The following is a 230,686-nucleotide window of genomic DNA, read 5'->3' on the forward strand; positions in this document are numbered from 1 at the left end:
AACCAGTCGTCGGCGCCGGACGCGTCGCTCACGACCCGGACACCCTTGCCGTCGTAGCCGCCGCGCGCCGTCTTGACGACCGCGCGGCCGCCGTGGTCGTCGAGGAAGGCGCGGAGCTCGTCCTGGTCGTGCACCGCGGCCCAGTCGGGCACGGGCAGCCCGAGCTCGGACAGCCGGCGCCGCATCGTGATCTTGTCCTGCGCGACCGCGAGCGGCTCGGGACCGGGACGCACCGGGACGCCGGCGTCGACGAGCGCCCGGAGGACGTCCTGCGGGACGTGCTCGTGGTCGAAGGTGACGACGTCGACGTCCCGCGCGAAGGCGAGGACCGTCTCGGCGTCGTGGTAGTCGCCCTCCGCGGTGGCCGCGATCCCCGCCGACATGCCGGGTCCCTCGGCCAGGACCCGGATGTCGATGCCCAGTTCCAGTGCGGCCGGCACCATCATGCGTGCCAGCTGCCCCCCACCGATGACCCCGACGCGCAACGCCATGCTGTGTGTTCCTTCCGTCGCTCACACCGAACGGTCTGAGCGCGCTGTCTAGAATCGTCCTCCGAAGTCGCCACGAGGTGCGACCCGTGACAACTCTACGGACCCTGGAGACACCGTGCGCCGACTCATCGCCCAGCTCGCTCGCTTCGGGGCGGTCGGCGCCGTGGGGTTCGTCGTCGACACCGCGGTGTTCAACCTGCTGCGCGCAACGGTGCTCGCACCGGACGAGGTGCACTCCGGGCCGTTCTGGGCGAAGGTCGTCTCGACGATCGTCGCCATCTTCGTCAACTGGATGGGCAACCGCTACTGGACGTTCCGGGAGCAGCGTCGTGCCACGGCCACCCGCGAGGGCATCGAGTTCGTCGTCGTCTCCCTCGGCGGCATGGTGATCGCGCTGGCCACCCTCGGGGTGTCGCACTACGCGATGGGCCTCACCTCGGTCGTCTCCGACAACATCGCGAACATCGTCGGACTCGTGCTCGGCACGGTCTTCCGCTTCTGGCTCTACAAGGTGTGGGTGTACCACCCCGAGCGCACCGCCGCGCCGGTCCAGGAGCCCGTCCGCACCGAGGTCGCCCCCTAACATCGCCGCTGTGACCACTGAACCGCAGCCCCCCGTCGTCGCGCGCTGGGAGCGGGTGGCCATCGCGGTCGTGACGGCCACCTTCGGCCTGTGGCTCGTCGCCTGGGCGCTCCTGGTGCCGGTGTTCGAAGCGCCGGACGAGACCGCCCACATCGACGCGACCGTGCACGTCGCGCTCGGCGATGCGTGGGCTGCTCCCGGCGACCTCCGGGTGACCCGTGCCGTGCTCATCGCGAAGCAGCAACAGGCGACGCAGCCGTCGGACGAGTGGGCGACCGTGACCGAACTGCTGCAGACCTTCCCCGGGCCGTCGACCACGGTCAACCAGATGACGCAGCACCCGCCGACCGCGTACCTCGTCGGGGCCGCGGTGTTCCGGGCCGTGCACTACGGCGACCTCCGGTGGGACCACGCGTTCCTGGCCCTCCGGCTCGCGGACGTCGCCATGGTGACGGCCCTGCCGCTCCTCGCCTGGTCCGCGGTCCGCCGGGTGACACGCTCCCCCCGCGCCGCGCTCGTCGGCGGGCTCGCGGTCTTCGCGTCGCCCGAGCTCGCGTCGATCGGGTCGTCGGTGTCGAACGACGCCCCCGTGCTGCTGCTGGCGGGCGTCACCGTCTGGCTCGCGACCCGGATGCTCACCGGGGACCTCCGGTGGCGGACGGCGATCGGGCTCGCGGTCGCGCTCGGGGCACTCGTCTGGGTCAAGGGCACCGGTCTGCCCGCCGTGCCCTTCGTCGGCGTCGTCGTGCTGTTCTCCGGGGTCGGGCTCCTCGGCTGGGGTGCGCGGGCGCTCCGGACCGTCGTCGTGCTCGCCGTCGCGGGAGCGATCGGTGCCTGGTGGTGGCTGCACAACCTCGTCGCCTACGGCCGCGTCCAACCGAACGGGTACACCGCGATGCGGCCGCCGAAGGACTTCCCACCGGGCGAGCACCCCACGCTCGGACACTTCCTCGACGTGAGCTGGGGCACCCTCACCCGGACGTTCTGGGGCAGCTTCGGCGGTCGGGCCCAGGTCACCATCGGCGACCTGCTGACCGCCGTCATCACGCTCGTCGCGCTCGTCGTCCTCCTGGGCTGGGCCTTCCGACGCGGTCCGGAGCTGCGGACGCTCACCTGCCTCGCGGTGTTCCCGGCGCTCCTCATCGCCATCCAGAACCGGACGAGCGCGCACTCGTACCTGACCACCACGGAGGTCGCCGCCACCCAGGGCCGGTACTACTTCCCCGCGATCGTCTGTCTCATCGTGCTGAGTGCGGTCGCCTGGCGCCGCCTGCTGTCCGGCGGGCGGTTCCGCGGGGTCGCCGTGGCCGGGCTCGCCGTCGTGCTGCCCGCGATCGGCGTGTACGGGTTCGCGGTCGCGGCCGCGTGGTTCTGGAACGCAGCGGTCTTCCCCGTCACCGGGCGAGGGCTGCTGCGCTACTCCGAGGTCGGGCCGGTGCCGCCCGTGGTGCTCGCCGTGGTGGTCGTGCTGGTGGGCGTGGGGCTCGTGGCGTCGGTGGTGCAGGTCGTCCGCGCCGGTGCCCGTCAGCCGGAGCTCGTCCCGGCGTCGACGGGCGCGTAGGGCATCGGGCCGTCCCCGGCGCGGAACGGGCGTGGCGGAGCCGAGCCCCGCCGACCAGCGCGGACCGTCGGGCCGGCCGGCCCCGTGTCAAGCCGCGTGTCAGGCCGCGTGCGCCCCGTCGTGCACGACCGACGCGTCGTCGGTCGGCGTCCGCCGCCGGAACCACGTCGGCACGGCCGCGCAGAGCAGGAACAGCGCGTCGACCGCCAGGCTCCAGACCCGCGTCACGACGACCACGACGAGCGCGATCGACGGCGGCATGACGAGGCTGAGGAGGAGCGCCTGCACGCCCTCGCGGACCCCGAGGCCACCCGGCGCGAACACCGCGAGCATGCTGATCGCCGAGGCCATGCTGGCCGCACCGATCACGAACGCCGCGTCCGTGCCCTTGAGCGACGGGTACACCGCGAGCGTGATGAAATAGTACGCCGAGCCGGAGAGGATCGCGCCGGCGACGTAGAGGCCGGCACCCCCGAGCACGGTGCCGAGGCTCGGTCGGACGTCGTCCTCGAGCGGCTTGCGGCGGAGGATCCGGAGGGCCAGCCCGATCAGGAACACGAACACCTGCGGGATGAGGCAGACCACGCAGCCGACGAACGCCGCGACCATGAGCGCGATGAGCCACGGGTCGAGGTCGTGCGTCCGCGGGTCGACGAGCAGCAGGACGAGCGCGAGGGCGAGCGTCGCGGCGATCTGCAGGGCGCCCTCGAGGAGCCCGCTCACGCCGAGGCGCGCCTTCGAGACGCCGTGCTTCGACGCGAAGTACACCTTGCCGATGATCCACGTCGCCGCACCCGGGATGTACCGCCCCATCCACGACTTGGCGTAGACGTACGTGAGCGTGACGCCGCTGCCCTTCAGACCGGTCGCACCGAGGCGGCGGAGCAGGTAGAACCAGATGCCGACGCCCCAGTACCGGAAACCGACGCTGATCACCGTCGCGACGGCCACCCAGCCCCAGTTCCACTCGACGTCGGCGAGCTGGCTCCAGTCGACGCTCCGGACGTAGAGCACCAGGAAGACGACGAGCAGCACGTAGAAGACGATCGGCACCACCTTGCCGAGCACGCGTCGCCGCTTCGACGGACGCTTCCCCTCGACCTCGGGGGTGTCACTGCTGGTGGTTCCTGACAATCGTTTCTCCTGACGGCGCTGACCCACGGACGATCTGGCCCGTCCGGCCCGCTGACGATGCGGTGCGCGGACGATGCGGCCCGACGACGGCGTCGCACCACGGACTGCTCCGGGCCCAGCGACATGGTAGCCGGGCCGGGATGGTGACGCCCCGACCCGGTCAGCCGTCCAGGCGGATGACCTGGATGCGGCAGGGCTGCGCCGCGTCGCTCGAGCTGTCGCCGGTGCAGGCGATGTCGGCCCCGAAGGTCCCGACCACCTTCCCGGCCATCGAGTAGTCGCGCGCTGGGGCGGACGCCGGGTCGAACTGCACGAAGTAGCGGATGCCCTCGTCTGCGTAGACCTTCAGCATCGCCTCGGAGTGGTAGGTGTAGCCCTGCCCGGAGCGTCCGAACGCGCGCGTCCCGGTGAGGAACGCGATGGACGCGAGCGAGCGCGAGTTCGTGCCGATGATGGACGAGCCCGCGGGGAGCGCGCCGCTCGACTTCATCTGGTCGGCGAGCGCGACCAGCGGCGGGACGTCGACCGGACCGGTCACCTGCAGCGGGTCGGTGCGGTTCACGGACGGGTAGAACGGCGCGGGCGAGCCGAACCAGTTCTGGGTGTACGAGGCGACGGGCACGACGGCGATCGCCACGCACGCGACGACGGTCCGGATGACGCCGCGTCGCCGCACGAGCCGCCACACCGCCGGCAGCATCAGCGCGCCGATCATCGCGGTGAGGTAGAAGAGCGGCCAGTAGTACCGCGCGTTCCCGCCACCGCTCGACGACGACGTGATCATCCCGTAGCCGATGAAGTACACGAGGGTGGACGCCGCGACGATGCACGTGAACGCGTACCGACGGAACCGGACGACGCCGATGACGAGCGCGGCCGCGAAGAGGAGCGCGATCGGGGCGGCGAACGGCGCGAACGTGCTGATCTTCTGCAGGTAGTACGGGAAGGCGAGGAGGCGCTGCTCGACGTAGTAGGTCCCGCGGGCGACGAGCGAGCTCGACTTCGTGACGGTCGGCTCCGTCTGGGGCCGTGACACCGGCGGGACGGCGTCGGGATCGGGGTTGTCCTGCACGCCCTTCTCGAAGACGCTCGGGGTGAAGTCCTCGTTCGCCGTGGTCGCGTGCTCGTTCGGCGGTACCGGGAGCCACGGCCAGTCGGTCGAGCGGCCGGCGTCGTCGAACTTCGACCCGACGTTCACCGACAGCGAGGAGCCGAGCGTGACCTCGCCGTACTTCACGGTGAGGGCTCCGACCCACGGCGCGATCACGACGGCGAAGGCGACGACGGCCGCGACCGGGACCGGCCACCAGTGCCGGACGGGCTCGCGGCGACGACGGGCGGACCACACGCGGAGCAGGAGCCACAGCACCACCGACCCGAGTGCCACCGGGAGCAGGAAGAGCTTGACGAAGTACCCGATCGCCGCGACGGCACCGAGCACGATGCCCGAGGCGATCCGAGACCGACGACTGCCGTGCAGGGCCTGGTCCGCCCAGCGGAGCGACCACAGGAACCCGAACATCCACGCGACGACGAGGAGGTCCGGCGTCTGCACCGACACCGCGCTCATCAGTGCGGGGATCGCCGTGACCATGAAGAGCACGGCCGGCACGGTGCGGTGGTTCTGCGACCAGACGAGCCACCCGCCGATGCCGAGCACCACGGCGACCGCCAGGGTGTTGACCACGGCGAACGCCGTCTGCGGACCCGCCCCCACCGCGATGATCGGCGCCATGAGCCACGAGACCATCGGGGACCAGTACGCGTTGACCGCGTCGCCGAACCACCCGTGCGCGTACTCGCGCGCGATCCCCATGTAGGAGATGCCGTCGACGTTCGTGACGCCGAGACGGTTGTGGTACGCCACGGACGCGCTGAGGCCGACCCCGACGAGCAGGAGGACGCCGAGCCCGATCGGGACGAGCACCTTCCGGAGGTGCAGGGACGAGCGAGCCGCCCGGCGCCCGCTGGTCGTCGCGGGGGCATCCTCGGCGGCGTGGGTCGTCAGGGTCACGTCCTCCATCATTGCATCCCTCCGCACACCCGAGGGCCGCTCACCATGCCGGTGCACGGCATCCGCGTCCGTGCACGGCCGCCCGAGCAGCCGACACGCGCTCACCATCCCGTGTGTGCGAGACTGCTCAGGTCCAGCCCGCCGAACACGAGGATCGATCTTGCCCAGCGCACCCCGGCCGAGCACCCGACTCGAGTTCCCCTACCTCGACGGCCTCCGCGGGCTCGCTGCCCTGGCCGTCGTGGTCTACCACGCGTACCTCTTCACCGGGGTGACCGGCACCGGGCCGACGCAGATCCCCTGGCTCCGCCCGATCATCGGCTGGGGCTACCTCGGCGTGCCGGTCTTCATCGTGCTCTCGGGCTACGTGCTCATGCTGCCCGTGATGACCCGGTTCGACCGGTACCGCATCCCCGGCGGCTTCTGGAAGTACATCTGGCGTCGGGCCCGCCGGATCATCCCGCCCTACTGGGCCGCGCTCGTGCTGTTCGCGCTGATGATCCGGTTCATCCCGGTCCTGCACAACCCGGGCGGCACCCAGTGGGACACGAAGCTGCCGATGGGATGGGGCACCTTCCTGACGCACTTCTTCCTCGTGCACGACTTCTTCCCGCAGTACATCGGCAAGATCGCCGGACCGATGTGGAGCGTCGCGGTCGAGTGGCAGATCTACTTCCTGATGCCGCTCGTCATCCTCCCGCTGTGGCGGCTCATCGGCGGGTGGGCGACCACCTCCGGGCTCGTGCTCATCGGCATGTGGATGGGCAGCGAGTCGAAGTACTCGTGGATGCACCCGTGGTTCGTCGGGCTCTTCGCCGTCGGCATGCTCGCGGCCGAGATCACCGTCCGCGCCCGGGACGCCCACGCCTCCGGCACGCTCCGCATCCGGACGAAGCCCCGCTGGCAGGAGGGCGCCTTCATCGTGGTGCTGCTGCTCGGCATCGCCGTGCTGTTCTTCTCGCATCGTGACTACTACCAGCACCAGACCTGGCCGTCCGAGGTCGTGACCGGTGTCTTCGCCGGGGTCCTCCTCACCTGGCTCGGCCGCTCCGCCGTGACCGGCCACCACACCTGGCTCGCGCGCTTCTTCGCGTGGCGGCCCTTCGTCCTGGCCGGACTCGTCTCCTACTCGGTGTACCTGTTCCACAGTCCGCTGCTCGGCTTCGGCAACCTCCTGCTGCTGCCGTTCGGCTTCTCGCCGAAGCTGCAGTTCCTGCTCATGATCGTCGTCGTGGTGCCCCTGACGCTCGGCGTCTGTGTGGGCATGTGGTGGCTCGTCGAGCGGAACTTCCTGAACCGCCGACAGCAGCACGCACGGGTCGAGGTCAACGGCAACGGCCCCATCCCGGACGTCGAGCCGATGCAGCCGGAGAGCGCAGCAGCCTCGCGCTGATCGCTGCGGCCCTCCCGACGCGCCGGGTAGCATCGCTCGGACGCGACGGGTGCACAGCACGCACCCGAGGCCGCTTCGACAGGGAGGACGCCGCCGCATGCGCGCATCCAGCAAGAGGATCTTCGGTCTCGGAGCCGCCGCGGCGGTGGCCGCGGCGCTCACGATCGGGAGCAGTCCCGCGACCGCGGAGACGTCGGCGACACCAGCCCCCGCGTCCGCGGGGACGCCCACGACCGCCGGGTCAGGGTCGTTGTCGATCGCCGAGATGGACCAGACCGGGAACCACGTCATGGGGGCCGGCATCGCCCGGAACGCCGGCGAGACCGAGATCGTCACGTCCGTGCCTGGGGCGGTGACGACGCAGCAGGGGGACCTCAGCGCGACCGCCCAGGCCGCCTCCGCCGGTCCCCCGCCCGGCCGGATCCAGGGCTTCGACATCAGCGCGTGGCAGCCGAGCGTGAACTTCCTCGCGGCCTACCGCGCAGGCGCCCGCTTCGTCTACGTCAAGGCCACCGAGGGCACGAGCTACGTCAGCTCGACGTACAAGCAGCAGTACGCCACGGCGAAGCAGCGGAACCTCTACCGCGGCGGGTACGTCTACGCGCAGCCGAGCCAGGCGAGCGGCGCCGCCACCGCGAACTACTTCTTCGCGCACGGCGGGCAGTGGAGCGCGGACGGCAAGACACTGCCCCCGCTGCTCGACATCGAGTACGGCTCCGCGTCCCAGGGCACCTGCTACGGCAAGTCGTGGTCGCAGATGCGCAGCTGGATCAAGGACTTCTCGAACACCGTGTACCAGAAGACGAAGCGGTACCCGGCGATCTACACCACGACCGACTGGTGGAAGCGCTGCACGAACAACAGCAACCAGTTCTCGAAGAACCCGCTGTTCGTGGCGCTCTACCCGGTGCACGACTTCACGACGCCGGGCACGCTCGGTCGGAGCTGGTCGAAGTGGACGTTCTGGCAGTGGTCCGCGAGCGGGACGCTCCCCGGCGACCAGGACGTCTACCGCAACACCGCGGACTACCTCGAGCGCTTCGCGTCCAAGACCGGGTGACGCCCCTCGCCGTCCCGGCGTGACCAGCAGACGGACGGGAGGCACGGTGCCAGCCGGCACCGTGCCTCCCGTCCGTCCCGGCGCACGCCGCGACGTGCCGCAGCGGTCAGCGCGTGTGGCTCGTCGCCTCCGCGAAGTCGGCGTCGAGCGCCGTCGCCATCGTGGCGACCCCCTCGGCGAGCCGGGCGCGGATCGCCTCGTGCTGGCCGTCGAGGTCCTCCAGGAGGGCGGTGACGTCGTCGACGAAGGTCGGCTCGAGGGCCGACTCGATCGGCTTGGAGTAGGCCTGCTGCCCCATCTGCTCGAAGAACAGTCGGCCCTTGTCGACGTAGTAGAGGACCGTGGCGGGGACCCCGGCGATCGTCGCGACGATGGCGGAGTGGAGTCGGCTGGCGAGGAACAGGCGGCTGCGGGACATGAGGCCCGCGTACTCGGACGGCGAGAAGGCGTCGGCCTCGACGACGTGCGTCCGGTCGCCGTGCTGCATGAGCGCGATCACCTCGCGGGCGAACGCGGCGTCACCCTCGGACGCCTCCATGTGCATCGGGTAGAAGACGACATCGGCGTCCCAGCGCTCGACCTGGCGGTCGGCGAGGTCGGCGAGCGCCTGACGGTAGGTGACGAGCCGTTCGCTGTCCACACCGGTCTGCCGGAAGCGCTTCGGCAGGAAGCGGAACGGGATCCACCCGCTGCGCTTGTAGTGGAACCAGCGGCGCACCCCGAAGCCGATCGAGCCCTCGAGGCGGTCGGCGGTGAGGCCGGTCGTGGCCTCGAGGCGGGCGAGCACGTCGGCGTCGGGCTGCTGCACCGTGCCGACGACGGCCGGGTCGAAGGAGGACACGACGGGCGTCCGGACACCCCAGGCGAGGAGCTTCTCGCGGGACTCGTCGTCGCGCACGGCGAACGAGCGGCAGAGGTCGACCGTCGCGCGGATGAGCCGCTTGCTGATGCCGGCGGAGGTCGGGCCGATGCCCTGGAACGCGCCGACGAGGTTCCGGTTCACCGTGCGGACGAGCAGCATCTTGCCGAACCAGTACACGAGGCCGAGCTTGTTCGTGTAGTCCTTGAGGATCTCGCCGCCGCCCCACAGGACGAGGTCGGCGCCGCGCGCGGCCCGCAGCAGCGCGAACAGGTCGCCGATGCCGGTGCTGTACGGCGACACCGGCAGGAACCGGATGCCGAACCACGCGGCGTCGCGGTCGGGGTACTGCGACAGCGAGACGATCTCGGCGTCGGGCCAGCGTCGACGGACGAGCTCGACGTTGCCGGCGAGGATCGCTCGGTCGCCTCGGTTGTGGGGCGAATCGCTATTGTGGATCAGTACGCGCACGAGTGGAGAGCCTACCGGTCCCACGCAGCACGCCCCGTGGAAAGGCCGACTTGTCCGACACCTCCCGCCCCCGTCTGCTTGTCCTCGGATCGACCTTCCCGGCCCGGCCGGACGACGGGGTCCCGGCCTTCGTGCTCGACCTGGCGCACCAGGAGGCCACCGAGTTCGACACGCTCGTCCTGACACCCCGGGTCCCCGACGGTGCCGCACGCGAGCGCATCGGCGACGTGCAGGTCCGCCGGTTCCCGTACTTCCCGAAGGCCTTCGAGGACCTGGCCGACGGCGCGATCCTCGACAACCTCAAGGAGAAGCGCAGCCGCCTGGTGCAGGTGCCGGCGCTCGTCCTCGCCCAGTACCGCGCCGTCCGCGCTGCGGTCCGGTCCGGGCGGCCGGACGTCATCCACGCCCACTGGGCGATCCCGCAGGGCCTCGTGGCGACGCTCGCGGCGCCGGGGGTCCCCCTCGTGGTCACCACGCACGGCGGCGACATCTACGCGCTCCGCGCCGCACCCCTGGTCCGGCTGAAGCGCTGGATCTTCGGTCGCGCCGCGCACGTCACGACGGTCAACTCCGAGATGCGGGACCGTCTGACCGAGTGGGGCGTCCCGGCCGACCGGTCGACGGTGATCCCGATGGGCGTCGACCTGGGCCCGGCACGGGACGCCCGTGCGCGGGTGGCCGCCGAGGAGCACCACGTGGTCGCCGTCGGCCGTCTGGTCGAGAAGAAGGGCTTCGGCAACCTGCTCGAGGCCCTCCGCGGCATCGGCGACGACGTGCCGTGGCGTCTCACGATCGTCGGCGACGGGCCCTGGCGCGGCCGGCTCGAGCAGCAGGCTGCGGGCCTCCCCGTCACGTTCACCGGGCAGCGCGGCCGGACCGAGGTGCTCGAGACGCTGGCCTCCGCGACCGTCGTGGCGGTGCCGTCGATCCCGGCCGCGAACGGTGACCAGGAGGGCCTCCCGGTCACCCTGCTCGAGGCAGCGGCGGTCGGCGCGGCGATCGTCGCGAGCGACCTGCCGGGCATCCGCGACGTCGTGCACGACGACGACTCCGGGCTGCTCGTGGCGCCCGGCGACGTGCCCGCCCTCCGTGCGGCGCTCCGTCGGGTGCTCACCGACGCCGAGGCGCGCGACCGGTACCGCGAGCGCGCGGTCGAGTCGGCGGCGGAGTTCTCGACCGAGCGGATCGGCGAGCGCTACCGGGCCGTGCTGCGCGGCGCGATCAGCTGACCGCCGTCGCGCCCCGCCGGACCGGCGTCCGACGCTGAGCGGTCGTCGCGGTCGTCGCGGTCGTCGCGGTCGTCCGTGTCTGCGCGCCCGTCTCGGGCGTCCCGGTCGCGACGCAGTCCGGCGAGCTCGCCGGCCACGAACAGGGCGATCGTCGCGGCGGTCAGCACACCCGCGAGCACCGTCGCCGCGAGCACGAGCTTCGCGGAGTGCGGAACGAGCGTCGCGCCCTCGAAGTGGAGCAGCGACCAGATCGGCACCAGGGACAACAGCGTCCACGCCGGGACGAGCACCACGGCCGCGTGCCGCGACGCCCGCAGCCCGGCCGCGAGCGCGATGGCGATCGGAGCCCAGACGGACAGCGTGTAGCGGTTGATCGGCGCGCCCCCACCGGCCATGTACCGGATCTCGACCAGGACGAAGAGCACGACGACCGTCACGAGCATGGCGACGACGAGGGTCCGCGGCCAGCCGTCGCCCGGAGCGCTCGAACGCCCCGGGTGCTGTCCCAGGCGGGTGGCGATCCGGCGCACCAGCAGCACGACGAGGGACACCGCGAGCAGCAGGACCGGTGCCAGCAGGAGGATCCACGGCACCGCGTCGCGGAGGTCGAGCGCGCCGCGGTAGAGCGCGAAGAGCTGCTTCCAGAACGCCGGCTTGGTGGCGACCTCCTGGTCCGTGAAGTGCGGTCGTGGCACCCACCCCGGCCACGCCTTCGGCCGGCCGCTGAAGGACCCGGCGACGATGGTGTTGCGCACCCAGAACCACCCGGAGGCCGCAGCGGCCGCCACCACGGGCACGAGCGCGACGACGACGCGGGCCCACAGGCCCTGCAGTCGGCCGAGCCGCACGGTCCGGGCGAGCAGGAATGCCACCGCGACGGCCACCAGCCAGAGCGCGAAGGAGAGCCGTGTCGTCATGCCCGCAGCCGCCACGAGGGCTCCGCACACGAGCAGGCGCGGCGTGACCCCGGACCGCAGGGCGGCTCCGGCCACCCCGCAGGCGAGGGCGCCGAGCAGCGCGGCGAGCGAGTCGTTGTAGACCACGCCGGCCTGCACGACGAGCACCGCGGTGGACCCCGAGACGACGGCGACGGTCGCCGGCAGTCGTCGAGCCTCCGGGAAGCAGCGCGAGGCCGCCCAGGCGGCGGCCGGCACGATGCCCGCGACGATGACCGCGTTGACGATCCGCGCCGCGACGACCGCCTGCACCGGGTGGCCCGCGTCGACGAGCGGGCCGACGAGCGGCGCGAGCAGGACGTAGTAGAGCGGTGGGTGCTGGGCGACCCACTGGACCGGCGGGTGGTGGCCGAACCCGGGCTGGAAGCGCACCCCGTCCATCAGCACGGGCAACTGGCCGTGCCACACCCGGAGGGCGTAGTCGACGTGCGCCGACTCGTCCGTGCTGCTGAGCGGCTCGGTCGACGCGATCCGGGCGACCGCGGCGACGAGCACGAACAGGGTGGCCGCGAGCACGACCGGGGTGGCCCAGTCGTGCCCGCGGACGCCGTCGAGCAGGAGGCGCCGCACCCGGACGGTCACGGAGAGCCTCAGCGCCCCATGCCGCGGTACGTGAACCCGGCCGCCGTCCAGGCGTCGCGGTCGAGGCAGTTGCGTCCGTCGACCACGACCGGGCTGGCGACCAGTCCGGCGACCTCGGACGCGTCGAGCTCGCGGAACTCGTTCCACTCGGTCAGCACCAGGACGAGCTCGGCACCGCGGAGCGCGTCCGCGGCGGTCTCGGTGTAGTCGAGCTCGGGACGGACGCGGCGGGCGGTCACGACGGCCTCGGGGTCGTACGCCGCGACGTGGGCGCCGAGGGCCTCGAGTCGGCCGGCGATGTCGAGCGACGGCGAGTCGCGGACGTCGTCGGAGTTCGGCTTGAACGCCAGGCCGAGCACCGCGACCCGCTTGCCCGCGACGTCACCGCCGAGGAGCTCCTGCGCCAGCGTGACGACGTGGTCACGGCGGCGGAGGTTGATCGCGTCGACGTCGGCGAGGAAGGCGAGCGAGTCCGGCACGCCGAGCTCGGACGCACGCGCCTGGAAGGCACGGATGTCCTTCGGCAGGCACCCGCCGCCGAAGCCGAGGCCGGCGTTGAGGAACTTCCGGCCGATGCGGGCGTCGTGCCCGATCGCGTCGGCGAGGGCGGTGACGTCCGCACCGACGACCTCGGCGATCTCGGCCATCGCGTTGATGAAGGAGATCTTGGTCGCGAGGAACGCGTTCGCGCTGACCTTCACGAGCTCGGCGGTCGGCAGGTCGACGACCAGGCGCGGGGTGCCCTCGGCGAGCGCCGACGCGTAGACCTCGTCGAGGACGGCGGTGGCCCGCTCGCCCTGCTCGCCGGCGGGAACGCCGTAGACCAGGCGGTCGGGCGAGATGGTGTCCTGCACGGCGAAGCCCTCACGGAGGAACTCGGGGTTCCAGACCAGCGTGGCGCCCGGCACGGCGGCCTCGACCTCGCCCGCGAGCCGCGCGGCGGTGCCGACGGGGACCGTGGACTTGCCGACGACGTAGGCCTCCGCGGAGAGGTGCGGGACGAGGGACGCCACAGCGGCGTCCACGTACGTGAGGTCGGCCGCGCCGGTCGGGCCCTGCGGCGTGCCGACGGCGAGGAAGTGCACGGTGGCGTCGGCGACCTCGGCCATGTCGGTCGTGAAGCGGATGCGGCCCGAGGCGAGCGCCTCGGTCAGGATCTCCGGCAGACCGGGCTCGAAGAAGGGGGCCTCGCCCGCGGCGAGGCGCTCGATCTTGCCGGGGTCGACGTCCACCGCGACGACGTCGTGCCCGAGCTTGGCCATGGAGGCGGCGTGCACGGCACCGAGGTAACCGCAGCCGATGACAGAGATACGCACGGGAAGACGGTACAGGTTCCTGCACGGCTTCACACCGAAGGCCGGGCGCGCGGCACGTCGCAGCACCCCCGCGCGCGCCAGCGGTGGGCGGGCGTCGGCTCAGCCGCGGACGTCGCCCCACGGCGGCCGCTCGGCCCCGCCGCCCACGATCTCGTCCCAGTCCGGCTCGCGGTGCCGCCGGCGCGCCTCGTGGGCCTCCACCAGGTCGTGCAGCACGGCGACGACGAGGTCGGCGTGCGGGACGTCGGCGAGCACCGCCACGGGATCGTCACCCGGGAACACGAGCACGTCCCCGGAGCGGAACACCCCCTGCAGACCGCGCCGGCGCACGGTCACGTCGTACCCGCGGGCGTGCAGGAGCTCCCGGCGGGTCCGCGTGCCGAGTCCGTGCACGACCACGAGCCGCCGGGTGGTGACGACGTAGCGCTGGGACATCCACCGGACGAGCGGGACCACCCCGCCGACAACGAGCAGCAGCAGCACGACGACCGCCACCACCACGTTCAGCCAGGCCAGCTGTGCCCGGAAGACGCCGAACCCGAAGCCGCCGGCCGCGGTCACGAGCACCACGAACACGGCGGGGCGGACGAGCCGCCGTGCGTGCGGCCGGAGCCGGGCGACGACGCGCTCGGGCGGCGGCTCGGCGGTCATGCCCTCATGCATAGCGCAGGTGCGTGACGTCGCCCACCGCGACGCCCCTGGTGGCACCGTCCCGGTGCCGGATCGTGATCCGGCCGTCGTCGTCGATGCCGACCGCGTCGGCCTCCTCCACCGTGCCGTCGGGCAGCTCGAGCCGGATCCGGCGACCGATCGTGCCGCACGCTGCACGGACGTCGGACCGGACCGCCTCGGCGGCCGCACCGCCCGTGGCGAGGGCGACCACCGCCTCCAGGACGGCACCCCGGAAGGCGACGAGCACCGCGTCGGCGAGGTCGGGTGCGGTCCCCGTGACGCCGGCGACGGCGAGCGAGGTCGAGGTCGGGGTCGGGAGTGCGTCGGCGGGGATCGTGAGGTTGACCCCGGCACCGACCACGACGCTGCCGTCGGCGGCGACCTGGCAGAGGATGCCGCTCACCTTGCGTTCGTCGAGGTGGACGTCGTTCGGCCACTTGACCTCGACCACCGGCCGGGAGGCGCGGGTCGTCCCCGGCGCGCCGGGCACCAGGGCGTCCACCGCGTCGCGCAACGCACGGCCCGCGACGAGCGGCAACCAGCCGCGCGACCGGTCGTCCAGGTCCGCGCGGACGAGCAGGCTCGCCGCGAGCGTCTGCCCGGCGGGCGCCGACCACGAGCGGTCGAGGCGGCCGCGGCCGGCGGTCTGGTCGAGCGTCGCCACGACACTGCCGTGCGCCAGGTCCGGCGCGACCGCGAGGAGGTCCGCGTTGGTCGAGCCGGTCGTGGGCGGCACGACGAGCGTCGCACCGTCCGCCTCGACCTCGGCACGGGTGAGCGGGAACGACGACGCGGGTGTGGACATGCACGCAATCTACGGGCAGGAACCGTGGACGACCTCCAACCGTGGGCGTCCGGGGCCGCCGGTATGGTGAGCGGGTGACTCAAGGTGACACCCCCGATCTCTCGACGACCGCCGGCCGGCTCGCCGACCTCCGCGACCGGTACCACGAAGCCGTGACCGCCGCGGGCGAGGCAGCCATCGCGAAGCAGCACGCGAAGGGCAAGGGCACCGCCCGGGAGCGCATCGAGCAGCTCCTCGACGACAACTCGTTCGTCGAGTTCGACGAGTTCGTCCGGCACCGCACGACCGCGTTCGGCATGGACGCCAAGCGCCCCTACGGCGACGCGGTCGTCACGGGCGTGGGCACGATCCACGGCCGGAACGTCGCGGTGTACGCGCAGGACTTCACCGTGTTCGGCGGGTCCCTCGGCGAGGTCGCCGGCGAGAAGATCATCAAGGTCATGCAGCACGCGCTGAAGACGGGCGTGCCGATCATCGGCATCCTCGACTCCGGTGGCGCACGCATCCAGGAGGGCGTGGTCGCGCTCGGCAAGTACGGCGAGATCTTCCGCCTGAACACCCAGGCGTCGGGCGTCATCCCCCAGATCTCGATCGTCATGGGCCCGGCGGCCGGCGGCGCGGTGTACTCCCCCGCCCTCACCGACTTCGTCATCATGGTCGACAAGACGAGCCACATGTTCGTCACCGGTCCGGACGTCATCAAGACCGTCACGGGCGAGGACGTCGGCTTCGAGGAGCTCGGCGGCGCGCAGACCCACAACCAGGTGTCCGGCGTCGCGCACTACCTCGCCGAGGACGAGACCGACGCACTCGACTACGCCCGGTCGCTCATCGGGTTCCTCCCGGACAACAACCTCGCCGACGCCCCGGCCTACGACGTCGCCCCGGAGCTCGAGACGACCGACGCGGACCACGAGCTCGACGTCGTCATCCCGGACTCGACGAACCAGCCGTACGACGTGACGACGATCATCGAGCACGTCGTGGACGACGGCGAGTTCCTCGAGGTCCAGCCGCTCTTCGCGCCGAACATCCTGATCGGCTTCGGCCGGGTCGAGGGCCGCACGGTCGGCATCATCGCGAACCAGCCGCAGGCGATGGCCGGCACGCTCAACATCGACGCCGGTGAGAAGGCCGCCCGCTTCGTGCGGTTCTGCGACGCGTTCGGCATCCCGATCCTGACGCTCGTCGACGTGCCCGGCTACCTCCCCGGCACCGACCAGGAGTGGACCGGTGTCATCCGCCGCGGCGCCAAGCTCCTGTACGCCTACGCCGAGGCGACCGTACCGCTCGTCACCGTCATCACCCGCAAGGCGTACGGCGGTGCGTACATCGTGATGGGGTCGAAGCAGCTCGGCGCGGACATCAACCTCGCGTGGCCGACCGCCGAGATCGCGGTCATGGGCGGACAGGGTGCCGTCAACATCCTCTACCGCTCGGAGATCAAGCGGGCGGAAGAAGCCGGCGAGGACGTCGCCGCGGTCCGGACGAAGCTCGCGAACGAGTACACGTACAACGTCGCGTCGCCGTACCTCGCGGCGGAGCGCGGTGAGCTCGACGGCATCATCCAGCCGCACGCCACCCGCGTCTCGGTGATCAAGGCGCTCCGTGCCCTGCGCGGCAAGCGCGCCTCGCTGCCGCCCAAGAAGCACGGGAACATCCCGCTGTGACCGACGCGGTCGACCCGTCGAGCACGGGAACATCACCGTCACACGGGGTGACCGACCCGGTCGACCCGTCGAGCACGGGAACATCACCGTCGCGTCAGGTGACCGGCAAGCACGCCGCCGCCGTCCCCGCCGACGTTCCGACGACGGTCGCGGACGTCCGGGTCGTGGGCGGTGACCCGACCCCCGAGGAACTCGCGGCCGTCATCGCCGTGCTGCAACGGCAGGCGGACGAGGTGGCAGCGGCAGGACGCTCCGAGGTGACCGTGTCGCCTCGTGCCGGCTGGGACGCGTCGGCTCGCGGACTCCGTCGGCCGCTCGACCACGGTCCCGGCGCCTGGGGTCGATCCCTCCGCTGACCGATCCGCGCGGCGCGCCTTGTGCCCACGGGGGGAACCGCGCGACGATGTACCCCTGCCCCGCGGACGGTCGGAACGGTTGCAGGTTGCACTTCCCGACCGGTCTCCCCTCGTCCGGGGGACACGACTGCTCGAACTCGCCCGATTCGGTCGGATTTGTCCCCCATAATGACGACTGACACGACCGTGCGAGGTCGGCATCATTGTTCGTGTTCGGTGTCCTTCACAGAAGAACATCGCAGGACGGTGGCCGACTAGGGTACGAAGCCACCGCCCGCTGCGAGTCAGGGCGATATTCGGGTTGTCGCCCAGACTCGGGTCGTGAACGGGCCGGTCGGATTCCGACCGGCCCGTTCCCCGTCTCCGGGCCGTCCGGTCGTGCTGCATCCTCCGTCGCGCTGCGCGACGGCCCCGCACCCGACGGGCGGCACGCTGCCAGCCCGCCCCGCGCCGGGCGGGAGGCACGCTGTCAGCCCGCCCCGCGCCTCCAGGCCGTCGTGGGCCCACCTGGCGCACCTGGCCCACCTCGCGGCGTCGGACCGTCGTGTGGGCGCTCCGCCAGCGCGCCGCCGTCAGGCGACGAGGTGCCGCGGGATCTCCATCCACAGGGCGACCGAGTCGTCCTCGTCGCCGTCCTCGTCGTCGAGCCCGGCGCCGAGCGCCGCCGACTGGCTCGCGGCGACGTCGAGCCGGAGTCCGACGACCGTCACCGCGGTGTCGGCGCCCTCGCCCACCGTCCGGACGATGACGTTGTCCGCGCCACGGGCCTGCCGGAGCGCGTCCGCGACCTGGGCGTGGATCCGACGGATGTCGTCGGCCTCCAGGTCGTCCAGCCCACCGTCGTCGTGCAGCTGCACGGTCGCTCCGGCACGGCGCAGCCGCATCACCTCGGCGCGGACGTCGTCGGAGAGCAGGGAGCGGCCGCGGATCTCGTCGCGGATCGCCTGCTCGAGGTGGAGGCACTCCTCGCGCTCGTCGTCCGTCAGCTCGCCGTGCGCGTCGATGATCCGCTGCAGCATCGGCAGCGCCATGCGCGTGGTCTGGCTCAGCCGGAACTGCCGTTCGAACACGTGCGCGTCCTGAGCGGCCTGCCAGTCCTCGGTCTCCTGCTCGGCCCGGATGAAGTCGCGCCGGACCCGCGTCGCGCGGTTCATGGCGACCGAGAAGACCGTGGCGATGGCGACCCAGGCGACGCTCCCGAGGACGCCCAGCGAGCCGAGCGCCTCGAGGCCGGCCCACGCGACCGTGTGCACCGCGAGGAACCCGACCCCGGCCCACGCGAAGGCGCCGCGACCGCGCACGACGAGCACGACCATGAGGGTGCCCACAGCAGCGATCCACCACGTGGCGTACCCCGGACCGGAGCGCAGCTCGACGACGGGGGCGGCGACGACCGGCATGACGACGGCCGTGGCGAGCGAGAAGCACGCCGCCCAGACCGGGAGCGCCCGACCCGGGGCGAACAGCGCTGCACCCGTCGCAGCGGCGTAGAGCACCATGCACGCGACGATCGGGGCGACCTCGTGCACGCGCGGCAACGTCGTGGCGGCGAGGACCAGGTGGTAGACGGAGAACAGCGCGGCGAGCCCGATCGCGACGCCCGCGGGGATGGAGACCTTCACGCTGCCTCCTCGGTCGAAGGCGTCCAGGAGAGCCGCACGGTGGTCCCCCGGCCGGGAGCGGAGTCGACCTCCGCCGTGCCGTCCACCGCGACCACCCGCTCGATGATCGACCGTCGGACGCCGAGCCGTTCGGCGGGGATGCCGGCGAAGTCGAAGCCGGCCCCGTCGTCACCGACCTCGATGCGGACCCCGGGACCCTGCTGCTCGACGAGGACCCAGCGGTCCACCTCGGCACCGCCGGCGTGCTGGACGGAGTTCACGGCCGCCTGGAGCGCTGCCGAGGCCAGGGCGTCGGCCACGACCGCGGGCAGGCGGACGTCGCCGACCCGACGCTCGACGAGCCGGACGGGCGCGGCGAGGGCCGAGACGGCGCTGCAGATGCGGCTGCGGAGTTCCACGAGCGACACCGGGCCCGCAGCTCCCGGGGTGTCCGACGCTGCGGCGGCGAGGTGGTCGATGGCGTTGCGGGCCATGCGGGCGGCGAGGGCCTTCGCGTCGACGGTCTCCGCACGGGCAGCCGACAGGAGTGTGGTGAGCACGCTGTCGTGCACGATCGCGTCGACCTGGACCCGCTCGACCTCGGTGGCGTGCTCGCGGATGGCGGCCGAGTACCGACGGACCGCGGTGGCCTGCGCGGCGTCCACCGCCGTGGCGGCACGGCGCAGCACCACGGCGATGATGAGCACCGCGCCGCTGAGGATGGCGGTGTAGACGCCGTCGAGCAGCGCCCGGGTCAGCCCGACGTGCCCACCGACGGGCAGCAGCCGGATCACGACGTAGACCGCGGGTGCGAGCGCGGTGTACACGGTCGCCCGCCACGCGGCGAAGCCCATCGCCGCCGCCGCCGAACCGACGGTGATGAACCACCACGGCCACGGGACCTGGTCCGCCGGGATCGGCTCCTGCACGGTGGAGGGCCACGAGACGAGCGCGACCAGGAAGAGGAGCGCGCACGCGATCTGGGCCGGTTGCGCCAGCCGGGGCAGGAACGCTGCGACGGCGACGAACACGAACGACGCGGCGAGCGCCACGGCCACGAGCGGTCCCCACACCGGGTGGAGGTACGGGAGCTGCCCGAGCACCGCCGGGGTGTCCGCGGCGCCGAGACCGACGGCGGCCATCGCGAGGAGGATCGTGAACGCCCGCTCGACCGACGCCTGGGTGATCGTCGCCCGGACGTTCCGCGAGGGATCGGCACCGAACGGTGCTCCCCCGACGACCGTCGGCGACGGTCCGACCCCCACCGCCATCGTGGTCAGCGGCCGTCGGCGTCGGGGTCGATCCCCGAGTCGAGACCGGGGAGGATGCCGTCCTCGACGGCACGGCGGAGGAGGTCGACCTTGGTCGGCGCGGGTCGTCCGACCTCGACGTACTTCACGCGGATGCGGTCGAGGTACTCGCGGGCGGTGGAGTACCCGATGCCGAGCTGCTGGGCGGCGAGCTTGAGCGGCAGCCCGGACGCGTAGAGGTGCAGGATCTCGCGCTCACGACGACCGAGCTGGGCCTTCGCGAAGTCGCGGTCCGCGTCGATGGCGCTCGCCCACTCGAGGTTGTTGAGCACGTCGCCACGTGCGACGGTGGCGACGGCGGCCATCACGGTCTTCGTCGCGGAGGACTTCGGGATGACCCCGGCTGCCCCTGCAGCCAGCGCCTCACGCACGTTCGCCACCCGGTCGGCGATGGAGTGCACGAGCACGGCCGACCCGGTGCCCTGCACACCCTTGACGTTCTCGGTCACGGTCGAGCCGTCGCCGAGCGACAGGTCGAGCACGACGACGTCGACCTCGCGGTCGCCGAGTTCACGGATGTACTCCGGGACGCTCGCGGCGGTGAGGACGACCTCGAAGCCCTCGTTCTGGCACGCGGCCTGGATGCCGAGCCGGACCGACTCGTGGTCGTCGACGATCGCGACGCGGACCGGCGTGGTCTGGACGTCCGTCGCGTGGGAAGTGGGTGTCGTTGCTGCTGCCACGGTGGCCTCTCGTTCCGATGCGCACTCCGGTCCCTGATACCGGAACGCATCATCGGCCAAGGATACCCAGGTCGGACCCAGGTCCGGCGGCGCTGATGACGTGACGCGCCGACGTGACGTCCGGTGTCAGGCGGCGGGGACCAGTCGCGCGACCGCCTCCATGTGGTGCGTGTGCGGGAAGAGGTCGAACGCGCGGAGTGCCTCGAGCCGGTAGCCGAGGTCCGCGAACGTCGCGACGTCACGGGCGAGCGCGACGGGGTCGCACGCCACGTAGACGACCTGTGCGGGCTGCAGCGCGGCGATCTGCACGACGACCTCGCGGCCGGCGCCGGAACGGGGCGGGTCGAGGACGACGGTGCCGGCACGGAAGCGGGCGCGTTCGTGCGGCGAGGCACCGGCGGCCGTCCGGGCGAGCCAGCGGTCCACGCGGCCCGTCTCCGCGCGGGCACCGATCCACTCGGCCAGGTTCTCCTGCGCGTGCTCGGTCGCCCGCTCGGACCCCTCGACGCTCGTCACCTTCGCACGGGGGCCGACCAGGTCGCCGAGGGCCGCGGCGAGCAGGCCCACACCGCCGTAGAGGTCGAGGTGCTGCCCCTCCGGGTCGAGCCGGTCCGGGTCGACGAGGTCCTGCACGGCGGCGGTGAGCACGGCCGGGGCCTGTCGGTGCACCTGCCAGAAGCCGTTGTCGTCGACGGCGAAGGTCCGCTCCCCCACGGTCTCGGTGACGACGGTCGGCTTCTGCTCGTCGATGACGAGTCGCGCGCCCTCGGACCCGCTCGGGGCCAGCACGTCCACGACGGAGGCGCCGGGCATGGCGCCACGGCCGAGGGGGGCGTTCTCCTGCACGACGGCGCTCGCGAGGGGCAGGGAGGTCACCGGGACGACGGTGTGCGAGCGGGCGGCGAACGGTCCGGGGGTGCCGTCGGCGTCGACGTGCAGTCGGACGCGCGTGCGCCAGCCGAGGCCGTTCGCCGCGTCGTCGCCCGGCACCGCCTCGACCACGACGTCACGGCCGAGGACGTCGGCGAGGTCCGTCCGGGCGAACCGGGCGAACGCGTCGACCAGCACGTCGTGCTTCAGCGTGCGCTGGTGCGACAGCGCGATGTGGCCGAACTCGGCCCCGCCGGCGCGGACCGCCGGGTCGCGGTCGAGGCCGGCCTCGGGCCAGACGTGGTCGACGCGGTGCTCGCTCGGCTGCTGCACCGAGACGGTGTCCGCGCGCCAGAACGACTTCTTGCGGTCCTCGGTCACCCGCGCGGTGACGCGTTCGCCCGGGATCGCGTCCGAGACGAACACCACGCGTCCCTCGTGCCGTGCCACCGAGATGCCGCCGTGGGCGATCCCGGTGACGTCGAGTTCGAGCAGCGTTCCGACGGATTCACCCATGGTTCGATGTTCCCATGCGTCTGTACCTCGCGAGTACCTCCCCCGCCCGTCGTGCCCTGCTCGCCCAGACCGGCATCGAGCCCGTGCTCGTCGCCCCCGGGGTCGACGAGGACGCCGCGGTCGCCGCACACGAGGCGACGCTCGGCCGGCGGCTGACCGGACCGGAGCTCGTGTCGCTGCTCGCCGTCGCGAAGGCGTCGGCCGTCGCCGACGCGGAGGTCGCCGGACGCGGGGTGGACGGGTTCGTGTTCGGCGGCGACTCCGCCTTCGAGGTCGACGGCACCCTCTACGGCAAGCCCCACGACCCCGAGGTCGCGCGGGAACGGTGGCGGCAGATGCTCGCCGTCGGGGGCGGCACCCTGTGGAGCGGCCACTGCGTGCTGGACCGGCGTGCGGACCGTCCCGGGACCGGTGACGGCGCCACCCACCGGCCGGGAGGCGCGGGGCGGGCCGGCACCGTGCCTCCCGGCCGTCAGGTGCCCACCTCCACCGCCGGGGACGGCCTGATCGCGGAGGTCACGCCCGGCGGGTCCGCGATGGTCGCCGACGGCGACCGCGTCGTCGCCGTGGACAGCGCGGTGCTCACCTTCGCCGACGACGTGTCCGACGACGAGATCGACGCCTACGTCGCCAGCGGCGAACCGCTCGAGGTCGCCGGGGCCTTCACGATCGACGGCCGTGCGGCGGCGTACATCACGCGGATCGACGGCGCGCCCTCGGCCGTCGTCGGTCTGTCGCTGCCGGTGCTGCGCTCGATGCTCCTGCGCGGGTTCGGCGCGACCTGGCACGACCTGTGGTCGATGTAGACATCCACACTTCTTCCCGTCGGTTCTTTGTGGGTGCCAGTCAATTCGGGCCGCCGCCGCACGAATACGCTGGCTTACCATGCCCCGTATCAGCAAGGTCCTCATCGCGAACCGCGGCGAGATCGCCGTCCGCATCATCCGCGCGGCCCGCGACGCAGGCAAGGCATCGGTCGCCGTCTACGCCGACCAGGACCGTGACGCCCTCCACGCCCGCCTCGCCGACGAGGCGTACGCGCTGAACGGCACCACGAGCGCCGAGACCTACCTCGTCATCGACAAGATCATCTCGGTCGCCCGCCGCTCCGGCGCGGACGCCGTGCACCCGGGGTACGGGTTCCTCGCCGAGAACGCCGACTTCGCCCGTGCCGTCATCAACGCCGGGCTGACCTGGATCGGCCCCTCGCCGGAGTCCATCGAGCAGCTCGGTGACAAGGTGTCCGCACGCCACGTGGCCGAGAAGGTCGGCGCGCCGCTCGCCCCCGGCACGATCGAGCCGGTCGAGGACGCCGCCGAGGTCATCGCGTTCGCCGACGAGGTCGGTCTGCCGGTCGCCATCAAGGCGGCATTCGGCGGCGGTGGCCGCGGCCTGAAGGTCGCCCGCACGCGCGACGAGGTCGCCGCGCAGTTCGAGTCGGCGACCCGCGAAGCCATCGCGGCCTTCGGTCGTGGGGAGTGCTTCGTCGAGAAGTACCTCGACAAGCCCCGGCACGTCGAGACCCAGTGCCTCGCGGACGAGCACGGCAACGTCGTCATCGTCTCCACGCGCGACTGCTCGCTGCAGCGTCGACACCAGAAGCTGGTGGAAGAGGCTCCGGCGCCGTACCTGACGGACTCCCAGAAGGAGCGCCTGTACGAGTCGTCGAAGGCGATCCTCCGCGAGGTCGGCTACGTCGGCGCCGGCACGTGCGAGTTCCTCATCGGGGCCGACGGCACCGTGTCCTTCCTCGAGGTGAACACGCGCCTGCAGGTCGAACACTGCGTCTCCGAGGAGGTCACCGGCATCGACCTCGTCCGCGAGCAGTTCCGCATCGCGGAGGGCGGCGTGCTCGACTACGACGACCCTGAGCCGCGCGGACACTCCTTCGAGTTCCGCATCAACGGCGAGGACGCCGGGCGCAACTTCTTCCCGGCGCCGGGCCCCGTGCACGCGTTCAACGCCCCGTCCGGCCCCGGCGTCCGCGTCGACTCGGGCGTCGTGTCCGGCGACGTGGTCTCGGGTTCGTTCGACTCGATGCTCGCGAAGCTCATCGTCACCGGTGCCACGCGCGCCGAGGCTCTGGAGCGGTCGCGCCGTGCCCTCGCCGAGTTCGAGGTCACCGGCCTGCCGACCGTGCTGCCGTTCCACCGCGCGGTCGTGTCGGACCCGGCGTTCGCCACGTCCGACGACGAGCCGTTCAGCGTCTACACGCAGTGGATCGAGACGGACTTCGTCAACGACATCCCGGCGTGGAGCGGCGCGACCGAGGAGCTGCCCGCTCCGGCGTCCCGCGACACCGTCGTCGTCGAGGTGCAGGGCAAGCGCATCGAGGTCACCATGCCGTCGATCGTCGGCGGTGGCGCTGCTGCCGGTCGACGTCCGGCCGGGCCCTCCGCTCCCCCGAAGCGTCGGTCGTCCGGCGTGCGTGGCGGGCTCGCCTCGTCGGGATCGGTCACGTCCCCGATGCAGGCCACCGTGGTCAAGGTCGCGGTCGCCGAGGGTGACACCGTGGTGAAGGGCGATCTGCTCGTCGTCCTCGAGGCCATGAAGATGGAGCAGCCCGTGCAGGCCACCCGCGACGGCGTGGTCAAGGCGCTGAACGCCCCCGTCGGCCAGACGATCTCGTCCGGGCACGTGCTGCTCGAGCTGGCGTAGGCGCGGCTCGCGGCGCGGCGCGGCGCCGCTTCGAACCACGAAAGCGACGTCAAACCAAGCCCGCGAGCTGGTTCGACGTCGCTTTCGTGGTTCGTCGTGGCGTCACCAGGGCAGCGTCGCGGTGATCCCACGAGCGATGGGCAAGCCGGCGGCCGCGAGCATCGCCGGGAATCGACCTCCGGGCATCACGTCGCGCCAGATCGGCCGGACGACGTGCCGGACGTCAGGCACCGCGCGCAGGCGGTCCTCGCGCAGCTTCTCGTCGACGACGACTTCTTCCGCCGATCGGCGGTTCCGGAGCGACGCGTCGCGGTACTTGGCCAGCCCGTCGAACTCGACGACGACTCCGTGTTCGGGGAACCAGAAGTCGACGCGCCCGATCGTTCCGGAGGCGTCCCGGAACACATGCTGCTGCAACGGAGCTGGCAGTCCGAGGTCGTGCATGGCCAGTTGGGTGATGCTCTCCCCAGCGGACTCCGACAACGGCGACGCCAGCGTGAGGATCTCGCGAAGCCGGCGGCTCGCCCGCACGTGCTCGCGGGCGTCCGCTCGTGCGGTGAGCAGGTCCTTCGGCCACCCGCGGCGGAGGACCGCATCAGCCACCATCAGCGCCCGACCGCGGTCGTAGCGGAGCGCGACGTCCACTGCTGTCGTGGCCGGGTCCGTGACGTCGATGCCGTCCACCGCGATCGTGTCCCACCGACGGCCGATGCCTCCGGCCTTGTCAGCGAACCGCGTGCGCTGCGCCGTGGTCCGAGCGGGGTCGAGCAACGTCACCCGTTCAGGGAGCGGCAGGATCCATGGCAACCGGTGGACGATGACCGCCGAAGCGTGCGACACGGTGCACCGCGGCGACCGCAGCTGCACGGCCGAGGCCCGTGCGATGTGCCGATCCCACTCCGTTGCGGCTTCCCACTCCGACCGCGTGACGAACACGCCGTGGGCGACCCGGACCAGGGCCCCGCGCCGGAGGTCTCGCTGTTGTCGTCGAGCTACAGCCGGGTCTGTGTGGGCGACGACGAGGTGCGGGACGGTCACGGGCCCATCGTGTGCCGTGTCCGAGCCACACACTGCGTCGGGCGCATGCGGTGTGGAGAACGCTCCGCCGCGACGTCGTGTGGAGGAAGCGCACCAAACCACGAATCCGACGTCGAACCATGCTGCGATGCTGGTTCGACGTCGGATTCGTGGTTCGACGACGCGGGGGCGCCGGGAGCGCGCCCGTGGCCTACGACACGAGGGGGCGCACGGCGTCGGCGAGGGCGTCGACGAGCGCCCGGGCCTCGCTCGGCGTCGCGGCGACGGTGTCGATGTAGACCTTCACCTTCGGCTCGGTGCCGCTCGGCCGCACGATCACGCGGGCGTCGCCCTCGAGGTCGTACCGGAGGATGTCCGACGGCGGGAACCCGTCCACGCCCTCCGCGTAGTCGGTCACGGACCGCACGGCGACGGGGCCGAGCGACGCTGGCGGGTCCGAACGGAGCGCCGCCATGATCGTGCCGATCCGCGACAGGTCCTCGACGCGTGTCGCCACCTGCCCGGACGCGAACGCCCCGAACTCCGCGGCGAAGGCGTCCAGCCGGTCGGCGACGGTCTGCCCCGACGCGGCGAGCGTCGTCGCGAGGTCGAGCAACGCCACCGCGGCGGAGATGCCGTCCTTGTCGCGGACGACGTCCGGGTCGACCAGGTAGCCCAGGGCTTCCTCGTACCCGAACACCAGCTCGGGGACCCGCGAGACCCACTTGAAGCCGGTCAGCGTGTCCCGGTAGGCCAGACCGTGGCGCTCGGCGACCCGGGCGAGCGCCGGCGACGAGACGATCGACGCAGCGAGGGTGCCACCCCGCCCGTCCGACGAAGCCCGGGCGGCCGCCTGCCAGCCGAGGAGCCACCCGACCTCGTTCCCCGACAGTCGGCGGAAGGATCCGGAACCGTCCGGGATCGCCAGCGCGAGCCGGTCGGCGTCCGGGTCGTTCGCGATGACGAGGTCGGCGTCGATCGCGGTCCCCCGCGCGATCGCGAGGTCCATCGCGCCCGGCTCCTCGGGGTTCGGGAAGGAGACGGTCGGGAAGGCGCCGTCGGGGTCGATCTGCTCCGGGACCGTGGTCGGTTCCGCGAACCCGGCGCGCAGGAAGACGGCGCGAGCGGTCTCCCACCCGACACCGTGCATGGCCGTGTAGACCACCTTCGGCTGCTGGTCGACCGGTAGCCCGGCCGCGGGCACCGTCGCCGCCGTGGCGGCGACGTACGCCTCGAGGAGCGCGTCGTCAGCGACCGTGTAGTCGGTCCCACGGGCCAGGTCGGTGATGGACCCCGCCGCGACCGCGTCGATGGCCGCAGCGATCGTGCCGTCGACCGGCGGCACGATCTGGGAGCCCTCGTCGTCCTCGCCGAGGTACACCTTGTACCCGTTGTCCCGCGGCGGGTTGTGGCTGGCCGTCACCATGACGCCGGCGCCGACCCCGAGGTGCCGCACCGCGAACGCCAGCACGGGTGTCGGCAGCGCGGACGGCAGCAGCGTCACCTCGAGCCCGAGGCCACGCATGACCTCGGCGGAGTCGCGGGCGAAGACGTCGGAGTTCACGCGGCCGTCGTAGCCGATGACGACGCTCCGCGATCGGCCGGTGTCGACGAGGAACCGTGCGAGCCCGGCGGCGGCCTGCGAAACGACCACGCGGTTCATCCGCAGCGGCCCGTAGCCGAGTTCGGCCCGGAGACCGGCGGTCCCGAAGGCGAGGCGCCCCGCGAAGCGGTCCGCGAGTTCCTGCACGGCAGGACCGTCACCGCTCGCCGCGGCCTCGATGGCGGCGTCGAGCTCGGCGCGGGTCTGCTCATCGGGGTCCTGGGCGGACCAGGCACGTGCGGTGACGACGACTCCGTCGACGTCGAGCTTCACAGCGCCGGACCGTCCGTGGCGTCGGACGACGAGCCGATCGCCGCCACGACACGGGCGAGCAGGTCCGCGATGCGGGGCTCGGCCTCACGACCGGCCTCGAGCACCTCGGCGTGCGAGAGCGGGGTCTTCTGGATGCCCGCGGCGAGGTTCGTGATGAGGGAGAACCCGAGGACCTCCATGCCGGCCTGCCGTGCCGCGATCGCCTCGAGCGCCGTCGACATGCCGACGATGTGACCGCCGATCGCCTTGGCCATCTGCACCTCGGCCGGGGTCTCGTAGTGCGGCCCGCGGAACTGCGTGTACACGCCCTCGTCCAGCGACGGGTCAACACCACGGGCGACCGCACGCAGCCGCGACGAGTACAGGTCGGTGAGGTCGACGAACGTCGCGCCCTCGAGCGGGCTGTCGGCGGTCAGGTTGATGTGGTCGCTGATGAGCACGGGAGTGCCCGGCGTCCAGTGCTCCTTGATGCCGCCGGCGCCGTTCGTGAGGATCATCACCGAGGCCCCGGCTGCCGCGGCGGTGCGGACGCTGTGCACGACGCGACGGACGCCGTGGCCCTCGTAGTAGTGCGTCCGGGCGCCGATGACGAGCGCGTGCCGTCCGTCGGGCAGCGCGATCGAGCGCACCGTGCCGGAGTGCCCGGGCACGGCCGAGGCGCTGAAGCCCGGGACCTCGGCTGCGGGGATCTCGGAGACCGTCTCACCGATGATGTCGGCGGCCTTGCCCCATCCGGATCCGAGGGTGAGGGCGATGTCGTGCCGCTCGATCCCCGACTTCGACGCGATGACGTCGGCGGCGGCGCGTGCGACCTCGAACGGGTCGGCGGCGGGGTCGTTCAGCGGGTTGTCCGTGCTCATGCCCCGATCCTAGGGCGCGCCGACAGGACGCCGAGCGCGCACACGCGCGCGCCCGCACACGGCGAGCGTGCACACACGCGCGCGCCCGCACACGGCGAGCCCAGCGCCGCTCAGTGCTCCCCGAGTGCCCGGTCCACCGCCGCCGTGATCTCGCCCTGGTCGAAGTGGTTCCGGATCACGATGACCTCGGCGTAGGTGTCGCCGATCGCCTCGACGAACTCCTGGCTCGTCAGGATCACGTTGGCGTCCTCGGCCACCGACCGGACGGACGCCACGTCGGCGGCGACGACGGACGCGCTGAGTCCGAGCGTCGCCAGGGCCTTCTCGGCGTTCACCTTGAGGATCCCGCTCGACCCGATGCCCGCACCGCAGATCGTCACGATCTTCACGAGTCGGCCCCCGCGGCCCCCGCGGCCCCGGACGACTCCGCCCCCGCGGCCCCCGCGTCCCCGGACGACTCCGCCCCCGCGGCCCCGGACGCAGCGATCCCGAGGATCGCGCGGACCTCCGCGGCGGACGCCGCCGACGCCAGCCGGGTCGTGACCGTCGGGTCGTTGAACGTGTTCGCGATCTCGCCGATCGACTCCAGGTGCGTCCCGACCTCGGCGACCGCCAACCCGAGCACCACCCGGACCGGGTCGTTGTGCGGGTGGCCGAACGCGACCGGCTCCGCGAGCGTCACGACCGCGAGGCCGTCCCGCAGCACGGCTGCCCCCGGTCGGGCGTGCGCGAACGCGAGCCCCGGTGAGATGACGATGTACGGGCCGTGCTCCTCGACCATGTCGACCATGGCGGCGGTGTACGGTTCCGTGGTCGCGCCGGAGGCGACGAGCGCACCACCGGCGATCCGGAGCGCCTCGCGCCACGACGACGCGGACGCGCCGAGCACGACGGCGTCGTCGGGGAGCGGTGGGAGCGGCACGACCTAGGCCTCCTGGTGTCCGGCGGTGATGGTGGCGATGATCTCCTCGCGGTCCTCGAGGGGCAGGAAGGAGCCGAGCGCGGCGTTGATCTGGAACGCCGCGAGGTCGTCGAGGTCGTAGCCGAACGTGCCGGCGAGCAGCGCGAGCTCCTTCGACAACGAGGTGTTGCTCATCAGCCGGTTGTCGGTGTTCACGGTGACCCGGAAGCCGAGCTGGTAGAGCACGTCGAACGGGTGGTCGGCGAGCTCGTCGCCCCACGCGGCGATCGCACCGGTCTGCAGGTTCGACGAGGGCGCGACCTCGAGCGGGACCTCGCGGTCGCGAACCCACGACGCGACCTCGCCCAGCGTCGCCAGGGTGGAGCCGTCGCCCGCGTCGGAGAGCGCGATGTCCTCGAAGATGCGGACACCGTGCCCGAGCCGGAGCGCCCGACCGTCGACGAGCGCCGACCGGATCGAGGCGAGCCCGTCGGCTTCGCCCGCGTGCACGGTGACGGGGAAGAGCTGCGTCGCGAGCCAGTCGAACGCCGCACGGTGGTTCGCCGGCGGGAACCCTGCCTCGGCCCCGGCGATGTCGAACCCGACGACACCGCGGTCACGGTGCCGGACCGCGAGCTCGGCGATCTCCTGCGCCCGGTCGGCGTGCCGCATCGCGGTGACGAGCTGCCCGACCCGGATCGTGCCGCCGGCCGCGTCGACCGCTTCCTCGATGCCGGCCTGCACCGCCTCGACCGTCTGGTCGAGCGTCAGCCCACCCTGCAGGTGCTGTTCGGGCGCCCAGCGGATCTCGCCGTAGACGACGCCGTCCGCGACGAGGTCCTCGACGAACTCCTTCGCGACGCGGTGCAGCTGCGGGGCGGTCTGCATCACCGAGGTGGTGACGTCGAACGTCTTGAGGTACTCGACGAGCGAGCCCGAGTTCGACTGGTCGGCGAACCACTGACCGAGCGCATCGGCATCGGTGGTCGGCAGCGCCACCCCGGACGAGTCCGCCAGCTCGACGATCGTCGCCGGCCGCAGCCCCCCGTCGAGGTGGTCGTGCAGCGAGACCTTCGGCAGGTCGTTGATGACCGCTCCGGCGTCGGGCAGGCGGTAGGTCGTGGCGTCGGCGCTCATGCGCTCCAGGCTATCGGTGGTCACCGACCCTGCGCCGTGCCCTGTGCACAACAGCCGGGTGGACCGACTGGAGGCTCCCCACAGGCACGTGGGGAGCCTCCGGTCGGCCGGACGGTCACCTCAGCCGGTGATGCGCTCCCGCACGATCGGACCGCGGACGGCCGCGGCGGAGTCGGCCGGTCCGATCGCCCACGCACCGTCGAGCGACTCGAGCGCCCGGTCGAACCGGTCCGGCTCGTCGGTGTGCAGCGTCCAGAGCGGCTGGCCCTCGGTGACGGTGTCGCCCGGCTTGACGTGCAGCTCGATGCCGGCCCCCGCCTGGACCGGGTCCTGCGCACGGGCTCGGCCGGCGCCCAGACGCCAGGCCGCGACGCCGAACGGCAGGGCCTCCTGCGAGACGAGCACGCCCGACTCGGGCGCGGTGACGACGTGCTGCTCGCGGGCGACCGGCAGCGCGGCCGCGGGGTCGCCGCCCTGCGCGGCGATCATCCGGCGCCAGGTGTCCATCGCCCGACCGTCCGCGAGCGCCGCGGCCGGGTCCGCGTCCGGCAGGCCGGCGAGCGTGAGCATCTCGGTCGCCAGCGCGACGGTGAGCTCCACGACGTCGGCCGGGCCCCCGCCCTCCAGCACCTCGACGGACTCCCGGACCTCGAGCGCGTTGCCGATCGTCAGTCCGAGCGGGACCTCCATGTCGGTCAGGAGCGCCGAGGTCGCCACGCCGGCGTCGTTCCCGAGGTCGACCATCGTCTGCGCGAGCTCCTTCGACGCCTCGTACGTCGGCATGAAGGCACCCGACCCGAACTTCACGTCGAGCACGAGCGCCCCGGTGCCCTCGGCGATCTTCTTCGACATGATGCTCGACGCGATGAGCGGGATGCACTCGACCGTGCCGGTGATGTCCCGGAGCGCGTAGAGCTTCTTGTCCGCGGGCGCCAGACCCGATCCGGCGGCGCAGATGACCGCGCCGACGTCGTCCAGGATCTCGAGGAGACGCGAGTTCGACAGCGCGGCCTGCCACCCCGGGATGGACTCGAGCTTGTCGAGCGTCCCGCCCGTGTGACCGAGGCCGCGCCCGGAGAGCTGCGGGACGGCAACGCCGAACGAGGCGACGAGGGGCGCCAGCGGCAGCGTGATCTTGTCGCCGACACCGCCCGTGGAGTGCTTGTCCACGGTCGTCTTGCCGAGCGCGTCGAACGACATCCGCTCCCCCGACGCGATCATCGCGAGCGTGAGGTCCTTGATCTCCCGCCGCTCCATGCCGTTGAGGAAGATCGCCATCGCGAGGGCCGCCATCTGCGGGTCCTCGACGTAGCCGCGCGTGTAGGCGTCGACGAGCCAGTCGATCTCAGCGGTCCCGAGGGCGTCCCCGGAACGCTTGGTGCGGATGAGGTCGACGGTGTCGAAGGGCTCGATGGCCATGTGTGATCAGTGCTCCTGCTGGTACGTGACGAGGGTCCGCGGCCCGAAGGCGTCGGGGAGGACCTCGTCGATGGTGCGGATGCCGGAGACGGTCTCGAGGAGCATCCCCTCGGCCGAGTGCTCGAACAGCAGCTGCCGGCACCGGCCGCACGGCATGAGGGTCGCCCCGTCGCCGTCGACGCACGTGAACGCGACGAGCTTGCCGCCGCCGGTCATGTGCAGCTGCGAGACGAGCGAGCACTCCGCGCAGAGCGTCACGCCGTAGGACGCGTTCTCGACGTTGCAGCCGGAGACGACGCGGCCGTCGTCGGTGAGCGCCGCGGCGCCCACCGGGAACGACGAGTACGGCGCGTACGCGTGCCGCATGGCGGCCGTGGCCGCGTCCCGCAGGGCGCTCCAGTCGACGTCGACGGACGCGGTTTCGGACTGGAGGCCCGGGGCGGCGTCCGCCCCGTCGGCCGCGGTGACCCCCTGGTCACCGGATGCGTTCGTGTGGGTCATGTGCCGTGCCTCCAGGCCGTCAGCTCTTGATGTAGGGCTTGCCGGCCGCGGCGGGACCGCGCACCTGCCCGACCAGGCCGGCGACCGCGAGGATCGTGACGACGTAGGGCAGCATGAGCAGGAACTCGCTCGGCACCGGCGACCCCTGGACGACGCTCAGCGCGTTCTGCAGGTTCGAGGCGAAGCCGAACAACAGTGCTGCGAGCGTCGCGCGGATCGGGTCCCAGCGGCCGAAGATGACGGCGGCCAGGGCGATGTAGCCCGCGCCGGCGGTCATGTCCTTCGTGAAGCCGCCGACCGCGTCGAGCGTGAAGTACGCGCCGCCGAGGCCGGCGATCGCGCCGGCCAGCGAGACGTTCCAGAACCGGGTCCGGTTGACGTTGATGCCGACCGTGTCCGCGGCCTGCGGGTGCTCGCCGACCGAGCGGAGGCGGAGGCCCCAGCGCGTCTTGAACAGGCAGAACGTGACGACCGCGACGGCGACGTACGCCAGGTACACGACGACGGTCTGCTCGAAGAAGATCGGGCCGATGACCGGGATCTGGTGCAGCAGCGGGATCTCGAACTTCGGGAAGCGGAGGCCCGAGTTCAGCGTCGCCTCGTTCGGGGAGAGCACCTGCGAGTACAGGAACCCGGTGAGGCCGGAGATGAACGCGTTGATGACGACACCCACGATGACCTGGTCGACCAGGTACTTGATGCTGAACGCCGCGAGGATGAACGACACGAGCACACCGGCCACGACCGCGCCGACGAGGCCGGCCCACGGCGTGCCCGTCACCGACGCCACGAGCGCCGAGGTGAACGCACCGGCGAGGAACTGGCCCTCGATGGCGATGTTGACGACACCGACCCGCTCCGAGATGACCCCGCCGAGCGCACCGAACACGAGCGGGACGCTCAGCCCGAGTGCACCGACGAGCATGCCGGGGATCGTGATCGAGTCACCGGCGACCGCCCAGGCGAGGAAGCCCACGACGAACACGATCGCGAAGAGCGCGGTCACCCAGAGCCGGACCCGTCGGCCCGCACGGGTCTCGACGACCGCGTAGACCGTCGCGAGCGCGAGCAGCACGATGACGACGACCCCCGTGGCGGTCGACGGCAGCGGCAGGTTCGGCAGCGCGAAGAAGTCGCCCTTGGACGACAGACGGAACGTCGCCGTCCCGGGACGGTGGGCGAGCCCGAAGAGCAGCAGCGCGATGACGGTGAAGACGCCGTACCCGATCGCGGTCTTCCAGCTCCGGGTGGTCTCGAGGTCGCGGCCCTGGGCGGGCAGTGCGGGGACCGCGGTGGGGGTCATGGTGCTCACGCGGCGACCGCCTTCTTGCTCTGCTTGGTGCGGGTTCGGCGGCGGGCGCCCGGCTGCGGGATCCGGAAGATCGCGCGGACGAGCGGCGGTGCCGCGATGAAGAGGACGATGAGCGCCTGGATGACGCCGACGATGTCGATCGGGATGCCGTTCGCGGCCTGCATGGCGTAGCCGCCGTTCTTCAGGACGCCGAACAGGATCGCGGCCCAGAACACGCCCCACGGCTTCGAGCGCCCGAGGAGCGCGACCGTGATGGCGTCGAAGCCGATGCCGGCGTCGATGTTGGAGGTGAAGCCGCTCGTGACCGCACCCTGCACCTGGTAGGCCCCGGCGATGCCGACGAGCGCACCCGAGATGAGCATGACCCAGATGGTCAACGACGGGACGCTCATGCCGGCGACGCGGGCGGCACGGGGGTTCTCACCGATCGTGCGGAAGCGGAAGCCGAGCGAGGACTTGTTGAGCAGCCACCACACGACGACCACCGCGATGACGGCGACCACGAACCCGAGGTCCACGCCGTACCGCGGGCCGAACAGCTGCGGGAGCACCGAGCTGTCCTTCATCGCGGGCGAGATCGGGTTCGGGCTGCCCTTCGCCTGCAGCAACCCCGGGGTGCGGAGCATGTAGCTGACGAGGTAGAGCCCGACGTAGTTGAGCATGATCGTGAGGACGACTTCGTTGGCGCCGGTGCGGGCCTTGAGGAGACCGACGATCCCGCCCCAGACCGCACCGCCGACGATGCCGGCGATGATCGTCAGCGGGATGTGCACGACCGCGGGCAGGTCGAACGAGAAGCCGACCCAACCGGCCGCGGCGGCGCCCATCAGGATCTGTCCCTGGCCGCCGATGTTGAACAGCCCGGCGCGGAACGACACCGCGATGCCGAGACCGGCGGCGACGAGCGGCACGGCGTAGTCGAGCGAGCGGGTGATCGGGACGATCGCCTGCGCGAACGAGCTCGCACCGAAGTTGACGACCGAGCCCTGGAAGAGCGACGCGTACGCACCGCCGACGGACGAGCCGATGGCCTGGAACGTGTCGGTCGGGCGGGCGAAGAAGTACCCGGCCGCCGTGCGGACGTTCTCGTCGGTGACGGCGATGAGGATGCCGCACGCGACGAGCGCGAGCACGACGGCGAGGACGGTGACGAGCACGGAGCCGTTGACGATGCTCTGCAGCGCGGTGCTCCATCGGTCGCCGCCGCCGGCTCGACGCTCGGAGTCGGTCGCCGAGTCCGTCATGAGGTGCGGGGTCGCCGCCTCCTCCTGCAGACGGTCGTCGGTGACCGGCGCGGTGTCGTGGGGGTCCGGCGCGGTGTTGTGGGGGTCCTGCGCGGTGTCGTGGGGGTCCTGCGCGGTGTCGTGGGGGTCCTGCGCGGTGTTGTGGGGGTCCTGCGCGGTCACGCCGCCAGCTCCGTTCCTTCGGGCAGTTCGCCTGCCATCATGAGGCCGAGGACGTCTCGGGGGGTGTCTGCGGGGACGATGCCGACGATCGCGCCGCGGTACATCACCGCGATCCGGTCGGCCAGGGCCACGACCTCGTCGAGCTCCGTGGAGACGACGATGACCGGGACGCCGGTGTCGCGGGTGGCGACGATGCGCTTGTGCACGAACTCGATCGAGCCGACGTCGATGCCGCGGGTGGGCTGGGCGGCGACGAACAGGCGGAGGTCGCGGCTCAGCTCGCGGGCGAGCACGATCTTCTGCTGGTTGCCGCCGGAGAGCCGGCCCGCCGCGGTGGTGCGGGACGGCGTGCGGATGTCGAACTCGGCGATCTTCTCGTCGGCGAACGCGTCACGCTCGGCACTGCGGATGGTGCCGGCGCGGACGAACTCGGCGTGGTCGGCACGGTCGAGCATGAGGTTCTCGGCGATGGTGAACTCGCCGACGAGTCCGTCCTCCTTGCGGTCCTCGGGCACGAAGCCCACGCCCGCGTCGAGGATCTGCTTGACGCTCCGGCCGGTGACCTCGGCGCCGTCGAGCGTGATGCGCCCGGCGTGGACCGGCTCGAGGCCGAGGAGCGCCTCGGTCAGCTCGGTCTGGCCGTTGCCCTGCACGCCGGCGATCGCGAGGATCTCGCCGCGGTGGACGCTGAACGAGACGTCGTCGACGAGGACGACCCCGGAGGCGTCGGTGACGGTGAGGTGGTCGACCACGAGGGCGTCCTCGCCGCCGGACGCCGGCGTCTTGTCGACGACGAGCGACACCGCGCGACCGACCATGAGCGCCGCGAGCTCGTTGTTCGTCGCGGTGGGCGATGCCTCGCCGACGACCTTCCCGAGCCGGATGACCGTGATGCGGTCCGCGACCTCGCGGACCTCACGCAGCTTGTGCGTGATGAACACGATCGCCGTGCCGGCCTCGCGGAGCTGGCGCATGATCGCCATGAGCTCGTCGGTCTCCTGCGGCGTGAGCACGGCCGTCGGCTCGTCGAACACGAGGACCTTCGCGTCGCGGGAGAGCGCCTTGATGATCTCGACCCGCTGCTGCACGCCGACGGGGAGGTCCTCGACCTTCGCGTCGGGGTCGACGTCGAACCCGAAGCGGTCGGAGATCTCCCTGACCCGTGCCCGGGCGCCGGCGAGGTCGAGCCGACCGCCGAGGGTGGTCTGCTCCTGCCCGAGCATGACGTTCTCGGCGACGGTGAAGACGGGGACGAGCATGAAGTGCTGGTGCACCATGCCGATGCCGGCGCGCATGGCGTCACCGGGTCCGTCGAAGTCCTGGACGACGTCGTCCAGGAGGATCTCGCCCTCGTCGGCCTGGTAGAGGCCGTACAGGACGTTCATGAGGGTGGACTTGCCGGCACCGTTCTCACCGAGGAGGCAGTGGACCTCTCCCGGCTCGACGGTGAGCGAGATGTGGTCGTTGGCGACCAGTGATCCGAACCGCTTGGTGATGCCGCGGAGTTCGAGCTTCATGTCGGGTGCGCAGTTTCTCTCTGTCGAGCGCCCGCGACCGAGGGTCAGCCGTCGGTCGGGCCTCGGTCGTGGGCACGAGAATGCGGGCGGAGGAAGGATCCCCCGCCCGCATCCGCGGTGTTACTTGACGGTCGCGTCGGTCTTGACCGTGATCGAGCCGTCGATGATGCCGGACTTGATCGTGTCGAGCTCGCCCTCGAGGCCGCTGTCGACCTTGGAGGCGTAGTCGTGGAACGGGGCGATGCCGACGCCCTCGTTCTTCAGCGTGCCGACGTACGGCGTGTTCGAGAAGTCGCCCTTGGCGGCTTCCTCGACGACCGTCTTCGTGGCCGGGCGCATGCCCTTCTCGACGGACGTGAACGCGATGTCCTTGTAGCGGGGGTCGGCCTCGTAGAGGTCGCTGTCCGCACCGATCAGGACGGAGCCGTTGTCGGCGTCCTTGATCGCCTCGGCGGCCGACTGGTAGATCGGGCCACCGACGGGGAGGATGACGTCGGCGTCCTGGTCGAGGAGCGTCTGCGCGACGGCCTTGGCCTGCGTGCCGGCCTCGAAGCCACCGGTGAAGGAGCCCTTCTGGCTGTCGACGTCCCAGCCGACGACCTTGACGTCCTTCTTCTTCTGCTCGTTGTAGTACTTCACGCCGTCCGCGAAGCCGTCCATGAAGATGGTGACGGTCGGGATCTGCATGCCGCCGAAGGTGCCGACGACGCCGGACTTCGAGTAGGACGCGGCCGCGTACCCGGCGAGGAACGCCGCCTGCGAGGTGTCGAACGTGATCGGCTTGACGTTCTTCGCCGAGATCGAGTTGTCGTCGATGATCGCGAAGTCGGTGTCGGGGTTCGCGGCGGCCTGCTTCTTCGTGGCGTCGGCGAGGTTGAAGCCGACGGTGACGATGAGCTTGCAGTTCTGGTTGATCAGCTGCTCGATGTTCGAGTCGTAGACCGTCGAGTCCTTGGACTCCGCCGACTTGTAGGTCGCGCCGAGTTCCTTGGCGGCGTCCTGCAGGCCCTCGTAGCCGAGCTGGTTGAACGACTTGTCGTCGAAGCCGCCGGAGTCGGAGACCATGCAGGGACGGAAGTCGGTCTTCTTGGCCGAGGCGTTGTCGGACGGGGCGGCGGAGCAGCCGGCGAGCACGGCGACCGTGCCGACCAGGGCGAGGCCGCTGAGCGCGATCTTGCGGGTGCGGGATGACACTTGGGTGATTCCTCCGGGGGGCGTTGGCCCGGAGCTGCGGTTCCGGGCGATCGTGGTGACAGTACACGACAGTCCGACCGGTACAGAACCCCTTCTGACCCCGCCCGGGATCGGTTACGGGATCGCGACCGCACGGAAACGCGCCCGTAACGCAGGAGCCGCCCGGAACCCATGTTCCGAGCGGCATCAAGCGCTTTTCGTGATGGAGCGCTACAGGACGTCCCCGCGCCCGCTGATCTTCAGTGCGTCCACCACACCCTTGACCCGCTGGGCGTTCGCGCTCGTGGTCACGAGGAGGGCGTCGGGGGTGTCCACGACGACGATGTCCTCGACCCCGATGAGCGAGATGAGGCGCTGGCTGTGCGACACCACGATGCCGCTCGAGGAGTCGGCGAGGATGCGGGCGCCGTCGCCGAGCACGGCGAGGTTGTTCGCGCGGCCGCCGGACTGCAGCTTCGCGAGCGACGCGAAGTCGCCGACGTCGTCCCAGTCGAAGTCGCCCGGCACGACCGCCATCCGCCCGGCGGCGGCAGCGGGCTCGGCCACGGTGTAGTCGATCGCGATCTTCTCGAGCCGCGGCCACACCTCGTCCACGACCGCGCCGCGGGCCGAGGTGTCCCAGGCGTCCGCGAGCTTCTCGAGCCCGGCGAGCAGCGCGGGCTTCGTCCGGCCGATCTCCTCGAGCAGGACGTCGGCCCGCGCGATGAACATGCCGGCGTTCCAGAGGTACGTGCCCTGCTCGAGGTAGGAGCGGGCGGTGTCGAGGTCGGGCTTCTCGACGAAGGACCGGACCGCGTGGGCGGTCGGCGCCCCCTCGATGCCCATGGTGTCGCCGTGGGCGTGGATGTACCCGAAGCCGATCGCCGGCTCGGTGGGCGTGATCCCGATGGTCGTCACGTACCCGGCCCGCGCTGCCGCGACGGCCTCGCGGACGGAACGGCGGAATCCGCGGGCGTCGCCGATCACGTGGTCGGCCGCGAAGGAACCGACCACGACGTCCGGCTCGCGGCGGCGGAGGATCGCGGCGGCGAGGCCGATGGCGGCGGTGGAGTCCTTCGGCTCGCTCTCGAGCACGACGTTGTGGTCGGCCACCCCGGGCAGCTGCGACTCGACTGCCGCCCGGTGCGCACGACCGGTGACGACCATGATCCGCTGGTCGCCCGCGAGGGGCGCGAGACGGTCCCACGTCTGGCGGAGCAGCGAGGTCCCCGAGCCGGTGAGGTCGTGGAGGAACTTCGGGGCGTCGGCCCGTGACAACGGCCAGAGCCGCGATCCGATGCCGCCGGCGGGGATGATCGCGTAGAAGTCCTGGAGCTCGTCTGCCACCCGCTCACCGTACCGGTCCCGGTCCGCGATCCCTGGGCGGCGACCGCACGTTTCCCGCATGCGGTCTCCCGCACCGGCACGTCCTGTTCACCCCCTCCGTGTCCGCCGTTCACACGCAGCGCCCCGACCCGTCACGGCCGCCGCGGAGCATGGGACGCACCATGAGCGCACGCAGCGTGGAGCGCGGCACGTCCCAGCGGACCGTCGCCGTCGTGACCGAGAGCTTCCTGCCCACCCTCAACGGCGTGACCACGAGCGTCATCGCGGTGCTCGACCACCTGCGGCTCCGCGGCCACCGCGCGGTCGTGATCGCCCCGGACACCCCGGGGATCGCCCAGCTCCGGCCGAAGGACCACGTCGAGCGCTTCAACGGCTACGACGTGCACCGCGTGCCCGCGGTCGCGTACCGGCAGTTCCCGGTCGCGCTCCCCCACCCGGTGCTCGACACGATCCTCGCCGCCTCCGGCGCCGACGTGCTCCACGCCGCGAGTCCGTTCCTGTTGGGTGGACGCGCCATCACCGCGGCCGGGAGGCTCGGCATCCCCTCCGTCGCCGTCTTCCAGACCGACGTGGCCGGGTTCGCCCGCCGCAACGGCCTGACCGCGACCGTCCCGCTGGTGCGCAAGATCCTCGGTCGGATCCACGAGGGCGCTTCGCTCACGCTCGCTCCGTCGAGCGCCACCGCGGCGATGCTCGCCGAGGACGGCGTGCCGCGCGTCGCGCGCTGGGGGCGCGGCGTCGACACGACGCTGTTCCACCCCGGGCGCCGCGACGCGGCGCACGTCCGTGCGCTCCGCCGCCGGCTCGCGCCGAACGGCGAGACCATCGTGGGCTACGTGGGCCGCCTCGCACCGGAGAAGGAGGTCGAGCGGCTCGCCGAGCTCGGCGGCCTCCCGGGCATCCGGGTCGTGGTCGCGGGAGGGGGTCCCTCCCGGCCGCTGCTCGAACGACGGCTCCGGCACCTCGACGTGCACTTCACCGGACCGCTGCGCGGCGACGCGCTCGCGGACGCGTACGCGGCCCTCGACGTGTTCGTGCACACGGGTCCGGCCGAGACCTTCGGGCAGACGCTGCAGGAGGCACACGCGAGCGGCCTGCCGGTGGTCGCGCCAGCCTCGGGCGGCCCGGTCGACCTGGTGGCCCCGGGGCTCGACGGCGACCTGTACGACCCGGACGCGCCGCAGGCGCTGCGACAGGCCGTCCTGCGGCTGCACCACGACCGGGCGCTCGCGGCCCGGATGGGGTCCGCCGGCCGGCTCCGGGTCGAGGGCACCACGTGGGAGGCCGTCGGGGACCAGCTGCTCGAGCACCACGACACGGCCCGCACGATCGGCGCGCCGCCCGCCGCGGCGCGGGCGGTCCGGGCACGTTGGCACGAGAGTGTCAGCGCACGCGCATAGGATGGGCGTGTTCCACAGAACACGAACGGCAAGGGCTCGCCGATCGGCGAGCCCGTCCTATGGGAGGACTCGCTCATGGCCGAGCAGACCGCAGGGGGGACGGCGACCGCCGAACCCCGCGTGACGATCGAGGCGCCGCGCGCCTCTCGGACGCCGCAGGGCACCCTGTACCGGGGCTCGACCGGCATGTGGTCCTGGGTCCTGCACCGCATCACCGGTGTCGCGATCTACTTCTTCCTGCTGGTGCACATCCTCGACACGGCGCTCGTGCGGCTCTCGCCCGAGGCCTACAACGCGGTGATCGGCACCTACAAGACCCCGATCATGAACCTCGGTGAGATCGCGCTCGTCATGGCGATCGTGTTCCACGCGTTCAACGGGCTGCGGATCATCCTCGTGGACTTCTGGTCGAAGGGCCCGAAGTACCAGCGCGCGATGTTCTGGGTCGTCATCGTCCTCTGGGCGGTCGCGATCGCGGGCTTCCTGCCGCGCCAGCTGATGAACCTCGTCGCCGACTTCCACTGACCAGGAGCGCACAGATGACCACGCAGACCATCGAACCGCCCCGCAGTGCCGGCGCGGCCCGCCGCACGACCAACTGGGAGAAGTGGGGCTGGATCTACATGCGCGCGTCGGGCGTCCTGCTCGTCGTGCTGATCTTCGGCCACCTGTTCGTGAACATGGTGGCCGGCGAGGGCGTGAAGCAGATCGACTTCGCCTTCGTCGCCGGCAAGTGGGCGAACCCGTTCTGGCAGGTGTGGGACTCGCTGATGCTCGTCCTCGCCCTGGTCCACGGCTCGAACGGCATGCGGACGATCGTGAACGACTACGTGTCCAAGCCGGGCATCCGGAAGACGCTCCTCGTCGCGATCCTCGTCGCGTGCGTCGCGCTCGTCGTCCTCGGCCTGCTCGTCTGCTGGACGTTCGACCCGTGCCCCGCCGGCGCCGCCGCCGCGGACCTGCCGTCGTTCTGCCCGGCCCGCTGACGACGCGCCCTGCCCGCCTACCCCCTGACCGAAAGACCTCCGTGCCCCTGAACACCCAGACCGACATCACGGTCCACCACCACCAGTTCGACATCGTCATCATCGGCGCGGGCGGCGCCGGCATGCGGGCCGCCATCGAGGCCGGACCGAAGGCGAAGACGGCCGTCATCTCGAAGCTCTACCCGACCCGTTCCCACACGGGTGCGGCGCAGGGCGGCATGGCGGCGGCCCTCGCGAACGTCGAAGAGGACTCGTGGGAGTGGCACACGTTCGACACGATCAAGGGCGGCGACTACCTCGTCGACCAGGACGCCGCGGAGATCCTCGCGAAGGAAGCGATCGACGCCGTCATCGACCTCGAGAACATGGGCCTGCCGTTCAACCGCACGCCCGAGGGCAAGATCGACCAGCGACGCTTCGGCGGCCACACCCGCGACCACGGCAAGTCCCCGGTGCGCCGGGCCTGCTACGCCGCGGACCGCACCGGCCACATGATCCTGCAGACGCTGTTCCAGAACTGCGTGAAGCTCGGGGTGAACTTCTTCAACGAGTTCTACGCGCTCGACCTCATCATGGTCGACGTCACCGGCGACGACGGCGTCACCCGGAAGCAGCCGGCCGGCGTCGTCGCGTTCGAGCTCGCGACCGGCGAACTCCACGTCTTCCACGCGAAGGCGATGATCTTCGCGACCGGCGGGTTCGGCAAGATGTTCAAGACCACCTCGAACGCGCACACCCTCACCGGTGACGGCGTCGGCATCGTCTGGCGCACGGGCCTGCCGCTCGAGGACATGGAGTTCTTCCAGTTCCACCCGACCGGGCTCGCGGGCCTCGGCATCCTCCTGACCGAGGGTGCCCGCGGCGAAGGTGCGATCCTCCGCAACGCGTCCGGCGAGCGCTTCATGGAGCGGTACGCGCCGACCATCAAGGACCTCGCACCCCGCGACATCGTCGCCCGGTGCATGGTGCAGGAGGTCGCCGAGGGCCGCGGGGCCGGCCCGAACAAGGACTACGTGCTGCTCGACTGCACGCACCTCGGCGCCGAGGTCCTCGAGACCAAGCTGCCCGACATCACCGAGTTCGCGCGGACCTACCTCGGGGTCGACCCGGTCGTCGAGCCGGTGCCGGTGATGCCGACCGCCCACTACGCGATGGGTGGCATCCCGACCAACGTCAAGGCCGAGGTCCTCTACGACAACACCACGGTCGTCCCCGGGCTCTACGCCGCCGGCGAGTGCGCCTGCGTGTCCGTGCACGGCTCGAACCGCCTCGGTACGAATTCGCTGCTCGACATCAACGTGTTCGGCAAGCGCTCCGGCAACAACGCCGCGGAGTACGTGCAGACCGCCGAGTTCCTCCCGCTACCCGAGCACCCCGAGCAGGGCGTGAAGGACATGCTCGACCAGCTCCGGGCATCCACCGGCACCGAGCGCGTCGCCGCCCTCCGCAAGGAGCTCCAGGAGGAGATGGACCGCAACGCGCAGGTGTTCCGGACCGACGAGTCGCTCGCCAAGGTGACCGAGACCATCCACGAGCTGCGCAACCGGTTCCTGCAGGTCTCCGTGCAGGACAAGGGCAAGCGCTTCAACACCGACCTGCTCGAGGCCGTCGAGCTCGGCTTCCTGCTCGACCTGGCGGAGGTCGTCGTCTACTCCGCCCGCAACCGCAAGGAGAGCCGCGGCGGCCACATGCGCGACGACTACCCGAAGCGCGACGACGAGAACTACATGCAGCACACCATGGCGTACCTGACGGGCGACCCGCACTCGTCACTCGCCGACGACCACATCACGCTCGACTGGAAGCCCGTCGTGGTGACGCGCTACGAGCCGATGGAGAGGAAGTACTGATGACCGACACCCTGGTCTCCGACGCCCCCCGCACCCAGACCGTGCAGGACGCCCCTCCCGGATCCTTCCCCGTCACGATCATCGTCCGCCGGTTCGACCCGGACGTCGACGACGAGCCGCGCTGGCAGGACTTCGACGTGATGATGCTGCCGACCGACCGCATCCTCGACGCGCTGCACCAGATCAAGTGGGAGCAGGACGGTTCCCTGACGTTCCGGCGCTCCTGCGCCCACGGCGTCTGCGGGTCGGACGCGATGCGCATCAACGGCCGCAACCGCCTCGCGTGCAAGACCCTCATCAAGGACCTCGACGTGTCGAAGCCGATCTACGTCGAGGCGATCAAGGGCCTGCCGCTCGAGAAGGACCTCGTCGTCGACATGGAGCCCTTCTTCGCGTCCTTCCGCGAGGTGCAGCCGTTCCTGCAGGCGTCCTCCGCGCCCGAGAAGGGCAAGGAGCGCGTCCAGTCCGTCGCCGACCGTGCCCGCTTCGACGACACCACGAAGTGCATCCTCTGCGCCGCGTGCACCTCGTCGTGCCCGGTCTTCTGGACGGACGGGCAGTACTTCGGCCCCGCCGCGATCGTGAACGCGCACCGCTTCATCTTCGACTCGCGCGACGACGCAGCCGACGTCCGCCTCGACATCCTGAACGACAAGGAAGGCGTCTGGCGCTGCCGCACCACCTTCAACTGCACCGACGCCTGCCCGCGCGGCATCCAGGTCACGAAGGCGATCTCGGAGGTCAAGCAGGCGATCATGCGGGGGAAGGCATAGGTCGCACCCGGTAGGCTCGCGCCCATGACGTTCGCGGAGACCCGCCCCATCCTCGACCAGCTCGGCTACACCGTCCGGTACGTGCAACTCCCCGGGGAGACCCTGCACGAGCCGCCGGTCGAGGGGGCGCTCCGCCTCGCACAGGTCGGCGCCTCCGAGTACGCGCTCGAGGTCGTCGACTACGGCACGGCCCGCCGGCTCGCCACCGCGAACGGTGAGGACGACGCGGTCGAGATGCTCCGCCGGTTCCTCAACCGGCCGTTCCCGGCGCCGCGGGACATCCCCCGGCACGAGTTCGACGGGCTCCGTGACCGTGCGGTCTCGACGTACCCGCAGCTCGCGCAGCAGGTGGCACAGGCCGGAGAACGGGGTCTGACGATCCAGGTCCCCGCCGGGGTCCCGGTCGACCGCGTCGGTGGCCCGGACGGCTACCTCCTGCACCCGCTCGACACCCCGCTCCCCCAGCGGTCGCTCCCACCGCATGTCACGGCAGCGCCGGAGACGCACCGCTACGTGGTGGAGCGGCCGTTCCTGGTGACGGTCCGGTTCGTCCAGCCGTGGTTCGAGCAGCCGGGCGGCGCGCTCCGCTTCGAGATCGCCGACCCGTCGGTCACGATCCGCGACCTCGTCGTCGACGGCTCGCTCGCTCGGGTGCGGGTGGTCTGAGCGGGAAGGAGATGCCGTACCACGGCGCCCAGAGCGGCGGCTCGCCGTTCGGCCCGGCCGGCGTCGGCTGGCCGTACGGCTGCTGCACCGTTGAGTCAACCAGACCGGTTCCCGTGCGGACCGCAGCGCGCCCGCATGGTGGTCCGCACCGGCTAACGACGAGGCGGCCCACTCCCGGAGGAGCGAGCCGCCTCGTCTCGAGTCACAGGGTGACGATCAGTACCCGGTGGTCGTGCTCATGGTCGCGGCCGTCGAGACGACCACGATGATCGAGATGATCGAGATGAGCAGCGACAGCGCCGAGATGATGACACCGGCGAGGGCCAGTCCACGCCCGCGCTCCCCCGTCTTCTTGATCTGGCTGAGCGCGATGATGCTGACGACGAGACCACCGATGTTCACGACGAACGCGAGGATGAACCCGACGATCGCGAGGACGTTGTACCGGTCGGAGGCCGGTGCGGCGGGCTGGTAGGGCTGTGCGTTGTTGGTCATGGGATCCCCTCGGAGTGACGTGCTGGACGCTGCCGGACTCGGTGCCCAGCTTTCCTCACCATATCGACAGGAAGCACCCAGGGTTACGGTGTGACGGCCCCCGATCAGGGGACGAGCGCGAGTTTGCCCCCCGGGTGCTGCGATTCGAGCAGCTCGGCGGCGGCTTTCGCCTCGGACAGCGGGAAGGTCCGGGCGACCGGGACGACGAGGTCCCCGTCGCCCGCGAGGTCGATCAGCCGCTGCCGTACGGAGTCCCGGAACGCCTTGCTCTCCGGCTGGGCTCCGCCGATCGCACGGATGCCGTCGGCCTCGGCGCGACCGAACGCGGCGATCGTCACGATGCGGGACCGGTCCGACACGAGGGCGAGGGACACGTCGACCGCCTCGTCGGTACCGACGCAGTCGAGCGCCACGTCGACGCCGTCGCCCGTTCCGTCCTCGACGAGCGCCCGGACACGGTCCTCGAGCCCGTCGCCGTACGCGATCCACTCACCGCCGAAGTCGGCGACGACGTCGGCGTTGCGCTCGGACGCGGTCCCGATGACCCGTGCTCCGAGGAGCCGGAGTTGCTGGAGCAGGCTGACGCCGACGGCCCCGGCGGCCCCGTGCACGAGGACGGTGTCGTTGCCGGAGGCACGGGTGACGCGGAGCATGTCGGCCGCGGTGGTGCCGGCGAGCAGGAGGTTCGCGGCCTCGGGGAACCCGAGCGACGCGGGCTTCGCGAACACGTCCCGGGCAGGAACCGTCAGCGCTTCGGCCCAGCCGCCCTCGACACGGAAGGCGAGGACCTCGTCCCCGACCGCTCCCCCGCCCGAGGCGATCTCGGTGTCGGACCCGATCGCGCTGATGACGCCGGCGACCTCGTACCCGATCGCGATCGGCAGGTCGTCCTGGTCGCCCTGCCGGGTGTGCTTGGTGTCGGCGGGGTTCATGCCCGCGGCGCGGACGGCGATGGTGACCTCGCCGGGGCCCGGTGCGGGCACGTCGGTGTCGGTGTACTCGAGGACCTCGCTGCCGCCGAACCGCGGTGCCACCCAGTGCTTCGTCATGGGTGCGACGCTACGCGTCGCGTCCCGGGGCTTCACGGGGTGCGCCAGGTTCGACGACACCGCGGAGCATTGCGACCCCGGGACGGGCTGGAGGCCCGTCACCAGCTGGTGACGGGCCTCCAGTCGGACAGACGCGAGCGTTATCAGGCGCGCGCTGCGCGCACCCGGTCGGCGAACGCGGCGTGCAGCGGGTGCTGCTCGTCGAGCCCGGTGATCTCGGTCGCGACAGCGCCGTCGGCCTTGTCGGACCGGAGGAGCTCCTGCAGCTGCACACTCTGCTCGTCGTCCGCGACGTCGAAGCGGAGCGCGGCGCCCATCGCGTCGAGCAGCGCGGTCGGCTCGGTGCCGTCCTCGGCCAGCGCGGCCGCCGGGGACACGAACCGCTCGTCGCGGGAGAGCTTGCGGAGCGGCTGTCGGCCGACCCGGGTGACGGTGTCCGGCAGGTGCGGGTTCTCGAACCGGGCGATGATCGCCTCGACGTAGGCGCGGTGCACCTCGGGGTCGAGCTCGTGCCGGCGGACGAGCAGGTCGCTGGTCTCGGCGAGCACGGCCTCGAGCTCGGAACGGACCGCAGGGATCGCGATGGCGTCGGCGATCTTGTCCGCGCCGGCGATGTACCCGTGGTACGCGACCGTGGCGTGGCCGGTGTTGACCGTGAAGAGCTTCCGCTCGATCGAGGCGGCGAGGCCGTCGACGTAGTGGGCGCCGGGGATCTCCGGCTCGGACCCGTTGAACGGCGTGCGGTCGATGGCCCACTCGTAGTACGTCTCGACGGTGACGTCGAGGCCGGCGCCGTCCGGCTGGGCCGGCACGATGCGGTCGACGGCCGTGTTGGCGAACACGGCCTTCGCGAGCGCCTGGTCGCGGGACTCGGCGGGCAGCGCCTCGACGATGAACTCGCGGAGCCGGTCGGTCGCGTTGATCGCGTTCTCGCAGGCCATGACGGCCAGCGGGGCCGCGCCGGCGTCACGCTGCTGCAGACCCGCGGCGATCACCGGGGCGATGAACTTGAGGACGTTCGGTCCGACGGCGCAGGTGACCACGTCGGCGGCGGCGATCTCGGCGATGACGCCCTGTTCGTCCTGCGCGCTGTTGAGGGCACGGAAGCCGGTGACCTCGTGGTCCTTCGCATCGGCACCGACCTCGTGGACGGTGTACGAGTCGGCGGCGGCGAGGGCGTCGATGAGCGGCGCGGCGACGTCAGCGAAGACCACCTCGTAGCCGGCCTCGTGGAGCAGCAGCCCGACGAAGCCGCGGCCGATGTTGCCGGCGCCGAAGTGGACGGCGGTGCGGTCGCTCACTCGTTGACCTCACCGAGGATCGCGAGGATCGCCGCGGTGTCGGGCGCGTCCGTCAGCTTCTGGACCTCGTCCTCGTCGGAGAACACGATCGCGATCTTCGAGAGGATGTCGAGGTGCTCGTTGTTGACGCCGGCGATGCCGACGACGAAGCGCACGGGGTTGCCGTCCCAGTCGATCGGGGTGGCGTAGCGGATGAACGACAGCGCGGAGGACTTGATGGCGTCCTTCGCGTCGTTGGTGCCGTGCGGGATGGCGAGGAAGTTGCCCATGTACGTCGAGACGCTCTTCTCACGCTCGAGCATCGCCGGGTAGTAGTCCGCGGTGACCGCGCCCGCAGCCTCGAGGATCTCGGCAGCCTCCTTCATCGCCTCGGACTTCGTCGGGGCGGTGTCCTCGGTGTGGATCCGGATCTGGCTCTCCTGCAGGACGGGCATCGGGGTTCTCCTTGCTTCGTGACGTGGCGTCGTGGACGTGTGGAGGGGACGAGCCGCGGCCCGTCCCCTCCGATACTGCACTCGGTTACTGGTCGGTGCGTCGCTACTGCTGCTTGAGCTGCTCGACGACCTGGTCGTACTGCGGCGCGTTCATGAAGTTGCCGACCGACACGTGCTGTGCGTTCGGGTTCTTCTGACGGGCGCGGTCGGTGAGCTCCTCCTGCGTGATGATGAGGTCCTCGGTGCCGTCGAGGTTCGCGATCGCCTTGTTGACGACCGTGACGCCCTCGATGCCCGCCTTCTTCACCTTGTTGCGGAGGACGCTGGCGCCCATCGCGCTCGAGCCCATGCCGGCGTCGCAGGCGAAGACCACGTTCTCGACGCGGGTCGCCGTCGCGGTCGACGCGGAGCCGACGCCGCCGAGCGAGGCCTCGGCCTCCTCGTCGTTCGCCGGGGCGTTGTTGCCGAACAGGCCCGCGGTCGCGGCGTTGACGTCGCGGCCCTTGTTGGCCTGGAGCTTCGCCATGGCGGCGCTCATGTCGCCACCGCCCGCGAGGTCACGCTTGCGGGTCGCGAGCAGGAAGAACGACGCGACCGCGAAGGAGACCGCCGCGGAGAGCACCACGGAGAGGATGACGCCGACGAAGCTGTCCTTCGCCGTCGAACCGATCACCGCGAAGATCGAACCCGGGGAGGCCGGGGCGACGAGGCCCGAGTGGAACGCCACGTTCGTCGCGACACCGGTGGCACCACCGAGGATGACGGCGATGAAGAGGACCGGCTTCTGCAGCACGTACGGGAAGTAGATCTCGTGGATGCCACCGAGGAACTGGATGATGATCGCGCCGGGCGCGGTCGAGCGGGCGATGCCGACACCGAAGAAGGTGAAGGCGAGCAGGATGCCGAGGCCGGGGCCGGGGTTCGCCTCGAGCAGGAACAGGATGCTCTTGCCGGACTCCTTCACCTGGGCGGCGCCGAGCTGGTCGAGCACGCCGTGGTTGATGGCGTTGTTGAGGAAGAACACCTTCGCGGGCTCGATGATCACGCTGGCGAGCGGGAGCAGCGAGTGGTTGATGAGGAACTCCACCGCGGCGCCGAGGCCGTTCGCGATCGCCTTGAAGATCGGCGCGAGCCAGAAGAACCCGACCATCGCCAGGACGAACCCGAGGATGCCCGCGGCGTAGTTGTTCACGAGCATCTCGAAGCCCGGGCGGATCTTGCCGTCCCAGATCTTGTCGACCTGCTTGATGATGTACGCGCCGAGCGGGCCGCAGATCATCGCGCCGAGGATCATCACGGTGCCGTTCGCGCCGAGGATGACACCCATCGCGAAGATCGAGCCGACCACGGCGCCGCGGGTCTCGTAGACCATGCGGCCGCCCTGGATCGCGATCGCGAGCGGGATGAGGTACGTGAGGATCGGACCGACGACACCGGGGTTGGCGACGCCGTTCGTCTCACCGAACCCGCCGAGGATCCCCACGGGGGTCCAGCCGGTCTCGATGAAGAACGCCGTGATGATGCCCCACGCGATGAAGATCGCGATGTTGGGCATGACCATGCCGGAGAGGAAGGTGCCGAACTTCTGCACGGCGACGCGTGCGCCGCCCCGCGACTTCGCGGGAGCGTCGGGCGCTGCAACGGACGACGTTGTCATGTGCCTGGCTTTCTGTGATGGGTGCTGCAGTGGTGGAGGGGTGAGGGTGCTGCTGTGCTGCGGTGGTGCTGCGGCTAGACGGCGTGCGCTGCGGCCGCGGCGGACTTCGCGGCCGCCGCCGTGCTCGCGGCGAGTGCCGCCTTCGCCATCTCGCGGGCCTGCTCGAGCGTGTGCTTGCCGAGTTCGGCACGCACGTCGGCGAGGGCCGCGGGGGTCATGGACAGGGTGGTGGCGCCCAGGCCGACGAGGACGACGGCGAGGAGCGGGTCGGCGGCGGCTTCGCCGCAGATGCCGACGGCCTTGCCCGCGTCCGCGCCGGCGGAGCCGAGCTGGGCGACGAGGCGGAGGACGGCGGGGTGCCACGGGTCCTGGTAGGACGCGACGGTGCCGAGCATGCGGTCGGCGGCCATCGTGTACTGGGTCAGGTCGTTCGTGCCGATCGACACGAAGTCGGCGGAGGTGAAGACCTGCTCGGCCATGAGCGCGAGCGACGGAACCTCGGCCATCACGCCCGCGGTGCGGATGCCGAGCTCGCGGGCGAGGGCCACGAAGTACTCGGTCTCCTCGGCGTCGGCGACCATCGGAGCCATCACCCAGAGGTCGGCCTCGGTCTCTGCGTCGGCCTGCGCGAGCGCGGTGAGCTGGTCGCGCAGGACCTCCTCGTGGTTCCGCAGCGCGCGGAGCCCGCGGCGGCCGAGCGCCGGGTTCTCCTCGTCCTTGTCGGTGAGGAACGGCAGGGGCTTGTCGGCACCGGCGTCGAGCGCGCGGACGACGACCTTCTTCCCCGGGAATGCCTCGAGCAGGCGCTTGTAGGACTCCTGCTGCTCGGCCACGGTCGGGGCCTTCGGCGAGTCGAGGAAGAGGAACTCGGTGCGGAAGAGCCCCACGCCCTCCGCACCGAGAGCGACGGCGCCCGCGGCGTCGGCGGGGCTGCCGAGGTTCGCGAGCAGGGGCACGGTGTGCCCGTCGGCGAGGGCCCCGGCGGTGAGCGGGGCCTCGGCGGCGGCGAGGCGGTCGGCGATGCGCTGCTCGACCTCGGCGACGAGCTCCGCGGACGGGTCGGTGACGACGGTGCCGGCGGCCGCGTCGACGACGACCTCGGTGCCGTCGGCGAGGTCGTCCGCCCCGGTCACGCCGACGATGGCGGTGATGCCCTTCGCCCGGGCGAGGATCGCGGTGTGCGAGGTCGGTCCGCCGTCTCGGGTGACGAGCGCGAGCACCTTGTCGAGGTCGAGGAGCGCCGTGTCGGCCGGCGCGAGGTCACGCGCGACGAGCACGAACGGGGTGTCGGACTCCGGGACGCCCGGGGCGGAGACGCCGCGGAGCTTGGCGATGATGCGCTGGGCGACGTCGTCGAGGTCGGCCGCGCGCTCCCCCATGTACCCGCCCATCTGGACGAGGAGGTCGCGGAACTGGCCGAACGCCTCGAACACCGCGCGCTCGGCGTTGGTGCCGCCGTCGATGCGCGCGTGCACGTCGTCGAGGAGCGTCGGGTCATGCGCCATGAGCGCCTGGGCCTCGAGCACGGCCTGGGCGTCGCCGCCGGCGAGCTGCCCACGCTTGTTGAGGTCCTCCGCGACCGCGGCGAGCGCCGCGGCCACGGCCTGCTTCGCGTCGTCCGCCGAACCGGTCAGCGCGTCCTGCGACGGTGCGCCGAGCGGGTCCGCCATGCGGAGGACCGGGCCGTGGGCGACGCCACGGCCGACGCCGGTGCCGAGCAGTTCGGACATTCGAGACTCCTTCATCTCACGCGCGGTGGGGCGGTGCGGTGCGGTGGTGCAGTGGTGGTCGTGCAGTCGTGCAGTCGTGCAGTCGTCGCGACTGGGAGCACACTACATCGATCCTCGTTGACAAACAAACACATCCGGGGATAAAAATGCAGAAACAGATGCCCGTTTGCGTCTGGTGTCCAGAACGATTCGGGCATCGACGGCCGAGATGCGCCCGACCGTGTCCGTTCCGGCCCGATCCCCCGCGCAAGGGCACGAGCACCACCCCAGCCCCACCAGCACGACCGCGAGACGACGAGGCCCCCGATGTACGCACCCGAGCGCCACCAGCGCATCGTGGAACAGGCCCGAGCCCAGGGCCGGGTCGACGTGAAGGACCTCGCCGAACTCCTCGAGGTCACCCCCGAGACCATCCGCCGCGACCTCACCTCCTTGGAGCGGCGTGGGCTGGTGCGACGCGCCCACGGCGGCGCGATCCCGGTCGAGCGCATCACGCTCCACCCGGGGGTCGGCGACCGCGGCGGGATCAACCAGGCCGAGAAGATGGTGATCGCCCAGGCCGCGCTCGAGGAGCTGCCCGAGAACGGCTCGATCATGATCGACGCCGGCACCTCGACGATCTGCCTCGCCGAGATGCTCCCCGCCGACCGTGGCCTGACCGTCGTCACGCACTCGCTGCCCGTCGCCATGGCGGTCGCGAACCGGCAGGGGCTCGACCTGCACCTGCTCGGCGGGAACATCCGCAGCGACTCCCTCGCGGGCGTCGGCACGTGGACGCACCAGCTCATCGGCATGGTGAGCGTCGACGTCGCCTTCATCAGCATCAACGGGATCACGCCCGAGCGCGGCCTCACGACGCACAACATGGCCGAGGCCGCCGTCAAGTCCGCCATGATCAAGTCGGCCCGGCGGAGCATCCTGCTCGCCGACCACACGAAGTTCGGTCGTGAGGAGTTCGGCCGGGTCGCCCCGCTCGCCGCGATCGACACGATCATCACCGACCCCGGTGTCAACGCCGACCTCGTCCGCGAGGTCGAAGCAGCCGGCACCGAGGTGTTCTGGCCCGGTCGTTCCTGACCGGGGCCCGGACCAGCCCCACCCGACGCTCGCTACCATGAGCGCCACCACCCATCGACAGGAGTCCATTCGATGTCCGAAGCCACCCGCACCGTCACCGTCGCCAGCGCGTCCGGGCTGCACGCCCGCCCCGCGTCCCTGTTCGTCCAGACCGTGACGGCGTCCGGCCACCAGGTCACGATCGCGAAGGGCGACAAGTCCGGCAACGCCGGCAGCATCCTCGCGCTCCTCGGCCTCGGCATCGAGAACGGCGACGAGGTCACCCTCACGGTGTCCGGCGACGACGCCGAGAAGACCGCCGACGACCTCGTCGAGTTCCTGCAGACGGACCACGACGCGGCCTGATCGCGCCGGTCGCGTCCTCGACGTGACCCACGAACGGACGGGAGGCACGGTGCCGGCTGGCACCGTGCCTCCCGTCCGTCTCCTGGTCACCGTCGCGACCAGCGCCCGGATCGGTCGCACGACACGCCGCGGGCCCGCCACGCCGATCGCAGGACGGGTCGGGTCGGGAGAAGGTGAGCGGCACGTCCTGCGACCGAGTCCGGGTCGCCGGGACGAGCGCCGTCAGCAGCCCGGCGCGGGGCGGCGCGGGGGTGTCGGCACCCGCCGATAGGCTGGACGGCATGACACGCCTGCGCCTCGCATCCGTCAACGTGAACGGCGTCCGTGCCGCGTTCCGGAAGGGCATGGGCGACTGGCTCGCCACGCGTGACGTCGACGTCCTCGCCCTGCAGGAGGTCCGCGCCTCGAGCGACGACCTCGCCGGGCTGCTCGGCGACGAGTGGGACGTCGTCCACGACCCGGCGAGCGCGAAGGGTCGCGCGGGCGTCGCCATCGCGAGCCGGCACCGTGCGCAGATCCACCGGGTGGAGCTCGGGCCTGCGGAGTTCGACTCCGCCGGTCGCTGGCTCGAGGCCGACTACGAGATCGGCGGCACCACGGTCACGGTCGTGTCGACGTACGTCCACTCGGGCGAGGTCGACACCCCGAAGCAGGACGAGAAGTGGAAGTTCCTCGACGCGATGACCGCGCGCCTGCCCGAGCTGCGGCAGCACAACCCGCTCGCGGTCGTCGTGGGCGACCTCAACGTCGGCCACGACGAGCGCGACATCAAGAACTGGAAGGGCAACGTGAAGCGGGCAGGGTTCCTCCCCCGCGAGCGCGCCTACTTCTCGCGGTTCTTCGGCGCCGAGGGCGAGCCGGTCGAAGGCGCCGACGGCTCCACCGGGCCCGGCCTCGGCTGGGTCGACGTCGGCCGTGCCCAGGCCGGTGACGTCGACGGTCCCTACACCTGGTGGTCGTGGCGCGGCCAGGCGTTCGACAACGACTCCGGCTGGCGCATCGACTACCACGTCGCCACCCCCGAACTCGCCGAGAAGGTCTCGCACTACACGGTCGACCGCGCTGCCGCCTACGACCAGCGATGGTCCGACCACGCCCCCGTGGTCGTCGACTACGAGATCTGATCCCCCCACCGCTCCAGCGCAACAGGACACCAGCATGGCCACGACCCGCATCTTCTCCGGCATCCAGCCCTCGGCCGGATCGCTCCACCTCGGCAACTACATCGGTGCGCTCATGCAGTGGCGGACGCTCCTCGACGACTTCGACGCGATCTACTGCGTCGTCGACATGCACGCGATCACCACCGCGCAGGACCCCGCCGAGCTCCGCGCGAACACGCGCGCGACCGCCGCCCAGTACATCGCCTCCGGCATCGACCCGTCGAAGGCGACGCTCTTCGTGCAGTCGCAGGTGCCGGCGCACGCGGAACTCGCCTGGGTGCTCAACACCCTCACCGGGTTCGGCGAGGCGAGCCGGATGACCCAGTTCAAGGACAAGTCGGCGCGGCAGGGCACGGACGCCGCGTCCGTCGGGCTCTTCACCTACCCGATCCTGATGGCCGCCGACATCCTGCTGTACGACACGAAGGTCGTCCCGGTCGGTGACGACCAGCGGCAGCACGTCGAACTGACGCGCGACCTCGCCGGTCGGTTCAACTCCCGCTTCGGCGACACGTTCGTCGTGCCGGAAGCACGGATCCTGACCGACACCGCGCGCATCTACGACCTGCAGGACCCGACGAGCAAGATGAGCAAGTCGGCGGCGTCCGACAACGGCCTCATCCGCCTCCTCGACGACCCGAAGCGCACCGCGAAGAAGATCCGCTCGGCGGTCACCGACACGGAGCGCGAGATCCGAGCGGACCGTCAGGCGAAGCCCGGCGTGACGAACCTGCTGACGATCCTGTCGGCGTTCTCGGGCACCCCGGTCGCCGAGCTCGAGGCGTCCTTCCAGGGAAAGGGGTACGGCGACCTCAAGGGCGACGTCGCCGACGCGGTCGTCGCCGAGCTCGAGCCCGTGCGTGCCCGCACCCTCGAGCTGCTCGACGACCCGGCCGAGCTGGACCGGCTGCTCGCCGTCGGTGCCGACCGCGCCGAGTCGATCGCCCGCGAGACCCTCGCCCGTGTGTACGACCGCATCGGCTTCGTCCCGCGCTCCCGCGGCTAGGCACGCCGTGCTCCCCGTCGTCCTCGAGTCCGTGCGGGTGCGTCTCGACGTGCCCACACGCCGAGACACGGCGGCGATCGTCGCGGGGTGCCAGGACCCGGACGTCGCACGGTGGACGACGGTCCCGATGCCGTACGGCCCGGAGCACGCCCGGTCGTTCGTGGACGCCCTGGTGGGGCCCGGATGGGCGTCGGACCGGGAGTACACGTGGGCGATCCGCCGTGCCGGGTCGTCCCTGCTCGAGGGCGTGATCGGGTACCGGACCGAGCGCCGCGACGTCGGGTTCTGGCTCGCACCGTCCGCGCGCGGTGTCGGGCTCATGCACGACGCGCTCGAACTCGTCGTGACCTGGGCGTTCGAGCAGGGCGCTCCCGACGTCGCGTGGGAGTGCTACGAGGGCAACCTCGCCTCGGCAGCGGTGGCCCGAGCGGCTGGCTTCGCGTTCACGGGGAGCGGCCCCGCGGCGAACCCCGGTCGTGACGGCGGCCCGACCCCGGCCTGGCACGCGCGGCGCCGCGCCGACGGTGCGCCGGCATCCGACCTGTCGTGGCCCACAGCGTCGTTCGCCCACAGCGTGTAGTTCGATGACGTGTCACCGACTTCTCGTCGGTAGTGTCGAAGCGTGACCAGCACCCCCTCCGGAACCGCGACCCCGGCCGAGGTCCGGGCGATGCGCCGCGGCCTCGAGATCGCCGCCCTCGGCCCGGCCGTCGGCGACCACGCCCGGGTCGGTGCGGTGATCCTCGCACCGGACGGCACGGTCCTCGCCGAGGGCTGGCACAAGGGCGCTGGCACCCCGCACGCCGAGGTCGACGCGATGGCGAAGGTGGACCCGGCACTGCTCCGCGGCGCCACCGCCGTCGTGACCCTCGAACCGTGCAACCACACCGGGCGCACCGGTCCGTGCGCGCTCGCCCTCATCGAAGCGGGCATCGGCCGAGTCGTGTACGCGATCGACGATCCGGGAGCGCACGTGCACGGCGGCGCCGATCGACTCCGGGCCGCCGGGGTCGAGGTCGTGTCGGGCGTGCTCGCGTCCGAGGCCGAGGCCTTCCTCGAGCGCTGGCTCCTCAGCGTCCGGCTCGGGCGCCCCTGGGTGACCGCGAAGTGGGCCTCGAGCCTGGACGGCCGTGCAGCGGCGGCGGACGGCACCAGCCAGTGGATCACCGGCGCAGCGGCACGCCAGCACGTGCACGAGCAACGCGCTGCCCACGACGCGATCCTCGTCGGCACCGGGACCGTCCTCGCCGACGACCCCTCGCTCACGGCGCGCGGCGACGCCGGTGAGCTGCTCGCCGACCAGCCCCTGCCGGTCGTGTTCGGCGACCGCCCGGTGCCGGACGGCGCCGCCCTGCGCCGGCACCCACGCGGCCTGGTGACCCTGCCGGGTCACGACCTCGCGGCGTCCCTCGCCGCCCTGCGCGGCCACGGGGTGCACTCCGTGTTCGTCGAGGGCGGACCCACCCTGACCTCCGCGCTCATCGCGGCCGGCCTCGTCGACGAGTACCTCGTCTACGTCGCCCCCGTGCTGCTCGGCGGACCCCGTGTCGCGGTCGACGACCTCGGCGTGGGAAGCATGACCGACCGCCTGCGGTTGGACGTAACATCGACCACCAGTCTGGGTCCGGACCTCCTGGTCCGGGCACGGCCTCACGGCGCCGCGCACCCTGGAGCGGCAGCCCAGAACGACCGGAGCACACGATGACCGACGCACTCACCTCCCCCATCCCCGGGAGCCCGGTCCAGTTCGAAGTGTCCACGAACGTCCCGACCACGCACGGCACGTTCGAGATGCGCGCCTACCGCGACCTCGTCACCAGCGCCGAGCACGTGGCGATCATCGCTCCCCTGCCCGACGGCTCCGCCCCGGCCGACGGCGCGCTCGTCCGCGTGCACTCGGAGTGCCTCACCGGCGAGGCGTTCGGCTCGCTGAAGTGCGAGTGCGGCCCGCAGCTCGACGCCGCGCTCGACACGATCGCAGCCGAGGGCGGGGTCGTGGTGTACCTCCGCGGGCAGGAGGGCCGGGGCATCGGCCTCGCCAACAAGCTCAAGGCCTACCGTCTGCAGGAGGACGGCCTCGACACGCTCGACGCCAACCTCGCCCTCGGGCTGCCGGCCGACTCGCGCGAGTACGGCGGCGCCGCGGGCATCCTCGCCGACCTCGGCATCACGAGCGTCCGGCTGCTGTCGAACAACCCGGAGAAGCGCCGCCAGCTCGAGGAGCACGGCATCGCCGTCGAGTCCCTCGTACCGCTCGTGGTCGGCATCTCCGCGCAGAACGCCGGCTACCTCGACACCAAGCGCGACCGGATGGGCCACCAGCTCCCCGCCCACCTGGAGGCCGGCGCCGCCAGCTGACCCGGCGCCGCCAGCGCAGCTGGCGGCATCCCGACGCGACCTCCCGCCGGGAGGCGCGGGGCACGACCGACGTGCACCGTGCCTCCCGGCGGTGTCGTTCTCTGCGGATTCGCAGGAAAGCGACATGTGTCGTAGGCTGTGAGCCCCGTCACGAGCGGTCCACCACCCACCGAACGCACCCGATCGGCGCCGCGCCACCTGCGCGAACCGACCGGTGTCCGCCGTCCGGAACACCGCCGCACCCGACCGGGTGCTCCCCTCGGAGTCCTCACACACGCATGTCAGCCGCACCGGCACCCAGCACGACCACCCCGACCCCGGCAGGCAACCCGCGCTCCCGCGTGGTCATCGCCAGCCTCGTCGGGACCTCGATCGAGTTCTACGACTTCTACGTCTACGCGACCGCCGCCGTCCTCGTCTTCCCGACGCTGTTCTTCCCGGACGCGGACCCGACGGCCTCGCAGCTGTCGTCGTTCGTGACCTTCGCGCTCGCGTTCTTCGCCCGTCCGGTCGGGTCGATCATCTTCGGCCACTTCGGCGACCGCATCGGCCGGAAGGCCACGCTCGTCGCCTCCCTGCTCGTCATGGGCATGGCGACGTTCCTCATCGGGTGCCTGCCGACGTTCGACTCGATCGGCGTCTGGGCCCCGGTGCTGCTCGCCGTGATGCGGTTCGCACAGGGCATCGGCCTCGGTGGCGAGTGGTCCGGCGCGGCGCTGCTCGCGACCGAGAACGCACCGAAGGGCAAGCGCGGCGTCTTCGGCTCCCTCCCCCAGCTCGGCGCACCGATCGGCTTCCTGCTCGCGAACGGACTCTTCATCGCGATCAACGCCGCGATGCCCGCCGGCGCCGACGGCTCGGTGAACCCGGACTTCCAGGCGTGGGGCTGGCGCATCCCGTTCCTGCTGTCCGCGGTCCTGGTGGTCGTCGGGCTCTACGTCCGCTTCAGGCTCGTCGAGTCGACGGTGTTCCGCGGCGTCCAGGAGTCCGGCTCGGTCGCGAAGGTCCCGCTGGCCCGGGTCTTCCGGACCTCGTGGCGGCCGCTCATCGTCGGCACGTTCGGCATGGTCGCGACCTACGTGCTCTTCTACTTCATGACCACCTTCACGTTGAGCTACGGCACGACCGCGAGCTCGGGCGTCCCGAAGATCGGTCTCGGCTACCCGCGGGGCGAGTTCCTCACGCTGCTCATGATCGGCGTCGTGTTCTTCGGCATCCTCACCCCGGTCGCGGGCTTCCTCGCCGACCGGTTCGGCCGCCGGTCCACGCTCCTGTGGACCACGCTCGGCATCGCGCTGTTCGGGCTCACGTTCCAGTTCTGGTTCGCCGCGTCCACCGGGCCGGTCACGGTGGTCACGTTCCTGGTCGTCGGGCTGTCGCTCATGGGCCTCACCTTCGGCCCGATGGGCGCGCTGCTGCCGGAACTCTTCCCGACGAACGTCCGGTACACGGGCTCCGCCGTGGCGTACAACGTGGCCTCGATCCTCGGGGCGTCGCTCGCGCCGACCGTGGCGCTCGCCCTGTGGAAGGCCGACGGGAACATCTTCCTCGTCGGGCTGTACCTCACGATCGCCGCCGTGGTGACGCTCGTCGCCCTGCTCTTCGTCAAGGAGACCAAGCACGCCGACTTCGGTGACGCCGAGGCCGAGCGCGTGCTCGGCGTCGCCGCCGACGCGTCGGTGGGCGACGGCCACGTGCGTTCCTCGGGGAGCCTCGCCCCGTAACGCACCCGGGTGCGCACGTCACGGACGGGAGGCGCGGTGCCAGCGGGCACCGCGCCTCCCGTCCGTCGTGTGGTGCCGGGGTCGGCCGGCGTGGCGGGGTCGGCCGGGATCCGCGGGGTCGGGACAACGCGCGCGTTCCGACGACGCACCCGTCGATCGACGCGTGGTTCGTCGCTGCCGCTGTCGCACGACCGGGCCGTCGTCGTACGACAGCGGCAGCGTCGTCCCGCGCGGGCCTCGGAAGTCCTCGTCCGCAACGGACGACAACGCCGTTGTCGCACGACGACGACGGAGTCGTCCGGCAACGACGCCATGCGAGGCGCGCCTCGACACCCGACCGCCGACTCCGCACCCGCGTCAACCCACGTTGACACCACTCCGCCCGTCAATGTAGGTTGACACCATGGACCGGCCGACCATCACCACCCTGGCCTCCGGCGCCGACGGCGACGACCCGTTCGCCGCACTCGCCTCGGTCCGGGAGCTCCGCAAGGCCCTCGATCGCACCGAGGAACTCGCCGCCCGCCGCGCCCGGAACGCCGGCGCCTCGTGGCAGGAGATCGCGACGCTCCTCGGCGTCAGCCGACAGGCAGTGCACAAGAAGTACGGCAGAGACTAGGACCACGATGAGCTTCCCCTTCGCCCGCCCCAAGAAGACCGACGGTCCCCGAGCCAGCTTCGGTCGGCTGCTGCACTACCTGTTCGAGAACAAGCCCGCGATGGTCGTCATCATCGTGCTGAGCGTCCTCGGCGCCGGTGCCTCGCTCGCCCAGCCGCTCCTGGTCAACCAGGTCATCACCGCCGTGCAGGGCGGCCGTACCCTGAGCACGCTCGTGTGGCTGCTCGTCGGGCTCGTCATCGTGGCCGGGCTCCTGAACGGTGTGCAGCACTTCCTGCTGCAGCGCGCCGGCGAGGGCGTCGTGCTCTCCACCCGCCGCAAGCTCATCGCCCGCATCCTCAACCTGCCGATCTCCGAGTTCGACACCCGTCGCACCGGCGACCTCGTCTCCCGTGTGGGCAGCGACACGACGCTGCTGCGGGCCGTGCTCACGCAGGGCCTCATCGAGTCGATCGGCGGCTCCCTCACGTTCATCGGCGCCATCGTCGCCATGGCGGTCATCGACCCGGTGCTGCTCGTGATCGTCGTGGTCATCGTGCTCGTCGCGATCGTCGTCGTCGGCGGGCTCAGCCGTCGCATCCGCATCGCGTCGAAGCGGGCGCAGGAGAAGGTCGGCGACCTCACCGCAGCCGTCGAGCGCGGCATCGGCGCCGTGCGCACCATCCGTGCCGCCGGCGCCACCGAGCGCGAGGTCCGCGAGGTCGACGGCCACGCGACCGAGGCCTACCGCCGCGGCCTCGACATCGCCAAGATGTCCGCGTTCGTGGTCCCGGTCGCGAGCATCGTCATGCAGGTCGCGTTCATCGCCGTGCTCGGTGTCGGTGGGGCACAGGTCGCCGCCGGGACGATCACGATCGCCACGCTCATCACCTTCATCCTGCTGCTGTTCATGATGATCATGCCGCTCGGGCAGGCCATGGGCGCCGCGGTCGCCGTCGCGCAGGCGCTCGGCGCGCTCGGCCGCATCGAGGAGATCCTGCACCTGCCGACGGAGGACCAGGACGATCGGGCCGTCCGCGTCGCCGCCGCGGTCCCGAGCGACGACGCGATCACCTTCGAACACGTGTCGTTCCGGTACACGGCCCCGGCGCAGGCGTCCGGACCCGACGGGGCGACGGACCGGCCTGGAGGCACGGGTCACCCCGCCGACGCCACCGCCGTCGACGACGTGGTGCTGCACGACGTCTCCTTCCGGGTCCCCCGCGGCTCGCGGGTCGCCCTCGTGGGCCCCTCGGGCGCCGGCAAGTCGACGACCCTGGCCCTCATCGAGCGGTTCTACGACCCGACCGACGGCGTGATCCGCCTCGGTGGCGTCGACGTCCGCGGGCTCGACCGCGCCGACCTCCGGGCCCAGATCGGCTACGTCGAGCAGGACGCCCCCGTGCTCGCCGGCACCATCCGGGCGAACCTGCTCCTCGGGTCGCCGGACGCCACGGAGCAGGACTGCGTGCGCGTGCTCGAGGCGGTGAACCTCGGCGAGGTCCTCCACCGTGACCCGCGCGGCCTCGACGCCCAGGTCGGCGAGGACGGCGTGATGCTCTCCGGCGGGGAGCGCCAGCGGCTCGCGATCGCGCGCGCCCTGCTCGCCGCACCGCCGATCCTGCTCCTGGACGAGTCGACATCGTCGCTCGACGGGGTGAACGAGCAGAAGATGCGGCTCGCCATCGACGCGGTCGCAGAGGACCGCACGCTCCTCGTGATCGCGCACCGGCTGTCCACCGTGGTCGACTCGGACGTGATCGTCGTGCTCGAGCACGGGCGGGTCGTCGGGGTCGGGACGCACTCCAAGCTCGTCGAGTCCACCCCGCTGTACCGCGACCTGGCGAAGCACCAGTTGCTCGTCTGAGACGCCCCCGGGGTGGGCTCGGGCTAGAGGCGCGCGCCACCCGGTCGGTGCAGGCCCTCGTCGGTGTCGCTGTGGTCGACGAGCCCGCCGGCTGCCCGCACCTCGTCGAGCGCGGCGGCGCTGCGAGCGGGGTCGACCCCGACGACGAGGTCCTCGTACACGGTGACGGCGGCCCCGCCGGCGAGCGCGTCGAGGGCACTGGCGCGGACGCAGTGGTCGGTGGCGATGCCGACGATGTCGACCTCGCGGACGTCGCGCTGCTCGAAGACCTCGCCGAGCGGGACGCCGTCTGCGGTCTGCCCCTCGAAGGCCGAGTAGGCGGGTGCGCCTTGGCCCTTGTAGACGTGGACGTCGACGGAGCCGGTGTCGAACGCCGGGTGGTAGTCCGCGCCGGGGGTGTCCTGGACGCAGTGGACCGGCCAGGTGTCCACGAAGTCGGGCCCCTGCGCGCCGGCGAAATGGCCGCCGTTGTCGTCGTCGCCGTGGTGCCAGTCGCGGGAGCCGACGATGAGGTCGTACTCCCCAGCGTGCTGCCCGAGGAACACGGAGATCCGCTGCGCGACGGCGTCACCGCCGCTCACGCCGAGTGCACCGCCCTCGGTGAAGTCGTTCTGGACGTCGACGACGAGCAATGCCCTGGCCATGCGTCCATCCAACACCAGGGTGCGTCAGGAACCGGAGAGCTTGCCCCCGCACGAGTAGGTCGCGGCGGTCACCGCGTCGAGCGCCGGCAGCGCGGCCGCCCGCGACGACCCGATGGCGTAGAACGCGAACGTCAACCGGGTGCCGTCGGCCGCGTCCATCCAGCCGCCGAGGGTGTTGGCGCTGTCGATCCAGCCGGTCTTCGCGTGGACCTTGCCGCGTGCGACGGCGTTCGCGCCCGTGAAGCGGCTGGCAAGCGTGCCGGAGACGCCGGCGACCGGCAGGGCGTTCGAGAGCGTGCCGAGGCCCTTCGCACCGGCCTGCACCTGGACCATGAGCTGGGCGACGAACTCGGGCGACACCGCGTTGGCCGCACTCTCGCCCGACCCGTCCTTGATGACGATGCCGGACGGGTCGACGCCGTACGAGCGCAGCGCTGCCTGGTACACGCCGGTCAACGACGCGGCGGAGCCGTTCGCCCCGGACTCCTTCGACGAGATCCGCGCGAGCATCTCCGCGAGCGTGTTGTCGGAGTTCGGGATCATCTGGCCGATGAGCGTCGACACCGGCTGCGACGACACCGTGGCGATCGTGTCGGTCGAGGTCGTGGCGCGCTTGACGATCTGGGCGTTCGCGGCACCGGCGACGCCTGCGTTCGCGAGGGCCGTCCGGAACGCCGCTCCCGCGCGACCGACGGGGTCGGTCGACCGGGGTGAGGTCGCCGCACCCGGGTTCGCCCGGTCGCCGTCGACCATGAGTGCGGTCACCATCGGCTGGTAGCCGATCGTCCGCTCGGACACGGGCCAGGTCGGGTCCCAGGCGTCCGCGTCGTTCCAGTAGGTGTCGTCCGTGACGATCGTCGACACCGGGCTGTCGCCGAGCTTCGCCTTCACCTGCTGGGCGAGCTGCGCGAGGGTGGGTGCGCCCGGGTAGACCGTCGCGCCACCGGCGGAGAGCGTCGCATCCCCGTGCCCGACGAGCGCGATCGTCCCGGCGGACTCCTGCGTCACCGTCGTCGGGATCCGGTGGTCGCCCCCGAGGACGGCCAGGGCGGTCGCGCTCGTGAGGGTCTTCATGACGCTGCCGGTCTGCTTCGGCTGGTCGCCGGCGTGCGAGTAGAGCACCTTGCCGGTCCCCGCGTCGATGACCGCGCCCTCGAACGACCCGAGCCCGGCGGCACCGGCCGCCTGGTCGATCGTGCACGCGCGAAGGGCCGAGGGCCCGTCCGGGTCCTCCGGCACCGCTCGGCCCGTCGCGGTCGCGGTCGGGCTCGGCGTCCGCGTCGCCGGCGCGGAGCGAGTGGACGTGGCGGACGGCGCCGCTGCGGCGGTGCGCGTCGGGGTCGGCTGGTCGGGCATCGTCGCGGCGGCGACCGCGACGGCGCCGCCGGAACCGAGCACGAGCACCCCGACCAGGCCCCCCGCGATCCACGGGACCGGACGGCGGGCGACGGCGGCCCGGACCGCGTCGACGGAGCGGCGGACGCGGTCCGCGATGGTCGTGTGCTGCGGCTGCTGATCGGACATCGCGACCGATCCTACGGAACTGCGGGAGGAGCCTCCAGGCCGTCGTCGCCGTCCGCGGGGTAGCGGACGCCCACCTGGCGCCGCACCTCGTCGAGGAGCGCCATGATCCCGACCGACTCCTCCAGGTCCATCGGACCGCCCTCGTGCGTCCCCGTCTCGATCATCGTCTCGAAGGCGCGGGCCTCGTGGCCGTAGCCGGCGCGCTCCTCGCGACCGTCGAACTCCTCGACCACCGCGCCGTCGCGGTCCCGGATGCGCCACGTCGTCGGCGTGTACCAGGTGTCGTCGAGGTCGATGCGGCCGTCCTCACCGATGATCGAGGCCGTGTTCGGGCTGCGGAGGTCGAGCGCGAAGTGCACCGTCGACTGCGTGCCGCCGGCGTGGTTCATCACGATGCCCATCTGCGTGTCGACGCCCTGCTCGCTCAGGGTCCCCGACGCCACGACCGACTCGGGAAGCCCGAGGACGTCGACCGCGAACGACACCGGGTAGATCCCGAGGTCGAGCAGGGCCCCGCCACCGAGCGCCGGGTCGTTCAGCCGGTGCCGCGGGTCCGACGGCAGCGCCTGGTGGTGCGTCGCCTCGACGAGCCGCGGTCGGCCGATCCGTCCCTCGGCGAGGACCTCGCGGATCATCGCCATCTGCGGCAGGAACCGCGTCCACATCGCCTCCATCGCCGCCACGTCCGCCCTGCGTGCCGCGTCGGCGACCGCGCGTGCCTCGGCGGCGGTGATGGTGAAGGCCTTCTCGACGAGGACGTGCTTGCCGTGCTCGATCGCCAGCAGCGCGTCGGCGGCGTGCCGGGAGTGCGGTGTCGCGACGTAGACCGCGTCGACGTCCGGGTCCGCGACCAGGTCCTCGTACGAGCCGTGGGCCCGCGCGATGCCGAACTCCGCGGCGAAGGCCTGCGCGGAGTCGGGCGTCCGACTGCCGACCGCCACGAACTCCACGCCGACCGCCGTGCAGTCTCCGACGAAGGACCGCGCGATGCCGCCCGTACCCAGGACTCCCCAGCGAACCGTCATGGTGCCTGTCTACCAGGACACTCGTGCACGAACGGCAGAACCCCCTCTGATCCGCGGATCGGAGGGGGTTCCGTGGAGCCGCCTGTCGGAATCGAACCGACGACCTATTCATTACGAGTGAATCGCTCTACCGACTGAGCTAAGGCGGCGGACGCCCCGTTGCCGGCGCGTCGCACGCTCCGTTGCCGGAGCGGCACGAGCAATGACTATACAGGTTCAGACGAGCGAACGCGAAACGAGCACGCCGAGGTCCGCGAAGGAGCGCTCGAGCTCGTCGACCAGGTGCACGTCGCCGCCCTGCTCGGACCACTCCCACCACGCGTGCCGCAGCGCCCCGAGCGCGACGATCGAGGCCAGCCGCGCCTGTCGCCGGCGCGCGTCGGGGTCCGGCTCGCCGTCCTCGAGCCGCCGGGACACGGCCGACTCGATCTCGTGCTGGAACTCCTTCATCGACGCCATGCGCCGCGAGAAGAGCTCCGGGTTCTCCCGCAGGACCTCCTGCCGCTCGGCGATGAGGCCGCGCTCGTCGATCAGGGCCTGCGTCGAGTGCACCAGGAGGCTCCCGAGGTCGCGCAGGAGGTCGCCGGACGGGCCGCCCGCCACGAACTCGGCGAGCGTCGCGTCGTCCGGCAGGGTCGGGTCGTCGCCGAGGAGCGCCTGCTCCTTGCTCGGGAAGTAGTTGAAGAACGTGCGAGGTGAGACGTCGGCGCGGCGGGAGATCTCGTCCACGGTCACGGCGGCGAGGCCGTCCTCGACGGCGATGCGCAGGGCGGCCTGCTGGATCGCGAGTCGGGTGGCGAGGCGCTTCCGCTCGCGCAGGCCGGGGGCTGCGTCGGACATGCCGCGATTCTCCCACGCGCGGTCGGACGGGAGGCTGTGGGTTGCGTCAGGCGCGTCTCCTCGCGTCTTCGGGACGGGCGGACGGGAGGCGCGGGTCGGGGTCGTGGGGCGGATCGCGCTCGGCGGTCGTTCCTTGTGCCACGAGGCGGTCGGGCCGGGTCGCGCTGGGCGTTCCTTGTGCCACGAGGCGGTCGGGCCGGGTCACGCGCGACGGTCGGGCCGGGTCCCGCGCGGCGGTCGGGCCGGGTCCCGCGCGACGGTCGGGCCGGGTCCCGCGCGGCGGTCGGGCCGGGTCCCGCGCGGCGGTCGGGCCGGGTCCCGCGCGGCGGTCGGGCCGGGTCCCGCGCGGCTGGGTCAGCGGACCGCGCGCGCGATCGTCACGAGCAGGGCCTCGAGCGCGAGGAGCGCGGCGACGTTCGCGGCGATCCGGGTCCGTGCCGTCGTGACCGCGTCGAGGACCTCGAGCGCAGCGGCCGGCGGCACGCTCGGCAGCGCCCGTTCGAGCTCGTCGCGCATCGACAGGTTGACGGGCTCGGCCGGTGCCCCGAGGCCGAGCAGGAGGAGGTCCCGGTACAACGACGACACGTCCACCAGGATGCGGTCGAGGCCGTCACGGAGGCTCCGCGTCGCTCGGCGCTTCTGATCGTCCTCGAGCGCGCGCAACTGCGACCGCAAGGCCGGCGGGATCGTGCCCCCGGGCTCGACCCCGAGCGACCGCAGGGCTGCGTCGCGCTCTTCGCCGTCGCGTTCCTGCGTGATGGCCTTGGCGTCCTCGTCCGCGACGGCGAGGAGGTCGGCGGCCGCAGTCACCGCGTCGGCGACGCTCCGCACGCCGAGCACGGTCATCAGGGTGCGCCGTCGACGATCACGGGCGTCCGCGCTCGTCGCCAGCCGCTGGGCCATCCCGATGTGGCTCTGGGCTTGCCGGGCCGCGTCCATCGCGAGCGGACGGTCGACCCCGGTGCGGGCGACCAGGAGGTCCGCGACGGACTCGACGCCGGGCACCCGGAGCCGGACCGACCGGACGCGCGAGCGGATCGTCGGCAGCAGGTCGGCCTCGCTCGGGGCGCAGAGGATCCACACGGTGCGCTCCGGCGGTTCCTCGAGCGCCTTGAGGAGCAGGTTCGAGGTGCGCTCCGTCATGCGGTCGGCGTCCTCGATGATCACGACGCGGTAGCGGCCGACCGACGGCGAGTAGTACGACGACGTCACGAGCTGCCGGATCTCGTCGATGGTGATGATGACGCGCTGGGTGGTCAGGACCGAGACGTCCGGGTGGGTCTTCGCCGTGATCTGGCGCAGGGTGTGGTCGTCGTCCGGACCGTCGCCGACGAGCGCCGCGGCGAAGGCCGAGGCGACGTTGGACCGGCCGGACCCGGGCGGCCCGGTGATGAGCCACGAGTGGGTCATGCCCCCGGTGCCCTCGGGCGACTCGGCCGCGCGACGCAGCGCCGCGACGGCTTCCTCCTGCCCCGTCAGGCCGTCCCACACGCTCATGCGGACATCCTCGCAGCGACCACCGTCATGCCTGGTCGATCCCGACGAGGGGGCCGACCGCTGCACGGACGGCCTGCTGGACGACGTCCGCGGGCATCGAAGCATCGACGACGAGGAAACGCTCGGGCTCCGCGGCGGCCATGTCGAGGAACGCCCGCCGCACCGACTCGTGGAACGCGGCTGCCTCGGACTCCAGCCGGTCGAACGTGTCCCCGCGGGCCGCAGCGACCCGTGCCCGTCCGACCAGGACGTCGAGGTCGAGCAGGACGGTCAGGTCGGGGACGAGCCCGCCCGTCGCCCAGTCCGACACCGCACGGACGTGGTCGGCACCGAGGCCACGCGCCACACCCTGGTACGCCACCGACGAGTCGATGTAGCGGTCCTGCAGGACGACGTCACCGCGAGCGACGGCCGGACGGACGACGGTCTCGACGTGGTGCGCCCGGTCGGCCGCGTACAGGAGCGCCTCGGCCCGCGGCGCGACGTGTCCGCGTTCGTGCAGGACGATCTCGCGGATGCGGACGCCGAGGTCGGTGCCGCCCGGCTCGCGGGTCCGCACGACGGTCCGGCCGTGTTCCCCCAGCCACGCCGAGAGGCGCTCGGCCTGGGTGGTCTTGCCCGCGCCGTCGCCGCCCTCGAGGGTGATGAACCGTCCGGTCACTTCTTCTTGGCCGCGGTCCGACGGGCCGGCGCCTTCTTCTTCACCGGTCCCTTGGCGCGCTTGTCCGCAAGCAGCTGCTTCGCCCGCTCGAAGTCGACGTCCTCGACGTCCTCGCCGCGCGGGATCGTGGCGTTCGTCTCACCGTCGGTGACGTACGGACCGAAGCGGCCGTCCTTCACCTTGATCGGCTTGCCGGACACGGGGTCGGCATCGAACTCCTTGAGCGCGGCGGTCGCGGAGCGCTTGGCGCCGTACTTGGGCTGCGCGAACAACTCCAGCGCCCCGGCGAGGTCGACGTCGAAGATGGCGTCCTCGCTCGGCAGCGTGCGGGTGTCGGTGCCCCTCTTGAGGTACGGGCCGTAGCGACCGTTCTGCGCGGTGATGTCCTCGCCCGACTCCGGGTCCTTGCCGACGGTGCGGGGCAGGTCGAGCAGCTTGAGGGCCGTCTCGAGGTCGACCGTCTGCGGGTCCATCGACTTGAAGAGGGACGCGGTGCGCTCCTTGGGCGCCGCGGCCTTCTTCGTCGTGGCCTTCTTGGTCGTGGTCTTCTTCGCGGTGGTCGTCGTGCCGGTCTCGGCAGCGGCGGGGGCGGCCTCGGTGACCTCGCCCGTGGCCGGGTCGACCGTGGGTTCCGGCTCGGGCGTGCGCTCGGTGACGTACGGACCGAAGCGACCGTCCTTCGCGAGGACCTCCTTGCCGGTCTCCGGGTTGATCCCGACCACGCGGTCGCCGACGACGGGCGCCTCGACGAGTTCGCGGGCCTTGTCCGTCGTCAGCTCGTCGGGGGCGAGGTCCTCGGGGACGTTGACCCGGCGGGGCTTCTCCGGGTCGTCGCTCGGCACCTCGATGTACGGGCCGTAGCGGCCGATGCGCAGCGTGAGGCCGGGAGCGAGTTCCACCGAGTTGATGTCGCGCGCGTCGATCTCGCCGAGGTTGTCGATGACGGTCCGGAGGCCGCGCTGGTCACCGCCGCCGAAGTAGAACCCCTTCAGCCAGTCGACGCGGTCCTCGTCGCCGCTCGCGATGCGGTCGAGGTCGTCCTCCATGGAGGCCGTGAAGTCGTACTGCACGAGGTCGCCGAAGTAGTCCTCGAGGAGCCGGACCACGCTGAACGCGATCCAGTTCGGGACGAGGGCGCTCCCGCGCTGCGTGACGTACCCGCGGTCGATGATCGTCGAGATGATCGCGGCGTAGGTCGAGGGGCGGCCGATCCCGAGCTCCTCCAGCGTCTTCACGAGGCTCGCCTCGGTGTAGCGCGGGGGCGCCGACGTGTCGTGGCCCTTCGCCTCGACGTCCGACACGGCGAGTTCGTCGCCCTCGGCCATCTGCGGGAGCTTGGCGTCGTCGCCGTCCGACTTCGCCTCGTGGCGTTCCTCGTCGCGACCTTCCTCGTACGCGTTGAGGAAGCCGCGGAAGGTGATGACGGTGCCGGACGCGGTGAACTCCGCGTCGGTGCCGTTCGCCGTCGAGGCCAGCCCCTCGACGGCTTCGGACGAGGAGATGCCGAGCACCACGGAGGCCGTCGATCCCTTGGCGTCCGCCATCTGCGAGGCGACGGTGCGCTTCCAGATGAGGTCGTAGAGCCGCAGGTCGTTGCCGCGGAGGACCTTCTCCATCTGCGACGGCGTGCGGAAGGTGTCCCCAGCGGGACGGATCGCCTCGTGCGCCTCCTGGGCGTTCTTGCTCTTGCCGGCGTAGCTGCGCGGCTTGTCCGGCACGCTGTCGGCTCCGTACAGTTCGGCGGCCTGCTTGCGGGCGGCGGTCACGGCCTGCTGCGAGAGCGACGACGAGTCGGTCCGCATGTAGGTGATGTGGCCGTTCTCGTACAGCGACTGCGCGACGCTCATCGTCTGGCGCGCGGAGAAGCGGAGCTTGCGCGCGGCCTCCTGCTGCAGGGTCGACGTCGTGAACGGCGCGGCCGGGCGGCGCGTGTACGGCTTCGAGTCGACCGAGCGGACGACCGCGTCACCGGCGCGCTCGAGCACGGTCGTCAGTGCGGCGGCCGAGGCCTCGTCGAGGCGGACGACGTCGCCGGAGATCGCACCGCGGTCGTCGAAGTCACGCCCCGAAGCGACGCGGATGCCCTGGACACGGGCCAGCTTGGCGGTGAACGCCGTGTCCCCGGGCTTCTCGAACCGTGCGGTGAGGTCCCAGTAGTTGGCGGAGACGAACGCCAGGCGCTCGCGCTCACGGTCGACCACGAGCCGGGTCGCGGCGGACTGCACGCGACCGGCGGACAGCCCCGGGCCGACCTTGCGCCACAGCACCGGCGAGACCTCGTAGCCGTAGAGGCGGTCGAGGATGCGCCGGGTCTCCTGGGCGTCGACCAACGCGGTGTCGAGTTCGCGGGTGGCCTCCTGCGCGCGCTGGATCGCCTCCTTGGTGATCTCGTGGAACACCATGCGCTTGACCGGCACCTTCGGCTTCAGCACCTGGAGCAGGTGCCACGCGATGGCCTCGCCCTCGCGGTCCTCATCAGTGGCGAGGTAGAGCTCGTCGGCGTCCTTGAGCGCCCGCTTGAGCTCGGAGACGGTCTTCTTCTTCGCGTCGGAGACCACGTAGTACGGCTCGAAGCCGTTGTCGACGTCCACGGAGAACTTCCCCATCGGGCCCTTCTTGAGCTCCGCGGGGAGGTTCTTGGGCTCGATGAGGTCACGGATGTGGCCGACTGACGCCTGGACCTCGTATCCGTCACCGAGGTATTGCGCGATCGTCTTGGCCTTCGCGGGGCTCTCGACGATCACGAGCTTCTTCGTGCCTGGCACGTGTCTCCTTGATCGATGGTGCTCGTCGGCCCTGGACCTGCGACGTCGCCGGAGTGACTCGCCGTCCGGGTCGACCGGGACACCGGTGACCGGGGGCCGACGTGCACACCATACACACAGCGGCCGCGTACACCGCTCGGTGGTCCCGCGACGGCGACTGCGCTCACGGCGAACGCACCGGCGCCGACGGTGACCGTCACCCGGGCCGTGGCGAGCGAGGTCGAACACGTCGTCGGCGTGGCCCCACCGGCGCGCACGACGGCGCCCGCGCGGGCGCAGGGTTCGCCGTCGAGTGCACCGATCAGCGCGGCTGCCGCTGCGAGCGCCCCGGCGTCGGCGGCCGCCTGCGCGCGGACCGTGACCACGCGCTGGGCAGCGGCAGCGATACCGACCACAGCGACGGCGACCCCGACGCCGAGGACGACGGCGAGCAGCACCGTGACCGACCCACGGTCGGTGGTCCGCTCCGTGCTCACCGCCCGCCCTCCGCCGCACACCCGGAGGCGCGGAGCACGATCCCCGAGAAGAGCCCCGGGCAGGGACGCGTCAGGTCGACGCAGACGAGGCCCGGTGGCGTGCGCTGTGCGACCGTCGCGCCCGGGACCGCTGCGACCGCCGCAGCCGCCGTCACCGTGTCCCCGCGACCGGCCGCGCGCGCGGCCGTCGCAGCGGCGAGTTGCAGTGCCCCCTGCCGGTCGACCAGGACCACCGCACCCACGAGCAGCGTCAGGACGAGTGCCACCGCCGGCAGCACGACCGCGAACTCCACCGTCACCGCGCCGCGCTCAGAGCGACAGGGCACCGCGGACGAGGTCGGTCAGGATCGTCTGCACCTCGCCCGACCGCATCACCGCGACGAGCACGCCGGCGAACGCCACGGCCGCGAGGATCACCACCGCGTACTCCGCCGTCGCCGATCCTGTCTCGTCCCCGATGCGCGGCGCGAGCCAACGACGAGCACCGCGCTCCCTCGCACGCTCGTCGCCCCGCGCGACAGCCCCGCCGCCGCGCGCCGCACCGTGGTCACGTGTCGCGCCACACCGTGCAGCGCACCCGGTCGTCGCTCCCCATCGTCCCGTCGTCATCTCGGTCCTCTTCCTCGTCACCCTTGCCGGTCGTTCCGGCCCTGCACCCAGCCTCGCCGTCAGAGCCGCCGCGCTGGGCCGTCAGCACCGGACTGTGGATCGATCACGGCGTGCCCACCACGGTGGAGGAGAGGACGCCCACGACGACCGGCACCACCCCGACGAGGACGAACGCTGGCAGCACGCAGACCCCGAGCGGCAGCACGAGCCGGACTGCGAGGCGCTCGGCCGCGGCGAGGGCCGCGCCGGCAGCGTCGTCACGGACGTCCTCGGCTGCGGCACGGAGGAGCGCGGCGGCCGGCACCCCGGCGCGTCGCGCGAGCACGAGCACCTCGGCCAGACGTGCGCGCTCGACCTCTGCCCGGTCCGTGGACACCGCTGGCACCGGGAACCCGCCGACTCCCCGGCAGGCCGCGCCACCGCCGACACCCACGCCAGCCGCGCCACTTCCGACCACGCCCCTGCCGACCGCGCCCCTACCGGCAGCGCCCGCGCCGACCGCACTCCGGGCGACCGCGTCGAACGCCTCCTCGACCGCGGCTCCGGCGTCCGTCCACGAACCACCGCCCGACACCGCGACGGCCCACGCGTCCAGCAGCACGCCGGCGACGTGCCCGTCCGGTGTCGCAGCCCGCACGAGCCGTGCGGTCCAACGCCGGCCGACCGCGACGAGGCCGGCCGCCACCGCCGAGCACGCCCAGCCGAGCGGGGAACCCACGAGCACCGTCACCGCCCCGGCACCCCAAGTCGACGCGAGCGCGAGCCCGAGGACGGGCAGCGCCAGGACGACCCGTGCGCTCGTCCGCGGGCCGGCGAGGGCGACACGGACGGCTCGGTCGGAGGCGGCGGACCGTCGGAGAGCCCGCGCGAGGGCTCGCAGCGCCTCGGCCGACGGCGCTCCCGTCCGTTCCGCGACGCGGAGCACGACGGCGACGTCCTGCCACGCGGGGTCGTCCGTCACCGGCAGGCCGCCGACGAGGGACCACGCCCGCGGTGGCGGCAACCCGGCTGCCACCAGCGTCGCGACACGGTCGAGCCGCCGCGCACCCGACGCAGCACCGTCCGTGGCCGTCCGCCGCGCAGCGCGAGCCGCCGCGCGCGCACCGTCGGCCGCCGACCGCGCACCGTCGGCCGCCGACCGCGCAGCGCCGCCCGCCCACCGCCGCGGTCGAGCGGGAGGGCGTCTCACCGCGGGGTGTCCACCGGACGCAGGTCGAGCCTCCCGTCCGGTCGCAGGACCGGCCGTCCGACGCCGACCAGCCGGCGCACACCGCGCCGACGCTCGACGTGCAGCACGAGGTCGAACGCGCTCACTGCCTGACGTGCCAGCGCGGCCGGGTCCATCCCGGCGAGCGCGCCGAGCGCCTCGAGCCGCGCGGACACGTCCTGCAGGCCGTTGGCGTGGACCGTCCCGGCGCCGCCGTCGTGCCCGGTGTTGAGCGCGGACACGAGCTCGCGGACCTCCGACCCACGGCACTCCCCCACGACCACCCGGTCCGGCCGCATCCGGAGCGCCTCCCGGAGCAGCCGAGCGAGGTCGATCGCCCCGTGCCCCTCCGCGTTCGCCTGCCGCGCCTCGAGCGCGACCACGTGCGGGTGGTCGACACGGAGTTCGGCGACGTCCTCGACGGTGACGATCCGCTCGTCGTGCGGCACGGCCGCCAGCATGGCCGCGAGCAGCGTCGTCTTGCCGCTCCCGGTCGCCCCGCTGACCAAGACGTTGCGGCGCTCGGCCACGGCCTGCTCGACGACCCGCCGCGGGACGCGCTCGAAGGTCCCGCTCCGGTCGAGCCCGGCGAGCGTGGGCCGGTCGGGTCGGGGCAGTCGGACGGAGATCGCGGTGCCGGTGACGGCGACCGGCGCGAGCACGACGTGCACCCGGACCCCGTCGTCGTGCCGGACGTCGGCCAGCGGGGTGGTCTCGTCGACGTGTCGGCCGCCGCGGGCGACGAGCGCTGCTCCGAGTTCGCGTGCCCGCCGCTCGTCGAGGACGGGGTCGGCCCGTTCGAGGCCGGCCCCGCGATCGATCCAGGTCCCGCGACCGCCGACCGCCAGTACGTCGGTGACCGAGGCGTCCCGCACGAGCCCGGCGAGTTCCTCGAACTCCTCCGCGCGGATCCGGCGCTCGGTCCGCGGTGGAGCGACACCCGGGAGGAACGGCGACGTGGAGGGGGCACGGTGTCGATGCATGGCCGGGACACTACGGCCCGGACGACACGCGGAAGAGCGCCCGCGGTCTGCGGTGCAGAACGCCGGTTCCTCCCCACCAACGGACACTGTTGTCCCCCGTTGCAGAAAGCCGTACCCCAGTCGGTGGCGGGCGTGCACGGCTCACGAGGGACGCGACGAGCCCGTCCAGTCCAGGTCGGGGTCCGTCAGGCGACCGCGCAGGCGACGAGAACACATCGATGCGTGAGCATGGACCGGTCTGTCCACCAATCCGCATACCCGCGCGGATCGAGCCGGGACGCCACTGTCCGACCGGCGCGACCGTCGGGGTGTCTGCCGGGAGAAAAGAAGAGGCGGCACCTGTTGGGGGGAACGGGTGCCGCCTGGACACCGGCGGATTGGGGGGAATCACGGCCGACGCCACCGGAAACGAGTCCGGCGATGAACACTGTACCCCACGAACACCCCTGCTCGGCAACCCCGACACGACGACCGGCCGCAACCGGTCGGGGGTAGTCTCCGGTTGCTGCCCACGGCGCCTCGCCCCGGCGAGCACCAGCACGACGCGAAAGGACACCGATGTCCCCGACCACGACCGACACCGCACCGCACCACGAGGACGGCCCCACGTTCCCGCCGTCGCCGGAGTTCGTCGCCGACGCCGTCGCACACGAGGACCTGCACGAGGCCGCTGCCGCGGACCGTGAGGCGTTCTGGGCCGACCAGGCGCGCGCCCTCCTCGACTGGCGGACGCCGTTCACACAGACCCTCGACTGGTCCGGAGCACCCTTCGCGAAGTGGTTCGCGGACGGCGAGCTCAACGTCGCCGAGAACTGCCTCGACCGACACGTGCGCGCGGGCAACGGCGACCGGGTCGCGATCCACTTCGAGGGCGCGCCCGGCGACACGCGCCGGATCACCTACGCGGAGCTGACGGCCGACGTGCAACGCGCCGCCAACATGCTCACCGACCTCGGCGTCGGGCAGGGCGACCGGGTCGTCGTGTACCTCCCGCTCATCCCCGAGGCCGTCGTGACGATGCTCGCCGTCGCCCGGATCGGAGCGATCCACTCCGTCGTCTTCGGCGGGTTCAGCGCCGAGAGCCTCCGCGCCCGCATCGAGGACGCCGAGGCGAAGCTCGTCGTCACGGCCGACGGCGGGTGGCGGCGCGGCGCCGTGTCGCCCCTGAAACCCGCCGTCGACGAGGCGCTCGAGGGCGAGGGCACCGACAGCGTCGAGCACGTCCTGGTCGTCAAGCGCGGCGGCAACGACATCGCCTGGAACGAGCGCGACCTCTGGTGGCACGACGAGCTGGCGAAGGCGGACGCCACCCACGAGGCGCAGGCGTTCCCCGCCGAGACGCCGCTCTTCATCCTCTACACGTCCGGCACGACCGGGAAGCCCAAGGGCATCGTGCACACCTCCGGCGGGTACCTCACGCAGGCCACGTACACGCACAGGAACGTGTTCGACATGCACCCGGAGAAGGACGTCTACTGGTGCACGGCGGACATCGGCTGGATCACCGGGCACTCGTACGTCGTCTACGGCCCGCTGTCGAACGGCGTCACCCAGGTCCTCTACGAGGGCACGCCGGACGAGCCGGAGCCCGGCCGCTGGTGGGACCTCGTCGACTCGTACGGCGTGACCGTCCTCTACACGGCACCCACGGCCGTGCGCGCGGCGATGAAGGCCGGCCGGCAGGTCCCCGAGGCCAGGAGCCTGGAGACCCTGCGCCTCCTCGGGAGCGTCGGTGAGCCGATCAACCCCGAGGCCTGGCAGTGGTACCGGCAGGTGATCGGCCACGACCGCACACCGATCGTCGACACGTGGTGGCAGACCGAGACCGGCGCGATCATGATCTCCGCACTCCCCGGCGTCACGAAGCTCAAGCCCGGCGCCGCGCAGACCCCGTTGCCCGGCATCACGGCCGAGATCGTCGACGAGGACGGCCGACGGGTCGACCCCGGCGAGGGCGGCTACCTCACGATCGCCGACCCGTGGCCGTCGATGGCGCGCGGCATCTGGAACGACCCCGACCGTTTCGTCGAGACCTACTGGTCGCGGTTCCCCGGCCGCTACTTCGCCGGCGACGGAGCGCGGCTCGACGGCCAGGGCGACATCTGGGTGCAGGGGCGCGTCGACGACGTCATGAACGTGTCCGGCCACCGTCTGTCGACCGCCGAGATCGAGTCGGCCCTCGTGGGACACGAGGGCGTCGCTGAGGCCGCGGTCGTCGGCGCCGCCGACGAGACCACCGGGCAGGCGGTCGTCGCGTTCGTGATCCTGACCGCGGAGGCCGCGGAGGGAGTCGACCGCGACGCCACCGCGAAGGAGCTCCGCGACTGGGTCGGCAAGCGCATCGGCGCGATCGCGAAGCCGCGGCAGGTGGTGATCGTCCCGGAGCTGCCGAAGACGCGCTCGGGCAAGATCATGCGGCGTCTGCTCCGCGACGCGGCCGAGGGCCGCCGCATCGGCGACACGACCACGCTCGCCGACCCGACGATCATGGCGACCATCGCGGAACTCATGTAGCAGGAACGACGCGAGCCGCGCCTCCCGGCGGACCTGCCTGGAGGCGCGGCTCGCGTGACGTGCGCCGCTGACGGTCCGTCAGTCGGTCAGCTCCACCACCAGCTCGACCTCGACCGGCGCGTCCAGCGGCAGGACCGCGACGCCCACCGCGCTGCGCGCGTGGACGCCGGCGTCGCCGAAGACCTCGCCGACGAGCGTGGAGGCGCCGTTCGCGACGGCCGGCTGCCCCGTGAAGGACGGGTCCGACGCGACGAAGACCGTCACCTTGACGACCCGTGCGACGCGGTCGAGCGAGCCGGCGACCGACTCGACGGCCGCGAGCGCGTTGAGCGCCGCCGTCCGAGCCTGGCCGGCGGCGGTCTCCGGGTCGACACCGGCACCGACCTTGCCCGTGACCGACAGCGCGCCGTCGACGAAGGGCAGCTGACCGGCGGTGTACACGTACCGGCCGGTCACGACCGCCGGTACGTAGGCAGCGACCGGGGCCGCGACGGACGGGATCGCGAGTCCGAGCTCGGCGAGACGGTCCGAGACGGTCATGCGTCGGCCTTGGGACGCTTGAGGTAGGCGACGAGTCCGCCCTCGGGACCGGTGACGACCTGGACGAGTTCCCAGCCCTCGTCGCCGAAGTTGTTGAGGATCGCCGTGGTGTTGTGGATGATCAACGGCGTCGTGAGGTATTCCCAGCGGCTCATGCGGTTCCTTGCCAGCCTTTCAGTCGGCGGTGTCGTTTAGGCTGCATCCTATGTCTGCCCAGAAGACGTCTGCTTCGCGGACCAAACCAGTCTCCGCAGTCGGTGCCTTCATCGGATTCGTCGGCTTCAGCGTGCTCGCTGGCCTCCTCGTGACGATCGGAGTGACGCCTGCGATCGCGGTGGCCGGTGTGACCACGACCTCGACGATCGGCGTCTTCGAGTCGCTCCCGGAGTACATCGAGATCGGTGACCTCCCGCAGCGCAACGAGCTCTACGCCTACCAGGGCGGCAAGAGCGTGCACTTCGCGACGGTGTACGACCAGAACCGTCAGGAACTCAAGTTCGACCAGATCAGCGACAACCTGAAGAACGCTGCCATCGACGGCGAAGACAAGCGGTTCTTCGAGCACGGCGGCGTCGACATGACGTCGCTCGTGCGCGCGGGCGTCGGCAGCCTCGCCGGCGGTCTGGGCGAGTCCGGCGGCGGGTCGACGCTGACCATGCAGCTGGTCCGCAACATCAAGATGCAGCAGGCGCTCGAACTCCCGACCGAGAAGGCGCGCCTCAAGGCCTACAACGCGGCCACCGAGACGAGCATCCCCCGCAAGCTCGAGGAGATGAAGCTCGCCATCGGGCTTGCGAAGAAGTACTCCAAGAAGGACATCCTCACCGCCTACCTGAACATCGCCTACTTCGGCGACCAGACCTACGGCGTGCAGGCGGCGGCGCAGCACTACTTCAACAAGTCGGCCACCGAGCTGACCCCGGCCGAGGCGGCCTCGATCCTCGCGATCGTGCAGTCGCCGAACACGCGCAACCTGTCGACGCCGAAAAACTACGACGCCAACGTCGCTCGTCGCAACGTCATCCTCCGCTCGATGTACGCGCAGAAGCACATCACCGAGGACGAGTACCGCAAGGCGCGGCTGAGCAAGCCGGCCGACTACGTGCACCTGACCCAGCCGACGCAGGGTTGCCGGGCCTCCGTCGGTGACGGCTCGCAGTTCTTCTGCGACTACGCGGTCAAGGTCGTCAAGGAGATGTCGCAGCTCGGTGCGACGGCGAAGGAGCGTGCGGCGGCCTGGCGCAACGGCGGGTACAAGATCCAGACGACGCTCGACATCGGCCTCAACGCGCAGCAGAAGCAGATCCTCAACACGTACGACAACAAGGCGGAGACGCAGATCGCCCTCGGCGCGACGCTCGATTCGGTCGAGGTCGGTACCGGTCGCATCCTGACGATGGCGCAGAACAAGGACTTCGACGAGGCCCTGAAGTCCGCACCCACGTCGACCTCGCTGAACTACTCGGTCGACTACAAGTACGGCGGGGCGAGAGGGTTCCAGACCGGTTCGACGTTCAAGGCGTTCACGCTCCTCGACTGGATCAAGGCGGGCCACGGCCTGAACGAGACCGTCAACGGCACCGCGCGCGTCGTGTCGCCGTGGACCAAGTGTGGTCAGCCCGACTACACGCAGTTCGACGTCTCGAACGACTCCCCCGGCGAGAACGGCAACTACAGCGTCATCGGCGCCACCGCGGGCTCGATCAACGGTGCGTTCGCCTCCATGGCGCAGAAGCTCGACCTCTGCGACATCGAGACCATGGCGAAGAACTTCGGCGTGCACCGCGCCGACGCGAACCCGCTCAACACGTACCCGTCCTTCATCCTCGGGACGAACGAGATCGCGCCGCTCACGATGGCTGCCGCGTACGCCGGCATCGCGAACAACGGCACGTTCTGCGCTCCGATCGCGATCGACCAGGTGACGGATGCCTCGGGCAAGAAGCTGGGCGGCCAGGCCAAGGACTGCTCCCAGGCGGTCGACCCTGCCGTCGCGCAGACCGCGGTCTACGCGATGAAGCAGACGATCACGAGCGGTACCGCCCGCGGTGCACAGACCGCCGACGGCACCCAGATGTTCGCCAAGACGGGTACGACCGACGAAGCCGAGCAGATCTGGCTCGTCGGCGCTTCGACCAAGGTGGCCACCGCCTACTGGCAGGGCAACACCGACGGCAAGAAGCTCAACCTCCGTCACTACAGCAACGGCGTGAACGGCACCTACGCCGGCGTGCGTGCTGACGTGTGGCGCCAGGCGCAGACCCCGGTCAACGCGGCCTACCCCGGCGGCGCCTTCACGGACCCGTCGTCGACGGCGATCCGGGGCAACAGCGTCCAGCTGCCGAACCTCGCGGGCAAGAGCCCGGACGAGGCACGGTCGACCCTCGCCTCGGCAGGCTTCACGTACGTGGACGGCGGCACCCAGCCCGGCCCCGGGACAGCGGGCAGCGTGCTCAAGACCTCGCCCGCCGCAGGGTCCTACCTCTCCCAGGGTGCGAGCGTGACGGTGTACACGACCGACGGCTCGCAGGCCTCGATGCCGAACGTGACCGGCAAGAACGTCGGCAGCGCACGGTCCGAGCTCGAGTCGGCGGGTCTGACGAACATCACCATCTCCGACCAGTACGAGCGCGGCAGCGGTTCCCAGCAGTGCAAGGTCGCCTCGACCGACCCGGCCGCCGACGCCACGGTGGGCAAGGACACCGCGGTGACGGTCAAGCTGTACGGCACGAAGGACGGCAAGGCTCCGAAGGACTGCAAGTGACGCGCGGCCGCGCCTCGCTCGGGGTCCTCGCAGCGGGCGCGGCCGTCGGAGCCGGCGCTGCGGCGTGGGGCTCCCTCGTCGAGCGCCGTCGCTTCGGCATCCGGTGGGAGACGGTCCCGGTGCTCGCGCCGGGCTCTCGCGACATCGTCGTGCTGCACCTCTCCGACATCCACATGGCGCCGTGGCAGTCGGACAAGCAGCAGTGGCTGCGCGACCTCAGCCTGGTGGAGCCCGACTTCGTGGTGAACACCGGCGACAACCTCGGCCACGTCACCGCGAACTCCGCCGTCGAGTACGCGCTCGAGCCCTTCCGGGGCGTCCCGGGCGCCTTCGCGTACGGCTCGAACGACTTCTACGGCCCGACGCCCCGGAACCCGTTCAAGTACTTCACGGGTCCGAGCGCGCACGGCAGCGGGGGCGCCCGCCCCGTGGAGCTCGACATCGACCGCCAGACGGCGTTCTTCGAGTCGCTCGGGTGGCTCGACGTGAACGACAAGGCACATGCGATCGAACTCCGTGGCTCGCGCCTGGAGCTCTTCGGGACGTCGGACGCGCACCGCGACTGGGACCGCCTCGACCTCCTGCCGACGAACGTCGACGAGATGCGCAGCGACGTGCCGTGGTCCGAGGACGAGGACGGCCCCGCGCCGGTCTCCCTCGGGATCACCCACGCGCCGTACCGCCGTGTCCTCGACGCCTTCGTGACCCAGGGTGCCGACGTCATCTTCGCCGGCCACACGCACGGTGGCCAGGTCCAGGTGCCGGGCGTCGGCGCGCTCGTCACGAACTGCGACCTCCCCCGCCGCTACGTCAGCGGGCTGCACAAGTGGGAGCACCGCAACCACTGGTCGTGGCTCGAGATCTCGGCCGGGCTCGGGACGTCGATCTACGCCCCTGTGCGGTTCTCCTGCCGCCCCGAGGCCGTCGTCGTGACCCTCACCGCCCGCGTCGACTGAGCCGCCGTGGCGACGCGCCCGGGAGTTGTCGAGATGGTCGTGAGCACCCTCGATCATCCGGTAGACTTCTGGGGTTGCTCCGGTTCGGAGTGATCACACCGCGGGGTGTGGCGCAGCTTGGTAGCGCGCCTCGTTCGGGACGAGGAGGTCGCAGGTTCAAATCCTGTCACCCCGACAGCAAGGCCCTGGTCAGACGACCAGGGCCTTCTTCGTTCCTCCGGAGCGCCTCGTTCCCCCGGAGCCCCTCGTTCCCCCAGAACGCCGCGTTCTCTCAAGCGAACTCGTCCGCCGGTCGGAGTCAACGAAGGGGCACGACACCCCGCCTGCCCGTCGGCGAATGGTCGTGAATCGTCGCTGTGCGCCGTCTGGAGCGACACCTCGTGACCGCTCGACGCCCGGAGACGGGGTGTCGCGACCAGCCACCACCGCCCACAGTGCTCCGGCCCGAGGTCTCCCTCCCCGACGACGAAGCCCGCCGAGACTCCAGCGTCCTGGAACCTCGACGGGCTGAGCGGCTCGCGCCTCGGCCGAGCGTGCGTCGGCGTCACGCCACCGCGGCACCCGCCGGCACGAGCCGCCCCTCGGCGTGCAACTGCGCCACGACGTCGAGCGCCTGGTGCCGGTAGCGCGCCTGCGCCGCCCCCGGAGCGACGATCACACCATCGGCACCGGTCGACTCGACGAGCGCGTTGATCTTCGCCGCCACCTCGTCCGCGGTGCCGTAGGCCTGGCGAGCGGTCCGCGCCTCGATGAACCGCCGCTCGAGGTCGGAGAACTCGTACGCGCGGGCCTCCTCCATCGACACCGGCTCGGGCTTGGCTCCCTGCCGCATCCGGATGAACGAGATCATGCCCGGCGCGCTCTGCTCCGCGATCACGGCCGGGTCCTCGTCGGTGACGACCTGCACGCCGATGAGCGCGTTCGGGGTCTGGCGGAAACGCGACGGCCGGAACGAGTCGCGGTACAGCGCGAGTGCTGCCTCGGTGTTGTCGGACGCGAAGTGGTGCGCGAACGCGAACGAGACACCGAGCGCACCGGCGACCTGCGCGCTGTAGCCCGAGGAACCGAGCAGCCAGAACTCCGGCACGTCACCGTAGCCGGGCACTGCGCGGATGCGCGAGAGCGGGTTCGACGCATCCATGCCGGTGAAGAAACCGATGAGGTCCGCGAGCTGCTGCGGGAAGTCGTCGACGTCGAGGCGGTCGGTGCGGCGGAGCGCCATCGCCGTCGCACCGTCGGTCCCCGGTGCACGGCCGATGCCGAGGTCGACCCGGTCGCCGTACAGCGCACGGAGCGTCCCGAACTGCTCGGCGACGACGAGCGGTGCGTGGTTCGGCAGCATGACCCCGCCGGAACCGATGCGGATGGTCGAGGTGGCAGCCCCGACGGCGCTCAGCAGCACGGCGGGCGCAGACGACGTGATCCCCGGCATCCCGTGGTGCTCGGCGACCCAGATGCGCTCGTAGCCGAGCTGCTCGGCGTGCACCGCCATGTCGATCGAGCCCTGCAGGGCCTCGGTGTTGGACTGGCCGTACTCACGCGTGGCCAGGTCGAGGACGGACAGGTGCACGGAAGCGTCGCTCATGTGGTCACCAACAGTGGCCGGCCGACGTGCATTCCGCACCCCCTGACGGCCTGGAGGCGCGGGGCGGGCCCGTCACGGGCCTCCAGGCCGTCGGGGGTTGCCGTGTGCCGGTGGCGACCGTCAGTCCCCGTCGAGGTGCCCGCCGGACTCCGTGAGGTAGCAGTTCGCGCAGAGCGACTCGTACGTGACGTCCTCGCCGTCGATCGCCACCTGGGAGCCGTCGAAGACGAAGCGATCGTCGATGCGGCGCGCGTTGAAGACCGCCTTGCGACCGCAGCGGCAGATCGTCTTGAGCTCCTCGAGGGAGTGCGCGATCTCGAGCAGCCGGGCGCTGCCCGGGAAGGCCTCGGTCCGGAAGTCGGTGCGGATGCCGTACGCGAGCACCGGGATGCCGTCGAGGACCGCGACGCGCAGGAGGTCGTCGACCTGCTTCGGCGTGAGGAACTGTGCCTCGTCGACGAGCACGCAGCTCACCGGGCGCACCATGCCGTCGAGACCGGCCGACGCCGGATCGGTCGACCCGGCTGCGGTGACGGCCGCGCGGACGTCGTCGGACGGCGCGAAGACCACGTCGACCGACCGGGTGACGCCGAGTCGGGACACGATCTCGTGGTCGCCCTTGGTGTCGACCTCCGGCTTGGCGAGCAGGACCCGCTGCCCGCGCTCCTCGTAGTTGTACGCCGCCTGCAGCAGCCCGGTGCTCTTGCCGCTGTTCATCGCGCCGTAGCGGAAGTAGAGCTTCGCCACTACGCGAGGAACCCGTCCTCCGCCGCACGACGGATGAGGTCGGACTTCTTCGACGCGGGACGACCGACCTTGCTGTACTTCTCACGGACGCGCCGCAGGTAGGTCTTCGCGGTCTCGTACTGCACGTTCATCTGCGCAGCGACCTCGTTCGTCGAGTAGCCGGACACGTAGAGCCGGAGTGCCTCTTCCTCACCGTGGCTGAGCTTCGGCCGCTGGTGCGCACTCGCGCCGGTCGGGAGCGGCCGCCAGTCGCGCTGCGGCGGCGTCTCGCGGGCGACGCCCATGATCTCGCGGGCGACGTCCATGACCTCGCGCATCGGCAGCGACTTCGACAGGAAGGCAGCGGCGCCGGCGGCGAGGGCACGGTCGCGGGACTCGCGGCTGTCGACGCTCGACAGGACGATGACCTTCGCCCCGGCGGCACGGCAGGTCCGGACGCGCGCCTCTATCGACACGGGCTCCTTGAGCTGGAAGTCGAGGAACACGAGGTCGGTCGGGAAGCTGTCGCTGTGGACCATCTCGAGCCAGGTGTGTGCGGTGAGGGCCAGGTCGAAGTCGAACGCGTTCACGGCGATCCAGCTCGAGAGGGAGTCGAGCAGGACCTCGTGGTCGTCGAGGATGGCCAACCGCACCCGGCGGGTCCCCGGGGTCGGGAGGACGGGACCGCCCTCCGAGAGCCGGTTCGGGTCAGTGCTGGTCATACGAGAACCTTAGTGCGAGGGCGGACGGCCGGACGGTGACGTCCAGGTCGGGGAACGTGACACGGAGGACCGCGAGGTACGGGTCGAAGGTGCGGTGGATGCCGATGTCGGAGTCGGCGACCACGACGTCGACGGTGACCTCGATCCGCTCCCCCGCCGTCCCGCGTGCCCGGACGACCAGGCCGGCCGGATCGACGGCCGGAGCGCGCATCACGGCGCGGAGGAAGGTGCGCACGACGGTCCGCTGGTCGACGTCGAGGGTCGCGAGCAGTCCGTCGGGGTCGTCGATCTCGGCTCGTTCGCCGCCCTCGGCGCGGACGGCGTACTCGAACCACGTCCGGTCCGCATCGGCCACCATGCCGCGCCGGAGGGTGTCCGCGATGGCCCTCGCCCGCGCCCGGTCCGCGTCGGTGATCGCGTCGCGGGTGCGGAGCTCGGCGAAGAACGGCGCGACCTCGGTGGCGAGCAGGGTCGAACGGTCCCGCTGCACGTTCGCGGCGATGCCGTCCTGTTCCGCCCGCTCGACCGAGTACGAGCCGGCGCGGATCTGCACCCGCTCGGCGAGCCCGGAGAACGTCCACGCGAAGACCGCCGACGCCCCGGTGAGCACGAGCGTCGGCGCTGCCGCCAGGAAGGCGGCGACGGCCACGGGGACCTGGTGCGGGAAGGTCGCGGCAGCGACGCCCCAGGCGGCCGCGTCGACCGCGACGAGCACCAGCCCGCCGAGGGCGAGGTCGGTCCACGGCCGGTACGGAGCGACCATCACGATGCCGGTCGCGGTGAGCAGGCTCATGAAGTCGTTGAGGGCGTTGCGGTCCGGGCCCCATTGGGCGGCGACGCTCGTCACCGAGGCCGTCGCCAGCAACGCCACGTGCGCCACGAAGGCCCCGCGGGTGAACGGCGCACGGAACGGACTCGACGCGGCGATCACGACGGTCGCCGAGGCCGCGACGAGCAGCACGGTGAGGGCGCTCAGGCCGGGGCTCCCGACCACGTCGCGGTCGAACAGCGACACCAGCAGTGCCCAGACCGTGCCGGCGGCACCGATCACGACGGCGAGCGGCCGCGACCCCATCGCACCGAGCGGGTCGTACTGCTGCGCGGTGCGGCGTGCAGCCGTCACCGGGCACGCTCCGGCTCGTCGTCCTCGATGCCGCGGGGCCGGAACGACGCGTCGCCCCCGGTTGCGGAGCCCCCGGATGCGACGCCGCCCGACGCCAGACCACCCGACACGAGGCCGCCGGACGCGCGTCCGGACGCCACGACGTCGCCGGAGGGTGTCCCGCTCCCGCCGACCCGGCCGACCGGGGTCGGCATCGGCACGGTCATCATCACGCTCGTGCCCGAGCCGGGCGACGACCACACCTGGACGGACCCGCCGACGCGCTCGATGCGCTGCCGCACCGAGCCGCGGAGGCCCATCCGGTCCGCGCCCGTCGCCGACTCGTCGAAGCCCCGCCCGTCGTCCACGACCATCACCGTGCACGAGGCGCCGTCGTCGAACACGCTGACCTCGGCCGCGTCGACGCCCGCGTGCTTCCGGACGTTCGCCAGGCACTGACCGGCGGCCCGCACGACGGCGTCGAGCGTCCGGTCGTCGAGCCGTTCGAGGGACCGGGCCTCGCCGGTCGTCGTGATGTGGAGGCCCTGGGCCCGCTCGGCGTCGAGCATCGCGCCGAAGGCCGAGGAACCCGTGGCGGCCGGGCTGGGCGGCTCCGATCCCGACGCTCCGAGCCACTTGCGCTCCGTGAGCAGCGCGAGGTCCTCGTCGACCGTGCGCGCGAGGTGCTCGTCCATCGGGCCGTCCGGCGCGATGGCGATGGCACCGAGGTGGTTGAGGACGGTGTCGTGCAGGATCGCTGCCGCCTCGGCCTCGACACCGGCGCGGTACGCGGAGACGTGTTCCTCGCGCGCCGACCGGAGGAGTTCCGGCTGGACCCGCGCGGACCGGGTGGTGGCGCGGCTGGTCACGAGCACGAGGGACACCACGAACGCCAGCGTCACCCACGCCAGGACGAGGGGGTGCGGGGTCCCGTCCGTCTGGACGAGTGCGAGCAAGGCGGCACCACGGCCGACCACGAAGCCGCCGATCGACCAGACCACCACGCGCCCCGGCACCGCACCGGCACCGCCGACGAGGACGAGCGGGATCACCGCGAGGGACAGCACGAAGGACGCCACCCAGGGGACCTCGACCTCGCGCTGCACGACGGTCGCGAACCACCAGACGCACGTCCCGCCCACGACGAGGAACGCCACCGCGGACCGCGATGTGCCGAACTGCACGTGGAGCCCGATCATCGCCAGCATCGGCACCAGCGCCAGCACCGCCCCGACCACCTGCGCACCGGGCTCGGTCGCGCGGAGCAGCAGCAGCGCGACCGCCGCCGCCACGATCGACCCCACGGCGGCGGCGTGGAACGCGCGCACCGTCGACCAGGCATTCACGCGTGGCGCGAGGTGCGTGGGGATGCCGAGCACGGGTGGGACGTCCTTCCGGGTAGGTGTCGCCACCGCCGGTGTACCCCGAATCGGGATGCCGACAGCGACCCGCCCGATGATACCGGCCCGATCCGACATCGGGTGTCCCCCGAACGCGGACCGGACGTCAGAACAGCGTCGGCGATGTCCCGGTCACGGTACGCCGCTCGGAGAAGTCCGGTGCAGCACGCTTCAACGGCATCACGCGCGTGCGGTCGACGCTGTGCCCCATCGAGCCGGTCGTGGGGTCGACCACCCCGAGACCGACCCCGTGCGCCCGCAGGATCGGCCTGATCCGCTCCCCCAGCCACCGCCGGTAGTCGCGCGGTGCGTAGGTGTTGTCGAGGTACATCGCGCGGTACCGCTCGACGAGGTCCGGCCGGCTCCGCTGCAACCACGCGAACCACCACGGCTTCACGCCGGGCCGGAGGTGCAGTGCCGAGTACATGATGCTCGTCGCGCCGGCGGCCACGGCCCGACCGACGGCGTCGTCGAGGTGCGCCTTCGTGTCGGTGATGTACGGCAGGACGGGCATGAGGAACACTGCGCAGTCGAGCCCCGCGTCGCGGATCGCCCGGACGGTGGCGAGTCGGGCGGCGGTCGTGGGCGTGCCCGACTCGACGGACTGCTGGAGGTCGTCGTCGTACACGGCGATCGACATGGCGAGGTCGACCGGCACGCGTTCCGCGGCGGCCACCAGCAGCGGGAGGTCGCGCCGCAGCAGCGTGCCCTTCGTCAGGATGCTGAACGGCGTGCCCGAGTCCGCCAATGCCTCGATCACCCCGGGCATGAGCCGGTACCGGCCCTCAGCCCGCTGGTACGGGTCGGTGTTCGTCCCGAGTGCCACCGGGTGCCCCTGCCAGGTCCGCTTCGCGAGCTCGCGCCGGAGCACGTCCGCGACGTTCGTCTTCACCACGATCTGCTGATCGAAGTCGGCGCCGCCGTCGAACTCGAGGTAGGTGTGGGTCGGCCGGGCGAAGCAGTAGACGCAGGCGTGACTGCAGCCGCGGTACGGGTTGATGGTCCAGCCGTACGTGCCGTCCCCGTCCGCACTCGGCACCCGGTTCAGGGCGCTCTTCGCCAGGACCTCGTGGAACGTGACGCCCGCGAACTCCGGCGTCGTGACGCTCCGGACGAAGCCGCTGTTCGACTCCATGCCCGGGAGCGCGTCGTCCGCCGACGCGTCGATCGCCTGCCCACTCCACCGCATGCGGCCATTCGAACACATGTTCGAATGCACCGCAAGCGAGCAACGGTCTCAGTGGTGCAGACCGAGGACCTTCGCGGTGCGCTCGAGGGTCTGGTCGGCCAGCGCCGGGTCGTCGCCGAGGTCCTGTCCGTACGTCGGGACCATCTGCCGGACGGTGCCCTGCCAGCCGGCCCAGCGGTCGGGGAAGCAGCGTTCGAGCAGCTTGAGCATGATCGGCACCGCCGTCGACGCTCCCGGGCTCGCGCCGAGGAGTCCCGCGATCGACCCGTCCGCGGCCGTGATGACCTCGGTGCCGAACTGCAGGATGCCGCCCTTGTCGGCGTCGGGCTTGATGACCTGCACGCGCTGACCCGCCGTGATCCGGTGCCAGTCCCCCGGCTCCGCGGCGGGCATGAAGTCGCGCAGCGCGTCGAACTTCGTCTGCTTCGACGCGAGCAGCTGCCCGACGAGGTAGCGGACGAGGTCGAAGTTCGAGAACGCGACGCTCAGCATCGGCCGGAGGTTGTGCGGCCGGATGCTCTTGAACAGGTCGAGCACGGAGCCCTGCTTCAGGAACTTCGGGCTGAACCCGGCGTACGGCCCGAACATCAGGGAGGCCTTGCCGTCCACGATCCGGGTGTCGAGGTGCGGGACCGACATCGGCGGCGCACCGACGCTCGCCTTCCCGTAGACCTTCGCCGCGTGCTTCTGCACGACCTCGGGATCGTCGGTGCGGAGGAACTCACCCGACACGGGGAAGCCGCCGTACCCGCGGATCTCCGGGATCCCCGACTTCTGCAGCAGGTGCAGTGCTCCGCCGCCGGCGCCCACGAACACGAACTTCGCCGCGATCCGCTGCTTCGACCGCCCGATCTCGTTCCGGACGTCGAGCACCCACCCCTCGCTGATCTTCGACCGGGTGACGTTCGTGACCTGGTGCGAGGACTCGAACTCGACGCCGTCGATCTCGAGCTGATCGAAGAGCTGGCGCGTCAACGAGCCGAAGTCCACGTCGGAGCCCGCGGCGGAGTAGGTCGCGGCGATCGGCTGGTCCTTCTTGCGGCCGGGGATCAGCGCGGGCGCCCACTGCCGGATCCGAGCCGGGTCGTCGGAGTACTCGATGCCGGCGAACAGGGGGTGCTCCTTGAGGGCCTCGTACCGCTTGCGCATGTACTCGACGTTCTCGGCTCCCCACACGAAGGAGATGTGCGGGGTCGGGTTGATGAAGTTCGACGGCTCCGGGAGCGCACCGGACTCGACCAGGAACGACCAGAACTGCCGCGACACCTGGAACTGCTCGTTGACCCCGACGGCCTTCGCGATGTCGACGCGCCCGTCGGCGAGCTCCGGCGTGTAGTTCAGCTCGCAGAGCGCGGAATGCCCGGTCCCCGCGTTGTTCCACGGGTTCGAGGACTCCTGCGCGACACTGCCCAGGCGCTCGTACACGCGGATCCGCCAGTCCGGCTCCAGCCGGTGGATGATGGCGCCGAGCGTGGCGCTCATGATGCCACCCCCGACCAGGACGACGTCGATCGGATCCACCTGCTTCACTGCCACCCGTCGATCCTACTGCGGTGTGGTGTGAACCAGGTGCCCGCCGGCCGGACGGGAGGCCCGTGGCGGCGCCGCCACGGGCCTCCCGTCCGTCCGGTGGTCGGGACCGGGCCGGGTTCCGCTACGCGGCGACGGCGCGACGTGCGACGATCGCCTCCGCGATCTGCACCGCGTTCAGGGCGGCGCCCTTGCGGAGGTTGTCGTTGCTCACGAACAGCGCCAGGCCGTGCCCCTCGGGCGCGGACTGGTCGGCGCGGATCCGACCGACGAACGACGGATCCTGACCGGCGGCCTGCAGCGGCGTGGGGACGTCCGAGAGCTCGACACCGGGAGCACTCGCGAGGATCTCGGTCGCGCGCTCCGGCGTCAGCGGACGTTCGAACTCGGCGTTCACCGAGATGGAGTGGCCGGTGAAGACGGGGACCCGGACACACGTGCCGGCGACCAGGAGGTCGGGCAGCTCGAGGATCTTGCGGCTCTCGTTGCGGAGCTTCTTCTCCTCGTCGGTCTCGCCGAGGCCGTCCTCGACGATGCTGCCGGCAAGCGGGACGACGTCGAACGCGATCGGGCGCACGTACTTGACGGGCTCCGGGAACGTGACCGCGGCGCCGTCGTGCGTGAGGGCAGCGGTGTCCTGCTCGAGCGCGGCCCGGGCCTGGCCGAGGAGTTCCTCGACCCCGGCGAGTCCGGAACCGCTCACGGCCTGGTACGTCGTGGCCACCAGGCGACGCAGCCCGGCCTCGGCGTCGAGCACCTTGAGGACCGGCATGATCGCCATCGTCGTGCAGTTCGGGTTGGCGATGATGCCCTTCGGGGCGTCGTCGATCGCGTGCGGGTTGACCTCGCTCACGACCAGCGGGACCTCCGGGTCCATCCGCCAGGCGCTCGAGTTGTCGACGACGACCGCTCCGGCTGCCGCGAACTTCGGTGCAAGAGCACGCGAGGCGGTCGCGCCCGCCGAGAACAGGGCGATGTCGATACCGGCCGGGTCGGCGGTCTCGGAGTCCTCGACGAGGATCTCCTCGCCGCGGAACTGCAGGGTCGTCCCGGCGGACCGGGCGCTCGCGAAGAACCGGACGCGGTCAGCCGGGAACGCGCGCTCCTCGAGCAGCCGGCGCATGACCGCTCCGACCTGCCCGGTGGCGCCGACGACGGCGACGGTGGGGTTGCTCATGTGGTGCTCCTGGTCGATCTGCTGCGGACTCAGCGGCCGGTGCCGGCGTAGACGACAGCGTCGGTCTCGCCGTCGAGGCCGAACGCCTCGTGCACGACGCGGACGGCGTCGTTGAGGGTGTCGGCGCGGGTGACGACCGAGATCCGGATCTCCGACGTCGAGATCATCTCGATGTTGATCGACGCTTCGTGCAGGGCGCGGAACAGCTGCGCCGAGACGCCGGCGTTCGTGCGCATGCCGGCGCCGACCAGCGCGAGCTTGCCGATCTGGTCGTCGTACTGGATGCTCTCGTACCCGATGTCGGCCTTGGCGACCTCGAGCGCGGTGAGCACGCCCTGCCCCTGGTCCTTCGGCAGGGTGAACGAGATGTCGGTGCGGCCGGTGACGGCCTCGGACACGTTCTGCACGATCATGTCGATGTTCGCGCCGGCCCGGGCCACGATCGTGAAGATCTCGGCGGCCTTGCCCGGGGTGTCGGGCACGCCGACGACGGTGATCTTGCCCTCGGAGAGGTCTCCGGCGATGCCGGTGATGATCGGTTCTTCCACGGTTTCCCCCTCTGCAGGGTTGTAGACGATGGTGCCCTCGGCGTTGGAGAACGACGAGCGGACGTGGAGCGTGACGCCGTGCCGACGGGCGTACTCGACGGCACGGATGTAGAGGACCTTCGCGCCGGACGCCGCCAGCTCGAGCATCTCCTCGCTGGTGATGCGGTCGACCTTGCGGGCACGGGGCACGACGCGGGGGTCGGCGGTGAAGATGCCGTCCACGTCGGTGTAGATCTCGCAGACGTCGGCGTCGAGCGCGGCTGCGAGCGCGACGGCCGTCGTGTCCGATCCACCGCGGCCGAGCGTCGTGATCTCGCCGGTGGTGCGGTTGAAGCCCTGGAACCCGGCGACGATCGCCACGTGTCCGGCGTCGAGCGCCTCACGCACGCGCTTCGGGGTGACGTCGACGATCCGGGCCTTGCCGTGCTGCGCGTCCGTGAGCATGCCGGCCTGGCTGCCGGTGTACGACGAGGCTTCGACGCCGAGGCTCTTGATCGCCATCGCGAGCAGCGCCATCGAGATGCGCTCCCCCGCGGTGAGGAGCATGTCGAGCTCACGCCCGGCGGGGATCGGGGTCACCGAGTGCGCGAGGTCGACGAGCTCGTCGGTGGTGTCGCCCATCGCCGAGACGGCCACGACGACGTCGTTGCCGGCCTTCTTCGTCTGGACGATCCGCTTCGCCACGCGCTTGATGCTCTCGGCGTCCGCGACGGACGATCCACCGAACTTCTGGACGATCAAGGCCACGGGTTGGTACTCCTGGGGACGGGGCGGTCGCGCTGACCGCGCGGTTCCGACAATCGTAGAGGGTGTTTCCGGGATGTTGCGTCCGAGCGGGGGCCGACGCAATGATCCTGCGTGGCCGCCGGGGCGCGACCGGGCTGTGGGGCCAGCGCGGCCGGCTCGGTGCGACAGCGGGCAGGTTCCGGCAGGCCGGCTCGGTGCGCCAGCGGGCAGGTTCCGGCAGGCCGGCACGGTGCGTCAGCGTGCCCGGTCCGGCGCAGCCGCCGGACCCGGTCAGCCGCCGACCAGCCGACGCCCTTCGAAGGCACGCCCCAGGGTGACCTCGTCCGCGTACTCCAGGTCACCCCCGACCGGCAGGCCCGACGCGAGCCGTGTCGTCCGGATGCCCATCGGGACGAGCAGCCGACTGAGGTACGTCGCGGTCGCTTCGCCCTCGAGGTTCGGGTCGGTGGCGATGATGACCTCGTCCACGGTGCCGTCGGCGAGCCGGGTCATGAGCTGCTGGATGCGGAGGTCGTCCGGCCCGACGCCGTCGATCGGACTGATCGCGCCGCCGAGGACGTGGTACAGGCCGCGGAACTCCCGGGTCCGCTCGATCGCGGCGACGTCCTTGGCCTCTTCCACCACGCAGATCACGGTCGGCGAGCGACGCGGGTCGCGGCAGATGCTGCAGCGCTCCGACTCGGTGACGTTGCCGCACACCTCGCAGAACCGGACCTTCTCCTTGACGTCCGCGAGGAGCTCGGAGAGTCGGGTCGGATCGAATGACTCGGTCTGGAGGATGTGGAAGGCGATCCGCTGCGCCGACTTGGGGCCGATGCCCGGGAGTCGCCCGAACTCGTCGATGAGGTCCTGCACGATGCCGTCGTACATCAGGCACCGTCCTCGTGGAGCGCTGTCTCCTCGATGAACTGCGCGCCGAGGATCTCACGGACGACGGCCTCACCGTAGCGTCCCGCGACGGCGGTGCGCCGGACCTGCGGTGCGGGTGCCGTCCGGGGCGCGGCTGCGGTCCGTGGCGCGGCTCCGGTCCGTGGCGCGGCTCCGGTCCGTGGCGCAGGAGGTGCGGCGTTGCCGGTCGCCGGGGCGTTGCCGTTCGGGTCGGTGTCGGCGCTCGGAGCCGCACCGGACTTCCCGTACCCGGGGTCGGGGAACGGCGCGCCGTCGTCGTACGGTTCGTCGTCGAGCGGGTAGTCGTCAACCGGGACGTCGGCCGACGGTCCCGGCGCCGGCGCGACGGCCGGTGCCGTTGCCGGTGCGGCGGCGGGAGTCGGTGCGGCGGCGGGAGGCGGCGTCGTCGTGCCGGCCGCGGGCGCCTCAGGAGCGGAGGTCGTCGCCGGTGCCGCGGTCGGCGACGGGGCCGAGAACGACGACGCGGGACGGAGCTGCGCGGCGAGGGCGGCGTCGATCGCGGGGTCGGCCGGACGCTGGGGCTCGGCGGGGGCCACGGTGGCGCCGGGTTCGGTCTGGCCGAAGGGGGCGGCCCACGTGGGCTCGACGGACTCGGGCACCGCCCCGGCCGTGGGGTCGCCGGTCGGGATGGTGGCCACGGCCCATTCCGTGACGGGGGCTCCTGAATCCGGCGCCGGCGTGCTCGCTGCTTGCTGACCGGACGGCCGGGCGGGCGCTGACGAGCGGTCCGGCTGTCCGGACGTCTGGGGTGCCGGAGCCTGCTGCTGGGTGCGCGGCTGCTGCTGCGAGGGCGACTGCCGCGCGTCCGGCTGCTGGGTGCCCTGCGGCTGCGCGCCCTCCGGCTGCGTGCTCTGCGGCTGCGCGCCCTGCGGCTGCGTGCCCTGTGGCTGGGTCGCCCGTTGCTGCGCCGGTCCCTGCCGCGTGCTCGCCACCGGCGTCCCGGCCGCGGCCGGCCCACGCGCCACGAACTTCACGCGGATCCCGAGGACGTCGAGGATCGCCGCGCGGAGCAGTTCGCTCACGCTGGCCGACGGGTCGGACATCTCCTTGAACGACGCGACGTCCTGCTGGCTCGGGAACGTGAGCGTGAGCACGTCGTCGCGCAACGCGGTCACCTGTGCCGTCACCACGACCGACCACGCCGAACGCTTCGCACGCTGGACGTGCTCGACCACCTGCGGCCAGGCATCACGCATCTGCTGGAAGCCGACGACACCGACGGGCTGCACGGCCGGCTCGTCGCCGACGGCGGTGCCCTGCCCGGTGGACGAGGAACTCACCGGAGCCGTCGGACGCTCGCCCGACTGCGGAGCCGACGGCGTCTGCTCGGGCTCGGGTGCCGGTGCACTCGGCACGGCGGCGGCCCAGGACGCGGTGGCGTCACGGACCGTGGAGGCGGGGTCGACCGCGGGCTCGGACGCGCGCGCGGGAGTCGCAGCGGCCCGGGTCGGCGCGTCAGCGGTGGCACCCGTCGTGGCCGGGGCAGCAGCCGTTGCCGCCGATGCGGTCCGCTCGGTCGCTGCGGCCGGAGTCGCCTGGCTCGCCGGACCCGTCGCGGGAGCGGCCGCCCGGGGCGTCCCGGTGGAGGCCGGAGCGGCTCGGACGGGCTCCGCCTGGTGCCCACCGGCGTCGCCGACCCCGACGCGACGCTCGAGTCGCTCGACGCGGGCGAGTGCTCCGCGCTGGCTGTCGTCGGCTTCGGGCACGAGGATGCGCGCGGTCATGAGCTCGAGGTGCAGCCGAGGCGAGGTCGCGCCGGTCATCTCGGTCAGCGCCCGGTTCGCGATGTCGGCCGCACGCGAGAGGCCCGTGGCACCGAACACGCCGGCCTGCCGACTCATGGTGTCGAGCTCCTCCGGCGACACTCCGCGGAGCACGGCCGCGGCGCTCTCGTTCGTGGCCGCGACGACGATGAGGTCGCGGAGGCGCTCGAGCAGGTCCTCCACGAAGCGCCGCGGATCCTGCCCGGTCTGCACCACGCGGTCGACCGCGGCGAACGCCGATGCCGGGTCGGCCACGGCGAGCGCGTCGACGACGTCGTCGAGCAGTGCGGCGTCGGTGTACCCGAGCAGCGCGACGGCCCGCTCGTAGGCGATCGCGCCGTCCTCGCTCCCGGCGATGAGCTGGTCGAGCAGGGAGAGGGTGTCGCGGACGGAACCTCCGCCGGCCCGGACGACGAGCGGCAGCACGCCCGGCGCGACCGCGACGGACTCCTGCTGGCACAGCTGCTCGACGTACTCGAGCATCGCCGCCGGCGGCACGAGCCGGAACGGGTAGTGGTGGGTGCGCGACCGGATGGTGCCGATGACCTTCTCGGGCTCGGTCGTCGCGAAGATGAACTTGACGTGCTCGGGCGGCTCCTCGACGAGCTTGAGCAGGGCGTTGAACCCCTGCGGCGTGACCATGTGGGCCTCGTCGAGGATGAAGATCTTGTAGCGGTCACGAGCGGGCGCGAAGACGGCGCGGTCGCGGAGGTCACGGGCGTCGTCGACGCCGTTGTGGCTCGCCGCGTCGATCTCGATCACGTCGAGCGAGCCGCTGCCGCCGCGCGCGAGCTCGACGCAGCTCGGGCACACGCCGCAGGGCGTGTCCGTGGGTCCCTCGGCGCAGTTCAGGCAGCGCGCGAGGATGCGCGCCGACGTCGTCTTGCCACAGCCGCGCGGGCCGCTGAACAGGTAGGCGTGGTTGACCCGGTTCGTCCGCAGCGCGGTGCGCAGCGGATCGGTGACCTGGGACTGCCCGATCAGCTCGGCGAAGTTCTCGGGCCGGTAACGGCGATACAGGGCGGTGACCACGCCCCCAAGGGTAGTCGGCACCGCCGACACCACCAGCCGTGTCCACAGGTCCGGTCGCAGGTCGCCCCGGACACGAGAAGACTCCTCACGCACCCGCCAGAGCCCGGTTACCCTTGCTGCGTTTCCGCCCTGGGGGAGTTGGCCTGGATGGCGTCACGTGAGGAGCCTCCGGAAGTCTACCGGAAGCGACGGGCAGTATCGGACACATGAAGATCGCCATCGCCGGAGGCCACGGGCAGATCGCCCTCCTCCTCGCCCGTCAGCTCACCGATGCCGGACACGACGCCGTCTCGATCGTCCGGAACCCCGCACACGTGCCGGACGTCGAGCAGCAGGGCGCGACCGCACTCGTGGCAGACCTCGAGCAGCTCGACGACGACGAGCTCGCCCTGCGCCTCCGCGGCATCGACGCGGTCGTCTTCGCCGCAGGCGCCGGTCCGAACAGCGGCGCGGAGCGGAAGCTCACGGTCGACCGCGATGCCGCACTGCTGCTCGCCGACGCCGCGGAGCGCCTGGGCGTCCAGCGGTACGTGATGATCTCCGCGATGGCGGCGGACTCCTACGACGCGGAGCGCGCCGTCGTGCCCGCGCACAGCGACGCCGACGTGTTCCAGGTCTACCTGCGCGCGAAGGCGGAGGCGGACGCGAACATCCGCGCCCGGAACCTCCGGTGGACGATCATCCGGCCCGGCGGTCTCCTCGACACCCCGCCGCAGGGCACCGTCGACGTCGGTCGCACCGTCCCGCGCGGCACGATCCCCCGCGCGGACGTCGCGGCCCTGGTGCTGCACGCGCTCGTCGACGACCTCGCGGTCGGCGTGCAGTTCGAGGTCACGAGCGGCAACACGCCGATCCCGGCCGCGCTGGCCGCGCTCGGCTGACCCGGCGCGAGGCACCCGGCGCGAGGCGCCCGGCACGAGGCGCCCGGCACGAGGCGTAGACGCAACCGAGCGCGCCGCGCCGCGCCGCGACGCGCCCGCCGCGCCCCGTCGCTACAGCGCGACCGCAGCCGACTGCCGGGCGATCTCGAGCTCCTCGTTCGTCGGGATGACGAGCACCGCGACACGTGAGCCGTCCGTGGAGATGCGCCGGGCCTCCCGGGATGCCAGCTCGTTGCGGTCCGGGTCGACCTCGATCCCGAGGTGCTCGAGTCCGGCGAGCACGCGCCGCCGCAGCAGCGCGTTGTTCTCCCCCACGCCCGCGGTGAAGACGATCGCGTCGAGGCCGCCGAGCTGTGCCGTGTAGGCGCCGACGTAGCGGCGGATCCGGTGCCGGTACACGGCGAGCGCCGCCTCGGCGACCTCGTCGCCCTTCGACGCGGCGTCCTGCACGTCGCGCATGTCGCCGTTGCCGGTGAGCCCGAGCAGTCCGGAGCGCTTGTTGAGGATGTCGTCGAGTTCGTCGAAGTCGAGCCCGGCCTCGCGGTGGAGGTGCACCAGGACGGCCGGGTCGAGGTCCCCGGAGCGGGTCCCCATGACGAGTCCTTCGAGCGGCGTGAGGCCCATCGACGTCTCGATCGACTTTCCGCCGTCGATGGCCGCGGCCGAGGCGCCGTTGCCGAGGTGCAGCACGATCGTCTTCAGCTCGGACAGCGGGCGTCCGAGGAAGGCCGCGGCCTGCTCGGACACGTACTTGTGGCTCGTGCCGTGCATGCCGTAGCGGCGGATCCCGTAGCGCTCGGCGAGGTCGGACGGGATCGCGTAGGTGTAGGCGTGCGGGGGCATCGTCTGGTGGAACGCAGTGTCGAACACGGCCACGTGCGGCACGTCCGAGAAGACCTGCTTCGCGGCGCGGATGCCCTCGAGGTTCGCCGGGTTGTGCAGCGGCGCGAGCGAGGACAGGTCCTCGATCTGCTGCTCGACGTCGGCGGTGACGACGGTCGCGGCGTCGAAGGTGGTGCCGCCGTGCACGACGCGGTGGCCGACGACCGCCGGCGGGTGCTCGTCGAACGCGGGGCCGACCTTGCCGAACGCGTCGAGCATCGCCTGGAACCCGGCGGCGTGGTCGGGCACGGACGCCGCGTCGTTCGACGAGGACTCCCCCGTGATCGCGTTCGTGTGCTTCCACGCTCCCGCGGACTCGCCGATGCGTTCGACGAGTCCCGAGGCGAGCGTGCGCTCGTCGTCGAGCTCGATGAGCTGGTACTTGAACGAACTCGATCCGGAGTTCACGACGAGGGCTGCGGTCACGGGATGGGTCCCTTTCGGTCGGACTGGAGGCAAGGGGGCGCGGTGGTCGTGTCGGCGCACGCCGACGGTGTGGTCGCCTGCTCAGGCGGACTCCGCCGCGGTGCCGGCCTGGATGGCCGTGATCGCGACGGTGTTGACGATGTCGCTGACGAGCGCGCCACGGGACAGGTCGTTGATCGGCTTGCGGAGGCCCTGGAGCACCGGCCCGATCGCCACGGCACCGGCCGAGCGCTGCACGGCCTTGTACGTGTTGTTGCCGGTGTTGAGGTCGGGGAAGATGAACACGGTCGCCTTGCCCGCCACCGGGGAGTCGGGCATCTTCGTGCTCGCGACGGTCGGGTCGGCGGCGGCGTCGTACTGGATCGGCCCCTCGACGAGCAGGTCCGGTCGGCGCTCCCGCACGAACGCGGTGCCGGCGCGGACCTTGTCGACGTCGGCCCCGGAGCCGCTGTCGCCCGTCGAGTAGCTGAGCATCGCGACGCGCGGCTCGATGCCGAACTGGGTCGCGGTCTCCGCGGAGGAGATCGCGATGTCGGCCAGCTGCTCGCTCGTCGGGTCGGGGATGACCGCGCAGTCGCCGTAGACGAGGACGCGGTCGGCGAGTGCCATGAGGAAGACGCTCGAGACGATCGAGGTCTCCGGCCGCGTCTTGATGATCTCGAAGGACGGACGGATCGTGTGCGCCGTCGTGTGCTTGGCACCGGAGACCATGCCGTCGGCGAGTCCGAGCTGCACCATGAGCGTGCCGAAGTACGAGACGTCGGTCACGGTGTCGCGGGCGAGCTCGACGGACATGCCCTTGTGCGCCCGGAGCCGGGCGTACTCCTCGGCGAAGCGCTCGCGGAGCTCCGGGTCGAACGGGCTGAGCAGCTGCGCCTGTTCGAGGTCGAGGCCGAGCTCCGTCGCCCGGGCGCGGATGGTGGCCGGCTCGCCGAGGATCGTGATCCGGCAGACCTGCCGCGCCAGCAGCGTCGAGGCCGCACGGAGGATGCGGTCGTCGTCGCCCTCGGGCAGGACGATGTGCGTGCCGTACCCGCGCGCCCGGTCGAGCAGCCCGTGCTCGAACATGAGCGGGGTGACGACCCCGGACGGCGTGACCTGGAGCCGGTCGCGGAGCTCGTCGGCGTCGACGTGCTGCTCGAACAGGGCCAGCGCGAGGTCGGCCTTGCGCGGCGAGTCGGCAGCGAGCCGCCCGCGCGTCTGGGTGATGCGGAGCGCGGTGTCGTAGGTGCCGAGGGTGTTCTGCGCGATCGGCAGCGAGCTCGAGAGCCCCTCGAGCAGCCGGGTGATCTGCGGTGCCGTCTCGAACCCACCGTTGAGGATGACGCCCGCGAGGCTCGGGAAGGTCTCCGACTGGTTCGCGAGCAGCATCGCGATGAGGACGTCGCTGCGGTCGCCCGGGACCACGACGATGCCGCCCTCGATGAGTCGGGGCAGGACGTTCTCCATGCTCATGCCCGCGACGACGGTGCCGAGCGCCTCGCGGTCCAGCAGGGCCTCGTCGCCGCGGATCAGCGTCGCGTCGGTGGCCTCGAGCAGCGCCCGGACCGTCGGGGCGACGAGCACCGGGTCCTCCGGGATCGCCCACACCGGGACCCCCGCGTGGTCGTCGTGCACGGCGGCCCCGACGCTCGCCACGATGTCGTCCAACCGGTCGGGGTCGGCGCGGTTGACCACGACGGCGAGGAGCTGCGCGTGTGCCGCGCGGAGCTCGCTCGTCGTGACGTCGGCGACCTGCGCCATCATCTCCGGCGTCCGTGCCCCGCGGTCGGCAGCGTCGCGGCCGCCGAGCACGAGCAGGACCGGAGCACCGAGGTTGGTGGCGACCTTCACGTTGAACGAGAGCTCCGTGGGGCTGCCGACGTCGGTGTAGTCGGACCCGAGCACCACGACCGCATCGCACTGCTGCTCGACCTGGGCGAAGCGCCGGAGGATCGTCGCGAGTGCCGCTTCCGGGTCGGCGTGCACGTCGTCGTAGGTCACGCCGACGGCGTCGTCGTACGAGATCCCCACGGCGGTGTGCTGCAGGAGGAGTTCGAGCACCCAGTCGGGTTCGTCGACCGATCGCGCCACCGGTCGGAACACGCCGACCCGGCCGACCGTGCGGGCGAGCGTCTCGAGGACTCCGAGGGCGACGGTGCTCTTGCCCGTGTGGCCCTCCGCGGACGTGATGTAGATGCGGGTCGACACGGCACCAGGGTATCCGCCGGTCATGTCGGTCCAGCCGAGAGCGTCACCACCTGTGGACGCCGGTGGTCATCCACACCCTCGCGGACCTGTACCATGGGGTGTCGTCACCGTGAGGTGGCACCTGGAGGATTCGCCTAGTGGCCTATGGCGCACGCTTGGAAAGCGTGTTGGGTGCAAGCCCTCAGGGGTTCGAATCCCCTATCCTCCGCCAGCAGCACCCGCACGACGAAGGCGCGAGACCGATCCGGTCCCGCGCCTTCGTCGTCCCGCGCCTTCGTCGTCCCCGGCCCTCGTCCGCCGGAACCGGAACTCGAGTCGTCGCCAGAACCGGAGCCCGAGCCGTCGCCGGAGCCGGAGCCGGAGCCGGAGCCACCCGGGTCCCCCACCTGGCCGACCCGGACGCCCCCCGTCAGCGATGGGGTGGCCGCGAAACGACGGAACGGGGTGGAACGGGCTGTCCCCGGTACCCGTCGGTCGCCTATGCTGACCTGACGGCGACCCCGGGACGGGTCGCCCCGGGACACGGGCGGCAGGGGCGTCGCTCGGCAGCGGTACTCGCTGTGCCCGCATCTCAGGAGGATCCGACGTGGGGGACATGACTGCGCAGGCGACCGTACGACCGCGCGCCCGGACATACGACCTGGTCGTCCGCCCCCGGAGCGCCCTCGTCCGCTCGACCGCACTGAGCATCGTCTTCTCCGCCGTCCCGCTCGCCGTCGCCCTGGTCTGGGTGTCCTTCCCGTTCCGGCTCTGGGCGCTCATGGCGAGCATCGTCGTCCTGCTCGCCGTGGTCGTCGGCACCGCCGTGGTCCGACTCGGCACCGCGTACGTCGGCGTGGACGCCAGGGCGGTGGACGTGCACGGTGTGGTCACCGGCAACCGACGGATCCCGCGCGACGACATCGACCGCGTCCTGCTCGTCGAGACGTTCGGCGCATCGGTCGAGCGGACCGTCCGCGAGCTCGTCGCCTTCGCGTCCGACGGGTCGCACCTGTTCCGGATGCGCGCGGACGTGTGGGGTGATGCGGGCCTCGACCGCGTCGTCGACGAACTCGGGGTCACCGTGTCCGAGGCACCCCGCCCGATCTCGGCGCGCGAGTTCGCACGCCGCTTCCCGTCGAGCCGCGCCTGGTACGAGCGGTCCCGTGCTGTCCTCGTGGTCGGTGCACTCGCCGTGCTCGTGGTCGGCGGCCTGTTGGTCGTCGAGGCAGCCGGCCTCCTCGCCGCGTAGCCGAGCCGGACGACCCGCCGCGTAGCGGGCGGGCCGACCAGCCGCCCAGCGACCCGGACGACCCGCCGCGCAGCGGGGCCGACCAGCCAGCTCCGCAGACGCTCGGCGAACCCACCCCGCGCCGACCGCGCCCGGTCGTGCGGCCCCGGCGTCGACCGCACCCTGCCCTCAGCGACGACGTCGGAGCGTCGAGAAGATGCCCTGCACGACCTCCTTGGCGATGGTCCGACCGAGTCCCGACCCGAGCAGGTCCGACAGCGGATCCCCCGCCGAGCGCGTGGACGTCGTCCTCCGCGGGCTCGACCGCTTCGTCCGCCGTGCCTCAGCCGCCCGCTCGGCCCGCTCGAACTCCCGCTGCGCTCGCTCGTACTCCCGCTGCGCCGCCGACCGGTCCCGCTCCTCCTGCCGCTCCTTCGCGGCGGCCGCCTTCGCGGCGGCGGCCGCTTCCTTCGCGGCGGCGGCCGCAACCCGGGCCGCCTCCTTCTCCGCCTCGGCAGCCGCGGCGGCAGCGGCCTTCTCGGCATCGGCGGCGGCCGCCTCGGCCGCCGCGGCCTCCATCCGGCGCGCGAGCATCTCGTACGCCGAGTCGGGGTCCAGCCGCGTCCCGTAGGTCGCGAGGAGCGGCGATGCCTGCACCCGCGCCTCCAGGTCCGCCGCGGGCATCGGCTCCATCGATCCCTCCGGCGCTCGCAGTCGCGTCCACGCCACGGGGGTCGGCGCACCCTTCTCGTTCATCACCGTGACGACGGCCTCCCCCGTGGCCAGTGACGTGAGGACCTCGCCGAGGTCGTAGTCGCTCGTCGGGTAGGTCGACACGGTGGCCCTGAGCGCCTTCGCATCGTCCGGGGTGTGCGCCCGGAGCTGGTGCTGGATGCGCGACCCGAGCTGCGCGAGGACGTCGTTCGGCACGTCCTTCGGCGTCTGCGTCACGAAGAAGATGCCGACGCCCTTCGAGCGGATGAGCCGCACGGTGCGCACGATCTGCTCCGTGAAGTCCTCCGACGCACCGGAGAAGAGCAGGTGCGCCTCGTCGAAGAAGAAGACGAGCTCCGGCTTGTCCTGGTCGCCGACCTCGGGGAGCTCGTTGAACAGGTCCGCCAGGAGCCACATGAGGAAGGTCGAGAACACCTGCGGCTGGTCCTGCACGCCCGGCACCTCGAGCAGGCTCACGACGCCGCGCCCGTCGGACGCCGTCCGGAGGAACTCGCGGGTGTCGATCTCCGGCTCACCGAAGAACTGGTCGGCGCCCTGGTCCGCGAAGGTGATGAGCTCGCGGAGGATGACCCCGGCGGTCTGCTTCGACAGTCCCCCGAGCTCGGCGAGCTCCGCCTTGCCGGCGTCACTGGTGAGGAACGTGAGCACGCTGCGGAGGTCCGAGAGGTCGACGAGCGGCAGCCCGGCCTGTTCCGCGTAGTGGAACACGAGACCGAGCGAGGACTCCTGCGTCTCGTTGAGGCCGAGCACCTTCGCCAACAGGAGCGGACCGAACCCCGACACGGTGGCCCGGATCGGGACGCCCGTGCCCTGTCCGCCGAGGCTGTAGAACTCCGCTTCGCTCGCGACGGCCTTCCAGTCCTGCCCGATGCCGGCCGTCCGAGCGAGCAGTTTCTCGCTCCCCGACCCCGGGACCGCCAGGCCGGACAGGTCGCCCTTGACGTCGGCGGCGAAGACGGGGACGCCGTTCGCGGCGATCTGCTCGGCCAGCACCTGGAGCGTGCGGGTCTTGCCGGTCCCGGTCGCTCCGGCGACGAGCCCGTGGCGGTTCAGCATGCCGAGCGGGATCCGGACCTGGACGTCGGGCAGCGCGTCACCGTTGACGAGTGCGCCGAGCTCGAGGGCGCTCCCGTCCACCCGGTAGCCGTCGCGGACGGCGGCGACCGCGTCCGCGCTGAGCGGTCCGGTCACGTCCGCAGGGACGCCCTGCGTGCCGCTGCCGGGAGGCGCGGCATCCGTCCCGGACGTCGTCCCGCCCGGACCGGTGGTCGCCGACGCGGCGTCGCCGCCGCTGACCGCGGTCGACGGCGCGGGCGCAGGCGCGGTCCCGGTCACCGAGGGCGCCTCGGTCTGGTCCCTCGACGCGGCCGCGAGTGCGGCTGCGAGTTCCTCGGCGCGTGCCGCGGCCTCGTCGGCCAGCCTCCGCGCCTCGTCCGCGGCGGCCTTCGCCGCCGCTGCCGCCGCCCGTGCCTGCTCCACCGCGTCGCTCATGCCGCTCAGCATACGAACGCGCGCGGTCGCCGGTTCGGCCCGGCCGTCGTCAGACGACGCCGCCGTCGTCAGACGACGCCGCCGTCGTCGGACGTCAGCGGCGGCGTCGCTCCACAGCGACGACACGCACCGCACCGGAACGACCGCCGGGACCGCCGGAACCGCCGACCCGCCGCCCGACGTCAGTGCGAGAGCGCCGGGACCGTCCGCGGTCGGACGACGGTCCAGAGCAGCACGACCGCGACGGCCGACGTGCACGCCATGACGGCTGCCATCGGGGTCGCCGTCGTGATGCCGATCAGGCCCACGACGGGCGAGATGATCCCGGCGACGCCGAAGTTCAGGGCACCGAGGAGAGACGCGGCGGTGCCGGCCTCCTTGCCGTGCGACGCGAGTCCGATCACCTGGACGAGCGGGAACGAGAAGCCGCAGGCCGCGATGAAGAACCACAGCGGCACGAGCACCCCGACGAGCCCTGCGCCGAGCTGGTCGAGCACGATGATCGCGACCGCGGCGAGGAACAAGGTCGCCGTCGAGCACGCGAGGATCCACTGCGGGCCGACGCGCTGCGCGATCCGGGAGGAGATCTGCACCCCGAGCACGACGCCGATCGAGTTCACCGCGAAGAGCAGGCCGTACTGCTGCGCGTTCAGCCCGTAGAGCCCCTGGAAGAGGAACGGCGACGCGCTGAGGTACGAGAACAGACCGCTGAACACCATCGCGCCGATGAGCGCGACGCCGACGAAGATGCGGTCGGAGAACAGCGCCTTGTACCGCTGGCGCACGCTGGAGTGCCCCGCCTCGTGACGCCGTGCCGGCGGCAGGGTCTCGACGATGAGCAGGACGGACGCGATCACCACGGCGAGGCCGTAGCAGGCCAGGAACACGAAGATGCCGTGCCAGCTCACGAACCGGAGCATCTGCGACCCGATGAGCGGGGCGAGGATCGGGGCGAGCCCGTTCACCATGGCCAGGCGCGAGAGCATCCGCACGAGCGGCTTGCCGCCGAACAGGTCGCGCACGGTCGCCATCGCCACGACACCACCGGCCGCGGCGCCCATGCCCTGCAGCACGCGGAACAGCGCGAGCACCTCCACGTTCGGCGCGAGCGCGGCACCGATCGAGGCCGCGACGTGCAGGCTCGTGGCGACGATCAGCGGCAGCCGCCGGCCGACCTTGTCGCTCCACGGACCGACGAGCAGCTGCCCGACCGCGAAGCCGAGCGTCGTGGCCGTCAGGGTGAGCTGGACCGCCCCGTCGGTGATGCCGAACTGGTCCTTGATCGACGGGAACGCCGGCAGGTACAGGTCGATCGTGAACGGCCCGAGCGCGGTCAGGGCGCCCAGGACGAAGACGTAGACGAGTCGCTGCCCGCGGGAGAGCGAGTCCCCGGGGTGCAGGACGACACGGAGCGAACCGGTGGTGGCGGGCGCGGTCACGGAGGGGGTCCTTCGACGGTGAGGGGGGTGGGAGGAGCCGGCTGGACGGCTGGTGCGGCGGCGATCGAATCGATTCGTCCGTGGAACCATCCTAACCGCACCTGAGCGTCCCCTGACATGCGGTACGTTCTGATTGCCCGGTGGACCGGGCGATCCGGACAAGAAGGGGGTGGGTGTCATGGTCGACGCCCGGATCCTGCACACGACGGCGGCCCTCCGCGAAGCGATCCTGCACCTCGCGGCCGACCGCCCCGTCTCCCGCATCACCGTCGCCGACGTCACGCGCGCGGCCGGGATCAACCGCGCGACGTTCTACTCGCACGCGGTCTCCCCCGGCTCCCTGCTCGCCGACGTGCTCACGCCGGAGCTCGACCGCATCCGCGACGACGACGCCGCGGCCCGACGAGCGGCCTTCGAGCGCGGCGCCGACGCCGACGAACTCGCGGCGATCACGCGCCGGGGCATCGACGCGGTCGTCGAGCACGTGGTCGCGCACAAGGACATCTACGGCAAGGCCCTCCCGGATCCGGAGGACGGCTCGCTGCACCGCCTGCTGGTCGACCACTTCACGGTGTCGAGCGCCCGGCACATCGCGGAGCTCCCGGAGGACCGCCCGGCGCTGCTCGACGACGTCGCCGCCGGGTTCGTCGCCCAGGGCTTCGTCGGCGCGATCGAGGCGTGGCTCGCGGGCCCGCGCCGCTCGCGGCGGGCCCTCGTCGAGACGATCACGCTGTCGTTCCCGGCCTGGTGGCGCTGACGGGTCGCGCCCCGCGCGCACCGCGCGCAGCAGACCGACGGGAGGCCCGGTGCCAGCTGGCACCGGGCCTCCCGTCCGTCTCGGCGTCCGTCGCGGACGCGACAGGCGCTACCGGCGCGCCACCTGCGCCAGACCGCTGAACGACACCGACCCGAGCCCCGTCACGTCGTCGTAGCCCTTCGCGGTGGTGAGCGACGTGTCGTGGTCGAGCGTCACGAGGTAGTCCTTGCCGGACGTGGCGCTCGTGTAGGCGAGCGCGATCGGCGAGGCGGGCGACGTCACGTCGTTGAACGCCTTCGGCGTCGCACGGTAGGTGGCGTACAGCGTCGGGTTCGCGAACCCGAGCCGCGTGTGCGTCGACTGCTGCACGATCGCCATGAGCGCGGCCGTCAGCGGGGACGCGAGCGAGGTGCCGCCGTACGTCTCGTTCACGAAGTCACCCGTGGCGAGCGAGCTGTCGTCCGTGATCGGGCTGATGCCGATCGCGAAGCCGGTGTACGGGTCCGCGAGGGCCGCGAGGTCCGGGGACACACGCTTGCCGTTCGCGAGCGACGAGGGCACGACACCCTTCTGGTAGGCGGGCTGGTCGAAGAGCGTGCTCTGCCCACCGCCGGCGCCGCCGCCGACGAGGTTGCCGGGGAGCGGTGCGGCGTAGACGTCGCCGCGGTCGCTGGACACGATCTGGTCGAGCACGTCGCCCCACCCGGTCTCGAACGTCTTGCGGCCGTTCGCGCCGATGCCGAGGCTCGTGCCGCCGACCGCGGTCACCCACGGGCTCGACGCCGGGAAGTCCGGCTGGGCGCTGCCCAGCGCGGCCGACTCGTCGCCGTTGTCACCGCTCGAGAAGTACAGGCCGATGCCCTCGCCGGCGGCCTGGATGTGCAGGTTCTCCTGGCCGCGGATGCTCGACAGCGGCACGTTCTCGCCGACGTCGCCGTAGCTGTTGCTCACCAGGTGCGCGAGGCCCTTGTCGAGGACCTTCGACATCGCGACGTCGAGTCCGCCACCGCAGTTCGTGCCACCGACGTACAGGATCTTCGCCGCGGGCGCGACCGCGTGCACGGACTGGACGTCGAGCGTCTCCTCGCCCTGCCACCCGCTCGGCTGCTGGCACAGCGCCTGGTCGGTGTACTGCGACGGCGACGGGACGCGCTGGGCGAACGTCGCACTGGTCAGGCCGGGCTCGCCGTTCTGCGCGGAGTAGGTGTTCGTGTCGCTGACGATCGTCGGGGAGGCGTACGCGTCGATGATCGCGACCGTCTGTCCCTCACCGCGGATCCCGTGGGCGTGCAGGGTGTCGACGCCGTAGGCGGAGCGGATCTGCTTCGGGACGTAGCCGCAGGCGAAGGTGTCGACGGTCGTCTTCCCGTACGCGGCCGGGACGGTGGCGGTGCGCTGCCCGTCGTACGCCGAGCACTGCGCCTGGATGCCGGTCGGGCCGGTGGCCTGCTGCCGCAGGGTGTGCGCCGGCGTCGAGGTGGCCGGGGTCTCGCCCTGCTGGACGAGCTCCGGGTGCGTGAGCAGCCGGCCCTGGTCGACGCTGACACCGCTGACGAGCCCGGCGATCGACGACGGCAGCGACGGTGCGCTCGCGGGTGCGACGAGGGTGTGGCCGGCGTGCCGGTAGCTGTGCAGCGTGGTGCCGAGCACCGAGCCGACCACGGACGCCGGACCGCGGAACACCACGAACTCGTGGCTGGCCGGGACGGCCGTGATCGTGAGGCCCTGGGCGCGGAGGTACCCCGTGACCGCATCGGCGTCGGCCTTGGTCGGTGCGTACTCCGCGATCCAGGCCTTCGGACTCAGGGGCTTGCGGTACCGGGCGTTGCCGGGGGTCGACACCGCCCTCGCGAGCGCCTCGGCACCGTGCTGGTCCTGCAGCGGGAGGTACACCTCGCCCTCGACGTCGGTGCTCGCGTCGACGGTGCCGGTGTCGTTCGTGCTCGTCGCCCACGTGGGGACGGAGTCGGGCAGGGTCCGACGGGTGGCCGCGTCGGCCGGGCCGGCGGCGAGCGCCACGGCGCCGATCGTGCACGCGACGGTCGTCAGGGCGACCAGGGCGGTGCGGGTCGTGCGGGTGCCGGTCCTGCGGGGTTCGGTCCGACCAGGGGTCGGTGGGCGTCGTTGCACTTCGGGTCCTCTCACCGGGGAGCTGGGGTGAGCCGACTGTAGTGAGCTTGTGGAACGACCGGACAGTCGGTGGTTCCACCGACGAACGATGTCACCCGTGCGGGGGTGCGGACTGTCGTTCTGCTCAGCGAACAAAGGCCGTCGTTCCGGGGCGGACGGGGCGCTCGCTGGGGACTCGCCGCGAGACGCGCGACACCACTTGCGCCGCCGGGGTCATCCGTTCCCAGGCTGTCCACCACGTTCGAGCGCCCCGGCCGGCTTCTCCCCACGCTGCAGGGACTCCACGACGGCCGTCGCGCGCGCGACCGTGGCCGCGTCCGAGTCCGAGCCCTGGACGCGGTAGTCCGCGGAGACGCCGTCGCCGCCTGTGCCCGAGGCCGGGAGGGGGTCCCCGAGGGCGACGACCACCACACCGGCATCGTGCGCCACCTGGACCGCGCCGGACAGCGACGCCGGGTCGGCCGCCTCGACCAGGATCGCCTTCGCGCCGCGCTGCACGAGCACCCGCAGCGCACGGCGTTGGTCGGCGGCCGCGTCCGAGGCACCGGCGACGCGGACGTCCGGACGGAAGCCCGCTGCCGTCAGGTCGTCGTGGAACCTCGTCGCGAGCGGGACGCCGCCCGAGGTGCGGCCCGGTGTGTCCGCGCTGTGCAGCAGGACGACCCCGACGATCGCGTGCTGGTCGAACCCGCCGTCGGAGCTCGTGAGGTCGCTGCTCTGCACCGGGGTCGGGGCAGCTGAGGTCGTGCCCTGGCACCCGGTCAGGGCGAGGGCGGCCGCGAGCGCGACGGCCGCGGCGGCGACGATGCGGGAGGACACGGCCGTCACGCTACCCGCCCGCGACGGCGGACGGCTGCGTCGCCGACGGCGGTGGGACCGGACCGAGTCGTCGGACCGCGGCCCACGCGAGGAGCGCGACGGCGATCATGCCGCCGAACACCAGCGGGAAGGCCACCTCCGTGTCCGCCCCGCCCGTGCCGACGAAGAGCAGCCCGGTCAGAGCGAGCCCGATCACGCTCCCGGCGGCGTCGGCGATCGTCAGGGCACTGCTCGCGAAGCCGTCGTCGCCCTCGCCGGAGAAGCGCAGCGTGAGCATCGAGGTCCGCGGGTAGATCGCGCCCATGCCCGCCCCGCCGACGAACCAGCCGACGACGAGCAGCCACCACGGCAACCCGAACGCGGCGACGGCGAAGGCGGCGACGAGGCTGACGAGCACCAGGCCGAGACCGACCGTGAAGGTCCGGGGCGCCGTGAGCCGCTGCTCCCCCAGCCGGCCGTGCAGCCAGCTCGAGCCGGCCCAGCTGAGTGCTGCGACGGTCAGCGCGAGCCCCGCGGCCGAAGCGGACAGGCCGTGCTTCGCCTGGAGCAGGAACGGGACGTAGGCCTCGCTGCCGAAGAACGACGCGGCGACGAGACCGCGCAGGAGGACGACCGACGGCAACCCCGGCGCCGCGCGGAAGGTCCCGGCGGGCACGAGCGGACGGAGCGCCGCCCACGTGCCGACCACGCCGACCGCCACGGCCGCCACCTGCGCCCACGCCCCGAGGTCGGGCGCGACGTTGAGGAGCAGGATCGCGAGCGCGGCACCGATGGACCAGCCGATCCGGGCACCCTGCCACGGCGCACGGAGCTCCGCGGCGGGTGGGTGCAGGTGCCGGAGCGTCGGGACGAGCACCGCGAAACCGAGCACCGCGATGGCGAGTGCGCCCGCGAAGACCCAGTGCCAACCCCAGACCTCGGTGACGATGCCCGCGAGCGCCGGACCCACGAGCGCCGGCACCACCCACGCCGCGGCGAACGCGCCGAACACGGGCCCGTGCAGCTCGTCGGGGAAGATCCGGGCGACGAGCACGTAGAGGACGACGTCGATGGCACCGGCGCCGAAGCCCTCGACGAGGCGACCGGCGAGGAAGACCTCCATCGTCGGCGCGGTCATCACGACCGCGGTCCCGAGGGCGAAGAGCGCCGCCGACACCCACGCGACGACACGGCCGCCCGACCGGTCGGTCCAGGTGCCCGCGAGCACCATGCCCGGCACGCCGGCGGCGAGCGGAGCGGCGAAGGCCAGCGCGTACAGCGTCTCGCCGTCGAGGTCACGGCTGATCTCCGGCATGACCGTCGTCATCGCGAGGTTCTGGAACGCGGCGACCGCGACGATCGCGACCATGCCGGCGGTGGCGAGCGCGTACCGGCCGCTGAAGATGCTGGTCCTCGGCAGGGCGGCGGTGCTCACCGCACCATCCTAGGAGCGGCCACCGACGGCCGTGGGGCAGCGGCTGACGGACTGGAGGCTCGTGGCGGCGCCGCCACGAGCCTCCAGGCGGTCTCGTCAGCGCGTCAGCGCGTCAGCGCCTGCCGCAGGTCTGCGACCAGGTCGCCCGCGTCCTCGATGCCGACGGACAGGCGCACGATGTCGTCGGGCACCTCGAGCTCGGTGCCGCGGACCGACGCGTGGGTCATCTCGCTCGGGTACCCGATGAGCGACTCCACGCCGCCGAGCGACTCGGCGAGCGTGAACACCTCGGTCGACTCCGCGAACCGCTTCGCCGCAGCGGCGCCACCGGACAGGGAGAGCGAGAGCATGCCGCCGAAGGAGCGCATCTGCTTCGCCGCGACCTCGTGACCCGGGTGGTCGGCGAGACCCGGGTAGAAGACCCGCTCGACGCCCGGCGCGCCGACGAGCGACTCGGCGACGGCCTGCGCGTTGGCGGAGTGCCGCTCCATCCGGACCGCGAGCGTCTTGATGCCGCGGGTGGTGAGGAACGCGTCGAAGGGGGACGAGATCGCCCCGGCGCCGAACTGGAGGAACGCGACGGCCTCGGCGAGCGCCTCGTCCGCGAGCACCACCGCACCGCCGACGACGTCCGAGTGACCGCCGAGGTACTTCGTGGTCGAGTACACGACCGCGTCGGCGCCGAGGGACAGCGGCTGCTGGAGGTAGGGCGACGCGAAGGTGTTGTCGACCACGACGAGGGCACCGGCCGCGTGTCCGAGCTCCGCGAGCCCGGCGATGTCGGCGATCTTCATGAGCGGGTTCGTCGGGGTCTCCACCCACAGCACCGTCTTCGCGGGAGCACCCTCGAGCGCGCCCCGCACGGCGTCGACGTCGCTCATGTCGACGACGACGAGCTGGACACCCCACGGCACGTGCACGCGGTTCACCAGCCGGTGCGTGCCCCCGTAGACGTCGTTGCCCATCACCACGCGCGCACCCGGCTCGAGGTACGCGCGCAGGAGCGCGTCCTCCGCCGCGAGCCCGGACGCGAACGAGTACGCCGCGACACCGCCGTCGAGGTCCGCGAGGAGGGTCTGCAGCCCGTCGCGCGTCGGGTTGCCGCCGCGCGAGTACTCGTACCCGGCGCGCATGTTCCCGATGCCGTCCTGCGCGTAGGTGGACGTGACGTGGATGGGCGGGATGACGGCGCCGGTGCCGGCGTCGGGCTCCTGCCCGGCGTGGACGGCGCGGGTGCTGAACTCGGTCATGCGGGTGCTTCCTCGGTCGTTCGGACGGTCGGACGGTCGGACGGTCGGACGGGAGTGGGGTCGCTCACTCGGACAGGGACGTGAGCAGGTCGTGGCGGGTCAGGACCGTGACGGGCTTGCCGTCCTCGACGACGAGCAACGCGTCGACGGTCTCGAGTGCACGACGGGCGGCGGAGACGGACTCCCCCACGCCGATGAGCGGCAGCGGGTCGCCGACGAACGGCGTGAGCGCGTCGGTCATCGAGGCGGCGCCGGTGAACACCTGCTCCAGGAGGTCCTTCTCGGCGACGGCGCCGACGACCTCGCCGATGACGACGGGCGGCTCGGCACTGAGGACCGGCATCTGGGAGACGCCGTACTTCGACATGATGTCGACCACGTCGCGGACGGTGTCCGACGGGTGCGCGTGCACGAGGTCGGGCAGCCGGCCGTCCTTGCCGGCCACGATCGACCCGACCGTCCGGGCGTCGTCGGTCTCGGCGAAGCCGTACGAGCGCATCCAGCGGTCGTTGAAGATCTTGCCGAGGTAGCCACGGCCGCCGTCGGGCAGGAGCACGACGACCACGTCGTCCTCGGTGAGGTCGCGGGCGGCACGGAGCGCGGCGACCACGGCCATGCCGCTCGAACCGCCGACGAGGAGGCCTTCCTCGCGGGCGAGCCGTCGGGTCATCGCGAAGGACTCCGCGTCGGTCACGGCGATGATCTCGTCGGGCACGCCGGCGTCGTACGCGGCCGGCCAGAAGTCCTCGCCGACGCCCTCGACGAGGTACGGTCGACCGGTGCCGCCGGAGTACACCGAGCCCTCCGGGTCGGCGCCGACGATGCGGACACGGCCGTCGGACGCCTCCTTGAGGAACCGGCCCGTGCCCGAGATGGTGCCGCCGGTGCCGACGCCGGCGACGAAGTGGGTGATCTGCCCCTCGGTGTCGCGCCAGATCTCCGGACCGGTGGTCTCGTAGTGGCTGCGGGGACCGTTCGGGTTCGCGTACTGGTTCGGCTTGTAGGCGCCCGAGATCTCCCGCACGAGCCGGTCGGACACCGAGTAGTACGACTCGGGGTGCTCCGGGGGCACCGCGGTCGGCGTCACGACGATCTCGGCGCCGTACGCGGTGAGGACGTTCCGCTTGTCCTCGCCGACCTTGTCGGGCAGCACGAACACGCACCGGTACCCGCGCTGCTGGGCGACGAGGGCCAGGCCGACGCCGGTGTTGCCGGAGGTCGGTTCGACGATCGTGCCACCGGGGCGGAGGTCGCCGGAGGCCTCGGCCGCGTCGATGATCCGCGTGGCGATGCGGTCCTTCGACGAGCCGCCGGGGTTGAGGTACTCGACCTTGACGAGGACGGTCGCCCGGAGCCCTCCGGTCACCCGGTTGAGCTTGACGAGCGGGGTGTCCCCGACGAGGTCGACGACGGAGTTCGCGTAACGCACGGGCCGAGTCTAGATGGCCACCCCGGACACTCCCCCTGCCCCGACACCCGGCGTCACGGCGGGCTCGTTCTGCTGCCGGTGCAGGGTGGCGTACGTGCCGCCGACCTCGAGCAACTCGTCGTGGGTGCCCTGCTCGACGATCTCCCCGTGGTCGAGCACGAAGATCACGTCCGCGTCGCGGATCGTCGACAGGCGGTGCGCGATCGAGATCGTGGTCCTGCCGGCGGCCGCCGAGTCGAGCGCGGTCTGCACGACCCGCTCCGAAATGGAGTCGAGTGCGCTCGTGGCCTCGTCGAGGACGAGCACCGGCGGGTCCTTGAGGAGGACACGGGCGATCGCGATCCGCTGCTTCTCGCCGCCGGACAGCCGGTAGCCGCGCTCCCCGACGATCGTGTCGTAGCCGTCGGGGAAGGACGCGATCGTCTCGTGGATGTTCGCGGCCCGGGCGGCCCGCTCGAGCTCGTCGTCGGTGGCGTCGGGCTTGGCGTAGCGCAGGTTGTCCCCGATGGAGGCGTGGAAGAGGTAGGTCTCCTGGCTGACGATGCCGACGTGCCGCATGAGGTCCTCGTGCACGACGTCGCGGACGTCCGCACCCGCGAACCGGACGGAGCCGCTCGTCGCCTCGTACAGCCGCGGCACGAGGTACGAGACGGTCGTCTTGCCGGCGCCCGACGGCCCGACGAAGGCCGCGAACTGCCCCGGCTGCAGCTCGAAGGACACGTCACGGAGGGTCGGGTGGTCCGGCTCGCCGTCCGGGTAGGCGAAGGTCACGTGGTCGAACGCAACGTGCCCGAGGCGGGACTCGTCCACTGGTCGCGCCGTCGGGGAGTCGGTGATCGCCGGTCGCAGGTCGAGGTACTCGAAGATGCGGGCGAAGAGCGCGCCGGAGGTCTGGAGGTCGAGCACCACCCGGAGCAGACCCACCGTCGGGAAGAGCAACCGCGACTGCACGGTCGTGAACGCGACGATCGTGCCCGCGGTGATCGGGACGTCCCCGACGATCAGGTACGCGGCGACCAGGTAGATGATCGCGGGGATGATCGACAGGAAGATCTGGACGATCGCGAAGAACCACTGGCCGGACATCTGCTGCCGGACCTGCAGCCGGATCTGGTTGCGGTTCTCGTCGCCGTAGCGCTGGGTCTCGCTGCGCTGCTGGTTGAAGCTCTTCGCGAGGAGGATGCCGGAGACGCTCAGTGCCTCCTGGGTGATCGCGGTCATGTCGGACAGCGACTCCTGCGTCTGCGCGGCGATGCGGGCACGGACCTGGCCGACGCGCCGCTGCGCGATCACGAGGAGCGGGAGCAGCACGACCGCGACGAGGGTCATCTGCCAGCTGAGCAGGAGCATCGCGACCACCGCGGCGATGACCGTCACCGTGTTGCCGAGGACGGACGAGATCGTGTTGTTGAGCACGCTCGCGACACCGCCGACGTCGTTCTGGAGGCGCGACTGGATGACCCCGGTCTTGGTGCGGGTGAAGAACGCGAGTTCCATGCGCTGCAGGTGGCCGAAGAGGCGCATCCGCATCGCACCCATGACCTCGTTGCCGACGGTCGCGGTCAGGTAGGTCTGCCACACACCGATCCCGGCGCTGGCGATCCACAGCCCGACCATCCCGCCGACGAGCGCGTACAGGACGGGGAGGTCGGGGCCGCCGCCGCCCTTCGGGAAGAGTCCCTCGTCGAAGGCGCGCTGCGTCAGGAGCGGCGGGATCACCGAGAGCGCAGCCCCGACGAGCACGAGCACGACCGTCAGCACGATCGAGGCGCGGTGCGGCGCGAACAACCCGGAGATGCGCTGGAGCAGGTGTGGGATCCGCGGGGCCTCGGCGTTCGCGGCCTTCTGCGCCGAGTAGTCGCCGCTCGAGATGCGGCCGCCAGGGCGAGGACCGCGTCCGCCGTGTCCCATGCTCATGCGTGTCCCTCCCGCGTCGACCTCTGCAACGGTACCGCCGGGGAACGACATCGTCGCGGTCGGTTTGACCCCGCACGGGGGGCATGCCACCATCGTGCGTCCCCGTCCGGCCACCACCGAGGTCCCATGTCGTCCGCGCAGTCCCCCGTGTCCCTCCGGCAGCAGCTCGCCCGTCGCAAACCCATCGCGGACCTGCAGGCCGAGGCCGCCCGCGGCGTGAACGGCGAGCCGCTGCGTCGATCGCTCGGCGTGTGGCAGCTGACGATGATCAGCGTGGGCGCGACCCTCGGTACCGGCATCCTCGTGGTCCTCGGGACCGCGGTCCCGCTGGCGGGGCCCGCGGTGTGGATCTCGTTCGTGCTCGCCGGCGTCGCGGCGCTCCTGTCCGCGCTGTCGTACGCCGAGATGGCCGGTGCCGTGCCGACCTCCGGGTCGAGCTACTCGTACACCTACGCGACCATGGGCGAGGGGATCGCCTGGGTCTGCGGATGGTGCCTCGTGCTCGAGTACGCCGTGTCGGTCGCCGCCGTGGCGGTCGGGGCGAGCGAGTACGTCGACGAGACCCTCCGCGTGTTCGGGCTGCACCTGCCGGCCGCGGTCTCCGCTCCTCCCGGGGACGGCGGAGTCGTGAACCTGCCCGCAGCGGTGCTGGTGCTCCTCGCGACGGCGATCCTGCTCCCGGGCGTCCGCGAGAGCGCGTGGGTGAACACCCTGATGGTGATCGTGAAGATCGCCCTGCTGGTGTTCTTCGTCGTCGTGGCCTTCACGGCGTTCCGCGCGGGCAACTTCGAGCCGCTCGCGCCGATGGGTGCCGCAGGGGTCACCGCGGCGGCCTCCCGGCTGTTCTTCTCGTACATCGGCTTCGACGCCGCCTCCACCGCGGGCGAGGAGGCCAAGGACCCCCGCCGCGACCTCCCCCGCGCGATCATCGGGTCGATCGCCCTCATCACGGCGCTGTACATCCTGGTTGCCGTCGCGGCGATCGGTGCCCGGACGTGGACGTCGTTCTCCGACTCCGAGGCCTCGCTCGTCCGCATCGTCGTCGAGGTCACCGGGCAGCCCTGGGTCGCGCTGGTGTTCTCGATCGGCGCCGTCATCGCGATCGCGAGCGTCGTGCTGACCGTCCTCTACGGCCAGACCCGCATCCTGCTGACGATGGCGCGCGACGGGCTCGTGCCGAAGGTCTTCGGCCGGGTGTCGCACCGCACCGGGACCCCGGTCGCGAACACGCTCATCGTCGGCCTGGTCGTCACGGTCGTCGCCGCGCTGGTGCCGCTCGGCGAACTGGCCGACGCGACGAGCATCGGCACGCTCGTGGCGTTCGCGCTCGTGAACGTGTCGGTCATCGTGCTGCGCCGCACCCAGCCGGGGCTCGAGCGCTCGTACCGGGTGCCGCTCTTCCCGGTCGTGCCGGTGCTCGGGACGCTCTGCTGCGTGCTGCTCGCGGTGTTCCTCGGCGCGGGGACCTGGATCGCGTTCGGCGTGTGGATGGTCGTCGGCGCCGCGCTCTACCTGCTCTGGGGCCGCCGCCACAGCACGCTGCGCTGACGCGCGGCGCCCGCCCGCTGCCCGCTGCGCGCCCGCCTGCCGCCCGCTGCGCGCCCGCTGCCCGCCCGCCCGAGTCTCGGCGTGGGCGACACTTCTCGCGCTCCGACGCCCGAGAAGCGTCGCCCACGCCGAGACTCGCACCACCCACGTCGAGACTCGCCCACAGGCGGCGAAGCAGTTCCTGTTGTCCACAGCCCGGAGCAGCCCCGACCGATGTGAGCTCGACAGCGCGACGCTACCGCCATGGCCAACGCGTACCCCCGACTGCTCCGAGCGACCGAAGTCGATCGATCGGCCGCACGGTCCCTGCAACGCCGACACCGTGCGGGCGCCTTGGTCCGCATCGTGGACGGCGTGTACCTCGACACGGCGGTGTGGCAGTCGATGTCTGCGATCGAGCGGCACCTGGCGCTGGCTCGGGCGCTCGCGCCGACCGTCAGACCGACCGCAGCGTTCTCACACCTCACGGCGGCGATCGCACTCGGCTGGCCGCTGGTCGGGCCGCCGCCGGCCCGCGTCCACGTCACCGATGCCGTGACGTCCCGGACGGAGCACCGTGCGCACCTCGTCCGTCACGCAGGCGAGCCCGACCTCGGTCCACGCCCCGTGTCGATGGGAGGCGTCCCGATCACCGGTCCGCTCCGGACGGCGATCGACCTCGCCGCGACGCTCGAACCGGCAGTCGCAGCGGTGGCGGTCGACCACGCGGTCCGTACACGACTCGTCACGATCGATGACTTCGTCGCGGCGCTCCCGGGCCCTCGTCGTCGAGGCTCCGTCCGCGGTCGCACGGTGGCCGAGGCGCTCGACCCGCTCCACGAGTCCGCCGGGGAGTCGTACACGGCGATCCGGATGGTCGAGATCGGACTCCCCCGTCCCGTCGCGCAGCACGAGTTCCGCTCCGCCGACGGCCGCACGGACCGGGTCGACTTCTGGTTCGAGGAGCTCGGAGTGGTCGTGGAGTTCGACGGCAAGCAGAAGTACGTCGACCGCGAGGTGCTCGGCGCCCGGAGTCCCGATGAAGCACTCTGGCACGAGAAGGTCCGCGAAGACCGGCTCCGTGCGTTCACCGCGGTCCGGACCGTCGTGCGTCCGACGTGGTGGCACCTCGTCGACCCCGACCGCCTCCGGGCACTGTTCCGGCAGCACCGCGTGCACTTCTGACCACCACGAGTCTCGAGCGGCCACGCACGAGACTCGTGGTGAGCGACAGTTCTCGCGCATCTGCACGCGAGAACGGTCGCTGAGCGCGAGACTCGGCCGCGCCGCCGCCGCGCCGCACCCCCCGCGCACGATGAAGGCCGCCGCCCCCGGAGGGACGACGGCCTTCAGACCTGATGGGTCGGGAGTTACGCGACCTCGACCGTGGCGCCGGCGGCCTCGAGGGTCTCCTTCGCCTTGTCAGCGGTCTCCTTGTTGACGCCCTCGAGCACCTTGGCGTCGGGGGTCTCCACGAGCGCCTTGGCCTCGCCGAGGCCGAGCGACGTGAGGCCACGGACCTCCTTGATGACCTGGATCTTCTTGTCACCGGCCGACTTGAGCACGACGTCGAACTCGGTCTTCTCCTCGACCTCCTCGGCGGGGGCAGCAGCGCCACCGGCCGCGGCGACCGCGACGGGGGCAGCAGCGGTGACCTCGAAGACCTCTTCGAACTTCTTCACGAAGTCCGAGAGCTCGATGAGCGTGAGCTCCTTGAAGGCCTCGATGAGCTCGTCCTGCGAAAGCTTCGCCATGATTTTCTCCTACTACTAGCTAGTACGTGTGGTTGTGGAACGCGTGCCCGATCAGGCCGCGGACTCCTGCTTCTCGCGGAGGGCGTCCACGGTGCGGACGGCCTGCGAGAGGGGTGCCTGGAACAGGTACGCAGCACCGAACAGCGAGGCCTTGAAGGCGCCGGCGAGCTTGCCGAGCAGGACTTCACGGGACTCGAGGTCGGCGAGCTTGTCCACCTCGGTCGCGGTGAGCGGGTTACCGTCGAAGTAACCGCCCTTCACCACGAGCTGGGGGTTCGCCTTGGCGAATGCACGCAGCGACTTCGCGACGGCGACGGTGTCACCGTGGACGAAGGCGAGAGCGGACGGACCGGCGAGCTCGTCGTCGAACGACGAGATGCCGGCGTTGTTCGCCGCGATCTTGGTCAGCGTGTTCTTCACCACGGCGTACGTGGCGTGCTCACGGATCGAGTTGCGGAGCTCCTTGAGCTGCGCGACCGTGAGACCGCGGTACTCGGTGAGCAGAACGGCGTTCGAGCTCTGGAATGCTTCCGTGAGCTCGGCGACCGCAGCTTCCTTGTTCGCCATGGTTCTCCTTGGGGTTTCTTGCCGGCAGCCCCAGGTCGATGGTCGTGACAAGCACGACCCTCACCACATGAAAAAAGCTCCGGCGCAGAGGCTCGGAGCTGCTCCCCCGCGAGCGGGTGGAGTGGTTCGGAACACCTGCGCGGGCTGCCTCACTCGGTGAGGACCTTCGCTTGCTGCGCGAGCGCAACAAGAACCGACGGTCTTTGGCTTCGAGCAGCGTAGCAGAGGTTGCGGACGACACCAAACACCGGTCGGGAGGCGCGGGGCGGGCCCGCACCGCGCCTCCCGTCCGTCAGCTGGTCGCGGGAGCGGCCTCGGGCGTCTCCGACCACTCGGCAGCCGCCGACGGCGGCGAGACCGGCAGGTGCACCGTGAACACGGTGTCGCCCGGCTCGCTCGTCACCTCGACCCGCCCGCCGTGCGCCTGCACGACCGCGTCGACGATGGCGAGCCCGAGGCCGGTCGACCCCACCGTGCGGGACCGCGAACTGTCCGCGCGGGCGAACCGCTCGAACAGCTTCGGGAGGAACTCGGGGTCGATGCCCTGACCGGTGTCGCGGACGGCAAGGTCCACGCCGTCACCGCTCCGGGCGATCCCGACCGTGATGCGCGTGCCCTCGGGCGTGTGGGTCCGCGCGTTCGTCACGAGGTTCACGATCACCTGGTGCAACCGCGCCGCATCACCGAGGACCTCGACCGGTTCCGACGGCACGTCGACCTCGATCACGTGGCCGGGCGAGGCCGCATGGGCGTCGTTCACCGCGTCGAGGACGAGCCCGGTGAGGTCCACGTCGTCGAACTGGATCTCCCGACCCTCGTCGAGCCGGGCGAGGAGGAGCAGGTCCTCGACCATGCTCGTCATCCGCTTCGACTCCGACTCGATGCGGCTCATCGCGTAGACGACGTCCTCCGGAAGGTCCGCGCCCATGCGTCGGGTGAGTTCGGCGTAGCCGCGCACCGAGGCGAGCGGTGTGCGGAGCTCGTGGGAGGCGTCCGCGACGAACTGCCGGACCTTCTGCTCCGAGCGCTCCCGTGCCTGCATCGCGCCGCCGATGTGCCCGAGCATGCGGTTGAACGCGGCTCCGACGCGCCCGACCTCGGTCCGGGGATCGGCGTCGGGCACCCGGACGTCCTGCAGGGCGTCGCTGCGTTCGAGGGGCATCCGGGCGACGGCCGACGCGGTCTCGGCGACCCGTTCGAGCGGCCGCAGCGCGCGCCGGACGACCACCGCGGCGACGACGGACCCGGCGACCAGCGCGGCACCCACCACGACGACGACGACGAGCAGCAGTGACCAGACGCTCTCGTACACCGGCGACATCGGCAGCCCGACCACGAGGACGGCGTTGCCGAGCGCGGGGTTGTCGACCTGGACCGCGGCGACCCGGTACTTCCCGAGGGTGCCACCGAGGTCGAGCGTCGCCGGGTCCACCCCGACCTTGACCTGCCCGAGGCGCTGCAGTTCGTCCGCGGTCAGCTGCGACCGGGAGCTGTCCTCGTTGATGACGATGCCGGCCGCGATGCCACCCGAACCGTAGTAGGCGGTCAACGTCCCCGCGGCCTGGCCGAGCGGTGCGAGGGCGTCGTCGTTCGGACGCTGGCCGCCCGGCTGCTGCTGGCCCTCGCCGAACTTCGTGCTGGCGCGGTCGGTGGCCTTGGACAGCTGGGAGTCGATCGTGCCGGTCTGGATGGACGCCAGGGCGATGATGCTGCCCGCACCGATCACCGCACTCACGGCCACCACGAGTGCGACGATGCTGAGCACCAGCCGGCGACGGAGCGTCACTGCGCTGCCCTCAGGACGTGGGCTTGATGACGTACCCGACACCGCGCACGGTGTGGATCATGGGGGTCTCCCCCGCGTCGATCTTCTTGCGCAGGTACGAGATGTAGATCTCGACGACGGAGCTCTTGCCGCCGAAGTCGTACGACCACACGCGGTCGAGGATCTGCGCCTTCGACAGCACGCGGCGGGGGTTCCGCATGAGGAAGCGGAGGAGCTCGAACTCCGTCGCGGTGAGCTCGATCGGGCGGCCGGCTCGCGAGACCTCGTAGGACTCCTCGTCGAGCACCAGGTCGCCGACGACGATGCGGGAGTCGCCGGCCTCGGAGATCGAGATCTGCGAACGACGGATGAGCCCGCGCAGGCGTGCCACGACCTCCTCCAGGGAGAACGGCTTCGTCACGTAGTCGTCGCCACCGGCCGTGAGCCCGGTGACGCGGTCCTCGACGGAGTCCTTCGCCGTGAGGAAGAGCACCGGGGTGTCGTCGTTGTTCTGGCGCAGGCGGCTGAGCACCTGCAGCCCGTCGAGGTCGGGCATCATCACGTCGAGCACCATCGCGTCGGGCTTCCACTCGCGCGCCGTGCTCAGGGCGTCCTGTCCGCCGTTCGCGCTCTTGACGTCCCAGCCCTCGTAGCGGAGCGCCATGGACAACAGGTCGGTGAGGCTGGCCTCGTCGTCGACGACGAGGATGCGCAACGGGGTTCCGTCGGCACGTGTGAGGCGCGGTGCTGCTGCGGGCTGGGAGATGGTCACGTCTTCGAGTATCGAGCGTTTCCTATGAGCGGTCTGAGACGGACCGCTGCGCGTTCTGTGGATCACGCATGAGACGGATAACGCGGACCCGGGCGGCCGCCCCGGGAACGCTCCGTACGGTGACCGCATGCTGCACTCCTCCGCATGGTCCGCGGCTGCGCGCGCCGTCGACGTCGACGACGCGGTCGGACCGGCCGGGAGGCACGGTGCGACCCCGGCGGAACGGCTGGCCGTCGCGCAGGCGGTCGCCGCCACCACGCCGACGCTGTCCGCGGGCACGGCCGGACCCGTCTTCGCCACGCTCGCCGCGCTCGCGGCGGTCGACGTCGCGCTGGCGCGCACCGTCGAGCCGCACCTCGACGCCCGCAGTGTCCTCGACCAGGCCGGTGTCCCCGTGCCCGACGGCTCGACCTGGGGCGTGTTCGCCGCCGAGGCGCCCGGGCTCCGTGTCGACGCCCACGCGACGGGCGACGGGACCGTCCGGCTCAGCGGGACGAAGCCGTGGTGCTCGCTCGCGTCGACGCTGAGCCACGCGCTCGTCACCGCGCACGCCGGGGACGAGCGGATCCTGGTCGCGGTCGACCTCCGGCACCCGGGCGTGACCGCGCACGACGACGTCTGGGTGGCCCGCGGCATGCCGGACGTCCCGAGCGGACCGGTCGACCTCGACGGCGTCCCGGGCTCGCTCGTCGGCGAGCCGGGCTGGTACCTCCGACGCCCGGGGTTCGCCTGGGGCGGGATCGGCGTCGCGGCCTGCTGGTGGGGCGGCGCCGTCGGCCTCGCCCGGGTGCTGCGGTCGCTCGCGGCGTCCCGACCGGGGTCCGAACTGCTGCAGGCCGCACTCGGCGCGACGGTCGCCGACCTCGCCGATGCGGAGGACGCGCTCGCGGACGCAGCGGCCCGCATCGACGCCGATCGCCCCGGGACGGACTGGGCGTTCGAGGCGCAGGTCGTCCGCGCCCGGGTCCGCCGTGCTGTCGACGCGGTCCGGCACCGGGTCGTGGCGACGATCGGCCCCGCACCGCTCACGGCCGACCCCGCGGTCGCTGCGCGGGTGGCCGACCTCGAGCTGTACGTGCTGCAGGACCACGGCGCCCGCGACCTCGCCCGAGCCGGCCGGATGGTGCTCGAACGCGGCGGTGTCGCATGGTGACCTTCGACCACCGGGAGCCCGGGACCGACCCGCAGCGGTGGACGACCCTCCTCGACGCGCTGACGCCGCAGGACGTCGCCCTCGACGGGTTCGCCTCGGTCGTCGTCGTCGCGCCGCACCCCGACGACGAGACGCTCGGCGCCGGTGGCCTCGTCGCGACCGCAGCTGCGCGGGCCGTGCCGGTCGAGGTCCTGCTCGTCAGCCGCGGCGAGCGCTCCCACCCCGACTCCCCCACCGTCGGCCCCGACGACCTCGCGGCGCGGCGTGACGAGGAGTTCCGGACGGCGTCGGCGGCGTTGCACCCGGGCGCGGTCGGGACGTCGCTCCGTGTCCCGGACGGTGCGCTGCGGGACCACCCCGACGTCCTCCGCGCGGCGCTCGACGAGCGGCTGTCGAGCGCGACCGGACAGGTCCTGCTCGTCGTCCCCTGGCGCGGCGACGGACACCGCGACCACCGGGTCGCCGGCGAGGTCGCCGAGGCCGTGGCCGCCGGTCACGACCACGTCACCGTGCTCGCGTACCCGGTCTGGGCCTGGCACTGGGACGACCCGGACGCCCCCGCGGCACCCTGGGACCGAGCCCGCGCGCTGGCGTTGTCGGCCGACGCGCTCGACCGGAAGCGGACCGCCCTCGCCGCGTACCGGTCGCAGACCCTCCCGCTCTCGCCGGCGCCGGGCGACGAGGCGATCGTCGACGAACGGCACGCAGCACACCACCTCCGGCGGACCGAGTGGTACTTCCCCGTGGACGCGGCGCCGTCCTCACGTCCGCTCGCGCGCTCGCGCTCGCGCTCGCGGGAGTCGTTCGACGCCCACTACGCCCGAAAGCCCGAGGGGTGGGACTTCGACGGCTCCTGGTACGAGCGCCGGAAGCGTGCGGTCACGCTCGCGGCCCTGCCGCGCGAGCGGTACCGGTCGGCGCTCGAGCTCGGGTGCGCGACGGGGGTGCTGACCGCGGCGATCGCTGGACGAGCAGACCAGGTGCTCGGCACGGACATCTCCGAGGCGCCGCTCGCTCAGGCCCGGGAACGTGCTCCGGGCGCTCGGTTCGTGCGGGCCGCGCTCCCGGAGGACTGGCCCGAGGGTCGCTTCGACCTCGTCGTGCTCTCCGAGATCGGCTACTACCTGAGTCCCGCTGACCTCGACCGCACGATCGACCGGGTCCTGGGCGCGCTCGACGACGACGGTGTCCTCGTCGCCTGCCACTGGCGGCACCCCGACGACGAGGCCGTGACCGACGGCGACACCGTCGACGCGCGGCTCACGGAGCGGTGGCCCCGACCGGCTCTCGTCCGCCACGTCGAGGAGGACTTCGTGCTGAGCGTGTTCCCCGGCCCGTCCACGCCCTCCGTCGCGCGGGCCGACGGGCTCGTCCGGTGAGCCCCGCTCGTCGGGAGAACCCCGCTCGTCCGGTGAGCCCCGCTCGTCCGGCGCCCCGCGTCGACGTGGTGGTGCCTGCCCACGACGAGGTGGACACCATCGCGGCCTGCGTCGACGCGCTCGCAGCGGCGGTGCGGACGCTCCGGCGCGAGCGACCGGGCGTCGACGTCGGCGTGACGGTGGTCCTCGACGGATGCACAGATCGGACCGCCGAGGTCGTCGCCGACCGGATCGCGGACGACGACACGTGGCGACGGACCCCGCTCGACGTCGTGGACACCGGCCCACGGCCCGTCGGGGTCGGGCGCGCCCGGAGCCTCGGCGTCGCGCACGTCCTGCGGGCCGCCGGTCCGACCGGGACGCACTGGACGGCCCACACCGACGCGGACTCCCGCGTGCACGGGTCGTGGCTCGTCCAGCAGGCCGACGCCCTCGCCGCCGGTGCACACGTGCTCGTGGGCGCCGTCGAGCCGGAGCCCGACGACCTCGACCCCGACGTCCTGTGTCGCTGGCGGGTCGCGCACCCGCCCGGCGCGACGCTCGGGCACGTCCACGGCGCCAACCTCGGGGTGCGGGTGGACGCGTACCTGGGCTCGGGCGGCTTCGACCCGGTCCCCGAGCACGAGGACGTCCGACTCGTCACACGGGCCCGAGCGCTCGGGTTCGACGTTCGCGCCACCACGGCGTTCCCGGTGGTGACGAGCGGTCGGTTCGTCGGTCGGACGCCCGGGGGCTACGCCGAGCACCTCCGCGTGACGTACGGCGACGCCGGCTGAGGCCTCATCGGATCGTCTTGGGTTCCGGCAGCGCTGCTCATCGACTCGCTCCCTACGGTCTCCTCGTCCCCAACACCGAGGAGAACCATGTTCCTGACCTACCTCAGGCGCGAGCTCACGAACCGCCGGAAGCAGACGGTCATCATCGCCGTCGGCATGGCGCTCGCGATCGCCCTGGTCGTCATCGTGTCGTCGATCGCGAGCGGGGTGAAGGCGGCGCAGTCGAGCGTCCTGCAGTCCGTGTACGGCGTCGGCACCGACATCACGATCACGAAGACCGAACAGCCGACGTCGTCGAGCACCGGCCGGCCGTCCTTCGACTTCGGCAGTCGCTCGGGCAGCGACAGCGGGTCGACCGACCTGTCGCAGTCGCGTCTGGCGGTCGCCCGCGGGTCGAGCACGCTGAACGCGTCGAACCTCGCGACCGTCACGGCGACCACCGGCGTGAAGGCGGCGACGGGCGTGCTGGCGCTCGAGAACACGACCTTCTCGGGGCAGGTGCAGCAGGGCAGCAGCAGCTCCGACAGCAGCAGCTCTGGTGGTTCGGCGTCGGGCAGCACCGACGCCGGTTCGTCGGACAGCAGCACGCAGCAGGGACCGCCGAGCGGCGGTGGATTCGGCGGCGGCTCGTTCAACGTCGACTCCTTCACCGTCACGGGCATCCCGGTGTCGGGCGACGCGGTCGGTCCGCTCACGAGCACCGAGATCACGAAGGGCCGCTCGTTCACGGCGAAGGACGCCGGCAAGGACGTCGTCGTGCTCGACAGCGCCTACGCGAAGAGCGAGGACAAGGCCGTCGGGGACACACTCGAGATCGGCGGCACGAAGTTCACCGTCATCGGGATCGTCGCGTCCACCGGGTCCTCGAGCACCACGGGCTCGAACACCTACGTCCCGCTCGACACCGCGCAGTCGTTGGCCGACCTCGACGGCAAGGTGACGTCGATCTACGTCTCCGCGGAGTCCTCGTCCGACGTCAGCACCATCAAGTCCGCGCTGCAGCAGAAGCTCAGCAGCGCCACCGTCTCGACCGAGGCGGACCTCGCCTCGAGCGTCTCCGGTTCGCTGAGCACCGCGTCGAGCCTCGTGTCGAACCTCGGCACCTGGTTGTCGATCGTCGTCCTCGCGGCGGCGTTCCTCATCGCGATCCTCTTCACGATCTCCGGCGTGACCCGGCGCACCCGGGAGTTCGGCACCCTCAAGGCGATCGGCTGGTCGAACGGCCGCATCACCCGGCAGGTCGCCGGCGAGTCGCTCGTCCAGGGCCTCATCGGCGGCGTGATCGGTGCGGCGGCGGGCTTGATCGGCATCCTCGTCGTCAACGTCATCGCCCCGACCATCTCGGCGAGCGCCTCGACCTCCACCCGCGGTGGGACGGGTGGCGGCATGCCCGGGGGCGCGGCGACCGCGGCTGCGGGCAGCGGAACGACCGGCGGCGCACCGGCCGGCGGCTTCGGCGGCGGGGCGGCCAGCACGGCGAGCACGACCGACGTGGTCCTCCACGCCCCCGTGACGGTCGAGGTGATCCTGCTCGCCATCGGGCTCGCGGTCCTCGGTGGGCTGCTCGCCGGTGCCCTCGGCGGCTGGCGTGCGAGCCGGCTCCGCCCGGCCGAGGCGCTGCGGAGCGTGGCCTGATGCCCGGACCGACACGCGACACGACCACCCCGACGCACGACGCGACCGACCCGACCACGACGCACGACGCAACCCCGACGCACGACGCGACCGAACCGACAGGAGCACCCGTGACCACCCCGGCGACCGCAGCCTCCACGGCGGGGGCGAACCGCGCCTCCAGTCCGATCTACCGGCTGCAGAACGTGAGCAAGACGTACAAGCAGAAGAACCGGACCGTCACCGCGTTGACGAACGTCGACCTCACGATCCCGCAGGGGCAGCTCGTGGCGATCCAGGGGCCGACCGGCGGCGGGAAGTCGACCCTCCTCCAGATGCTCGGGGCGCTCGACCGGCCGAGTGCCGGGAGCGTCCTCCTCGGCGAACACGACGTCGCGAAGCTCGGGGACGGGGCACTCACGGACCTCCGGGCGACGGAGATCGGGTTCGTCTTCCAGAGCTTCAACCTCATCCCGACGCTCACCGCGCTCGAGAACGTCGAGACGGCGTTCGCGGGCTCGCTCGCGAACCGGTCCAAGGACGAGGTCCGCTCGCGTGCCACGGCCGCGCTGCAGGAGGTCGGGCTCGGCGAGCGCCTGGACCACCTGCCGGCGGAGTTGTCCGGCGGGCAGCAGCAACGGGTGGCGATCGCACGGGCGCTCGTGAAGAACCCGTCGGTGCTCCTCGCGGACGAGCCGACCGGTGCGCTCGACGAGGGGACGCGCGACGAGATCATGGGGATCATCGAGCGGCAGTGGAAGGAGCGCGGGCTGACCGTGGTCATCGTGACGCACGACTCGTGGGTGGCCCGCCGCGCCGAACGTCGGCTGCACATCAAGCAGGGGCTGGTGCGCGAGGTGTAGCGGGCATGCCGGTGCGCTGCCGAGACTCGGCTCAGCGGACGGTTCCGTGGCCCCGACGCCGCGGAACCGTCCGTGGGGCCGAGTCTCGGTCTCCCGGGCCCGCGCGGCCTCCGCGCCGCTCGGTCTCCCGGGCCCGCGCAGCCCCCGCGCCGCTGGGTCCCCCGGGCCCGCGCAGCCTCCGCGCCCTACGGCGCGACCGGGTAGTCGCAGTACGCGAACCACCGCGAGTCCGGCGACCACGGCGGCACGTTGACCGTCCCCTGTCCTCCGTCGAGCGTCACGAGGGTCTCCGGCTCGACCGCGATCCGGGCTCCCCGCACGAGGGCTCCGGGGAGCAGCCGCAGCTCGACGCGGTGGTCGGCCGGGTGTCCCTGCACGCCCGGCTCGTACGACAGGTACAGCAGGTGCGATCCGTCCGGCGAGAGGTGCGGGAACCAGTTCACCCGGTCGTCGTTCGTGATCCGCACCGGGTCGGCGTGCCCCGGCCAGACGGTCGCGAGCTGCGCCGTCCCCGGTGTGAAGCGCTCCGTGTTGAACAGCCAGATGCCGCCGACCGGCGTGATCGTGCAGCCGTCGTCCGGGAAGGCGTCACGCGTGAGGAACGTCGGCTCTCCGGTCATGGGGTCGACGCTCGCCACGTTGGTGGTCCAGACGCCGTCCTCGGTGCGCTCCCCCACGATCGCCGCCAGGGCGCTGCCGTCCGGAGCGATGCCGTGCAGGTAGAACTTCCGTTTCGTCGGGAGCGCGGCCGTCGTGTCGGTCAGCTGCTCCGCGGAGCCACCGTCGGGCAGCGGCACCCGGTAGAGCTCACCGTTGCGAGCACTCACCACGACCGAGCCGTCGGAGGGGTCGAGCACGTGGTCGTTGTTGATCTCCGGGACGCCTGGCATCGGGACCGGCACGAGCGCGGTCTCGTCGAGCACGGTCCCCACCGGCGGGAGCGGCAGCAGCCAGAGGTCGCCACCGCCGTTGAGCAGGACCCGGCCGTCGTCGAGGACGTTCGGCGCCTCGACGAGGACGCGGTCGCTCGCGAACACGAGCCGTCCCTCGCGGGCCTCGACGTCGTACACGTGCACACGGGAGGTCTGGCCGGGCAGCAGCTGCCGCCCACGGGTCTCGCTCATCTGTCCATCCTGTCGGTTCGGTCGGTGGTGCGCGCGGCCCGAGCCTCGTCTCACGCGACCCGAGTCTCGGCCCGCGCCGCGAGTCTCGGCTCGCGCGGCGCGAGTCTCGGCCCGCGCGACCGGAGTCTCGGGCTGAGCGACCCGAGTCTCGGGCTGAGCGACGTTGTTCGGGCACGGAGCCGCGAGAACGGTCGCCCGCCGCGAGTCTCGGCCCGCGCCGCGCGGTCTCGGCCCGCGCCGCGAGACTCGCGGAGCACGACGCGAGTCTCGGCCCGCGCCGCGCGGGGACCGCCGGGAGGCGCGGTGCGGGTCCGACCCGCACCGCGCCTCCCGGCGGGTGGTCGCGCCTACTTCACCGCACCGGCGGTCAGACCCGCCACGAACTGGCGCTGCACGATGAGGAACGCGATCACCACGGGGACCGACACCACGAGCGACGCCGCCATGATCTGGTTCCAGTACACGTTCGTCTGCGTCGAGTACTGCTGCAGACCGTTCGCGAGCAGCTGCCCGTCGCCGTTCGTCATCACCGAGGCGAAGAGCACCTCACCCCAGGCGGTCATGAACGAGTAGATGCCGACGGCCACGAGCCCCGGACGGGCCGACGGCAGGATCACCCGGAACAGGGCACCCATCGGACCGGAGCCGTCCACCATCGCGGCCTCGTCGAGTTCACGCGGGATGGTCTCGAAGTAGCCCGCGAGCATCCAGATCGAGAACGGCAGCGTGAACGTCAGGTAGGTGATGATCAGGCCGGTCCACGACCCGACGAGCTGGATGCCGAGCGTGTTGCCGAGGTTCGTGAAGATGAGGAACAGCGGCAGCAGGAACAGCACGCCGGGGAACATCTGGGTCGACAGCACCGCGGTGGTGAACGTGCTCTTGCCCTTGAAGTTCCACCGCGAGACCCCGTAGGCGGCGAACGTGGCGATGATGAGCGAGAACAGCGTCGCGACCGTGCAGACCACGAGCGAGTTGACGAAGTACTTCGCCAGCGGGACGGTCGACCACATGTCGATGAACGGCTGGAACGTGATCGTCGACGGGATCCACGTGAAGTTGTCCTGGACGTCGCCGAGCGGCTTCATGGCCGTCGTGATCATGACGTAGAGCGGGACGACCGTGAACAGCGTCAGCAGGACGATGGTGACGATCTTGAACGACTTGGCGCCGACTGTCTCACGCACGGACGGACCTCCGGTTGGTCACGGCGAGGTAGATGCCCGTGACGATGAGCAGGAAGATGAGGAGCAGGACGCTCATCGCAGCCCCGGAGCCGAAGTTCCAGGTGATGAACGACGCGTTGTAGATGTGGAAGCTCAGCAGGTCCGCTGCCGGGGGCTGCGCGGTCGAGCCGAAGAGGACGTACGGCGTGTTGAAGTCGTTGAACGTCCAGAGGAACATCACGAGCACCAGGGTCACGTTGACGGGACGGACCATCGGCAGCGTGATCGAGCGCCACTGGCGGAACGGCTTCGCACCGTCGACCGACGCTGCCTCGTAGACGTCGTTCGGCACGGACTGCAGGCCGGCCATCAGCATGAGGAAGGCGAACGGCCAGGTCTTCCAGATCGCGACGACGACGACCGAGACGAAGGCGTTCGACCCGATGAGCCAGAACGGTCCCTGGCCGCTGAAGAGGTGCAGCTGGTCGACGAGGACGTGGTTGATCGCGCCGGAGTCACGCTGGAACATGAACTTCCAGGTGATGATGCCCGCGTACATCGGGAGCGCGTACGGCACGAGGAAGAGCGTGCGGAAGAGGCCGCGGCCCCTGAACGGCTTCTGCAGCGCGACCGCCGCCGCCATCCCGAACGTCCAGGACAGGCCGACCACCAGGATCGTGAACGCGCAGGTGATGAGGAACGAGTTCAGGACGCCCTGGCCGATCGCCTGGTCGAAGTCGATCGCGACCGAGTAGTTCCGGAGCCCGGCGAAGGGAGCGGCACCCCAGTTCGCGATGAAGTACTTGGTGAGCTGCATGAACGAGATCCAGATGCCGGTGAGCATCGGGACGATGTGGATGAGCAGCTCGAACAGGATCGCCGGGGCGACGAGCGCGTACGGCAGCCAGTGCCGCTTGGGCTTCCGACCCGGTTGCGGCCCCGACAGCGTCGGGGCCTTCGTGCGGGTCAGGTCGAGGCGCTCGGAGTCCGGCAGGACCGAGGTGGACATGGCAAGCCTTTCGGCGGAGAGGAGGATCGGGTGCGTCGCGCGGATCGGGGCAGCGGCCGTGGCCGTGGCCGTGGGGAGGCGCGGCATGCGTGAGCCGATCGGCTCACTCCCGGCGGGTGGCCGGGTGTGGAGGGGCGAGGCCCGGGACGCGTCCTGCGGACGCGCCCCGGGCCTCCAAGCCGACTAGCCGACCGACTGCGAGACCTGGTCCTGCGCGGTCTGCAGCGCCGTCTTGATGTCGTTGTCGGACACCGTGCCGCCGGTCGCGATCTTGGCGAACATGTCGTTCATCGCCTTGCCGACGGTGGACTCGAACTGATCCTCGGCGGGCACCAGCGGGAGCGGCTTCGCCTTGTTGTTGTAGATGTCGAGGAACGTCTTCGTCTGCTCGTCGGTGACCGAGTCGGCAGCGGAGGCGAGCACCGGCAGGGCCGAGTACGGCTTGTCGAGCGTGGCCTGCGTGTCAGCGCTCGTCATGTACTTGACGAACTTCAGGGCGCCGTCCTTGTTCTTCGTGTTCTTGAAGATCGACAGGTTGATGCCGGCCGGGAAGGACGCGATGTCCGTCTCGCCCTCCGGCGCCGGGAAGGGCACGACGCCGAAGTCGTCCGTGCTCATGCCGTTCGACGTGATCGTGCTGTTCGCGTTGTTCTGCGTCAGCATCATCGCGGCCTTCTTGTTCGCGAAGTCCGAGACCGCCTGCGTGCCGTTGTCGTACTGCGCGTTCGAGGTGTTGACGACCTTGTCGCTCTGCATGAGGTCGAGGTAGCGCTTGATGCCGTCGACGTTCGCCTGCTGCGTGAAGGTGGGCTTGCCGTCCTTGTCGAACCACTCGCCGCCGTTCTGCGCCGAGTTGATGAAGGCGAAGTGCGAGTTCTCGGTGTACGAACCACCGGCGATGGTGAAGCCGTACTTGCCGCCCGTGGTCAGCTTCTTGGCGTCGGTGACGAGGTCCTCCCACGTCGTCGGCGCCTCGAGGCCGGCGTCCTTGAACATCTGCTTGTTGTAGTACAGGCCGTACGCGAGGCCGTAGAGCGGGACGCTCGTGACGGTCTTGCCGGGAGCGCCACCGGTCGAGAGTGCGACCTTGCCGAACTTGTCGGCCCCGCCGATCGCCTTCATCTCCGAGTCGCCAAACTCCTGGAAGGCGCCCGTGGCCTGGAGCGAGGTCGCCCAGGTGTTGCCGATGTTGACCACGTCCGGGCCCTGGCCCGAGGTGACGGCGGTGGTGATCTTGGTCTGCAGGTCGTTCCACCCGATGACCTGGAGGTTGACCTTGATCCCGGTCTCCTTCGTGAACTTCTCGAGGACGGGGGTCAGCACCTCCTTGTCGTTCTGGAGGGAGGTGCCCTGGTTCGACGCCCAGTACGTGAGCGTCTTGGAGTCGCCGGACGAACCGGAGCCTCCGGAGGAGCAGGCTGCGAGGCCGGTCACGGTGAGTGCCGCGGCCGCGGTGATGGCCAGTGCGCGGATGGCAGTGCGCATGACTCTCTACTTTCTCGTCGTTGAGATGGTGCAGGGATGGTGCGTGTCGGGTGCTGCTGTGTGCGGCGCGTCCCCTGGCGATCAGGCCAGGGTCGACTCCGCGGGGTCCCAGCCCTCGGGGAGGGTCGGGGAGGGGTCGACGGTGCTCTCGACGAGCACCGGCTCCCCACGTTCGGCGCTCTCGGCGATGGAGACCATCACGTCGAGGACGTGGAAGGCGAGGGCACCGGGGACCCGGTTGCCGACGCCGGCACGGATGGACCGGGCGAGGTCGACCACGCCCGTGCCGCGCGAGTAGGTGGAGCCGACCGCGGGGATCGTCTCGGGCTCCTCGGCACCCGCCGCGTACAGCTCGGTGTCGCCGTCGAACTCGTTCGGGTCGGGGAACACGACCGTGCCGGTCTCCCCCGCGATCTCGACGAAGCCGGTGCGGCCGCGCGTCGACTCGAACGAGAACACGCTCTGCGCGCTGCCGCCGCCCTCGAACTCGATGAGCGCGGAGTGGTTCGTCGGGACCTCGACCGGGAACTCGGTCCCCGCCTTCGGACCGGAGCCGATCACCCGGGTCGCGCGGGCCTTGGACGCGGTCGCCGTGACCTTCGACACCGGGCCGAAGACCTGCACGAGCGTCGTCAGGTAGTACGGGCCGATGTCGAACAGCGGCCCGGCGCCGACCGCGAACAGGAACTCCGGGCTCGGGTGCCACGACTCCGGACCCGGGCTCTGGAACAGCGTCAAGCCGTTGAGCGGTGCACCGACGCGGCCGTCCCGGATGGTGCGCAGCGCGGTCTGGAGTCCGGCGCCGAGGAAGGTGTCCGGGGCGACGCTGACCGTCGTGCCGGCCGCGACCGCGGCGTCGCGGAGCTGCGTGGCGCTCTCCCGGTCGAGCGCGTACGGCTTCTCGCCCCACACGTGCTTGCCGGCGGCGAGGATCTGCTGCGCGACCTCGACGTGCGCGGCCGGGATCGTCAGGTTCACGACGATCTCGATGTCGTCGTGGGCGAGGAGCTCCTCGACCGTGCCGGAACCGGGCACGCCCCACTTCTCGGCCTGGGCGGCGGCGCGCGGCAGGTCGATGTCGGCGATGAAGAGCAAGCGCACGTCGGGGAAGACCGTCAGGTTCGACAGGTACTGGTCCGAGATGACCCCGGCGCCGATGACGCCGACGCCGACCGGACCGGTACGGCGTGCGCCGTCGGCGGCCGTCGTGGTGTCGGCCGTCGTGGTGTCGGCCGGAGCCGCGTTCGCCGCGGTGTCGGCCGTCGTGGTGTCGGCCGTCGTGGTGTCGGCCGTCGTGGTGTCGGCCGGAGCCGCGTTCGCCGCGGTGTCGGTCATGCGCGGACCCCCTGCAGGAAGGTGTACGAGTCGGCCACGGCCTGGAAGACGTCGCCCTCGTGGTCGTCGAGCTCCACGACGTGCAGGGCGTCCGGCGCAGCCGCGAGGATCTCGCGGACCGGCATGATCCCGTCGCCCACGGCGACCTGCTTGGTGTCGTCGTGCGACCCGTCGCCGTCCTTGACGTGGAGGAACTGCACCTTGTCGCCGTACTTCCCGATGACCGCCACCGGGTCGTCCCCGCCGACCGTGACCCAGTACGTGTCGAGCTCCAGCACGACGTCGTCGGACAGAGCGTCGGCGAAGACCTCGTAGGCGGAGACGCCGTCGATGCGGTTCGAGAACTCGAACGCGTGGTTGTGGTAGCCGAGGGTCAGGCCGTGGTCCGCGGCCCGGGGGGCGAGGGCGCTCAGCTCCCGGGCGATCGCCTCCACGTCCTCGCGGGTGGTCCAGCGGGCCTCGTCGATGTGCGGGTCGATGAGGGTGGTCATCCCGGCCGTCACGCTCGCGTGGAAGATCGCCTCGAGGTCCTGCTCGCCGGCGTCCAGCAGGCGTGCGTGGCCGCTCGGGGCGGCCAGTCCGGCGGCGGCGAGCGCGTCGCGGAGCTCGGGCGCACGGTCGACGTAGCCGAAGAGTTCGACGTTCGTGTAGCCGATGTCGGCGATGCGCTGCAGCGTGCCGGGCAGGTCGGCCGAGAGGGCATCGCGGACGGTGTAGAGCTGGACCGAGAGCGGTTGGGTCACCAGGAGGTCTCCTCGTCGAGATGGTGCGGTCGTCACTGACCGATCGTCACACTATGGCCACTTCTGTCGACGGTCAAGCAGAAGTTGCGCTGACTTCGACGGACTTCGTTGCGCGCGCTGTTCGATGTGTGCTCTACTCGCCGCATGGTCGACTTGACACGGACGGCAGCGTCGCCGCCGGTCGGGACGAGCGAGCTCTTCCAGATCCTCCGCGACGGCGTGCCGCGGACCCGGGCCGAACTCGCCGCCCTGACGGGACTCGCACGCTCGACGATCGGCGTGCGCCTGGACGCCCTCATCGAAGTCGGACTCGTCGGCCCGGTGCAGACCGCGGCCTCGACCGGTGGGCGGCCGCCCGCCCAGGTGGCCCTCGTGCCGCGAGCCCGGCTCGTGGTCGCCGCCGACCTCGGAGCGTCGCACGGCCGGGTGGCGGTCACCGACCTCACCGGGGCGCCGCTGGCGACCCGGGAGGCCCGGATCGACATCGCCGCCGGCCCCGTCCCGACGCTCTCCTGGCTCGTGTCGGTCATCGACGAGCTCCTCGACGAGGTCGACCGCGCCCGCGACGACGTCATCGCGATCGGGATCGGCGTGCCCGGCCCGGTCGAGTTCTCCACCGGGCGTCCGGCGAACCCGCCGATCATGCCCGGCTGGGACGGCTTCGACGTGCCCGGCTGGCTGCGGGAGCACGTCGCCGCCCACGTCCTGCTCGACAACGACGTGAACATCGCCGCCCTCGGTGAACGGCAACGCGGGTGGACCGACGTCGACCACCTGCTCTTCGTCAAGGTGGCCACCGGCATCGGCTCGGGCATCGTCTCGGACGGCGTCCTGCAGCGCGGCGCCCAGGGCACGGCGGGCGACATCGGACACGTCCGGGTGAGCCGCGCCGAGGACATCCCCTGCCACTGCGGGAACACCGGCTGCCTCGAGGCCGTCGCCTCCGGTCCGGCGATCGCGCGGGCGCTCCGGGCGAAGGGCCGGGACGCGCACACGAGCGGCGACGTCGTCGACCTCGTCGCCCGGGCCGACCTCGACGCCATCGCGGCGGTCCGACAGGCCGGCCGGGACATCGGCGAGGTGCTGGCGACGTGCGTGTCGCTGATGAACCCGTCGGTGATCGTGCTCGGTGGCTCGGTCACCCGAGCCGGCGAGCACCTCCTCGCCGGCGTCCGCGAGGTCGTGTACTCCCGCTCGATGCCGCTCGCCACGGAGCACCTCGTCATCGCGCAGTCACGCGCCGGCGCCCACGCGGCCCTCCACGGGGCCGCGGCACTGGCCATCGGCTACGCGCTCTCCCCCGCGGGCGTCGACGAGCTCGTCGCGTTCGCCGAGGGACGGGCGCTCGCGTCCCGACCGCTGGTGTCCTGACCACTGGTGTCCCGACCGCTGGTGTCCTGACCGCGCGTCGGTTTCCGCTCCGTCGGTACCGGGGGTGAGAATCGTCGGGTGACGATCGTGCAGCCCACCCTGTGGGGCGACCTGGACCCCGGCCTGGAGGAACGTCCCGCGCCCGGCGGGTCGGCTCCGGTCGCGCGCACGGTCGGCTCCGGCACCGCGTCGTCCTCCCGGACGGCGTCCGGTTCCGGCACCGCGTCCGGTTCCGGCCCGGTGTCCGGTCCGGGTACAGCCCGGCACGACACGTTCACGGTCCTGCGCGGACACACCGAGCGCATCGTCGCCCACTCCTCGGACCGTGTCGCGTGGCTCCGTGCCCGCGCGATGGGCATCACCGCCACCGACGTCGCACGGCTCGCCTCGCTGCGCGCCGTCCACGCGGTCGTCGCGGACAAGCGCTACGGCTCACGGTTCTCCGGCAACGTCTACACGGAGCACGGCAAGGAACGCGAGCCCGTCATCGCCGCCTGGGTCGCCGCCACCCACGGCATCGAGCCCTCCGCCCACCTCTTCCACGCCGCGGCGAACCGTGCCCACCTCGCCACCCCGGACGGCGTCGGCCACGACGGCGACGGCCGGCTCGTGCTCGCCGAGATCAAGACGACCGCGAAGGCGTGGCGGAGCATCCCGCGCCACTACCTGCGGCAGATCTGGTGGCAGCAGTACGTGCTCGGCGCCGACCGCACCCTGTTCGTGTGGGAGCGCCACGACGACTTCGTCCCCGCGCACGACGAGCCGGAGTGCCGGTGGGTGGACCGCGACGACGACCAGATCCGGGTGCTCATCGACCTCGCCGACCGGGTGCTCGACACCCTCCGCCGCGACCGGCTCTAGACCCGCACGATCCGGAGTCGGCTCATCCCGACGACGAGCACGCCCATGAGCGCGATGAAGACGGCGATCCCCAGGCAGTAGAGCGCCACGACGCCGTACCCGAGCGACGGGTCGAGGAACGGGTACGGCACCCACCCGTCGGTCGCGCCGCGGATCAGGATGACGACGAGCCAGACGGCCGGGTAGATCAGGAACAGCCACACGTGCCGGAGGAGCAGGCGCGACCGGTCGGAGAACAGCAGCCAGTCGAGCACCGCGTACACGGGCATGACCTTGTGCAGCACGTCGTTCGACCACGGCACCGACGACTGCACGTCGATGCTGACGAGCAGCGTGTTGTAGACGATCCCGGTCGTCGCGATGTAGACGGTCGACGCACCGCGGAAGATGCTCGTGCCGAGCGCTCCCTGCTTCCGCCGGGCGGCGGTCACCAGGGTGATCGCGAACGCCAGTGCGATGAAGATGTTCGACTGGTTCGTGAAGTAGCCGAAGTAGTTGAAGAAGTTGTAGCTCGGGAGCTTCGAGCTAACGAGCCACTGGGCCAGGATCGCGGCCGCGACGGCGATCACGGCGACGAGCCGCAGGGCGTTCACGAGGGTGCGCACGCGGCCACGCTATCGGGACAGGAGCCCGGACGACGAGGAGACCCGCACCGTTGCCGGTACGGGTCTCCTCGTTCGAGCCTGACGACTCGGATCAGATGCTGTTGACGTCCAGCGGGATGCCGGGGCCGAAGGTGGTCGCGACGGACCCCTTCGTGATGTAGCGGCCCTTCGACGAGTTCGGCTTGAGGCGGACGATCTCCTCGAGCGCGGCCGAGATGTTCTCGTCGAGCTGCTCCGGCGTGAACGAAGCCTTGCCCACGACGAAGTGCACGTTGGCGTGCTTGTCGACGCGGAACTCGATCTTGCCGCCCTTGATGTCGTTGACGGCCTGCGCCACGTTCGGGGTCACGGTGCCGGTCTTCGGGTTCGGCATGAGGCCACGCGGGCCGAGCACCTTGCCCAGACGACCGACCTTGCCCATGAGGTCCGGGGTCGCGACGGCCGAGTCGAAGGCGGTGTAGCCGTCGGCGACCTTCTGGATGAGCTCGTCGCCACCGACCTCGTCGGCGCCGGCGGCGATCGCGGCCTCGGCGGCAGCGCCCACCGCGAACACGATGACCCGGGCGGTCTTGCCCGTGCCGTGCGGCAGGATGACCGTGCCGCGGACCATCTGGTCCGCCTTGCGCGGGTCGACGCCGAGCTTCAGCGCGACCTCGACGGTGGAGTCGGTCTTCGCCGAGCCGGTCTCCTTCGCGAGGGCGACTGCCTCGGTCGGGGTGTAGAACTTGTCGGCCTCGATCTTCGCGGCCGCGGCCTGGTAGGCCTTGGACTTCTTCGCCATGGTGTTCTCCTCGCGGAAGCTACGTGGTTGACGAGCCGGCGAGGCTCTCCCACGGAAGGGTGTAGGGGGTGTGGATCAGGCTTCGACCGTGATGCCCATCGAGCGCGCGGTGCCGGCGATGATCTTCGCGGCCTGCTCGATGTCGTTGGCGTTCAGGTCGGCCTGCTTGGTCTCGGCGATCTGACGGACCTGGTCCATCGAGATCTTGGCGACCTTGACCGTGTGCGGGGTCGACGACCCCTTCTGCACACCCGCAGCCTTCTTGATGAGCTCGGCGGCCGGCGGGGTCTTGAGGATGAACGTGAACGAACGGTCCTCGTAGACGGTGATCTCGACCGGGACGACGTTGCCGCGCTGCGACTCGGTCGCGGCGTTGTACGCCTTGCAGAACTCCATGATGTTCACGCCGTGCTGACCGAGCGCAGGACCGATCGGCGGGGCCGGGTTGGCGGCGCCCGCGTTGATCTGCAGCTTGATCAGGCCCGTGACCTTCTTCTTCGGTGCCATGACTTGTTTCCTCCTGGAATCGAACGCACGGGGATCCGTGCACTCTCCCGCGGGCCCGGCCGTTCCGGACCGCGGTGAAGCCCCACACGCTCAGCGTGCGGGGCCAAACCTGGGTAGCTTACTACAGCTTGGTGACCTGGTCGAAGCTGAGCTCGACCGGGGTCTCGCGCTCGAACAGCGAGACGAGGACGGTGAGCTTGCCGCTCTCCGGCTTGATCTCGGAGATCGAACCGGGCAGGCCCGCGAACGAGCCTTCCTTGATGGTGATCGTCTCGCCGATCTCGAAGTCGACCTCGGCCTGCGGCTGCGCCTGTGCGGCACCGCCGGACTTCGCGCCGCCCTTGGCCGGAGCGGCCTCGGCGACCTGGACGAGCGACTTCAGCATGCCGAAGGCCTCGTCGAAGCGGAGCGGCGTCGGGTTGTGCGCGTTGCCCACGAAGCCGGTGACGCCCGGGGTGTGACGGACGACGGACCACGAGTCCTCGTTGAGGTCCATGCGGACGAGCACGTACGAGGGGATCCGGACGCGGGTGACCAGCTTGCGCTGCCCGTTCTTGATCTCGACGACGTCCTCCATCGGGACCTCGACCTGGTAGATGTAGTCCTCCATCGACATCGACACCATGCGGTTCTCGATGTTCGACTTCACGCGACGCTCGAAGCCCGCGTAGGAGTGGATGACGTACCACTTGCCCGGCTTCATCCGCAGCTCGGCCTTGAACGCCTCGTACGGGTCGACCTCGGCGGGCTCGTCGTCGAGGGCTTCGTCGGCGGCCAGCGTCTCGTTCGCCTGCTCGGCGGTCTCGGACTCCAGCTCGACTTCTTCCTCGTCCTCGACGGCCTCGACAGCGGCCTCCGCCTCGTCGGCGGAGTCGATCTCGAGGGCGTCGTCGACGACCGCGTCGGCCTCGGGGTCACGCGACTCCTGCAGGGCGGTGAGCGCCTCGTCGATGCCCGCGTCGACGGTGCCGTCGTCCGGCTCGTCGCTCAGGCCGAGGGACTCGTCGTCGGCGTCCTCCACGGAGATCGCACGCTCCTCGGAGGACTCGGCCGAGAGCAGTTCGCCGGTCTCGACGTCGCCTTCCTGGTTCTCCTCGACCTCGGAGGACTGCTCGGCAGCCGTCGCGAGGTCGATGTCGTCGCGGGAGTTGTCAGACAATGTCGGTTCTTTCCGTTCGGTGGTGCGGATCGGGTCGGCGAGCGATCAGCCCGGCCGGCGGTCGGACGGACCGGTTCAGGCGGTCGGCCCGTTGCCGAAGACGTAACCGACGCCGAGCCCGAACACGAAGTCGAGGACCGAGACCAGGATCATCATCACGATCACGAAGACGAGGACGACACCGGTGTAGCTGAAGAGCTCCTTGCGGGTCGGCGTGACCACCTTGCGGAGTTCGCCCATGACCTGCCGGATGAACAGCACGATGGCAGCGAACGGCCCGCGACGCGATGCGCGGTCCTGCTTCGCCTTGGCGACGACGTCGTCCGCCGTCGCTTCCACGTCTTTGCTCGCCAACTTCTACCCTTCCAGATGTGCAGGGCGGACAGGACTCGAACCTGCAACCTGCGGTTTTGGAGACCGCTGCTCTACCAATTGAGCCACCGCCCTTCGAACACGGTTCGTCACCGTTCCGCGTTCCGGTGGTCGAGTGTACGGGAGTCCGTCACACGGTGTCCACTTGACCGCCGCCCCCGGCGTGCCGCCCCGGTAGGCTCGGGGTGTGAGCACCGCAGCCGAAGGCCCCGAGTCCACCGCCAACCCCGCCGCCCCGCAGCAGCGCATCGCGTCCCGCATCGCGGCCATCGCCGAGTCGGCCACGCTCAAGGTCGACGCGAAGGCCAAGGCGCTCAAGGCCGCGGGTCGACCCGTCATCTCGTTCGCCGCGGGCGAGCCCGACTTCGCCACGCCGCAGCACGTCGTCGACGCCGCCGTCGCCGCCGCGCAGGACCCGAAGAACCACCGCTACACGCCCGCCACCGGGCTCCCCGAGCTGAAGCAGGCCGTCGCCGAGAAGACGGCGCGCGAGTCGGGCGTGTCGGTCGACCCGTCGCAGGTCATCATCACCAACGGCGGGAAGCAGGCGGTCTACCAGGCCTTCCAGACGATCGTCGACGACGGCGACGAGGTCCTGCTGCCCGCCCCGTACTGGACCACCTACCCCGAGGCCATCCGGCTCGCGGGCGGCGTCCCGGTCGAGGTCTTCGCCGGCAGCGACCAGGACTACCTCGTCACCGTCGAGCAGCTCGAGGCAGCGCGCACCCCGAAGACGAAGGCGCTGCTCTTCTGCTCGCCCTCGAACCCGACCGGGTCGGTGTACTCCGCCGAGCAGACGAAGGCCATCGGCGAGTGGGCGCTCGAGCACGGCATCTGGGTCATCAGCGACGAGATCTACCAGGACCTCGTCTACGACGGCGTCCGGTTCACCGGCGTCCTCGAGGCCGTCCCTGCCCTCGCGGACACGACGATCCTCGTCAACGGGGTCGCGAAGACCTACGCGATGACCGGCTGGCGCGTCGGCTGGTTCATCGGCCCGGCGGACGCGGTCAAGGCCGCGTCGAACCTGCAGTCCCACCTCTCGAGCAACGTCTCGAACGTCTCGCAGCGCGCCGCGATCGCCGCACTCGACGGCCCGCAGGAGCCCGTGACGGCCATGCGCGAGGCCTTCGATCGACGCCGCCGCGCGATCGTGGAGGGGCTCAACGCGATCCCGGGCTTCAACACGCCAACGCCGAAGGGTGCCTTCTACGTCTACCCCGACGTCACGGCGCTGCTCGGCCGCGAGTGGGCCGGTTCCACCCCGACGACGACCCTCGAGCTGGCGGACCTCATCCTCGAGCACGCCGAGGTCGCGGTCGTCCCCGGCGAGGCCTTCGGCCCCTCCGGCTACCTCCGCCTGTCCTACGCGCTCGGCGACGACGACATCGCCGAGGGCGTGTCGCGGCTGGCGAAGCTCTTCAGCTAGCGGATCGCACACCACGACGCAGATCGCGCCCCGTCACGACGGGGCGCGATCTGCGTCCAGCGGATGCCGCGCCGTCCGGCGCACCGCCCTGGAGGCACGGCTCGGCTCACGAGGTCGGCCAGCGACGAGGGTCAGCGCTGACGGTCAGCCCCCGGCGAGCAGGTCGCCCACCACGACCGGCTCCGGCACGAGCGTGACGCCGAAGCGGTTGAGCACGGTCACCTGCACGTACCGCGCCAGTTCGGCGACCTGCGCTGCCGTCGCGCCGCCGCGGTTCGTCAGCGCGAGGGTGTGCTTCGAGGAGATCGCGGCGCGCGACCCGGGGACCGCGTACCCGCGGTGGACGCCCGCGTGCTCGATGAGCCACGCGGCGCTGAGCTTCACGTCGTCGCCGGCGGGCCAGCGCGGCGCGTCGGCGGGCAGGGACTCGGCGAAGGCCGCGGACACGATCGGGTTCGTGAAGAACGACCCGGCGCTCCACGTGTCGTGGTCGTCACCGTCGAGCACCATGCCCTTCGACGCCCGGAGGCGGAGGACTTCGTCGCGCACCGTCGCCGGCGCCACCCGCGTGCCGAGCTCGACGCCGAGCGAGCCGGCGAGCTGCGCGTACCGGACGGGCACGCCGTCGTCGCTCGCGGTGCCGAGCCGGAACTCGACGGTGAGGACCACGCCCCGTCGCCCGTGCTTCAGCGTGGACGAGCGGTAGCCGAGCGCCAGCTCGGCCGCGGGCACCCACGCGCGCTCCCCCGTCGACGCGTCGAGGAACTCGATCCGGGTGAGCACGTCGGACAGCTCGACCCCGTAGGCGCCGATGTTCTGCACGGGGGCGGCACCGACGGTGCCCGGGATGCCGCTGAGGGCCTCCAGGCCGGTCCAACCGTTCGCCACGGTCTGCGCGACGAACGCGTCCCACGGTTCCCCGGCCGCCACGTGGACGGTGACGCCGTCGGCGTGCTCGCCGGGGTAGTCCGACCGCACCACCTCGACGCCCCGCGTCCTGACGAGCACGACCGTTCCGTCGAACCCGGTGTCGGCGACGAGGAGGTTGCTCCCGCCACCGACCACCAGCCAGTCCTCGTCCTGCCAGGCGGTGTGCGCGTGCGCGACGAGCTCGTCGGTGGTCACAGCGGTGAGCAGCGTGCTCGCGGGACCGCCGACGCGGAGCGTCGTGAGGTCGGCGAGGACGGCGTCCGTCACGGTCAGCGGAACGCCACCGTGACCTGCGCCTTGCCGAGCACGGTCTGCCCGGCGGCGGTCACGGTGAGGTCGATGCGCTGCGGACGGCCCGCGTCGTCCACGGTGCCGACCTTGGCCACCACGCCGACGGTCGCGCCGTCCTGCGGGTCGACGACGACGGGACGGGTGAACCGGACACCGTAGCGTGCGACCCAGCCGCGGTCGCCGAGCCACTCGGCGACCGGCTGGACGGCGAGGCCCATGGTCAGCATGCCGTGCGCGAGCACACCGGGCAGCCCCACCGAAGCGGCGACGTCGTCGCGGTAGTGGATCGGGTTGAAGTCACCCGAGGCGCCGGCGTACCGGACGAGCGAGTCGCGGGTCACGTGCACCTCGCGCTCGGCGACGACCGTGCCGACCGCGACGGCGGTGTCGGCCTCTCCGTGCTGGACGTGGGTGCTCATGCGTCATCTCCCCGGACGACGAGGGTGGACGTGGCGGTGACGACGTGCTCGCCGGACGCGTCGACCACGGTGGACTCGGCGGTGACCATGGCGTTGCCGCCGAGGGTCTTCACGCTCGTCACGGTCAGCGTCGCGGTGAGCTCGTCGCCGGCGACGATCGGACGGTCGTACGTGAACGCCTGCTCCCCGTGCACGACGCGCGAGAAGTCGATGCCGGCGTCGGGCTCGGCCAGGAGCTGCGCGAGCGTCGCTTCCTGCACGACGACCGCGAAGGTCGGCGGGGCCACGACGTCGTCGTAGCCGGCGGCGCGGGCGGCCTCGGGCTCGTGGTGGATCGGGTTGGTCGCGAACACGGCACGGGAGAACTCACGCACCTTCTCGCGACCGACCAGGTACGGCTGGGCCGGCGGGAACGTCCTGCCGACGAGCTCGGGGTTCACAGACACGTCCGGCAGTCTACCGAGCGCCGTCCGACATCCCTGTTTCCATGAGTACGCATCGGCTATGCTGCTGCAGCGGCGTCGGGGGGTGCCGCTCGCGCTCGGGGAGGGAGCAGCCATGGAGGCACGGACGGAGTACGCGGTCCACACCGGGGACCGACGCACGGCGATGGAGGTGGCCGGGGCCGCACTGCGACGGAGCGGCCACGAGGTCACCTCCACCGGCGGGACCATCACCGCGACGAGCGGGAACCGGTTCCTCACGATCCTCCTCGGCGCGCTCGTCCACCCGTCCCGGGAGTTCCGCCGCTACGAGGTCTCGACGACCGTCACCGGCACGTCCACCACGATCACGGTCCGTCCCGCGGGGCACGGCACCGCGGTCGCCGGGGGGACGATCGGTACCGAGCGTCGGCGGGCCGCGTGGCGTCAGGTCACCGGGAGCGTCGAGACGGCGCTGCGGGCGGCCGGGGTGCTCGTCGGGCGGACGGACCACGGGTACCACTGAGCGCACGGGCCGGCCCGTTCACCCGTCGCCGAGGTGGTCTCGCTGCCACCGGAGGGGCGGCGACCCCACGATCGCCCGGAACACCTGGTGGTACGCGCTCGACGAGCCGAAGCCGGCACGGGTGGCGATCTCCCCGGAGCCGAGGTCGGTCGTCAGCAGGAGCCGCTGCGCCTCGGCGACGCGGTGCTGGGCGAGGAACGCCGTCACGGTCGTGCCGAACACCGACCGGAAGACCGCCGCGGCGCGGTTGGGGTGCAGGTGGACCGCCGCAGCCACGTCGGCGACCCGGACGTCCGCGCCGGCGTGGTCGGCGATGTAGGCGGCCATCGTGGCCGCACGTCGGAGCGCGATCGAGCTGTTCGGCTCGGCGGCGCGGCGGGGAGCCCAGTCACCGCGCGACATCCTGACCAGGAGCGCCTGCACCTCGAGCTCTGCTGCCCGACGACGCGCGGCGTCCCCGGAGTGGAGGTCGGACGCCCAGCGGTCGAACGCCGCTCCGAGGTCCGGAGCGTCCTCGGGCACGCCCCCGATGAGCACCCCGCCGTCGAGCAGGCGGCCACGGACGTCCGCGGGCAGACCCCACGAGGCGAACTGCGCGAACGGGATCGTGACGAACGCCAGCGGGTGCCGATCGTCCAGGTCGACCAGCTGGTGGGGCTTCGCACCCCAGAAGGCGAACGGCGTCCCAGGCGGCAGCGTCGACACCCGACCGCCGGAGTCGTAGGTCAACGGCGACCGGCAGTAGTTGACCTCGACGTCGTTGTGCGCATGCGGAACGGCCATCGTCGTCGACCTTCCGCGCCACGCCGAGAAGCCGAAGGTGTTGCCGTGCAGGCGAGGTTCGGGCGGTGACGCGGACACGGGTGGATTCCTGGATTCCTCGGCGTGGATCGCGGAAGACTTCCGCGATCCACCACCTTAGCGTCGCACCTGACCACTCCCGCCGATGACCAGGGCGGGACCACCCTCTCGAGGAGGTACCCGATGACCATCACGAACGCCCCGGCGTCCGACCGGAACCCGACCGCGCCACTGCCCGACCGGAACCGACCGCTCCGGCACGAGGCCCACCACCTCACCCCGGAGGAGGTGGCGCACTTCGACGAACACGGGTACGTGATCCTGCGGGGCCGGATCCGCGGGCCGCTCCTCGAGAAGCTGCAGGCGGCGAGCACCCGGTGGATCGCCGACGGCCACGCGCTCGATGACGAGCAGGCCGGGAACGGCGACTACGACTTCGCCACCCGCCCCTCCGGTCGGGTGCTCTTCCGCATCAACTACCTGCACGACAAGCACGAGCCCGCGTCGCTCGAGCTGCTGGGCAGCCCGGAGGTGCTCGGGATCGCCGAGAGCCTCGCCGGACCCGACTTCGTCCCGACCTACGAGTCACGCGTCTTCAAGAACACCGGTGACGGCGCCCCGATCGACTGGCACCAGGATGCCGTGCACCCGAGGACCGACCGCATCTTCAACGTGGACGTCTACCTCGACGCGAGCCGCAAGGGCGCCGGGTCGCTCCGCGTCGCCCCGGGCTCGCAGAAACAGGTGGTGGACGTGTGCGCACTGCAGGACGAGTACGGCTGGGACGCCCCGGGCGTGGTGCAGACGGAGCTCGAGCCGGGCGACGTCCTCGTCCACGACGTCATGCTGGTGCACGGTTCCGAAGCGACCCTCGCGAACGCCCTCCGCCGGACGGTGTACTACGAGTTCCGCTCCGCCCAGCAGATCCTGGCCGAAGGGCCCTGGGACGCAGCCTTCGTCGACCAGCGACTCCGGTTGGTGGCACTCGGACTCGACGAGTGGCGGCGGCAGCACCCCGGGAGCGACGGGTTCGCCTGGAACGTCAGCAGCGAGTTCGCCCCACGGATGAGCGACGACCGGGACGCGGAACTGCGAGTCGCCCACGGCGTGCACTCGCCCGGTTCGTACTGCAGCGCCGGCAGCGTCGCGACCAAGCCGACCGGGCGTCCCGTCTGACGGGCCGAGCGGTTCAGTGACGCGCTCCGGTCCGGATCCGACGCGACCCGGACCGGAGCGCCGGCGCGTCCGGCCCGACCGGCCCTTCCCTCCCCGGGCCCTCCTCGTCCTCGACGGCGGACGTCCGGCGGCGGTAGGCCGACGGGGTCGTCCCGACGGCCGTCCGGAAGCGCTCGTGGAACTGGCTGGTCGAGCCGAACCCCGCGGCGAGCGCAACGTCCGCGACCGGGAGTCGGGTCGACACCAACAGCCGCTGCGCCTCGGCCACCCGGCACCGCGCGAGGTAGCCACCGATGCTCGTGCCCGTCACCCGCTTGAACAGGGCCATCGCGTGGCCCGGGTGCAGGTGCACGCTCGCGGCGACGTCCGCGACCCCCACCGGCTCGGCGAAGTGCGCGGCGACGAACGCGGCCATGGCCGCGACGTGCTCGGTCGTGCCCGGGCTCGCCGGCGCCGTCCCCCGGCCGAGGTCGTCGGCCAGGGACACCCGCCGGACGAGCGCCTCCACCTCCGTGCGGGCGGTGTGGTCGACGAACGCGGGAGGACGCCCCAGCTCGCGTGACCACCGAGCGAACCGGTCGGCAGCGGCCCCCGGCGCCTCGAGACCGACCACCGTCTCCGGGATCACGACGTGGCCGCCGAGGAGCGCCGAGACGAACGCGTCGGGCAGCCCCCACGCCAGGAACACCGGCAGCGGCACCGTCAACCAGGAGACCCGCGTCCCGGGCTCGACGTCGATGAGCTGGTGGGGGCGCGCCGCCCAGAAGAGCGCGATCCGGTCGGCGGGGATCCGGGTCCGGACGCCGTTGAGCAGGTAGGTGACGTCGGCGGCACCGAGGTGCAGTTCGACGTCGTCGTGCCGGTGCGCCGCGGTCATCGGCCCGGGCTCGTCGACCGCGGCTGCGAAGCCGAAGGAGTGCTCCGTGGTGGTCACCACACGAGTATCCCGGAGTTTCCGCCGACGGAGTGGGACGACATCCGGCGGGATCGTTCCTAGCGTGGAGGTCATGCCCATCGCACAGCCCTGCTCCGTCTCCCGCCGCGACTACCGCTGGCACTGGAGTCCGGACACCGACCACTTCACGCTCCACGACCGCCGCGGGCTGCTCGTCCTCGAGGCCCCGCTGCAGCCCGCCGTCCTCCTCGACCGGGGACCGACGACTCCCGGGTCGGTCCGCCGCACCGACCTCACGACGATCGGCGACGGCGACGACGGGCAGGCCGAGCTCCTCACCGTGGAGTACGAGGGCGTCAACGGCGCCGACCGGCTGACGGTCCGGGTCCGGCTCGCGGACGACGGGATCTGGTTCGACGCACCGGGGTACGGGTCCGACCGGGAGGCCGAGGTCGTGTCGGTGCTGGCGTTCGCCGAGTGGTCCGAGGAGGGTCCGCTGCCCGGCGTGCAGAGCGACTCGATCGTGCACCCGGGGGCGAGCGAGTCGTCCGCCCTCGGTCCGGTCATCCCGGCGCAGCTCCGCCTCGACCTCACCACGTGGCTCGGGCGGGGGTCGAACGACTGCGACGACATCGTGGCCGCGCAGTGGGGGCTCCCGGTGCACTACGTCGCGGGGTTCAGCATCGAGGGGTCGATGTGTGAGCGGGGCGCGCTGACCCGCGGGTTGTCGGCGTCGTGGTGCCTCGGGCTCACCGCCGTGCCCGCGGGTGACCTCCTGCTCCGGCACCGGCGTGGCCGCACGAGCCCGTGGCTGCGGACCCACTCGGACCTGTGGCACCAGTGCACGACCGGCGGCGAGTCGCTCGAGGTCGGGGCGTCCTGGGTGCTGACGGTGGCCGACACCTACGACGACGCCGTCCGCGCGTACTACCGCGCGCTCCGCGATCGCGGGACGGTCCGGCCCCGGGAGCGGTCCGCCCGCCAGCTGGAGACGCTCGGCAAGGCCCAGTTCAACACGTGGGGTGCCCAGTGCGCCGCAGGGACCGCCCTCGACCGGTTCGACCAGGGCGCCCTCGAGTCGATCTACGACGACGTGCGTGCGAGCGGCATGCGTCCGGGGGTCTTCGTGATCGACGACAAGTGGGAGGGCGAGTACGGGCTGCTCGAGCACGACGAGGAGCGGTTCCCGCACTTCGAGCGGTTCCTCGACCGTGTGCGGGCCGACGGGGTCGAGGTGGGGCTGTGGGCGGCGTTCCTCCGGTGCGACGACCCGGCCTCGCACGGGCTGTCGCCGGAGCACATGCTCTGCGACGCCGACGGCGTGCCGGTGCGGCGGGGCAACCACGACCACTCGTACTTCCTGTTCGACGTGTCCCGGGAACCGGTTCGTGCACGACTGGCGGCACGGGCCCGGGCGTTCGTGGAGCGGTACCGGCCGAGCGTCGTGAAGTTCGACTTCGGCTACGAGCTCCCGGCGCTCGTCAACGCGGCACCCGCGAACCGTGCCTGGGGCGGCGAGCTCCTGCTCGTCCGTGCCCTCGAGCTCGTCATCGGCGCCATGCGCGAGGTCGACCCCGACATCGTGGTCATGTACTACAACCTGTCGCCGCTCCTGACCGACCACGTCGACCTGCACTCGACCGACGACATGTACCTCAACGCGGACGAGTACCACGCCGAGGCGAACCGGCGACTGTTCTTCAGCTCGATCCTCGGCGAACTCGGCGTGCCGAGCTACGGCAGCGGTGGCTACGACTGGCTCGAGATGGGCGACATCTGGCTCGACACGGCCGTGTTCGGCCCCATCGGCTCCCTGGGCGCCTTCCACGGCGACCCCCGGGACTCCGCACCCTCCAGCCTCGACATCGCCCGCTACAACGGACTCGCGACCCTCACCCGCCCGACGACGACCTTCACCGTGCGCCCGCTGACGCCGGCGTACCTCGGCGGCTCGACCGGCGCCCGCTCGGCCTCGTGGGCACGGTATGAGGGTGACGCGATGACCGGGCTCGTCGCACGACCGGGCCGCCTCGACGGCAGCGGCGTCTCTCGCCACCAGGACGTCCTCCGCACGGCCGCACGGGTCGCCGTCCTCAGCCGGACGGACGACCCGCTCGGGACCACCGCGGCGCTCGGCCTCGTGACGCTCGACCCGGACCCGGTGGAGATCCTGCGCCCGGACGCCCGTCGGCTCGTCGCCGTCGCGCACGCCGCCGACGGCAGCTGCGCCAGCCTCCCCGTCGAGCGGACCTCGGAGGGCTTCCGGTTCACCCCGGTCGCGATCAACGACGGCGGATCACCGATCGAGTGGACCGAGGTGCTCGTCGACTGACGGAGGCGGGGCGGGACGCGAGAACGGCGGCTGGGATCCAGCCGCCGTTCTTCGGTGTTCGGTTCGTTCGGTGTTCGATTCGTGTAGCGAGGGCGGGACTTGAACCCGCGACACCACGATTATGAGCCGTGTGCTCTAACCAACTGAGCTACCCCGCCAGAGATCCGGAGCCGAAACGTGCTCCGGGTCGGAGCCCCGAGTCAGGATTGAACTGACGACCCCTTCCTTACCATGGAAGTGCTCTACCACTGAGCTATCGGGGCGATGTGCCGCGAACGGCACCACACGAGAGTAGCAGACTCACGACGGTCATCCGGAACCGGGTCGGACGCCCGGGCGTGCCGTCGCGGGGCCCGCTAGTTCGCGTTCTGCTCGAGCCACGCGAGCGGGTCCACGGGGACCCCGCCGACGTGGATCTCGAGGTGCAGGTGCGGCCCGGTCGAGTTGCCGGTGCTGCCGACCTCGCCGAGTTCGTCGCCGACGTGCACCTGCTGGCCGGTGACGACCTTGAAGGTGCCGTCCTTCATGTGGCCGTAGACGCTGACGAACTGCTTGCCGTCGACGTCGTGCGTCACCCAGACGTCGTTGCCGAAGCCGCCGTCGTTCGCCTGGACCTTCGTCACGACGCCGTCCGCGACGACCCGGATCGGTGTGCCCTCGCCCGGGGCGAAGTCGACACCCATGTGGTTCGTCGAGCAGAACGAGCAGCCGGCGACCTGGCGACCGCCGAACCCGGAGGTGATCGGCACGCCGGTCAGGAACGGCCACTGGATGGTGCCCGCTGCGTCGTTCGTGAACGCCGACGAGTCGGTGTTGGCGTACTGCGTGGCGTCGGAGACCGTGTACTGGTCGCGCGAGGTCGAACCGTCCGCGGCTTCACCGACGCTGAGCGACTGGGCGCTGCCGGACGCCGCCGCGCGGGCCGCGGTGGAGCCGGCCTCGGGCGTGTAGAGCGCCTGTGCGGGCAGCGACGTGGAGACGACCAGGCCGGCGACGAACAGGAGAGCGCCGACCGCGGTGACGCGGGACGCGGTCCGACGGAACGCGGTCCCCGTGGGCGCCGGTGTCGTCCGCACCGGTGTGGCGGGTGCGCTCGCGGTGCGCTGCACGCGGGTCACCGGGCGTGCGGGCGCGGTGACCGGCCGACGACCGTGCACCGGCGTGGGCCGGCGGGCGGCACGAACCCGGCCCTCGGGCCGGTCGGCGTGCGGGCGTCGGGCTGCGCTCGACCCGGCGGCCGAGGGGCGCGTCGCGGGTGCCGCAGCAGCGGACGGACCGACGACCGGGGACGACGGTGCGGGCGGCGTGATCGGCCCGGCCTCGGACGCAGGCATCCCGGCCCCCGCCGCCGGCATCGCGGGCGAGGCGGGCGCCAGGTCGAGCGGCGACGCGGGAGCGGTGGCCGTCACCGGGGCGCCGACGATCGCGGCGAACTCGTCGGTCGTCCCGACGGGCGCCTGGGTGCGTGCAGCGGCTCGCTCGGCCTCGATGCGCGCTCGTCGGGTCAGGTGGACGACCGGGGTCGGTGCGTCGACGGTGACGTCGGTCGGTGCGGGCGGCGTGGAGGCGTGGGGCATGCGTTCGGTGCGGGTCCTGATCGGGGTGCGTGCGGCGCCCGTTGGTAACGAGCGGGTAACGGAACTCCTGAACGGTAGCAAAGGACACCTCCGCCCGCCAGTCGCGGGCCCGCTTCGGAGGTGCCCCCGGTCCGGGGGTGTCGACGTCGTCAGGACGCTCCCACCCCGAGCCCGGCGGCCTCCGCCCGGTGCAGGAGGGCCTCCAACTCGTCTGCGATGCCGGGGCTGGCGAACAGGAACGACCGCGTGTCGCCGGCCTGCCAGGACCGCACCTCGGCACCGGCCGCAGCGGCGACGATCGAGCCGGCCGCCATGTCCCACGGGTTGATCCCCCGCTCGTAGTAGGCGTCGACCGTGCCGTCGCCGACCGCACAGCAGTCGAGTGCCGCCGATCCCCCGCGCCGGACGTCACGGACGCTCCCGATGAGCTCCGCCAGCACGGCGACCTGCCCGCGGCGACGCTCCGCGGTGTACGCGAACCCCGTGGCGAGCAGCGTCTCGGCGAGGGACGCCGGTGCGCTGGCCGAGATCGGTGTGCCGTCACGGAGCGCGGTCCCGCCGGCGACCGCCCGGAACACCGTCCCCGTGGCCGGCGCGATCACGACCCCGGCGACCGGCTCCCACGTCGCGGGATCAGGGGCGCCGCGGACCACGCCGATGCTCACCGCGTAGTCCGGACGGCCGTAGAGGTAGTTAACCGTGCCGTCGATCGGGTCGACCACCCACGTGAAGCCGCTCGTCCCGTCCGTGACACCGGCTTCCTCGCCGAGCACCGCGTCCTCGGGTCGCGCCTCGGCGATCCGGCGCCGGACGAGGTCCTCGACCTCGCGGTCCGCTGCGGTCACGACGTCGACGATGCTCGACTTCCGGTCGGCGACCTCGACGCCCTCGGCACGACGGCGGGCTGCCAGGGCGGCGGCCTCACGGGCGATGGACTCGGCGAGGTCGGCGAACGCGGACGGTGTGGGATCGGAGGTCATGCCCCCATCCTGCCCGCGAACGACGAAGCCCCCTCCGAGGAGGGGGCGTTCATCGTGTGGCAAGTGAGGGATTCGAACCCCCGAAGGCTACGCCGGCTGATTTACAGTCAGATCCCTTTGGCCGCTTGGGTAACTTGCCATCGCGCACCCGACCCGTGTGATCACCAACCGGAGGCGCGCAGAACAGCATAGCCGATGCGCGGGGGTGGTCTCGACCACCCCGTCGACGTCGGCCGTCCTGCGGTCCTGAACCGTGCCTCCAGGCCGCCGATAGGCTGTCCCGCATGGCAGACAGTTCCTTCGACGTGGTGAGCAAGGTCGACAAGATGGAGGCGGAGAACGCCGTCAACCAGGCGGCCAAGGAGATCGAGCAGCGCTACGACTTCAAGGGCGCCGGCGCGTCGATCGCGTTCAGCGGTGAGGACGTCCTCATCAAGGCGAACTCCGAGGAGCGTGCGCGTGCCGTGCTCGACGTCCTCCAGTCGAAGGCGATCAAGCGCAGCATCAGCCTCAAGAGCCTCGACGCCGGCGACCCGTTCCCCTCGGGCAAGGAGTTCCGCATCGAGGTGAAGTTCAAGAACGGCATCGAGCAGGACGTCGCGAAGAAGATCGGCGCGTTCCTCCGTGCCCAGGCCCCGAAGAGCGTGAAGAGCCAGATCCAGGGCGACGAGCTCCGGGTGTCCTCGAAGAGCCGCGACGACCTCCAGAACACGATCCAGCTGCTGAAGGGCGAAGAGTTCGATGTGCCGCTGCAGTTCGTGAACTTCCGCTGACGCCCGCGTCCGACTGAGCCGACGACGACACCGTGGAGCACTGGCTCTCCGTCACGATCACGGTCCTGCTGGTCCTCCTGGACCTCGCGATCCGTGTCTTCTCGATCATCTACGTCCCGATCGACCGCAAACCGCAGACCGCGACGGCCTGGCTGCTCGCGATCTTCCTGATCCCGTACATCGGGTTCATCGTCTTCCTCGTCATCGGCTCGACGAAGCTCCCCCGGGACCGCCGGGAGAAGCAGGCGGAGATCAACCAGTACATCCTCGACCAGACCGAGGGCATGGACCGCGTCCGCAAGGACCACCCGTGGCCGCCGTGGCTCGAGAGCATCGTCGCGCTGAACCGCGGGCTCGGGTCGATGCCGCTCGTCGGGGGCAACTCCGCCGAGCTCTACCCCGACTACGACGAGTCGTACGCCGAGATGACGCGCGCGATCGACCAGGCACGGCGCTTCATCCACGTCGAGTTCTACATCGCGACCCTCGACGACACGACCCGGCCGTTCTTCGAGGCGCTGGCGCGTGCGCAGTCCCGCGGCGTGACCGTGCGGTTCCTGCTCGACCACTGGGCGAGCCGCGGGTACCCGGACTACAAGGACACCCTCGCGTTCCTCGACCGCGCCGGGATCGAGTGGCACCTCATGCTGCCGCTCAAGCCGCTGCAGGGGAAGTTCCAGCGGCCGGACCTCCGGAACCACCGCAAGATCATGGTCATCGACGGGTCGGTGGCGTTCACCGGGTCGCAGAACCTCATCGACAAGTCCTACGACCTCGAGTCGCACAAGAAGCGACACATGGCGTACAAGGACCTGTTCGCGCGGTTCGAGGGGCCGGTCGTCGCCGGCCTCAACGCGCTGTTCGTGACCGACTGGTACAGCGAGACCGACGAGCTGCTCCTCCGCGAGAGCGATCCCGTCCAGCGGGCCGACCGTGGCGACGCGCTCGACTGCCAGGTGGTGCCGTCCGGACCGGGCTTCGACGGCGAGAACAACCTGCGACTCTTCAACGCGCTCCTCTACTCGGCGCAGCAGAAGGTGTCGATCACCTCGCCGTACTTCGTCCCCGACGACTCGATGCTCTACGCCATCACGACGACGGCGCAGCGCGGGGTGGAGGTCGAGCTCTTCGTCGGCGAGATGGGCGACCACGCGATGACGTGGCACGCCCAGCGCTCCTACTACGAGGGGCTGCTCCGCGCCGGGGTCAGGATCTGGCTCTACCGTGCCCCCACGATCCTCCACGCGAAGCACTTCACGATCGACGACGAGGTGGCGGTGATCGGGTCGAGCAACATGGACATGCGCTCGTTCAGCCTCAACCTCGAGGTGTCGGTCATGGTGCGGGGCAGTCGCTTCGTCGACGCCCTCCGCGAGGTCCAGGACGCCTACAAGGAGCACAGCTTCGAGCTGACGCTCGAGTCGTGGGTGGACCGACCGCGGCGGTCCAAGGTGCTCGACAACGTCGCGCGGCTCACGGCAGCGCTGCAGTAGCGGTCGGCCGGGAGGCGCGGGCCGCGTCCGACGCGTCGGCCTGCGCCCGCGCGCGGTCGCGCCGCCCGGGTCCCTCGCACGGTGCGAGGCGCCGGGCGCAGCGTGCGAGGTTTCGCGCACGGTGCGAGGGCGCGAGCCCCGCACGATGTGGGAAACCTCGCACCGTGCGTACGGGCGGCGCCGCCCTCGCACGGTGCGAGGGGCGAGGCGCCGCGTGCGAGGTTTCGCGCACGGTGCGAGGGCGCGAGCCCCGCACGATGTGGGAAACCTCGCACCGTGCGTACGGGCGGCGCCGCCCTCGCACGGTGCGAGGGGCCGGCCGCAGCGTGCGAGGTTTCGCGCACGGTGCGAGGGCGCGAGCCCCGCACCGTGTGGGAAACCTCGCACGGTCCGTACGGGCGGCGCTCGCCTCAGCGGGTGAGCGGGACGAGGTCGGTCAGGCGGGCGAGCAGCCGCTCGAGCGGCCCTCGTCCGAAGAACGTCCGCCAGGTCATCGCGAAGAGCACCGAGCCGATCGCGAACCACCACCAGGCAGCCGCGCTCTGCGGGTACTCCGGCAGCAGCGCGATCACGACCAGGTGGAACGCGTACACCGACAGCGGCATCGCTCCGACGGCCACGAGCGGGAACGCCACCCGCCGCACCGTCCGGCCGCGACCGTCGACGAGCAGGCAGCAGAGCGCCGTCACCGCGACCGCGACCCCGGCCGTCCCCACGACGTCGACCACGGACGACGAGTGGTCGCGCGGCGAGAGGAACTCCTGCGCGAGGGCCTGTGCGGGCGTGCTGCCGTCGGGCGAGTAGGGCACTCCCGGGAAGGACAGCCACGCGGCGTCGGCGGGCACCGGCGCGAGGGCGTTCCCGACGACGTACGCGGCGACGGCGACCAGAGCGCCGGACGCGAGCAGCGCTGCCTGGGTGATCCGCGCCTCTCCCCACGGGCTCGGCCTGGACGCCGCTGGCGCGTCACCCGGGAACCGGCAGCGGGGACCCAGGCCGCCCGCCCGCGCGACCGCGAGCCCGACCAGCACGTACGCCAGGAAGGTGACCACGGGGTACACCAGGCCGAGCTGCACCTCCCACATGCCCGCGTCCGCGTACAGGGGCACGACCGCGAGCGCGACGACGGGTGACGCCACGGCGCACGCTCCTGCGAGGACGAGCAGCCAGCGGACGCGGACGCGGAGCACCGGGACGGCGAGGAGGAACAGCGCGCCGTAGGTCGGCAGGATCACGTACACGGGCGTGTCGAGAGCCATCAGCAGGAGTCCGACGCCGACGACGGCGAGCGCACGGATCGCCAGTCGGGCGCGGACGCGGCCGATCAGGGGCGGCCCGGGCGGCCGCGTCCGTCCGCTCGTGAGCCCGATCGACACCCCGGCGAGGACCGCGAAGAGCGAGGACGACCGTCCGTGTGCCACGGCGGCCCAGGTCGACGGGTCCGACCAGTCCACGGCCTCCGGGACGTCCGCGACGTGGGTCGCGATCATGCCGAGCAGCGCGAGGGCACGGGCGACGTCGACGCCCTGGAGTCGGGGACCGGACGCGGGCACGCCCCGCACCGGGTCGGGCGGTACGGGGCGTGCTGCGGTGGTCACGGCGGGGGCTGCCCTCAGCTCGTCGACGCCGTCGTCCGACCGAGCGACACGTCGATCATCTCGTCGCGCGGGACGACCTTGATCCGCTCACGCCCGGCGGCCTCGCCGAGGGCGAGTTCGTGTGCGTCGAGGTTGTGCCAGCCGTCGAGGTCCGTGAACGCGACGCCACGCTCGCGGAGCAGGTTGGGCACGGCCTCCTCCGACGGGTCCTCCGGCGTCCACCACGAGGCCTGGTCGTTGACGATGTGCTGGACGGTCTCCATCGCGTCGGACTTGGTGTGTCCGATGAGGCCGACGGGGCCACGCTTGATCCACCCCGTCGCGTACACGCCGGGGAGCCGGTGACCGTCCTCGCTGAGGACCTGCCCCTCGCGGTTCGGGATGACGCCCTGCCGCTCGTCGAACGGCACACCCGGCAGGGGTGACCCGAAGTAGCCGACGGCGCGGTACGCGGCCTGGATGGCGACCTCGCGGACCTCGCCGGTGCCCTCGACACCACCCTGTCCGTCCGGCCGTGTGCGCTCGTACCGGATCGCCGCGACGTGCCCGCGCTCGTCGGCGACGAGCTCGAGGGGCCTCGCGTAGAAGTGCAGGTGCAGGCGTCGGCTCGCCTGCCCGACCTCACGCTCGCGCCACTGGTTCAGGACACGGTTCATGACCATGACCTGCTTGTTGGTCTGGATGGCGGTGAGCGACGCCTCGTCGTGGTCGAAGTCCTCGTCGTACACGATCATGTCGACGTCGCGGAGCTCCCCCAGCTCGCGGAGCTCGAGCGGCGTGAACTTCACCTGTGCGGGTCCGCGGCGACCGAACACGTGGACGTCGGTCACCGGGCTCGTCTTGAGGCCCTGGTACACGTTGTCCGGGATCTCGGTCGGCAGGAGGTCGTCGGCGTGCTTCGCGAGGATGCGCGACACGTCGAGGGCGACGTTCCCGTTGCCGATGACCGCGACGCTCTCGGCGTCGAGCGGCCAGGTGCGCGGCACGTCCGGGTGCCCGTCGAACCAGCTCACGAAGTCGGCGGCGCCGAACGAGCCCTCGAGGTCGACCCCGGGGATGTCGAGGTCGGCGTCCTTGATCGCACCGGTCGAGAAGACCACCGCGTTGTAGTGCTGCTTGAGGTCGTCGAGCGTGATGTCCTCGCCGAAGCGGACGTTGCCGAACAACCGGACGACCCCGCGGTCGAGCACGTCACGCAGCGCGTTGATGATGCCCTTGATGCGGGGGTGGTCGGGGGCGACGCCGTACCGGACCAGGCCGTACGGGGCGGGGAGCTGTTCGAACAGGTCGATCGACACGTCGTAGCCGTGCGCCTCGCGCAGGAGGATGTCCGCGGCGTAGATGCCGGCGGGGCCGGCGCCGACGATGGCGAGTCGGAGGGTGGGCACTGATCGTCTCCAGTTCGTTCGGGTGGGGTGCTCCCGGGGCCGCTGGTGGGTGGCTCGTGGTGCGGTGGCGCGGGTCAGCGGCTCCGGTCGACGACGGACTCCGCGAACCGGGTGAGCGCCTTCTTCACGGTGCCGTCGGGCAGCGGCGCGAGGGCGTCGACCGCTTCCTCGGCCCACCGTACGGCGATCGCACGCGTCGCCGTGGTCGCCTCGTGGTCGCGCAGTGCCGCCACGGCGGACTGGTACGGCGCCGAGTCGACCGCGTCGTCCGGGGCACCCTTCACGTCGTGCTCGATGCGGTGCAGGAGCGCGTCGGCATCGGGGTCGGAGGCGGCGAGTGCCCGGAGGTGCAGGAGCGGCAGCGTGTCGACGCCGGCGCGGAGGTCGTTGCCGGCGATCTTGCCCGTGCGGTCCCCCGCCGGGGCCAGGTCGATCACGTCGTCGACGAGCTGGAAGGCGACGCCCACCTTCTCGCCGAAGACCGCGACGGGTTCGAGGTAGGCGCGGTCGGCGCCGGAGAACAGGATGCCGGCGCGGGCCGCGGTCGCGATGAGCGAACCGGTCTTGTCGCTGAGGACCTGGATGTAGTGCGCGACGGCGTCCTCGCCTTCGCGGGGTCCGGTGGTCTCGTGGAGTTGTCCGAGGCACAGCCGCTGGAAGGTCTCCGCCTGCATGCGGATGCCCTCGACGCCGAGGTCCGCCGTGATGAGGCTCGCCCGGGCGAACAGCAGGTCCCCCGTGAGGATCGCCACGTTGTTGCCGTAGGTGACGTGCGCCGCCGGGACACCGCGACGGACCGGTGCCTCGTCCATGACGTCGTCGTGGTAGAGCGACGCGAGGTGCGTGGTCTCGATGCTCACCGCAGCCTTCACGACCTCGTCGGTGACACCCCGGCCGAGCTGCGCGATCAGGAGCGTCAGCGTGGGCCGGATGCGCTTGCCGCCGGCCGCGAGCAGGTACCGGCTCGTGGTGTCCGCGAGGGTGTCCGCGGAGTGCATCGCCTCCTCGAGCGCGTGCTCGACCACCTCGAGCCCATCGTCGACCGCGGTGATGAACCGCCGGTCGGCGGGGGACGCGAACAGCCGTTCGCCGATGCCCAGCGAGGCGCGGAGACTCGGTGCGCGACGTGCGACCGGGACGCTCGGGTTCAAGTGCTGCTCCGTACTCGGGGAGGCCCGTACTGGGGGAGGGATGGATCAGCCGTCGTGGTCGGCGGCGTCGGTGCCCGGCTGGACACGCGGCTGCTCGCCGGTGGCCTGGTGCTCGCGACGGGCCTTCGCACGCCGTGCCACCGACTCGCGGACCGTGCCCGCGACGGGCTTGCGGCCGCGGTGCAGTGCGACGATACCGGCCGTCAGGTTCCGGTAGGCGACCATCGTGAAGCCGACGCCGCGGAGCCACTGGCTGAGGACCTGCTGCTCGGGCCACGCGTCGATCGACTCGGCGAGGTAGCGGTAGGCCGCGGGGTTGCTCGACGACAGCTTCGCGACGCCGGGCAGCACCCGCTTGAGGTAGGTGCCGTAGCCGAAGCGCAGGAGCGCGATCGGCGGCGTGGAGAACTCACAGATGACGACACGGCCGCCGGGCTTGAGCACCCGGAGCATCTCGACGAGCGCCTGCTGCGGGTCGTTGACGTTGCGCAGGCCGAACGAGATGGAGACGGCGTTGAAGGTGTCGTCGTCGAACGGCAGGTGCTCGGCATCGCCCTCGACGAAGGTGATCTCCGGGTGGCGCTCCCGACCGACCGCGATCATGCCTGCGGAGAGGTCGAGCGCCGTCACCTCGGCACCCCTCTTGGCGAAGGCGGCCGAGCTCGTGCCCGTCCCGGCGGCGATGTCGAGCACCTTCTCGCCCGGCTGCGGGTCGACCGCACGGACCGTCGCGACACGCCACAGCGGGGCGTTGCCCGCGGAGAGGATGTCGTTCGTGAGGTCGTACTTCGCCGCGACGTCGTCGAACATGGCCGCCACCTCGTCCGGGCGCTTGTTCAGGTCCGCTCTGCTCACCCGAGCCATCCTAGAGGTCCGTGCTCGAGCGTTCCCGTGAGCGCGCGGCGCGTACGATCGGGGCGTGCCACGAACCACGACGGCGGCCCCGCCGCTGACGGTGTCGACCCGGATCCTCGACGACCCGGGCGCCGTCCTCCGCCACACCCTGCACGACGCCCCGCTGGCCTTCGTCCGCGGTGGGGACGGCATCGTCGGGATCGGAGAGGCGCTGCGGTTCGAGTTCACGGGCACCTCCCGGATGCGGGACGCCTCCGCCGTCTGGCGCGACGTGGTCGCCGCCGCCGAGGTCGACGACCCGGTGCAGCTCCGCGGCTCCGGGCTCGTCGCGTTCGGGTCCTTCGCGTTCGCCGACGACTCCGCGGACACGAGCGTGCTCGTCGTCCCCCGCGTCGTGGTCGGCCGTCGTCGCGGCAAGGCCTGGCTGACCGCGATCGACACCACGCCCGACCCCGCGCCGCTCGCGTTCAGCCGCACGTCGGTGCCGGTCCCCCGGGTCGGCCCGCACGTGTCGGTGGTGTTCTCCCCCGGACGCATCGACGAGGACACGTACGCGCGGAGCGTCGTGGAGGCCGTGCGACGCATCGCGGCCGGCGAGGCGCAGAAGGTCGTGCTCGCCCGCGACCTCGTGGGGACCCTGCCGGACGGTGCCGACCAGCGGGCCGTCCTGCTCGACCTCGCGGACGCCTACCCGCAGTGCGTCACCTTCGCCGTGGACGGGCTGATCGGTGCGACCCCGGAGACCCTGGCGCGGACGGACGGCACGCGGCTCTCGGCACGGGTGCTCGCCGGCAGTGCGGCACGCGGGACCGACCCGGTCTCGGACCGTGCCGCCGCCGAGGCCCTGGCGTCGAGCCGGAAGGACGTCGAGGAGCACGCGTTCGCGATCGAGAGCCTGCTGGCCGCGCTCCGACCCCTCGCGTCGGACGTGCGCGCCGACCCCGAACCCTTCCGCCTGCAGCTGCCGAACGTGTGGCACCTGGCGACCGACGTCCAGGCGACCCTCCCCGTCGGTACGACGTCGCTCGACGTCGCCGACGTCCTGCACCCCACGGCCGCCGTCGCCGGCACCCCGACCGACGTCGCCGTCCGGCTCGTGTCCGAGCTCGAGGGCGTCGACCGCGGGCGCTACGCGGGACCGGTCGGGTGGCTCGGCGCGAACGGGGACGGCGAGTGGATGCTCGCCCTCCGGAGCGCGCGGATCACCCCGGACGGCACCGTCCGGGCGTGGGCGGGCGCGGGCATCGTGGCGGGGTCGGAGCCGACGAGGGAGGTCGCCGAGACCGCGCTCAAGTTCCGGCCGATCCGGGACGCGCTCGCCTGACGCGCGCGTCGCGGCGCGACCACGCGACCGCGCACCGACTGGGGCACGGGCACCCACGCGACCGCGTACCGGCCTGGAGGCACGTGCGGACCGGCACCGCGCCTCCAGGCCGACACCCGGTTCCGCGCACACCCGGCCGTGCAGGCCGGTCGGCCGTGCCGGCCGCGCTCACTCCGCCAGCGGCACCTCGATGACGACCCGCTCCGCCGGGTCCGTCAGCACCCGCTCCAGATCGCCCCACGTCGCGGCCCGGCGGTACTCCCACCCGAGTCCCGTCACGACCCGCTCGACGTCCACGTGCTGCGGCGTGCTCATCATCCGGGTCATGTCCGCCTCCGGCGTCGTCGCCGCGACCTCGAGGCCGCGGAAGATCGCGCCGCCGCCGTCGTTGCCGACCACCACCTGCACCCGGTGCGTCCGCTCCCGCGTCCCCGTGACGAAGGCCCCGAGGTCGTGCAGGAACGTGAGGTCCCCCACGAGCACGCGGGTGGTCCCGACCGACGCCGAGGAGCGCTCGAGCGCGGCAGCGATCCCGAGGGCGGTCGACACGGTGCCGTCGATGCCGGCGAGCCCGCGGTTGGCGTGCACGCGGAGCTTCTTGCCCGGCACCCGGGCGTCCGCGACGCGGATGAGCTGCGACGCACCGAGCACGAGCCGGTCGTGCGGCCACGTCACGCCCCAGACGGCCTCGGTCAGCATGGCCCGGTCGACGGGACGCCGACGGAGCGCGACCTCGTCGCGGAGGAACCGGTTCCGTTCGGCGCGGTCCGGGGACCGCTTCGCGTCGAGGTCCGGAGCGGCGTCGCCCTCGCCGAGCAGCGCCCGGCTCGCGACCACCCAGCGGCCCACCCACGCGCGGTGGGCAGGCGTGGTCCGGCCGGTGACCCGCACGTCCGACACGACGGTGGTCACGGCGTCCGGCCGGGAGGCGCGGGCCGGGTCGTACACGTCGGCCCCCGGTGCGCGCACCACGACGGTCTCGACGTCGTCACGCTGCAGGAGCGCCGGCACCTCGCGGCTGAGCGTCGGGTGCCCGAGCACGACGGCCCGGCGCACCACTCCCCCGAACGCCGGATCGCGGAGGAGCTCACGGTAGGCGACCACGAGGTTGCGGCCGAAGTGGGCACCGCTCGACACCTCCGCGATCAGCGGGGCACCGAGCTCCCAGGCGATCCGTTCGGCGTCGGGTCCGGCGTCGTGGCCGGCGATCACGACCGTGGCCGGCTCTTCGTCGGGAGCGAGCTCCGCCAGCGGGAGGCCGGTGTGCTGGCGTCGCGTGGCGTACGCGGTGTCGACGTCAGCGTCGGGCACGGGGGCGACGACCCCCTCGGGGAGCCCGGCGGACAGCGGTTCGCGGAAGGCGAGGTTGAGCTGGACGGGGCCCGGCTGCCCCTCGTGCCCGGACGCCGCGGCCACGGTCTGTCGGGCGAGCTCCCGGGTGGTCCGGTGCAGTTCGTCGTCGGTGGTCGCTGCGGTCGGGGCCTGAACGTCGCGGACGAACGACACCGCCGGGCCGAACAGGCCGGGCTGGACGGTGGTCTGGTTGCTGCCGATGCCTCGGAGCTCCTCCGGGCGGTCGGCGCTCAGCACGATCATCGGCACGCCGGAGTGGTGCGCCTCGAGCACCGCCGGGTGCAGGTTCGCGACCGCGGTCCCGCTCGTGGTGACCACGGCCGCGGGCCGTCCGGTCTCGACCGCGAGGCCGAGCGCGAAGAAGCCCGCGGTGCGCTCGTCGAGCCGGACGTGCACGGTGGGGCCGCCAGCGCGCTCGAGTGCGACCGCGGCGAGGGCGAGCGCCTGGGAGCGGGAGCCCGGGCTCACGACGATGTCGGTGACACCGGCCCGCGCGAGGTCCTGCAGGAGCGCGACGGCGAAGTCGGTCGCCGGGCTGCGGTCAGCCGTTCGGGCGTCCGTCGTCGTCGCGGTCGTGGAACTGGTCTTCGAGGTCTCGGAGGGTTGCGTCGTCCTGGTCCTTGTCCGTGCGGGAGCGTCCCGGGGGCGTCGTCCGGCCGCCGAGGAAGTCCGGGTCGTCTTCGGGTCCACGGTACCGGGCGGCGGGCGCCGGACCCGCGGGAGCGCGGCCGAGCAGCAGCCAGAGCATCCCGCCGACGACGGGCAGGACGATCACGAGGAGGATCCAGACCCCGCGGCTGAGGGAACGCACGCGCTGGCGCGGCATCGTGGCGCAGTCGATGGCCGCCCACACCGTGAACGCCACGGCGGCGACGACGACGATCAGCCACAGTCGGACCATGCACGGAGTCTAGGCAGCGCTCCTGTGCAGCACCTGCCATGCCGGGCTTCGTACACTTGTCGGGTGAAAGCCTGGCTCCTGTACACCCTGGCCCGCCTCGGGATCTTCGCGGCCGCCCTCCTGCTGCTCCGCGTCCTGACGCCGATGCCCTGGTACTGGGCCACGATCGTCGCCGCGCTGGTCGGGCTGCTGGTGTCGTACATCGCCCTCGCGAAGCTTCGCCACCGTGTGGCGCTGAGCCTCGCCGAGCGTCGCCCGGGGCCCGCGCACGACGCCGACAGCGACTTCGAGGACGACTTCGTCGACGCCGCCGACGGCGAGGCGCCGAGCGCACAGCCCGTCTCCGACGCCGACCGGCACGCCGCCCGGCGCGACGAGGTCTGACGCGGCGAGGTCTGACGCGCCGAGGTCTGGCGCGCCGAGGTCCGGCGGCCGGAGCGGCGGCTCGCGCGCGGCTCCGCACAACCGAAGACACCCCGAACCACGCGTCGTGCTGGTTCGGGGTGTCTTCGGTTGTGCGAACGCGGTGCGCACCGCGAGCCGCCGCGGCGCGGGGTCGCGCCGCGGCGCCGCGCGGCACCGTGCCGCCGCCTACGGCTGCACGGCGAGCGTGATGCCGAGCACCACCCCGTAGGCCAGCGACGCGAACGACGACAGCTGCAGCGCCGTGATGAGTTCGCGCGGCTTCCGCGACGACACCCCGATCACCAGCGCCGGCAGCGCGAGCAGCAGCGAGAAGTACGTGAACCCCGTGCGGAAGTAGAGCAGCACGAACCACAGCAGCACGACGTACGGGAGCATCAGGAACAACCCGTACAGCGTCCGTGCGACTGTCCGGCCGAGCACCACGGCGAGCGTCCGCTTGCCGGCGAGGCGGTCCTCGTCGATGTCCCGGATGTTGTTCACCATGAGCACCGCGCACGCGAAGAACCCGGCGGCGACGGCCGCGGCCCACCCGCTGGTGGTGACCTGCTGGATCTGGGTGTACTGCGTCCCGAGCACGGCGACGAGCCCGAAGAAGACGAAGACGAAGACCTCGCCGAGCGCGTTGTAGCCGTAGGGCCGCTTGCCGCCGGTGTAGAACCACGCGGCGACGATGGCGGCGGCCCCGACGATGAGGATCCACCACAACCCGGTGAGCACCACGATCCCGATGCCCGCGAGGGCCGCGAGCCCGAAGAACGTCAGCGCCACCGTGAGCACGGTCCGCGGCTTGGCGATGCCGGCCCCCGTGAGACGTGCCGGGCCGACGCGGAACTCGTCGGTGCCACGCACCCCGTCGGAGTAGTCGTTGCTGTAGTTCACGCCGATCTGCAGGAACAGCGCGACCGCGAGGGCGAGCAGCGCGATCGCCAGGTGCCCGTCCTTCCCGAGGTAGTCACCGAAGTCGCCGGGGTTCCCGCTGTCGACGAAGGCGACGGCGGTGCCGAGGACCACCGGCACGACGCCGAGCGTCAGGGTCCGCAGTCGCGCCCCACCGATCCAGTCGCGCGCGGTCGCCTTGCGCTTGGTCCGCTGCGGGCCAGCGGCCTTCGCCGGGTTGCCACTCCGGCCCTTCGACCGGCTCTGCTGCTTCGTTCGTGCCACGGCCGATCATCGTACCGGCGTTCGCCATGCGACCGGCGCGGAGACCGTCACGGGGACGGGCGACGGCCGGGAGGCCCGGATCGCCCGACCCGCTCGACCCACGTCCGTCAGGCGGTCGGGTCGACGATCGCGCGGACCGCCCGGCGGTCCGGCTTCCCGCTCGGGAGCATCGGGAGTCGGTCGAGCACGACGACCTCGGCGGGGCGGGCCGCGCGGCCCAGGGCGTCGCCGACGGCCGTGCGGACCGCGTCGAGGTCGAGCGGCCGGTCGGTGACGACGACGGGCACCTCGCCCCACTCCCCCGACGCCCGCCGGGTGACGACCGCGCCCTCGTGACCGGGCACGCCCCGGACGATGCGTTCGACGGCTCCGAGCGCGACCTTCTCGCCGCCGGAGATGACGACGTCGTCGAGCCGTCCCACGACCCGTACCCGGCCGTCCACGACCTCGCCGGCGTCGCCCGTGCGGTACCAACGCTGCCCGTCGCGCTCCGTGAAGGTGCGGGCCGTGCGGTCGTCGTCGCCGAGGTAGCCCTCGGCGAGCATCGGCCCGGCGAGGAGCAGCTCCCCGTCGTCCACGGCCGCGTGCACCGGGCCGAGCGGCACGCCGTCGTAGACGCACCCACCGCTGGTCTCGCTCGCGCCGTACGTCGTGACGATCGGGACGCCGGCCTCCCGTGCGCGGTCCCGGAGCGTCACCGGGGTGGCCTGACCTCCGACGAGGACGGCGTCGAACGCCGCGAGGGCCGCCGTCGCACGCTCGTCGTCGAGGACCCGGGCGAGCTGCACCGGCACGAGCGACGTGTAGCGCCGCGGGGCCGACCGGTCGGTCACCAGCTGCGCCGCGGCGTCCGCGAACCCGGCCGGGTCGAAGTGGCCGGCCGGCACGACGACCGGGGTCGACCCGGCGGCGATCGATCGCGTCAGGACGTTGAGGCCGGCGATGTAGTGCGTCGGCAGCGCGAGCACCCACGCGCCCGGGCCGCCGAGCGCCGCGTCGGCGGCGGCCGCTCCGGCGAGGAGCGCCTCCGACGACAGCGCGACCCGCTTCCCGGTCCCGGTGGAGCCGCTCGTCTCGACCACCAGGGCGACCCGCTGCGCGACGTCCGCGGGAGGCCGTGTCGGCAGCGCTGGGGTCCCCTCGGCGACGGGGAGCAGCGCGGGGCCGCCGGCGAGTGCTGCCTCCAGGCCGCGCAGCACGGCGAACGGGTCGGACGCGCCCACCGCGACCAGCGGACGGGGCATCAGGCGCGCCTCAGTAGTGCCACGGGAAGGAGGTCCACTCCGGCTTGCGCTTCTCGAGGAAGGAGTCCCGCCCCTCGACGGCCTCGTCGGTGCCGTAGGCGAGGCGAGTCGCCTCGCCGGCGAAGACCTGCTGGCCGACCATGCCGTCGTCGACCGCGTTGAACGCGTACTTGAGCATGCGGATCGCCGTCGGGGACTTGCCGAGGATGATCTCGCCCCAGCGGATCGCCTCGCGTTCGAGGTCCTCGTGCGGCACGACGGCGTTCACCGCGCCCATCTCGTACGCGCGCTGGGCGGAGTACTCCTGCGCGAGGAAGAAGACCTCACGCGCGAACTTCTGCCCGATCTGCTTGGCGTAGTAGGCGCTGCCGTAGCCCCCGTCGAACGAGCCGACGTCGGCGTCGGTCTGCTTGAACTTCCCGTGCTCGGCGCTCGCGATGGTGAGGTCGCAGATCGCGTGCAGCGAGTGTCCGCCGCCGGCCGCCCACCCCGGGACGACCGCGATGACGACCTTCGGCATCATCCGGATGAGCCGCTGCACCTCGAGGATGTGCAGCCGGCCCATCGACGCCTGCGCCGCGGCCGGGTCGACGCCCTCGGGCGGGGCCCCTTCGTCGCCGACGTACTGGTAGCCGCTCCGCCCACGGATGCGCTGGTCGCCGCCGGAGCAGAACGCCCAGCCGCCGTCCTTCGGGCTCGGGCCGTTGCCGGTGAGCAGGACGACCCCGACGCGGGGGTCCTGGCGGGCGTCGTCGAGGGCGCGGTACAGCTCGTCGACCGTCCGCGGGCGGAAGGCGTTGCGGACCTCCGGCCGGTCGAAGGCCACCCGGACGATGCCCTGCGAGACGTGCTTGTGGTACGTGATGTCGGTGAACTGCTCCGCGATCGGAGCCGCGGTCCAGACGTCGGGGTCGAACAGGTCGGAGACGGGAGCAGCCATGCTCCCAACGTACCGCCGCTGTCCGACCGTCCCGTCGCGGGCGGCACCCGGTGCGGAGCGGCGGCCGGGGTGGATCCGGTCAGGGCACGCTGCCGGGTGGCTCCGGTCAGGTCGCGCTGCCGGGTGACTCCGGGCAGGGCACGCTGCCGGGTGGCTCCGGTCAGGTCGCGCTGCCGCCCATGTCGGTGAGGAGCTCGGGGGCCACGACCACGATGAGCACGATGAGGATCACCGGGTTGGCGAGGAACGCCACCACGACGCCGATCGCGCCGTACCACCGGCCGAGCGAGCCGACCGCCGCGATGAAGCCGAGGACCGCAGCGACCAGGGTCAGGAACACGGTGACGAAGCAGATGCCGAACGCGAAGGTGGTGTCCCCGCCGACGAACACCGCGAAGGCGCTCGCGTCGATCGCCGCGCAGACCACCGCGAGACCGAGGGCGATCTTGCCGACGAGCGGGTTGCGGCGACGGCGCGTGCGACCCGGAGCGTTCCGGACGTCGACCGTGTTCCGCTGGACGAGGCGTGCGAACTCGTCCGTCGGGGACGTCGGACGCTGGCCCGACGGGGCCTTCGCACGCTGGCCCGACGGGGTCGGCGTCGCCGGTCGCTGCTGCGGCTGGGGACGGGCGGCCGCCGCGGTCCGGGGTTGTGCTGCGCGCTGCTGCGTGGTGCGTTGCTGCACCGCGGCGCGCTGCTGCGGAGTCGCACCGCGTGGTGCTGCTCCTCGCTGCGGGTCCGGGGACACCGAGCCTCCCTCTTCCGGTCCGTTCGGCGGGACCGGGCCCCTCCGACATGCCTGTCGACCGAAGCCGACCGGTGCATGCTAATGCCCTGCGCTGGCGGTCCCCTCCGAACAACCGTGGGGCACCCTGGACGCGCCTGGGAGGATGGTCACCGTGCGCCCCGACCTCGCTGAACTCCTCGCCGACGCCCACGTCGTGTCCCTGCCGATGCGCGTCCGGTTCCGCGGGATCACGGCCCGCGAGGCCCTCGTCCTCCGTGGTCCCGAGGGCTGGACCGAGTTCTCCCCCTTCGTGGAGTACGACGATGCCGAGGCCAGCGCGTGGCTCGACGCCGCGATCGACTTCGGGTGGACCGCACACGAACCCGCGCTCGACGCCGTGCCGGTCAACGCGACCGTGCCCGCGGTCGACCCGGAGCAGGTCGCCGAGCTGCTCGCACGCTACCCGGGCTGCACGACCGCGAAGGTGAAGGTCGCCGAGCCCGGCACGACCGTCGACGACGACGTCGCCCGCGTCGCCGAGGTCCGACGGGTGATGGGTCCCGACGCCGATGTCCGGGTGGACGCGAACGGCCTGTGGTCCGTCGACGAGGCGACGACGGCACTCGAGCGGCTCGCCGTGTTCGACCTCCAGTACGCGGAACAGCCGGTGGCCTCGGTCGAGGAGCTCGCGTCCCTGCGGTCGCGGATCGACGGCCTCGGGGTGCGCATCGCGGCCGACGAGAGCGTCCGGAAGGCCGCCGACCCGCTCGCGGTCGCCCGTGCCGGAGCGGCCGACGTGCTCGTGGTCAAGGCGCAGCCCCTCGGTGGGGTCTCGGCGGCCGCCCGGATCGTGGCCGAGGCCGGTCTCCCGTGCGTGGTCTCCAGCGCGCTCGACACCTCCGTCGGCCTGGGGATGGGTGCGTTCCTCGCTGCGCGGTCGATGGCACCCGGGTTCGCGGCGGGGCTCGGGACGGCGGCGATGTTCCGGGGCGACGTGACGGCGGAACCGCTGCTGCCGGTCGGGGGCCGGATCGCGGTGCGTCGGGTCGAGGTCGACCGGGCTCTGCTCGAGCGGCACGCTGCGTCGCCGGAGCGGACGGCGTGGTGGCTCGACCGGGTGCGCCGCGTGCACGAGTTGCTCCCGGCCTGACGGGCGCGCGGGCTCGGGGCCGCGGTCCCGGCCCCGGCGGTCACGACACCCCGCTCAGGTCCGGCGAGCGGTCACGAACCGTCGTTCCGCGGGCGCCAGAGCGACAGTTCGTGACCACCGGACGGTCCACCGCCGGGGCGTCGTGACCACCCAAGGCCGGGCAGTGCAGGCCTCGGTCGCGGTCACGACACCCCGCGCCACGCCGGCGAGCGGTCACGAACCGTCGGTCGGCGGGCGCCGGAGCGACAGTTCGTGACCGCCGGGCGGTCCACCACCGGGGCGTCGTGACCACCCGCCGTCCGCGCGATCAGACAGGCACCTGGCGTGCTCGGCCAGCCGCCAGCAGACCAGGCGGACAGCCGGCTCGCGCGGGCGCAGACGGACGGGAGGCGCGGTGCCGACCGGCACCGCGCCTCCCGTCAGGTCGTGGCCGCGTCAGCGGACCCCGCGCCGGCTCACAGACCCGAGTAGCTGTGCAGGCCCTTGAAGAACACGTTCACCACCGAGAAGTTGAACATCACCGCGCCGAAGCCGATGAGCGCCAGCCACGAGGACCGCGCACCACGCCAACCACGGGTCGCACGAGCGTGGATGTACCCGGCGTAGACGACCCAGATGATGAAGGTCCAGACCTCCTTGGTGTCCCACCCCCAGTACCGACCCCAGGCCCGCTCGGCCCAGATCGCACCGGCGATGAGCGTGAACGTCCAGAGGACGAACCCGACGAGGATGACACGGTAGCTCAGGACCTCGAGGCGATCGGCGTCCGGCAAGGTCTCCATGAAGCGGAGCTTCTTCGACACCGGACGGCCCTGGCGGTACGTCTGCACCAGCTGCGACACCGCGAGCCCGGCGCCGAGCGCGAAGAACCCCGTGCCGGCGATGGCGACGAACACGTGGATGACGAGCCAGTACGACTGCAGCGCCGCCACGAGCGGGACGACCGGCACGTAGTAGTTCACCGTCGCGATGCCGAGCAGGATGAGGGTCAGGCCGGAGATGAAGACGCCGAGGAACTGCAGGTTCTGCCAGAGCTGCACGCCGAGGAAGATGAGGACGATCAGCGCGGTCCCGGTCAGCGAGAACTCGAACATGTTGCCCCACGGCACCCGATCGGCCGCGATGCCCCGGAGGACGACCGCGCCGATGTGCAGGATGACGCCGAGGATCATCATGGCCATGCCGACACGTTCGAACTTGGTGCCGCGCTTGGTCGGGTCGGCGGGAGCGCCGGTGTCCACCTTCTCGAGCACGACCGTGCCGCCGCGGACCGTCGCGACGGTCTCGGCGGGGGCGGCAGCGGGCGCCGTGGCGGCCTGGACCGCCGCGACGTTGCCCGCACGCTTCGCCATGTCGAGCGCGAACGAGATGAACGCGATGACGTAGACGGCCATCGCCGAGTACGTCAGGACGACCGAGTAGCTGGCCAGTGTCGCGGTCATGTTCACTGGGGAATCCTAACTCCGAGGTCCGACATGTGCCGCTGCGCGATGTCCGCGACGGCCCGTTCCAGGTTGGGGTCCTCGCCGCGGGCGAGACCCGCGTACTCGAGGTCGTACTCGCCGTGCTCCGCACCCTTCCGGGGCACCGCCTTCACCCACACACGCCGGCGGGGCACGAAGAGCGAGGTCAGCAGGCCGAGGGTGGAGAGCAGCGCGAAGCCGCCCACCCAGAGCTGCGACGGGTCGTGGTGCACGTCGAGCGAGACGTAGCGCTTCACCCCGTCGAACGTGATCGAGCCGGCACCGTCGGGCAGCTGCTTCGTCTGCCCGGGCTTCAGCTGGACCGAGGCCGCGTCGGCACGGGTGCCGGCGATCTCCTTCAGGCCGCTCGTGTCCAGCGTGTAGACGCTCTGCGGGACGCCGTCGTCGAGACCGAGGTCGCCCGTGTAGACCTGCAGGCTGAGGAGCGGGTTCTCGGTGTCCGGGTAGGCGCTCGTGAACGCGCCGGTCGACATCTCCTGCGCCGTCGGGTAGAAGAAGCCCTGGATGCCGAGCTGGTCCGGCTCGGCGTCCGGCACCTTGATGACCCCGACGGACGTGTAGTTCGCGTCCTGCGGCAGGAACGGCACGACGTCCTTGAACGCCACGTTCCCCTTGCCGTCGCGGACGGTGACCTGCATCGCGTAGCCGTTGCCGAGCAGGTAGACGTTCGTCCCGCCGATCGACACCGGGTCGTTCACGCCGAGGCGCTGGGTCTTCGAGACACCGCTCTTCGTGGTCGTCGTGACCGTGGCGTCGTAGTCGAGCGCCTGGCCGAGGGCGTTGAGGTTCGTCTCCTCGTACTTCGTGACGAACTTGTCGAGCTTCAGGTTGTAGCCCTGCAGGTCGGACTGGCGGAACCAGCGCCCCGGGTTGAACGAGTCGTACGCCACGAGACTGTTCGAGAAGGTCTGCCCCTCGACGAGCAGGCGCTGTCCGGTGAAGCCGAACCCGCCACCGACACCGACCGCGACGAGGACCCCGACGAGGGCCGCGTGGAACACGAGGTTGCCGGTCTCGCGGAGGTAGCCGCGCTCCGCGCTCACCGAGTCGCCGAAGCGCTCGACGCGGTACCCGGAGCGCTTCAGGAGCGCCATCGCGCGCGTGACGGCGTGGTCGACGGACGGGAGGCCCGTGGCGGCGTCCGCCCCGTCGGCCGCGGTGGTGACGCTGGTCGCGTCCACCGGCACCGACCGGAAGCCCGCGAGTCGGCCGAGCCGGACGGGGGTCTTCGGCGGGCGGGTGCGGAGGGCCTGCCAGTGGTGCTTCGTGCGCGGGACGATGCAGCCGATCAGGGAGACGAAGAGCAGGAGGTAGATCGCCGAGAACCACACCGAGGTGTAGGTGTCGAAGACCTGGAGCTTGTCGAGCACCGGGTAGAGCGCGGGGTGGTCGGCCTTGTACTGCACGACACCGTTCGGGTCCGCGGTGCGCTGCGGCACCAGGGACCCCGGGATCGCCGCGAGCGCGAGCAGCATGAGGAGGAACAGCGCCGTGCGCATGCTCGTGAGCTGCCGCCAGAAGAACCGCAGGTACCCCACGAGGCCGAGCTTCGGCTGCGCGACCTCGGCACCGCCGGGCTCCGTGCGCTCACGCGGAGCCGGAGCGCTGTCGACGTGGTCGGACGGTCGCTGCGGGTCGGAGACGAGGTCGGTGCCCTCCTGGGCGTCGCTGCCGTCCAGGGCGTCGGGGCCGACCGCGGCGTCGGGGCCGACCGTGGCGTCGGGGCCGGCCGTGGCTTCGGGGTCAGACTGCCGGGACAAAGGTCTGGATCACCGCCCCGAGGCTCGACATGACGGCCGACCAGATGCCGGTGACCATGAGCAGACCGATGACGATCAGGATCGCTCCTCCGATGATGTTGACGGTGCGCATGTGGCGCTTGACGGCGCGGATCGCCCCGGTCGCCCAGCCCGCACCGAGCGCGACGAGGACGAACGGGATGCCGAGCCCGAGGCAGTACGCGACCCCGAGCCACATGCCCTGCCAGGCGCTCCCGGACTGCACGCTGAGCAGGTTGATCGCAGCGAGCGTCGGGCCGAGGCACGGCGTCCAGCCGAGACCGAACACGATCCCGAGCAGCGGCGCGCCGATGAGGCCGGTCGCGGGGGTCCAGCCCGGCTTGATGGTCCGCTGCATGAACGTGAACCGGCCGACGAAGACCAGGCCCATGAGGATGACGACGACGCCGAGGACCTGTGTGATGAGGTCGCGCCAGCGCACGAGCCAGAACCCGAGCGCCCCGAACACCGTCGTGTACGCGACGAAGACCGCCGTGAACCCGAGGATGAAGAGCAGGACACCGAGGACGACCCGTCCCTTGCGCTGCCCGCCCTCCGCGACACCGCCGACGTAGCCGAGGTAGCCCGGCACGAGCGGGAGCACGCACGGGGAGAGGAACGACACGAGCCCGGCGAGCGCGGCCACGGGCAGCGCCACGGCCATCTGGCCGCTGAGGATCGCGTCGGCGAAGGGGTTGCTGGCCACGGTCAGGAGGCCTTGGCCTTCCCGGACAGCTCGTCGCCGACCAGGGTGTCGAGGATCCCGGGGCCGTCGACGGCGCCGAGGACGCGGGCCGCGACCCGGCCCTCCTTGTCGAGGACGATGGTGGCCGGGACGGCGTTCGGCGCGACCTGGCCGGACATCGCGAGCTGCATCGCGCCCGTGCTCGCGTCGAGGACGGTCGGGTAGGCGGTGCCGAAGGTGCGCTCGAAGGCCTCGGCCGTGCCCTGCTCGTCGCGGACGTTCACGCCGATGAACTGGACCTGGTCCGAGGAGTACTTCGCCTCGACCTTGTCGAGGTACTTCGCCTCGGCACGGCACGGCGGGCAGCTGGCGTACCAGAAGTTGACGACGACGACCTTGCCCCGGAGCGCCTTGGACGACAGTCGCTCCCCCGTCGTGCTCGTCACGTCGAAGGAGATCGGGTCGGTCCGATCAGCGGCGGCGACCTCGGTCACCGCTCCGTCGCCCGAGATGTAGTTCTGCGTGGTGCCGTTGCCGTACTGCTTCGTGAGCGCGTCGTTGCTCGACGAGCACCCGGCGAGGGCGAGGGCGGCGACGACCGCCGTCGCCGCGATGGTCGCGAGTCGCTTCCTGCTGGTGCTCACACTGCTCCTTCGTCGATCGCGGAGGCCCGCAGCCGTTCGGCCGGGTCCGCGTACCCGGCCTCGGTGAAACGACCGGTCGGCGTGGCGGGCACACGCTCGAGGGTCGTGATGCTGGAGAGGTCGCACCGCCGCTGCCGCGGGTCGTGCCAGAGGTGCTCGCCGGCGAGGCGGCGGTGCACCATCCAGATCGGGAGCTGGTGGCTCACCAGGACGACGTCGCCGTCGTCGATGCTCTCCCACGCCGACGCGACGGCCGCGAGCATGCGGTTCGCGATCGACTCGTAGGCCTCACCCCAACTCGGGCGGAACGGGTTCGCGATCCAGGGCCACTCCGCGGGACGGCCCAGCGACCGCTTCGTGAACCCCGGGGGCTGCCCTTCGTACCGGTTCGTCGGCTCGATGAGTCGTTCGTCGAGCGCGACCTCGAGCCCGTAGAGGGCCGCCCACGGCCGCGCGGACTCCTGCGTGCGCTGCAGCGGCGATGCGACGATCCGACGGACGTCGACACCGGCGTCGTGCCAGGCGGACGCGGAGGCTGCCGCCATCTGCGTGCCGAGTTCGCTCAGCCCGAAGCCCGGGAGCCGACCGTAGAGGACACGGTCGGGGTTGTGCACCTCGCCGTGACGGACGAGGTGGACTCGGGTCGCGGGCATGGCCTCCAGTCTAGGTCGCCCGAGCGTTCCCACCCCCCGCCCAGGGGATTCACGGCTGCGGGGACGTTCAGCCCAGGCGCCCCGTGAGGCGTCCGTGGATGGCCACGGATCCGGTGTCGAGGTTCTCGACGCGGACGGTCGAGCCGTGCCGTGCGTACCGCTGCTCCACCCCGTCGAGGGCCGCCACGGTGCTCGCGTCGAACACCTGCGCGTCGGACAGGTCGACCACGACGTGCTCCGGGTCCTCGGCGTAGGAGAACCGTGTGACGAGGTCGTTCGAACTGGCGAAGAAGAGCGCGCCACGGACCCGGTAGCGGACGGTGTGCTCGTCCACGGGCTCACGGACCACCGACACCACGTGGGCGGCACGACGGGCGAACACCAGGGCGGCGGCGACGACCCCGACGAGCACGCCCGTCGCGAGGTTGTCCGTCGCCACGACCACCACGACCGTGAGCACCATCACCGCGGTCTCGCCGAGCGGCATCCGACGGAGGGTGGCGGGCCGGACGCTGTGCCAGTCGAAGGTCGCCACGCACACCATGACCATGACGGCCGTGAGCGCGGCCATCGGGATCTGCGCCACGAGGTCGTGCAGCACGATCGTCAGCACGAGCACCGACGCCCCGGCGACGAACGTCGAGATCCGGGTCCTCGCGCCCGCGGTCTTCACGTTGATGACGGTCTGGCCGATCATCGCGCAGCCGCCCGTCCCGCCGAAGAACGCCGACGCGATGTTGGCGACACCCTGGCCCCACGACTCCCGCCACTTGCTGGACCCCGTCTCGGTGAGCGCATCGACGAGCTGTGCGGTCAGCAGCGTCTCGATGAGCCCGACGATCGCCATGCCGAACGCGTACGGCGCGATGATCCGGAGCGTCTCGAACGTGACGGGCACCGTGACGCCGTTGAACCCGGGCAGTGCGGTCGGCAGCGCCCCCTCGTCTCCCACCGTCGGCACCGTGACGCCGAAGAGGATCGTGATCGCGGTGATGACGACCACCGCGACGAGCGGCGCCGGGACGGCCCTGGTGACGAACGGGAAGCCGACGATCACCGCGATGCCGAGCGCGGTCAGCGGCCAGACGACGAACGGCACGTCGTGGCCGAACAGGTTCGGCAGCTGCGCGGTGAAGATGAGGATGGCGAGGGCGTTCACGAACGCGACGTTCACGCTCCGCGGGATGAAGCGCATGAGTCGCGCGACGCCGAGCAGACCGAGCACGATCTGCACCACCCCGCCGAGCAGGACGGCCGGGACGAGGTACGCGATGCCGTGGTCGCGGACGAGCGGCGCGATGACGAGGGCGACCGAGCCGGCGGCCGCCGACACCATGGCGGGTCGACCGCCCACGATCGCGATGACGACCGCGATGACCACGCTGGAGAACAGGCCGACCGCCGGGTCGACACCCGCGACGACGGAGAACGAGATCGCCTCCGGGATGAGTGCCAGGGCCGTCACGACACCGGCGAGGACCTCCCGGGTGAGCATGCGCGGGGAACGGAGGGCGGCGAGGACGCTGGGCGGCGTCGGGGCGTGGGTGATCACGGACATCGGCGGCGACTCTACCGTCACGTCAGGGTCGGGTTGCTACGGTTGCGCCTCATGAACACGATGCACATCGGCGAGCTCGCGGAACGCGCGGGGATGTCGCTGCGCACGATCCGGCACTATGACGAGGTCGGACTGCTCGTGCCCAGCGGCCGGACGGCGGGTGGCTTCCGCGTCTACACCGAGGGGGACCTCGAGCGCCTGCTGGTCATCCGACGCATGAAGCCGCTCGGGTTCACGCTCGACGAGATGGCCGAGTTGCTGCGGGTCGTCGACGCCCTCGGGACGAGCGACGCCGAGGACGAGGCAGCCCTCGCAGCACGGCTCGACGAGTTCCTCGAGGACGCCCGCGCCCGCCACGCGAAGCTGCTCGAGCGCGCGGGCATGGCCGAGGAGTTCATCGGTACGCTCGGTTCGCTCCGCGCCTCACTCCCCTGAGCTGCTCGCCCCGCCGTTCTCCGCGAGGACCCGCGCTCGCATTTCGCGACGAGCCAGCTCCATCCGGAGTTCCCCTTCCTCGACGTGCAGCTGCCACTCGATCGAGCGTCGCTGCGCCCATTCCCACAAGTCCTCGCCCGGCCCGGGACCGACCTGAGGGCGTGTCACCCCGCCGGTACGAGGCTCGGGGCCGATCAGTGCGTCCCACGCACGGCGCAGTCGACCGGTCACGTTCGTCCCCTTCCGTCGATCAAGAGCTCCTCCAACACCTTCGCGGCCGGTTCTTCGCCGCGCGGAACTTTCTGCATTTCGTACATCGCCTTCGCCAATCCCCGGCCGATCTCACGGCGTCCGACCTCACGGTCCGTGATGAGCTCGAACACGACAGTGAGGCGGGTCCAGTAGCGATCGCGCTCTTCCCGAGCGACGTCGCGCCGCCACCGCACCACCACCCAGACCCCGCCGACCACCGCGACGACCAGCGTCAGCCCGGTCGTCACGACCGCCGCCACCACCGTCGCCACCGCCGCAGGCGGCCAGGCCGCGAGCCCCTCGGTCCCTGCCGTCACGGGACCATCCCCTCGAACTCGCGACCCGGCCACGTCGTCGACGCTACGGACCCGGCGACGGCGATCCGCGCCTCCCGACCGACCTGTGGACGACGCACACGACGCGAGCCGCTGTGGAGGACCGGCCGTACAGCGAGCCGCCGTGGAGCAGCGGCCGCGCAGCGAGCCGGATAGACTCGCTCCCCGTGATCGAACGCACCCGCATCGCCGACCTCGCCGCGCTCCCCGACGGACCCGTGTCCGTCGCCGGATGGGTGGAGACCGTCCGAGACCAGAAGAAGGTGCAGTTCGTCGTGCTCCGCGACGAGACCGGCGCCGCACAGCTCGTCAACCCCGCCACGCGCGAGGCCGAGGACGGCGACGACACCGCGCAGGCCGCGCTCGCCACCACGAACGAGATCTCCGGCCTGGCCAAGGGGACGTTCGTGCACGTGCAGGGCACCCTGAAGCACGACGAGCGCGTCAAGCTCGGCGGTCTCGAGGTCAAGGTCGGCTCCCTCACCGTCGTGAGCGCCGCGATCCCCGAGACGCCGATCGCGGACGACTCCTCGCTCGACAAGCGGCTCGACTGGCGCTTCCTCGACCTGCGGAACCGCAAGCAGAACCTCATCTTCCGCATCCAGACGACGATGGAGCACGCGTTCCGCTCGTACTGGATCGACCGCGACTACATCGAGATCCACACCCCGAAGCTCATGGCCTCGGCGTCGGAGTCGCGCGCCGAGCTCTTCCAGCTCGAGTACTTCGAGACGACCGCGTACCTCGCGCAGTCGCCGCAGAACTTCAAGCAGATGGCACAGCCCGCCGGGTTCGGCGCCGTGTTCGAGATCGCCGACGCCTTCCGCGCCGACCCGTCGTTCACGAGCCGGCATGCCACCGAGTTCACGAGCGTCGACGCCGAGATCTCCTGGGTCGAGTCGCACCAGGACGTCATGGCGATGCACGAGGAGGTCCTCGTCGCCGGTTTCACAGCCGTCAAGGAGAAGTACGGCGCGGAGATCGAGGAGGTCTTCGGTTTCGAGTTCGTCGTGCCGACCGCACCGTTCCCCCGCGTCACCCTGGCCGAGGCCCGGAAGATCGTCGCCGACAGCGGCTACGACGTCGTCCGCGCCGACGGCGACCTCGACCCCGAGGGCGAGCGCCGCGTGAGCGCCTGGGCGAAGGAGACGCACGGCTCGGAGTTCGTGTTCGTCACCGACTACGACGCCACGATCCGGCCGTACTACCACATGCGCCACGAGGACGACCCGACGCTCACGAACAGCTACGACCTGCTGTTCAACGGCGCCGAGATCTCGACCGGCGCGCAGCGCGAGCACCGGGTCGACCGGCTCGCCGCCCAGGCGGAGGAGAAGGGTCTCGACACCGCCGAGATCGACTGGTACCTCGACTTCTTCCGCTACGGCGTCCCGCCGCACGGCGGGTTCGGCATGGGTCTGGCGCGCGTGCTGATGCTCGCGCTGCACGAGCCGTCGATCCGCGAGGTCACCTACCTCTTCCGCGGCCCGACGCGCCTCACCCCCTGACAGCCCCACCGACACGACGACGGCCACCCTCCGACAGGAGGGTGGCCGTCGTCGTGCGCGGGCCGGGAGGCGCGGGTCAGCTCTCCCAGTCGATGGCCGCCCGCCCCGTGACCAGTCCGCGGATCTCCGCCGCGGCCGCCTGGTGCTCGGGGTGGACCTGGTAGGCGTCGAGCCCGGCGAGGTCGTCGAACGTCGCGACGACTGCGAGGTCGCTGTTCTTGTCGGGGTAGGCGACGTTCTCGACGACCTCGAGCGACCGGATCGACGGCACGGTGCCGACCAGGCCCGTGAGGAGCTCCCGGACGCGGGCGATGGCGGCGTCGCGGTCGACGTCCTCGCGGAGGGTCCAGGCGACGACGTGGCTGATCATGCGGAGGCACCTGCCTTCTCGAGGGCACGTCGGAGCCGGTCGGCGTCGACGTGCCAGTTGCTGTGGACGCGCCCGTCGACCAGGACGACGGGGATGTCCTCCGCGTACTCCTCGCGGAGGGCGTCGTCGTCGAGGATCGACCGCTCCTGCAGCGTCGTCCCGGGGTGTTCGGCCACGACCCGCTCGACGATCGGTCGTGCGTCGTCGCAGAGGTGGCATCCGGGCTTGGTCAGGAGGGTCACGGCGGGCATGTCCCCAGCGTAACGAGGTCCGTCCGGAGCCACGCGGAGCATGCGCATCGCCCTCGCCCTCGCCCCGGGAACACGAAAGCCCCGGCGGACCGGGGCTTCGGGTGCAAGTACTGGACGTACTTCGCTGCGCCTACTTCTTGTTGCGACGCTGGTGACGCGTCTTGCGAAGGAGCTTGCGGTGCTTCTTCTTCGCCATGCGCTTGCGGCGCTTCTTGATGACAGAACCCATAGTGGACCTCGCTCGGAACGATGCTGATGTGTGGACACCGCGCCCGTCGGGACCGCGGAAAATCAACCCGGCCGAGTCTAGCGGAGCGCGCCGGTCCTGTCGAACACGGCACTCCGGGGCTGCTCAGCCGACGTCGGCGATGCCACCGCGCAGGACGTCGGCGACCGCCGACTCCGGCACGCGGAAGGACCGACCGAAGCGGATCGCGGGGAGCTCGCCGGCGTGCACCATGCGGTACACGGTCATCTTCGAAACGCGCATCATCTCCGCGACCTCGGCCACGGTGAGGAAGCGCACGTCGTCGAAACTGCCGGTCATGATCCGCCTTCGGGTGCCTCGTGCGGTCCGCTGGGCGTCGCGCGCACGGGTTCGGTTGTGACCTGTGTGGTCTCTGATCACTGTAGAGGCCGCTGGGAACGCGTGTCCAGGTGCTCGGTCACGACTCGGCCACGGCGCCGCGCGGGCAGGAGCCGGTCAGTCGTCCTCGCCGCGGCGCGTGAAGCGCTTCCGGCCGCGGTCGACGACCCGCTCCCAGCCCTGCTGTGCCCCGGTCAGCGCCGCCGACGCACGGTAGGAGGCCTCGGCCATCACCCGGCCGAGCTCGGTACCGACCTCGACCGTGGCCTTGCCCGCGGCGCCGTTCCGGCGGACCGACACCGGCTGGCCGTCCGGGGTCCACGCGGTCGTGGCCGGTGTGCCGTCGGCGTCCACGGCCCCCGTGAACGCGAGCACCCACTCCTCGACCGGCAGCAGCGGCTCCGGGTCGAGGCGGTAGTAGCGGTGCTGCCCTTCCTCGCGGCTGGACACGAGCCCGATGTCCCGGAGGACACGGAGGTGCTTCGACACGGTGGGCTGGCTGACCCCGAGCTTCTCGACGAGCTGGCCGACACTGAGCTCCCCGCCGGTCACGTCCGAGCCGTACGCGGCGAGCAGTGCTCCGAGCAGTTCGCGCCGGGTGGGGTCCGCCACGACGGAGAAGATGTCGGCCATGGGCCAAGGCTAACCGCCCCGTCGCGGATGTACCATGCCATGCGACCCGCCCATGTCCCGGGAGGCATACGAGCATGCTGGAGCACACGGAGCCGTTGCGCGCGGGCCCCTCGCCGTCGCGACGCCGGGCAGCGCAGGTGTCCGCGGTGCTGCGGTCCTCCCCCTCCCGCCTGGCGATCCTGGTCTTCCTCGTCCTGGTGTTCGTCTTCACGTCGCTGTTCATGACACCGTGGGCCGCTGCCGACGGACGGCCGACGCAGTTCTCGGACGCGCTCTTCACCGCCGCCTCGGTCGTCTGCGTCACCGGGCTCGCGACGGTCGACATGGCCACGCACTGGTCCGTGTTCGGCAAGGTCGTCATCGTCGTGGGCACGCAGATCGGCGCGGTCGGTGTCCTCACCTTCGCGTCGATCCTCGGACTGGTCGTCACCCGACGGCTCGGACTCCGGGCGAAGCTCATGGCCGCCGGGGACTCGAACCCACTGCGCACCCACCACGGCGCCGTCCCGGAGGGGCAGGCCGTCCGGCTCGGCGAGGTCGGCACGCTCCTCGCCACGGTCGCCGTGAGCACGCTCACGATCGAGGTCGCCGTCGGTCTGCTGCTCCTGCCGTCGGTCCTGGTCGCCGGCTACCCGTTCTGGACCGCGGTCGGCGATGCCTTCTACTACGCGGCGATGGCGTTCACGAACACGGGGTTCTCCCCCAACGCCGAGGGCCTCACCCCGTTCGCGAACGACTACTGGTTCCTCTCGCTCATCATGGTCGCGGTGGTCGCTGGCTCCATCGGGTTCCCGGTCATCCGCACCATCACGAAGCAGTTCCGGACGCCACGGCGGTGGTCGCTCCACGTCAAGCTGACCCTCGTCACGAGTGCCGTCCTGCTCGTCGTCGGCGCGGTCGTCTACACCGGGCTCGAGGCCTCCAACAAGGCCACGCTCGGCGAGGCCGGTGCCGGGCACACGGCGTTCCAGGCGCTGTTCTTCTCGACGATGACCCGATCGGGCGGCTTCGCCACGATCGACGTCGAGCAGATGCACGGCGCGAGCCTGCTCGTGACCGACATGCTCATGTTCATCGGCGGCGGCTCGGCGTCCACCGCCGGCGGGATCAAGGTCACCACCCTCGCGGTCCTCTTCCTCGCCGCCGTCGCGGAGGCCCGCGGACGCCGGAGCATGGAGGCGTTCGGCCGTCGGATCCCGAGCGACGTGCTCCGCGTTGCGGTCGCCGTCGTGCTCTGGGGCGCCACGATCGTGGCGGTGGCGACGATCACGCTGCTGCAGATCACCCGCGACTCGCTCGACCGGGTGCTGTTCGAGGTCATCTCGGCGTTCGCGACCTGCGGCCTGTCGTCGGGCATCTCCGCCGAGCTCCCGGAGGCCGGCAAGTACGTGCTCGCCGCCACGATGTTCCTCGGCCGGGTCGGTACAGTGACGATCGCCGCCGCCCTCGCCGCCAGCCAGGCCCGGCAACTGTTCCGCCGCCCCGAGGAGAGGCCGATCGTTGGCTGACCGCACCCGCACGCCGCTGCCGTCCACCCACCCGCTCGCCGGGGCCGTCAGCCACGACGCCCCCGTCCTCGTCATCGGCCTCGGGCGCTTCGGCGCCGCGACCGCCGGGCAGCTCGAGCGGCAGCACCGTGAGGTGCTCGTGGTCGACACCGACGCCGGCCTGGTGCAGAAGTGGTCGGACCGCGTGACGCACGCCGTGCAGGCGGACGCCACGGACATGGACGCGCTCCGGCAGATCGGCGCGCAGGACTTCGCCATCGCGGTCGTGGGCGTGGGCTCGGACCTCGAGTCGAGCGTCCTCATCACGGCGAACCTGGTCGACCTCGGCATCCCGCAGATCTGGGCCAAGGCGATCAGTCGGTCGCACGGCGTGATCCTGTCCCGCATCGGCGCGAACCACGTCGTCTACCCCGAGCGCGAGGCCGGCGAACGCACCGCCCACCTCGTCTCGGGTCGGATGCTCGACTTCATCCAGTTCGACGAGGACTTCGCGGTCGTCAAGATGTTCCCGCCGCGCGCGGTCCGGGGCAAGGACCTCGCGACGACGGTCATCCGGACGCGGTTCGGCCTGACGGTGCTCGGCATCAAGACGCCGGGCCAGGCGTTCGTCCCCGCCACACCGGAGAGCGTCATCGGCGAGGAGGACGTCATCATCGTCTCCGGCGCCACCGCCGACCTGGAGCGCTTCGCCGCCCTCGAGTGACGGCCGGTCCGCCATCCGCGGCGGTCGGCCGCCAGGCCCACGTCAGCCGGGAGGCCCGTGGCGGGGCCGCCCCGCGCCTCCCGGCCGTCCCGTGGTGACGACCACCGCAGCCGCGTCAGCTCGCCGCGATCTCCTCGGCACGCGCGATCGCCGCGCGCGACGCGCGCAGGAGCGTGCCGGAGAGGTCCGCGTCCTGCAGGACGGCGACCGCTCGCTCGGTGGTGCCCTTCGGGCTCGTCACGGCCCGACGGAGCTCCGCGGGGGCCTTGTCCGACGCCTCGAGCAGCGCGACCGCGCCGCGCACGGTGCCCTGCACCATGGTCGCGGCCTGCTCCGGCGTGAAGCCGAGCTCCTCCGCCGCGCGCTGCCACTGCTCGACGAGCAGGAAGACGTAGGCGGGCCCGGAGCCGGACACGGCGGACAGCGCGTCGAGCTGCGACTCCGGGACCTCGATCACGGAGCCCGACACGGAGAAGAGCGAGGAGGCCAGCGCGACCGCGTCCTCGTCGGCGGACGCCCCGGCGCTGATCCCGGTGACGCCACGCCCGACGCCGATGGGCGTGTTCGGCAGGGCGCGGACCACGCGGACGCCGGCCGGGACGGCCCGCTCCATGCTCGCGGTCGTCGTGCCCACCGCCACGCTCACGACGACGGTGCCCGGCGCGAGGTCGTCGGCGACCTCCGCGAGCAGGTCGCCGATCGCGTACGGCTTCACCCCGAGGACGACGAGTCCGGCGCCCCGGGCCGCGGCGCGGTTGGCGTCGGGCTCCGCGTCGCTCGCGTGCGCGTCCAGGCCGCGGGCACGGTGCGCCGCGGCGGACTCCTCCGACTTCGTCGTGAGGGTCACGGTGGCGGGGTCGAGGCCGGCGGACAGGAGCCCGTCGAGGACCGCGCCGGACATGGAGCCGACGCCGAGGAGTGCGGTGCGGGGCAGTTCGATGGTCATGAACCCCGACCCTACCGACGGCCTAGGATCGTCAGGCAGGCCAGGACTGAAGGGGTACCCGTGAGCGCTTCCGGAGGCACGAAGGCGATCTTCGCCGCACTCGGTGCGAACATCGGCATCGCGATCGTGAAGTTCGTCGCGGCGGCGATCAGCGGATCGGCGTCGATGCTCGCGGAGGGCGTGCACTCGCTCGCGGACTCCGCGAACCAGCTGCTCCTGCTGCTCGGCGGCCGACGTGCCCGGCGCGCCGCCGACGAGGAGCACCCGTTCGGCTACGGCCGCGAGCGCTACGTGTACGCGTTCGTCGTGTCCATCGTCCTGTTCTCGGTCGGCGGTGTGTTCTCGCTGTACGAGGGCATCGAGAAGCTCCGGAACCCGCACCCCCTCGAGAGCTGGTGGCTCCCGGTCGCCGTGCTCGTCATCGCGATCGGCCTCGAGGGCTTCTCGCTCCGCACCGCGCTCCGCGAGGCCGCACCGCACAAGGGGTCGCTGTCGTGGGTGCAGTTCGTGCGCCGCGCGAAGGCGCCCGAGCTCCCCGTCGTCATGCTCGAGGACACCGCGGCGCTGACCGGCCTCGTGTTCGCGCTGTTCGGCGTCGGGCTGACCGCGATCACCGGCAACGGCGTGTTCGACGCGATCGGCACGATCCTCATCGCCGCCCTGCTCATCGCCGTCGCGCTCGTGCTCGGCGTCGAGACGAAGAGCCTGCTCGTGGGAGAGGGTGCGACCGCGGCCGACGTCGCCCGCATCAAGGACGCGGTGCTCGACGGCCCGGAGGTCGACTCGATCATCCACATCAAGACGCTCTACCTCGGACCGGACGAGCTCATGGTCGGCGTGAAGGTCGCGGTCGACGGCGACCGACGGCTCGGCGACGTCGCGGCCGGCATCGACGCCGTGGAGCACCGGGTCCGGCAGGCCGTGCCCATCGCCCGTGTGATCTACGTCGAGCCGGACGTGCTCCGGACCGGGCCGCGTCCGCCGACCGAGGCGATCGTCCTGCGCGCCGCCGACTGAGGCTGCCCTTGCTGGCGGCGGACCGGGCCGCTCCGGGACGATGAGCGCATGACCGTGCTGAAGGACGTCCTGCTCATCCTCCACTTCGTCGGGCTCGCCGCCGTGATCGGCGCGTTCCTGTTCCAGGTGCGCCGGAAGGGCGGGTTCGAGACGAACTGGGTCATCATCGGCCTCGTCACGCAGCTCGTCACCGGCCTCGGCCTGATGGGGGTCGTGGACGCGACGACCGACGGGGGCGCGAACCACGTCAAGCTCGGCGTGAAGCTCGCCGTGGCCCTGGTCGCGCTCGTGCTCGCGTTCGTCGCTCGGTCGCGGCAGAAGCGTGCGGACGCCGGGCAGGCGAAGGACAAGGCCGCGTTGCCGTTCTTCCACTCCGCCGGCGCGCTCGCCATCGCGAACGTGCTCATCGCCGTCATCTGGTGACCGGCTGACGGCCGGGAGGCCCGTGGCGGCGCCGCCACGGGCCTCCCGGCCGGCACACCCCGCGGAGCGCGTCAGCGCCGCGCGGCGAAGAAGTCGTCGAGGAGCGCCGCGCACTCCCCCTCGAGCACCCCGCCGACCACCTCGGAGCGGTGCGGCAGACGGCGGTCCCTGGCGACGTCGTAGACGCTCCCCGTCGCACCCGCCTTCGGGTCCCACGCGCCGAAGACCACGCGCGGCACCCGTGCCGCGAGGATCGCCCCGGCGCACATCACGCACGGCTCGAGCGTGACCACGAGCGTGTGCTCCGCGAGGTGCCAGTCGCCCGTGACCCCGGCGGCGGCCCGGAGCGCGAGCACCTCGGCGTGCGCGGTGGGGTCCTGGAGCGCCTCACGCTCGTTGCGTGCCGTCGCGACGACCTCGCCGGCAGCGTCGAGCACGACCGCGCCGACGGGCACGTCACCGGTGTCGAGGCAGGCCCGCGCCTCGACGAGCGCGGCACGCATGGCGTCGACGTAGGGGCGGGCGGCGGGTGCTTCCACGCGGACCTCCTGGCACTCGGCAGCACGGTAGGCTCGACCCTATGCGAGTCCACGTCGCCGACCACCCGCTCATCACCCACAAGCTCTCGGTGCTCCGCGACCGGACGACCCCCTCTCCGACGTTCCGGGCCCTCACCGAGGAACTCGTCACGCTCCTCGCCTACGAGGCCACGCGGAACGTCCGGGTCACCGCCACCCCGATCGACACCCCGGTCGCGCACACCATGGGCGTCGCGATCGCGAAGCCGCGCCCGCTCGTCGTCCCGATCCTCCGCGCGGGCCTCGGCATGCTCGAGGGCATGGTCAAGCTCGTCCCCACCGCCGAGGTCGGGTTCCTCGGCATGGCCCGGAACGAGCAGACGCTCGAGCCGCAGACCTACGCCGAGCGCCTGCCCGACGACCTCTCCGGCCGGCAGTGCTTCGTGCTCGACCCGATGCTCGCGACCGGTGGCACCCTCGCCGCCGCGATCGACTTCCTGTTCGACCGCGGCGCGGAAGAGGTGACCTGCGTGTGCATCCTCGGCGCGCCGGAGGGCCTCGCCGCCGTCGAGCAGGCCGTCGGCGACCGCAACGTGTCGATCGTCCTCGGCGCGCTCGACGAGAAGCTCGACGAGAACGGCTACATCGTGCCGGGCCTCGGCGACGCCGGCGACCGCCTCTACGGCCTGGCCGAGTAGACGACGCGCGGTCGCTCCCGCGACCGCCAGACGGACGGGAGGCCCGTGGCGGATCCGCCACGGGCCTCCCGTCCGTTTAGCGCGTGCCCGCGGCATGCACCGTCCGGTCGGACGGTTGACACCGCGTTGGTATCCCACCCATACTCGTGCCATGACTGCAACCGTGTCCGCCCGCGTCCTCATCGAGGCACAGGGGACCATCGGCATGATGATGCCGACGATGTCGGTCATGCGTTGTCGAATGTGTGCCTGATCGGCACCCGTTCCAGCCGGATCCCCCGCGACCCCACCCCGGTCGCGCAGGCGTGATCCCCGGGTGACGACCTCGTCGACGACGCCAGCCGTCCGACCAGGTCACTCCCCGTACCCCCGGGTTCCCCGGTCCGCAGCAGGACCGCAGGGACGTCACGGCGAACCCGCCGTACCCGGGCCGACGCATTCGACACCGGTCGCACCTCCTCGCTCCACCCGCGGCCGTCCTCCCGGAGAACCAGCCATGTCGCTCACCATCGCTCAGCCCCGCACCCCGCTCCGTACCGCGGCCCCCGTCCCGACCGACCTCGGCACCGTGACGCCGCTGCGTCCCCGCCGTCAGCCGGTGGCCCCGCAGGCTGCTCCCGTCCCCACCAGCCCCGTCGTGGCCCCGCAGCGCAACCGTGCACTGCCCGAGGGCACCGAGGCCCGCGGCTTCGCCCTCTACGTCGGCATCGACGAGGCGAAGGCCGCCGCCGCCGGCACGACCCTCGCCGCCGTCGTGGAGCAGCTCAAGGCACTGACCGCGCAGCTCGTGCCGACCTCGGAGACCTACGCCGCGGTCGCCGTCGCGGCCGAGGGCTCCGGCGGGCGTGACGTCGACGTCGTCCGGCTCGCCCTGCAGGACCGCTCCGCCGTCGCCGCCCGCAAGCAGGCCGAGAAGCCCGAGCCCGAGGAGACCGGCGTCGTCATCGACATCTCCCGCAAGCGGGTGACGCTCGACGGCGAGCCGGCTCCCCTGACCTACAAGGAGTTCGAGCTGCTGCAGTTCCTCGTGCTCCGCGAGGGCCGCACCGTCGACCGCTCGGCCATCATCGACGGCCTGTGGTCGGACGGTGAGGACGAGACCCCGAACGAACGGACCATCGACGTCCACGTCCGACGGTTGCGGTCGAAGCTCGGCGCGTTCGAGGAGATCGTGCGCACCGTCCGCGGCGTCGGCTACCGCTTCGACCGGCACGCCGACGTCGCTGTCCGGTACGCGTCGACGCCGTCGCCCGACCTGTTCTGATCGTCCCGGCGGGTTCATCGGCCGCTCATGGTGAACTCGCAGCGAACGAGCCGATCGCGGGCTAGCGCGCCGTTACCGCTTCGTTATACAGTCGAAGACGCAGGCAGTGTTTGCTGTGGCACCGCCTGTGGAATGTGATTGCAGGACACTCTTGGTGCAAGGGAGAGGGCCGGTCGTCTTCGGACGGCCGGCCCTCGTGCTTTCCGGAACTGCACCGTCCTGCAAGGGAGAGGGCCGGTCGTCTTCGGACGGCCGGCCCTCGTGCTTTCCGGAACTGCACCGTCCTGCAAGTGAGAGGGCCGGTCACCCATCGGGTGGCCGGCCCTCGTGCTTTCCGGAACTGCACCGCTCGCGCACGCGTCCGTCTGTCGGGCGTCGTCGGTAGGGTTGGGCGACGGACCAGAGGGAGCACGCAAGGTGAGTGACAAGGCCACTGCGGTCGCAGCGTGGGAGGCACTCTTCCGCGCACAGGTGCAGGTGATGCGGAACCTCAACGCGGAGTTCCCCGGCGGGGAGATCTCGTTCAACGAGTACGACGTCTGCTTCAACCTCTCGACCCAGCCCGGTCGACGCTCCCGGATGCGTGACCTCACCGGGCACCTCCTCCTCACCCAGCCGAGCGTGAGCCGTCTCGTGGACCGCCTGGCCTCGCGCGGGATCGTCGAGAAGCAGCCAGACCCCACCGACGCCCGCGGCGTGTACGTCGCCCTCACCGCCCACGGCTTCGACGTCTACCGCTCCGTCGCCGTCCAGCACGCCGCGAGCATCGCCGCCGTGCTCGGCGCCGGTCTCAGTGACGGCGAGCTCCGCACGCTGACCGAGCTGTGCACGAAGGTCCGCCGCGCGGCCGGTCAGGGAGTCACACCCAGCCGTCCCTCGCCCGACACGGCCTCCGTGTGAGCGGCGCGATCGTCTGGCTGCGCGACGACCTCCGTCTCGCGGACAACCCGGCCCTCCGCGCCGGCATCGACCACGGCGGCTCGCTCACCGTCGTGTACGTCCTCGACGACGAGTCACCGGGCGTCCGGCCGATCGGGGCCGCGGCACGGTGGTGGCTGCACCACTCGCTGACCGCGCTCGACGAAGCACTCCGGGAACGCGGGTCGCGCCTCGTCCTCCGGCGTGGCGCAGCGGCGGACGTCATCGACGCCCTCGTCGCGGACTCCGGGGCCGACGCCGTGTTCTGGAACCGACGCTACGGCCACGCGGAACGCGACATCGACGCCGGGATCAAGGCGAGCCTGCACGACCGCGGCGTCGAGGCGCACAGCTTCGCGGCGAACCTCCTCTGGGAGCCGTGGACGGTCACGACCGGTCAGGGCGCGCCGTACAAGGTGTTCACGCCGTTCTGGCGCGCGACGCAGGCCTTGCCGGAACCGCGGCACCCCCTGCCGAAGCCCCGCGACCTGCCCGGGCCCGCCGACGTCTCCGGCGACGACCTGGCCGACTGGGCCCTGCTGCCGACGAAGCCGGACTGGGCGGGCGGGCTCCGCGACGCCTGGACCCCGGGCGAGCTCGGCGCGCACCGACGCCTCGAGCACTTCGTGGAGCACGCGCTCGAGGGCTACGGCCAGCGCGACGAACCGTCGATGGACGCCACGAGCGGCCTGTCCCCGCACCTGCGCTGGGGCGAGATCAGCCCGTACCAGGTGTGGCACCGCCTGCACGGACAGCTCGAACCGTCGCAGCGCCAGCAGGCCCCCGCGTTCCTCCGACAGCTGGCGTGGCGCGAGTTCAACTGGAACGAGTACTTCCACTGCGAGGACATCGCCACCGTCAACGTCCGACGCGAGTTCGACGCCTTCCCGTGGCGCGACGCCTCCGAGGCCGAGCTCGGCGCCTGGCGCACGGGCACCACGGGGTTCGACCTCGTCGACGCCGGCATGCGGGAGCTCTGGCACACCGGTGCGATGCACAACCGGGTCCGCCTCGCGACGGGCAGCTTCCTCGTGAAGAACCTGCTCGTCGACTGGCGGGTGGGCGAGCGCTGGTTCTGGGACTGCCTCGTCGACGCCGACGCCGCGAACAACCCCGGCAACTGGCAGTGGGTCGCGGGTTCGGGCTTCGACGCCGCCCCGTACTTCCGCGTGTTCAACCCCGAACGGCAGCTCGAACGCTTCGACCCGCACCGGGAGTACGTCCGCCGGTGGGTCCCCGCCGACGAGGACCGGCCGGAACCGATGGTCGACCTCAAGGAGTCGCGCCAGCGTGCGCTCGACGCCTACGAGCGGATGCGCCGCTCGTGACCCAGCACGACGAGCTCGCGCGGATCGACGCCCTCTTCGCCGACCGGGTCGCCCGTGGGGTCGCACCGAGTTCCGTCTGGGGTGTGTTCGACTGCACCGGGCTCGTCGCGTCCGGTGGCCACGGCGACCGGGGTGACGGCCTCGCGCCCGACGCCGGCACCGTGTACCGGATCGCATCCTGCACGAAGAGCGTCACCGCGGCCACCCTGCTCGCGCTCGTCGCCGACGGCCGTCTCGATCTCGACGCTCCCGTCGCCGACCACGTCCCGGCGTTCGGCGCCGTCGTGCTCCCCACCACCGACTCCCCCGTGCCGACGATCCGGATGCTGCTGACGATGTCCGCCGGCTTCCCGACGGACGACCCCTGGGCCGACCGGCAGGAGTCGATCAGCGACGCCGACCTCGACGCGGTGCTCGCCGGCGGGCTGCTGTTCGACAGCGTCCCCGGCACCCGCTTCGCGTACTCGAACCTCGGCTACGCGCTCCTCGGCCGGGTCGTGGCCGACGTGACCGGCGAGCCCTACACCGAGGTGGCGTCACGCACCGTGCTCCGCCCGCTCGGACTCGACAGCACCGTGTTCTCCGCCGCCGAGGCCGACGGACACGTGGTGGTCGGCGTCCGACCCCACGCGGGGACCTGGGAGCCGCTCCCCCTGACCGGACCCGGTGCGTTCTCCTCCATCGGCGGTCTGTTCTCCACGGTCTCCGACCTCGCCCGGTGGGGCCGACACCTGGCGTCCGCGTTCACCGACGAACCCGAGGCCGGCCCGGTCTCCCCGGCCGACCGACGGCTCATGCAGCAGGCGATGCGGGTGGTCCCCCCGAGCGTGGTCCCCGGCTCGAGCCGCGCGACCGCGTACGGCTTCGGCCTCTTCGTCGAGCAGGACGACCGCTCCGGTCCGATCGTCTCCCACTCGGGCGGCTACCCCGGGTTCTCGGCGCACATGCGGTGGTCCGCGGAGCAGGGGCTCGGCGTCGTCGCGTTCGAGAACGCCACGCAGGCCAAGGTGTCCGCGGCGGCGACCGCGGCACTCGACCTCCTGCTCGACGCAGCCGCACCGGCCGACGCCGTCACGGTACTGCCGGCGACGCGGACCGCGCAGCAGCGGGTGACGGCCTTGCTCGCGGCGTGGGACGACCGGCAGGCCGACGCGGTGTTCACCCCGAACGTCGCGCTCGACGAACCGTACGAGCGACGCCGACGACACGTGGCCGAACAGGTCGCTGCGGTGGGTGCGGACCTCAGCGCCGCGCCCGTCGAGGAGCGGTCGACGGCACCGACGCACCTCCGTTGGTGGCTCCCGGGGTCGTCCGGTCGGCTCCGTGTCGAGGTCCGCCTCGCACCGCTCGCCGCGGGCCTCGTGCAGACGCTGAACGTGACGGCCGAGCGCAGCGAGTCCTGACCGACGGCGACCGCCGGCCGGGCACGATCGCAGACCATCGACCGCGGATCGCCGACGATCGACCACCGATCGCGTCTGAGCACGCCCCGGTCAGGCAGGCGGACGACCTCCGACGAACCCGAGCGCCCGCGCCGCCACCCGACCCCCTTCACGGGCGGCCGAGCCGATGCGCACCGGGTCCGTCGCCCAGGCCCGGAGGAAGCCGGCCGCGAAGGCGTCGCCGGCCCCGAGGGTGTCGACCACGGTCGCGGGCGTCGCGGCGACGCGTTGCGGGCTGCGCCCGGGGCGACCGAGGACGGCACCCTCCGGCCCCACGGTGACGACCACGAGCGGGACGTGCTCGGTGAGACGGCGCACGGCCACACGGAGGTCCGTCGTCTCGGTCAACGCCAGTGCCTCGGCGCGCCCGGGGAACAGCACGTCGACCCCGGTCAGAGCCTCGAGCAGGGCGGCCGGTCCGAGCGTGTGGACCACGGCGACGGAGGACGGGTCGAGCGACACGCGCCCTCCACCGGCCCGCGCGCAGGCGACGAGCTCCGCCACGCGCTCCGCTCCCCCGCCGGTCAGCAGTCCCGCGCCGGTCAGGTGCACGATGTCCGCGCGTGCGACGAGGTCCGGCGGCACGTCCGCGGCCGACAGCACCCCCGACGCCGCCGGGTCGGACATCGCCGTGCGTCCGAGCGCGTTCCGGACGGACACCTCGGTCCCCGTGCTCGCGCGTGCGTCGTAGCGGATGTGCGGTCGCACGCCGGCGTCCTCGAGTCCGCGCTCGTGCCGGTAGACGTCGTCCACGCCGGTCCGAGCCACGAGGTCGACCTCGGCCCCGAGCCATCCCAACCACGTGGCGGTGTTGCCGCCGGCGCCGAGGGCCCGGTGCCGGATGGTGGCCGCCGGGTCGTGCACGCCCATGGCGCTCGCGGTGGTGTGGACGAGGATCCCGTCGAGGACGTCGCCGACCACGAGGAAGCGTTTCCCGACCCCGCGACGCCGTCCACGGTCCGCCGGGAGTGCCCGGGTGCTCGCGGGCGCTGAGGGCGGCACGACGTGCTCGTGGGACGTGGACATCGTCTCGAGTCTACGTGTACCCGAGCAATTCTCCGGTTTCCTCCGCGATCCCACAGGGAGGGACTGGCCGGATGTGCCGCACATCCGGTAATATTTCTTGTGGTCGCATCCGGCGGCCGTGCCACGCGCCCCGGAGGACCACGTGCCCAGGAAGCCCGATCCCACGCTCAAGCCCGCGATCATCGAGAAGGTCACCGAGCATCTGCACGACACCAAGCTCGAAGCCGTCTCCGTGCGGAGCCTGGGCCGGGTGCTGGGGACGAGTGCGTACCCGATCGTCTACCACTTCGGCTCGCGGGAGTCCCTCATCGACGCGGTCGTCGACCACCTCGAGCGCGACGTCGACGACCTCGTCCTCGACCCGGAAGCGGACGACGACGCCCTCGGAGCGTGGTTGATCGCCGTGTTCGGCGGGCTCCACCACCGCGAGCGGCTCCTCGCGGCCCGGCTCGCCTTCGAGCTCGGCGCGGTCGAGACCCTCGACGGCCGTGACCGCGAGCGGCTCGTGCACCGCGGGCACCTCGCGGCCCTCACCGCGTGGTGCTCGGCACACGGCTACCCGGTGCCGGCGGCAGCCGAGGCCGCGGCGGACGCCGTGCGGGCAGCCCGCGGCGCACAGTGGGCGTTCCTGGTCGACCCGGACGAGACCGATGTCGACGCCGCGTTGCGCACCGTCGCCGACCGGCTCGTCACCGGCGCGCGCTGCGCCGTCGGATGAGCCCCACATGACGGACGGGAGGCCCGGTGCCAGCTGGCACCGGGCCTCCCGTCCGTCATCCGGGTCGCGTCACGCGACCCGCTGCACGCGACTCAGAGCGTGACGAAGCTCTGCGACTTGGCGTTCGCGAACCGGGCGGCGACGTTCTCCCAGTCGACGATGTTCCACACGGCCTTGACGTAGTCCGCCTTGACGTTGAGGTAGTCGAGGTAGAAGGCGTGCTCCCACATGTCGAGCAGGAAGATCGGCACGACGCCGAGCGGCACGTTGGCCTGCTGGTCGAAGAGCTGGAACGTGACGAGCTTCTGGCCGACCTGGTCCCAGGCGAGGACCGCCCAGCCGGAGCCCTGGATGCCGTTCGCGACGGCGGCGAACTGGCCCTGGAACTTCTCGAAGGAGCCGAAGAACTCGTCGATCGCGGCGGCGAGCTCGCCCTCCGGGACCTTCGTGTCCGGGCCGAGGTTGGTCCAGAAGATCGAGTGGTTGACGTGGCCGCCGAGGTGGAACGCGAGGTCCTTCTCGAGCTTGTTGATCGCACCGAAGTTGCCGGACTCGCGAGCTTCGCCGAGCTGCTCGAGCGCGGTGTTCGCCCCCGTGACGTAGGCCTGGTGGTGCTTGTCGTGGTGCAGCTGCATGATCTTGCCGCTGATGTGCGGCTCGAGCGCTGCGTAGTCGTACGGCAGCTCCGGCAGGGTGTACTCAGCCATGTGAGGTCCTTTCGATCGGTGGTTGGCGGAACGGTGCTCCGCGGCTCACGAGAGCCGGGAACGGTCGGTGAGGGAGTGGAATTCCCGGTTGTGGTAGACGAGCGGCTCGCCGTGCCCGAGGCCGACGACGATGTCGAGGACCTCGGCGACCACGACGGTGGACGAGCCGATCGGGGTCGTCGAGAGGGGCCGGCAACGGAGGGCGGTCGCGGCGCCCGGCAGGTAGCGGTCGCCCGAGGGCAGGGTGCCCCAGATCGGGTCGTCGGCGGCCGGGCTGCCGGTGCTCGCGAAGCGCTTGGCCAGCGCGACGCCGTGCGAGTCGACGAGGTGCACCACGAAGACCGGGGCGCCGAGGACGACCCCGGCCGAACCGGAGTTCGTCGACAGGGAGAACACCAGGACCGGCGGGTCGACGGCGACGCTGGCGACACTCGACGCCGTGAGCCCGGTCGGGCCGTCGGGGCCCTCGGCGGTGATCACGGCGACGCCCGCGGGGTGGCCACGGAAGGCGGTCTTGTAGGCGTCGGTGAGGTCCGCGGGCGCGTCGGGCATGGCAGTCGTGGTCGTTCCTGTCCCTGGGGGTCGACCGCGTTCCTCGCGGCCACGTCCCAACGTAGGACCTGAACCATGGTTGAGGTCAACGATTCACAGGTTCCCGCGATCCCGGGCGTGCCGTGTGACGCCGCGTGACGCCCGGAGGGGCGCGCGGCAGGGCGCGGCTGGCCGGGACCGGCCGGGGCTGGGGCTGGGGCTGGGGCTGGGGCTGGGGCTGGGGCTGGGGCTCGTACGGTGCGCGGTGCCAGGCGCCCGCGGCGATCGGTGCGAGGTTCCACGCACGGTGCGAGGCGATCACCCCCGCACGGTGCGCGAAACCTCGCACCGCGCGTATCGGGGCGCGGACGGCTCGCACGGTGCGAGGTGCCAGGCGCGCGCAGCGGACGGTGCGAGGTTCCACACACGGTGCGAGGCGATCACCCCCGCACGCTGCGCGAAACCTCGCACCGCGCGTATCGGGGCGCGGACGGCTCGCACGGTGCGAGGTCCCCGACACCACCGCCCCGGGTCCCTACCGGCGGCGGAGCATCACCACGGCGCCGAACGCCGCCACGACCATGAGCACGGCCGCCACGGACCCGGTGATCGTCACGCCGGAGTCGAACGCCGCCCGCGCCGACGCCAGCAGCGCCTGCCCCGCCGACCCACCGAGGTCCGCGGCTGCCGACACCGCACCGCCGAGGGTCTCCTGCGCCGCCGTGTGCGCGGTCGAGGACAGCCCGGCCGGCACGACCACGTGCGCCCGGTACGCCGTCGCGAGGATCGTCCCGAGCACAGCGGTGCCGAGCACGGCGCCGATCTCGTACGCCGTCTCCGACAGTGCGGACGCTGCACCGGCCTTGTCCGCCGGGGCGGTCGAGATGATGAGGTCGTTCGTGACGGTCTCGGACGCACCGATCCCGATGCCGAGCAGCACGAACGCGAACCCGAGCGCGACGACCGTGGCGTGGTGGCCGAGCACGGCGACCATCGTGTAGGCCGCCGCCGAGAACAGCAGCGCGACCGCGACGACCCACCGCGGCGCGACCCGGGCGACGATCGGCACGACGACGAGACCCGCGACGATCGTCAGCACCGAGCCGGGGACGAGGACGAGGCCGGAGGTGAACGGGTCGAGCCCGGCCACGAGCTGCAGGTGCTGCGCGATGAAGAACAGGAACCCGGTGAGCGAGAACATCGCCGCGAGGTTCATGAGCACGCTGCCGGTGAAGGCCGTGCTCCGGAACAGCGTGAGGTCGAGCATCGGCGTCCGGGAGCGCAGCTGTCGGCGGACGAACGCGACACCGCAGACCACGCCGACCGCGAGCATCGCGATCGCGAGTCCGCGCTCCTCCGGGTGCACGACCGACTTGATCGCCCAGGCCGTGGGCCCGAGCGCACCGAGGGACAGCAGCATGCTCGGCACGTCGACCGGACCCGGCGCCGGGTCGCGCGACTCCGGCACGAAGAACGGGACGCCGACGAGCATGAGCACGAGGATCGGCACCGCGACCAGGAACACGCTCCCCCAGTGGAAGTGCGCGAGGAGCACTCCGCCGACGAGCGGACCGAGGGCGTTCCCGGCCGCGAACATGGTCGACCAGACGGCGAGCGCCATCCGCCGCTCTCCTGCGTCGGTGAAGACGTTGCGGATGATGGAGAGGGTCGCGGGCATGAGCATCGCGCCGAAGACGCCCATGGCGATCCGGGCCGCGACGAGCATCCAGGCGTCGGTGGCGAAGGCGGCGGCGACGGAGAGCAGCGCGAAGCCGGTCGCGCCGACCACGAGGATCCGCCGTCGCCCGATGCGGTCGCCGATGCTCCCCATCACGACGAGCAGGCCGGCGAGGACGAGCGGGTAGGCGTCGACGATCCACAGCTGGGTGGTGGCGTCGGGGTCGAGCGCGCGGCTGATCGACGGCAGCGCGAAGCTCAGCACGGTGTTGTCGACGGAGATGAGCAGCACCGGCAGCATCAGCACGGCGAGGGCCGCGAACCGTCGGGCGCGGCTGCCGGTGACGGCGGTGGCGACGGGGCTGGTGAGCAGAGCGGACACGGGTGACTCCTGGAGGACTTCGAGCCGGACCAGGTCGACGGCACTTCGGTGGGGGTGGTCCGGGACGGGGCGCGGAGATGGACACGCGCCCCGTCAGGACTCCGTTAGTGTACCGTCTGGACGGTGTTGGTTGCAAATGCAACCAACTGGCGGCCGGGAGGCGCGGTGCGGGCCCGCCACGGGCCTCCAGGCCGACGGGTCGGAGCCGTGCCGCGCGGCGCGGCGCGAGCCGACTACGCGCTCTCGCGCACCAGGAGCCGGTGCCGGACCGTGCGCTGCACGGTCGCACCGCTCCGCGGCAGCTCCCCGGCCAGCATCCCGAGCGCGAGGTCGAGCGCCTCGCGGGCGACGGCGTCCAGGTCGACCGCGAGCGTCGTCAGGGTCGGCGACACGAGCGCGCCGAGCGGCAGGCCGTCCACACCCACCACCCGGAGGTCGCCGGGCACGTCCACCCCGGCACGCCGACAGGCCTGGAGCACCCCGAGCGCCATGACGTCGTTGAAGGCCAGGATCGCGTCGAGGCGGCGCCGACGCGCCAGGACCCGTGCGGTCTCCTCCGCGCCGCACTCGGCGGTGCCGTGCGGACCGTGCACGAGCTCGGGGAGGTAGCCGCGTCGGTGCAGGGCGTCGAGCATCAGCACGCCGCGGGCGCTCGGCTGCCCCGGCTGCGAGTTGTCGAGCACGACGGGGTGCCGGACGCCGGTCGCGACGAGGTGGTCCGCGAGCGCCTCGATCGACTCGGCGGGGTCGATCCACACGGCGGCCGTCGGCGGGTCGACGGACGGGTCGAGTTCCACCATCGGCACGGACCCGAGGAGCTCGGTCCACCGTTCGCGGCGGTTGCCGAGGTAGCCGATGACGACGTCCGTCTGGCTCCCGAGTGCCTGCACGATGCGATCAGCGTCGCCCGCCAGGGTCGTGTCCGCGAGCATGACGTTCCAGCCCTGCTCGGCGGCCAGGCGGTAGACGGCCGACGCGAGCTGCGGCGAGTACGGGTTCCGGAGGTCGTTGACGACCAGGCCGAGCTGGTGGTCCCCGCCGGTGACGAGTCCGCGGCCGAACCGGGACGGTCGGTACGCGAGCCGCTCGGCGGCGGCGAGCACCCGCTCCTTCGTGGCCGCACTGATCCCGGACATGCCGTTCATCGCACGCGTGACCGTCTGGCGGGACACCCCGGCCGCGGCGGCGACGTCGACGATCGTCGCGCGGGACGGCGCCGCGGGCACCGGTGGCGTCGCGGGCATCTCGCCCGCGGGGGCCGCGGGCGCGCCGGACCGGTCCGGCGCGCCCGCGGCGCGGGACGGATCGGTCAGTCGCGGAGGTCCAGCCATGCCACCTGTTCGGGAGTGAGGTCGACGGAGAGGCCCTGCATGGAGGAGCGGGCTTCCGCGATCGTACGCGGTCCGAAGAGCGGGAAGGTCGGGAAGGGCTGGTTGAGCACGTATGCGAGGGCGATGGCCGTCGCCGGCACACCGAACTGCTCGCCGAGCACCCGGGCCCGCCGCAGCCGCTCGAAGTTGTCGTCCGAGTAGTAGCAGCGCACGAGCTCGGCGTCACTGGTGTCCTCGGGCGTCGCACGGCCGGTGAAGAACCCGCGGGCCTGCGAGGACCACGGCAGCAGCGGGACCTGACGCTCCTCGAGCCAGCGCTTCGACGCCGGGTCGGTCGCGTGCCGGCAGCCAGCCCACGGCACGTCGTACGCCTCGGCGAGGCCGAAGTGGTTGCTCAGCACCCCGAAGCCGTGCTTGCCGTTCGCCGCCGCGTAGGCGTTCGCCTCGTCGAAGCGTTCGAGGCTCCAGTTCGAGCCGCCGAACACCCGGATGCGCCCCGCGCGGCGGTGTTCGTCGAGCACGTCGACGAACTCCCCCACGGGGACGTCCTCGTTGTCGCGGTGCATCATGTAGATGTCCGCGTAGTCGGTGCCCTGGCGCTCCAGGCTCTCGAGCAGCTGCGCGGTGAGCGACTCCGGGTCGCAGAACGGCGTGTGCGCGCCCTTCGTGATGACGACGACGTCCTCGCGGATCCCGCGGTTCTGGATCCACTTGCCGAGGCGCCCCTCCATCGTGCCGCCGCCGTAGATGTAGCCGGTGTCGAAGACGTTGCCGCCGCGGCTGACGAAGTGGTCGAAGATGGCGCTGGCGTGGGCGAGGTCCAGCTGGTTGTCGACGCCCATCACGAGGCGTGACAGCCGCTTGCCGACCCCCGCGATCTCGCCGTACCGCATCGGGTTGTCCGCGTGGTCCGGGGCGGCGGCCGCGACGACGAGCGGGGCGCCGCTCACCGTCGGGATGTCGGCGTCCTCGGCCTCGAAGGGGTAGCGGAGGCCGATCGCTGCCCGCCACCGGTCGAGGGTCCGCGCGGTCGCGAGGGATTCGTCGATCGTGATCTCGGGGGCGTCCGTGCGCCCCTCGCGGAGGGCGGCGGTCGTGGCGTCGGCCTCGAGCGCGTACGGCTTCGCGCCGGCGAACGACAGCGTCCGGGGCTCCTCGTCGACCGTGCTGACCTCGATCGTCGGGTCGTCGCCGAGGGTCCACGGGTCGCGGAGCACGATGCGGCCACGCGTGCCGTACACGGTGACGGCGTTCTCGTCCTGCACGCGGACGCCGGTGCGGACCACGGCCGTGATGCCGGACGGGTAGGTCAGGTGCGCGGTCGTCCACTCGTCGACGCCGGTCGGGCCGAGGGTCCCCGTCGCGGTGAGCTCGGTCGGCTCGGCGACGGCGACACCGGTCGCCGCCTGGACGACCGCCGCGGTCATCGTGACCGGGTACCCGCCGACGTCGAGGATGCCGCCGCCGGCGGTGGCGACGTCGAAGAGCCGACCGGTCCGTGAGCCGGCGCGGAACGCGAAGGACGCGTCGACGTGCGTCACGGCGCCGATCGCGCCGTCGCGGACGAGCTCGCGGAGCGCAGCGGTCTGCGGGTGGAAGCGGTACATGTACGCCTCGACGAGCGGGAGTCCCGCCTGGCGTGCGGCATCGGCGAGCGCCATCGCGGTGCCGTGGTTCGGGGCGAGCGGCTTCTCGCAGAGGACCGCCTTCCCGGCTGCGAGGGCACGGAGCACGAGGTGCGCGTGCCCGGTGTGCACCGTCGAGACGTACACCGCGTCGACGCGCGGGTCAGCGAGGACCTCGTCGTACGACGCCGCCGTGACGTCGTCGAAGCCGTGCTCGGACGCCTCGTCCGCGAAGGCCTGCGCGCGGGCGGGGTCGCTGCTGCCGGCGGCGACCAGCACGCCGCCGACCGCCGGGTCGACCGTGCCCGTGGCGCCGTTCCCGCTCGCCGGCAACTGGGACAGGAACCGGCGGGCGATGCCGCCGGGTCCGAGGACGGCCCACCCGTCGTGCGTGCGGGTGGTGGCGGGGGTCGCGGTCTGCGCTGACATGCGGATCCTGTTCGTCGTGAACCTTCACGGTCGCAGTGACGCTAGCCCGATCAGCCCGTCAGCACAATGCCGGAGAGGCTTGACACGGCGTGTCGCGGAGAGCATGCTCTGACCACTTCGTGAGCGTTCACGGTCGAACGCTCGGCACGGGTCTCGACGATGAGTCCGCGTGCGCCGGCCGCTGCCCGACGAGCGCGCCGCCGAGGTGTCCGGCAATCTCAACGACGAGAGCAGGTCGTCCGTGACAGCAGCGCAGTCCGTCCGTCTCAGCAGGCGGGGGTTCCTCGCCGGGGCGGGAGCCCTCGGGGCACTCGCCACCACCACCCTCCTGGCCGGGTGTTCGACCGGCACCGCGATCTCCCGCGACCCGGACGAGCTCGTCCTCTGGTACTGGAACCGGTCGCTCGACCCGAAGTTCCTGCGGCGGGCCGCCGGGGGGATCCCCGGGCAGGGGTCGAAGCGCCTCCGCCCCGACCTCATCGGCGGGGCGTCGTACGACACGAAGTTCCGCACGGCCCTCGCCGGCAACGCGTTCATCCCGGACGTCCTGATGATCAACTCGAACTGCTGGCTGTACTTCCCGGACGAGGAGCTCTTCACCGACTTCCGTCCCACCACGGCCGAGCGGTCGTCGTACTACGACTGGAAGCTCTCCCTCGGTCGGACACCGTCGGGACGCCAGTGCTTCTGGCCGGTCGACACCGGACCGACCGGTTTCTTCTACAACCAGGAGGTCCTCCGGAAGGCGGGCCTGCCGACGGCGCCGGACGAGGTCAGCGCCGCGATCGGCACGTGGTCGGACTTCCGGGACTTCGGCAAGCAGATCAAGCGGAAGACGGGCGCGGCGACCATCATCACGGCGACGCAGCTCTTCAACCAGTACATCGCAGCGAGCCCGGCCCGCTACTTCGACCGGGACGACCAGCCCCTGTACCAGCGCGACGACAGCGCAGTGCGGAAGGCCTGGGACAACGCGGTCGAGTCGATCCGGGCCGGCATCACCGGCAACCTGCAGTCCGGTACCGACCAGAACGCCGGGTGGGTCGCTGGTCGGGTCGCCGGACAGATCGAGGGCGCGTGGTGGACGCAGGTCATCCACGACACCGCGCCGGACCTCTCCGGCAAGTGGCGCATCGCCCGGCAACCCGAACGCCCCGGCAACAGCGGTGGCTCGTTCCTCGCGGTGCCGAAGTCGTCGAAGGACCCGGCGGCGGCCGTGGCGTTCGCGAAGTGGATCACCGGGCCAGAGGTCCAGTCGCACACCTACAACGACATCCAGCTCTTCCCCTCCACCCCGGCGTCCTTCTCGAACGGGCTCATGCGGAACCCGGGCGACTACTTCGGCGACCAGGATCCGCTCGACTTCTTCCGCGACGCCGCACCGGAGGTGCCCGTGACCTACATCTCGAACCGGGAACGGTTCATCGGCGCGTTCGCGACCGAGATCACCAACGTCGAGTCGACGGGCAAGGACCCGGAGCGGGCGTGGAAGGACGCGGTCGACCAGACCGACCGCGTCCTCGCGAAGCGGGGGGTGGCGGCATGACCTCCACCCGCGAAGCCCCGGCGACGACCGCGAACCCGGTCGTCGGCGGGACGCCCACCTCGTCGATCTCGACCGCGGCGACGGGCCACCGGTCCCTCCGCCGCTTCTGGCCGCAGTACGTCGCGATCGCGCCGTTCTACGTCCTGTTCCTGGTGTTCGGGCTGTTCCCGATCGTGTTCTCGATCGTGCTGTCGTTCACCGACTGGGACGGCGTCGGTGCGCCCGCGTGGGTCGGGTTCGCGCAGTACCAGTACCTGCTCGGCGACCCGCGGTTCTGGAACGCGGTGTCGAACACGTTCATCATCTGGATCATCTCCACGGTCCCGATGCTCTTCCTCGCGCTCGTGCTCGCGTTCCTGCTCCACGGGAACATCCGCGCGAAGGGCTTCTACCGCGTCGCGTACTTCATCCCGAACGTCACGAGCATGGTGGCGATGGCCATCGTGTTCGGGTCGGTGTTCTCCGACGGCTTCGGACTCGTGAACGCCGCGCTCCGTGCCGTCGGTGCGGACCCGGTCGGGTGGCTGTCCACCTACTGGGGCGTCAAGGTGACCATCGCGGTGATGGTCATCTGGCGGTGGACCGGGTACAACGCGATCATCTACCTCGCCGGCCTCCAGTCGATCCCCACCGAGCTGTACGACGCCGCGAAGGTCGACGGCGCGAACACCTGGCAGATCTTCACCCGGATCACGATCCCGATGCTGCGGCCGGTCATCCTGTTCACCGTCATCACGTCGACCATCGGTGGCCTCGGACTCTTCACCGAGCCGCAGATCCTGTTCAACGGCCAGGCCGTCGGCGGACCGGACGAAGCCGGCATGACGATCGTGCTGTACCAGTACGACCAGGCGTTCAACCAGTTCGACTTCGGCTACGGGTCGGCGATCGCCTGGGTGCTGTTCTTCTTCTCCGTGGTGTTCGCGATCATCAACTGGCGACTGCTCAGCGAACGAGACGGCTTGAAGACACCGAGGCGACTGCGCACCTCGCGTGCCCTCACCCTCGCCCCGGCCACCACGTCCACGACGTCCACGACGTCCACGAAGGGGAACCGCGCATGAGCGCCGACACCGCGCCCCGCACCACGAACACCGCAGCTGCACTCGGCCGCCCGAACGCCGTCGCCGACCGGCCGGACGACCACCGCCGCGGGTTCCGGCACGGCTGGGTCGGACGCGTCGTCACCCACCTGTGCCTCATCGTCGGCGTGGTGCTGTCGATCTTCCCGTTCTACTGGCTGCTCGTGATGTCGACGTCGTCGAACGCGCAGATCTTCGGCTACCCGCCCTCGCTCTGGTTCAGCGACCACACGATGCAGAACCTGGCGACGGTGTTCGGCAGCGTCGACATGCTCCGGGCGCTCGGGAACACGGTGCTCGTGTCCGGGGCCACCGCGGTCCTCGTCATGCTGTTCGACTCGCTCGCCGCGTTCGCGTTCGCGAAGTACGAGTTCCCGTTCAAGCGCTCCCTCTTCACGATCATGCTGGCGACGTTCCTCGTGCCGGGCAGCCTCTCGCTGGTGCCGAGCTTCGTGCTCATGGCGCACCTCGGGTGGATCGGCGGCCTGCAGGCGTTGATCGTGCCCGGAGCCGCGAACGCGTTCGGCATCTTCCTGCTCCGACAGTTCGCGACCGGGTCGATCCCGAACGAGATCATCGACTCCGCGCGGGTCGACGGCGCCGGGTTCTTCCGGACCTGGTGGTCGATCGCGGTGCCCATGCTCCGCGGCGGGCTGGCGTTCCTCGGGATCTTCACCTTCATCAGCTCGTGGAACGACTACGTCTGGCCCCTCATCGTGCTCATCGACCCGAAGGGACAGACGCTGCAGGTGGCGCTGGCCTCGCTCAGCTCGGTGAACGCGACGGACCTCGGCTCGGTGATGGCGGGCGCGGTGATCAGTGTGTTCCCGCTCATCGGGGTGTTCATCATCGGCTCGCGACACTTCATCGCGAACATCGCCGCCGGAGCCCTCAAGGGCTGACACGACCCGCAGGCGCCGTGGAGGATGGCCCACGGCGCCTGCGCCCATGTCCGCAGCGCCTACGCCTGTGGCGCCCGCGCTCGCGTCCACGGCGCTCGCGCCCTCGCCCGCGCCGCGTCCAGCCGGCCTCCGCGCCGTGCGCGCTGGCCCCGCCCGCGCATGGCAGACTTCCGGCATGGCAAGCGCCCGCGATCGTGTCCTGGACAGCTTCGTCGCCATCGTGTGCGAGGAAGGCGAGCGTCCGGCGACCCTCGACGCGGTCGCCGCGCGCGCCGGCGTCTCGAAGGGCGGGCTGCTGTACCACTTCGGGTCGAAGGCCGCCCTCGTCGAGGGGCTGTGCGAGCGCCTCTCCGACCTCTCCGCGATCGACGTCGAGCGGATGCGCGAGGCCGAGGACGGCGTCGCCCGCTACTTCGTCCGCAACTGCCAGTGGGTCGGCAGCGAGCTCGACCTCGCACTGCTCGCTGCGAGCCGCCTGCAGCAGGCCGGCTACGAGGAGGCGGGCCGCACCCTCGACGAGACTGAGAACGCCTGGCTCGAGACGCTCGTCGACGAGCTCGGTGACGAGCCGACGGCGCAGGCAGTCAAGCTGCTCGGCGACGGGCTCTACCACCAGGCGTCCCTCGGTGCCACGACGGACGTCCGGCCCACCCGTGGGGTCGTCGACATGGAGGCCCTGCTCGCCGTCGTCGACCGACTCATCGCGACCAAGCCGGCCGCGTGAACCAGTCGCCCCGCTCCTGGGGATAGACTGGCACCCGCATCACCCGCTGATTCCGGAGGTACCACCGTGGGCCGCGTCATCGCCGCTGTTTTCTCGATCCTGCTGCTGCTGGTGTCGATGTACCTGTTCGGTTTCGCGTTCCAGGTCGCGTCGGGCCAGGCGTTCGTCTTCATGGGCGGCCTGATCCTCATGTGCATCTCGTTCTTCCTGCCGATCCACGTGTTCGGCAAGCGGTAGTCACCGCCGCACACGACGCTCGGCCCCGCACCCTCCGGTGCGGGGCCGTCGCCGTTTCCGCCGTACGGACCGGCCTGGAGGCGCGGCGCGCGCCCGGCGCACAACTCCCGCCCGCCGACAACCCGTCCTGGACCGGAGCGGGCAGGCCCCGCCAGGAGGCCGGTGGCGGGCACCAGTGCCGGATCGCTCGACCCGTCACGAGCAGAGTGCCGATGGGCGATCGTCGAACGGACCGGCCAGCGGTGAACAACCGCGCCGCACCAGGGGCGCCGGTCTCGAGGTCGCTGAGCGCTGTCCGTCAGGAACGAATTCGGACGATCCATCCCGTGATGGTCCCGTGGTGCGGGCGCCGGGCGGACAGGGAGGACACGGTGTGCTGCTGCCCGGCATGGGTTTCCGGCGCAGAGTACCCGTAGCGCTCCGAGTCCACGAAGCGCACGGAGACCTGGTCGATGCGGACCACGACACCGCTCAGGTCGCGTCGGGTCGACAGCTCCTCCTCGCTGCGCTCGTGGTCGTAGGTGTCACGCTGCAGCGGAACCGTCCTCGGGACCGTGAGGATCTCATCGATCCACGGCTGGTCCGATTCGTACAGGGTCCATGTGATGTGCTCGCCCACCGCCACATCGAAACCGTCTTCGTCGACTTGCCACTCGGTCAGCCAAACGTCCGTCTCCCCGTCGGCCAGCGCAGGAACAGCGTCCTCGGATGCGACCGACGGCGTCGGAGTTCGCAGGATCGGTGCCGCACTGACCGGTTCCGACGATGTGTCAGACAGGCCCCCGAAGAGCCGTTTCCACAGGAGTCGGGGCAGCACGACATGACTCCGCGACGGACGATCGTCTGGCTCGCTCGGGGACATCCAGTCAGCGTAGATGCGGAGCAGTGCGGCGCAGAGGAGTTCATCGCAGTATCGACGAGGTCGCGTTGCCGCTGACGTGTCCCGCCGACCGATCGGTGGACGAGACAGGGTCAGGCCCAGCGAACGCTGCTTGGCTAGGCGAACCGGGCAGCAGCAGCGGAGGGAATGCGAATGGAGGCAGTGTGGCCACTGTGGACCGTCGGAGGCGTGTTCGTCCTACTCGGCGTGATCTTCGCAGCAGCCACGTCGTGTTCGTCGGTACGCGCGATCGACTTCGACGTCAACGAGGGGGTCTTCGGCGCATCACCGCGATTGAAGGGTGGGGTCGAGATCGAGTCTGGTCTCGGCGCGGTTCGGATCGGGGTCCTTCCACGCGGGCGAGGCGGGATCGGATTCGTGAGCCGTGCAGCAGTAGCCGAAACCCTTCGTCTACGAGACGCGAGTCCGCATCACTGAATCAACCGCCGTCCGATGAAGGATCGGTCAGCGGTCCGACCGGCCAGCTCGCCCGGAGACGATCAGCACCGCGAACGCCACGACGATGAGTACTGCCCCGAGTATTTTCGTCGGCACTCCCGGGGGCAGTACGAAGAGGCCAACTCCGCATGCCGCGAGAACAACCAGAAGCATGAGTGTCGCGGGTCGGATGTGCATGCGTCTGTCTATCACCGTCAGCGCCGCTCGCACCGTCTCAGTAGCCGATCGGCTACCGGCCTGTCGAATGCTGCTTGCCCTCGGGCAGAAGATGCCCGATGGCTCGTAGGACGTCGCCCAGCCAAACGAGTTCCCAGTTCAACGTCCGATCGGCGGCCGGCGCCGTCGTCAGGTTGTCCCACGACTCGGTCAGCTGACCGATCGTGGCTTCGGGTGGATCGCTCGACACGTCGTAGAGGCCCGGAGCGGGCAACGAGTAGAAGTAGTCCTCACGCAGCACGACCGACTCCCCGTTCGCACGTTCGATGTGCTGAAGGATCCGATCGAACACGAGACGGAGATCAGTCACCGGAATCTGAAGACCGTTCCATTCAGGCATCCCACGAACATGGCGCAGAGGGGCTGTCTCGTCAACCGATGGCGGTTTCAAGGGGTCGTCGCAACGGGTGGTTGTTTCGGGTCCGAGAGTAGCTGCTCGAACGCTTCTGCCGGGGTGCGATAGCCGAGGGTCTTGCGGGGTCGTCCGTTGAGTTCGGCAGCGACTTCGCGGAGCCGTTCCGGGCTGTGAATGGCGAGGTCGGTGGACTTGGGGAAGTACTGCCGGAGCAGGCCGTTGGTGTTCTCGTTCGAGCCGCGCTGCCAGGGCTTGTGCGGGTCGCAGAAGTAGATCGCGAGGTCCGTGGCGAGGGTGATGTCTTTGTGCCGGGCAAGCTCGGTGCCCTGATCCCACGTCAACGACCGACGCAGATGCCCAGGCAGCGTCTGGATCGTGGGGATCATCGCGTCGCGGACCGCATCGGCGCTGTGTCCGTTGGGGAGGTGCAGCAGCATCACGTATCGGGTGGTGCGTTCGACCAAGGTGCCGATCGCGCTCCTGGCGTTGATCCCGACGATCAGGTCCCCTTCCCAGTGGCCGGGGACGGCCCGGTCGTCGGCCTCGGCGGGGCGTTCGCTGATCAGGATCATGTCGCGGATCTTCGACCACGACGCCCGCCGCGGCTCGCCCCGGTGCCGACGGATCGCGCGGCCGGTGCGGAGGTGTTTGTGCAGGTCAGCGCGCAGGTGCCCGCGGCCCTGGACGAACAGGGACTGGTAGATCGTCTCGTGCGACACGTGCATCTCCGACCGGTTCGGGAACGTCCTGGCCAGGTCATCACGGATCTGCTCCGGGGACCAGTTCCGCACCAACCGCAACTCGACCTGCAGCGCAAGCTCGACCCGGTCAAGCTTCCGGGGCTTCGGGCGCCGCGCTCGAACACGGCACTGCTTCTCCGCCGAGTACGGCCTGTAGTACCCGCCAGCTGCAGCGTTCCTGCTGAGCTCGCGACTGATCGTCGATGGTGCCCGGCCGAGGGCTTTCGCGATCGCGCGCACGCCGGCGCCGCTGAGGCGCAGGTCCGCGATCTGCAGCCGCTCTTCCTGACTCAGGTACCTGTCGGAGCGGGGCTTGTGGGCGAACGGATTCCGTCCGCCGGCTGCTTTGACCCAGCGGTATCCCTGACGTCGGTCCACGCCGACAGCATCACAGGCCGCCGTCCGCCCGAGACCTTGTCTCAATAGCTCCCAGAACCGCGCTTCCCGCGCACGGTGTTCCAGCCTCGATCCCATCCGCAACGCTCCGATTCACGGTGGTGTTGCAACGACCGGCTGAACCCAAGGATCGCTGGCCGGACGTTGGCGCGGAACCGTTGCGAGAAGATGTGCGGCGCACACGAGTCAGCCGTTGGCACCCAAACGTGGTCTGGAGCGCGCGACCGTAGGTCCACCTGGGCCCTGAGCTCGCAGAAGACTTCAGGATCAAGCAGCCTGAGGTGCTAACCGGCTTGTTGCTCGCCTTCCGGTGAAACGAGGATCAGATGAGCTCGCTCTTCCTGCCGGCTTCGATGACGTAGGACACGAATGCGGAGCACGCGACGAGCATGTACTTTGCGAGACTTTGGTCAGCATCCGCCTGGTCGATAGCCGCGTGACGGATACCCTGCGCGTCAGACGTCCAACCGTACATCTTTGACCAGGCGCCCTCCAGCGCGGGATGAAGCTCGATGCCCCCCGTCTTGAGCTTCCGCAACCCCGCACCGAGCGTGCCCTCGCCCGTAACCGTCGCCACAACGGATTCCACCGCCGAGATTGCTTCCTTGATGCTGTTCGGGTAGTCCGGTGTCTGCCGATCGGCAAGCAGTTCTGTTGCGCGAAGCAGGTGGTTGCGAGCACCGTTGAGCTGGACGGTGAGATCCAGCGCGTCCGTGACCGCGGCGATCGACATGTCGTCGCTGAGTGGAACGAGTTCTCGCTCGATCAGTCGGTAACCGACAAGGTACCGTTCGAGGGTGGCATTAAGAAGGCCATCGAAAGTGTCCGGAACCTGGTAAGTGAACTGGTTCGAGAATTGGTGCAGGTATTTGCCGTAGGCCTCGATGCAGTCCAAGGCTTCGAACCACTCACCGTCCATGATTGCCGACTTGACCAGCCCCCAAACCTTCTCGTCGCGCGGCTGCTCATCACGGGCGTTCTTAAAGTACCAAGCCCAGATTGCGGCAGTGATCGCTGTATCGACGTCATAGGCCATCGGATCGCGCATAAGTCCGCGAATGACATAGACGGCGTTCCAGAGTTCCGTCCTGGTCTCCGTGTCGAGTGCGTCTGTCTGTGTTACGGACCGGCGTGACGTGAACCCCATGCGTTCGGCGAAGGACATGGGTGAACCGTAGCGTCCGCCACTGACCGTCGATCTTCCACGGGCCCAGCCGATGCCGTCTCGATAGCCGGTCTTGGGTTCAGCCGGTCGTTGCAACACCACCGTGAATCGGAGCGTTGCGGATGGGATCGAGGCTGGAACACCGTGCGCGGGAAGCGCGGTTCTGGGAGCTATTGAGACAAGGTCTCGGGCGGACGGCGGCCTGTGATGCTGTCGGCGTGGACCGACGTCAGGGATACCGCTGGGTCAAAGCAGCCGGCGGACGGAATCCGTTCGCCCACAAGCCCCGCTCCGACAGGTACCTGAGTCAGGAAGAGCGGCTGCAGATCGCGGACCTGCGCCTCAGCGGCGCCGGCGTGCGCGCGATCGCGAAAGCCCTCGGCCGGGCACCATCGACGATCAGTCGCGAGCTCAGCAGGAACGCTGCAGCTGGCGGGTACTACAGGCCGTACTCGGCGGAGAAGCAGTGCCGTGTTCGAGCGCGGCGCCCGAAGCCCCGGAAGCTTGACCGGGTCGAGCTTGCGCTGCAGGTCGAGTTGCGGTTGGTGCGGAACTGGTCCCCGGAGCAGATCCGTGATGACCTGGCCAGGACGTTCCCGAACCGGTCGGAGATGCACGTGTCGCACGAGACGATCTACCAGTCCCTGTTCGTCCAGGGCCGCGGGCACCTGCGCGCTGACCTGCACAAACACCTCCGCACCGGCCGCGCGATCCGTCGGCACCGGGGCGAGCCGCGGCGGGCGTCGTGGTCGAAGATCCGCGACATGATCCTGATCAGCGAACGCCCCGCCGAGGCCGACGACCGGGCCGTCCCCGGCCACTGGGAAGGGGACCTGATCGTCGGGATCAACGCCAGGAGCGCGATCGGCACCTTGGTCGAACGCACCACCCGATACGTGATGCTGCTGCACCTCCCCAACGGACACAGCGCCGATGCGGTCCGCGACGCGATGATCCCCACGATCCAGACGCTGCCTGGGCATCTGCGTCGGTCGTTGACGTGGGATCAGGGCACCGAGCTTGCCCGGCACAAAGACATCACCCTCGCCACGGACCTCGCGATCTACTTCTGCGACCCGCACAAGCCCTGGCAGCGCGGCTCGAACGAGAACACCAACGGCCTGCTCCGGCAGTACTTCCCCAAGTCCACCGACCTCGCCATTCACAGCCCGGAACGGCTCCGCGAAGTCGCTGCCGAACTCAACGGACGACCCCGCAAGACCCTCGGCTATCGCACCCCGGCAGAAGCGTTCGAGCAGCTACTCTCGGACCCGAAACAACCACCCGTTGCGACGACCCCTTGAAACCGCCGGTCCACCAGTGAGTCACGGGGTGCTTGCGAAGGCTTCGGATCTCTGCGGCCCTCCTCTGGAGCAGAGCCCGTCTCACATGAGTGGTCCGCGAACCATCTCAGTTCAGGCACGCCGTACGGACGCTTCGCGTCGCACCACGGCTGAGCTAGACGCTGCTCGACGTTGCTGCTCCGTGCTGCCGAGCAACTGGTCCGAGAACGTGTTCCAGACACGACGACGGGCACCCGGACGAGTCAGCTCACGGACGTCGGCAGCCCCCCCCCCCCCCCGTCCGACGGTCGGTCGGCTCAGAGCCCTGGCCACGACGGTCCGCGCCCCGACAGGGACCACCGAGACCCGTCCCGACAACGCGCGATGGTCGCCAGGGGCGCACCGCGGACCGTGGACGGCGTGTGTCAGCACCGCACGCGGCACCCGTCGGTCAGGCGGACGGTCCTAGCGCCGCCCGCCCACCGACGACGCGAGCGCGCCGCTGCTGGCCGCGCCGCGCGAGGGCGCCTGCAGCACCGGCGGCGATGCTGATCGGCGCGGTGACCCCCAGGGAATCCGCCCCGAGGATCCACGCGGGCACTGCCGCCATGGTCCCGGCGAGGAACGCGTGGACGATCACCTGCGTCCACGGCCGCCGCGCCCGCTCGAGCAGGCGGCCTGCGGCGTAGGTGACAGGGACGGTGACGAACGCGGACCCGAGGACGAAGAGCACAGAGACCCCGTCGACCAGCACGACCCAGCTGACGATCCCGCCGATCGCCGACCACCACGGCCCGCCCACGAAGACCCACGAGTCCGAGACGATCGGCGCGAGGAGCATCCCCAGCAACGACGCCGTCGGAAGCGTCGCACCGAGCATCCACCCTGCGGCACGAGCGTTCAGCGCCCCGGCGTCCTCGACGGTCCACCGCTCCGGTGCGTCCGTCTGCTCCGGTGCGTCCGCCTGCTCCGGGTCACGCCCGGGTTCCGGCGCCGTCACGGCCGGAACGCTTCCGGCCGACCCACCGAGGACGCGCGACGGGCAGCGGACCGGAGCTGTCCCTGCCGTGCGAGCGCACCGGCACCGGCGGCGGTCACCCCGACGAACGCAGCGAAGAACGGGCCGGACTGTGGCGCCCACGCCTCTCCCGAGGCCCACCCCGTCGCCGATCCGAGTCCGCCGGCGAGTACGGTCGTGGCGACCACCTGGAGGCTGCGGGAGCGCACACCCGCCATCAGGACGCCGAGGGCGTGGGTGAACGGGAGTGACACGACCGCGCCGCCGAGGGCGACCACCGCGGTCACGGCGTCGAACAGGAGCAGCCAGTACACCGCCGAAAGACCGTCGTCGACGCCGCCGGACCAGTCGTCCGCGACGACCGATGCGGTGACCCACCAGCACACGACCGAGAGCGACACGAGGGGCACCGTGACCCCGGCGAGCCAGAGCCATGCTCGCGCGACGAGGCCGACGGTGTCCCGGAACCGCCAGCCGCTCACGCGTCCCGCCCGGCGACGATGCCGACGATCTCCGTGACCGATCGGCGGAAGGGGCGCACGCGGAGCATGGGCAGGGCGAAACGAAGCACCCCGAGGACGGCGTCCACGAGTCGGTCCGTCCGCCGCTGTGCGGGCGAGGAGTCGTAGACCCAGAACAGCGTCAGCAGCAGGTAGGCGTTCCAGAGCGCGTGCGGCAGGTCCGCGCCGAGCGTGCCGGGCAACTGCGTACGGGAGCCCTCGACCGCGTCGCGGAACAGCCCGAGCACGATGTCCCGGGCGGGCCCCGACTCGGCGGACATCGGGTTGTTCGGTGAGCCGGGCGCGATGGCCGTGGTGAGGAACTGCGGCGCCAGCTCGTGCCAGCTGCGGAGGTTGCCGAGCCCCGTGCGGACGACGATCCCGATCCGGGTGGCGAGGTCCTCGATGCCCTCGAGCTGCGGTGCGGCGAGCGCGAGGTGTTCACGCTGGACCTCGACGTAGAGCTCCTGCACGAGGTGGTCCTTCGTCGGGAAGTGGTAGTAGGCGTTCCCCACGGACGAGCCCGCTTCGTCGGCGATGCTCCGCATGGTCGTCGCGTCGTAGCCCTTCTCCCGCAAGGACCGGAGGGCGACCTCGCGGATCCGAGCCCTCGTGCGTTCACGTTTCGTCTGCGGAACCTCGTTTTCGAACACGTTCAAAAACTACACCCCGTACATGACGGAGCGCACCCCCTCGGCGAGGGGGTGCGCTCTAGTGCTGCCGGGAGCAGCGTCAGGCGGGGACGTGCAGCGACCGCAGCGTGACCGCGGTGGCGATGGCCGCGTGCGCCGCCTCGGCTCCCTTGTCCTCCTTCGACCCGGGCAGTCCCGCGCGGTCGATGCCCTGCTGTTCGTCGTCGAGGGTGAGCACACCGAAGCCGACGGGCTTGCCGGTCTCGATCGCGACGGTCGTGAGGCCGCTCGTCGCCGCGCTCGAGACGTACTCGAAGTGCGGGGTGCCGCCGCGGATGATGACCCCGAGGGCCACGGCCGCGTCGAACCCGCCTTCCAGCGCCGCCTTCGCGACCACGGGCAGCTCGAAGCTCCCGGGCACGGGGATGACGGTCGCCGAGGCACCGAGACGCTCGACCTCGCGCTGGGCGCCGGCGAGGAGGCCGTCCGCGATCACGTCGTGCCACTGGCCGGCGACGATCGCCACCCGCACACCGGTGCCGTCGACGTGGCCGCGCTCCGCTGCTCCCGCTCCGCTCATCGTGTCGTTCCTTCCGTGGGCGTGTCCGACGCCCGGTCAGCCGCGTCGAGCCACTCGACGAGTGCGGCGATGGTGATGACGGGCACGCCCTCGCGCACCCCGAGTTCGACGAGCCGCGGCAGCCGCATCATGCTGCCGTCCTCGTCGACGATCTCACAGATGGCCGCTGCCGGGCGCAGCCCCGCCGCGGTCACGAGTTCGATGGCCGCCTCGGTGTGGCCGGCACGCTCCCGGACGCCGCCGGAGCGCGCTCGGAGCGGCACGACGTGGCCGGGGCGGTGCAGGTCGGACCGGACGGACGCCGGGTCGGCGAGGACGCGCAGGGTGCGGGCACGATCGTGGGCGCTGATGCCCGTCGTGATCCCGGAGGCCGCGTCGACCGTCACCGTGTAGGCGGTCCCGCGTGGGTCCTCGTTGTGGTCGACCATCGGCGGCAGGTCGAGGGCGTCGGCGATCTCGGCCGACACCGGGGCGCAGACGAACCCGGAGGAGTGCGCGACGGTCCACGCGATCCACTCCGGTGTCGCGAGCTCCGCGGCAAGGATGACGTCGCCCTCGTTCTCCCGGTGCTCGTCGTCGGCGACGATGACCGGCCGTCCGGCGGCGATCGCGGCGACGGCGTCCTCCACGCTCGCGAGGCCCGGGACCCGGTGCTCGCCGGGGCCGGACGCGACCACGGGTGCGACGTGCGGGACGTGCGTGACCATCACCGGGCCTCCAGGACGGGGGCCGCAGCAGCGCCGGCCGCCGCGTCGAGCCGCAGCATGCGCCGGACGTGGCGTGCCAGCACGTCGGTCTCGACGTTGACGCGGTCGCCGGGCACCCGGAGGCCGAGCGTCGTGGCCTCGAGCGTCTCCGGGATCAGGCTCACCTCGAACCAGGCCGCCTCGGGCGGGGTGTCCTCCGACGAGACCGCACTGACCGTGAGCGAGACCCCGTCGAGCGCGATCGAGCCCTTGTCGACGACGAGCGGGCTGAGCTCGGGCGCGAGGGAGAAGCGCACGCGCCGCCAGCCGTCACCGTCCGCCGTCTCGAGGACGGTCGCCGTGCCGTCCACGTGGCCCTGCACGATGTGACCGCCGAGCCGGTCCCCCACCGAGGCCGCGCGCTCGAGGTTGAGCGTGTCGCCCACGACGAGCGCACCGTGCGCGCTCATGTCGAGCGTCTGCTTCATGACGAACGCGGTGAACGTGTCGGGGGTCTGCTCGACGACGGTCAGGCAGACGCCGGACGTGGCGATGGAGTCGCCGTGCGACGCGTCCGCGACGACGAGCGGGCCGCGGACGGTGAGCGCGACGGAGTCGCCGTGCTGCTCGACGGCGGTGACCGTGCCGAGTTCCTCGATGATGCCGGTGAACACTGGTGTCCTCTCAACGGGACTCCGGGTTCGCGCGACGGTCGTCGACACGGGCGGACGGGTCGACGGCGTCGACTGTCCGCCAGCGCTTCCTCCCATCCGGACTCTCACCGTCGGTCCTGGAATCCCACCAGGTCAACCTCTGCCGGGTTCGCACCCGTCATCAGTTCGTGGACTGTCACCACCGGTTCGGACTTGCACCGACCCCGGAGCGCTTGCGTACCGGGAACGATACCCCACACACATGACGGTCGCGTTGCGCCGGTTTCTCCCCGTGACACGGGGCGGCCTGGAGGCTCGTGGCGGGCCCGCCACGCCTCCCTCGCAAGCTCGGTCGGCGCGGTCCGCGTGACGCTGGCGCGTCACCGCTGAGCGGACCGCGCCCGGCCGTCAGGGCGTGCGTCGGTCAGCCGCGCCCGCGCGCGAACGCGACCGCCTGCCGGAACGACAGGTCGGGCAGGTACGCGCGGACGACCGCGATGCCGATCGACGGCAGCGCCACCGGGTCCGGGTACGCGAGCACGAGCGGGTGCAGCTCCGGACCGAACTTCTGCTTGAAGCGCAGCAGCGACCGGAACCCGTACACCGGCTCGAGCACCCCGCCCACGAGTTCGAGGAGGTTCTGCACGCCGTCCGCCGGGGCGTCCGGGGCGGACACCTGGGCGAGCGGCGCCGCGGACAGACTGAGCCGTTCGACCCCGTCGTCGCGCATCTGCTCGGCGGCGCTGGCGACGAGGAACTCCATCACCCCGTTCGGCGCGTGCTCGGTCCGCCGCATCACGTCGAGCGTCCACCCGACGACCCGGCCGTCCCGGTGGCTCGGCAGCCAGCTCGTGACCGCGAGGACGGTGCTCTCGGCGTCCTGCGCGACGAGGGTCCGCACCGCAGGGTCGCGCATCTCGTCGACGCCGCCGAGGGTGAAGCCCATCTCGGGCAGCTCGCGCTCGGCGACCCACTCCTCGGAGATCGCCTCGATCTGCCGGACGGTCGACACCGGGAGGTCCTGCCACGAGGACCAGGTCGCGGTGATCCCCTCGCGCCGTGCCTTGTTCACGGCCGTGCGGACGTCCTGCTTCTTCTTGCCGCTCGTCGTCCACGTCCGCGGGTCGAAGTCGGCGTCCTCGGCGACCGGCAGCGTGCCCCATCCCTGCGGGGCGAGGTGCGCGGCGAGGTCGGCCTCGATGCCGTAGAACGCGGCCGTCCACCCGTTGTCGTCGCACCAGCGGGCGAAGTCGGTCAGGGCCCGCTCCCGCGCGTCCGACCAGCCGAACGGGCCACCCACGGTGACCGCGACGGCGCCGTTCCGACGGAACGCCACCCCGGCACGGCCGTCGGCCGCGAACCAGTACTGGTTCCCCTGCCAGGTCGTCATCCACCCGAACGTGTCGCCGCCGCCGGCGAGCAGGAGTGCCCGCGCACGCTCGCGGTCCGCGCGGGAGCCGTCCGCGTCGGTGTCCGGCTCGACGGCGCCGGTGGGACGGACCGCGGCGAGGGCCACGACGACCCAGAGCACCGGCCCGATGAGTCCGACGACCAGTCGGAGGGCTGGGTCGAGCGACGGCAGGCGGTCCCAGAACGACACCGGGGCGAGCGGGCCGAGGGCGGCGAGCGCCAGACGGACCGGGTCCTCGACGCGGGCGGGCGAGGACGCGGCCACCACGAGGACGATCGTGACGAGCACGAGCGCCGACGTCCCGACGGTGACGGCGAAGCCGACCACACGCCGGCGGGAGGGCAGGACGGTGAAGGAGCGCCGGAGGATGACGAGCACGACCGCGGTCGCGACCGGCACGACGACCGACGCGGCGATCGAGACGTCCACCACGAACTGGTCCTCGAAGCCGTGCAGGGCCGTGACGCGTCCCGGCACCAGGCCGTACGTGACCGCGGCGGCGACCGCGGTCACGGTGTCGACCACGACGACGAGCCAGACGGCGAACCGGCTGCCCCGGAAGAGCCCGAGCCCGCCGACGAGCAGGACGAGCAGCGGCGCCACGGCGAGCACGAGCGTCCACGGGTCGGTCGCCCGGAACGACAGCAGCCCGCGGAGGCACTCCCCCGCGACCCCGTCCGCACGACACCCGCGCACCGGACTCACCGGACCTGCGCCCACGACGGCGGCGAGTGGCGCGAGCAGTCCGACGCGGGCCCGGGAGACCAGCGCGATCACCGGCCCGACCGCCGACACGAGCACGACCGTGCCGAGCAGGACCCGGGTCTCGCGGTGGGAGCTGCGAACCCAACCCGTGCGCTTCGGCGTGCGGCGGAGCAGTTCGCCCAGCACCCAGCCGGCCCCCGCCGCGAGGACCGCGTAGAGGTCGGAGACGTGCCCGGCGTAGAGCAGGAGCGCCGCGACGACCGCGAGCGCGTTCACCCGGATCCGGCGCCGCCAGAGGGTCCCGGCGAAGGCGCTCGCGGTGACGATGGTGCCGACGATGGCGGTCCACGGGTCGAAGCTCGTCGCCCGGCCGAGGAGCAGCCCGCCGACGTTGCGGTCGTCGGTGTCGACGAACGCGGTCAACGCGCCGACCCCGGTGCCGACGACGGTCGTGACGACGAACGCGACGACCGTCCGCCACGACCCCATGAGTCGTTCGGAGGCGCCGACGAGCACCACCACGCCCGCGATCGTGACGAGCATCGCGACGACGCCGGTCGACGCGGCGAACACCCGGAAGGGGCCGAAGGACGAGGGGACGGCGCCGTGCTGCACGCGGAGCACGACGGCCGAGACCGACGTGACGAGGACGAGCAGCACGATGACCGCGGTGACCGGGGAACGTCGGACGGTCCGGAGGGCGCGCTCGGGCAGCGCCCGGGTCTGCGGGCTCACAGGGCACCGCTCGCGGGCAGACCGAGGTGGGCGATCACGGCCGGGAGGCCGTGCGCGAGGACGTAGCGCACCGTGTTCCAGTCGTGCGCCGACCCCGGGGAGACGATCACCTGCGTCGCGATGCCCGCCTTGCGCGAGGCCGCGTCGAGCATCGCGGTCGACTTCCGGTACGGGGCGTCGTCCTGTCCGACGCCGAAGACGGTGAGGTGGTCGACGTACCGCCCGTGCGCCGCCATCAGGGCTGCCGGGGCCGCTGCCCGGTACTTCGCCGCGGAGCCGTCGAACGCCACCGCGATGCTGTTCTGGACGCTCCCGGTCAGCGGCGCGGGCTCGCTCGAGATCGCCAGGGTGGTGCCGAAGACGTCGGGGAACTCGGAGGAGAACTGCATCGCGCAGGTGGCGCCCTCGGAGAACCCCGCGACCGCCCAACCGGACGGCGCCGCGGACACCGGCAGGTGCTTCCGGATCCAGTCGACGGTGTCCGTCATGATGTACGTCTCGCTCCGGCCGAGGCGTCGGGAGTCGACGCACATCGGGTTGCGGTTGGGGGCGCCGAGCTGGTCAGGGGCGACCACGATCGGGGCCAGCCCGTCGTGGGCAGCAGCGTAGCGGTCGAGGTAGGTCGCCATGTTGCCGGTCTGGAAGAGGTCGGACGGCTCGCCCGGTTGCCCGGACAGCGCGACGATCACCGGCAGGGTCGGCGGGTGGGCGGTCCGGGCCGCGGGCGGCAGCCAGACGACGGCCTTGCGTGCGTGGAAGTGCGACACCGTGGCCGGGATGCGGACGCTGATGGTCTCGCCCTTCGTCGGCATGCCGGCCGGAGCGTGCCACCCCGACGGGTCGAGCGCGGGCCGGGTCGAGGGTCCGCTGGCGAGCGCCGGCAGGTCCTCGTACGGGTAGGGGTTCGTCACGAGCGCCTGCTGGATGTCCTTGTAGAAACCGAAGTCGACGTTGACCCCGAGCCCGGCGGCGAGGACGACGGCGCCCGCCGCCGCGAGCGCCACGACCCGTCGGCCCCAGCCACCCTGGACGGCCACGGTGACCAGGAGCGCGATGCTCGCGACCGCGAAGGCGACCCACATCCGGGTGATCGGGGTGAACGCGACGCCGAAGGCGTCCTGGACGTCGCCGAACCACCAGACCAGGCCGAGGCCGACGACCGCACCGACGACCATCGCACCGATCCGGACGAGGAACCGCCGCAGCGACCACGGTCGGACGACGAGCGCCCAGAGCACGAGGAGACCGGCGACCACGTCGACCGGGACGAGGACGTCTGAGTCCGTGATCTTGAGGCGCAGGAGTTCGTGGAGCACGTGCCAATCGTGGCCCTGCCGGGCTGCCGAGCAGCCCCCGGAGCGCTTCCACTGCTCACAGGATGGGCATCACCGCTTTCCAGTCGGCGTTCGGACCGTTCACAGCTCGGCGGGGCGCCGGGACCACCGCGGTGGTGGTCCCGGCGCTCCGGTCTGCGATCGCCTCGGTCAGTGCCGACGGCGCAGCGTCAGCACTCCGGCCCCCGCGAGGAGCAGGAGCAGTGCGGCGGTCAGCGGCAGCGCCGGCGACGGCGCTCCCGTGTACGCCAGCCCGGTCGCGGTGCTCCCGGTCGTGGTCGCCGCGGCGACGGTCGCCGACCGGGAGGCACGGGTCGTGTCCGTCGCGACGGCCGCGGTCACCGGGACGGTCGCCGTCACGGGCACCACACCGGTGGTCGTGCCGGTCCCGGTTCCGGGGGTGCTCCCGGTGCCCGGCGTGCCGCCGGTCCCGGGGTTCGTGCCCGTGCCCGGGTCGGTGCCGGTACCCGGGTCCGTGCCGGTCCCCGGGTCCGTGCCCGTCCCGGGGTCCGTGCCGGTCCCCGGGTCGGTCCCGGTGCCGGGCGTGGTCGGCGTCGTGCTGGTGCCGTCACCGACGATGCCGATCCCGTTGCCGCCGATGGTGACGGGCAGGGAGATCACCGGGGCGACCTGCGTGCCCGAACCGATCCCGTCCGAACCATCCGTCGTCCCACCGGCCGACGGGGTCGAACCCGCCGAACCCGTACCGGAGGTCGAACCCGAGCTCGTACCGTCACCGACGACCCCGATCCCGTTGCCGCCGACCGTCACCGGCACACCGATCACCGGCGTCACCTGCGTGCCCGAGCCGATCCCGTCCGAACCATCCGTCGTCCCACCGGCCGACGGGGTCGAACCCGCCGTACCCGTACCGGAGGTCGAACCCGAGCTCGTGCCGTCACCGACGACCCCGATCCCGTTGCCGCCGATGGTGACGGGCAGGGAGATCACCGGGGCGACCTGCGTGCCCGAACCGATCCCGTCCGAACCATCCGTCGTCCCACCGGCCGACGGGGTCGAACCCGCCGAACCCGTACCGGAGGTCGAACCCGAGCTCGTACCGTCACCGACGACCCCGATCCCGTTGCCGCCGACCGTCACCGGTACCGAAACCACCGGCGCGACCTGCGTGCCCGAGGCCGTCCCGTCCGAGCCCGACGTGCTCGGCGCCGAACCCGACGACTGAGCCGGAGCCGGAGCCGACGCGGTCGACGAACCCGTGCTCGTGCCGTCGCCCAGCGCTCCGATCCCGTTGCCCGAAACCGTCACCGGTACCGAAACCACCGGCGCGACCTGCGTGCCGGAGGCCGTCCCGTCCGAGCCGGACGTGCTCGGCGCCGGGACGGCCGAGGTCGTGGGCGCCGAGGCGGGCGCGGCGGGTGCCGACGCTCCGGTGGCGGTGGCGTCACCTGCGACGCCGACCGCGTTGCCGGACACCGTCACCGGGATGGTGACGTCCGGCGCGACCTGCGTGCCCGAGGCCGTCCCGTCCGCTCCGGAGGTCGTCGGGGCTGCACCGGTCGAGGTGGTGCCCCTGGGCGATGCGGTGGACGCGGTGCCCGGACCGGTCGCCGTGGAGACCGCGTCGCCGAGGATGCCGAAGGCGTTCCCGGTGGCGGCCACCGGGGCGTCGACGGACGGGGCGACCTGCGTGCCCGAGACGACTCCGTCCGCTCCGGAGGTGGTGGCGGCGTTCGCGGCCGCGGCTCCTCCCAGGGTCAGGCCGCCGACGAAGAGGGCGAACCAGAGCCCTCTGGAGACGTACTTGTTCATGGTCGTTCACTCCCTGATCGAGATCTGTTCCCGACCGCGGTCACGGTCGGGTGTGTGCGTGCCTGCCGTGGCGGACAGGCGCACCGATCTCAATCAGGGGCGACGTCGTGGTCGTCGACCGGGGACGCGGGGATCGCGTCGTCGACGAGGGTGCCGCGTGACCCCGCGGCGAGGGAGAACTGGGTGCTCGCAGCGCCGAAGGCGCCGACGGCTGCACCGGTCGGGGAACCCGCGCCGGCACCGCTCGTGGAGGCCGTCCCCGCCGGGCCCTCCGCCGGCTGGTGCACCGGGCCGCCGCCCTGGGGCACGACGAGCGCACGGCCGCCGACGACCACCGGGTCGACGACGTTCGAGGACGCGTCGTCGGCCGCGGCGGCCCGAACCGTCGCGGCCGACGACGACGTGATCGTGCCCGCTCCGGCGGCCGGTCCGGCCGGTCCGGCCGGTCCGGCCGTCTGGAGCGCGGGGTCGCCGCCGCGGACGGACGACCCGTGCGTTGCGGAGCCTGCCGGGGGCGGGACGGTCCCCGCGACCGGCACCGTGCCTCCAGGCAGGGTCGTCGCGACGGGCGGCAGCGCGCCGCCCGGGAGGAGCGGACCACTCGGCAGCACCGGCGTCGAACCGTCGACGACGCCGGGAAGACTGTCGACCGTCGAACCGACGCCGCCGAGCGTGTCGTCCACGATGCCGGTCACCGGACCGGTGACGGTGCCGAGCGTGTCGTCGCCGACCACCGGACCGACGACGGGCAGGCCGCCGACGAGGTGGTCGAGCTCGTCGACGAGACCCGTCACCGGACCTGTCGTCGCGAGGTCGTGCACGGTTCCCGTGACGGGGCGCAGCACGGCGGCGACGCTGCCGGTGAGCGGCCGGGAGGCAGTGCTCGCCTCGGTCGCGGACCCGGACGAGACGGAGGGTGCGGACGCGCTTCCGGAGGGCGCCGACACGGACGGCACCGGTGCTGCCGGGGCGGGAGCGGCGGGGCTGGTAGCGGCCGGCGCTGGCGCGGCCGGTGTCGGTGCATGGGTTGCCGGTGCGGGCGCAGCCGGAGCCGGAGCCGATTGTTGCGGCGCCGGCGCAGGCGCCGGCGCGGGGCGGACCGGAGCGGGGGGCGTCGGGGCGACGGCCGTGCGGACCGGTTCGACGACCTCGCCGACGACCGTCCCGACGCCGCTCGAGACCCCGTGCAGGGTCGTGCCGAGCCCGTCGGTGACGCCGCCCAGCAGGCCTCCGCGGTCTGCGGACGAGGTGTTCGTCGCCGGTGCGGCGGTCGACGCCGAAGCGGAGCGCACGCCGAAGACGAGGGTGAGCAGCACGAGGGCAGCAGCGATCCCGACGCCCAGCAGGACGTACCGGATCAGCGCGCTGAGGGGTGCACGCATCGCCTGGTCCATGCGCTCACCTCCTGATCTCGGCTGCGCACGTAGAGTGGTTGGCCGGTACGGTACGCCCGTCCGCCCGATTCCGCATCCGGTTTCGTGGGAAAACGTCAGGAAAGGCCGGAATTGACCCCGATCTTCAGTGCTCCCTCCCGCAACCTCGACCCGGTGACGCTGCACGAGATCCTCCGGCTCCGGCAGGACGTGTTCGTCGTCGAGCAGGAGTGCGCGTACCCCGACATCGACGGGCGGGACATGGAGCCGGGAACCGTCCAGTTCTGGGCCGGACGAGGATCGGTCGACGCGACGGTGCGGCTGCTCCGCGAGCCGGACGGGAGCGAGCGGATCGGACGCGTGGCCACGGCGCGGCACGCGCGCGGGCAGGGTCTCGCCGGGCGACTCATGGAGTCCGCGATCGCCGAGGCACGCGCGTCGCGGATCCTGCTCGGCGCCCAGGCGCACCTCGAGGAGTGGTACGGCCGGTTCGGCTTCGTCCGTGACGGCGAGGGCTACCTCGAGGACCGCATCCCGCACGTCCCGATGGTGCTCGTGCGCTGAGCGCGGCGCTGTGGGGTGCGCCACGACACCGCGGCCACGGACCGGTCAGGCGCGCCAGCGACGGAGTTCGTCGAACGAGCGCCCCTGGTGCGTCCGGTCCGCGACGAGCCGCTCGAAGACGATGTTCGTCTGCGTCGTCGCCACTGACGGGTCGCCGCTCAACTCGTCCGCCACGAAGTCCCGGAGCTGTTCCGTCGAGGTACAGGCGATGTGGACGAGGAAGTCCTTGTCCCCGGCGAGGAACGACACGTCCTGCACGACCGGGACCCGCAGCAGCCGTTTCGCGAACTCCCGCAACTCGTGCCGCGCCGCCGCGTGCACCCGTACCGAGACCATCGCCTCGATCGAGAACCCCAGACGCGCCACGTCGACGTCGGCCCGGTAGCCGCGGACCACCCCGGCGTCCTCGAGTGCCCGGACCCGGGCGAGGCACGTCGACGGCGCGATGCCGACCGCCGCGGCGAGCCGGTTGTTCGGGATGCGCGCGTCCTCGGCGAGGGTCCACAGGATGCGCTCGTCGACCTCGTCGAACCGCGGGGTCTGGTCGGGACGGCGGACAGCACGCTCGGACATGCCTCGACGGTACCGCGCCGACCGCGAGCCGCGCGTCCGCCGCTTCCCGCGCGCGGGACAGCCGGCCCGGCACGGTCGCAGGCGCCGTGGCCATGATGGCGGGAACGGTCCGCGTCGACGGACCGCCGAGCAGCCCGGACCTGACGGGCCGCCCGGACCGGACGACAGGAGCACCCATGGCCAGCGACGACGAACCCACGACCAAGCCGTCCTTCCGCGACACGGTGACCGCCGGACTCGTCCAGAAGGCCCTCGAGCCCGTGATCCGCGCGGTCCGCGAGGAGGTCGCGGCAGCCCGTCAGGAGGTCCGGGACCGCGTCGGCGGCGCGAGGACCGGACTCGTGCTCGTGGGCGCCGCGGTCGGCGCAGCCCTGACGACCTCGGTCCTGCTCGCGGGGTTCGCCGTGGCGGCACTCGCGCTCGCCCTCCCGCTGTGGGCTGCGACGGGCATCGTCTTCGTGGTGTTCGCCGTGGCGACGGCGGTGCTGGGCGTCGTCGGCGTGCGGGGCCTGCGCCGCGGGGTGCCGCCGGTGCCGAAGGACACGCTGCGGTCCGCCCGGGAACGCCTCACAGCGGACGACGCCGACGCCTCCTCAGGGGCCTGACGGGAGTCACATGGCGAGGGTCATCCCGACGACGGCGACCGTCATCGCGAAGACCTCGCCGCTCCGGATGGCTCGACGGTCCTCCTGCGCCCACTCGTACCGGAGGAGCCAGCCGCTGAACGCGCAGTAGCCGATCACGCCGGCGCCGAGCACCGCGGTGAGCGCGATGCCGTGACCAGCGTGCCCGTCGACGGCACCGGTCGCGTGTCCCATCAGCAGCATCCCGGCCATGACGACCGCCGACAACGCCCGGTGCACGTCCATCGGCTCGGCGCGGCGGCCGTCCGCTCGACGCCGCCGCACCACGGGCAGCGGTGCGAGCAGGAGCAGCACCGTCGCGGCGAGGAGCGTCCACACCGCCCCCGCATGGAGGACCGGGAGCAGCATCGCGACGAGCATCACCGTCGCCGGGACGACCACGGCGACCCGCGGGCGGTACCGGTCACCGACGATGCAACACACCGATGCGAACTGCGGCACGACGAGCATCGCGTCGGCGACGGTCTCGTGGACGGCGGTCATCGGCTTCGGGAGGGTGCTGGTCAGTCCTGCGAGCGGGCGGCCTTGGCGGCGCGCTCCTGCTTCACCCGGGCGTTCTCGGCGTGCACCGCGGCCTGGGTCTCCCGCTCGCGGACGAGCCACTCGGGCTTCTCCTGCAGCAGCGTCTTGATCTCGGCCGTCGTCAGCGGCTCGTCGATGCCGGCCCGACCGAGGCCGGAGATCGACACGCCGAGCTTCTGCGCCACGACCGGTCGCGGGTGGGGGCCGTCGCGTCGGAGGTCCTCGAGCCACGCCGGCGGCTCGGTGCGGAGCTCGTCGAACGCGGTCCTGCTGATCGGCGCACCGCGGAAGGACTCCGGGGCGGCCGACAGCAGGATGCCGAGCTTCTTCGCGGCCGTCTCGGGCTTCATGGTCTGTTCCTGCGCCATGCACACCAGGGTACGGCCCCTATGCTCGGTTGCATGACCGAGGCCCTCACCATCGCCTTCGTGCCCGGGGTCTCCCCGGCGAAGTGGGCCCGCGTCTGGCGCGAGCGGTTCCCCGACGTCGAGCTGCGTCTGCGGCCGATCGGCGCACACGAGGTGGACGACGCCCTCGCCGGCGAGGCCGACATGGTGTTCGCCCGCGAGCCCGTGTCCGACGTCCACGACGCGATCCCGCTGTGGACCGAGACCGCCGTGGTCGCCATGCCGAAGGACTCACCGCTCGCCGAGCACACCGAGGTCGACCTCGCGACGACGGACGCGCACGTGGTCGACGCGGGTCCCGTCCCGGCGGACGTGGACGCGACGCTCAACCTGGTCGAGGCGAACGTCGGGGTCGCCGTCCTCCCCCAGTCGCTGTTCCGCGCCGCGAGCCGGAAGGACCTCGTCGCCCGGACGCTCGCGGGCGCTCCCGGAACCCGCATCCTGCTCGCATGGCGCAGGGAGGACGCCTCGGAGACCACGGAGGAGTTCATCGGCGTCGTCCGCGGGCGGACCGCGAACAGTTCCCGGGGTGGTCAGGAGCAGCCTGGGCCCCGCCCGCCGGTTCCGGACCGTCGCGCCAGCGACGGGACGGCCGTGCCGGGTGGGAGGGGCACGGATCGCGCCGACGGGACCGGCTCGCGTCCGTCGACAGCCGGCTCCGGCTCCACATCCGGTTCCGGCTCGCGCGGTGGCAAGGCGACGGCGGCGAACAGCCGCACCACGGCCAAGCGCGGCGCCACGAAGGGCACCAGCGGGAAGACCGGCGGTGGCAAGGCCGGGCGCGGCAAGACGCAGCGCGGCATGAAGGGCAAGCCGAAGCGCGGCTCGAAGGGCAACCGCTAGCGGGAGTCCCGCGTCAGCGGATCACCGCCGCTGCGGCCCGGGCGACCCGGTCGCCGCGGGTGTCCTCGGCGGCGGCCCGTGCCTCGGTGACGAGGCGGGCGTCCGCCCGTTCCGCCGACCCGGCGTCGAACGGTGGCTGCGGGTCGTACTCGATCTGCAGCTGGATGCGCTCGGCCGCCGGCTGTCCGGCGAGCTCGCCCGCCAACCACAGGGCCATGTCGATGCCCGCGCTCACCCCGGCCGCGGTGACGACCGCGCCGTCGTCGACGATGCGCTGCTCGACCGGGTCCGCGCCGAACGCGGCGAGCATCGGCTTCGAGGCCCAGTGGGTCGTCGCACGTTTGCCCGCGAGGAGCCCCGCAGCCCCGAGCACGAACGCGCCCGTGCACACGGACGTCACCCAGGTCGCCTGCTCCGCCGTCCGTCGCACGAACTCGATCACAGCGGGTTCGAGCATCGCCTCGAACGCCCCAGCTCCGCCCGGCACGACGAGCACGTCCGCGGCCCGCGCGCTCGTGAACGTCGCGGTGGGCACCAGGGCGAGCCCACAGTCGCTCGGAACGGGGTCGAGCGTCGCCGCGACGTACTCGACGGCCGCGCCGGGCACGCGTGCGAGGACCTGCGCGGGTCCGGTCAGGTCGAGCTGGGTGAGGTCCGGGAACAGCAGGAACGCGATCCGGACCTCCGCTGGGTCGTGCTCGGGTGCGACGTCACCGTCGGCCACGGGTTCGGGAACGTCGGTGTCGAGCGGCACCGCGACCTGCTCGGCACCGACCGGGTGCACCGGGACGGTCCGGACGTGGCGCGGAGCAGGTGCCGGGTCGGAGGTCATGCCCCGACCGTAGCCCTGCCGGTCGACGGTGGTCCGGTCAGCCCCAGACGCCCGAGGTCCCTCGGCGGTGGCTGCCGACCAGGTGCGTGTCGACGATCCCGAGCGCCTCCATCAGCGCGTACATCGTGGTCGGCCCGACGAACGCGAACCCCCGCTTCCGCAGCGCCTTCGACAGCGCGACCGATTCGTCGGACGTCGTCGGGACGTCCGCGAACGTGACCGGCTCGGGCGTGCGGTCGGGTCGGAACGACCACACGAAGTCGGCCAGTCCGCCGTCCTGTCGGAGCGCGATCGTCGCGTTCGCGTTCGTGATGGTCGCGAGGATCTTCGCCCGGTTCCGCACGATGCCCGCGTCGGCCATCAGCCGCGCGACGTCGTCCTCCCCGAACTCGGCGACGGTGTCCGGGTCGAAGTCCGCGAAGGCGCTGCGGAACGCCGGACGCTTCGCGAGGATCGTCCGCCAGGACAAGCCGGACTGGAACGCCTCGAGCGACAGCCGCTCGAACACTCCCCGCTCGTCACGGACGGGCATGCCCCACTCAGTGTCGTAGTAGTCGCGCAGCAACGCGTCGGTCGATGCCCACACCGGGCGGGCGAGGCCGTCCTCGCCCACGACGAGGGACGGCGGCGTGACGGTCGGCTCGGTGCTCACCAGCCCATCCTGGCGTCCACGGCCGACACGCGGCCGCTACTCGCTCGGCGGGCCGTCCTGCATCGCGGCCTGGTCCATCCAGACGTGCTCCCAGCGGTGACCGTCGGGGTCGGTGAAACTCCGCTGGTACATGAAGCCGAGGTCCATCTCCGGGCGGTCCTCGTGTCCACCGGCCATGACGGCGGCGTCGACGACCCGGTGCACGTCGTCCTTCGAGTCGGCGCTGAGGGAGTTGATCACCTCGATCGTGTCCGGGTCGGCGATCGTCTTGTCCGTGAACTCGGCGAACTTCGCGTGCGTGAGGAGCATCACGTACACGGTGTCGCTGACCACGGCGCACGCGGCGGTCTCGTCGGTGAAGTCGGGGTTGATCGGGTAGCCGAGGGCCTCGTAGAAGGACTTCGACCGGTCGAGGTCGGCGACCGGCAGGTTGATGAACACCATCGTGGGCATGGGGGCTCCTTCGCTCCCCCCAGAACCTCCCGCAATCCGGCGCCGCGCGCAAGCACGGTCGCTGCCGCCATGTGGGTGATACGCAATATGCTACTCGCATGCGGACTGCGTACGTCGACGAATCCGAGCCGGGCGGAGGTATCGACCACACCGTGTACGTGCTCGCCGCGGTCGTGATCGCTCGAGAACAGAGCGAAACGGCTCGGGCTGCCGTTCGTGACGCCACGCCCCGTCGGATGCGGAAGCTGCACTGGTACGAGGCACTCCCAGCACAGCGAATCTCATGGCTCGACCTTCTGCGGCACGCCGTGGAGATCGTCATCGTCCGCTACGAAGGCGCAGTCGCGAGAACGGAGCGTCGGCGCCGTCGATGCCTGGAACGACTCGTCTGGGAACTCGAGCAGCGCGACGTCCGAACCGTGGTCCTCGAATCGCGTGGACCGGCCCGCGATCGCGACGACCGGTCCATGTTCACCGCACTGCGAGATCGGGGCATCGGCGGTCAGCTGCGGTGGACACACGTCCGCCCATCGGAGGAAGCCCTGCTCGCGCTGGCCGACATCGCGTGTGGCGCCCACCGCGACGGTCACGAGCAGATCCCGGACGCCGTCATCGTCGGATGACCAGGAAGCGCAAATCCCCGGGCCCGCGCTGGCTGCAGGACATCCGGGGATCACTTCCGGCCGAGAGCACCCGACCGACATGTCAATACTAGACCGAGGGTCGCGGGCGAGTCAACGCAACCGCTTAGTTGCGCGACCGGCAGGGCGGACGCGAGCCGCGCCTCCAGGCCGGTGCCCATCCGGACGACCGACGGCCGCCCGCAGGAGCGGACGGCCGTCGGACGGAACGACGTGGCGTCAGGCGAGGTCGCGACCCTCGCCGGCCGCCTTCTGGTGCTCGTCGGCCTCGGCCTGGCCGATGATGTCCGACGCCGGCACCGGGTTCAGCCGGTCCCACAGGAAGAACAGCAGCCCGCCGACGAGCAGGGAGAGCCCGACCCACAGGTTGATGTGGATGCCGCCGGTCTTGATCGGGTCGGTGTTCCAGTGCACGATCCCGACGATGGTCGTGATCACGCCGTAGAGGACGAAGAGCCCTCCGAGGATGCGCCGCAGGTCGAGTCGGCGGGTGGAACGGACGAGGGCCTGCTGCTCCTCGGTCATCGTGGTGGTGTCGTCACGCATGAGCGATCTCCTTCGAGCGGATCAGAGGAACGGGAGGTAGAGGGCGACGCACAGCACGAGGGCGACGGTGCCGAGCAGCGCGGGCGAGCGGTACCACGCGGTGTCGGTCGCCACGGCCCCCGCGGTCATGTCGATCTTGCCGACGCCGTACACCAGTCCGCCGAGCTCCGAGACGTCCTTCGGCTTGGTCGCGAGCGATACGACGACGGCCACGACGAGCACGGTGACGAACGAGATGATCGCGCCGTAGAGGGTCTCCGCGGTGGCGGTCGCGAACAGCTCCGGGTTCACGAGGTAGGCGATCCAGGTGATCGTCGGCGCGATGATGCCGAGGACGTACCCCCAGAGCGCGCCCGCGGTCGTCATCCGCTTCCAGAGCAGGCCGAGGATGAAGACGCCGAACAGCGGTGCGTTGAAGAACGAGAACAGCGTCTGCATGTAGGTCATGATGTTGCCGGCCTGCGCAGCGAGGAACGCGGTCCCGATGCCGACGAGGACACCGGCGACGGTCACCCAGCGCCCGGTCTTCAGGTAGTGCAGGTCGGGCATGTTCGGCTTGATGTAGCGCTGCCAGATGTCGTACGTGAAGACGGTGTTGAACGACGAGACGTTCGCGGCCATGCCGGCCATGAACGAGGCGAGGAGGCCCGTGACGGCGATGCCGAGCACGCCGGTCGGCAGGTACATCTGGATGAGCTTCGGGATCGCGTCGTTGTAGGTGAGCGCACCCGAGGCGAACTGGTTGCCGACGACCGCGGCCGCGATGAGGCCCGGGACGACGACGATGAAGGGGATGAAGAGCTTCGGGAGCGCCGCGATGAGCGGGGTGCGGCGGGCGGCCGACATGTTCTTCGCGGAGAAGGCGCGCTGCACCTCGGTGAAGTTCGTCGTCCAGTAGCCGAACGAGAGCACGAAGCCGAGGCCGAGCACGATCGCCAGCCAGTTCGCCCCGATCGGGTTCGTCACGTCGCCGATGCCCGTGCCGGCCCAGGTCTGCAGGTGCTGCACGCCCTGGGTGTTCTTGATGGCCTCGGTCAGACCGCCCCAACCACCGACGCGGTGCAGGCCGACGATGGTCAGCGGAACGAGGCCGGCGATGATCACGAAGAACTGCATGACCTCGTTGTAGATCGCGCTGCTCAGGCCGCCGAGGGTGATGTAGGCGAGGACGAAGGCCGCCGACACGAGGATCGCGAGCCACTCCGGCCAGCCGAGCATCGCCTCGATGACGATCGCCATCGCGTAGAGGTTGATGCCCGCGATGAGCACGTTCGACACCGCGAAGGCGATCGAGTTCACCAGGTGCGGGGCCTTGCCGAAGCGGCGGAGCATGAACTCGGGCACGCTCCGGACCTTCGACCCGTAGTAGAAGGGCATCATCACGAGCCCGAGGAACACCATCGCGGGCACGGCACCCACGAGGTAGTAGTGCAGGGTCGCCATGCCGATCTGCGCGCCGTTCGCCGCCATGCCGAGGATCTCGGTCGCGCCGAGGTTCGCGGACACGAACGCCAGGCCCGTGATCCACGCCGGCATCGACCGCCCCGAGAGGAAGAAGTCCATGCTCGTGCGCACCTGCCGACGAGCGGTGAACCCGATGCCGATCACCACCGCGAAGTACACGATGATCATCAAGTAGTCGACCCAGCCCAAGTCGAGCCGGATCCCGCTGTTCGCTGCCGCGAGAACCATTCACACTCCACGTCGATGTGTTGCAGCCGACAACTCCGCCGGCCCGGACGGAGACGCTACACCGATTTGTGACCGTTCACATAGCCAGCGCATGTTCCTGCTGGTACCGGCACCCGCCCGGCCTGCTCGCTAGGCTCGGACCCATGACCGCCCCGCGCATCCTCGTGCTCAACGGCCCGAACCTCGACATCCTCGGCCGACGCGACCCGGCGCAGTACGGCACGACGACCCTGGCCGAGATCGAGGCCATCGTGCACACCGAGGCCGCGGTCCACGAGCTCGAGGCCGACTTCCGCCAGACCAACCGCGAGGGCGAGCTCGTGGAGTGGCTGCACGAGGCGCTCGACGACTTCGTCGGGGTGGTGATCAACCCCGCGGCCTACGCGCACACGTCGGTGGCGCTCCACGACGCGGTCGAGGCGCTCACCGTGCCCGTCGTCGAGGTGCACCTGTCGAACACGTGGAAGCGCGAGCCGTTCCGGCACGTCGACCACGTGGCGACCGCGGCGACGGCGGTCATCGCCGGCGCTGGAGCCGACGGGTACCGGCTCGCGGTCGCGCACGTCGCGTCGCTGGTGGCGGACCCCACCGACTGACGGCCTGGAGGCACGGTGCGGGCCCGATCCGCGCCTCCCGTCCGCCTGATGGTCGCGACGGCACGGGTGAGCGACCCCGCCCATCGGACGGCGGTCGGCGGCGGCGCCGACGGCGGCCCGCGGCCCGCGGCCTGCGGCCCGCGACCCGCTAGAACTCGGCGGGACGGCGCACGTCGGGCATGCCGGCCGTGGCGAAGCCCCCGCGGATGATCGGGACGGCCCGCCGGACGGCCTGGTCGATGCGGAGCTCGAGGTCGACGCTCGCGATGTCGTAGCCGCCCTCGCGCTTGGCGAAGTCGCGCTCGTTGCCGAACACCCCGAGCGGCAGCGTCGTCGACTGGAAGAAGCCGAACAGCGGCCGCATCTGGTGCTCGACGAGCAGGGCGTGCCGGTCGCTGCCGCCCGTCGCCGTGAGGAGCACCGGGGTGTCGACGAGGTCGTACTGTCCGACCCAGTCGAAGAAGAGCTTGAACGCGCCCGAGTAGGCGGCGCGGAAGGCGGGGCTGCCCACGACGAGGACGTCGGCCGACTCGACGAGCTCGAGCGCGCGGACCGTCGCCGGCGCCATGGCCTCTCGCGAACCGGCTGCGCCGAGGTCCGCCAGGAGCGGGCCGATCTCCACGGTCTCGGTCCGAGCGTCCTCGATCTCCTGCCCGAGCCGCTCGACGGTCGCCGCGACCAGGGTCGAGGTCCGGGACGGGTCGGACGGGCTGCCGCTGACGCCGACGACGAGTTCTCCGCTCATGCCGTCGATGCTCACACGCGGGGCGGGCCCGAGGTGCGCGTGTGACGGCATGTGTCGGGCAGCACTGCCAGAGCGCGGCGCGTACGGTCGGGCCGATGCAGACGTTCCTGCCGTTCGCGGACTTCCGGGCCTCGGCCGAGGTGCTCGACGACCGACGACTCGGCAAGCAGCGGGTCGAGACGCTCCAGGTGATGCGCGCGCTGACGATCCCCGGGTACGGGTGGCAGAACCACCCCGTCACCGCGATGTGGCGGGGGTACCGACCGGCGCTCATGGCGTACCAGGACGCGACCTGCGCGGTCTGGGTCGAGCGCGGGCACCCGGACACCTGTCGTGACAAGACCGTGGCGGACCTGGCGCTCGTGCCCGAGGACCTCGAGGCGTACGCGTCCGGTCGGTTCGCGGTGCCGCCGTGGAACGACGACGAGGAGCTGCACCGGTCACACCGGTCGAAGCTGCTGCAGAAGGCGCCGGAGCACTACCGGCCGCTGTTCCCGGACGACCCGGACGACCTGCCGTACGTCTGGCCGGGGACGGTCGCGGCGGGCGCTCGCGAATGACGGCCGGCGCTCGCGACTGACGCGGGCGGCACGAGCGCGCGGTCAGGCGGTCCCGCGGCATGCGCCGCGGGCACGGGCGACACCGGCCCGCCGTGGGCGTCAGGGGACGGCGTCGTCCAGGGGATCGACGCCACGCCCACGGCGGATCGCGGTGTGCGGCGGGGCACGACGACAGGGGGATGCCGTGCCCCGCGCCGGACGCAGATCAGGGGTTCGCGTCCGGCTGGGTGCACCGCGCGCCCACAGGGGGACGGGCGTCGCGGTGCTGGTCGGGCAGTGGTGTACCTCAGTGGGGGTGTTCGGTGTCCCCTCGGTACCGGTCCGATTCGGTCGGTGTGGGCATCGACCGGCGCTCGGATCCGTGGGCGGCGGCTCGGTCGCAGGCCGGCCGGATCATCGGGAGCAGGGCACTCCCGACGGTCGCGAGGGCGCCGACGACGGCGATGACCCCGAGGGGTCCGGCGCCGAGGTCGTGCTGGGCGGCCACGACGAGCGCGAGGACGGTCGCGGGGGCGGGGAGGAGCTGGACTGCCCGGAAGCGGTCCTCCCGCCGGACCCGAGTCGTGATCGCGTTTGCCATGAGGACAGCCTGACGCACTTCAGCGGTCCGCAAAAGGGGGGACACGTCCCCACTCATGGAGTAGAACGTCTAGTACACTCTGCGAAGGTGCCGGGCGGTCGGTCAGGCCAGCGCGCGCACCGCGGCGACGGCGTCCCGCACTGCCTCGACGACGAGCGGGACGTCGGCCTCGGTGAGCGTCTCGTCGAAGGTCAACCGCACGGCCGACCGCGCGGTGTCCTCGTCGAGCCCGAGCGCGGTGAGGACGTGCGACGCCTCGGTGCTGCCAGCCGCGCACGCGCTCCCCGAGGAGGACACGACGTCGCGCTGCTCCAGTTCCAGCAGCACGGTCTCGCCGTGCACGCCCGGGAAGCAGAACGAGGCGTGCCCCGGCAGCCGGGCCGTCCGCGAGCCCGTGACGATCGACCCGGGCACCGCGGCGAGGACCCCGTCGAGGACGGCCTCGCGCGTCCGGGTCGCCCGGTCCGCCGCGTCCGCCCGCTCCTCCGCGTGCAGCGTCAGCGCCGTGGCGACCGCGACCGCGCCAGCGACGTCCTCCGTGCCCGACCGCCGCCCCCGCTCCTGCCCGCCCCCGTGCAGGAGCGGCTCCAGCGGCGTCCCCGAACGCACGACGAGGACGCCGGTGCCCTTGGGCGCACCGAGCTTGTGACCGGACAGCGAGACGGCGTCGGCGTCGGTGTCGGACGGCCCGACCGGCAACCACGGCGCGGACTGCACCGCGTCGGTGTGGAAGCGGGCGCCGACCGCGCGAGCGACCGCCGCGAGCGCTCGGACGTCCTGGACCGTGCCGACCTCGTTCGATGCGTGCGCGATCGACACGAGCGTGGTGTCCGGTCGGAGGGCCGCGGCGAGTACCTCCGGGTCGACCACGCCGTCCCCGTCGACCGGCAGCACCGTCACGTCGAAGCCGTGGTGTCGCTCGAGGTACCGGCAGCTCTCGAGCACGGCCTCGTGCTCGATCGCGCTCGTGACCACGTGCCGTCCCCGGGGAGCTGCGA

The 230,686-nt window shown here is 71.7% G+C and carries 213 protein-coding genes, 7 tRNA genes, 1 other RNA gene, 2 pseudogenes and 1 riboswitch (2 of these 224 only partly in view); of the genes and pseudogenes, 75 read left to right on the top strand and 148 right to left on the bottom strand.

The annotated features are described in order from the left end of the window. Window positions 1–491, bottom strand: partial view of a 5-(carboxyamino)imidazole ribonucleotide synthase gene (locus tag MON03_RS10735; RefSeq protein WP_242088352.1) — the 5' portion only. Its footprint begins 646 nt before the window's first position; only the first 491 of its 1,137 coding nucleotides appear in the window; the start codon lies at window positions 489–491; the stop codon falls past the left edge of the window. Window positions 492–606: 115 nt separating this feature from the next. On the opposite strand from MON03_RS10735, the gene MON03_RS10740 reads away from it, so the two are divergent. Further along, window positions 607–1,074 carry a GtrA family protein gene (locus MON03_RS10740; RefSeq protein WP_022905187.1) on the top strand — a complete coding sequence of 156 codons (468 nt, stop codon included), beginning with the start codon at window positions 607–609 and terminating at the stop codon, window positions 1,072–1,074. A 10-nt stretch (window positions 1,075–1,084) separates the two neighbouring features. Continuing rightward, window positions 1,085–2,635 (top strand): DUF2142 domain-containing protein, encoded by a 1,551-nt coding sequence (locus MON03_RS10745; protein ID WP_242088354.1) that lies wholly within the window; start codon window positions 1,085–1,087, stop codon window positions 2,633–2,635. Window positions 2,636–2,734: 99 nt separating this feature from the next. On the opposite strand, the gene MON03_RS10750 is transcribed toward MON03_RS10745, so the two are convergent. Then, complete coding sequence (locus MON03_RS10750) at window positions 2,735–3,769, bottom strand: lysylphosphatidylglycerol synthase domain-containing protein (RefSeq protein WP_175328731.1); 1,035 nt, start codon at window positions 3,767–3,769, stop codon at window positions 2,735–2,737. A 160-nt stretch (window positions 3,770–3,929) separates the two neighbouring features. Next, window positions 3,930–5,783 carry a glycosyltransferase family protein gene (locus tag MON03_RS10755; RefSeq protein ID WP_175328732.1) on the bottom strand — a complete coding sequence of 618 codons (1,854 nt, stop codon included), beginning with the start codon at window positions 5,781–5,783 and terminating at the stop codon, window positions 3,930–3,932. A 160-nt stretch (window positions 5,784–5,943) separates the two neighbouring features. Here MON03_RS10755 and MON03_RS10760 point away from each other — a divergent pair, with 160 nt between their 5' ends. Together MON03_RS10760 and MON03_RS10765 are read left to right on the top strand one after the other, a co-directional pair. After that, the gene (locus MON03_RS10760) at window positions 5,944–7,176 is read left to right on the top strand and encodes an acyltransferase family protein (protein WP_022902648.1); all 1,233 of its coding nucleotides are present in this window, start codon (window positions 5,944–5,946) and stop codon (window positions 7,174–7,176) included. A gap of 97 nt (window positions 7,177–7,273) precedes the next feature. Next, complete coding sequence (locus MON03_RS10765) at window positions 7,274–8,236, top strand: GH25 family lysozyme (protein WP_242088355.1); 963 nt, start codon at window positions 7,274–7,276, stop codon at window positions 8,234–8,236. A gap of 106 nt (window positions 8,237–8,342) precedes the next feature. On the opposite strand, the gene MON03_RS10770 is transcribed toward MON03_RS10765, so the two are convergent. Next, the gene (locus MON03_RS10770; protein ID WP_242088356.1) at window positions 8,343–9,566 is read right to left on the bottom strand and encodes a polysaccharide pyruvyl transferase family protein; all 1,224 of its coding nucleotides are present in this window, start codon (window positions 9,564–9,566) and stop codon (window positions 8,343–8,345) included. A gap of 50 nt (window positions 9,567–9,616) precedes the next feature. Here MON03_RS10770 and MON03_RS10775 point away from each other — a divergent pair, with 50 nt between their 5' ends. Further along, on the top strand, window positions 9,617–10,795 hold the full coding sequence (locus tag MON03_RS10775; RefSeq protein ID WP_242088357.1) for a glycosyltransferase: 1,179 nt from the start codon (window positions 9,617–9,619) through the stop codon (window positions 10,793–10,795). Here MON03_RS10775 and MON03_RS10780 read toward each other — a convergent pair. The 4 genes from MON03_RS10780 to MON03_RS10795 form a co-directional block, all read right to left on the bottom strand. Then, complete coding sequence (locus tag MON03_RS10780) at window positions 10,762–12,333, bottom strand: hypothetical protein (RefSeq protein ID WP_242088358.1); 1,572 nt, start codon at window positions 12,331–12,333, stop codon at window positions 10,762–10,764. The genes MON03_RS10775 and MON03_RS10780 overlap by 34 nt on opposite strands. 8 nt (window positions 12,334–12,341) lie before the next feature. Next, the gene (locus MON03_RS10785) at window positions 12,342–13,649 is read right to left on the bottom strand and encodes a UDP-glucose dehydrogenase family protein (protein ID WP_242088359.1); all 1,308 of its coding nucleotides are present in this window, start codon (window positions 13,647–13,649) and stop codon (window positions 12,342–12,344) included. Window positions 13,650–13,748: 99 nt separating this feature from the next. Continuing rightward, window positions 13,749–14,300, bottom strand: a complete 552-nt coding sequence (locus MON03_RS10790; protein ID WP_022902656.1) for a PH domain-containing protein — start codon at window positions 14,298–14,300, stop codon at window positions 13,749–13,751. Between the two features lie 4 nt (window positions 14,301–14,304). Further along, the gene (locus tag MON03_RS10795) at window positions 14,305–15,126 is read right to left on the bottom strand and encodes a biotin--[acetyl-CoA-carboxylase] ligase (protein WP_022902657.1); all 822 of its coding nucleotides are present in this window, start codon (window positions 15,124–15,126) and stop codon (window positions 14,305–14,307) included. 74 nt (window positions 15,127–15,200) lie between these two features. Between MON03_RS10795 and MON03_RS10800 the strand changes: the two genes are divergently transcribed. Together MON03_RS10800 and MON03_RS10805 are read left to right on the top strand one after the other, a co-directional pair. Continuing rightward, a complete protein-coding gene (locus MON03_RS10800) occupies window positions 15,201–16,796 on the top strand; it encodes an acyl-CoA carboxylase subunit beta (RefSeq protein ID WP_022902658.1) in 1,596 nt (531 codons plus the stop codon). Window positions 16,797–16,894: 98 nt separating this feature from the next. Next, window positions 16,895–17,152 (top strand): acyl-CoA carboxylase subunit epsilon, encoded by a 258-nt coding sequence (locus tag MON03_RS10805; protein WP_175329390.1) that lies wholly within the window; start codon window positions 16,895–16,897, stop codon window positions 17,150–17,152. A 572-nt stretch (window positions 17,153–17,724) separates the two neighbouring features. Here MON03_RS10805 and MON03_RS10810 read toward each other — a convergent pair. The 4 genes from MON03_RS10810 to MON03_RS10825 form a co-directional block, all read right to left on the bottom strand. Continuing rightward, window positions 17,725–18,774 (bottom strand): DUF8320 family protein, encoded by a 1,050-nt coding sequence (locus MON03_RS10810; RefSeq protein ID WP_022902660.1) that lies wholly within the window; start codon window positions 18,772–18,774, stop codon window positions 17,725–17,727. After that, entirely contained in the window at window positions 18,771–20,018 is a 1,248-nt protein-coding gene (locus MON03_RS10815; RefSeq protein WP_242088360.1) for a sensor histidine kinase, read from the bottom strand. Before MON03_RS10815 ends, MON03_RS10810 begins: the two co-directional genes overlap by 4 nt. 11 nt (window positions 20,019–20,029) lie before the next feature. Beyond that, the gene (locus MON03_RS10820) at window positions 20,030–20,746 is read right to left on the bottom strand and encodes a response regulator transcription factor (RefSeq protein ID WP_242088361.1); all 717 of its coding nucleotides are present in this window, start codon (window positions 20,744–20,746) and stop codon (window positions 20,030–20,032) included. A 126-nt stretch (window positions 20,747–20,872) separates the two neighbouring features. After that, window positions 20,873–22,132, bottom strand: a complete 1,260-nt coding sequence (locus MON03_RS10825) for a class I SAM-dependent RNA methyltransferase (protein ID WP_242088362.1) — start codon at window positions 22,130–22,132, stop codon at window positions 20,873–20,875. Window positions 22,133–22,146: 14 nt separating this feature from the next. On the opposite strand from MON03_RS10825, the gene MON03_RS10830 reads away from it, so the two are divergent. Further along, a complete protein-coding gene (locus MON03_RS10830) occupies window positions 22,147–22,938 on the top strand; it encodes a Maf family protein (RefSeq protein WP_242088363.1) in 792 nt (263 codons plus the stop codon). A gap of 79 nt (window positions 22,939–23,017) precedes the next feature. After that, a complete protein-coding gene (locus tag MON03_RS10835; protein WP_242088366.1) occupies window positions 23,018–24,790 on the top strand; it encodes an acetyl/propionyl/methylcrotonyl-CoA carboxylase subunit alpha in 1,773 nt (590 codons plus the stop codon). A 102-nt stretch (window positions 24,791–24,892) separates the two neighbouring features. Here the strand turns inward: MON03_RS10835 and MON03_RS10840 are convergent, their stop codons facing one another. The 13 genes from MON03_RS10840 to MON03_RS10900 form a co-directional block, all read right to left on the bottom strand. Further along, window positions 24,893–25,828, bottom strand: a complete 936-nt coding sequence (locus MON03_RS10840) for a hypothetical protein (protein ID WP_242088368.1) — start codon at window positions 25,826–25,828, stop codon at window positions 24,893–24,895. 190 nt (window positions 25,829–26,018) lie between these two features. After that, a complete protein-coding gene (locus MON03_RS10845; RefSeq protein WP_242088370.1) occupies window positions 26,019–27,683 on the bottom strand; it encodes a phospho-sugar mutase in 1,665 nt (554 codons plus the stop codon). Beyond that, window positions 27,680–28,543 carry a purine-nucleoside phosphorylase gene (locus MON03_RS10850; protein ID WP_022902667.1) on the bottom strand — a complete coding sequence of 288 codons (864 nt, stop codon included), beginning with the start codon at window positions 28,541–28,543 and terminating at the stop codon, window positions 27,680–27,682. Before MON03_RS10850 ends, MON03_RS10845 begins: the two co-directional genes overlap by 4 nt. A gap of 110 nt (window positions 28,544–28,653) precedes the next feature. After that, on the bottom strand, window positions 28,654–28,932 hold the full coding sequence (locus MON03_RS10855) for a PTS sugar transporter subunit IIB (RefSeq protein ID WP_022902668.1): 279 nt from the start codon (window positions 28,930–28,932) through the stop codon (window positions 28,654–28,656). Next, window positions 28,929–29,465 (bottom strand): PTS sugar transporter subunit IIA, encoded by a 537-nt coding sequence (locus MON03_RS10860; protein ID WP_350355051.1) that lies wholly within the window; start codon window positions 29,463–29,465, stop codon window positions 28,929–28,931. The genes MON03_RS10855 and MON03_RS10860 overlap by 4 nt, the downstream gene beginning before the upstream one ends. A gap of 3 nt (window positions 29,466–29,468) precedes the next feature. Next, a complete protein-coding gene (locus MON03_RS10865) occupies window positions 29,469–30,581 on the bottom strand; it encodes an adenosine deaminase (RefSeq protein ID WP_242088372.1) in 1,113 nt (370 codons plus the stop codon). A 120-nt stretch (window positions 30,582–30,701) separates the two neighbouring features. After that, window positions 30,702–32,000: a thymidine phosphorylase gene (locus MON03_RS10870; protein ID WP_242088374.1), complete on the bottom strand. Its 1,299-nt coding sequence runs from the start codon at window positions 31,998–32,000 to the stop codon at window positions 30,702–30,704. A gap of 6 nt (window positions 32,001–32,006) precedes the next feature. Further along, a complete protein-coding gene (locus MON03_RS10875; protein ID WP_277927216.1) occupies window positions 32,007–32,501 on the bottom strand; it encodes a cytidine deaminase in 495 nt (164 codons plus the stop codon). A 19-nt stretch (window positions 32,502–32,520) separates the two neighbouring features. Further along, entirely contained in the window at window positions 32,521–33,813 is a 1,293-nt protein-coding gene (locus MON03_RS10880) for an ABC transporter permease (RefSeq protein WP_372378918.1), read from the bottom strand. Continuing rightward, a complete protein-coding gene (locus MON03_RS10885; RefSeq protein WP_083882173.1) occupies window positions 33,810–35,057 on the bottom strand; it encodes an ABC transporter permease in 1,248 nt (415 codons plus the stop codon). The genes MON03_RS10880 and MON03_RS10885 overlap by 4 nt, the downstream gene beginning before the upstream one ends. 158 nt (window positions 35,058–35,215) lie before the next feature. Continuing rightward, window positions 35,216–36,736, bottom strand: a complete 1,521-nt coding sequence (locus MON03_RS10890) for an ABC transporter ATP-binding protein (protein ID WP_242088376.1) — start codon at window positions 36,734–36,736, stop codon at window positions 35,216–35,218. 120 nt (window positions 36,737–36,856) lie between these two features. Further along, window positions 36,857–37,930 carry a BMP family lipoprotein gene (locus tag MON03_RS10895; protein WP_175329403.1) on the bottom strand — a complete coding sequence of 358 codons (1,074 nt, stop codon included), beginning with the start codon at window positions 37,928–37,930 and terminating at the stop codon, window positions 36,857–36,859. 210 nt (window positions 37,931–38,140) lie between these two features. Then, the gene (locus MON03_RS10900; protein WP_242088377.1) at window positions 38,141–39,256 is read right to left on the bottom strand and encodes a mannose-1-phosphate guanylyltransferase; all 1,116 of its coding nucleotides are present in this window, start codon (window positions 39,254–39,256) and stop codon (window positions 38,141–38,143) included. A gap of 161 nt (window positions 39,257–39,417) precedes the next feature. Here MON03_RS10900 and MON03_RS10905 point away from each other — a divergent pair, with 161 nt between their 5' ends. From MON03_RS10905 to MON03_RS10930, 6 genes are all read left to right on the top strand, one after another. Further along, window positions 39,418–40,656: a glycosyltransferase family 4 protein gene (locus tag MON03_RS10905; protein ID WP_242088378.1), complete on the top strand. Its 1,239-nt coding sequence runs from the start codon at window positions 39,418–39,420 to the stop codon at window positions 40,654–40,656. A 75-nt stretch (window positions 40,657–40,731) separates the two neighbouring features. Beyond that, a complete protein-coding gene (sdhC, locus tag MON03_RS10910) occupies window positions 40,732–41,181 on the top strand; it encodes a succinate dehydrogenase, cytochrome b556 subunit (protein WP_022904973.1) in 450 nt (149 codons plus the stop codon). Between the two features lie 14 nt (window positions 41,182–41,195). After that, the gene (gene sdhD, locus MON03_RS10915; RefSeq protein WP_022904972.1) at window positions 41,196–41,642 is read left to right on the top strand and encodes a succinate dehydrogenase, hydrophobic membrane anchor protein; all 447 of its coding nucleotides are present in this window, start codon (window positions 41,196–41,198) and stop codon (window positions 41,640–41,642) included. A 41-nt stretch (window positions 41,643–41,683) separates the two neighbouring features. After that, complete coding sequence (sdhA, locus tag MON03_RS10920; protein WP_022904971.1) at window positions 41,684–43,492, top strand: succinate dehydrogenase flavoprotein subunit; 1,809 nt, start codon at window positions 41,684–41,686, stop codon at window positions 43,490–43,492. Continuing rightward, entirely contained in the window at window positions 43,492–44,265 is a 774-nt protein-coding gene (locus tag MON03_RS10925) for a succinate dehydrogenase iron-sulfur subunit (RefSeq protein WP_242088379.1), read from the top strand. Before sdhA ends, MON03_RS10925 begins: the two co-directional genes overlap by 1 nt. 24 nt (window positions 44,266–44,289) lie before the next feature. Beyond that, complete coding sequence (locus tag MON03_RS10930) at window positions 44,290–44,931, top strand: TNT domain-containing protein (protein ID WP_242088380.1); 642 nt, start codon at window positions 44,290–44,292, stop codon at window positions 44,929–44,931. Window positions 44,932–45,147: 216 nt separating this feature from the next. Here MON03_RS10930 and MON03_RS10935 read toward each other — a convergent pair whose 3' ends face one another. The 6 genes from MON03_RS10935 to ptsP all read right to left on the bottom strand — a co-directional run bounded on the left by MON03_RS10935 (window position 45,148) and on the right by ptsP (window position 51,597). After that, complete coding sequence (locus MON03_RS10935; RefSeq protein WP_242088381.1) at window positions 45,148–45,426, bottom strand: DUF4190 domain-containing protein; 279 nt, start codon at window positions 45,424–45,426, stop codon at window positions 45,148–45,150. A gap of 104 nt (window positions 45,427–45,530) precedes the next feature. Further along, entirely contained in the window at window positions 45,531–46,475 is a 945-nt protein-coding gene (locus MON03_RS10940) for a quinone oxidoreductase family protein (protein WP_242088382.1), read from the bottom strand. 143 nt (window positions 46,476–46,618) lie between these two features. After that, window positions 46,619–47,776: a mannitol-1-phosphate 5-dehydrogenase gene (locus tag MON03_RS10945; RefSeq protein WP_242088383.1), complete on the bottom strand. Its 1,158-nt coding sequence runs from the start codon at window positions 47,774–47,776 to the stop codon at window positions 46,619–46,621. After that, window positions 47,773–48,210 (bottom strand): PTS mannitol transporter subunit IIA, encoded by a 438-nt coding sequence (locus MON03_RS10950; protein WP_031274425.1) that lies wholly within the window; start codon window positions 48,208–48,210, stop codon window positions 47,773–47,775. The genes MON03_RS10945 and MON03_RS10950 overlap by 4 nt, the downstream gene beginning before the upstream one ends. Before the next feature lie 103 nt (window positions 48,211–48,313). After that, entirely contained in the window at window positions 48,314–49,867 is a 1,554-nt protein-coding gene (locus tag MON03_RS10955) for a PTS mannitol transporter subunit IIBC (RefSeq protein WP_031274423.1), read from the bottom strand. 74 nt (window positions 49,868–49,941) lie between these two features. After that, window positions 49,942–51,597 (bottom strand): phosphoenolpyruvate--protein phosphotransferase, encoded by a 1,656-nt coding sequence (gene ptsP, locus MON03_RS10960; protein WP_242088384.1) that lies wholly within the window; start codon window positions 51,595–51,597, stop codon window positions 49,942–49,944. Between the two features lie 306 nt (window positions 51,598–51,903). Here ptsP and MON03_RS10965 point away from each other — a divergent pair, with 306 nt between their 5' ends. From MON03_RS10965 to MON03_RS11010, 10 genes and pseudogenes are all read left to right on the top strand, one after another. Beyond that, a complete protein-coding gene (locus MON03_RS10965; RefSeq protein WP_022904965.1) occupies window positions 51,904–52,674 on the top strand; it encodes a DeoR/GlpR family DNA-binding transcription regulator in 771 nt (256 codons plus the stop codon). A gap of 72 nt (window positions 52,675–52,746) precedes the next feature. Beyond that, complete coding sequence (locus MON03_RS10970) at window positions 52,747–53,019, top strand: HPr family phosphocarrier protein (RefSeq protein WP_022904964.1); 273 nt, start codon at window positions 52,747–52,749, stop codon at window positions 53,017–53,019. Between the two features lie 281 nt (window positions 53,020–53,300). Continuing rightward, window positions 53,301–54,143: an exodeoxyribonuclease III gene (locus MON03_RS10975; protein ID WP_031274417.1), complete on the top strand. Its 843-nt coding sequence runs from the start codon at window positions 53,301–53,303 to the stop codon at window positions 54,141–54,143. A gap of 34 nt (window positions 54,144–54,177) precedes the next feature. Then, window positions 54,178–55,188, top strand: a complete 1,011-nt coding sequence (gene trpS / locus MON03_RS10980) for a tryptophan--tRNA ligase (RefSeq protein ID WP_242088385.1) — start codon at window positions 54,178–54,180, stop codon at window positions 55,186–55,188. A 37-nt stretch (window positions 55,189–55,225) separates the two neighbouring features. Beyond that, a complete protein-coding gene (locus tag MON03_RS10985; RefSeq protein WP_277927287.1) occupies window positions 55,226–55,768 on the top strand; it encodes a GNAT family N-acetyltransferase in 543 nt (180 codons plus the stop codon). Window positions 55,769–55,858: 90 nt separating this feature from the next. Next, on the top strand, window positions 55,859–56,893 hold the full coding sequence (gene ribD, locus MON03_RS10990; RefSeq protein WP_242091457.1) for a bifunctional diaminohydroxyphosphoribosylaminopyrimidine deaminase/5-amino-6-(5-phosphoribosylamino)uracil reductase RibD: 1,035 nt from the start codon (window positions 55,859–55,861) through the stop codon (window positions 56,891–56,893). 29 nt (window positions 56,894–56,922) lie between these two features. After that, window positions 56,923–57,546, top strand: a pseudogene (ribA, locus tag MON03_RS10995) (GTP cyclohydrolase II); the annotation flags it as partial. Window positions 57,547–57,824: 278 nt separating this feature from the next. Beyond that, window positions 57,825–59,270, top strand: a complete 1,446-nt coding sequence (locus MON03_RS11000) for an MFS transporter (protein WP_242088387.1) — start codon at window positions 57,825–57,827, stop codon at window positions 59,268–59,270. 403 nt (window positions 59,271–59,673) lie between these two features. Next, a complete protein-coding gene (locus MON03_RS11005; RefSeq protein WP_022904957.1) occupies window positions 59,674–59,889 on the top strand; it encodes a hypothetical protein in 216 nt (71 codons plus the stop codon). A gap of 7 nt (window positions 59,890–59,896) precedes the next feature. Continuing rightward, complete coding sequence (locus tag MON03_RS11010; protein WP_242088388.1) at window positions 59,897–61,735, top strand: ABC transporter ATP-binding protein; 1,839 nt, start codon at window positions 59,897–59,899, stop codon at window positions 61,733–61,735. Window positions 61,736–61,758: 23 nt separating this feature from the next. On the opposite strand, the gene MON03_RS11015 is transcribed toward MON03_RS11010, so the two are convergent. The 12 genes from MON03_RS11015 to MON03_RS11070 form a co-directional block, all read right to left on the bottom strand. Further along, a complete protein-coding gene (locus MON03_RS11015; protein ID WP_242088389.1) occupies window positions 61,759–62,379 on the bottom strand; it encodes an isochorismatase family protein in 621 nt (206 codons plus the stop codon). Window positions 62,380–62,403: 24 nt separating this feature from the next. Next, window positions 62,404–63,903, bottom strand: a complete 1,500-nt coding sequence (gene dacB / locus MON03_RS11020; RefSeq protein ID WP_242088391.1) for a D-alanyl-D-alanine carboxypeptidase/D-alanyl-D-alanine endopeptidase — start codon at window positions 63,901–63,903, stop codon at window positions 62,404–62,406. Window positions 63,904–63,914: 11 nt separating this feature from the next. Then, on the bottom strand, window positions 63,915–64,928 hold the full coding sequence (locus MON03_RS11025; RefSeq protein WP_242088394.1) for a Gfo/Idh/MocA family protein: 1,014 nt from the start codon (window positions 64,926–64,928) through the stop codon (window positions 63,915–63,917). Between the two features lie 73 nt (window positions 64,929–65,001). After that, a tRNA-Thr gene (locus MON03_RS11030) sits at window positions 65,002–65,077 on the bottom strand. A gap of 67 nt (window positions 65,078–65,144) precedes the next feature. Next, window positions 65,145–65,768, bottom strand: a complete 624-nt coding sequence (locus MON03_RS11035; protein ID WP_175329417.1) for a TetR/AcrR family transcriptional regulator — start codon at window positions 65,766–65,768, stop codon at window positions 65,145–65,147. 354 nt (window positions 65,769–66,122) lie between these two features. Then, on the bottom strand, window positions 66,123–67,265 hold the full coding sequence (locus MON03_RS11040; RefSeq protein ID WP_022902782.1) for a DNA polymerase III subunit delta': 1,143 nt from the start codon (window positions 67,263–67,265) through the stop codon (window positions 66,123–66,125). Window positions 67,266–67,290: 25 nt separating this feature from the next. Beyond that, window positions 67,291–67,926: a dTMP kinase gene (gene tmk / locus MON03_RS11045; protein ID WP_242088396.1), complete on the bottom strand. Its 636-nt coding sequence runs from the start codon at window positions 67,924–67,926 to the stop codon at window positions 67,291–67,293. Then, window positions 67,923–70,691, bottom strand: coding sequence for a type I DNA topoisomerase (topA, locus tag MON03_RS11050; RefSeq protein WP_242088399.1), 2,769 nt, complete (start codon window positions 70,689–70,691; stop codon window positions 67,923–67,925). The genes tmk and topA overlap by 4 nt, the downstream gene beginning before the upstream one ends. A gap of 472 nt (window positions 70,692–71,163) precedes the next feature. Continuing rightward, complete coding sequence (locus MON03_RS11055) at window positions 71,164–71,466, bottom strand: TadE/TadG family type IV pilus assembly protein (RefSeq protein WP_242088401.1); 303 nt, start codon at window positions 71,464–71,466, stop codon at window positions 71,164–71,166. Between the two features lie 10 nt (window positions 71,467–71,476). Beyond that, window positions 71,477–71,776, bottom strand: coding sequence for a DUF4244 domain-containing protein (locus tag MON03_RS17475; RefSeq protein WP_502798667.1), 300 nt, complete (start codon window positions 71,774–71,776; stop codon window positions 71,477–71,479). Window positions 71,777–71,879: 103 nt separating this feature from the next. Further along, window positions 71,880–72,965, bottom strand: a complete 1,086-nt coding sequence (locus MON03_RS11065; protein ID WP_083881934.1) for a type II secretion system F family protein — start codon at window positions 72,963–72,965, stop codon at window positions 71,880–71,882. Next, window positions 72,962–73,966 carry a TadA family conjugal transfer-associated ATPase gene (locus tag MON03_RS11070; protein WP_242088403.1) on the bottom strand — a complete coding sequence of 335 codons (1,005 nt, stop codon included), beginning with the start codon at window positions 73,964–73,966 and terminating at the stop codon, window positions 72,962–72,964. The genes MON03_RS11065 and MON03_RS11070 overlap by 4 nt, the downstream gene beginning before the upstream one ends. A 558-nt stretch (window positions 73,967–74,524) precedes the next feature. Between MON03_RS11070 and acs the strand changes: the two genes are divergently transcribed. Continuing rightward, a complete protein-coding gene (acs, locus tag MON03_RS11075) occupies window positions 74,525–76,480 on the top strand; it encodes an acetate--CoA ligase (protein ID WP_242088405.1) in 1,956 nt (651 codons plus the stop codon). 78 nt (window positions 76,481–76,558) lie between these two features. On the opposite strand, the gene MON03_RS11080 is transcribed toward acs, so the two are convergent. Continuing rightward, window positions 76,559–77,020, bottom strand: a complete 462-nt coding sequence (locus MON03_RS11080) for a RidA family protein (protein WP_242088408.1) — start codon at window positions 77,018–77,020, stop codon at window positions 76,559–76,561. Next, a complete protein-coding gene (gene sp36, locus MON03_RS11085) occupies window positions 77,017–77,175 on the bottom strand; it encodes a Sp36 family protein (RefSeq protein WP_022903105.1) in 159 nt (52 codons plus the stop codon). The genes MON03_RS11080 and sp36 overlap by 4 nt, the downstream gene beginning before the upstream one ends. A 50-nt stretch (window positions 77,176–77,225) precedes the next feature. On the opposite strand from sp36, the gene MON03_RS11090 reads away from it, so the two are divergent. From MON03_RS11090 to MON03_RS11100, 3 genes are all read left to right on the top strand, one after another. Further along, on the top strand, window positions 77,226–79,784 hold the full coding sequence (locus MON03_RS11090; RefSeq protein ID WP_242088410.1) for a transglycosylase domain-containing protein: 2,559 nt from the start codon (window positions 77,226–77,228) through the stop codon (window positions 79,782–79,784). Next, window positions 79,781–80,740 (top strand): metallophosphoesterase, encoded by a 960-nt coding sequence (locus tag MON03_RS11095; RefSeq protein ID WP_242088412.1) that lies wholly within the window; start codon window positions 79,781–79,783, stop codon window positions 80,738–80,740. The genes MON03_RS11090 and MON03_RS11095 overlap by 4 nt, the downstream gene beginning before the upstream one ends. 101 nt (window positions 80,741–80,841) lie before the next feature. Beyond that, window positions 80,842–80,915, top strand: a tRNA-Pro gene (locus MON03_RS11100). Window positions 80,916–81,284: 369 nt separating this feature from the next. On the opposite strand, the gene MON03_RS11105 is transcribed toward MON03_RS11100, so the two are convergent. The 12 genes from MON03_RS11105 to ffs all read right to left on the bottom strand — a co-directional run bounded on the left by MON03_RS11105 (window position 81,285) and on the right by ffs (window position 95,340). After that, window positions 81,285–82,325, bottom strand: coding sequence for an LLM class flavin-dependent oxidoreductase (locus MON03_RS11105; RefSeq protein ID WP_242088414.1), 1,041 nt, complete (start codon window positions 82,323–82,325; stop codon window positions 81,285–81,287). Window positions 82,326–82,445: 120 nt separating this feature from the next. Next, window positions 82,446–83,072 carry a thymidine kinase gene (locus MON03_RS11110; protein ID WP_022903110.1) on the bottom strand — a complete coding sequence of 209 codons (627 nt, stop codon included), beginning with the start codon at window positions 83,070–83,072 and terminating at the stop codon, window positions 82,446–82,448. Continuing rightward, a complete protein-coding gene (locus MON03_RS11115; RefSeq protein WP_022903111.1) occupies window positions 83,072–83,773 on the bottom strand; it encodes a response regulator transcription factor in 702 nt (233 codons plus the stop codon). Before MON03_RS11115 ends, MON03_RS11110 begins: the two co-directional genes overlap by 1 nt. After that, window positions 83,760–84,896, bottom strand: coding sequence for a hypothetical protein (locus tag MON03_RS11120; RefSeq protein WP_242088416.1), 1,137 nt, complete (start codon window positions 84,894–84,896; stop codon window positions 83,760–83,762). Before MON03_RS11120 ends, MON03_RS11115 begins: the two co-directional genes overlap by 14 nt. Then, window positions 84,893–86,254 (bottom strand): sensor histidine kinase, encoded by a 1,362-nt coding sequence (locus tag MON03_RS11125; protein ID WP_242088417.1) that lies wholly within the window; start codon window positions 86,252–86,254, stop codon window positions 84,893–84,895. The genes MON03_RS11120 and MON03_RS11125 overlap by 4 nt, the downstream gene beginning before the upstream one ends. A gap of 127 nt (window positions 86,255–86,381) precedes the next feature. Continuing rightward, complete coding sequence (locus MON03_RS11130; RefSeq protein WP_242088419.1) at window positions 86,382–87,464, bottom strand: Rv2578c family radical SAM protein; 1,083 nt, start codon at window positions 87,462–87,464, stop codon at window positions 86,382–86,384. Between the two features lie 48 nt (window positions 87,465–87,512). Further along, complete coding sequence (locus MON03_RS11135; protein WP_277927218.1) at window positions 87,513–89,000, bottom strand: malate:quinone oxidoreductase; 1,488 nt, start codon at window positions 88,998–89,000, stop codon at window positions 87,513–87,515. Window positions 89,001–89,118: 118 nt separating this feature from the next. Continuing rightward, window positions 89,119–90,171: an aspartate-semialdehyde dehydrogenase gene (locus MON03_RS11140; protein ID WP_242088421.1), complete on the bottom strand. Its 1,053-nt coding sequence runs from the start codon at window positions 90,169–90,171 to the stop codon at window positions 89,119–89,121. Between the two features lie 29 nt (window positions 90,172–90,200). Beyond that, on the bottom strand, window positions 90,201–91,466 hold the full coding sequence (locus MON03_RS11145; protein ID WP_022904081.1) for an aspartate kinase: 1,266 nt from the start codon (window positions 91,464–91,466) through the stop codon (window positions 90,201–90,203). Between the two features lie 270 nt (window positions 91,467–91,736). Continuing rightward, the gene (recR, locus tag MON03_RS11150) at window positions 91,737–92,336 is read right to left on the bottom strand and encodes a recombination mediator RecR (protein ID WP_022904082.1); all 600 of its coding nucleotides are present in this window, start codon (window positions 92,334–92,336) and stop codon (window positions 91,737–91,739) included. Continuing rightward, window positions 92,336–95,170 (bottom strand): DNA polymerase III subunit gamma and tau, encoded by a 2,835-nt coding sequence (locus MON03_RS11155; protein WP_242088423.1) that lies wholly within the window; start codon window positions 95,168–95,170, stop codon window positions 92,336–92,338. The genes recR and MON03_RS11155 overlap by 1 nt, the downstream gene beginning before the upstream one ends. Before the next feature lie 73 nt (window positions 95,171–95,243). Then, window positions 95,244–95,340, bottom strand: an RNA gene (gene ffs, locus MON03_RS11160) — signal recognition particle sRNA small type. A gap of 36 nt (window positions 95,341–95,376) precedes the next feature. Between ffs and MON03_RS11165 the strand changes: the two genes are divergently transcribed. Continuing rightward, window positions 95,377–96,051 carry an NAD(P)H-binding protein gene (locus MON03_RS11165; RefSeq protein WP_022904084.1) on the top strand — a complete coding sequence of 225 codons (675 nt, stop codon included), beginning with the start codon at window positions 95,377–95,379 and terminating at the stop codon, window positions 96,049–96,051. Window positions 96,052–96,162: 111 nt separating this feature from the next. Here the strand turns inward: MON03_RS11165 and MON03_RS11170 are convergent, their stop codons facing one another. Together MON03_RS11170 and pta are read right to left on the bottom strand one after the other, a co-directional pair. Next, entirely contained in the window at window positions 96,163–97,359 is a 1,197-nt protein-coding gene (locus MON03_RS11170) for an acetate/propionate family kinase (protein WP_242088425.1), read from the bottom strand. 81 nt (window positions 97,360–97,440) lie between these two features. Then, the gene (pta, locus tag MON03_RS11175) at window positions 97,441–99,549 is read right to left on the bottom strand and encodes a phosphate acetyltransferase (protein ID WP_242088427.1); all 2,109 of its coding nucleotides are present in this window, start codon (window positions 99,547–99,549) and stop codon (window positions 97,441–97,443) included. Window positions 99,550–99,672: 123 nt separating this feature from the next. On the opposite strand from pta, the gene MON03_RS11180 reads away from it, so the two are divergent. After that, window positions 99,673–99,760: transfer RNA gene (locus MON03_RS11180), tRNA-Ser, on the top strand. 375 nt (window positions 99,761–100,135) lie between these two features. Next, complete coding sequence (locus MON03_RS11185) at window positions 100,136–100,780, top strand: hypothetical protein (RefSeq protein ID WP_175329434.1); 645 nt, start codon at window positions 100,136–100,138, stop codon at window positions 100,778–100,780. A 168-nt stretch (window positions 100,781–100,948) separates the two neighbouring features. Here MON03_RS11185 and MON03_RS11190 read toward each other — a convergent pair whose 3' ends face one another. Together MON03_RS11190 and MON03_RS11195 are read right to left on the bottom strand one after the other, a co-directional pair. Beyond that, window positions 100,949–102,985 carry a helicase HerA-like domain-containing protein gene (locus MON03_RS11190; RefSeq protein WP_242088429.1) on the bottom strand — a complete coding sequence of 679 codons (2,037 nt, stop codon included), beginning with the start codon at window positions 102,983–102,985 and terminating at the stop codon, window positions 100,949–100,951. A 182-nt stretch (window positions 102,986–103,167) separates the two neighbouring features. Beyond that, entirely contained in the window at window positions 103,168–104,424 is a 1,257-nt protein-coding gene (locus MON03_RS11195; RefSeq protein WP_175329436.1) for a multidrug effflux MFS transporter, read from the bottom strand. Window positions 104,425–104,602: 178 nt separating this feature from the next. Here MON03_RS11195 and MON03_RS11200 point away from each other — a divergent pair, with 178 nt between their 5' ends. Then, window positions 104,603–105,181: a TetR/AcrR family transcriptional regulator gene (locus MON03_RS11200; RefSeq protein WP_242088431.1), complete on the top strand. Its 579-nt coding sequence runs from the start codon at window positions 104,603–104,605 to the stop codon at window positions 105,179–105,181. 108 nt (window positions 105,182–105,289) lie between these two features. Here MON03_RS11200 and MON03_RS11205 read toward each other — a convergent pair whose 3' ends face one another. From MON03_RS11205 to MON03_RS11230, 6 genes are all read right to left on the bottom strand, one after another. After that, complete coding sequence (locus MON03_RS11205) at window positions 105,290–107,311, bottom strand: S53 family peptidase (RefSeq protein WP_242088433.1); 2,022 nt, start codon at window positions 107,309–107,311, stop codon at window positions 105,290–105,292. 213 nt (window positions 107,312–107,524) lie between these two features. Further along, entirely contained in the window at window positions 107,525–108,130 is a 606-nt protein-coding gene (locus MON03_RS11210) for a type 1 periplasmic-binding domain-containing protein (RefSeq protein ID WP_222835002.1), read from the bottom strand. A 10-nt stretch (window positions 108,131–108,140) separates the two neighbouring features. Beyond that, on the bottom strand, window positions 108,141–109,544 hold the full coding sequence (locus MON03_RS11215) for an MFS transporter (protein ID WP_242088435.1): 1,404 nt from the start codon (window positions 109,542–109,544) through the stop codon (window positions 108,141–108,143). 104 nt (window positions 109,545–109,648) lie between these two features. Continuing rightward, window positions 109,649–110,794 carry a cystathionine gamma-synthase gene (locus MON03_RS11220; protein ID WP_175329439.1) on the bottom strand — a complete coding sequence of 382 codons (1,146 nt, stop codon included), beginning with the start codon at window positions 110,792–110,794 and terminating at the stop codon, window positions 109,649–109,651. Window positions 110,795–110,858: 64 nt separating this feature from the next. Then, window positions 110,859–112,223: a cystathionine beta-synthase gene (locus MON03_RS11225; RefSeq protein WP_242088439.1), complete on the bottom strand. Its 1,365-nt coding sequence runs from the start codon at window positions 112,221–112,223 to the stop codon at window positions 110,859–110,861. Between the two features lie 9 nt (window positions 112,224–112,232). Next, window positions 112,233–114,140 carry an ABC transporter ATP-binding protein gene (locus tag MON03_RS11230; RefSeq protein WP_502798668.1) on the bottom strand — a complete coding sequence of 636 codons (1,908 nt, stop codon included), beginning with the start codon at window positions 114,138–114,140 and terminating at the stop codon, window positions 112,233–112,235. Window positions 114,141–114,266: 126 nt separating this feature from the next. Between MON03_RS11230 and MON03_RS11235 the strand changes: the two genes are divergently transcribed. Both MON03_RS11235 and MON03_RS11240 read left to right on the top strand, forming a co-directional pair. Beyond that, window positions 114,267–115,688 (top strand): APC family permease, encoded by a 1,422-nt coding sequence (locus MON03_RS11235; RefSeq protein WP_242088441.1) that lies wholly within the window; start codon window positions 114,267–114,269, stop codon window positions 115,686–115,688. A gap of 243 nt (window positions 115,689–115,931) precedes the next feature. Next, entirely contained in the window at window positions 115,932–116,852 is a 921-nt protein-coding gene (locus tag MON03_RS11240) for a hypothetical protein (RefSeq protein WP_242088443.1), read from the top strand. Between the two features lie 185 nt (window positions 116,853–117,037). On the opposite strand, the gene rplL is transcribed toward MON03_RS11240, so the two are convergent. The 4 genes from rplL to MON03_RS11260 all read right to left on the bottom strand — a co-directional run bounded on the left by rplL (window position 117,038) and on the right by MON03_RS11260 (window position 120,525). Further along, on the bottom strand, window positions 117,038–117,421 hold the full coding sequence (gene rplL / locus MON03_RS11245; RefSeq protein ID WP_022904851.1) for a 50S ribosomal protein L7/L12: 384 nt from the start codon (window positions 117,419–117,421) through the stop codon (window positions 117,038–117,040). A gap of 51 nt (window positions 117,422–117,472) precedes the next feature. Further along, window positions 117,473–117,988 (bottom strand): 50S ribosomal protein L10, encoded by a 516-nt coding sequence (gene rplJ, locus MON03_RS11250; protein ID WP_022904852.1) that lies wholly within the window; start codon window positions 117,986–117,988, stop codon window positions 117,473–117,475. A gap of 292 nt (window positions 117,989–118,280) precedes the next feature. Further along, window positions 118,281–119,774 (bottom strand): sensor histidine kinase, encoded by a 1,494-nt coding sequence (locus MON03_RS11255; RefSeq protein WP_242088445.1) that lies wholly within the window; start codon window positions 119,772–119,774, stop codon window positions 118,281–118,283. A 10-nt stretch (window positions 119,775–119,784) separates the two neighbouring features. After that, the gene (locus tag MON03_RS11260) at window positions 119,785–120,525 is read right to left on the bottom strand and encodes a response regulator transcription factor (RefSeq protein ID WP_031274250.1); all 741 of its coding nucleotides are present in this window, start codon (window positions 120,523–120,525) and stop codon (window positions 119,785–119,787) included. A 127-nt stretch (window positions 120,526–120,652) separates the two neighbouring features. On the opposite strand from MON03_RS11260, the gene MON03_RS11265 reads away from it, so the two are divergent. From MON03_RS11265 to MON03_RS11285, 5 genes are all read left to right on the top strand, one after another. Beyond that, a complete protein-coding gene (locus MON03_RS11265; protein ID WP_242088447.1) occupies window positions 120,653–121,678 on the top strand; it encodes an acyl-CoA dehydrogenase family protein in 1,026 nt (341 codons plus the stop codon). Further along, window positions 121,672–123,057 (top strand): PIG-L family deacetylase, encoded by a 1,386-nt coding sequence (locus MON03_RS11270; RefSeq protein WP_242088449.1) that lies wholly within the window; start codon window positions 121,672–121,674, stop codon window positions 123,055–123,057. The genes MON03_RS11265 and MON03_RS11270 overlap by 7 nt, the downstream gene beginning before the upstream one ends. 71 nt (window positions 123,058–123,128) lie before the next feature. Next, the gene (locus tag MON03_RS11275) at window positions 123,129–123,833 is read left to right on the top strand and encodes a glycosyltransferase family 2 protein (RefSeq protein WP_277927288.1); all 705 of its coding nucleotides are present in this window, start codon (window positions 123,129–123,131) and stop codon (window positions 123,831–123,833) included. Window positions 123,834–123,920: 87 nt separating this feature from the next. Continuing rightward, a complete protein-coding gene (locus tag MON03_RS11280) occupies window positions 123,921–125,468 on the top strand; it encodes an ABC transporter permease (protein WP_242088451.1) in 1,548 nt (515 codons plus the stop codon). A gap of 167 nt (window positions 125,469–125,635) precedes the next feature. Beyond that, the gene (locus tag MON03_RS11285; RefSeq protein ID WP_031273864.1) at window positions 125,636–126,310 is read left to right on the top strand and encodes an ABC transporter ATP-binding protein; all 675 of its coding nucleotides are present in this window, start codon (window positions 125,636–125,638) and stop codon (window positions 126,308–126,310) included. Window positions 126,311–126,495: 185 nt separating this feature from the next. Here MON03_RS11285 and MON03_RS11290 read toward each other — a convergent pair whose 3' ends face one another. From MON03_RS11290 to MON03_RS11315, 6 genes are all read right to left on the bottom strand, one after another. Continuing rightward, a complete protein-coding gene (locus MON03_RS11290; protein WP_242088452.1) occupies window positions 126,496–127,434 on the bottom strand; it encodes a TolB family protein in 939 nt (312 codons plus the stop codon). 347 nt (window positions 127,435–127,781) lie between these two features. Continuing rightward, window positions 127,782–128,621: a carbohydrate ABC transporter permease gene (locus MON03_RS11295; RefSeq protein ID WP_175329448.1), complete on the bottom strand. Its 840-nt coding sequence runs from the start codon at window positions 128,619–128,621 to the stop codon at window positions 127,782–127,784. Beyond that, on the bottom strand, window positions 128,614–129,609 hold the full coding sequence (locus MON03_RS11300; RefSeq protein WP_022904432.1) for a carbohydrate ABC transporter permease: 996 nt from the start codon (window positions 129,607–129,609) through the stop codon (window positions 128,614–128,616). Before MON03_RS11300 ends, MON03_RS11295 begins: the two co-directional genes overlap by 8 nt. Before the next feature lie 183 nt (window positions 129,610–129,792). Continuing rightward, window positions 129,793–131,094, bottom strand: coding sequence for an ABC transporter substrate-binding protein (locus tag MON03_RS11305; protein ID WP_022904430.1), 1,302 nt, complete (start codon window positions 131,092–131,094; stop codon window positions 129,793–129,795). 81 nt (window positions 131,095–131,175) lie between these two features. After that, entirely contained in the window at window positions 131,176–132,429 is a 1,254-nt protein-coding gene (locus MON03_RS11310) for a Gfo/Idh/MocA family protein (RefSeq protein ID WP_242088453.1), read from the bottom strand. After that, a complete protein-coding gene (locus MON03_RS11315) occupies window positions 132,426–133,172 on the bottom strand; it encodes a sugar phosphate isomerase/epimerase family protein (protein WP_022904429.1) in 747 nt (248 codons plus the stop codon). Before MON03_RS11315 ends, MON03_RS11310 begins: the two co-directional genes overlap by 4 nt. A 144-nt stretch (window positions 133,173–133,316) precedes the next feature. Between MON03_RS11315 and MON03_RS11320 the strand changes: the two genes are divergently transcribed. Both MON03_RS11320 and MON03_RS11325 read left to right on the top strand, forming a co-directional pair. Further along, window positions 133,317–134,543, top strand: coding sequence for an ROK family transcriptional regulator (locus tag MON03_RS11320; RefSeq protein ID WP_022904428.1), 1,227 nt, complete (start codon window positions 133,317–133,319; stop codon window positions 134,541–134,543). Window positions 134,544–134,621: 78 nt separating this feature from the next. Next, window positions 134,622–135,404 (top strand): YqaJ viral recombinase family protein, encoded by a 783-nt coding sequence (locus MON03_RS11325; RefSeq protein WP_502798669.1) that lies wholly within the window; start codon window positions 134,622–134,624, stop codon window positions 135,402–135,404. Here the strand turns inward: MON03_RS11325 and MON03_RS11330 are convergent. The 6 genes from MON03_RS11330 to MON03_RS11355 form a co-directional block, all read right to left on the bottom strand. Next, window positions 135,401–136,009, bottom strand: a complete 609-nt coding sequence (locus MON03_RS11330; protein ID WP_022904427.1) for a Pr6Pr family membrane protein — start codon at window positions 136,007–136,009, stop codon at window positions 135,401–135,403. The two genes, MON03_RS11325 and MON03_RS11330, sit on opposite strands and share 4 nt — an antisense overlap. 91 nt (window positions 136,010–136,100) lie before the next feature. Then, window positions 136,101–136,790, bottom strand: a complete 690-nt coding sequence (rplA, locus tag MON03_RS11335) for a 50S ribosomal protein L1 (RefSeq protein ID WP_242088454.1) — start codon at window positions 136,788–136,790, stop codon at window positions 136,101–136,103. A gap of 75 nt (window positions 136,791–136,865) precedes the next feature. After that, window positions 136,866–137,297 (bottom strand): 50S ribosomal protein L11, encoded by a 432-nt coding sequence (gene rplK, locus MON03_RS11340; RefSeq protein ID WP_022904426.1) that lies wholly within the window; start codon window positions 137,295–137,297, stop codon window positions 136,866–136,868. Between the two features lie 121 nt (window positions 137,298–137,418). Beyond that, window positions 137,419–138,456 carry a transcription termination/antitermination protein NusG gene (gene nusG, locus MON03_RS11345; RefSeq protein ID WP_022904425.1) on the bottom strand — a complete coding sequence of 346 codons (1,038 nt, stop codon included), beginning with the start codon at window positions 138,454–138,456 and terminating at the stop codon, window positions 137,419–137,421. Between the two features lie 75 nt (window positions 138,457–138,531). After that, on the bottom strand, window positions 138,532–138,810 hold the full coding sequence (gene secE / locus MON03_RS11350) for a preprotein translocase subunit SecE (RefSeq protein WP_022904424.1): 279 nt from the start codon (window positions 138,808–138,810) through the stop codon (window positions 138,532–138,534). A 20-nt stretch (window positions 138,811–138,830) separates the two neighbouring features. Next, window positions 138,831–138,903: transfer RNA gene (locus MON03_RS11355), tRNA-Trp, on the bottom strand. A 112-nt stretch (window positions 138,904–139,015) separates the two neighbouring features. On the opposite strand from MON03_RS11355, the gene MON03_RS11360 reads away from it, so the two are divergent. Further along, the gene (locus MON03_RS11360; protein WP_022904423.1) at window positions 139,016–140,257 is read left to right on the top strand and encodes a pyridoxal phosphate-dependent aminotransferase; all 1,242 of its coding nucleotides are present in this window, start codon (window positions 139,016–139,018) and stop codon (window positions 140,255–140,257) included. 144 nt (window positions 140,258–140,401) lie between these two features. Here the strand turns inward: MON03_RS11360 and MON03_RS11365 are convergent, their stop codons facing one another. From MON03_RS11365 to MON03_RS11375, 3 genes are read right to left on the bottom strand one after another with little or no spacing between them, the layout of a single operon-like run. Further along, on the bottom strand, window positions 140,402–141,454 hold the full coding sequence (locus MON03_RS11365; protein ID WP_242088455.1) for a UDP-N-acetylmuramate dehydrogenase: 1,053 nt from the start codon (window positions 141,452–141,454) through the stop codon (window positions 140,402–140,404). 2 nt (window positions 141,455–141,456) lie between these two features. After that, window positions 141,457–141,897, bottom strand: a complete 441-nt coding sequence (locus MON03_RS11370) for a MaoC/PaaZ C-terminal domain-containing protein (RefSeq protein WP_022904421.1) — start codon at window positions 141,895–141,897, stop codon at window positions 141,457–141,459. Next, window positions 141,894–142,343: a MaoC family dehydratase N-terminal domain-containing protein gene (locus tag MON03_RS11375; RefSeq protein ID WP_083882150.1), complete on the bottom strand. Its 450-nt coding sequence runs from the start codon at window positions 142,341–142,343 to the stop codon at window positions 141,894–141,896. Before MON03_RS11375 ends, MON03_RS11370 begins: the two co-directional genes overlap by 4 nt. 112 nt (window positions 142,344–142,455) lie before the next feature. On the opposite strand from MON03_RS11375, the gene MON03_RS11380 reads away from it, so the two are divergent. Next, entirely contained in the window at window positions 142,456–142,845 is a 390-nt protein-coding gene (locus tag MON03_RS11380) for a hypothetical protein (protein WP_022904419.1), read from the top strand. Window positions 142,846–142,863: 18 nt separating this feature from the next. On the opposite strand, the gene MON03_RS11385 is transcribed toward MON03_RS11380, so the two are convergent. After that, window positions 142,864–143,706 carry a helix-turn-helix domain-containing protein gene (locus MON03_RS11385; RefSeq protein WP_022904418.1) on the bottom strand — a complete coding sequence of 281 codons (843 nt, stop codon included), beginning with the start codon at window positions 143,704–143,706 and terminating at the stop codon, window positions 142,864–142,866. A gap of 123 nt (window positions 143,707–143,829) precedes the next feature. On the opposite strand from MON03_RS11385, the gene MON03_RS11390 reads away from it, so the two are divergent. After that, entirely contained in the window at window positions 143,830–144,822 is a 993-nt protein-coding gene (locus MON03_RS11390) for a phytanoyl-CoA dioxygenase family protein (RefSeq protein ID WP_242088457.1), read from the top strand. A 13-nt stretch (window positions 144,823–144,835) separates the two neighbouring features. On the opposite strand, the gene MON03_RS11395 is transcribed toward MON03_RS11390, so the two are convergent. Continuing rightward, window positions 144,836–145,756, bottom strand: a complete 921-nt coding sequence (locus tag MON03_RS11395; RefSeq protein ID WP_242088459.1) for a helix-turn-helix domain-containing protein — start codon at window positions 145,754–145,756, stop codon at window positions 144,836–144,838. A gap of 73 nt (window positions 145,757–145,829) precedes the next feature. On the opposite strand from MON03_RS11395, the gene MON03_RS11400 reads away from it, so the two are divergent. Then, a complete protein-coding gene (locus MON03_RS11400; protein ID WP_242088461.1) occupies window positions 145,830–148,049 on the top strand; it encodes a hypothetical protein in 2,220 nt (739 codons plus the stop codon). A gap of 84 nt (window positions 148,050–148,133) precedes the next feature. Here the strand turns inward: MON03_RS11400 and MON03_RS11405 are convergent. The 5 genes from MON03_RS11405 to MON03_RS11425 form a co-directional block, all read right to left on the bottom strand. Further along, window positions 148,134–148,207, bottom strand: a tRNA-Met gene (locus MON03_RS11405). 33 nt (window positions 148,208–148,240) lie between these two features. Continuing rightward, window positions 148,241–148,312: transfer RNA gene (locus MON03_RS11410), tRNA-Thr, on the bottom strand. Window positions 148,313–148,405: 93 nt separating this feature from the next. Next, window positions 148,406–149,626, bottom strand: a complete 1,221-nt coding sequence (locus MON03_RS11415) for a M23 family metallopeptidase (RefSeq protein WP_242088464.1) — start codon at window positions 149,624–149,626, stop codon at window positions 148,406–148,408. 149 nt (window positions 149,627–149,775) lie between these two features. Next, the gene (locus tag MON03_RS11420) at window positions 149,776–150,606 is read right to left on the bottom strand and encodes an inositol monophosphatase family protein (RefSeq protein WP_242088466.1); all 831 of its coding nucleotides are present in this window, start codon (window positions 150,604–150,606) and stop codon (window positions 149,776–149,778) included. A 57-nt stretch (window positions 150,607–150,663) separates the two neighbouring features. Continuing rightward, window positions 150,664–150,745 (bottom strand) — tRNA-Tyr (locus MON03_RS11425). Window positions 150,746–150,890: 145 nt separating this feature from the next. On the opposite strand from MON03_RS11425, the gene MON03_RS11430 reads away from it, so the two are divergent. Beyond that, the gene (locus MON03_RS11430) at window positions 150,891–151,379 is read left to right on the top strand and encodes a YajQ family cyclic di-GMP-binding protein (RefSeq protein WP_242088468.1); all 489 of its coding nucleotides are present in this window, start codon (window positions 150,891–150,893) and stop codon (window positions 151,377–151,379) included. Between the two features lie 32 nt (window positions 151,380–151,411). Next, window positions 151,412–152,872, top strand: a complete 1,461-nt coding sequence (cls, locus tag MON03_RS11435) for a cardiolipin synthase (RefSeq protein WP_022904411.1) — start codon at window positions 151,412–151,414, stop codon at window positions 152,870–152,872. 410 nt (window positions 152,873–153,282) lie between these two features. Here cls and MON03_RS11440 read toward each other — a convergent pair whose 3' ends face one another. The 4 genes from MON03_RS11440 to MON03_RS11455 form a co-directional block, all read right to left on the bottom strand. Further along, window positions 153,283–154,470 carry a heparan-alpha-glucosaminide N-acetyltransferase domain-containing protein gene (locus tag MON03_RS11440; protein WP_242088470.1) on the bottom strand — a complete coding sequence of 396 codons (1,188 nt, stop codon included), beginning with the start codon at window positions 154,468–154,470 and terminating at the stop codon, window positions 153,283–153,285. A 14-nt stretch (window positions 154,471–154,484) separates the two neighbouring features. Then, entirely contained in the window at window positions 154,485–155,858 is a 1,374-nt protein-coding gene (locus MON03_RS11445) for an FAD-dependent oxidoreductase (protein WP_242088472.1), read from the bottom strand. 74 nt (window positions 155,859–155,932) lie between these two features. Continuing rightward, entirely contained in the window at window positions 155,933–157,009 is a 1,077-nt protein-coding gene (locus MON03_RS11450; RefSeq protein ID WP_022904408.1) for a polyprenyl synthetase family protein, read from the bottom strand. Between the two features lie 45 nt (window positions 157,010–157,054). Beyond that, entirely contained in the window at window positions 157,055–157,864 is an 810-nt protein-coding gene (locus MON03_RS11455; protein ID WP_242088474.1) for a demethylmenaquinone methyltransferase, read from the bottom strand. A 64-nt stretch (window positions 157,865–157,928) separates the two neighbouring features. Between MON03_RS11455 and MON03_RS11460 the strand changes: the two genes are divergently transcribed. Continuing rightward, entirely contained in the window at window positions 157,929–159,188 is a 1,260-nt protein-coding gene (locus MON03_RS11460; protein WP_242088476.1) for an isochorismate synthase, read from the top strand. Between the two features lie 168 nt (window positions 159,189–159,356). Here MON03_RS11460 and menD read toward each other — a convergent pair whose 3' ends face one another. Both menD and MON03_RS11470 read right to left on the bottom strand, forming a co-directional pair. Further along, the gene (menD, locus tag MON03_RS11465; RefSeq protein WP_277927289.1) at window positions 159,357–161,048 is read right to left on the bottom strand and encodes a 2-succinyl-5-enolpyruvyl-6-hydroxy-3-cyclohexene-1-carboxylic-acid synthase; all 1,692 of its coding nucleotides are present in this window, start codon (window positions 161,046–161,048) and stop codon (window positions 159,357–159,359) included. A gap of 34 nt (window positions 161,049–161,082) precedes the next feature. After that, window positions 161,083–161,442 carry a PLD nuclease N-terminal domain-containing protein gene (locus tag MON03_RS11470; RefSeq protein ID WP_242088479.1) on the bottom strand — a complete coding sequence of 120 codons (360 nt, stop codon included), beginning with the start codon at window positions 161,440–161,442 and terminating at the stop codon, window positions 161,083–161,085. Window positions 161,443–161,505: 63 nt separating this feature from the next. On the opposite strand from MON03_RS11470, the gene MON03_RS11475 reads away from it, so the two are divergent. Beyond that, window positions 161,506–161,826, top strand: a complete 321-nt coding sequence (locus MON03_RS11475; RefSeq protein ID WP_022904403.1) for a DUF4229 domain-containing protein — start codon at window positions 161,506–161,508, stop codon at window positions 161,824–161,826. A gap of 207 nt (window positions 161,827–162,033) precedes the next feature. Here MON03_RS11475 and MON03_RS11480 read toward each other — a convergent pair whose 3' ends face one another. From MON03_RS11480 to MON03_RS11495, 4 genes are all read right to left on the bottom strand, one after another. Next, window positions 162,034–163,029 carry a 1,4-dihydroxy-2-naphthoate polyprenyltransferase gene (locus MON03_RS11480; protein ID WP_242088481.1) on the bottom strand — a complete coding sequence of 332 codons (996 nt, stop codon included), beginning with the start codon at window positions 163,027–163,029 and terminating at the stop codon, window positions 162,034–162,036. A 107-nt stretch (window positions 163,030–163,136) separates the two neighbouring features. Next, window positions 163,137–164,273, bottom strand: coding sequence for an AMP-binding protein (locus tag MON03_RS11485; RefSeq protein WP_242088483.1), 1,137 nt, complete (start codon window positions 164,271–164,273; stop codon window positions 163,137–163,139). A 10-nt stretch (window positions 164,274–164,283) separates the two neighbouring features. Further along, window positions 164,284–165,213: a 1,4-dihydroxy-2-naphthoyl-CoA synthase gene (locus tag MON03_RS11490; protein WP_022904400.1), complete on the bottom strand. Its 930-nt coding sequence runs from the start codon at window positions 165,211–165,213 to the stop codon at window positions 164,284–164,286. A 160-nt stretch (window positions 165,214–165,373) separates the two neighbouring features. Beyond that, on the bottom strand, window positions 165,374–165,898 hold the full coding sequence (locus tag MON03_RS11495) for a hypothetical protein (protein WP_242088484.1): 525 nt from the start codon (window positions 165,896–165,898) through the stop codon (window positions 165,374–165,376). Between the two features lie 205 nt (window positions 165,899–166,103). Here MON03_RS11495 and MON03_RS11500 point away from each other — a divergent pair, with 205 nt between their 5' ends. Continuing rightward, on the top strand, window positions 166,104–167,090 hold the full coding sequence (locus tag MON03_RS11500) for an o-succinylbenzoate synthase (protein WP_242088486.1): 987 nt from the start codon (window positions 166,104–166,106) through the stop codon (window positions 167,088–167,090). A gap of 455 nt (window positions 167,091–167,545) precedes the next feature. On the opposite strand, the gene ccsB is transcribed toward MON03_RS11500, so the two are convergent. The 6 genes from ccsB to MON03_RS11530 all read right to left on the bottom strand — a co-directional run bounded on the left by ccsB (window position 167,546) and on the right by MON03_RS11530 (window position 173,892). After that, window positions 167,546–168,532 carry a c-type cytochrome biogenesis protein CcsB gene (ccsB, locus tag MON03_RS11505; protein ID WP_031273852.1) on the bottom strand — a complete coding sequence of 329 codons (987 nt, stop codon included), beginning with the start codon at window positions 168,530–168,532 and terminating at the stop codon, window positions 167,546–167,548. 2 nt (window positions 168,533–168,534) lie between these two features. Then, complete coding sequence (resB, locus tag MON03_RS11510) at window positions 168,535–170,253, bottom strand: cytochrome c biogenesis protein ResB (RefSeq protein ID WP_242091461.1); 1,719 nt, start codon at window positions 170,251–170,253, stop codon at window positions 168,535–168,537. 64 nt (window positions 170,254–170,317) lie between these two features. After that, complete coding sequence (locus MON03_RS11515) at window positions 170,318–171,016, bottom strand: cytochrome c biogenesis CcdA family protein (RefSeq protein ID WP_042726763.1); 699 nt, start codon at window positions 171,014–171,016, stop codon at window positions 170,318–170,320. A 44-nt stretch (window positions 171,017–171,060) separates the two neighbouring features. After that, a complete protein-coding gene (locus MON03_RS11520) occupies window positions 171,061–171,681 on the bottom strand; it encodes a TlpA family protein disulfide reductase (protein WP_242088488.1) in 621 nt (206 codons plus the stop codon). Continuing rightward, window positions 171,678–172,334, bottom strand: coding sequence for a histidine phosphatase family protein (locus tag MON03_RS11525; RefSeq protein WP_242088489.1), 657 nt, complete (start codon window positions 172,332–172,334; stop codon window positions 171,678–171,680). The genes MON03_RS11520 and MON03_RS11525 overlap by 4 nt, the downstream gene beginning before the upstream one ends. Window positions 172,335–172,401: 67 nt before the next feature. Continuing rightward, window positions 172,402–173,892: a SulP family inorganic anion transporter gene (locus MON03_RS11530; protein WP_242088491.1), complete on the bottom strand. Its 1,491-nt coding sequence runs from the start codon at window positions 173,890–173,892 to the stop codon at window positions 172,402–172,404. A gap of 51 nt (window positions 173,893–173,943) precedes the next feature. Here MON03_RS11530 and MON03_RS11535 point away from each other — a divergent pair, with 51 nt between their 5' ends. Continuing rightward, window positions 173,944–174,327: a MerR family transcriptional regulator gene (locus MON03_RS11535; protein ID WP_175329471.1), complete on the top strand. Its 384-nt coding sequence runs from the start codon at window positions 173,944–173,946 to the stop codon at window positions 174,325–174,327. A 227-nt stretch (window positions 174,328–174,554) separates the two neighbouring features. On the opposite strand, the gene MON03_RS11540 is transcribed toward MON03_RS11535, so the two are convergent. Then, entirely contained in the window at window positions 174,555–174,896 is a 342-nt protein-coding gene (locus MON03_RS11540; protein ID WP_022902477.1) for a hypothetical protein, read from the bottom strand. A 185-nt stretch (window positions 174,897–175,081) separates the two neighbouring features. Here MON03_RS11540 and aspS point away from each other — a divergent pair, with 185 nt between their 5' ends. After that, window positions 175,082–176,422 carry an aspartate--tRNA(Asn) ligase gene (gene aspS, locus MON03_RS11545; protein ID WP_022902478.1) on the top strand — a complete coding sequence of 447 codons (1,341 nt, stop codon included), beginning with the start codon at window positions 175,082–175,084 and terminating at the stop codon, window positions 176,420–176,422. Window positions 176,423–176,498: 76 nt separating this feature from the next. On the opposite strand, the gene MON03_RS11550 is transcribed toward aspS, so the two are convergent. The 5 genes from MON03_RS11550 to MON03_RS11570 all read right to left on the bottom strand — a co-directional run bounded on the left by MON03_RS11550 (window position 176,499) and on the right by MON03_RS11570 (window position 178,262). Beyond that, the gene (locus MON03_RS11550; RefSeq protein ID WP_022902479.1) at window positions 176,499–176,792 is read right to left on the bottom strand and encodes a Dabb family protein; all 294 of its coding nucleotides are present in this window, start codon (window positions 176,790–176,792) and stop codon (window positions 176,499–176,501) included. Next, on the bottom strand, window positions 176,789–177,043 hold the full coding sequence (locus MON03_RS11555; protein ID WP_022902480.1) for a glutaredoxin family protein: 255 nt from the start codon (window positions 177,041–177,043) through the stop codon (window positions 176,789–176,791). Before MON03_RS11555 ends, MON03_RS11550 begins: the two co-directional genes overlap by 4 nt. 130 nt (window positions 177,044–177,173) lie before the next feature. Beyond that, window positions 177,174–177,272, bottom strand: a complete 99-nt coding sequence (locus MON03_RS11560; protein ID WP_003792170.1) for a 30S ribosomal protein bS22 — start codon at window positions 177,270–177,272, stop codon at window positions 177,174–177,176. Window positions 177,273–177,395: 123 nt separating this feature from the next. Then, complete coding sequence (locus tag MON03_RS11565) at window positions 177,396–177,590, bottom strand: helix-turn-helix domain-containing protein (RefSeq protein ID WP_022902482.1); 195 nt, start codon at window positions 177,588–177,590, stop codon at window positions 177,396–177,398. Between the two features lie 156 nt (window positions 177,591–177,746). Further along, entirely contained in the window at window positions 177,747–178,262 is a 516-nt protein-coding gene (locus MON03_RS11570) for an ArsR/SmtB family transcription factor (RefSeq protein WP_049976510.1), read from the bottom strand. A gap of 74 nt (window positions 178,263–178,336) precedes the next feature. Here MON03_RS11570 and MON03_RS11575 point away from each other — a divergent pair, with 74 nt between their 5' ends. Then, entirely contained in the window at window positions 178,337–179,770 is a 1,434-nt protein-coding gene (locus MON03_RS11575; protein ID WP_242088493.1) for a TrkH family potassium uptake protein, read from the top strand. 16 nt (window positions 179,771–179,786) lie between these two features. After that, window positions 179,787–180,473, top strand: coding sequence for a potassium channel family protein (locus MON03_RS11580; RefSeq protein ID WP_031272492.1), 687 nt, complete (start codon window positions 179,787–179,789; stop codon window positions 180,471–180,473). A gap of 115 nt (window positions 180,474–180,588) precedes the next feature. Here MON03_RS11580 and proC read toward each other — a convergent pair whose 3' ends face one another. Next, on the bottom strand, window positions 180,589–181,419 hold the full coding sequence (proC, locus tag MON03_RS11585) for a pyrroline-5-carboxylate reductase (RefSeq protein ID WP_242088496.1): 831 nt from the start codon (window positions 181,417–181,419) through the stop codon (window positions 180,589–180,591). 60 nt (window positions 181,420–181,479) lie between these two features. On the opposite strand from proC, the gene MON03_RS11590 reads away from it, so the two are divergent. Further along, a complete protein-coding gene (locus MON03_RS11590) occupies window positions 181,480–182,436 on the top strand; it encodes a cation diffusion facilitator family transporter (protein ID WP_022902485.1) in 957 nt (318 codons plus the stop codon). Window positions 182,437–182,484: 48 nt separating this feature from the next. Continuing rightward, on the top strand, window positions 182,485–182,859 hold the full coding sequence (locus MON03_RS11595) for a hypothetical protein (protein ID WP_022902486.1): 375 nt from the start codon (window positions 182,485–182,487) through the stop codon (window positions 182,857–182,859). Between the two features lie 71 nt (window positions 182,860–182,930). On the opposite strand, the gene MON03_RS11600 is transcribed toward MON03_RS11595, so the two are convergent. Continuing rightward, window positions 182,931–183,362: a nucleoside deaminase gene (locus MON03_RS11600; RefSeq protein ID WP_242091462.1), complete on the bottom strand. Its 432-nt coding sequence runs from the start codon at window positions 183,360–183,362 to the stop codon at window positions 182,931–182,933. A 77-nt stretch (window positions 183,363–183,439) separates the two neighbouring features. Between MON03_RS11600 and upp the strand changes: the two genes are divergently transcribed. The 5 genes from upp to MON03_RS11625 all read left to right on the top strand — a co-directional run bounded on the left by upp (window position 183,440) and on the right by MON03_RS11625 (window position 188,988). After that, complete coding sequence (gene upp, locus MON03_RS11605) at window positions 183,440–184,075, top strand: uracil phosphoribosyltransferase (protein WP_022902488.1); 636 nt, start codon at window positions 183,440–183,442, stop codon at window positions 184,073–184,075. Between the two features lie 496 nt (window positions 184,076–184,571). Continuing rightward, complete coding sequence (locus tag MON03_RS11610; protein ID WP_022902490.1) at window positions 184,572–185,339, top strand: winged helix-turn-helix domain-containing protein; 768 nt, start codon at window positions 184,572–184,574, stop codon at window positions 185,337–185,339. Window positions 185,340–185,756: 417 nt separating this feature from the next. Next, window positions 185,757–186,239 (top strand): MarR family winged helix-turn-helix transcriptional regulator, encoded by a 483-nt coding sequence (locus MON03_RS11615; protein WP_022902491.1) that lies wholly within the window; start codon window positions 185,757–185,759, stop codon window positions 186,237–186,239. Beyond that, window positions 186,236–187,585: a cryptochrome/photolyase family protein gene (locus tag MON03_RS11620; protein ID WP_242088498.1), complete on the top strand. Its 1,350-nt coding sequence runs from the start codon at window positions 186,236–186,238 to the stop codon at window positions 187,583–187,585. Before MON03_RS11615 ends, MON03_RS11620 begins: the two co-directional genes overlap by 4 nt. Beyond that, complete coding sequence (locus tag MON03_RS11625) at window positions 187,582–188,988, top strand: serine hydrolase domain-containing protein (RefSeq protein WP_242088499.1); 1,407 nt, start codon at window positions 187,582–187,584, stop codon at window positions 188,986–188,988. Before MON03_RS11620 ends, MON03_RS11625 begins: the two co-directional genes overlap by 4 nt. Before the next feature lie 90 nt (window positions 188,989–189,078). Here the strand turns inward: MON03_RS11625 and MON03_RS11630 are convergent, their stop codons facing one another. Next, window positions 189,079–190,053: a carbohydrate kinase family protein gene (locus MON03_RS11630; RefSeq protein ID WP_242088501.1), complete on the bottom strand. Its 975-nt coding sequence runs from the start codon at window positions 190,051–190,053 to the stop codon at window positions 189,079–189,081. 142 nt (window positions 190,054–190,195) lie between these two features. On the opposite strand from MON03_RS11630, the gene MON03_RS11635 reads away from it, so the two are divergent. Continuing rightward, a complete protein-coding gene (locus MON03_RS11635; protein WP_148286192.1) occupies window positions 190,196–190,771 on the top strand; it encodes a TetR/AcrR family transcriptional regulator in 576 nt (191 codons plus the stop codon). Window positions 190,772–190,863: 92 nt separating this feature from the next. Here the strand turns inward: MON03_RS11635 and MON03_RS11640 are convergent, their stop codons facing one another. From MON03_RS11640 to MON03_RS11660, 5 genes are all read right to left on the bottom strand, one after another. Then, window positions 190,864–191,478, bottom strand: coding sequence for a superoxide dismutase (locus MON03_RS11640; RefSeq protein ID WP_175329484.1), 615 nt, complete (start codon window positions 191,476–191,478; stop codon window positions 190,864–190,866). 45 nt (window positions 191,479–191,523) lie between these two features. Then, window positions 191,524–192,030 (bottom strand): flavin reductase family protein, encoded by a 507-nt coding sequence (locus tag MON03_RS11645; RefSeq protein WP_022903992.1) that lies wholly within the window; start codon window positions 192,028–192,030, stop codon window positions 191,524–191,526. Between the two features lie 514 nt (window positions 192,031–192,544). Further along, entirely contained in the window at window positions 192,545–194,068 is a 1,524-nt protein-coding gene (locus tag MON03_RS11650; RefSeq protein WP_242088503.1) for an MFS transporter, read from the bottom strand. A gap of 233 nt (window positions 194,069–194,301) precedes the next feature. Next, the gene (locus tag MON03_RS11655) at window positions 194,302–195,399 is read right to left on the bottom strand and encodes a LacI family DNA-binding transcriptional regulator (protein WP_242088504.1); all 1,098 of its coding nucleotides are present in this window, start codon (window positions 195,397–195,399) and stop codon (window positions 194,302–194,304) included. Beyond that, a complete protein-coding gene (locus MON03_RS11660) occupies window positions 195,378–197,453 on the bottom strand; it encodes an aldo/keto reductase (protein WP_242088506.1) in 2,076 nt (691 codons plus the stop codon). The genes MON03_RS11655 and MON03_RS11660 overlap by 22 nt, the downstream gene beginning before the upstream one ends. 241 nt (window positions 197,454–197,694) lie before the next feature. On the opposite strand from MON03_RS11660, the gene MON03_RS11665 reads away from it, so the two are divergent. From MON03_RS11665 to MON03_RS11685, 5 genes are all read left to right on the top strand, one after another. Then, window positions 197,695–198,999, top strand: a complete 1,305-nt coding sequence (locus MON03_RS11665) for an ABC transporter substrate-binding protein (RefSeq protein WP_242088508.1) — start codon at window positions 197,695–197,697, stop codon at window positions 198,997–198,999. Then, complete coding sequence (locus tag MON03_RS11670; protein WP_242088510.1) at window positions 198,996–200,063, top strand: carbohydrate ABC transporter permease; 1,068 nt, start codon at window positions 198,996–198,998, stop codon at window positions 200,061–200,063. The genes MON03_RS11665 and MON03_RS11670 overlap by 4 nt, the downstream gene beginning before the upstream one ends. Beyond that, complete coding sequence (locus tag MON03_RS11675) at window positions 200,060–200,983, top strand: carbohydrate ABC transporter permease (RefSeq protein ID WP_242088512.1); 924 nt, start codon at window positions 200,060–200,062, stop codon at window positions 200,981–200,983. Before MON03_RS11670 ends, MON03_RS11675 begins: the two co-directional genes overlap by 4 nt. Before the next feature lie 175 nt (window positions 200,984–201,158). After that, a complete protein-coding gene (locus MON03_RS11680; protein ID WP_022902451.1) occupies window positions 201,159–201,707 on the top strand; it encodes a TetR/AcrR family transcriptional regulator in 549 nt (182 codons plus the stop codon). A 66-nt stretch (window positions 201,708–201,773) separates the two neighbouring features. Further along, window positions 201,774–201,944, top strand: a complete 171-nt coding sequence (locus MON03_RS11685; protein WP_175329491.1) for a hypothetical protein — start codon at window positions 201,774–201,776, stop codon at window positions 201,942–201,944. A 298-nt stretch (window positions 201,945–202,242) separates the two neighbouring features. Here the strand turns inward: MON03_RS11685 and MON03_RS11690 are convergent, their stop codons facing one another. From MON03_RS11690 to MON03_RS11705, 4 genes are all read right to left on the bottom strand, one after another. Beyond that, on the bottom strand, window positions 202,243–202,806 hold the full coding sequence (locus tag MON03_RS11690; RefSeq protein WP_242088514.1) for a DUF6578 domain-containing protein: 564 nt from the start codon (window positions 202,804–202,806) through the stop codon (window positions 202,243–202,245). A 706-nt stretch (window positions 202,807–203,512) separates the two neighbouring features. Further along, on the bottom strand, window positions 203,513–203,809 hold the full coding sequence (locus tag MON03_RS11695) for a hypothetical protein (protein ID WP_242088516.1): 297 nt from the start codon (window positions 203,807–203,809) through the stop codon (window positions 203,513–203,515). A gap of 77 nt (window positions 203,810–203,886) precedes the next feature. After that, a complete protein-coding gene (locus tag MON03_RS11700) occupies window positions 203,887–205,068 on the bottom strand; it encodes an IS30 family transposase (protein ID WP_350355052.1) in 1,182 nt (393 codons plus the stop codon). 244 nt (window positions 205,069–205,312) lie between these two features. Beyond that, entirely contained in the window at window positions 205,313–206,155 is an 843-nt protein-coding gene (locus MON03_RS11705; RefSeq protein WP_242088518.1) for an AbiJ-NTD4 domain-containing protein, read from the bottom strand. 122 nt (window positions 206,156–206,277) lie between these two features. Here MON03_RS11705 and MON03_RS11710 point away from each other — a divergent pair, with 122 nt between their 5' ends. After that, window positions 206,278–207,459, top strand: a complete 1,182-nt coding sequence (locus MON03_RS11710) for an IS30 family transposase (protein ID WP_350355052.1) — start codon at window positions 206,278–206,280, stop codon at window positions 207,457–207,459. A gap of 430 nt (window positions 207,460–207,889) precedes the next feature. Here the strand turns inward: MON03_RS11710 and MON03_RS11715 are convergent, their stop codons facing one another. The 10 genes and pseudogenes from MON03_RS11715 to MON03_RS11760 form a co-directional block, all read right to left on the bottom strand. After that, on the bottom strand, window positions 207,890–208,438 hold the full coding sequence (locus MON03_RS11715; RefSeq protein ID WP_242088520.1) for a hypothetical protein: 549 nt from the start codon (window positions 208,436–208,438) through the stop codon (window positions 207,890–207,892). Further along, the gene (locus MON03_RS11720; protein WP_175329494.1) at window positions 208,435–208,938 is read right to left on the bottom strand and encodes a hypothetical protein; all 504 of its coding nucleotides are present in this window, start codon (window positions 208,936–208,938) and stop codon (window positions 208,435–208,437) included. Before MON03_RS11720 ends, MON03_RS11715 begins: the two co-directional genes overlap by 4 nt. Continuing rightward, window positions 208,935–209,609, bottom strand: a complete 675-nt coding sequence (locus MON03_RS11725; RefSeq protein WP_031273528.1) for a TetR/AcrR family transcriptional regulator — start codon at window positions 209,607–209,609, stop codon at window positions 208,935–208,937. Before MON03_RS11725 ends, MON03_RS11720 begins: the two co-directional genes overlap by 4 nt. A gap of 79 nt (window positions 209,610–209,688) precedes the next feature. Further along, window positions 209,689–210,168: a 6,7-dimethyl-8-ribityllumazine synthase gene (gene ribH, locus MON03_RS11730; protein ID WP_022903697.1), complete on the bottom strand. Its 480-nt coding sequence runs from the start codon at window positions 210,166–210,168 to the stop codon at window positions 209,689–209,691. A 35-nt stretch (window positions 210,169–210,203) separates the two neighbouring features. After that, a pseudogene (gene ribB, locus MON03_RS11735) lies at window positions 210,204–210,875 on the bottom strand (3,4-dihydroxy-2-butanone-4-phosphate synthase); the annotation flags it as partial. Next, window positions 210,875–211,528 carry a riboflavin synthase gene (locus tag MON03_RS11740; RefSeq protein WP_242088521.1) on the bottom strand — a complete coding sequence of 218 codons (654 nt, stop codon included), beginning with the start codon at window positions 211,526–211,528 and terminating at the stop codon, window positions 210,875–210,877. The pseudogene ribB and the gene MON03_RS11740, both read right to left, overlap by 1 nt. An 80-nt stretch (window positions 211,529–211,608) precedes the next feature. Beyond that, window positions 211,609–211,742, bottom strand: a riboswitch (FMN riboswitch). A 189-nt stretch (window positions 211,743–211,931) separates the two neighbouring features. Then, window positions 211,932–214,358: a bifunctional lysylphosphatidylglycerol flippase/synthetase MprF gene (locus tag MON03_RS11745; protein WP_242088523.1), complete on the bottom strand. Its 2,427-nt coding sequence runs from the start codon at window positions 214,356–214,358 to the stop codon at window positions 211,932–211,934. Further along, window positions 214,355–215,674: an alpha/beta hydrolase gene (locus MON03_RS11750; protein WP_242088525.1), complete on the bottom strand. Its 1,320-nt coding sequence runs from the start codon at window positions 215,672–215,674 to the stop codon at window positions 214,355–214,357. The genes MON03_RS11745 and MON03_RS11750 overlap by 4 nt, the downstream gene beginning before the upstream one ends. 168 nt (window positions 215,675–215,842) lie before the next feature. Then, entirely contained in the window at window positions 215,843–217,465 is a 1,623-nt protein-coding gene (locus MON03_RS11755) for a hypothetical protein (RefSeq protein ID WP_242088528.1), read from the bottom strand. A gap of 89 nt (window positions 217,466–217,554) precedes the next feature. Further along, complete coding sequence (locus MON03_RS11760; protein ID WP_242088530.1) at window positions 217,555–218,859, bottom strand: hypothetical protein; 1,305 nt, start codon at window positions 218,857–218,859, stop codon at window positions 217,555–217,557. A 111-nt stretch (window positions 218,860–218,970) separates the two neighbouring features. Here MON03_RS11760 and MON03_RS11765 point away from each other — a divergent pair, with 111 nt between their 5' ends. Then, entirely contained in the window at window positions 218,971–219,402 is a 432-nt protein-coding gene (locus MON03_RS11765) for a GNAT family N-acetyltransferase (protein WP_022903689.1), read from the top strand. A gap of 45 nt (window positions 219,403–219,447) precedes the next feature. Here the strand turns inward: MON03_RS11765 and MON03_RS11770 are convergent, their stop codons facing one another. Next, window positions 219,448–219,975 (bottom strand): Lrp/AsnC family transcriptional regulator, encoded by a 528-nt coding sequence (locus MON03_RS11770; RefSeq protein WP_175329500.1) that lies wholly within the window; start codon window positions 219,973–219,975, stop codon window positions 219,448–219,450. 176 nt (window positions 219,976–220,151) lie between these two features. Between MON03_RS11770 and MON03_RS11775 the strand changes: the two genes are divergently transcribed. Beyond that, window positions 220,152–220,580 (top strand): phage holin family protein, encoded by a 429-nt coding sequence (locus tag MON03_RS11775; RefSeq protein WP_022903687.1) that lies wholly within the window; start codon window positions 220,152–220,154, stop codon window positions 220,578–220,580. A gap of 6 nt (window positions 220,581–220,586) precedes the next feature. On the opposite strand, the gene MON03_RS11780 is transcribed toward MON03_RS11775, so the two are convergent. Beyond that, complete coding sequence (locus MON03_RS11780) at window positions 220,587–221,102, bottom strand: hypothetical protein (protein ID WP_022903686.1); 516 nt, start codon at window positions 221,100–221,102, stop codon at window positions 220,587–220,589. Window positions 221,103–221,122: 20 nt separating this feature from the next. Beyond that, window positions 221,123–221,509 (bottom strand): DUF5997 family protein, encoded by a 387-nt coding sequence (locus MON03_RS11785; protein ID WP_175329502.1) that lies wholly within the window; start codon window positions 221,507–221,509, stop codon window positions 221,123–221,125. Window positions 221,510–221,542: 33 nt separating this feature from the next. On the opposite strand from MON03_RS11785, the gene MON03_RS11790 reads away from it, so the two are divergent. Then, on the top strand, window positions 221,543–222,391 hold the full coding sequence (locus MON03_RS11790) for a LysR family transcriptional regulator substrate-binding protein (protein WP_242088532.1): 849 nt from the start codon (window positions 221,543–221,545) through the stop codon (window positions 222,389–222,391). Window positions 222,392–222,404: 13 nt separating this feature from the next. On the opposite strand, the gene MON03_RS11795 is transcribed toward MON03_RS11790, so the two are convergent. Genes MON03_RS11795 through MON03_RS11805 form a run of 3 tightly spaced genes read right to left on the bottom strand, consistent with a single transcriptional unit; the run spans window position 222,405 to window position 224,328 of the window. Next, entirely contained in the window at window positions 222,405–223,223 is an 819-nt protein-coding gene (locus tag MON03_RS11795; protein ID WP_242088534.1) for a DJ-1/PfpI family protein, read from the bottom strand. Between the two features lie 37 nt (window positions 223,224–223,260). Further along, a complete protein-coding gene (locus MON03_RS11800) occupies window positions 223,261–223,875 on the bottom strand; it encodes a DNA-3-methyladenine glycosylase I (RefSeq protein ID WP_242088537.1) in 615 nt (204 codons plus the stop codon). A 36-nt stretch (window positions 223,876–223,911) separates the two neighbouring features. Continuing rightward, complete coding sequence (locus MON03_RS11805; RefSeq protein WP_242088539.1) at window positions 223,912–224,328, bottom strand: VOC family protein; 417 nt, start codon at window positions 224,326–224,328, stop codon at window positions 223,912–223,914. Between the two features lie 98 nt (window positions 224,329–224,426). On the opposite strand from MON03_RS11805, the gene MON03_RS11810 reads away from it, so the two are divergent. Then, window positions 224,427–224,951 carry a DUF3800 domain-containing protein gene (locus MON03_RS11810; RefSeq protein WP_277927290.1) on the top strand — a complete coding sequence of 175 codons (525 nt, stop codon included), beginning with the start codon at window positions 224,427–224,429 and terminating at the stop codon, window positions 224,949–224,951. A 237-nt stretch (window positions 224,952–225,188) separates the two neighbouring features. Here MON03_RS11810 and MON03_RS11815 read toward each other — a convergent pair whose 3' ends face one another. Next, entirely contained in the window at window positions 225,189–225,515 is a 327-nt protein-coding gene (locus MON03_RS11815; protein WP_242088542.1) for a hypothetical protein, read from the bottom strand. 21 nt (window positions 225,516–225,536) lie between these two features. Beyond that, the gene (locus tag MON03_RS11820) at window positions 225,537–227,207 is read right to left on the bottom strand and encodes a sodium:solute symporter family protein (protein WP_242088545.1); all 1,671 of its coding nucleotides are present in this window, start codon (window positions 227,205–227,207) and stop codon (window positions 225,537–225,539) included. Between the two features lie 143 nt (window positions 227,208–227,350). On the opposite strand from MON03_RS11820, the gene aroQ reads away from it, so the two are divergent. Next, on the top strand, window positions 227,351–227,803 hold the full coding sequence (gene aroQ / locus MON03_RS11825; RefSeq protein ID WP_022903679.1) for a type II 3-dehydroquinate dehydratase: 453 nt from the start codon (window positions 227,351–227,353) through the stop codon (window positions 227,801–227,803). Between the two features lie 148 nt (window positions 227,804–227,951). Here the strand turns inward: aroQ and MON03_RS11830 are convergent, their stop codons facing one another. Beyond that, window positions 227,952–228,548 carry an NAD(P)H-dependent oxidoreductase gene (locus tag MON03_RS11830; RefSeq protein WP_031273517.1) on the bottom strand — a complete coding sequence of 199 codons (597 nt, stop codon included), beginning with the start codon at window positions 228,546–228,548 and terminating at the stop codon, window positions 227,952–227,954. A gap of 95 nt (window positions 228,549–228,643) precedes the next feature. Here MON03_RS11830 and MON03_RS11835 point away from each other — a divergent pair, with 95 nt between their 5' ends. Beyond that, a complete protein-coding gene (locus tag MON03_RS11835; RefSeq protein ID WP_242088547.1) occupies window positions 228,644–229,108 on the top strand; it encodes an MSMEG_6728 family protein in 465 nt (154 codons plus the stop codon). Window positions 229,109–229,394: 286 nt separating this feature from the next. Here the strand turns inward: MON03_RS11835 and MON03_RS11840 are convergent, their stop codons facing one another. Further along, complete coding sequence (locus MON03_RS11840) at window positions 229,395–229,688, bottom strand: hypothetical protein (protein ID WP_022903676.1); 294 nt, start codon at window positions 229,686–229,688, stop codon at window positions 229,395–229,397. Window positions 229,689–229,790: 102 nt separating this feature from the next. Next, on the bottom strand, window positions 229,791–230,686 hold the 3' portion of the coding sequence (locus MON03_RS11845) for a cysteine desulfurase family protein (protein ID WP_242088549.1). Its footprint extends 244 nt past the window's final position; only the last 896 of its 1,140 coding nucleotides appear in the window; its start codon lies beyond the right edge, outside the window; it ends in the stop codon at window positions 229,791–229,793.

The sequence above is a fragment of the Curtobacterium sp. DN_7.5 genome (genome assembly GCF_022655355.1).
Lineage (GTDB): Bacteria > Actinomycetota > Actinomycetes > Actinomycetales > Microbacteriaceae > Curtobacterium > Curtobacterium luteum.

Bases quoted from the DNA above. Each gene is read 5' to 3' on its own strand.
- MON03_RS10765 (WP_242088355.1), top strand. From the start codon at position 7,274: ATGCGCGCATCCAGCAAGAGGATCTTCGGTCTCGGAGCCGCCGCGGCG.
- MON03_RS10790 (WP_022902656.1), bottom strand. From the start codon at position 14,300: ATGACCGCCGAGCCGCCGCCCGAGCGCGTCGTCGCCCGGCTCCGGCCG.
- MON03_RS10795 (WP_022902657.1), bottom strand. From the start codon at position 15,126: ATGTCCACACCCGCGTCGTCGTTCCCGCTCACCCGTGCCGAGGTCGAG.
- MON03_RS10825 (WP_242088362.1), bottom strand. From the start codon at position 22,132: ATGGGTGAATCCGTCGGAACGCTGCTCGAACTCGACGTCACCGGGATC.
- MON03_RS10830 (WP_242088363.1), top strand. From the start codon at position 22,147: ATGCGTCTGTACCTCGCGAGTACCTCCCCCGCCCGTCGTGCCCTGCTC.
- MON03_RS10835 (WP_242088366.1), top strand. From the start codon at position 23,018: ATGCCCCGTATCAGCAAGGTCCTCATCGCGAACCGCGGCGAGATCGCC.
- MON03_RS10850 (WP_022902667.1), bottom strand. From the start codon at position 28,543: ATGAGCACGGACAACCCGCTGAACGACCCCGCCGCCGACCCGTTCGAG.
- MON03_RS10865 (WP_242088372.1), bottom strand. From the start codon at position 30,581: ATGAGCGCCGACGCCACGACCTACCGCCTGCCCGACGCCGGAGCGGTC.
- MON03_RS10870 (WP_242088374.1), bottom strand. From the start codon at position 32,000: ATGGCCATCGAGCCCTTCGACACCGTCGACCTCATCCGCACCAAGCGT.
- MON03_RS10875 (WP_277927216.1), bottom strand. From the start codon at position 32,501: ATGACCCACACGAACGCATCCGGTGACCAGGGGGTCACCGCGGCCGAC.
- MON03_RS10885 (WP_083882173.1), bottom strand. From the start codon at position 35,057: ATGACGGACTCGGCGACCGACTCCGAGCGTCGAGCCGGCGGCGGCGAC.
- MON03_RS10890 (WP_242088376.1), bottom strand. From the start codon at position 36,736: ATGAAGCTCGAACTCCGCGGCATCACCAAGCGGTTCGGATCACTGGTC.
- MON03_RS10905 (WP_242088378.1), top strand. From the start codon at position 39,418: ATGAGCGCACGCAGCGTGGAGCGCGGCACGTCCCAGCGGACCGTCGCC.
- sdhC (WP_022904973.1), top strand. From the start codon at position 40,732: ATGGCCGAGCAGACCGCAGGGGGGACGGCGACCGCCGAACCCCGCGTG.
- sdhD (WP_022904972.1), top strand. From the start codon at position 41,196: ATGACCACGCAGACCATCGAACCGCCCCGCAGTGCCGGCGCGGCCCGC.
- MON03_RS10925 (WP_242088379.1), top strand. From the start codon at position 43,492: ATGACCGACACCCTGGTCTCCGACGCCCCCCGCACCCAGACCGTGCAG.
- MON03_RS10930 (WP_242088380.1), top strand. From the start codon at position 44,290: ATGACGTTCGCGGAGACCCGCCCCATCCTCGACCAGCTCGGCTACACC.
- MON03_RS10935 (WP_242088381.1), bottom strand. From the start codon at position 45,426: ATGACCAACAACGCACAGCCCTACCAGCCCGCCGCACCGGCCTCCGAC.
- MON03_RS10940 (WP_242088382.1), bottom strand. From the start codon at position 46,475: ATGACGAAGCACTGGGTGGCACCGCGGTTCGGCGGCAGCGAGGTCCTC.
- MON03_RS10950 (WP_031274425.1), bottom strand. From the start codon at position 48,210: ATGCCCGTCCTGCAGGAGAGCCAGATCCGGATCCACACCGAGGACACC.
- MON03_RS10955 (WP_031274423.1), bottom strand. From the start codon at position 49,867: ATGACAACGTCGTCCGTTGCAGCGCCCGACGCTCCCGCGAAGTCGCGG.
- ptsP (WP_242088384.1), bottom strand. From the start codon at position 51,597: ATGTCCGAACTGCTCGGCACCGGCGTCGGCCGTGGCGTCGCCCACGGC.
- MON03_RS10965 (WP_022904965.1), top strand. From the start codon at position 51,904: ATGTACGCACCCGAGCGCCACCAGCGCATCGTGGAACAGGCCCGAGCC.
- MON03_RS10970 (WP_022904964.1), top strand. From the start codon at position 52,747: ATGTCCGAAGCCACCCGCACCGTCACCGTCGCCAGCGCGTCCGGGCTG.
- MON03_RS10975 (WP_031274417.1), top strand. From the start codon at position 53,301: ATGACACGCCTGCGCCTCGCATCCGTCAACGTGAACGGCGTCCGTGCC.
- trpS (WP_242088385.1), top strand. From the start codon at position 54,178: ATGGCCACGACCCGCATCTTCTCCGGCATCCAGCCCTCGGCCGGATCG.
- ribD (WP_242091457.1), top strand. From the start codon at position 55,859: ATGCGCCGCGGCCTCGAGATCGCCGCCCTCGGCCCGGCCGTCGGCGAC.
- MON03_RS11000 (WP_242088387.1), top strand. From the start codon at position 57,825: ATGTCAGCCGCACCGGCACCCAGCACGACCACCCCGACCCCGGCAGGC.
- MON03_RS11005 (WP_022904957.1), top strand. From the start codon at position 59,674: ATGGACCGGCCGACCATCACCACCCTGGCCTCCGGCGCCGACGGCGAC.
- MON03_RS11010 (WP_242088388.1), top strand. From the start codon at position 59,897: ATGAGCTTCCCCTTCGCCCGCCCCAAGAAGACCGACGGTCCCCGAGCC.
- MON03_RS11015 (WP_242088389.1), bottom strand. From the start codon at position 62,379: ATGGCCAGGGCATTGCTCGTCGTCGACGTCCAGAACGACTTCACCGAG.
- dacB (WP_242088391.1), bottom strand. From the start codon at position 63,903: ATGTCCGATCAGCAGCCGCAGCACACGACCATCGCGGACCGCGTCCGC.
- MON03_RS11025 (WP_242088394.1), bottom strand. From the start codon at position 64,928: ATGACGGTTCGCTGGGGAGTCCTGGGTACGGGCGGCATCGCGCGGTCC.
- MON03_RS11035 (WP_175329417.1), bottom strand. From the start codon at position 65,768: ATGTCCGACGCAGCCCCCGGCCTGCGCGAGCGGAAGCGCCTCGCCACC.
- MON03_RS11040 (WP_022902782.1), bottom strand. From the start codon at position 67,265: ATGAGCGTGTGGGACGGCCTGACGGGGCAGGAGGAAGCCGTCGCGGCG.
- MON03_RS17475 (WP_502798667.1), bottom strand. From the start codon at position 71,776: ATGACGACGGGACGATGGGGAGCGACGACCGGGTGCGCTGCACGGTGT.
- MON03_RS11070 (WP_242088403.1), bottom strand. From the start codon at position 73,966: ATGCATCGACACCGTGCCCCCTCCACGTCGCCGTTCCTCCCGGGTGTC.
- acs (WP_242088405.1), top strand. From the start codon at position 74,525: ATGTCCCCGACCACGACCGACACCGCACCGCACCACGAGGACGGCCCC.
- MON03_RS11080 (WP_242088408.1), bottom strand. From the start codon at position 77,020: ATGACCGTCTCGGACCGTCTCGCCGAGCTCGGACTCGCGATCCCGTCC.
- sp36 (WP_022903105.1), bottom strand. From the start codon at position 77,175: ATGAGCCGCTGGGAATACCTCACGACGCCGTTGATCATCCACAACACC.
- MON03_RS11090 (WP_242088410.1), top strand. From the start codon at position 77,226: ATGTCTGCCCAGAAGACGTCTGCTTCGCGGACCAAACCAGTCTCCGCA.
- MON03_RS11105 (WP_242088414.1), bottom strand. From the start codon at position 82,325: ATGAGCGACGCTTCCGTGCACCTGTCCGTCCTCGACCTGGCCACGCGT.
- MON03_RS11115 (WP_022903111.1), bottom strand. From the start codon at position 83,773: ATGACCAGCACTGACCCGAACCGGCTCTCGGAGGGCGGTCCCGTCCTC.
- MON03_RS11130 (WP_242088419.1), bottom strand. From the start codon at position 87,464: ATGCGGTGGAGTGGGCAGGCGATCGACGCGTCGGCGGACGACGCGCTC.
- MON03_RS11140 (WP_242088421.1), bottom strand. From the start codon at position 90,171: ATGAGCAACCCCACCGTCGCCGTCGTCGGCGCCACCGGGCAGGTCGGA.
- recR (WP_022904082.1), bottom strand. From the start codon at position 92,336: ATGTACGACGGCATCGTGCAGGACCTCATCGACGAGTTCGGGCGACTC.
- MON03_RS11165 (WP_022904084.1), top strand. From the start codon at position 95,377: ATGAAGATCGCCATCGCCGGAGGCCACGGGCAGATCGCCCTCCTCCTC.
- MON03_RS11190 (WP_242088429.1), bottom strand. From the start codon at position 102,985: ATGAGCGACGCGGTGGAGCAGGCACGGGCGGCGGCAGCGGCGGCGAAG.
- MON03_RS11200 (WP_242088431.1), top strand. From the start codon at position 104,603: ATGGTCGACGCCCGGATCCTGCACACGACGGCGGCCCTCCGCGAAGCG.
- MON03_RS11220 (WP_175329439.1), bottom strand. From the start codon at position 110,794: ATGACCGAGTTCAGCACCCGCGCCGTCCACGCCGGGCAGGAGCCCGAC.
- MON03_RS11230 (WP_502798668.1), bottom strand. From the start codon at position 114,140: ATGAGCATGGGACACGGCGGACGCGGTCCTCGCCCTGGCGGCCGCATC.
- MON03_RS11235 (WP_242088441.1), top strand. From the start codon at position 114,267: ATGTCGTCCGCGCAGTCCCCCGTGTCCCTCCGGCAGCAGCTCGCCCGT.
- MON03_RS11240 (WP_242088443.1), top strand. From the start codon at position 115,932: ATGGCCAACGCGTACCCCCGACTGCTCCGAGCGACCGAAGTCGATCGA.
- rplL (WP_022904851.1), bottom strand. From the start codon at position 117,421: ATGGCGAAGCTTTCGCAGGACGAGCTCATCGAGGCCTTCAAGGAGCTC.
- rplJ (WP_022904852.1), bottom strand. From the start codon at position 117,988: ATGGCGAACAAGGAAGCTGCGGTCGCCGAGCTCACGGAAGCATTCCAG.
- MON03_RS11265 (WP_242088447.1), top strand. From the start codon at position 120,653: ATGCTGCACTCCTCCGCATGGTCCGCGGCTGCGCGCGCCGTCGACGTC.
- MON03_RS11270 (WP_242088449.1), top strand. From the start codon at position 121,672: ATGGTGACCTTCGACCACCGGGAGCCCGGGACCGACCCGCAGCGGTGG.
- MON03_RS11280 (WP_242088451.1), top strand. From the start codon at position 123,921: ATGTTCCTGACCTACCTCAGGCGCGAGCTCACGAACCGCCGGAAGCAG.
- MON03_RS11290 (WP_242088452.1), bottom strand. From the start codon at position 127,434: ATGAGCGAGACCCGTGGGCGGCAGCTGCTGCCCGGCCAGACCTCCCGT.
- MON03_RS11300 (WP_022904432.1), bottom strand. From the start codon at position 129,609: ATGTCCACCTCGGTCCTGCCGGACTCCGAGCGCCTCGACCTGACCCGC.
- MON03_RS11305 (WP_022904430.1), bottom strand. From the start codon at position 131,094: ATGCGCACTGCCATCCGCGCACTGGCCATCACCGCGGCCGCGGCACTC.
- MON03_RS11310 (WP_242088453.1), bottom strand. From the start codon at position 132,429: ATGACCGACACCGCGGCGAACGCGGCTCCGGCCGACACCACGACGGCC.
- MON03_RS11320 (WP_022904428.1), top strand. From the start codon at position 133,317: ATGGTCGACTTGACACGGACGGCAGCGTCGCCGCCGGTCGGGACGAGC.
- rplA (WP_242088454.1), bottom strand. From the start codon at position 136,790: ATGGCGAAGAAGTCCAAGGCCTACCAGGCCGCGGCCGCGAAGATCGAG.
- rplK (WP_022904426.1), bottom strand. From the start codon at position 137,297: ATGGCACCGAAGAAGAAGGTCACGGGCCTGATCAAGCTGCAGATCAAC.
- MON03_RS11370 (WP_022904421.1), bottom strand. From the start codon at position 141,897: ATGAGCACCCACGTCCAGCACGGAGAGGCCGACACCGCCGTCGCGGTC.
- MON03_RS11380 (WP_022904419.1), top strand. From the start codon at position 142,456: ATGGAGGCACGGACGGAGTACGCGGTCCACACCGGGGACCGACGCACG.
- MON03_RS11390 (WP_242088457.1), top strand. From the start codon at position 143,830: ATGACCATCACGAACGCCCCGGCGTCCGACCGGAACCCGACCGCGCCA.
- MON03_RS11400 (WP_242088461.1), top strand. From the start codon at position 145,830: ATGCCCATCGCACAGCCCTGCTCCGTCTCCCGCCGCGACTACCGCTGG.
- MON03_RS11415 (WP_242088464.1), bottom strand. From the start codon at position 149,626: ATGCCCCACGCCTCCACGCCGCCCGCACCGACCGACGTCACCGTCGAC.
- MON03_RS11420 (WP_242088466.1), bottom strand. From the start codon at position 150,606: ATGACCTCCGATCCCACACCGTCCGCGTTCGCCGACCTCGCCGAGTCC.
- MON03_RS11430 (WP_242088468.1), top strand. From the start codon at position 150,891: ATGGCAGACAGTTCCTTCGACGTGGTGAGCAAGGTCGACAAGATGGAG.
- MON03_RS11470 (WP_242088479.1), bottom strand. From the start codon at position 161,442: ATGGTCCGACTGTGGCTGATCGTCGTCGTCGCCGCCGTGGCGTTCACG.
- MON03_RS11485 (WP_242088483.1), bottom strand. From the start codon at position 164,273: ATGCCCCGTCCGCTGGTCGCGGTGGGCGCGTCCGACCCGTTCGCCGTG.
- MON03_RS11490 (WP_022904400.1), bottom strand. From the start codon at position 165,213: ATGGCTGCTCCCGTCTCCGACCTGTTCGACCCCGACGTCTGGACCGCG.
- MON03_RS11500 (WP_242088486.1), top strand. From the start codon at position 166,104: ATGGTCACCGTGCGCCCCGACCTCGCTGAACTCCTCGCCGACGCCCAC.
- ccsB (WP_031273852.1), bottom strand. From the start codon at position 168,532: ATGACCGCGACACTGGCCAGCTACTCGGTCGTCCTGACGTACTCGGCG.
- MON03_RS11515 (WP_042726763.1), bottom strand. From the start codon at position 171,016: ATGGCCGTGGCGCTGCCCGTGGCCGCGCTCGCCGGGCTCGTGTCGTTC.
- MON03_RS11525 (WP_242088489.1), bottom strand. From the start codon at position 172,334: ATGCCCGCGACCCGAGTCCACCTCGTCCGTCACGGCGAGGTGCACAAC.
- MON03_RS11530 (WP_242088491.1), bottom strand. From the start codon at position 173,892: ATGTCCGTGATCACCCACGCCCCGACGCCGCCCAGCGTCCTCGCCGCC.
- MON03_RS11535 (WP_175329471.1), top strand. From the start codon at position 173,944: ATGAACACGATGCACATCGGCGAGCTCGCGGAACGCGCGGGGATGTCG.
- MON03_RS11550 (WP_022902479.1), bottom strand. From the start codon at position 176,792: ATGATCAGCCACGTCGTCGCCTGGACCCTCCGCGAGGACGTCGACCGC.
- MON03_RS11555 (WP_022902480.1), bottom strand. From the start codon at position 177,043: ATGCCCGCCGTGACCCTCCTGACCAAGCCCGGATGCCACCTCTGCGAC.
- MON03_RS11560 (WP_003792170.1), bottom strand. From the start codon at position 177,272: ATGGGTTCTGTCATCAAGAAGCGCCGCAAGCGCATGGCGAAGAAGAAG.
- MON03_RS11565 (WP_022902482.1), bottom strand. From the start codon at position 177,590: ATGACCGGCAGTTTCGACGACGTGCGCTTCCTCACCGTGGCCGAGGTC.
- MON03_RS11570 (WP_049976510.1), bottom strand. From the start codon at position 178,262: ATGGCCGACATCTTCTCCGTCGTGGCGGACCCCACCCGGCGCGAACTG.
- MON03_RS11575 (WP_242088493.1), top strand. From the start codon at position 178,337: ATGCTGGAGCACACGGAGCCGTTGCGCGCGGGCCCCTCGCCGTCGCGA.
- proC (WP_242088496.1), bottom strand. From the start codon at position 181,419: ATGACCATCGAACTGCCCCGCACCGCACTCCTCGGCGTCGGCTCCATG.
- MON03_RS11595 (WP_022902486.1), top strand. From the start codon at position 182,485: ATGACCGTGCTGAAGGACGTCCTGCTCATCCTCCACTTCGTCGGGCTC.
- MON03_RS11600 (WP_242091462.1), bottom strand. From the start codon at position 183,362: ATGCGTGCCGCGCTCGTCGAGGCGCGGGCCTGCCTCGACACCGGTGAC.
- upp (WP_022902488.1), top strand. From the start codon at position 183,440: ATGCGAGTCCACGTCGCCGACCACCCGCTCATCACCCACAAGCTCTCG.
- MON03_RS11610 (WP_022902490.1), top strand. From the start codon at position 184,572: ATGTCGCTCACCATCGCTCAGCCCCGCACCCCGCTCCGTACCGCGGCC.
- MON03_RS11630 (WP_242088501.1), bottom strand. From the start codon at position 190,053: ATGTCCACGTCCCACGAGCACGTCGTGCCGCCCTCAGCGCCCGCGAGC.
- MON03_RS11640 (WP_175329484.1), bottom strand. From the start codon at position 191,478: ATGGCTGAGTACACCCTGCCGGAGCTGCCGTACGACTACGCAGCGCTC.
- MON03_RS11645 (WP_022903992.1), bottom strand. From the start codon at position 192,030: ATGCCCGACGCGCCCGCGGACCTCACCGACGCCTACAAGACCGCCTTC.
- MON03_RS11655 (WP_242088504.1), bottom strand. From the start codon at position 195,399: ATGGCTGGACCTCCGCGACTGACCGATCCGTCCCGCGCCGCGGGCGCG.
- MON03_RS11660 (WP_242088506.1), bottom strand. From the start codon at position 197,453: ATGTCAGCGCAGACCGCGACCCCCGCCACCACCCGCACGCACGACGGG.
- MON03_RS11670 (WP_242088510.1), top strand. From the start codon at position 198,996: ATGACCTCCACCCGCGAAGCCCCGGCGACGACCGCGAACCCGGTCGTC.
- MON03_RS11675 (WP_242088512.1), top strand. From the start codon at position 200,060: ATGAGCGCCGACACCGCGCCCCGCACCACGAACACCGCAGCTGCACTC.
- MON03_RS11680 (WP_022902451.1), top strand. From the start codon at position 201,159: ATGGCAAGCGCCCGCGATCGTGTCCTGGACAGCTTCGTCGCCATCGTG.
- MON03_RS11690 (WP_242088514.1), bottom strand. From the start codon at position 202,806: ATGTCCCCGAGCGAGCCAGACGATCGTCCGTCGCGGAGTCATGTCGTG.
- MON03_RS11700 (WP_350355052.1), bottom strand. From the start codon at position 205,068: ATGGGATCGAGGCTGGAACACCGTGCGCGGGAAGCGCGGTTCTGGGAG.
- MON03_RS11705 (WP_242088518.1), bottom strand. From the start codon at position 206,155: ATGTCCTTCGCCGAACGCATGGGGTTCACGTCACGCCGGTCCGTAACA.
- MON03_RS11710 (WP_350355052.1), top strand. From the start codon at position 206,278: ATGGGATCGAGGCTGGAACACCGTGCGCGGGAAGCGCGGTTCTGGGAG.
- ribH (WP_022903697.1), bottom strand. From the start codon at position 210,168: ATGAGCGGAGCGGGAGCAGCGGAGCGCGGCCACGTCGACGGCACCGGT.
- MON03_RS11755 (WP_242088528.1), bottom strand. From the start codon at position 217,465: ATGAACAAGTACGTCTCCAGAGGGCTCTGGTTCGCCCTCTTCGTCGGC.
- MON03_RS11760 (WP_242088530.1), bottom strand. From the start codon at position 218,859: ATGGACCAGGCGATGCGTGCACCCCTCAGCGCGCTGATCCGGTACGTC.
- MON03_RS11770 (WP_175329500.1), bottom strand. From the start codon at position 219,975: ATGTCCGAGCGTGCTGTCCGCCGTCCCGACCAGACCCCGCGGTTCGAC.
- MON03_RS11775 (WP_022903687.1), top strand. From the start codon at position 220,152: ATGGCCAGCGACGACGAACCCACGACCAAGCCGTCCTTCCGCGACACG.
- MON03_RS11780 (WP_022903686.1), bottom strand. From the start codon at position 221,102: ATGACCGCCGTCCACGAGACCGTCGCCGACGCGATGCTCGTCGTGCCG.
- MON03_RS11785 (WP_175329502.1), bottom strand. From the start codon at position 221,509: ATGGCGCAGGAACAGACCATGAAGCCCGAGACGGCCGCGAAGAAGCTC.
- MON03_RS11790 (WP_242088532.1), top strand. From the start codon at position 221,543: ATGACCGAGGCCCTCACCATCGCCTTCGTGCCCGGGGTCTCCCCGGCG.
- MON03_RS11795 (WP_242088534.1), bottom strand. From the start codon at position 223,223: ATGACCTCCGACCCGGCACCTGCTCCGCGCCACGTCCGGACCGTCCCG.
- MON03_RS11805 (WP_242088539.1), bottom strand. From the start codon at position 224,328: ATGCCCACGATGGTGTTCATCAACCTGCCGGTCGCCGACCTCGACCGG.
- MON03_RS11810 (WP_277927290.1), top strand. From the start codon at position 224,427: ATGCGGACTGCGTACGTCGACGAATCCGAGCCGGGCGGAGGTATCGAC.
- MON03_RS11815 (WP_242088542.1), bottom strand. From the start codon at position 225,515: ATGCGTGACGACACCACCACGATGACCGAGGAGCAGCAGGCCCTCGTC.
- MON03_RS11820 (WP_242088545.1), bottom strand. From the start codon at position 227,207: ATGGTTCTCGCGGCAGCGAACAGCGGGATCCGGCTCGACTTGGGCTGG.
- aroQ (WP_022903679.1), top strand. From the start codon at position 227,351: ATGACCGCCCCGCGCATCCTCGTGCTCAACGGCCCGAACCTCGACATC.
- MON03_RS11830 (WP_031273517.1), bottom strand. From the start codon at position 228,548: ATGAGCGGAGAACTCGTCGTCGGCGTCAGCGGCAGCCCGTCCGACCCG.
- MON03_RS11835 (WP_242088547.1), top strand. From the start codon at position 228,644: ATGCAGACGTTCCTGCCGTTCGCGGACTTCCGGGCCTCGGCCGAGGTG.
- MON03_RS11840 (WP_022903676.1), bottom strand. From the start codon at position 229,688: ATGGCAAACGCGATCACGACTCGGGTCCGGCGGGAGGACCGCTTCCGG.